This window comes from Vibrio splendidus, from assembly GCF_003345295.1.
In the GTDB taxonomy this organism is placed as follows: Bacteria; Pseudomonadota; Gammaproteobacteria; order Enterobacterales; family Vibrionaceae; genus Vibrio; species Vibrio splendidus_K.
Genome location: NZ_CP031056.1, coordinates 1,439,896 through 1,670,581, shown reverse-complemented (window position 1 = coordinate 1,670,581; position 230,686 = coordinate 1,439,896). Strand labels below are relative to the sequence as shown.

The following is a 230,686-nucleotide window of genomic DNA, read 5'->3' as shown; positions in this document are numbered from 1 at the left end:
TTCCTCACTGTTTCTTCACCACAACCCATTTTTGACCGAGCGCTTTTGTTGCAATGGCAACAAGATATCTACAAGCCCGCATCAGATTATGGTTGGACCGAAAGTAAAGTAAGTCAGATTCGTTTAAGCGCCATTACGTGGGTAAAAAGCCATGTGAGAGGGACAGATGATCGAGTTTGAATACCTTTGGGTCTTTACCTTATTGCCCTTGCCGATTCTTATCTACTCTTTTGTGCCGAGTCATCAAACTCCTCAAATTGCCTTGAAAGTGCCTTTTTTTGATGCGTTGGCATCAAGTTTAGGTCTGAGTGCTGAGAAAGGCTCAAACCAGATTAAGGCGGGTATTTGGCAACGTTCTTCTCTGATTCTAGGTTGGCTTTTAGTCGTACTGGCAGCTGCAAAACCTGTTTGGCTAGGGCCTGAAGAGACGAGAGAGCTAGCTGGGGGGGATGTAATGATTGTTTTGGATCTGTCGGGCTCTATGGCAACGGACGATTTCTCTAATCGTGCTGGTAACCAAGTGACTCGTTTGGCGGCCTCAAAAGAGGTGTTGGACACGTTCAGTCAAAAGCGAAGTGGCGACCGACTCGGCCTGATAGTATTCGGTGATTCTGCTTTTTTACAATCGCCCTTTACGGCTGATCACACTGCATGGTTAGCGCTGTTGAATGAAACCGAGCCTGCAATGGCAGGGCAAAGTACTCATTTAGGCGATGCAATTGGACTCGGTATTAAGACATTTCTTTCCGAGAATCAGAAAGACAAGCAGGAGCTGTCATCCGGCTTAGATAGCGCTCAACCTGATCAGCTTTCTTCTGAATACCTTATTCCTGAAAACCTAGATCATCAAAACCTTGCTCCTGAAAAACATGAGCATGGGCGCCTTACTCACGAACATCTTAGCCGAGATCACTTGATGATTGTACTTACCGATGGCAATGATACCGACAGCTTAGTGCCGCCGATTGATGCCGCGAAAGTGGCTGCTGCGCACAACATTAAAATTCATCTTGTGGCAATGGGGAGCCCGAACACTTCAGGTGAGCAAGCGATTAATATGGAAATCATTGATACCGTTGCCAAGTTGACGGGGGGACAGAGCTTTCTAGCGATGTCACCTACTGAGCTGGATAACGTATACGACACTATCAATGAACTCGAACCTAGTGTGTTTGAAAGTTACCGTTATCAGCCAAAACAAAGCCTTCATTATGTGCCTTTGCTTATCGCCTTCATCTATCACTTAGTGTTTATGGTGGTTCGATCTGTTTTGCGACTTCGTATCAAGCCTGAGACTCTAAATAGGAGGGCTTTATGATGGGAAACTTTCATTTTATTCGCCCTGAATGGCTGCTACTAATCGTGCCACTTATTGTGGTGTTGATCATGAACTGGCGCCGAAGCAAAAAGCAGAATTCGTGGGTAACCCATTTGCCCAAGCACTTGTCTGATGCTTTGCGTGTTGGTGAGTCGTCTCGTGTTAAGCACCTTCCGATCATTCTACTCAGTGTCATCTGTTTGGTCGCGATAGTGATTGCTTCCGGGCCCAGTTGGTATCGTCAGTCTTCGCCTTTTGCAGAAGACACTACGCCTTTGGTGATTGTACTCGATGTCTCTGAGTCAATGTTGCAAAAGGATGTTGCGCCAAGTCGTCTGTTTAGAGCGAAACAAAAAATAGCGGAGCTCATCGATCTGCAAGGTAAAGGAAAAACAGCGTTAGTCGTCTACTCGGGTACCGCTCATTTAGCGATGCCTTTAACGCAAGACGTTGCGGTGTTTAAGCCTTTATTAGAGGCTATTCAACCCGAAGTAATGCCAAGAGAGGGTAAATTTGCGGAATATACCCTACCTATCATCAACAAATTGGTACCTGAAACTGACAATGCAACGGTATTGCTGGTGACCGATGCCGTTAATCAACTGGCTTACCGTGAGTATCAAGGTTATTTCAAGGACAAAGGCTATCAACTGCTGATTTATGGTGTTGGTAATCAAGATGTTCCATCTCCGTTACCTATGGAAATTGAAACTCTGTCGAAATTAGCTAGCTCGGTGCATGGTGACTTCGTTGCTTTTACTCAAGATAACCAAGATATAGAAAATCTTAGTGGGGAAATAACGTCTTTTGCTGAGCTCTCAGCAGATCAAGCTGAACCTTGGTTTGATGCAAGTTACCCTTTGGTATGGGTGGTGCTGGTACCATATTTATTGTGGTTTAGAAAAGGTTGGCTAGTTCAGTGGTGCGTTGTGGTTTCTCTATTTTATAGCGTGACTTACAGCCCTAATTTATACGCAGCAGAGTTTTCGTTGGTCGATATTTGGCTGACTAAAGATCAGCAGGGCGCTCTGTATTATCAAGATCAAGAATACCAACAAGCCGCGCAAATCTTTGAAAATGAGTACTGGAAAGCAACGGCCTATTACCAAGCTGGCGAATACGAAGTGGCACAACAATTCTACATGCGCAGTGATACCTTACAGGGGCAATTAGGTGCGGCGGCTTCATTGGCGAATCAAAAAGAGTTTGTTGCGGCAAGGTCTTTGTATCGAGAGATCTTGGAGCAATACCCTGACAATCAAGAAGCTCTTCATAACTTAAAGATTGTTGAAGATGTTATTGCTTATATTGATAGTTTTACGAAGGAACAATCGAAAAGCAATGAACGTCAGGTGAGCCGAGAAAATGGTGATAAGCCAGAACGCTCGGATGGTGTAGAGCAGCAAGTAGAACAAGATCAAGTGATTCAAGAAGTCTTATCCGCTGAACAAATCTTGAGTGATCCAGGCGCCAACGAAAAATGGATGAAGCGAGTTCAGAGTGATCTATCGAGCTTTATTTCAACCAAGTTTGCATTGCAGTATCAGCAAGGGGTGGCTAACCAAACGGAGTGGAAAGATGAAGCTAAGTAGGTTATTTCAGCTTTTGTGTTTGGTCATTAGCTTAATGAGTCATTTTGCTTATAGCCAGCAGCTAGCTTCGCTCTACGATCAAGGCAATGTGAGGCTTAACGTGTGGTTGAGCCACGTCAGTTCGGGTATTGCAGTGCATGAGCAGGTTACTCTCAATATTGAAGTGATGACAGACACATGGTTCACCAAAGGCACCAAGGTGCACCGTATTGAGGTTGATAATGCGGTCGTGTTGCCTATGAGTTCTTTTGCTGTGAACTCCACAGAACGTATTGATGGGAAAGTGTACTCCAAACAACTCTGGGAAATTGTGCTTTACCCATTACAGAGTGGAGAGTATCAAATCCCTCCTGTCGCGCTTGAGATTGGCGTAAAGCAGGGCAGCAATAATGTTGATGGGGTAGTGATGACGAAGGCTTTGTCTTTCAATGCTCATAAGCCTTCTGCCAATATGACTTCTGATCAGAAATGGTTAACAGGTACTGAAGCTAACCTGAAAGAAAAGTGGACGCTTGTCTCTCAAAATGAAAGCTCACAGGGCTTGGAAGAACAGCTCAGTGTGGGCGACGCAATTACCCGTGAAATTACATTATCTGCACACGACACCATCAGCGCACTTTTGCCGAAAATCACGACACTTCCAGATACCTTAACGAGTCAATTTTTGGTATATCCTGAGTCAACTCAGTATAGAGATGATGAGCAAAGGGGTGTGCGTCAGGCTCAAAGGTTAGAAAGGATGACTTATATAGTGAACAACGCTGGCCGGGTTACGCTTCCTGCGGTTAGCGTTTTTTGGTGGGATTCAGAGTATCAACAGCAAAGAACTCTTGTCTTACCTGAGCGAAGTTGGCAAGTGTCGCACACCTTCGCTTCTTTTGTGGAGCAGTACAAGATGCTATTGGTCGGACTCGCTGTCATCGTTGTTCTTGTGACTTTGAGTACAGCACTGTTGTACCGCTATGTTAAAACAAGGCCTAAAAGCAAATGGCTTTGTTTAGCTCAAGCTATCTATAAGAAAGATATACCTTTGTTCGAGAATTCGATTTATCAGGTTCTACTTGAGCATTTTCAGTCTAGAGTGCTCACTCCAAGAATAGAAATGGTCGAAGGTATTGAGATGATATGGCAAAGATATAAGAAAAGCTCTGAGCATGAAAAACTACGAAAGAATGAATGTTCTCGATTAGTCTTATTTAAAGTACTGATAGCTTTTCTCTTGTTTGTTAAATCGGGTAGATTAAACCGTTAACGGGTAACGCGATTTTTTTTCATCACTCCAGACAAATAGACAATCCCCCAAGTACTTAAAATAAAAGGGGCGGTGAGTGGCTGTAGTGACAGTTCATGAAAGCCAAGTGTAACAAGGCAGCTCAAAAGAATGCCTAATAGTATTAGCGGCCAAGGGATTCGCGGATAGAGCACAAGCGCTAGAGTGGCAAGAATGGCGTTGTACCCATAAAGACCTTGGGCTACCAGTTCGTTAGAAGCACCAATCATCTTACTAAAAATGATGCTTATTATTACTGCTAGCACAACCCAAGTGGCATGCTTTAGGTTGTTAAGCGCGATGGCGAGCAAGATAACGAGCCCCGACAATGCATTTTCGATAAAGCTGACTTGGCTAATCCCTTTTAAGAGCGGGATCACTACTGGCGGCAGGTTAAACCACGAGTTTTCCTCAAAACTGATTATTGGTATCAATGCTGAGCTCGATGGAGAAAATACCGAAAGTCCTAAGCTTGATTGGATAAGATAAATCAGCCAAGAGGTGAGGATAAAGGCGCTAGTGTAACCGCGATATTTCTTAAAGCGGAATACAATATTGGCAATGGGAACTGTGAGCAACGCGCCTAACACAGTCACCAAAGCCAATAATGGTGTGACACCAAAAAAGTTACCGATAAATAAACCAATTAAAGCCCCATTTAGCGCGAACATCCCATTATCAAGGTCTTTGCTTTGTTTGATGGAATAACGAGCCAATGCATAACTGCAACTTGCGCCAAGCAGGGTAAGGAAAGCAAGTGAAAGTGATTCAATCGAAATGGCAAGCAACAGCAAAAGCGACGTCATGGCAGACGGTGTGAAATAGACTTGCCCAATGCCATTGAGCAAGCCTTGAAATGGTAGGATATCCTTATTCGTTTTCATCGTCTGATTACATCATGAGTCATGTTAATTTTTTGTAATTCAGATTGTATATAACTCCATCCTTTTGACTACCTAAGTGTGTTAATTTTGATACCAACGTTCACCATAAGCTTGTTGGTAATCTGGCGTTTCAATGATGCCTTCTTGCTCTGGAACGGTTTCTAATGGTCCTACAACGGTGCGATAAGGCAACACACCCGCCCAGACAGGAATATCCATGTCAGCCTTATCATCATTCACGCCGTGCTTTCCAATTTTGACGGATGCTTCCGTTAACGGTATTGCTAATAGCTCGGTTGCGGTGAGCTCTTTCTCATTACTGAGCCTGACTTCGTCGGTTCTTCCCGGCGCAATTTGCTCAATAAAGATATTCAACAAGCGATCCTTTTCTCGATTATCATCGATGACTGAAAATGACCCCAATACCACAGCAGAACGATAATGCGCACTGTGGTGAAATGCAGAGCGGGCTAACACCCAACCATCGAACAGAGTGAACGTTAAGCAGGTTGGGTCTCCCTTTTTTAGGCCTTTCAATAATCGGCTGTTTTTAGCGCCATGGATATAGACTATGTCACCCACTCGCCATGCGAGCATTGGGATAACCATCGGACCTTGTTCACCTTGTAATGCGATGTGTGCGATTAAGCTCTCGTCGATGATTTTATGCAGCTTCTCTTGTTCAAATACGGCCTTATGAGCCCCTTTTTTAATCGTGGTTCTTTTCGTGTTAGATAACATAATCGCTCCTTAATCATTGCCTTTTGATTAATGTAGCGATTAACTGGTCTATTAAATAGAGCCACTTTTAAACACTATTTGGATCCAGTTATGCAGCCTATTGATGTCGGTGACCTAAAGTTAGACGAGCAACATGACACGCGTCAAACCGCCTTATTTCACGCGATCAGAGAGAAGATCGTTCACGATTTATGGAGTAAGGGCTGCAAGTTACCTTCAACGCGTAAGCTAGCCGTTGAGTTATCGGTGAGTCGAAATACGGTGATTTACGCGTATGAACAACTGGTCACCGAAGGCTATATCGAGAGCAAGCAAGGTTCGGGCTTTTATGTCTCAGTTGAACAACCGGAGCACTTCCTAAGTTTGTCTCATCTGAGTAAACCGATGCCTTTGGATACACAAGTTACTCTAGACGCGCAGCCTAATACGAAAGTTAATAAAGATGCGAGTCAGTCAAGTGGCATCAGAACCGTACCTAATGACATCAATCGCAATTTTGCACCGGGTGTGCCTGACCTTGATGCATTCCCTTTTGCTAAATGGCAGAGGCTGCTGCAACGTCACTCGACGCGTCAGAACATTGCGGGCAATCAAGATGTTCAAGGGAGTTTGGCTTTGAGAGAGGCGTTAAGTGGTTACTTGGCAAGTAGTCGTTCGGTTCGCTGTCATGCCGATAGAATTATTATCACAGCAGGTGCACAGCAAGCAATCTCAATAGGTTTAATGGCGACCTTAAGGATGGGCGATAAAATTCTTATGGAAGAGCCTGGTTACCGACAAGTACATAAAATTGTCGACTTATTGAAGCTTGAATTAGACGGTGTAAGTGTCCGAGAGAAAGTTGGGCTCGATATTGAAAAAATTCTCGCCTGTGATGCTAAGGCTCTGTATGTCACTCCTAGTAATCAATACCCGATGGGCACAACGCTCAACACTGAGCAACGGCTTAAACTCATCGATTGGGCCAACAAACATCAATCCTGGATCATAGAGGATGACTACGACAGTGAGTTTCAGTTTGCTCATCGACCTTACACCAGCATGCAAGGCTTGGCAGGCAAGTTAGGGTTCGATGACCGAATTATCTATGTTGGCTCAATGAGCAAGGTGATGTTCAATGGCCTGCGACTAGGTTACTTAGTAGTGCCTGAAAATTTGGTGGCGAAGTGTCTTGAGATTAAAGACGCGCTCACCGGAGACACGGCGTCTCATACACAAGAAGCTTTGGCGGATTTTGTTCGTGAAGGCGATTTATTGCGTCATATTAGAAAGATGCGTCGTTCATACAAACTTAAATATGAAGCGATGATCGAGGCTATTGATAGTGAATTCAGTGGCGATCTTGAGGTGATCAGCCAAGCGGCAGGGCTACATGTGACCGTGAAGTGGTATCAAGGCATATCTGAACAGGAGTGGAGTCGTAGAGCGGAGCAAGAAAATATCGTGATTCGACCGTTTGCTTTTTATGAATATGGGTCGAGTACTGCTCGTGACTGGAATGCTGTGGTATTGGGTTTTGGTAACATCCGCTTAAATGATGTAAAGCCGAAGATCAAAGAGATCGCTCGGCTTTTTTACCAATAGTGTCGTGAGCTTTACCAATAATTGCTATGGGTTTAACGGTAGTTTTTGTGGTTTTACCGATATTTGTCGTCAGCTTTATCTTACAACTTGTCGATAGAAACCGTCGGCTTACCCAACCATTTACGCCAAGGGAGTGACAATGTCACAAAAACAATGACAGCATAAAGCATCGACCAACTTAAGCAGATAAACACCAGAGTACAGATAACCAATGAAACCATCGCTGTGTATCTAGAAACACCAGTGAGTAATCGGCAAGCCGCTAACATTGCAAGCAGATAAACTAAAACAAAAATACCGTTAGCGAGCTTGAGAAAGAACTCCAGATCCAAATCAGATAGTTCGCCAATTACGCACGAGATAAGCGCAATAAAGCCAATGGCTAAGGTTGGGTAAAGAGGTACGCCATGGCTGTTAAGCTTTGCCATTCGACTTTCAGGCCTGTGTTGACGAGCCTGAGCCCAAATCATACGAGACAAGCTTTGTGTGTAAAGGTTTAGGCTTGCAAAACATGCAAAGAATCCTAGAACACTGATCACCGTTTTAAATCCATTTCCAAACAGTTGCTCGGTCACCCATGGTATTGAAGTTGCGTCAAATTCAGGAGAACCATAAGCGCCCACTTTGATGATCACTACTGAGCAAGCCCAATAGACGATACCCGCAACAAAACACCCTGCAATGATCGCGATTGGAAAATCACGTTGTGGATTTTTAAATTCTTCACCCATGTGAGCAAAGGCTTCTATCCCTACAAAGCACCAAAACATCACCGCAAGCGCCGCACCAATTGACCATATTGAATCTGATGTGATGGCTGGAATCTGGATGTCGGCCGGTGTAATGTCTGCTTTCCAAACAAAGGCGCTAACCAAGGCAAAAATCGACAAGGCGATCACCGTTTGTAAGCGGCCAGAAGACTTACTGCCCATCAAATTGACAGCAATAAGCAGAGCGACGGTAAAGGACTGAGCGCCAAGTGGTGTGTCGAGTGGCGCTGGCAATAGTTGTTGTGCAAAACCTCCAGCCAATGCAATGGCAGCCGGAATACCGACAGGAATAACACTCACAAACAACCAAGCCACGCTGGTTTCTAATCGCTCACTGAACGCCTTGCGAACAAAATAGGCCGTGCCACCTGCATTGGGGTAGCGTTTTCCTAATGCGGCAAAGGTTAGTGCAATCGGGCAAATAGCGATAAACAGGATTAACCACGCGAGTAGTGACAACTGTCCTGCAATGCCTGCTGCGATCGCAGGGATCATAAATAATCCAGTGCCTAGCAAGGTAGTCGAGAGTTGTCCGATTCCTGAAATAAGCGTGATTTCTTGTTTGAGTTGTGTCATTCGCTCTCCTAGCTATTGGCTTATCATATCGGCCTTATTGTGCCTGTCTTCTGATGTATGGGTGATGCTATGAATGAGAGCATACATTGTCGACATCAATAATACAGCTAGCGAAACGTCTTAAGACACCGTCAATTTAACGGTTTTAACTTGATTAAGCGTGAAAGTGTCGGCTGTCATAATGGCTGTTATAAGTAGGAAAGTTGTGTCAAATTAGGCGTTATAAATAGAACAATAAATGGAAAGAATCAGAAGCATGGATAAATTTGATCGCCAAATTTTGGATATTCTCAAAACCAATGCACGATGCTCAGTGAGCGATATCGCCCGAGATGTCAGTCTTTCGCGTTCGGCGGTGAATGCCAGAATCAAGAAACTGGAAAGCGACAAAGTGATTACGGGTTATTGTGCTCAAGTGGCAGAGCCCAACCAAACTAAGAATGTGTGCGCTTACATCTTGTTGAAGTTCGACATGTCGAGCAGCGACCATAGTTGTGAGTCTTACGCGACTCGAATCCAGAGTATTGATGAGGTGCAATGGTGCCACTCTATTAGCGGTGAGACTGACATGATGCTTTATGTTGAAGTTGAAAGCATGGAACGTTTGAATCAAATCCGCGATCGGCTGCAAAGCTATCCAGAGCTTCGACACCTTATGACTCATACTGTCTTGACGGAGTTTTTTAACAAACAGAATGCGACGGTGCATTCATGTTAGGCAATATCAACTTAAATCTACTGCGCTCTCTGCATGTGCTTCTTGAAGAGTGTCATGTCAGTCGAACAGCTCAGCGTTTGCACATCACGCAATCGGCGGTGAGCCGTCAACTGGCTCAGCTTAGAGATCTATGTGGTGATCCTTTACTGGTTCGTGATGGCAACAAACTGGTTCCGACTAACCGTGCTTTGTTGCTCAAAGGCAAACTCGATGACTTGCTTGGAGAGTTCGACCACCTTTTAGACGATAAACCCTTTGAACCGCAAGACTGGCAGGGTGAACTGGTATTGTCTTCGAGTGACTATGTGGCTCAGTATATTCTTCCTGTTATTGTTGCAGAGGTGTCCGCCGAAGCCCCGAACATTAATTTGGCTTTCCGCTTGTGGCAGCCAAACTACCTTGAAGCTCTGAACGAGTCGGGTATTCATTTGGCTTCCAGTATGTTTCCCACAAAGCCAGAACATGTATCAAGCATTAAGCTCGGTGAAGATAAATCGGTGTGTTTAATGCGCAAGTCGCACCCATTGGCTCAACAAGCGGCTTTGAGTGCAGAAGATATCGTCAACTATTCTCACATCAAAGTGACGGGTGGCGGAGATAAAGACAGCTACGCGGACATAGCATTGAAGAAAAAAGGACTCAAACGAAGAGTGGCTCTGCAGGTTCCGTTCTTTTCATCCGCTGGAACTGTATTAATGCAAGACGACTATCTGATGATCGTGCCTGAACATATCGCCTATAACCTAGGTCGGCACCTCGATACTGCCTATTTTTCTTTGCCATTTGATACGGAAATGCACACCTATTGGTTAATGTGGCACCCCAAGTATGACAACGATTCTGCCCACAAATGGGCGAGAGAAAAGGCATTCCAAGCTATGCAGAAGTCGAGTTATAATATCAGTATGACTTGAAATCATAGGTGTAATGATAATCTTTGATTTCAAATAATACCTTCTGCGAATTATGGTAAGTGCTAAGTATTGAATATTAAGCAAAGAGGGTTCAGCTAGGACGCTTTGTTTTACTAGGAATGAAATGATGACAGTAACAATTTGGTTTTCTTTATTAGCGATTTGCTTGTTGGGTGCAATGTCTCCGGGCCCAAGCTTGGCTATGATTGCAAAACACAGTCTGGCTGGTGGCCGCATGAACGGGCTTATCGCAGCTTGGTCTCACGCCGTAGGCATCGGTATTTATGCGTTCGCAACCATTGTTGGTTTAGCCGTTGTACTTGAGCAATCCCCCATGTTGTTCAAAGCCATTAGTTTAGCGGGTGCAGCGTATCTGCTTTATCTCGGCGTGAATGCGTTGCGTTCGAAAGGTGGTGTTGCCGCGAAATTGGAAGCGGGTGAACAGATGAGTTACATACAGTCTGCTCGCGAGGCTTTCTTGATCTCTATCTTGAGCCCGAAAATCGCGCTGTTCTTCATCGCTCTGTTTAGCCAATTTGTTGCGTTAGGTAATGAACTGACCAATCAAGTGATTATCGTATCAACACCGCTACTTGTAGACGGTTTATGGTACACATTTATCACCTTGGTGTTGTCTAGCCCTTTGATTGTTGAACGTATTCGCTCTAAAGCTCAGTTGATTGATCGACTATCTGGTGTGGTGTTGATTCTGCTTGCTGTGCGTGTGGTGTGGATGATTTAGTCATCACTAGACCTTAAGATCTAAAACGGCTCACAAGATATTATCTTATGAGCCGTTTTTGTTTCTACTGATCTAAACGCTAACAGCTAAAAGAAGTTAGCCTGCTGAGTTTAGAACCGAATCTAATTCTTTCATTGAGTCTGTAAAGTAAGGGTTATAGGTCAAACGTGCATGGTTTTTTCCATCTTCACGATATCCCCATGCTGAGTACCAAACTTCACTTGTCGCGTTGCACTGTTCTTCAAAACCTTCCTCTTGACCATTGGAGCAGATCTTCTCGCTACCATTGATTCCGTAATACGGATTGCTTGGCGAGAACAGTAAACCCATGTGAGAACCATTCGAGATGCGTTGCTCCGGGAGCTTCATGCTGTACTGAACCGCTCGCGGATCATCGAGTGTCGTCTCTCCTTGCCAAATCAACACATTGTTTGGGTTGGGCATGGACTCAGTAAACGCTTGTTGAACGAAACTTGTGTCAATCACGCTGTCGCCTTCACTCATCATAATAAACACCGGTTTATCTAAGTGCTTATCTTGTAAGTCATCACGAACGACCTCTGATGTCTCGTAGTAAACCGAGGCACCGTTCATTGGCAATGAGTTGTAACGCAATACATTGTCTTCAGGATCTTGATCCGCCCAAGTGACGAAGTAGCTTGCTAGCCCAGCGTATTGAACGGCAGACGAGCTTGGTTGAAACGCAGGAGAAAACAGCAGCAACCCGGAGATCTTTGGATCGTTCATCGCCTGTGACGTGACGAGATTTGCACCTGTTGAGTAGCCACCAAGCCAAACAGAATCATACTCTTGCTCAAGCAACTTAGTATGGTGAGCTACCACACCTTGCCAATCTTCTAAGCTCGGTTGCATTAGGTCACCCACACGACTGCCGTGACCCGGAAGCAATACCGTTCTCACTAGGTAGCCTTGTTCTGCTAAGTGCGTTGCGATGTCTTTAAACGAGTAGGGTGAATCACCTAATCCATGGACCAATAACACTGCCTTGCCGTTAGGTTTGGTAGGTTTGTATTCAGTCGGGGAGTTCAGTTGAATCTCAAGCTGCTTGTCTTTTGTCATGAACACGCGGTTTTTCAGCAGCCAATCTTGGGTCTCATTGACGTAGGCATCAAAGCTATCTTGCTGATAGGCCGGCAAGCTTGGAGATGTTTCGTAAGCGGGTATAGATGTCTCGTTGGAACAACCAACGAGACTTAAAGTCGTTAAGGCGAGCAGCGTTAGAATGGTATTTCTATGCATTTTTTAATGTTGTCTCTGTTGTGCTTTCACTATGTTTGAAACTAAAGTTTAGATTACTTTCTGCTTGAAAGGTCTTCGTATTCACCTTCAATAACACCGGCATCATTGGTTGATGACTGACGAGTGTTCATATGAGCTGCGAAACCTTGTTTCTTCATTTGATTCTGAATGCGCTTGCCAGTAATTAAAGCTGCGATAGCTAAAGGAATAGCAAGGATCAAGCTAGTGAATAACGCCAAAAGGCCAGTAAACAATGCAACAATCGTAATTAATATATTTTTCATATTCATTCCTCTTTTTCTATGTTGTTACTTTATCGCTTCTATTCTGAACGAAACATGAACGCCGTTAATAAATCTCTGAGAGTCACTATGACACAGGTGTGTGTGGATTGAGAGTTTATATGTAGTCATAATCACGCACTAAAATAAGGGAATAAAGACAAGGCCAATAAAATCAATGAGTTAAAAGTTGGCACGGTTGATGCTCTATAGGGTTTGGAATAAGTCACTGTAAGCAAAGCACTTACAGCTAATAAAAAATTACTGGAGCCCCTTTATGTTCTGTATTCAATGTGAACAAACGATTCAAACCCCAACCGTAAAAGGCTGTTCTTTCGCACAAGGCATGTGTGGAAAAACCTCGGAAGTATCCGACCTTCAAGACGTGTTGGTGCATTCTCTTCAAGGTGTTTCTTTCTGGGCCAATTTAGGCCGCGCTTGCGATGTTATTGATACTGAAATTGACGAATGGGCACCAAAAGCGTTCTTCGCAACACTGACTAACGTTAACTTCGACCCTGCTCGTATTATCGAATTCGCACAACAGTCTCATGAATTCAAGCAGCGTTTAGAGCAAAAAGTTCGTGCAGCAGCAACATTGATTGGTTTTGAAATTCCAGAGCTTTCTGCAGCAGCACAGTTCGATCTTCCAACAGATTCTTCAGCGCTATTGGCACTTGCGCCTCAAGCTGCGGTAAACCGTGGTCACGACTCTCAACACGAAGATGTGATTGGTCTTCGTCTTCTTTGCCTATACGGCCTAAAAGGTGCGGCAGCCTACATGGAGCACGCTCGCGTTCTTGGTCAAACTGACAATGCTATTTTTGCTGAATACCATGAAATCATGGCGTTCTTAGGTACAGATCCATCAGATCTAAAACAGTTACTTGATACATCAATGCAAATTGGCTTGATGAACTACAAAGTAATGGAAATGCTGGATAAAGGTGAGACAGATACATTTGGTCACCCTCAACCAACAACCGTGAATGTTAAGACTAAGAAAGGCCACTGTATTCTTGTTTCTGGTCACGACTTACATGATCTAGAAAAGATCCTTCAACAAACTGAAGGCAAGGGCATTAACGTTTACACCAATGGTGAGATGCTACCTGCACACGGTTACCCTGAACTGAACAAGTACCCACACCTTGCGGGTAACTACGGCAGCGCTTGGCAGAACCAGCAAAAAGAATTCGCTAACTTCCCTGGTGCCATCGTAATGACATCTAACTGTCTGCTTAACCCTGATGTAGGTTCATACGCAGACCGTCTATTTACACGTAGCATTGTAGGCTGGCCGGGTGTTGATCACCTTGAAGGCGACGATTTCAGCGCAGTAATCGACTGTGCTCTTGCGCAAGAAGGTTTCAAACACGACGAGATCGAGCAGATGATCACTGTCGGTTTTGGTCGTAACGCACTGATGGAAGCGGCACCTGCGGTTATTGAGCAAGTGAAAGAAGGCAACATCAAGCACTTCTTCCTAGTCGGTGGTTGTGACGGTGACAAGTCTGAGCGTAGCTACTACACAGACTTCACAGCTCAAGCGCCAGAAGATTCAGTAATCCTGACACTTGCATGTGGTAAATTCCGTTTCAACAAGAACCAATTTGGTGACATTAACGGTATCCCACGTCTGTTAGATGTTGGCCAATGCAACGATGCTTACTCAGCGATTCAGCTTGCTATCGCACTGTCTCAAGAGTTTGATTGTGGTATCAACGAACTTCCGTTAACGCTGGTTCTATCTTGGTTCGAGCAAAAAGCGATCGTTATCCTGCTTACCCTGTTCGCTCTTGGTGTGAAAGGTATTTACACGGGCCCAACAGCGCCAGCTTTCCTAACAGAAAACCTATTAAAGATTATGCAAGACGAGTTCGATATGCGTTCTATTTCAACGCCAGAGCAAGATCTTAAAACAATCTTAGCGGCTTAATTTAAGCCAACTCTAAGCCCCGTTGTTGTGACGTTTTTCTAAAACAGACAACGGCGGGGCTTTTTCGATTTAAATCTTTAGTCATTTAATCATCTAGTCATTAGCAAGGTACACGAACTATGTATGCATGGTCGGATAGCGATTCAATCAATTTAGTGTGTTTAAAGAAATGGCATGAGACGCCAGATACGGTCAGCTTTGAGCTTGGCAGCGTTCCACAAGACTTACATTTCAATTTTAAGCCTGGCCAGTTCATCACGTTGGGTTTGGATATGCCGACGAAAACGGATTACCGTGCTTATTCTGTAGCGTCTTGTCCTGAAGATAACCGTCTGAAACTGACGGTAAAGCGTGTGGAAGGTGGCTTGGTTTCGAACTTTATTGTTGATGAACTTGATGAAGGTGATGAGGTTTCTGTATTGAAGCCGGCAGGTGCGTTTAACTGTATTGATTGCATGCCAACGGCAACAAAGAAAGTGACGCTAGTGAGCGCAGGTTGCGGTATTACACCTGTGATGGCGATGGCAAAGTATTGGTTGGCTCAAGGTAGTGATATTGAAATCGATTTTGTTCACATGGCACGTAATCGACGCGAGACCATCTACTTTGAAGAGCTTAACCAACTTGATGAGACACACGCCAACTTTAACCTTAAGTTACTGCTCAAGGACAGTGAAGGGACAACAGTACCTCAAGGTCGTCTAGATAAGAACTGGTTGGTCACACTCAGCCCAGATATCTTAGAAAGAACGGTTTATCTGTGTGGGCCTGTAGGCTTCATGCGAGACATAGAAAACTACCTGAAAGAACTTGAGTTCAACATGGATAACTTTTATCAAGAAAGTTTTACTCCAGCGACTCAAAGTAATAATTCACTAGCCAATAGCAATACTGCTTCAGAAGAATCACAAGCGGAAGCATCTGCAGATTCAAATGGTGCCGTTAAGGTGTTTGTTCCTGCCTTTGGCGCAGAAGTAGAAGCGGAAGCGGGTACACCACTTGCTGATTCATTAGAGAAAGCTGGTGTTCCAATTATTATTGCTTGTCGTAGCGGTATTTGCGGTTCGTGTAAGTGCAAAGTAACCAAAGGTTCGGTGGAATCAAGCAGCCAAGAAACATTAACGGCAGAACAAATTGAGCAAGGTTACGTACTTGCGTGTTCAAGCACGATTCAGTCAGATGTTGAGGTAGAGCTGTAACAGATGTGAAGTCTAGCTTTGTTAGAGTGATGAAGACAAGGTTGGCGGAATAGAGACCAAAATTAAAGTAACAGATGTAAAAAGGCCACTTAGATCAGATAGAGAGAGCAGATCTAAGTGGCAACCTTCCTGTTTATACGGGGGAGTAAAACAAGAAGGATTGCAAAGCCCATTACAGACTTCGCAGATATAATTATTATGTTGTGGAGCTGGTTACCTAAAACTGTTTATAGAATCTAAGGAAGTATTAGAATCTAAGCAATTTACAGGTTCTAAACAATCTATACTTCAGGGTAAGTCTTGTAGCGCACACCCATCATCTGTTCCATACAGTGAACAACCTGACAGCTGTAGCCAAACTCATTGTCGTACCAAATGTACAGAACAGCGCGGTTGTCTTGTGCGATAGTCGCAACACCGTCAACCACACCTGGGTGACGAGAGCCAACTAAGTCCGTCGATACAATCTCAGTCGAGTCTGTGTAATCAATTTGTGCAGATAAAGCAGAAGAGAGCGCCATTTCACGCAGATACTCGTTCAACTCTTCTTTGTTTGTGCCTTTCTCAAGGTTTAGGTTTGCTACTGCCATTGAAACATTTGGCGTAGGTACGCGAATCGCATTACCTGTTAGCTTACCTTCCATTTCTGGCATCGCTTTTGATACCGCTTTAGCAGCACCGGTCGATGTCAGTACCATGTTCAATGATGCAGCACGACCACGACGATCACCTGAGTGGAAGTTATCGATTAGGTTTTGGTCATTGGTAAATGAGTGAACCGTTTCAATGTGACCAGACAGTACGCCAAACTTGTCGTGAACCGCTTTTAATACTGGCGTAATCGCGTTTGTCGTACAGCTTGCAGCAGAGATGATCGTGTCTTCTGGTTGAATGACATTCTCGTTCACACCAAATACTACGTTCTTGATGTCGCCTTTGCCTGGCGCAGTCAGTAGAACTTTCTTCGCACCGTTACACGCAACGTGTTGGCTTAGGCCTTCCGCGTCACGCCATACGCCTGTGTTATCAACCACAAGTGCATTTTCAATACCGTAAGTCGTGTAATCCACTTCTTCTGGCTTGTTTGCGTAGATAACTTGAATGAAGTTTCCGTTTACGATGATTGCTTTACGTTCTTGGTCAACTACGATGCTGCCGTTGAACTGGCCATGAACAGAGTCACGACGAAGTAGGCTAGCTCGTTTTTCTAGGTCGCCGTCTTTGCCACCGCGCACAACGATTGCACGTAAACGAAGTGGGTAACCTGGGCCACTTTTCTCGATCAATAGACGAGTCAGCAGGCGGCCAATACGACCAAAACCGTACAATACAACGTCACGAGGTTCTGTCATTGCATCGCCTTGAAGCGATTCTACAAGTGCAGTTTGTAGGAAATCATCCAACCCGTGTGTGTCTTCGCGGTCTTGCCAGAATGCATGAGCAAGGCGGCCAACATCGATACGACATGGAGACAGGTCCATAGAGAGAAGGTGTTGAATGATTGGTTGAGTCTGTTCTGAGGTCAGTGGAGAACCTGTGTAACGTTTTGCGATGCGGTGAGCTTTGATGATGTCGATAGTTGTTGCGTTAACCAGTGTTTTACCGAAGAGGATAACTTCAACGCCTTTTTGGCGGTACAACTGACCTAAAGTAGGAGCGATGGATTCAGCAATAGTTTGACTAGTTTGCCAGTCTAGGAGGTGCTTTTCGGGACTCATCTTTACTCGGGACCTTTCACGTTAAGTTTCTGCATTCATGGCGGTTGTAGGGAAGCCAATCAGCATAGGGGATTTGAGGTATCAGGCTGTGGTCTTTATTGCCACTTAAATGTGCTTGATATGCCTTGTGTGCAACTTGTAATTTTTATGTGGCAGGATTGTAAGGTACGACGGGTTATTCTGCTAGGAAAAATAAATGCAGACAAATTATCTGTAAGTTGGCTTTATATTAGCCATAAATCAATTTTTAAGTGTCGATAAAGGCTATTGACTTTAACAATCTGTAGCACTTATTTTTCGCCAAAAAATACTCAAATCAAAATATTATATGTAATAAAAGTCATAGTGTTCATTAAAGGTGTGATCGTGATCTCAAATTACACGTAAACAGTAAGCGACAAATAAGGTGATCAATGCGTTTTCTTCTTCGATCTTTGAATACGCCGAATTCGAGTGCGAAAAGTGCATGACGCAAACGATTGGATCTCACAAATTTCACTTAACTTCGGTGTTTGTTGGTTTATAGAGTCATTACTCCCAACCTTGTGGAGCCGAGAAGCGTGGCCGTTTGCTTATTATGCGAGTGATAATAACTGGATAAAGCTTGCTTCGTTAAACTTCACTTGTTCATACCTCGTTTGTAAACAGCTCTCTCATCTATACTCCTCCTGTTTAAACATCTTGTGTTTAGAGCTCGCGTGTTTAAAGCACACTTGTTTACAGCACAACTGCTTAAAGCATATTTGTTTTGAGTCTATCTGTTTAGTTAAAGCCCCCCTTTAAAGCCTAAACATGGAGGTAAGTTGATCATAATTTGCCGTTCTGGGCTCAGAGTATCGTTTGTTCATATCCAATTTGATCAATAAGTCCTGTTAATGTCCTATTCTTAACTTGGGCTAGGTAAAATTACTTTCGGGAAGGGAGTCGTTATAAAAATGATAAACATGTCAATTAGATGGCGTCTTATATTTCTTTCCACGGTTTCTGTATTCATCATGTTTGGTTTTACAGTCAATGAAGTGCTCAAGAACGATAAGAAGATGAATCACCTTGAAACAACTCGTATTAAGGTTGAAGCGCTTCAATCTTTTAATACCGTTTCAAGCGATGCTTATCGATGGTTGGTTCTGTCTAATGACTCTCCAGAGAAAGAGCTGCTGCTGTTAAAGCTGCAAGCTGATTTAGCTAGACTGGCTCAGAACGAAAAACAGCTTCGACAGTTCGATAGCAATTGGACTGTTGAACCGCAGTTGGTTGAGCTTAAGAGTGTGTTAGCGAAACTCGCTCGCGTAACCTCCAGTATGAACAACGACGCATCACAAATTACGGACAACAACACGCAACTGACAGAACATGCCTTTGACTTGCTAAAAGGTGTGTTAATGGAGCTATCTGAATATCGCATTATCATCGTGGACGAAAAGATCAGTCAAGCTGACGCGATGTTTATCAATCTTACTCACTACGTGTTCTGGACTCAGCGAGAAGCGTGGTTGAGCTACCGCTTGTATCGTTCTCCAGAGCTGATAGATCAATATTTATTGAGTTATGTTGGTGCTTTAGAAAGGCAGCAGCAGTTATTAGATACGTTTTTCCGATCAGGGAGCCGTTCGCCTGAAATTAGAAAGCTATTAAGTACGTTTTCTAAAGATGAATTTCAAAACCGTTTTACAGCTCGAATCCTCAAAGGTGACTTCTCGTCGCCTGAAATATATGAACATGTGGAAGGTTTAGAACGAAAGAAGTTAGCGATTTCAAAGGCAGTGGGTGCTTACACGAAGCAATTACAGTTTGATCTGACCAAAAATATAGCGCTGCAAAAAAGGCAAACCTTGGTTATGACATTGCTTATTCTTGTCGTTTCAGGTGTGTTGTTGTGGCTTGGTGTAGCGACATCTTTTCGCTTAAATCGAAACCTATCGATTATTTTGAAAGGGGTGTCTGAATGCGCGGATAGCTACGGCAAGCCCAAGGTCATTCATATTCAAGGCAACGATGAACTTGCCGAGTTCACTGAAACTTTGAATCGAGTGATGGAGCGTAACTATCAACATAACAAAGAGTTAGTAGAAGCAAAAGAAGATGCAATTTCGGCTAATAAGGCGAAGAGCGCATTTTTAGCCAATATGTCCCATGAGATACGTACACCACTCAACGGGATTATTGGGATGGCTGAAATTTTATCTCAAAGCCAACTGAGCGCGAATCAACAAGAAGTGTTAGGAGATATCGAATCGTCTTCTCACTCATTACTGGTTCTGCTTAATGACATTCTTGACCTGTCCAAAATCGAGTCGGGCAACTTAATGCTATCGCCACACAATGCTGATCTGAGAGAGGCGGTTTACGACTCAGTAAGTGTGATTTTATCCAAAGCGATAAGTAAGGATATCGAACTCGACATCAATATCGATTCCCAAACGCCACCGCAGCTGTTTTTCGATGAGTACCGTGTAAGGCAGGTGCTGACCAATTTGCTGTCTAACGCCATCAAATTTACGTCAAAGGGCACGATTACGACGGATATCGCATACACACCTATGTCTTTGGGTAGAGGCAAGCTTGAATGCAGTGTGTCTGATACCGGGATTGGGATTGAGCCAGAGAAGTTAGAGTCCATATTTGAACCTTTCACTCAAGAAGATGGCAGCATTACTCGCCAATTCGGTGGGACAGGGTTAGGGCTTGCGATTTGTCGACAGCTTGTTGATTTGATGGGTGGTTACATTACCGCGCGTTCAGTGAAAGGAGAGGGCTCAACGTTCACTTTTTGTTTGTATGTCGACACTGTCGAAACTCATCTTCAAACCTTCGACAACCTAAACCGTGCGACTATTATCTCGAATTCTTTCAATTACCTCGATCAACTGGTCAAAGAGTGTGAACGCTTAAATGTTCGACCTAATGTCGTGTCATCCATTTCGGATCTTGATGAAAACCTGAAAGAAAGTGACTTCATACTTTATTGTCATACGCTGCATCACTCCATGGATAAAGATCTTGCGACGCTGAAGGCGTTATACCCTTTGGCTCGCGTTATCGTGTGTCAGCATCATCTCTTTAAAACCAATCTAATCACAGAAACGGTTCACTCAACTCATACATTGCCATTCTTGGGTCGACGATTCTTAAACAGCTTACAATCGCTCGATATCGGTGAAGAACAAGCGCCGACGGTGGAAGTAAAAGATGAAGAGGTTCGTTCTCTGAACCGACGTATTCTGATTGTTGAAGACAACCTAATGAATCAGAAGATAGCGAGCTTCTTCCTTGAGCAAGCGGGCTATGAATATTTGATTGCCAGTAATGGCCAAGAAGCGGTGGATGTCATCACTCAAGGCGCTCAGTTTGATGCCATCTTAATGGACTGCATGATGCCTGTTATGGATGGTATAACGGCGACCCGTGCGATTCGACAGTGGGAGAGTGACCAACGAGCCGCACCATTACCCATCATTGCTTTAACCGCTAGTGTGCTGGAAGAAGACATCAAAGATTGCTTTGAAGCGGGCATGAATGCCTACTTGCCGAAACCTTATAAATCCCACCAACTGTATGACCTTTTCAGTAGCCTTGATATTGTCTAACTGGCTCATTATCAAGGCTAGCACTGTACGATTTAGCGAACTTCTAACCCAAGGTTGTATTGCGCAAGGCAGCGACCGACATAACTAATCTTTAGTAATGCAGCCACTAAGATCGTGCTGATGTGTGCGACAATTTGAATTGGCAGTGAGAAGTGATCGGCCATCGGATAAGCAACAATAATACTGAGTAGCATAAGCAAGGCGGTGGTTGCTAGACTGAAGTTTGAAACAGAAAGTAGCGTTTGAAAGCGTTGAGTCATCGTCTTCATATTGAATTCCTAATTGCTATTAATAATTATGATACTCGTTATCAATAGCAATTAGCGTTCCAGTTTTATTTTAATCATTAAATCAATTGGTTAAAGTGCCCTGCTAATTATTTGAGTCATAATGACTTTGATAATAACCGAGTCTTTATGACTCTGTTGAGTGTTTACCACTGTCTAAATCCGCAAGTATCGATGTGGAATCGAACACCAGAATACAAACCCAGCCCAACGTTATTTTTTTGCCCAAATTCAGCATGAATCTTTTTAAGTTTCACGTGTAGATCTTCGCGAGTAATATCATTCGCAGGAACTAAGTCTAAGGCGCAGAACTCCAAGTGTTTACTTCGCAGTGCGCCGCCAGCTTGTTGATTGTAGATATTGGTTCGCTCCCCGGACACAGGGATAACAACGCCAATTTCAGGCTCAATATATTGTTGTATGTACTTAAGGGTATTGATCATGTTTGGCACATGTTTCTTATTGGGAAGGGTGAACAGGGTCGTATTACTCATTGCCCAATCCGTGCCTTGCAACAAGACTAAATGTAGAGGCATGCTCTGAGTGATGCCGTTGTCTTTGAGTTGTTGACCGATCGCTTTGACTTGATCTTGGGCGTGGTTAAGGAGCATCCAACCTCGAAATGCTGATCGGGTCGGAACCTTGTAGCCATGAACATCGACCACGAGATCGTCATAAGTGATTTCGGTCTCTTCGGTATAAAGTTTCTCAAATTTTTCAGGGTAAGGTTGTGTCGTTGATAACGCCAAGGTAATCAGAATACTTCCGTACATAAAGTCTCTCCATCGCTAGTGTACACTCGTTATTTAGTTTGATACTGCTGTTGAGTTTCATTCATTTTGCTTAGGTACGCTTAAGTCTAGACGGTTAGGTTTAGATGCTTAGGTCTAGATGCTTAAGTATAGACGCTGGAGTTTAGGTACAAAAAAACCCACTACTAAGAGTGGGTTACTAACATTGTTACAAGTAAATTAGCGAGGTTAGATTACTTCTTACCTTGAGTTTGCTTGTCTTCTTCTGTTAGTTCACGAATGCGGCGGCTGATGTCGCGACGAGCTTTAGAGATCTCTGCACTCTTGATGATGTGATCATCAACGCGGTCTTCGTAGTCAGCTTTCATGTTTTTGATAATGCCTAAGATCTCGTCGTGAGTCATCTCTGGCTTGATGTAATCAAGTAGGTTATCAAGAAGGTCGACACGCTTGCGGTTGTCGCGAACTTTCTTTTCGTTGTCTAAAAGTTCACGCTTAAGTTTGTTCTTACGTCGTGCTTGGTTAACAATTTCAAATACGCTGCTCATAGATTCCTTTTCCTAATCGTCAAATACGTTGTCTGGTTCTGATTAAAGCACATCAGTTAGTGTTGTAACAGTCTTTAGATCAAAGCAAAAGTAAGGTTGTATAATTATTCGGCACTCTCGCTAAAGTGCGATTGTTTTTATCTAACTGTTCAAGTTAGTATCCAGTATAGACACTGCATTGATACGAAATGTGAAATGAATCAACAACAACTGGAAACAGAAGATTTGGGCGACGATGTCACTGAACCTTCGGCAGAGCAAAATAAGCTTCGTGATGCGTATGTACAAGAACGTACTTATTTGGAAGTCGTGGAAATAGAGCTAAATCGTTCTAAGATCATAATGATTGATGAACAAGGCAGAAAGAAACGAGTACCGATTTTGTCTGAGCATTAGCCATTACTGGCTGCATTGTTAAATGTTGAGATGGAATTATCAAAATAATAAAAAGGAAAAACGATGAACACAGTACTTTCCCCAATTGAAGCGAGAATTATCGGTTGCTTGATCGAGAAAGAAGTCACTACCCCGGATCATTACCCGTTAACCTTAAACAGCTTAACGACTGCATGTAACCAAAAGAGTAACCGTGAGCCAGTTCTCTCTCTGTCTGAGTCGGACGTTTTAGATGCGGTTGATGGTTTGATAGCTCGCCGCATGGTGAGTGATGAGAGCAGCTTCAATAGCCGTGTTAATAAGTATCAGCATCGTTTCTGTAATACTGAATTTGGGGATTTGCAATTTACAGAGCAAGAGCGCGCAATCATCTGCTGTATGCTGCTTCGTGGGGCGCAAACGCCTGGCGAACTGCGCACTCGTACTGGTCGTCTTGCTAATTTTAGTGATGTGAAAGAGGTTGAAGCGACACTCGATAAATTAGCCGTAAGAGAAGCGGGCGCTTTAGTCGTGAAGTTACCACGTGAAGCGGGTAAACGCGAATCACGCTACCAGCACTTATTGAGTGGTGAAGTGGATGTTGAAGCGTTTGCGACGGCATCGGTAAGTGCGGCTGCACCTTCTGCGACAAGCGAAAAGTTTGAAGAACTTGAATCAGAAGTCGCAAGCCTACGTGAAGAAGTGGCAGAGCTTAAGGCTCTGGTTGAATCACTGCTTTAGATGTCTGAGTCTGATAAAAATGCGGATTGGGTCGTGTACTTAATCCGCAATCGTCACAATGCCCTTTATTGTGGCGTGACGAATAATTTAGAACGTCGATTTGAACAACATCAAACCGGTAAAGGCGCCAAAGCTTTAAAAGGTAAAGGCCCGCTTAAGCTAGTTTGGAGTTTTGGTGTTGGGTCAAAAAGTGAGGCGTTGAAAACCGAATACGCGATCAAGCAACTACCAAAATCTCGCAAAGAAAAACTGGTATCACTTAAACTGATTATTGAGTGGCAACAAGGCAGAATTCAATATATCGAAGTCTCATAATTCATAGCCAAAATGTTTGTTATTGATTAAATCTTAATAATGTAAATCTTACGCTGGATTATTCTAAGTTATTGATTATATTTATTAATTCATTTTCGTCTTGAGAGCCTTATTTCATCATCTAGCTTGTTGTTACTAATCTCCATTCCAAATTAATATATCGCTCATTTAGAATGTCGTTCTAATTATTATGAGGCGCTATCATTTATCACCGTTGTCCTACATAATATCTTTTAGCCATACAAAGAGATGGTGTCATGCTAGGTTAAAAAATGAGCCAAAGTAGCTCATATAGAACGAGAAAAATATGAAACGTTTATTGATGTTGTTTGGACTTGCCGTATTTTCTGCGTCCGCTCTCTCCCATGGTACTCATGTCCTCAATGGGTACTGGGAATACCAAGATTATCTTTCCAACTTTCCAGAACAAAAAGCACTGACCGATAAAATGGTCGAAGCTGTGCAAAATCATCCTGTGCCATTGAGACGAGTTCAAGACAGGCCTATTACGATTTCAGTCGTGTATCCGGGTCAACAGATCTCTGATTATTGGGTTCGTAATATCCAAGCTTTTGAGAAACGTCTCGATAAGCTGAGAATTCGATATCAAATTAACCAAGTGTTTACACGTGTAAATGCAGATGTCTCTCAACAGAGCATTTCTTTGCAAGAGGCGATTGAAAACAAGACGGACTATCTGATTTTTACGTTAGATACGACGCGTCATCGCAAGTTTATTGAGCACGTGTTGAATTCTACTGACACCAAACTGATTCTTCAAAATATTACGACCCCAGTCCGAGCGTGGGCCGATAGACAGCCATTCATGTATGTGGGTTTTGATCATGCGACCGGTAGTTTGAAACTTGCAAATTATTTTAAAGAAGTTAGCCAACCAGCCAGTAAGTATTCTGTTTTATACTATTCGCAAGGTTACATCAGTGATGCGCGTGGAGATACCTTTATCCATGAAGTGAATACCGGTACTCATTTTGATCTTAAGTCTTCGTTCTACACAAGATCTGATAAAGAAAGTGGTTATCAAGCGGCTAAAATCAGCATAGCGAACGATAAGGATCTAGACTTTATCTATGCGTGTTCAACCGATGTCGCTTTGGGCGCAGTAGAAGCCATTCGTGAATCTGGTCGAGATATCTTAGTTAATGGCTGGGGAGGCGGATCCGCTGAACTTGAAGCCATTGCAGGGGGCGACCTAGATGTCACTGTTATGCGCATGAATGACGATACCGGTATCGCTATGGCAGAGGCAATAAAGTGGGATCTAGCCGGATTGAAAGTTCCTACCGTTTACTCTGGCGAATTTGAAGTAGTGACCAAGGAAGATTCTCCAGAACGTATTTCAGAACTTAAGCAGCGAGCATTTAGGTACTCAGGCCAATAATGAAGAAAAGTTACGCCAGTACACCTAGAAACACTTTAGCTAGACTCATTACGCGTATCATTATTTTAGTGATAGGTGTGATGGCACTTGGCGTGCTTATTCATACTTATGAGACCAGTAGTACCATCGTAAAGCAAGAGACGAATCGAACGGTTAAACAAACCTCAAGCCTCATCCAAAATATGTTTGATTATCGTTTGTCGGTGCTACAAATTCATCAAGACAGTAGCTCACACAGTGAAACACTAAGAGCGTATTTTGCTACTGGCAATAAAGAGGCTTTGAGTTACTTCTTTTTTGGTGTTGACCAAAGTGAACCTGATCATGCACCGGATTTGCGTTTTGTGTCTACTCATGATGGTTTGGCTTGGGACGATGGTAATGGCCAGTTTTATGGATTGGACGAGTCCAACTTAAAACATATCTCTGATGAGGTTTCATTTAGTAGTAACTGGCATTTCATTAAAGTGATAACCGATATTGGTAAGCGTCATTTGTTGGCTCGCCGAACCCCTATTGTGGATAACAAAACAGGGGAGGTTCTTGGCCAGCTCTATATCGCGATCGTACTCGATAATAACTTCTCGCTCGCAGAATCGATCCAACAGGGAAGCAATTGCGAGAACATCGTTATTGAAGCGCACGGTACACCGGTTACGTCAACATTCAGTGGCGATGAAAGTTACACAATAACGGATATTCTCAACTACAAAATGTACGAGCAATTGCCTCGCCATTTCGTCACCATCGCAACTATTAAGATCAATGCTGTTGAAACGCCTCTCATCATTCGAGCTGTCCAAAAGAACACGAACTTCATTGCGTTAGAAGAGAACTATGAGCGTGCGATCATTGTTGTGATTGTGGTGATCATATTGATGTCTTTCTTTGCACGAACTTGGATTCAAAGAAAGGTGGCGGCTGAACTCGATAAGTTGATGGACTTTACTCGATCAGCAAGTGACGGCGAGGAGTACAACAAGTTCGATGGCTCCAAGATTTTCGAGTTTCACCATATTGGTTGCACCCTTGAGGACACTTTTGAACGTTTATCCGAACAGAACCAAAAGTTCCAAGATCTCTTTAACTTTGCTCATTCACCTATCTTGGTTTGGTCTGATAAAGGTGACTTAATTCAGATGAACCCCGCTGCTCGTATGGCGCTATTTGACGCCGATGATAACTACGGAGCGGTGGCTCAAGAGTTTGAGCATTGCATGCTACCGAATATCCATATGGTGGTTCAAGGTTCAAAGCTGACGGGCATTAACGTGCCAATTGGTGGGAAGGTATTTCGTTGGAACATGTCTGCAATTCGCGTTGAACACGGCATCACAGGTGTCGTGGTACAAGGCCAAGACATTACTAAGCTCATTGAAGCCGAGAGGCAGGCCGATCGAGCAAGAGAAGAAGCTGAGCACCTTGCGAATGTACGTGCAGATTTTCTAGCTAAGATGAGCCATGAAATTCGTACACCGCTTAATGGTATTCTTGGTGTTTCTCAGTTACTGAAGCGCTCTATACACAGTGAAGATAACCGTGAACAGGTGGATGTACTTTGTAATAGTGCGGAACATTTGCTGGCGGTACTTAACGATATCTTGGACTTCTCAAAGATAGAGCAGGGGCAGTTCAATATTCAAAAGAAAGACTTCCGTTTGGGGGAGCTGGTTAATACATTAGACAGTATCTACCGTCCGCTTTGTGGGGATAAATCGATCGCGTTTACTATTGTGAATCACTTGGCTGATGACATTGAAATAAACACCGACCAAGTGCGCCTGAATCAAATCATGTTTAATTTGGTGAGTAACGCTCTTAAGTTCACTCACCAAGGCGGTATTTCCGTTAGTTTTGAACTCGAAAGTATCTTTAACTCAGATCATGCGAGTTTGATCGTTCGAGTGAAAGATACCGGTATTGGTATTGATGAAAGCAAGATTGACGCTGTGTTTGAACCCTTTGTTCAAGCAGAAGAGACCACGACTCGTGAATATGGTGGGACAGGGCTGGGCTTAACGATTGTACAAAATCTGGTCGATATGCTGGAAGGGGACATTCAAGTCCGCAGTGAGATAAACCAAGGTTCGGAGTTCATTATAGAAATTCCAGTGGAAGTGCACTCTAAGCCGCTATTGGGCGTGAAGCAACAAGCTGATATCGAACCAGAGGCGTTGTTTAGTCGATCTTTGAGCGTATTGCTGGTGGAAGACAATCACACCAATGCCTTTATTGCGCAGGCTTTCTGCAAAAAATATGGCATGGTGGTGACATGGGCAAAAGACGGTTTAGAAGCGCTAGAAATGGCTAAGGCGACAACCTATGATCTAATTTTGATGGATAGCCAACTTCCCAATCTTGGTGGCGTTGAAACTACTCAGCAACTTAGGGATGATATTGGCGTTACAGCCCCGATTTACGCGTGTACCGCTGATGCTCAAGCGTCGACAAGAGATAGCTTTATGGCTGCAGGGGCTAATTACGTGATTGTAAAACCCATTAAAGAAGAGTCGCTACATCAAGCATTTGTTCATTTTAAAAACTCACATTGGGATGTAACGAACCACTGTTCTAAACCTTGAAAGTGCGATAGAACAAGTGCTGTGAATAAACTTTACTTGAACACGCATTTATACAAAGCCGGCAACAAATGCTTGCTCCAACAGCAGCGTTTTTAACTCGTCACTCATATCTAGGTGTTCAGGGAACTGAATGCCTAATAGCCAACCTTGGCCTTGTCTTTTTTTGCTCACTACGTTGTAGATCAGTTCGCTATCTAAGTACTCACTTAAGACAGAGTTTACTTGTATCTTCCAACCAATATCGATATCGGATTGCTGGGTAATAAAGACGCCGCAGCCTGAGACTGAAAAATCGACCAGGGTGGCATCTAATGACAAAGTATCAAAAGTAACTTCACAGCTGAGTCGTACCTTATATCTTTCGTGTTCACGGATAGGCTTGGTCGCAAAGCTTGAAGGCGGACGAAGGAAAATAAGATGTGCAGGCGAGGTGATATGAGCCAGTACGTTGGTTTTAAACGCGACAATGTGCCCAAGTTCGGTGTCGGTGATGGCACGAACAATAATATCCACGTTGATGAGTTTTCTTAGCGTCAGTGCTTCTGTCGCTTTTTGTGACAGCTCAAGGATAAGGTATTGTTCTTCTTTGTGTCCGATATAGAGTGTAGTGATCTGGATCGAGTCGTCTGGGCCAAATTCTAATACACCTGCTGTTTTTGTACCGGGTTTGAGGTATCTAAACAGTTCTAAGTTTTTATCTTTATGCATATTCGTTACTGAACAATGTTAATCGTCTGATAAAATAATATAACGTCCTGATAAAACTATGTCATTAGTTTCATTGAGGTAATTTGCATTGTTTGTTCAAAAAGTGAATCGCTGTCCCAAGTAAACAACGGCTTACTCTTGTCGTAAAACAAGATACACTGCTGACAGATATATACTTGATGGAGAAATAGTAAATGGAACTGGAAACCTTATTAAATACTCTGGCTGAAACCCCAGAAAGCGTGCAATTTGAAGATACAATGCAAGTGATCGAAGCTCACTATGTTTTTGCGGAGAGTGAATTTCGCAATGGTGAAGTGGTAAATACCGCAGGGCAGAATAATGGCTCGTGTAAGATTTTTGCTTTTGGTTTAGAGCAAGGTTTATCAGCGGAGCAAACACTTGCTTGTTTTGGTCAATTTTATCGTAACGACGTGCTAGGTTTTCCAGAGAACACCGACCATCAAAATATTCGTAACTTCATGGTTCATGGTTGGAACGGTATACAGTTTTCTCAACCTGCGCTGGTTGCAAAAACGAAGTAGACACTAACCAAATAAAGCTCAGTATGTTGAAGCGAGAAACAACCTCTCGCTTTTTTGTCTATGTTGAACCGGTACGTAACCTGCGGAATAGGTTCTAAACTACTTAACAGGTAACCTACTGAATAGGCAGTTCAGACAAGCATTTACGGCACAGACATACTCTAGCTTTTGGAATATCGCTAGTATCACGCTTTTCTAGTTCAAAACACCAACACGTCTTTTTGCCCGCACTGATATCGCATTGAGCTGGCCCATTACACTGCGGACATTGGTGAGTCGAACTAACACCAGTAAGATTATCCATAACCGACGTTTGCTCTTCTTCAGATAAGCCTTTCCAGCCTATAATTTCATCCATTGTTCGAAAGCAGCCACTGCACATACCGCCATTATTTTTACAAGCCGCTCGGCAAGGTGTTTTCATTTATCTAACCTGTGATTCATTTGGGCTGAAATGTAGCATATTTGTTTCTTCTTGAAGAGCCGTTAGGCTAAGAAATTACTCAGTTAAATTTAGAAATGACCTCGTAATTTTTAGGCTTTTCATGTAGCATCTCGCCCCTTTTGTTGAGTGGGGGATATTATGTTTATTGGATTTGATTATGGAACAGCGAACTGTTCTGTCGCGGCAATGGTTGATGGAAAACCAAGCCTGTTACCGTTAGAAGGTAACAACCACTATATTCCCTCAACCGTGTTTGCTCCAACTCGAGAAAGCGTTTCTGAGCATCTATTTCGCCATTTGAATATCAAACCGAGTGATGCGGTTGGTGAGCAAGTGTTACGACGTGCTATTGCTTTGAATCGAGAAGAGAGTATCGATTTGGTGCCAGAAGATATGGCGTTTGGTCAGGCGGCGTTGGATCTTTACTTAGAAGACCCTCGCGATGTTTATTACGTAAAATCCCCTAAGTCTTTTCTTGGCGCAAGCGGGTTACATGATGTTCAGGTGAGTTTCTTCGAAGATTTAGTGTGCGCCATGATGGCAAATATTAAACACCAAGCAGAACTCACGACTCAAGATCAGATTAAACAAGCTGTTATCGGTCGACCAATTAACTTCCACGGTCGAGGCGGTGAAGAAGCAAACCGACAAGCTGAAGACATACTCTCACGCGCAGCTAAGCGTGCAGGCTTCCTTGATATCGCTTTTCAATTTGAACCAGTAGCCGCAGGCCTTGATTACGAAAGTACCCTGACTGAAAACCAAACGGTATTGGTTGTGGATATTGGCGGTGGTACCACCGATTGCTCATTGCTAGAAATGGGGCCAACTTGGTCGGGTAAAGCGGACCGAACCCAGAGTTTGTTGGCTCACAGCGGGCAAAGGGTAGGGGGTAATGACCTTGATATCTACCTTGCCTTCAAACAACTGATGTCACCTTTCGGTATGGGCAGCAAAGGCATTTCGGGTATCGATATGCCACTGACTCAATTCTGGAATCCAATTGCGATCAATAATGTCGAAGCTCAAAAGAACTTCTATTCTCGCGAAAACCTAGCGGCCTTGAAGTTACTTCGTAAAGAAGCGTCAGACCCTCAAAAGCTAGAGCGTTTGATGAGGGTTTATCATGACACTCTAGGCTATAGCATTGTACGCAGAGCGGAAGAAGCCAAAATTGCACTAGCAGAATCTTCTCAATATCGAGCTGCGATTAATGTTGCTTCTGAATTAGTCGAAGTGGACATTTCCGTTGAGCAGATGGTTGAAGCTATTGAATCGCCAAAGTCTAAGATGATTGAGTTGGTTAAAGAAGCCATGCAACAAGGCCAGAAAAAGCCAGACGTAATTTACATGACAGGTGGTTCAGCTCGTTCACCTATACTTCGTGAAGCCGTACAACAAGCAGTGCCTAACGTACCTATCGTGAGTGGTAATTACTTCGGTTCAGTAACTTCAGGTTTAGCTCGTTGGGCTGAGGTTTGCTTCAAATAAGAGTCCAATGATGAGTTATTAGGGTAACCAGTCGCTGATTGGTTGCCCTTTTTTTGTGTTTGGCTTTAATGAATTTTCGCTAAGGTACTTTTATCTTCTCTAAAGTGGGAATTGTTTCACACGATTAAATATTTCAATCAGATTCTCAGTGTTACAAAATGTTTCAAGGTTAAGGTTTTGTCATGTAATGGTCTGACGAGTAAATTTTAATTTTGATTTTTAATGTTTATTTGATGACTAGAAAATCAAAAATATTGATAGATTTATCTCAATAAATACCAAGTTACGCTTGTGATTTTATTTGTATGATATTGTTTATAAGGTTTTTTTTGATTTTTATAGTGTGATTTTTTTTATTTTATATATTTTAATGCAACTTTTTTGTCATTCGTATATTAGTGTTTGCCTACTTGTTAAATGCAGGTAACAACTTCTCCGTAAGCACGAGGTTGTTAGTGAATAACTCACCCAGTTACATAATGGATATGACAATGAATAAGAAACTTTTAGCGCTAGCAATTTCTGGTGCAGTATTTGGTACACAGGCAGTTGCTGTAGAACTTTACAACGAAGACGGCACAACATTCTCTGTTGGTGGTCACGTATCAGTTGCAGTTGGCGACGTGAACAGCGCTGACCGTCAAAACAGCGATGATATCGGTGTAGAGTCTGTTTCTCCACGTATCAACTTCGGTGCAACTCACGAGCTTGGCAACGGCTTTACTGCTGACGCTAAAGGTGAATGGGCGCTAAACATGCTTGACGGTGGTGAAGAGTCATTCACAACTCGTCTTGGCTACGTTGGTCTTTCTCACGACGATTACGGTCGTGCAGCAGTAGGTACTCAATGGGCACCTTACTACAACGTTGCTGGCGTAGCAGATATGCCAATCGCATTCGCGAATGACTTCATCTACGAAGATCACGGTAACCTAGGTACTGGTCGTGGTGAAGAGATGGTGAGCTACGGCAACGCTATCGATTTCGGTAACGCAGGCTCTCTAAGCGCAGCTGTTGCTTGGCAAGGTCGTAAGGTTGATGGCGCAACTACATACGGTAACCGTGGTCAAGTTGCATTGAACTACGCAATTGCTGACTTCACTGCAAACTACGCATACAACACCGGTGATGTAGACTACGCTCTTCGTGGTTCACAAACTGCTGACTCTCACGTATTAAGTGCAACTTACGGTTCATACGGCGCGGAAGGTCTTTACCTTGCTGGTGTATACGCAATGAACAACTACATGAACTCTGCGAAAGTAGGTTCTGCTAGCATCGCACTAGAAGAGACAGTAGCTATTGAATTACTAGCTTCTTACGCACTTTCTAACAGCCTTAACCTAAGCGTTAACTACGAAGCGGTAGAAGACGACAAGAACAGCGAAACTGTATACAGCACTTCAGCTCTACAAGCTGAATACAACTTCACATCTCAGTTCGTAGGCTTTGCTGGTTACCAGTTCGACCTACAAGGTTCTGGCGTGTATAAAGAAAAAGCTGACGACCAATGGCTACTTGGTGCTCGTTACTACCTATAAGTCGCAGACTTATTTAGCATAGTGTTTACTCCTTAAGTTTACCTTTTAGGATACTGTCCTAGACACCATGCTAAGCCCTCTCAAGCCTTTTGGTTTGAGAGGGCTTCTTTCGTATGAATGCTCTTCAAATTTAAAGCCCTCCTTTAGTTCCATTTTCTCTAATTTATGTAAGCCGATGACTCTATTTCTGGTGGGTCGGTCGAGATATACACCTATATCAACCTAAAAGTATTCAAATCAATGAATTGAGCTCAAGATCAGAATTTAGAGATCGGTAATCATCTTGTCGAAGACTCTCATTTTATGATGCGCTAAACTCTGCTCTCTAAAAATAGTTCAGGGATAAACTATGAGCAGCGTTGTAGATCAGAAGCAATTGATGAATTCGAAACGAACAGCAACCCCAACAAAAGTACTGTGTGTTGGGCGTAACTATGTCGATCACATTGAAGAACTTAACAATGCGATCCCTGACTCTATGGTGGTTTTCAATAAGCCGAGCACCAGCGTTACTTCCTCTCTGTCTTCTTTTCATCAAGAAGCGCTGCACTACGAAGCAGAGATCTGTTTTATTGTTGAAAACGGTGAATATTCTGCAGTGGGATTCGGCTTAGACCTTACCAAGCGTGAGTTGCAAAGCAGTTTAAAAGCCAAAGGTTTACCTTGGGAGCGTGCCAAAGCCTTTGATGGTTCCGCTGTCTTTAGTCGCTTTGTTCCCGTTGATAATTTTGATCTCTCTGAGTTAAACCTAGAATTATTTATTAACTGTGTCCGCGTTCAAAAGGGTCACGTTGAGCAGATGCTGTATTCTCCACAGACTATCCTAGAAGAGTTGTCTTCTTACACGACTTTGCTTGATGGCGATGTTGTAATGACAGGTACCCCAAAAGGTGTTGGTGAGGTCCATCGAGGTGATATCTTCCTTGGCCGTCTAAAGTGTGGTGAAACGACATTGATTGAGATCGAGTGGGTAGCAAGTTAAGTAGTCTTTTCTATTTGGTTAATAAATTTGCTTTGTTGTTCGTTGATGGTATTTAATTCGAATATTTTACTATCCTACAACCAATTGCATCTGGAAGGGTGTTGGTAATTGATATAAAATCCGCCTCCGTTTTTATCAATACTGAAACCCATGATCGACTTAGCCATACTACCTGTTTACCTGACTGCCGTTGTTGCACTTCTCCTTTTGCCTGGCCCTGATATGTTACTCATCGCGAGCTCAAGTATGAGCTATGGCCGCAAGGTTGGTGTGTTTGCAAGTTTGGGTAACGCGACTTCCGGAATTATCCTGACAGTATTGGCAGCAATGGGTGTTTCAGCATTGATTGCGATGAGTCCAGTGGCGTTAAAAGCGCTGCATCTGTTAGGCGGTACCTACTTATTAAAAATGGGGTGGGATTGTCTTCGAACAGAGCAGGGCAATGCGCCTGAGTTAAGCGACAACTTTGCTGCAAAAGCCTACTATCAACGAGCATTGATTAGTAACCTGCTTAACCCTAAAGCGTTGGTTTTCTTTGTGATGTTCTTACCACAGTTTGTGTCGACGAATATTGAAGCGACTTCTGGTGAACAGATGCTCGTTCTGGGTTTATTGTTAAATGTTCTCGGCTTAACGTTCAACTTTTTGCTGGTGGCTTTAGTGGGTACGATTGGTAAGTCTCTCGTAGAGAATGCTAAGTTTCGTACCTATCAACAGAAAGTCATGGGCGGAGTCTTCATCGTGTTGGCTATCTGGATGTTGTCTTCTTTCTTTACTTCGTAGACGAATCAACCCAAACATCTTCTCGCGGTTAGCCGCTGAGACAAAAATGGACGCTTTGAGCGTCCATTTCTTATTCCTAGCAGTTACATATTGCACTTTATAGAACTGATGTTTTGAAAACGATGATTCACTAAGCGTTCAACTCTTGCTGGTGTTGTTCAATCAGTTTATTCATGTCTTCTTCACCGCGTAGGCGAGTGTCTTCGTATGTTTCTGTCCCTTCGAACTTTGTTACCGTCTCATAATAGACTTTCACTTTTGGTTCTGTGCCTGAAGGTCGGACGATAATGCGTGTGCCATCTTCTAGGTGATAGATGAGAACATCACTTGAAGGCAGGTTAATCGCTTCAGTATTGCCACCAATGACGAAGCGCAAAGAAGACTGCAGATCTTCAATCACAGCGATAGCAACACCGTTTATTGCTTTAGGTTGTGCCGCTCTGAGTTTAGAACCAATTGATGGTGAATCTGGGTCAAGAGCAATGCTTCGCTGCGCGTTGGTATGAACACCATGTTCAAATGAAATTTGAGCGAGAAGATCCCAAACGGTTCGGCCTTGAGATTTTAACTCCTCAACTAATTGAGCAAACACGACGATAGCCGATAGCCCATCTTTATCTCGTACCTGAGTGCCGATTGTGTAGCCAAGGGCTTCTTCATAGGCGAACAAGAACTCATTCTGTTCATCCTCCAACTGCATCCCAATATTCGCCAACCATTTAAAGCCCGTTAGCGTTTGGAAGTAAGTCGCACCGTGGGATTGAGCCACTTTTTCAAGCAGAGTTGAAGACACGATGCTGTTACCAACTAACTGGTTTTTGGTATGCGGCTTCGACAACAAGTAATGCGCGAATAGCACGCCGACTTGATCGCCCGTTAGCATTTTATAGGAAGCATCATCAGTTCTAGCTGTATCGTCAGTTCTGACCGCAACGGCGAATCGATCTGCATCTGGATCGTTGGCACAAGCTATGTCGGCATCGACACTTTTTGCGAGGTTAATAACGAGATCCATTGCCCCTTTTTCTTCGGGGTTCGGGAAGTTCACGGTTGGGAAGTTACCATCAGGCTCTCTTTGTTCAGCCACACTGAATACCTTGTGGAATCCAGCATCGTGAAGAAGATCTTCCGCCATTTTTGCCCCCACCCCATGCATTGCCGTGTAGGTGATGGTGGTATTCGCCGATTCAAGAGTGTTATTCACGTGCGGACTTTGATTAATAGCAGCACGGTACGTTTGATAATAACCTTCAGTTAACCACACCAGCTTACCTTGCGCTTCAGCATCACTTAGGCTCATTAATGGGATTGGCTTGGTTGAAGCGACATCGATTTCGCCGGCAATGCCTGCATCGTGAGGGGGAATGATTTGAGCGCCATTCTCCCAGTATACTTTGAAGCCATTGTATTCCGGCGGGTTGTGGCTCGCCGTAACAACAACAGCGCCAGCTGCGTTGAAATGCTCAATACCAAAAGCAACAATAGGGGTTGCTGCGACATCGGAGGTTAGGTACACCTTAATGCCCAATGCGGTGAGCACAGAAGCTGTATCAATGGCGAATTGTTTTGAATCTAAACGCCCGTCATAACCGACAACGACGCCACGAATCGAGGCATTGGCGACATGTTCAATCAAGTAATGGCCAAGGCCTGTTGCCGTTTCTTGTATCACCAAGCGGTTCATTCTATTTGGACCGCATCCGACTTTGCCTCGTAAGCCCGCCGTTCCGAATTCCAATCGTTGACTAAAGCGGTCTTCTAGTTCGTCGTGCATTCCCTCATCGATGAGGTGTTGAAGCTCTTCACGAGCTCTTGGGTCTGGGTCTCTCGCTAACCAGTTCATAGCATCTTGCATAATTACTAAACCTTTTCATATCGGGATGTCTTTCTGTTGATTTAATTTAAGTGATATTGATTATCATTTCCATGAAAGCAATCGTAAAACTCGATTTAAAATAAATTCCAACAGCAAGGGAAGGGCATATGGATAAAGCAACTTCAAATAATTGACTGTTTAGTAAGTAAACTTACCTTGAACAATTGGATATCACTAACTAGCCTTTTACATAAATATAACAAAATTTAACAAATTCGCCGTTTTTGAATCTTTCATGGAAACTTCCAACGCTTATGAGCCGTATTAGATCTTAGGTTGATATGAGGTCAGCAGCCCGTTTACAGGCTAGTTCCATGTGAGTTGTAGATTGAGATTCAGCCTTTCATGTGCAGCCGGGATAACAATGAATGTTGTTCAGCTCGCAACGACATTTAGGTCGCAAGTATCCAATTAGGAAGGATAAGGAGAGATCTTTTGAAAAGATTACTGGTTAGGCTAGGGTGGCTTTTGAAAAGTTTTGTTGTGGTTTTGGTATCGCCTTTGGTGCATGCCAGCACTGAATACAACATGACTCAAGGTGTCACTGAGATCAGCGGTAAGGTGTATGAACTTCATATGTTGATCTTCTACATCTGTTGCGCGATCGCTTTCGTTGTTTTTGGTGTGATGTTTTATTCGATTCTGAGACACCGTAAGTCGAAGGGCGCGGTTGCAGCTCATTTTCACGAAAGTACCAAAGTCGAAATTCTTTGGACCATCATTCCTATTATTATCCTCATCGCTATGGCGATACCCGCCACTAAAACCTTGATAGCGATGGAAGACACCTCCCAATCAGATCTGACCGTTAAAATCACAGGGTCACAATGGAAATGGCATTACAGCTATTTTGGTGAAGACGTTGAGTTTTTCAGCCTCCTAGCAACCAGTGACAAAGAGATTGAAGGCATCGAAGTGAAAGGCGCGCATTACCTGCTAGAGGTTGATAAGCCGCTTGTACTGCCTGTCAATCGTAAAGTCCGCTTTTTGATGACTTCCGATGATGTTATTCATTCATGGTGGGTTCCAGCATTTGCCGTTAAGAAAGATACCATTCCGGGCTTTATCAATGAAGCTTGGACAAAGATAGATGAGCCCGGTGTTTATCGAGGCCAGTGTGCTGAGTTATGTGGCCGTGCTCATGGTTTCATGCCGATAGTGGTACAGGCTATGGAAGAAAACGAGTTTGATGCATGGTTAGCGGAGCAGAAAGAATTGGTGATAGCCGCACAACAAGCTGCGCAAGATGCGCTAGATGCGTCACTTTCCTTAGAAGAATTGAATGCCATCGGTGAAGAAGTTTACAAAACCCGTTGCGCCGTTTGTCATCAAGTCAACGGAGAGGGTATTCCCGGCGCATTTCCTGCCATTAAAGGAAGCCCTATAGCACTTGGTGATGTGGGTGTTCATATCGATACCATTGTTTATGGTCGCGGAGGCACCGCAATGCAGGCATTTGATAATCAATTAACCGAGAAAGAGATTGCTGCGGTAGTGACTTATCAAAGAAATGCTTGGGGTAATGACACTGGCGATGTGGTTCAGGCTTCAGATGTGAACGCTTATAAGGCCAAGCAAGAAGGTGGGTCTGACAACGAACAAAGTGAAACGAACAGTGAACAAGGCTCAACGGATGAGGCACAAAACTATGCTAAGGAGCAGTTATGAGTTCGCCAATCAATAAGCCGGTGAAATCGGCTCCCGCAGAAGATCAAGCACTGAGTCATTCAGCTGAAGGTTCGTTGGACAGCCATGATTTACCTCATGATGATCACGACTCACATGCTGCACCTAAAGGCTGGGCTCGTTGGCTTTACTCAACTAATCACAAAGACATAGGTACACTTTACCTTTGGTTTAGCTTTGCCATGTTCTTAACAGGCGGCGCCATGGCGATGGTGATCCGTGCGGAGTTATTCCAACCGGGGTTACAGCTCGTTGAGCCAGACTTCTTTAATCAGATGACTACCGTTCACGGTTTAATAATGGTGTTTGGTGCCGTGATGCCTGCATTCACAGGTTTGGCTAACTGGATGATCCCAATGATGATTGGTGCTCCAGACATGGCGCTGCCGAGAATGAACAATCTCAGCTTCTGGATTCTGCCTTTTGCTTTTCTAATCTTGATCGGATCTTTGTTTACTGAGGGAGGCGGCCCAAGTTTTGGTTGGACCTTCTACGCGCCACTTTCGACAACTTATGGCCCAGACAGCACCGCGCTATTCGTATTCTCAGTTCATATTATGGGGATCAGCTCGATCATGGGGGCGATTAACGTGATCGTAACCATAGTGAACATGCGCGCGCCGGGTATGACTTGGTTCAAGCTGCCGATGTTCGTATGGACTTGGTTGATTACCGCTTTCTTATTGATAGCCGTCATGCCCGTGCTCGCGGGAGCCGTAACCATGGTACTGACGGATAAGTACTTTGGGACGAGCTTTTTTGATGCTGCGGGTGGCGGGGATCCGGTGATGTTCCAGCATATATTCTGGTTCTTTGGACACCCTGAAGTATACATCATGATTTTACCGTCTTTTGGTATTGTCTCTGCGATAATCCCGGCATTCAGTGGCAAGCGTTTATTTGGTTATCACTCGATGGTGTACGCAACATGCAGTATCGCACTGCTGTCATTCTTAGTGTGGGCGCACCACATGTTCACCACGGGTATGCCAGTATTTGCCGAGCTTTTCTTCATGTATTGCACCATGTTGATCGCCGTGCCTACGGGAGTGAAGGTGTTTAACTGGGTGGCGACGATGTGGCGGGGTGCTTTGACCTTTGAAACACCAATGCTGTTTGCTATTGCCTTTATCGTTCTATTCACGATTGGTGGGCTATCTGGATTGATGCTCGCTATCGTACCTGCCGATTTCCAATACCACGATACCTACTTTGTTGTGGCTCACTTCCACTATGTTCTGGTGACAGGTGCTGTGTTCTCAATTATGGCCGCCGCCTATTATTGGTTGCCGAAATGGACAGGGCATATGTACGACCACAAGCTCAGTCTGTGGCATTTCTGGACATCGGTAGTATCGGTCAATGTGTTGTTTTTCCCAATGCACTTTTTAGGGTTAGCCGGAATGCCGCGTCGTATACCGGATTATGCGATTCAGTTTGCTGATGTTAACCAAGTCGTGTCGATAGGTGGCTTTGCCTTTGGTTTGTCTCAGTTGATCTTCTTATGGTTAGTTATCAAGTGTGTTAGAGGCGGGGAGACTGCGCCAAGCAAGCCTTGGGACCGAGCTGAAGGTCTAGAGTGGACAGTTCCTAGCCCTGCCCCTCACCACACCTTTACTCATCCACCTAAAGTTGATTAGAGGGAAGAGTCATGAGTGATAAACAAAGCGACCTAAATCAAGAGAAGCAGCAGCCAAAGCACCCGTCTAAGAAGCGATCGACTAAGAAGTTGACAGGTTATTTAGTTTTGGGTGTGGTTGCGATGTTTGGCTTCGGTTTCGCTTTGGTTCCTCTGTATGACGTAATGTGTGAAGCCTTGGGGATCAACGGGAAAACCAACACGGTCTCTGCCGTTCAACCTCAGGGAATGCAGCCTGATTACTCTCGTACGGTCCGCGTTGAATTCATGTCGCACATTAAGCCAGATATGCCGTGGCAGTTTTCTCCTGAAGTTCGAGTGTTAGAGGTTCATCCTGGTGAGGTGGTTCAAACTAACTACATTGCCAAAAACCTTTCTGGAACCTCATTGGTTGGCCAAGCTGTGCCATCGGTTTCTCCAGGTATGGGGGCAACTTACTTCAATAAGATGGAATGTTTTTGTTTTAATCAGCAGCCATTGGACGGGCACAAGAGCGCAGAAATGGGGTTGATATTTTACATCGAGCCCGATATTCCAGAATCGATACATACGCTTACGCTCTCTTATACGCTGTTTAACATCACGAGTCAGGTGAGTGGAGAGGCAAGTAAGCCTGGAGTGAGCACATCAACATTGAGCACACTACAATCTGGCTCACCAAAAGCGAGCACACTCGCAAGTAACTAGGGATTTACAGAACCAGTATCAACATAAGGAGTTGAGCGATGAGTTCTAAAAAGGAAGTTTATTTCGTTCCACATCAAAGCCACTGGCCATTGGTGGGTGCCGTAGCGCTGTTTTTGGTCGCGGTTGGCGCTGGCTTGACGGTGCAAAATATGGGCACCGACGCTGCTGGCGGCGTCTTTGGAAAAGCAGTTCTGTTAGTCGGATTTTGTGTGTTGCTTTACATGCTCGCAGGTTGGTTTAGTAATGTGATCACGGAATCATTAAGTGGCGTTTATTCTGAGCAAATATCCCGCTCCTTTAGGCAAGGCATGAGTTGGTTCATCTTCTCTGAGATCATGTTCTTTGGTGCTTTCTTTGGTGCGCTTTTTTACGCTCGTATGATTTCTGTCCCTTGGATTGGTGGTGCGGGCAACAATGCAATGACCCATGAAGTGTTGTGGCCGATGTTTCAATCAATGTGGCCGTTAACGACGACACCTGATGGCGTGACGACAGAAGCGATGTCTTGGCAAGGTATCCCGCTTAAGAACACCATTATCCTGCTGCTTTCCTCTGTGACGCTGCACATGGCACATATCAGTCTTGAACAAAACAAGCGTATGGCTCTGATCGTGTGGCTAGAGATAACCATTGTTCTGGCTGGCTTCTTCCTGTTCTTCCAAGTTGAAGAGTACCTTCATGCTTATCAAGAGATGGGACTGACACTTCAATCCGGTATCTATGGCAATACCTTCTTCTTATTGACCGGATTCCATGGTTTGCATGTCTGTTTGGGAACGATTTTTTTGATTGTGTTACTGGCAAGAGTTGCGAAAGACCACTTCACTCCGAAAGACCACTTTGCGTTCCAAGCGGGCAGTTGGTATTGGCACTTTGTTGATGTGGTTTGGTTAGGGCTGTTTGTGTTTGTTTATGTGCTTTAACGGTTGAGCCTATAGGGGATTAATAGGGGCGAGGGTTGGGAGTTATCATTCCTGAACCTAACGCCAGTAATAACAGTAGCACGACAACGGCTGACCACATGACTCGACGACCCAAGAAGTGACTCAGTCTTTTGCCATTGTGTTTACCTGAGGCGATTTGGATTAGCCCTTTCATCAGGTTGAAAGCGATAAAAAACAGCAAAGCGACCAATACAATTTTAAACAACAACACAAAGGTAGATGACGCCATAGTGATAACTCCAAACCGATTGATTGATGATGAACACAAGTTCCGCAGTAAAGGTTTTTGGATAGCGGTTGTTTTAACTGTGGTTTCAGTCGGCATTTTAATCAAGTTGGGTTTGTGGCAGTTAGACAGAGGTAACGAGAAACTACGTTATGAACAGCAGCTATCAGAAAGAGCGCAGCAATCGTCTAGATCATTGGATGCGGTTATCTCTGAATTGCAGAGCTCGCGTACACAAGCGCAAGATTTATCTGAACAGCAATCTTTAAATGGTTTGAAGGTTGATGTGGAATTGGAAACACCAAGTGGTTTGGTGATCTTGTTAGACAACCAGATTAACCAAGGAACGGTGGGGTATGTGATTTATATGTTGGGGGAAGTTCAAGGCCAAGGAAAGCAGTTCTTGCACAAACATCAACTACTGATAGACCTTGGGTTTGTTGTGGCAAGCCGTGACAGAAGAGAGCTACCGCAACTAGGAAATATCACATTACCAACCAATATGTCAGGGCGTTTGTACACACGTTCGGTGAACCCTCTAAGTCATGAGTTGGCTTTAGAAAACACAACGCCTAAAAGAATTCAAAACATCAACATCACAGCGTTATCAGAGTACACAGGGCAAGAAGTGCTGCCCTTTGTTTTCCAACCTCAAAGCTTAGATTCATGGCCTTATGAGTTGTTGTGGCGACCAACGGCGATGAAATCTGAAAAGCACTTCGGTTACTCATTTCAATGGTTTGTAATGGCAGCGGTACTTTTGTTTTTGATGTTGTTAATTGGCTATCGGTACCTAAAAGCGACACCTATCACGGAGAACAACGATGGATAAATCTCAAGCACAAGTGAACAGGGAAAGTACCGAGGCAAACATGGCTGAGCTTAGAAGCCGTCGTACTAAGGGACGTTTGGTATTAATCGGACTCGTTCTAATTTTCGCTTTGCCAGCGCTTATCGCCAAAACTGTGTTGGACCAGAATTGGTATACGTCAGGTGTCACTAACTCAGGCGAATTGGTAGAACCAAGAGTCACGTTAGCGGATTTTGGCGTAACGGTACCCATGGCTGGAGAGGGTTGGTTAGTGGGTTATATCGCACCGATGGAGTGCGAAAGCTTGTGTGAACAACAGCTTCATTATTTGAATCAAAGCTACTTAGCGTTAGGGAAAAACAAAGAGCGCGTGACCGCCGTTGTTTTTGTTTCAGAAGGTAACTCGTTGTCGGGGGCGCTCAACAAGCCTGATTTGTCGTTTTTAGCTGGTGGTGATCAACTCAGTACTGTGTTTGCGCCTGCTTCAATTGTCATTATCGATCCTCTTGGGCAACTGGTGATGGAATATAAGAGCGTTTCGGACTCTTCGGAGTTAGTCAGCCAATCGAAAGGCATGATTCATGATTTACGAAAACTACTCAAGCTGTCGAGAGTGGGGTAATGGCGAGTAATCATTAGGTGTTGATGGTTCGTATAGGGAGATAAGCGATGCAAAAAGGAGCTCCAAAGTTACTCATGTTTATTATGAGAGTGACTATCTTGCTAACTCTGACTGTTATTGTGCTCGGTGCTTACACGCGTTTGTCTGATGCTGGTCTTGGTTGTCCAGATTGGCCGGGATGTTATGGCAAGATCACCGTGCCTTCCGATGCATTAGCGGTGAATGAAGCGAATCTACAATTTCCAGAACGAGTGCTTGAAGCTGAAAAAGCCTGGATCGAGATGGTACATCGCTACTTTGCAGGATCGTTAGGAATTCTTATCTTCGTGGTCGTTATTTGGTGTATCCAGAAAAACATTTCACCGATGGGCCTTCCCCTAGTTATCTCCGCAACTGTGATCTTTCAGGCTTTGCTTGGTATGTGGACAGTCACTCTCAAACTCATGCCTGTGGTCGTGATGGCGCACTTGATGGGTGGCTTTACGTTGTTGTCCCTTCTTTGCTTGCTCTATTGCCGTTTATCCAATATTCAGAGCCGTTTTAGTGGACATGTTTATCCGTCAAAACTTAAAGCTTGGGCGCTGCTTGGGTTGATAGTGGTGGTTGGGCAGATCTTATTAGGTGGGTGGACGTCATCCAACTATGCCGCTCTTGTGTGTACGCAATTACCCATTTGTGAAGGTAACTGGACAAGTTATCTCGATTTCAAAAATGCTTTCGATTTTGCTCAACACGGACATGATAATTATGAGTTTGGTGTGTTGGAGTATCCAGCAAGACTTACCATACATGTCATGCATCGTTTTGGCGCTATTGTTGCCACATTAACTGTGTTGATGATTGTGTATCAACTTTGGAAGTTGGGTAAAGCACCTCAACAGAAGCTGAGTATCGTTGTTGCGATGGTGTTGTTTGCTCAAGTCAGTTTGGGGATTAGCAATGTCTTGTTCCACCTGCCGATATCCGTTGCGGTTTTGCATAACCTAATGGCGGCAATGTTGCTTGTGAGTATGGTTGTGACTAACTTTGTGGTGTGGCAGTACAAACCAAGCGAGTGTTTGGCTAAGAACAATGTATTACAAGGAGGTAATCATGGTCAGTAGAACGTCGACACAAAATAGAGTGATGGTTCAAGGTGGAGCATCAAGCAATGAAAGTGCGACCAATCATGGAATTTCTTCAGGAAACGAAGTGGTTTCAACAAGTGATTTGGTCTCGAAAAATAAAGTAACTTGGAAGGTCTATTTAACGCTGACTAAACCCAAAGTGGTGGCTTTGATGTTGCTGACGGCATTGGTTGGGATGTGTTTGGCCGTGCCGAATGGATTGCCTTTGCAACAAACTCTGTTCGGAATGATTGGGATAGGGTTAATGGCAGGTTCAGCGGCTGCGTTTAACCATTTGATCGATAAAAAGATCGATGGGCAAATGACTCGAACAAATCGACGTCCTTTACCATCCGGTGAGCTCAGCAGTGTGCGCGTATTCAGCTTTGCAGCAGGTATCGGCTTACTTGGGTTCGCTACGTTAGTGGTGTGGGTCAATCAACTGACTGCTTGGTTAACCTTTGCAAGCTTATTCGGTTACGCGGTGATTTATACCATGTATTTGAAACGAGCGACCCCGCAGAACATCGTGATAGCCGGAATTGCTGGCGCTATGCCACCCTTATTAGGCTGGACGGCCGTAACCAATGAACTGCATTCAAATGCTTGGCTGTTGGTGATGATCATCTTTATTTGGACGCCTCCGCACTTCTGGGCGTTGGCAATTCATCGTCGTGATGAGTATGCCAAAGTGAATATCCCCATGCTGCCTGTGACCCATGGTATTGCTTACACCAAAACATCGATTTTGCTCTATACCTTGCTGCTAAGCATCGTATGTATATTGCCAGTGTTGGTCGGCATGAGCAGCTGGATATATCTGAGCGCTTCATTGGTGCTCAACGGTGGGTTTGTTTACCACGCTTGGGTACTTAAGTATCGTGATGAGCCTAATATGGCGATGAAGACCTTTAAGTTCTCCATCTATCATCTCATGATCTTGTTTGTTGCTCTGTTGGCAGACCACTATCTACTTTAACAACTGGCGTTTCTACTTTTACTGAACAAGAAAACGGATGCTTTGGGCATCCGTTTTTGTTTGGTTGATGACTAAAACTCACTTAATACAAAGTAAGTATCTAGCGAGTACTTAGTCCACTTTGTTCCAAGCACTTTGCCAGTGTGAACCGACACCTGGTTCGTACTGAGTTGCTGTTGGAGCCCATTGAACACAGTAACCAGAGTATGGGAACTCTTTACACTGATAAACGCCGCCGTCGCTGCTCAGAACCTTTGTTCCTGCTGTGTAAGACTCAATGCTTTCTGGGAACACGAAGTCGTAGTCGCCTGCTGGTGGCGGTGTTTGCTCGTCCATTAGGTGGAAATCAAGCGTGTTCTGATCCACTAAGTTACCTTGGTCATCTTTCGTCACAACCACAAGCATGTGGTGGCCAGCTTCCGACTTAGATAGAGTGAGTTGAACATCTTCAACTTGTCCGTCTGCTAATTCAGATTTCTGAGAGGCAAGTGCTTCACGGTGATGGTTGTACACGGTCAGTTCTGCTTGAATATCGCCAGTTGCTGCTAATGTAAGACCAAGCTGTGTAGGTTGGTTTTCATCAATAACATACTCAGATTCTAGGCCTGTGACTTCTAACTCATGATCTGGCTCTGGAGTATCAATCTTGTAACCGATCTCTACGCTCTTAAAGCCTGAACCTGATTTTAGATAAACAGGGTTCGTGCCATACACTGGCGCGAAATCGTTTTGATCGTTCAGCTGACCTGCTTTGATTTGCGTTTGCTCTTGATTGATCTTCGAAGCAAGCGCGTAAGACCAGTTGTTTGCTTTACCTTGTTCGTTGTTCTCAATCACTAACTCTGTACTGTATGAAGCGTTCTCACCAGATTGGTCGAAGACACGAGTGTAAACTGCGTCGCCAATGTTGAGGTCTTGAGTTGGATTGATTTGACCGCCTTGATCCCAATCCGGGATAACAGGGCCATCGCCGTCAAATTTTACATCGATAACGTTGTAGAAAGCCGCTGCAGTATCACCCACATCCCATACAGCAAGAATCACTTGATAACCTTCACGCTCTGGTACATTACACAAGTGGCTGACTTGCATCGGTGGTTGTTCCATATTGCCTTCAACAACGCAGAATGGCGTTAAATCAAAAGAACTGCGTGCCAAAGGTTGGTTTGGGTTCCAATCTGGTTGAGTAATGTAATATTTCCAATCACGGGTTTTGTGGTTCGCTGTGAACGTCCACTCAAAGTACTGAGATCCAGATTTGATAGGGCGCTTAACCCAGCGGTCTGCGGTTTGCTCGTCTAGCGCTGCCGCTAAAGAAGATTGTGCACTAGCGATTTTTCCATCGGCAGGGCCGCTTTCAGGAAAGCCCTCAGGGCCTTCTACACTTTGTGGTTCATATTGAATACCACCACAGCCTGTGTTTTTTTGTTGTGTATCACTCGCTGGGAATTTACACAACGCGACACGGCTTTCTGCTACGCCATTATCGTATGCCGAGACATAACCGTGACCGAAGCTTGCTCCACTGACGCTAAGTAGCGATAGCGCGATGAGCGATTTTTTTGGGAGTTGTTTCATTATTTGTCCTTACTGTATTTGGCCGACAAAAAAGAGAACACTCCGGCATGCATTTACACTTAAATTCTATTAAGTGGCGGCCCCGCTATCATAGACAGAATATATGTCGACAGACCGGTGGCTTTGCGTCCTATTCTTTCAAATAGTTTGCCAGAAGTGAGTTTGAGCAAACGAAATGTAGCCAACAGCTTTTATAAATGCGACACAATAGATTTAAATGTGGAATGCTAATCTCGAACTTATAATTCTTAATACAAATTAACTTGCCATATGTGTTCCTAGGTAACATATAAACAATTGATATAAATAAAGAAAGTAATTGCTCTAATTGTTTCTGTGAATGATTAATGGTTATTATTCTTTGTTCCTTACACCGATTGAGCGCATATCAAAACCAAACCTTTGGTTTCCACTAACCGAACGCTGACATGCTGTGTATGAAAAGCCGGACAATTGATTGGTACGAATTATATAAAGGAGTCGGTATGGAATTTACAGAGCAAGACAGAGATGCGTTGTATCAAACGTGGATGTCACAAAAGTCGCGAATGCGAATTACGCAGATGGAGTTTTCGAAGAAGCTAGGCATGAACCAGCTTGATTTCTCAAGAGTGCTAAGAGGGGAGACAGCATTGACTATGTCTTTCATTAGTCACTTCTGTCGCTTACTTCACTTAGAACCTAGGAATGTGTTTCCTTCGCTTAAAGAAGGTAACAAGTCAGGGCCTAAAGTCGTTTATTTGAAAAGTAGAATGAGTGTTGATGGTGAAATTCAAAATGCTTACATCGAAGGAAATCAAGTAATCGTAGAGTATGCACACACCGTTCAGCATGATTAATTTTAAAGCTAGCTCTGAGTTTTAACTCCCCTTTTCTACAAACTTTTCATATAAGGTATGACATACTTAATTAAATTCCTTAATTTTAACTAAGTGCGTCATGAAACCTCTAAAAGTCTTTTTGCTTGTTGCAACCAGCATCTTCTTGTTTGATTGTGCAGGCGGCCCAATTAAAACCGCAACTAAATTCACCAGCTATGAAGATTTTCAACCATGATTGACTCGCTTGATGATGCCAAAGATGCGATCAACTATTGGGTTGAACGTTTAGGTGATACTCTACAGAATATCGATGACGCTTAGAAAGAGCCTGTAATGCTAGAGAAAGAGAACCTGATTAAACTTGCTAGAATGCAAATGCCATTTGGTAAATACGCTGGTCGTACGTTGATTGACTTGCCTGAAGAATATTTGCTGTGGTTCGACAAAAAAGGGTTCCCCTCTGGTGAGCTAGGCGACTTATTAAAACTGTGCCTTGCTCTGAAAATTGAAGGGCTTGATAGCGTTGTCAAACCATTGAAAAGAATGTAGTTGAATAGAGAGCTTGCGTTAATCACGTGAGCTTTTTTTGTTTTCAAGTGCTACACAATGCTACATGTATGCTGAAGCTTGAAGAATAGCTGCTCTTGTCTTCCTTGAAATTACGCAATCGATAGTGTGTAAACAATACTATACATGGTGTTTCTAATATAAAACACAAAAAAAATTGCGTTTATTTTCAATTAGTGATTGAAACTAGAGTTTTTACTAGTTAAGTTACAAGGAACAAGAAGATTAGTGCTGAAAGAAAGTTACGTGAGACAACGTACATTCAGCTCAAGGATAGAAAAAAGGAAGAAGTAAGCGATGTTTCAGACTGATGATGTAAGAATTAACAAAGTAAAAGAGTTATTACCACCTGTTGCTGTTTTAGAAAAGTTTCCAGCGACAGAAATTGCTTCTTCTACAACCTTTGAAAGCCGTAAAGCGATTCATAATATTTTAGAAGATAGCGACGACCGCTTGCTTGTTATCGTTGGCCCATGTTCTATTCATGACACAGAAGCTGCACTTGAATATGGCAAACGCTTGAAAGTGTTACGTGATGAACTAGGCGATAACCTTGAAATCGTAATGCGTGTTTACTTTGAAAAGCCACGTACAACTGTTGGTTGGAAAGGTCTAATCAATGACCCGTACATGAACGATACGTTCAAGCTAAACGATGGTCTTCGTCTAGGACGTAAGCTACTGCTTGACCTAACTGATATGGGAATGCCGACGGCAAGTGAATTCCTAGATATGATCACGCCTCAATACGTTGCTGACTTAATCAGCTGGGGCGCAATTGGCGCACGTACGACTGAATCTCAGGTTCACCGTGAACTTGCTTCGGGTATTTCTTGCCCTGTAGGCTTTAAGAATGGTACTGATGGCAACATTAAGATTGCAACCGACGCGATTCGTTCAGCGAGTGCTTCTCACCACTTTTTGTCGGTAACTAAGTACGGTCACTCCGCTATCATAGAAACTGCAGGTAACCCTGATTGCCATATCATCCTACGTGGTGGTAAAGAGCCAAACTACAGTGCAGAGCATGTAAGCAAGATTAAGGAAGAACTAAAAGCTTCAGGTCTTCCAGAGAAGGTGATGATTGATTTCAGCCATGCGAATAGCTCTAAGCAGTTTAAACGCCAAATTAACGTATCTGATGACGTAAGTGCACAGATTTCAGGTGGTGATAAAGCTATTTTTGGTGTGATGATTGAATCTCACCTTGTTGAAGGTCGCCAAGACTTGGTTGACGGCAAAGCAGCGACATACGGTCAGTCTATTACCGATGCTTGTATTGGTTGGGAAGATACTGAAACAGTACTTCGCCAACTGGCAGATGCTGTTGAAGCTCGTCGCAACAAGTAAACTAATTACAGTCAGCGACTAAGCGACTGAAAATTCAAAGCCCTTATTAGCAATCGCTAGTAAGGGCTTTTTTGTGGCTCTTAGTTGAAAATTAGTTAAAAACTGGAAGTGCTTTGTATTCTTAAATGAAAAAAGACAGTAGCTCGTCGACTTTAAGTGACAGTAAAGTTCTATCTTGCTTGGTTTCCACGTTGAGGCGTATCAACGGCTCTGTATTGGACTTTCGTAAGTTGAAGCGCCATGTGCCCATATTCATGCTGAGCCCGTCTGTGTGATCGATCTCAACGGCATCAACTTGATAGTGCGACAACACATAAGCCATGACTTGTTCTGGGTCTGAAACCCTACGATTGATCTCTCCTGAAGAAGGGAATCTATCCATACTCGAATTGGTCAATTGGTGAAGAGATTGTTGAGTTTTCGACATCAGTTCTATCACTAAGAGCCAAGGAATCATTCCTGAATCGCAATAACCAAAATCACGGAAATAATGGTGCGCACTCATTTCACCACCGTACACAGCGTTTAATTCTCGCATCTTCTCTTTGATGAGCGCATGCCCAGCTTTGACTGCAACAGCCTTCCCATCAAGCTTATTGGCGACTTCAATCGTGTTCCATGTCATACGCATATCGTGCAACACTGTGGCGTTAGGCTCTTTTAACAAAAATGCTTCAGCGAGCAACCCGACAATATAGTACCCCTCAATGTAATTGCCATTTTCGTCAAAGAAAAAACAACGGTCAAAATCACCATCCCACGCAATGCCAAGGTCGGCAGAATGCTCTAAGACTGCATCTCGAGTCGCTATTTGGTTTTCTTTAATCAATGGATTGGGAATACCATTAGGGAAGTTTTCGTCAGGAGTATGGTGAACCTTGATGAAGGTGATAGGGGCACTGAGCTCTTTAAATTTCTTCTCTAAAGCATCAATGACATGTCCTGCAACACCGTTTCCTGCGTTAACCACAATCTTCATTGGTGAAAGTTTAGAAGGTGTTATGTAGGAGAGTAGGTGGTCTACATAAGGGGCGAGAATACTGGTCGATATGCCTGAGTTATTTGATTGAACATGAACGATCGGCAAATCGGTGTTCAGCTCTTGATTCAGTACTTTAATACGTCGTTTGATTTTATCTAAACCACTGTTTTTACTGATGGGGCTAGCATCAGCACCGACCAATTTCATTCCGTTGTAATTGATTGGGTTATGGCTGGCTGTGATTTGTATTCCGCCAATCGCTTTTAGGTGACGAGTCGCAAAGTAGACTTCTTCAGTGCCAGTCATCCCAAGATCAATGACGCTTATCCCGGACTTGATTAAGCCTGCAGTAATGGCTTCTTGCAGTGACAAAGACATTTCACGGTTATCTCGACCAATAACGACTGGAGGCCATGCACTTGGAGTCTTGGCATTTCCTGACAGGATATATTCACCAAACGCCTTTCCAAGCAGATAGGCAAACGGCTCATTGATTTGGCTACCAATGATGCCGCGAATGTCGTTGTTCTTAAAGCAGCTAAGATCTAATGTTGGTTTCATTTGATTGAAGTCGCTTCTATTTCTATTTTTTGTTCTGAGACGAAGAAGCTTGTTCGCTTCGAACGTCTCGCCCATAGCTGTCTTGATATCGAATGATATCGTCTTCACTTAAATGGCTGCCGGTTTGAACTTCAATCATTTCAAGAGGTGTCTCGCCAGGGTTCTCTAAGCTGTGGATGTGACCTAAAGGGATGTAAGTCGACTGATCTTCTTCGACGAGATAGATTTTCTCATCGTTGGTCACCTTCGCAGTGCCAGCTACTACTACCCAATGTTCCGCTCTATGATAATGCATCTGTAGTGAAAGCTGATGACCCGCTTTTACGGTGATACGCTTAACTTTGTCTCGCTTTCCTAAATCAATCACATCGTATTTACCCCAAGGCCTCAATACCTCACGATGATGAATATGCTCCGTTCGACCTGCTTGACTTAGTTGACTAACAATCGATTTTACACCCTGAACCTTGTCTTTATCTGCGACTAATATGGCGTCTTTGGTCTCGACAATAATCAGGTTATCGACACCTACAGTAGCAACTAGCTTGTTTTCAGCATGGATGTAGTTGTGTTGAGAGTCGACGGTTAACACGTCACCTTCAATGACGTTGTTATGCTCATCTTTGTCGCTTACATCCCAGATAGCAGACCATGAGCCAATATCATTCCAACCGACATCCATCGGGATCACAGCTGCGTGCGAGGTTTTCTCCATCACGGCATAATCGATGGAATCGCTTGGGCTACTTTTGAATGCTTCAGCGTCGATACGGATAAAGTCGAGGTCGGTATTTTGCTTTGCAAGAGCGAGTTTACAAGCCGCTAATATATCGGGGTGGTGTTCGGCGAGTTCTTCAAGATAGCGTGATGCCTTAAACATGAACATGCCACTGTTCCATAGGTACTGTTCTGAGCGGATGTATGCTTCTGCGGTTGCTTTATCGGGCTTTTCTACAAAGCACTCAATGTCGTAAGCATAATGGGTTGGTTGGTCTGTAATGTTGGTTTCTAGTTGTAGGCTAGAGATAAGAGGTTGCCCTTGTTTGATGTAGCCATAGCCAGTCTCTGGAGCATTTGGGGTTATACCGAATGTCACCAGTTTGCCTTGTTTTGCGTAATCAACACCACGGTTAATCGATTGTTGAAATTCAGAGGTTTTAGCGATGTGATGGTCGGCAGCAAGCACTAATAAGATTGGGTCAGCCGCTTCTCCTTTAGTGTCATGAGACTTGGTCAAAGCTTGCAAGGCTGCAAGTGCGATGGCTGGCGCAGTATTTCTACCGACAGGTTCTAACAGAATGCCGCTGTGCAGGACGTTAGCTGAGCGAATTTGTTCAGCAGCGATAAAACGATGCTCTTCATTACAGATGATGAATGGCGCATCGCAGCTGCTATCCGTTAGGTGTGCGTCGATACCTTGCAGGCGTTGAAGTGTTTGCTGAAGCATTGATTGTTCGCCAGCAATGTTGAGGAATTGCTTAGGGTAGAGCTCGCGAGACAATGGCCAGAGGCGGCTTCCAGAGCCGCCAGCTAGAATGACAGGTAAAATCATAAAGTGGTAATTAGGCGTAAAGGGCTACTAACACCATGTTACCACGCTTATGGCTTATCTATGAGCTTCAGGGCTCGAATTCATTACACCCTGAGAATCGTTGATGTCTTGCGCTTCAATCTTGAGTGTTTGTGTTGGGAAGGCGATATCAGCATTGTGTTTATGAATAATCGCTAACACCTGCAATAAAACATCTTGTTTCACTTTGTGGTACCTGATCCAGTTGACCGTTTTTGTGAAGGTGTAGATAAAGAAGTTCAGTGTTGATGGCCCAAATTTGTCAAAGTTAACGATCAACGTCTGTTTGGCATCAATATCTGGGTGGGTCTCGAGCATGGTTCTTACATCATCAACAATGAGCGCCAATTTGTCTGCATCTTGATAACGAAGACCAAAGGTTTCATTGATTCTACGATTCAACATTCTCGATGGGTTCTCTACCACAATACTACTGAACACCGAATTTGGAACGTACAAAGGACGCTTATCAAAAGTGCGGATAATCGTCATGCGCCAGCCAATGCGTTCGACAGTACCTTCGATTTGACGATCGGGAGAGCGTATCCAATCACCGACTTTAAAAGGGCGGTCGAAGTAAATCATCATGCCACCGAAGAAGTTCGACAGTAGATCTTTAGCGGCTAAACCGACGATTAAACCACCGACACCACCAAAGGTAAGCAAACCCGATAGGCTCAGCCCAAACGCCTGCATGATGGTTAAGCCGCCCATCACCATAAAGAACAGTCGAGCCACTTTCGCGATAGCTTGTACTGTGGTTTCGTCTCTGTTTTTTTGCTCTAAGACATATTCTTCAGAGTTACTGATCATTCGCAGCGTAAACCAAACAAACGTAGATATGATCAGTATGTGTTTAAGTGTTCTTAGCCAGTTGATTTCATTACCAAACTGGTCTTGAAGGATCAAGCCAACAGACACGGTAGCAGGCCAGCACCAAAGCAACGTACTGACAGGTGTTTTTAAGGCCTCTAGCAGTAGGTCATCCCAATGAAATTGGGTTTTTTTGACCAAGATTTCCAGGCGATTATGGACAATTCGCCAAGCGACCCAAGCGAAAAAACTCGCAATAGTGATGAATAGGACGCTATTTGCCCAATCGCTATGGCTCTGGTTGATGTAGGTTTGTACTTGGGTTATGAATTCATTCATTGTGTGTACTGCCGCAGAAATTATGGGTTAGAAATTAGCAGAAATCACTTTTGTTCTCTACCTTTATAAATCAATCGATTAGCTGAAAATTGTATCTCTATATGGATATATAGTCGTTTTTTTGTATGAAGACAATTTTGTTATTTGTTTTCGATGCTACGTAGCTTTGTAAGTGGAGTAATAAATGAGTGACAAACAATATGCAGTTATCGGCTTAGGGCGTTTTGGGTTATCTGTATGCAAAGAGCTACAAAGTTCAGGGGCGCAGGTGCTCGCTGTCGATATTGATGAAGAGCGAGTGAAAGAAGCGGCCAATTTTGTTTCACAAGCGATTGTTGCGAACTGCACGAGCGAAGAGACAGTTAAAGAACTAAGGCTGGACGATTACGATATGGTAATGGTGTCGATTGGCTCTGATGTTAACTCCAGTATTCTAACGACGCTAGTGGTAAAAGAATCAGGCGCAAAAGCCGTTTGGGTGAAGGCGAACGATAAGTTTCACGGTAAGATCCTTTCTAAGATTGGTGCCGATCATATCATCATGCCCGAGCGAGACATGGGTATTCGTGTTGCGCGTAAAATGTTGGATAGACGCGTTCTTGAGTTTATCGACCTTGGCAGCGGCTTAGCGATGACGGAAATTGTTATTGGTTCTAATTTTTTGGGTAAGAAACTTGGTGACCTTAAGCTGTGCAAAGAAAATGGTGTTGAGGTACTTGGTTTCAAGCGAGGCCCGAACCTAACTAAAGCACCTGAACTGGATGTGAGTTTAGAAATTGGGGATGTGGTGATCATCGCTGGGCCGAAAGAGACCTTATCTAGAAAGCTACGCAATTGGTAACTGGCAATCGGAAATAAGGTAACAGTATGAATTCGTTAAAACGAAAAGGTACTTTCTACACGCTTAAGAGTGATAAAAAGCCACGTAAAGGCTCTGAACCTAAGATTATCCTTACGAGCTTCTTAGGCGTACTTATCCCTTCTGCAATATTGTTGACGCTACCCGTGTTCTCAGTGACAGGTCTAAGCTTTACGGATGCACTGTTTACCGCCACGTCGGCGATCAGTGTGACAGGCTTAGGTGTTGTTGATACCGGTCAGCATTTCACCTTGGCAGGTAAAATCTTACTGATGTTCTTGATGCAAGTCGGCGGGTTAGGGCAGATGACCCTTTCTGCGGTGCTGCTCTATATGTTTGGTGTTCGGCTAAGTTTGAAACAGCAAGCATTAGCGAAAGAAGCATTGGGGCAAGATCGTAAGATTAACCTCCGAAAATTAGTCAAGAAGATCATCATTTTTGCATTGGTGGCGGAATTTATAGGTTTCGTATTGCTCTGTTTTCGTTGGGTCCCTGAAATGGGATGGGCAACAGGGAGCTTTTACGCGTTATTTCACGCGATTTCTGCATTCAATAACGCAGGATTTGCGTTGTTCTCAGACAGTATGGCGAGCTTTGTTGACGATCCACTGGTGATCTTTACCTTAGCAGGCTTGTTCATTTTCGGCGGATTAGGTTTTACGGTCGTGGGCGACCTGTCGACTAACTGGCGGAAAGGCTTCCAACATCTGCATTTACACACCAAGATTATGCTAACGGCGACACCGACGTTATTGGCGGTGGGCACGGTGATGTTTTGGTTATTGGAGAGAAATAACTCAGCGACGATGGAGGGCTTGTCGACACAAGGGCAATGGTTGGCGGCTTTTTTCCAGTCAGCGAGTGCTCGTACTGCTGGTTTTAATAGTGTGGATTTGTCTCAGTACACTCAGCCTGCATTGTTGGTGATGATAGTACTAATGTTGATTGGTGCTGGTTCAACTTCCACTGGTGGTGGTATTAAGGTTTCGACCTTTGCGGTCGCTTTTGTAGCAACGTGGACCTTCTTACGTCAGAAAAAGCATGTAGTGATGTTTAAACGTACTGTGACCTGGCAAGCGGTAACAAAGTCATTGGCCATTATTGTGGTAAGTGGAGCGTTGTTAACCACCGCGATGTTTTTGTTAATGCTTACTGAAAAGGCAGCGTTTGACCGAGTCATGTTTGAGGTGATTTCAGCCTTTGCAACGGTTGGCTTAACAGCTGGCTTAACCGCAAACCTGACTGAACCCGGTAAATACATCATGATTGTCGTTATGGTAATCGGGCGTATTGGTCCTTTGACTTTGGCGTACATGCTGGCTCGTCCAGAACCTTCCTTGTTGAAATACCCTGAAGATACAGTGTTGACGGGCTAATAATGTTAACGGGTCAAAAAAGTTAACAGGCTAAGGTTAACCCTTCTTGTTAGTGCGTTAGAAAAACAAAGCCAGCGAATATGCTGACTTTGTTTTTTAGAGGTTCAGAGGTTTATGGTAAGTTTCTGAATTCTTAGCCCTCGAACATCTCTACATATTCTTCGTAGCCTTCGTCTGCCAATTTATCCGCTGGAATAAAGCGCATTGCTGCGGAGTTCATGCAGTAGCGTAAACCTGTCGGTTTTGGACCATCTTTAAAGACATGTCCTAGGTGAGAATCGCCAAACTTACTGCGAACCTCTGTTCTTGGGTAAAGCAGCTTGTAGTCAGTAGTCGTCACAACATAAGCCTCGCTGATTGGCTGTGTAAAGCTCGGCCAACCTGTACCTGATTTGTATTTGTCTTTTGAAGAGAATAAAGGCTCACCCGTTACGATATCAACGTAAATACCTTCTTGCTTGTTATCCCAGTATTTGTTGTCAAACGGGCGCTCTGTCGCGTCGTCTTGTGTGACATCGTATTGCAGTGAAGTTAGAGAAGCTTTGATCTCTGCATCAGACGGCTTGCTGTATGTCTTAGTATTGGCTGTCGCATTCTTACCATCGATGATCTGACGGATCGTTTGCGGGTTTTCATTTCTATCATCGCCGAAGACTTTATCTAGGTACTGATCACGACCAGAAGCGTAGCGGTAGTAGTTATAACGAACTTTGCTCTTCTTGTAATAATCTTGGTGGTAATCTTCTGCTGGCCAGAATTTCTCAAACTCAATCAGTTCTGTTTTTAGTGGTTCACCAAAGATCTGAGCCTTGTCGATTTCCATCATGAAGTTCTGAGCGACGTCTTTTTGTGCTTGGTTATGATAGAAAACAGCAGGTCGATATTGTGGACCTCGATCAACGAATGAACCTTTGTCATCAGTTGGGTCGATGTGTCTGAAGAATTGGTCAAGCACCTGTTCGTAGCTAACCACATCAGGGTTATAAGTCACGTTGATCACTTCGATGTGACCAGACTTACCTGATGAAACTTGTTTATAGGTTGGGTTTTCTAGTTCACCACCAGAATACCCAGAGATAACGTCTGTCACGCCTGTCAGTTTTTCTAGATCGGATTCTGTACACCAAAAACAACCACCAGCCAGTGTCGCGATTTCAGTTTTACCTGAATTAGCCGTTTTATCCATTGTATTGGCAGTGCCAGTCTGGCTTACAAACAGCGAAATCAGTGGTAGTGCAACCACGAGTGATACCAATATTTTAGATAATTTATTCATAGATACCTCATCTTGACGTTTTTCTCATTCGATTTTGAATGTACGAATAGAGACAGGTTTTAGATGGAAAAAATTACACTATTCATGAAAAAATATCTCAAATAGAAAATCTTGCTCATAAAAGCTGCCAGTAGTAGGGTGTAGGCATTGATATAAAATAATACCAATCACAGTAAGTAAGTGATCATAAATAGCGCAGGAAAAAAACTCGAGAACAAGGCGGAATTTTCCGATAAGTAGTTATTCTACAATCAAAAATTCTAACGAAGTTATCGAGATTTTTAACAAGCTAGGATGACCAGTTATTTACTACGATTGGTATACCAAATAATGATGACGTTTTCGTACATCTAAGGAACAACATGCAAGCAGAAGTTAAATGGGTCGAAGGCTTTAAATTCCTAGGTCACTCTCAATCAGGCCATTCTATTGTTATGGATGGAAGCGGCGGTGCTACAGCGCCAAGCCCTATGGAGATGGTGTTAATGGCTGCAGGTGGTTGTAGTTCTGTTGATGTAGTGGACGGTTTGAAATCTGCGGGTCAAAGCATCACTGGTTGTAATGCAAAACTAGAAACAACGCGTCGTGAAACAGCGCCGAAAATCTTTACTGTGATTAATATTCACTTTGAAGTGTCTGGTGACAACCTTGATCCTGAGCAGGTTGCTAAGGTGTGTGCGGATTCATTAGAAAAGTACTGTTCTGTATGTCTAATGTTGGGTGCTGGCGTAGAGATGACTCATAGTTGGGAAATCGTCTAGTCTTCTGATTGTATAGCTTGGTGGTAGGCTGATTTTTACGGCTTACGGCTTACGGCTTATCGCTTACGGTTTATAGGCATAGCCAGATAAAGAAAAGGGCGGAACACTTTACAGTGTTCCGCCCTTAATTATTCTAGTTAGAGTAGAGTGCTATTATTCAGCCGTTTCTACAATAACTTCTTCCATTTGCGCTTCTTCTTGGTATTCGAAGCTTGGGATTGTTGCGTCGACACGACGGTTTTGCGCGCGACCTTCAGCTGTAGCGTTTGATGCAATTGGATTCTCTTCGCCTTCACCTGAAGCTGTAATACGGTCTGCTTCAATGCCTTGCTCTTCAATGTACGCGGCTACAGCAGCAGCACGCTTCTTAGAGATCATCATGTTGTACTCAGCCGCACCTGTTGAATCCGTGTGACCAACAACATTAACGGATGATTGAGGATGAGCTTGCAGCACTTCAACTAATGGCATTAGCGCAGTTTTACCGTCTGAAGATAATTTAGTGCTATTTGTCTCAAACATACCTTGAGAGAAGCTTTCAGTCTGAGCTTTAGTAACAACAACTGCTTCTTCTTCAACAACAACGGTTTCTGGCTCGGCAATAGGCTCCGCAGGAGCTTGTGTTACTGCTGCTGCAGAAGCTACTGTTGCGGCTGATGCCGTTGTGTTACCTGTACCGAAATTGTAGCTTAGGCCGACAGTAACAAGGTTAGAGTTAAGATCTTGAATAATCTTATCGTCAAAATCATCAAAGTATTGGTATTCAACTCTAAGCGCCCAGTCGTCTGATAGTTGTTTCTCTGCGCCGATACCTAAGGCTAATACAACGTCGTCTTCGTCATCGTGCATGATGTAAGCAGGACCAGCTTTGAAGAAGATATCAAACTCTTGTTTAATCGCTAGTCGATACATTGGGCTCAAAGAAATGGCTACGATAGAATCGCTGTATCTTTGAGTCGCTCCGTTGTTGTTAAAGCTCGTGTCATAATCACCTAAGTAATCCGCATTTAATTCAAGAGCAATGTTATCGGTAAAATTGTAACCACCGTAAACACCACCCGCAACTGAATCATCTTCACAGTCAACGTTGTCGACACAAGCGCTATCTAGCCACCCCATTCCGACTTTCGCACCCACATAAGTGGTTGCGGCAATTGAGGGAGCAGCAGCGAAGCCGGAAGCTGCGATCACAGCACACATGATTTTTGAAAGTTTTTTCATAATCTTATCCTTGGATTAATTTTTATTGTTATCTGAACTGGCCTTTAAAGCGAAAACTTACCGGGTGGGACACTGCAAAAGTAAGTAAATCAAGGCGTTGATTCAGGCAGAACCTTTTCAAGAACTGTTAATACATTGTTAGTCTGATTGCTTATGAGAGTCAATGTGATTGTTGGGATTTATATTTTTCAAGGTGCTATTTATAACTTTTTTGTCGAACAATTGCTGTCTCAAATGTTGGAAACGACGAAACCTCGTATCATTTTTACGTGATACGAGGTTTCATTTTTTATGTGCTCGGATTATTTGCTTATATAGCCTGAATTGCAGGCGTTAGAGGAGGTATAGCCGTTATGGGCGTTCACCGGCTAACAAACGTTTTTCAATATCTGCAATCACTCTAGGTAAGTCGGCGATGGTATCGATCAGGTAGTGCGGGTTTGATTTGTTTAGCTTAACGCTTGCTTTTTCACGTGCAGCTGCAAGTGTTGTCTCGTCTGCATCTAAATATTCTTGGTATGTTAAGCCTGCTTCGTTCCCCGATAATACAAGTCCAACTGTCCACATGCCTGCGTTGTGACCTTCATCGATACCAGGTGCTGCGTCATCCACTTTCACACACGCAGCGACGTTCGTCACACCTAGGTCAATGACGTTTTTAAGCGCCATGAATGGAGCTGGGCGACCGCCTTTCGGTAAATCATCAGTCGCTACTACGTTGTCAGGAAGATAACCGTAATCTGCTGCAGCTGGAATCAGTACGTCCATCACTTCTCGTGGGTAACCAGAGCAAGAACCTATTTTTACATTCTTCTCTTTTAGGTCATTTACCACTTCAATTGCGTTTAAAATAGGCGCTGCGTGGTCGGCTACTTTCGCTTTTTGAAGAGGCATGAATGCCGCGTAGATCGCATCAACGTCTTCGCTGGTCATCGAGCGTCCGAATTGAGCATTCCAACGAGCGTCAACCGCTGGGATTTGACCGACCGCTTGGATGTGATCCCATTTGCCGATACCCATGGGTTCGCGTGCTTCTGCTAGGTCGATGTTAAAGTCGAAACCTTGTCTGAATGCTTCAACGAAGATGCTTGTTGGAGCAAACGAGCCGAAATCAACGATAGTGCCAGCCCAGTCAAAGATAACCGCTTGGATAGGTGATGTTGTGTTCATAATAGTGTCCTATTGTGTGTCACTTCCCGCCTGTTTAAAACTTAAAGGTTCAGTCGGGAGGTTACTGATTGTTTTAGGTTATTGGTTGCTTGAAATTATTTCTTCAAGACGTACTTTAAAAGGTGATTTAAAGGTATTCGAAGTCTTTGCAGACTTTTGCTATCGCTTTTTCGAAGACAGACAGAGCGACTTCTAGTTCGCTACGGCTGATGATCAATGGTGGACTTAACTGAATCACGTTACCTTGTGACACCTTAAAGCTCAGGCCATCGTTCAGACATTGATAAAGTACCGCTTCTGCTTCATCGAAAGCCCGGGTTTTGGTGATATGGTCAGTGACCAACTCAACCCCCCAAAGCAGACCGATGCCGCGAACGTCACCAATGACTGGGTACTTCTCTTTCATTTGAAGCAGCTGCTCACACACGAATGCGCTGTCTGCTTGCACTTTTTCAAGTAGGTTTTCTTGCTCAATCACTTCCATGGTGGCGAGTGCTGCCGCGCAACCAATTGGGCTTTTTTCGTGGGTGTAGTGACCAAGAGATACTTGCGCTGCCGTGTTGTATTTGTCTTTAGTGATCATGGCTGCGATTGGTACTAAGCCGCCGCCAAAACCTTTACCGATACAAAGAATGTCAGGTTCGATATCAAAGGCTTGGTGAGTGAACCATTCGCCACTGCGACCCATTCCGTTTGGAATGTCGTCGATGATCAACATGACGTTATGCTTATCGCAGATCTCACGGATGCGCTTCCAGTAAGCTTTGCTTGGTACTTGAACGTCTGTGTTACGCACTGCTTCCGCAATGAAGGCACCAATGCCACCTTCTTTTTCAATGACGTACTCAAGGTAATCGGCATAGTGCACATCACATGCAGTCTCATTGTTATCGCCTGCGCTACTCCCACTTAACGGAAAACTATCGCGAGGCGAAAAAGAGTCTCTAAGCGGAAAAGCACCACGATAGGAAACTGCTGGTGGAATGCGTTCTACGCCAGCCATTAACGGCCCCATGCCTTCACGAAAACAAGCTTCACCGCCGACAGAGATCGCATCAAGTGACGCACCGTGGAATGAATCCCACAATGAAACGACTTTGAAGTTGTTGGTGACATGTCGCGCTAATTTGAGTGCCATGCCAATAACCGATGTACCACCGGGAGCAAACAACACGCGATTCAAATCACCACCGCAGATCTGCGTGAGTTTCTCAGCGCACTGAACGGCCGTCTCATTGGTAAAGCGACGCGGTGAAAACGGCAATGATGCCATTTGTTGAGTCACTTTATTAATGATGTGTGGGTGGCCATAACCTAGCTGGTGAACATTATTCCCGTGAAAGTCCATATACTTCTTGCCAGTCGCATCTTGAATGTAGATGCCTTCTGCAGCTTCAAGTGTGTCTAGGCAAGGCGTTGACATCGCTTGATGAAGAAATACGTCAGAGTCACGTTTCAACATCACTTGTGTCGCATCATCGTTTAGCGATTCGTTCCATTTCTCACGCGCTGGCGTGGTGTTCACATCGCCTTCGCTTCGAAAGTGCGTCGCCTTCAGAACTTGCTCTGGATTGGTCGTCGTCATTATTTGATGTCCCAGTACATAGCGTTTTTCACTGCGCCAATGAGGGCTTCAATGTCTGACGGGTAAACTTCACCGATGTTACCGATGCGGAAGCAGTCTGCGTTTGAAACCTTACCCGGGTAAATCACAAACCCTTGCTCTTTCAAACGGTCATAGAATTCCTTGAACTGGTAATCGCTATGAATTGGAGAGTAGAAAGAGGTGATGATAGGTGAGTGAAGGTCATCGTTAAGCAGTGGTTCTAAACCAAGAGAGCGCATGCCAGCAACCAATGTGGTTTGGTTGGTTCGGTAGCGATTGTGACGAGCTTCAATGCCGCCTTCTTGTTCCAATTCAAGCAGGGCTTGGTAGAACGCACGCACCGTGTGAGTCGGGGAGGTGAAGCGCCATTTACCATGGTTGCTTTCCATACAGTGCCATTGGTCAAACAAATCAAGGCTTAATGAGCGAGCTTGGCCTTTGCACTTCTCGAGATCTGATTGCTTAGCAATAACAAAGCCGAATCCAGGTACACCTTGAATGCACTTGTTTGCTGAGCTGATCATGTAGTCGATGCCTAAGTCAGCAATATCCATAGGGATACCGCCAAAGCTCGACATAGCATCAAGAATGACGGTTTTGTTGTGCTGTTTTGCCAATTTGGCAATCTCTTCAATTGGATTCAGCATACCTGTAGTGGTCTCACAGTGCACAATCGCAACGTGAGTAATGTCTGAATCCATGGCCAATGCAGTCTCCATTTCGTTCAAGTCAGGTTGTGATGTTTCACCTGGGGAAACGACATGGCATGGAATGTTTAAATATTCTGCGATTTGAGCAATCCGAGCACCATACGCACCGTTGTCAACAACAAGAAGCTTGCCGCTTTTAGAGATAACGCTACCGATTGTTGCTTCAACTGAAGCGGTGCCGCTGCCTTGCATTAATACACTTGTATAACCCGTTTGCTTAGTCGCTAAAGTCACTAGCTTGCTACGAATCACTTCAACAACGTCTTTGTTGTATTCATCATCCCAAGTACACCAGTCTTTTAGCATCGCTTGGCGAACGGTTTCAGAAGTAGATAGAGGGCCCGGTGTCAGTAGTAAGTATTCGTTTCTCATGTTCAGTTCTCGTGATGTTCATTTTGGACTATACCAATATTTGCGTTTACTTTAACAACCAATTTAAACGGTCGTAAATAGCCCAAACGTCATTTTCATAAAAGCTTCATATTTAAAACTGACCACTTGTCTGAGATATTCTCCGATCTTTAAACTGCCATTTTTTGTTCATTTAACCGTCACAAAAGTCGATTAGCTTAATATTCGAAATCTGGTACATACCAATGTAGAGGCGTGTGCTTACAACCTAAATGAATTTATAGATATAGAAGTCTCTAGATGGAGCTTCTAACTTCTAACCTTGGCATCGGGCCTGACTGGAGAAAATGATGAAAAACCGTTTTATGAAAGGATCACTTGCAGCATTAGTTACTCTATTAGCTGGTAATGCTTATGCAGCACAGGAAGTGACGGTTTACACCGCTTTTGAAACTGACATTTTAGCGAAATACAAAAACGCATTTGAAAGTGAAAACCCAGACATCAACATCAAATGGGTTCGTGATTCAACTGGGATCATGACGGCAAAATTATTGGCCGAGAAAAACAACCCTCGTGCAGAAGTAGTATGGGGTCTTGCGGGCTCTTCTATGGCTTTGCTTAAAGAAGAGGGCATTCTCAAGCCTTACACACCTCAAGGTGTAGAAGCATTACGCGCTAATCTTAACGACCCACAGTCTACTCAAGCTTGGTATGGCAATGACGCATTCTTTAATGCCGTTTGCTTTAACGAAATAGTTGCTAAGCAACTTAACTTACCGGCACCTAAATCTTGGGATGACCTAACGAAACCTATCTACAAGGGCCACATTGCTATGCCAAACCCAGCATCTTCTGGTACGGGCTACATGCAGGTTTCGGCTTGGTTACAAAACATGGGTGAAGACCAAGGTTGGAGCTACATGCAGAAGCTAGATCAAAACATTGCTCATTACACGCACTCAGGTTCGAAGCCATGTGTTCAAGCGGGTATGGGGGAAGTGGCTATCGGAATTTCTATGGCGAGCCGAGGTGCGAAGCTAAAAACTCAAGGTGCGCCACTTTCTGTCATTACGCCTGAAGGTATCGGTTGGGAATCTGAAGCGGTAGGTCTTGTTAAGCCTTCGGATGCAGCACAACGTGTTATCGATTGGTCAATATCTAAAGCAGCGAATGAACTTTACATCGAAATGTACCCAGTTGTTGGCCACCAAGATGTGACAGGTAAAGCAGAAAACTTCCCGAACGTAGAGAAGAACATGGCAAAAATGGACTTCGCTCGTATGGGCAGCGAACGTGCAGATGTATTGAAAACATGGTCTGAGAAGTTTGACGCTAAATCAGAGCCAAAATCTTAATCTACTGAGCTTATTAGACACGTAGTCCAATAGATATGCAGCTCATTAGAAGTTAGGAATCAGTAAAGGAAGGCTTCGGTCTTCCTTTTTTAGTTTTACGCCTTTAGGTTTTTAGTAAGGTACAACAAATGAAAAAGCACTACTCATATTGGTTCAAGCAAGCATTGGAGCAGGAATTTGGCAGCATCAAGGCAGGGCTAGAGTCCTCTAAACCGCTTCAAAAAGACGTTAACTGTGATATCGCCATTGTTGGCGGTGGCTATACGGGTTTATGGACGGCGATTTTAATCAAACAACAGCAACCCGAAAAGCATGTTGTCGTGATTGAAAAATGCCTATGTGGTAGCGGTGCTTCTGGTGCGAACGGCGGTTGCATGCTGACGTGGTCAACCAAATATCCGACGCTGAAAAAGCTCTACGGAAAAGAACAAGCGAAATGGTTGGTTAAGGAATCGGAAAAGGTCATTTACGAGATCGAAGCGTTCTGTAACGAGCATAAAATCGATGCGCACCTTTATAGAAGTGGCACTTACTATACGGCAACCAATGAATCTCAAAAGGGCGGAATGAAGCCTATCGTTAATGAGTTGGTCAAGCAGGGGATCAATAGCTGGAAGAAGTGTGATCAGTCCTTAGCTGATAAAGCGGGATCTGATCGCCACATTGAGGGTTACTACTCAGAAGCTGCGGGCAGTGTGCAGCCAGCGTTATTGGCTAGAGGTTTGCGCAGAGTTGCTCTCGAACTGGGTGTCGAAATTTACGAAAATACAGAGATGGTTTCTCTTGATTACGGCTCACCAGTTCGCGTCCAAACCAAAGGCGGTTCCGTATTTGCGGATAAAGTGATCTTAGCGCTCAATGCATGGATGCTCGATCACTTTAAAGAGTTCAAACGCAGCATAGTGGTTGTTTCTTCAGATATGGTGGTGACTAAGCCTATTCCTGAAAAGCTCAAGCAGTTTGGTCCAGAGAAAGGGTCAGCGGTGGTAGATTCGCGTATCTTTGTCCACTATTACCGAGATACCCAGGACGGACGACTCATGTTGGGCAAAGGCGGTAATAAGTTCTCGTTTGCCAATCAAGTTGAAAGCATGTTTAACCAAACGACCAACTACCTGCCGATTCTTAATCAATCCTTTCAAAAACTTTTCCCTAAACTAGAGCAGAGTGAATTCGATTACAACTGGTCAGGCGGCTCAGATCGTTCGGTCACCGGTTTGCCATTTTTCGGTAATCTAAAAGGCCAAAGTAATATCTATTATGGGCTTGGTTACTCTGGTAATGGCGTTGCTCAAACCCGAATGGGTGGGAAGATTTTGTCAGCAATGGCACTCGATATCGACAACGCTTGGACACGAAGCGGTTTAACTAAAGGCCCGTTAGGACACTTCCCGCCAGAGCCATTCCGTTGGGTAGGTGCCATGATGGTTCGTGATGCGGTACGAAGAAAAGAGAACGCGGAAGATTCCGGTAACACGCCATTGTGGCTTGATAGGCAATTGGCAAAGTTGGCGGGTGCAGCAGGTAAAGCCGACAAGGTTGAATCGTAAACTAATCTAGCGTTTACATTTAGGCCCTCAGTGATTTATGGGCAAGTCACTGAGGGTTTTCAACGTTGAACTAACTTTTAATGCTGAACAAGTAGCAATCTTTAATGCTTATTATATCTGCAATATAACTGTCATTTAGCTTCTATAAATTTGTCACTCAACTGCAATATTCTCAGTTTAAATTTGGTATATACCATATGGAGAGTGCTGTAGTATGAGCAACCAAACTTATTTGAATATTGAAAACGTTGTAAAGCAATTTGGCCAATTTACAGCGTTAAAAGACATTTCCTTATCAATAGATAAAGGCGAGTTCGTCTGCTTCCTTGGTCCATCTGGCTGTGGAAAAACCACCTTATTACGTGCGATTGCAGGTCTAGATTTACCGACCTCTGGTTCTATTGAGCAGAACGGTAATGATACGACCTTCTTGCCACCAGAAAAGCGTGACTTTGGTATCGTGTTTCAATCTTATGCTTTGTTTCCCAATCTCACAGTGGAAGAAAACATTGCGATTGGTCTGAAGAATCAAGGGATGTCGACCAAAGAAGCTCTGGAAACAGTAGAGTCTTGGTTAGAAACGATTGGTTTACCGACGTCTGGCCAAAAATATCCGAATCAACTGTCTGGTGGACAACAGCAGCGTGTTGCTCTGGCTCGCGCATTGGCGTTGTCTCCAGGTTTGTTATTACTTGATGAGCCGCTTTCTGCGTTGGATGCGAAGGTAAGAACACACCTGCGTGACGAGATCTGCCAGCTGCAACGCAAACTGGGTATTACGACCATCATGGTGACGCACGACCAAGATGAAGCCTTGACGATGGCAGACCGAATAGTGGTGATGAACCACGGTGTCATTGAGCAAGTCGGTGCCCCACAAGAGATCTACCAAAAACCAGTCAGTCGTTTTGTGGCTGAGTTTGTTGGCAGCATGAACTTCATTCAAGCTTCTGTCGCAGCGCAAGGCAAGATACGTATTGCTGAGTCGATGCTACCGTTGCCGGGTTTAGATAACCTCACTCCAAAACTTGGTGATGTTTTCGATATTGCCGTTCGTCCAGAGCAAATCCAGTTTGTTGATCGTTTTAGTGAGTCATTACCCGTGAGAATCGTATCGAGCGAGTTCCTAGGGGCTTTCTATCGAGTTGAGTGCGAATTACAACATGATTCAACGGCGAAAGAGATCATCGTTGATGTGTCAGTCAAAGAGTTCAATCGATTGAAGCTCCGCCGCAGTGATATTCGTTACGTAGCATTTGATCAAGAAGGCCTTAGAGCTTACTCATCGAAAAGCCTGCAAGTGATGAAAGATGAGGCGGCGTAAATAATCATGGAATCGACTCAAATGATGCAATCTAAGCTGCTAATTCAACGACGAGTACAGCCTTTTCTGGCTCGGTTAAGCAAAGACAATGTAATCCTATTTGGTCTGCTGGCCTTTTTGTCTGTGGTCATGACGTTGTTTATCCTGATGCCACTATGGGCGATGTTGAAAAAGAGTGTTCAGAATGCAGACGGAGAATTTGTAGGACTACAGAATTTCGCAACGTATTTTGCTTCTCAAAGCCTTTGGCAATCTGTAGGGAACACTTTTACTTTGGGTCTGCTAGTAACGGTTGTTGTGGGTGTATTAGCGTTTGGTTATGCCTATGCGTTGACTCGTTCATGTATGCCTTTCAAGGGACTTTTTCAGGTGTTGGGTTCAGCGCCGATTCTTGCTCCTTCATTGCTTCCCGCGATCAGTTTGATCTTCTTATTTGGTAATCAAGGTATCGCTAAAGAAGTCTTGGGTGGCAACTCGGTGTACGGATTGATTGGTATCTCACTGGGCCTGATATTCTGGACGTTTCCACACGCCTTAATGATTTTAACTACTTCATTGAGAACCTCTGACGCTCGTCTTTATGAAGCGGCACGAGCCTTAAACACTTCACCTTTGAAAACCTTCTTTATGGTGACGTTACCAGCAGCAAAGTATGGTTTGATCAGCACTTTGATCGTTGTGTTTACATTGGTAGTTTGTGACTTTGGCGTACCGAAGGTGATTGGTGGTAGTTACAACGTGTTATCTACCGATATCTTTAAGCAGGTGGTCGGGCAACAGAATTTCTCGATGGGTGCAGTGACCAGTATCATCTTGCTGTTGCCTGCATTATTGGCGTTTACCGTTGATCGCTGGGTTCAAAAGAAGCAGAAGAGCCTATTTGATACTCGCTCTGTCGCGTACCAACCAGAACCAAGCACTCTACGTGATGGGTTGTGCTTTCTTTATTGCGCCATCATATCGGCGGCTGTGATTATTGTGTTGGGTATGGCGATATACGGGTCAATGGTCACGTTCTGGCCTTGGAACAAGGCGTTAACACTAAATAACTATAATTTTTCTGAGATGAGTACTTACGGTTGGACGCCATTCTTCAACTCTTTAACGCTAGGCGCATGGACAGCAATTGTCGGCACGGTATTGATTTTCTTGGGTGCTTATTGCATTGAGAAAGGCAGAGCATTCGGCCCTATTCGTCAAGCAATGCAAATGCTCAGTGTGGTACCGATGGCGGTTCCAGGCATGGTACTTGGTTTAGGGTATATTTTTTATTTCAACGATTTAAGTAACCCTTTAAATTTCCTATACGGAACAATGGCGTTCTTGGTTATTAACACCGTAGTTCACTACTACACAGTCGGTCACATGACGGCGTTGACTGCATTAAAACAACTACCTGATGAAATTGAAGCGACCGCAGCCTCGGTGAACTTACCGCAATACAAGCTGTTCTTTAAGGTGACGGTGCCAGTTTGTCTGCCTGCGATTTTAGATATTGCGACATACCTGTTTATTAATGCACTTACCACGACATCTGCGGTAGTATTCTTGTATTCTACCGATACGATACCTGCGTCAGTTTCAGTACTGAATATGGACGACGCGGGGCAAACGGGTGCAGCAGCTGCCATGGCGGTGATGATCATGATATCGGCAGCGAGCGCGAAGTTGATTCATATGTTAATCAATAAGTTATTCGAGAAGCGCACCCAAGCTTGGCGTAAACGCTAGCAAACCATTTTATATTGCAGTTGGCCAAGGAGTGGCTGACGACAAGAACAAGAATAAAAGGAAATGAAGTGCAGTACGTAAAAATCAAAGATGTCATCGTAGAGCAGATAGAGTCGGGGATGTTAACACCACGACAGAAGCTGCCTGCGGAGCGCAAACTGGCTGAATCGTTTGATACAACACGAGTTACGTTACGTGAAGCCTTGTCTTCACTTGAAGCGGAAGGCCGAATTTATCGAGAAGACCGACGTGGTTGGTTTATCTCTCCTGCGCCACTGCGCTACGATCCAACACAAACACTGAACTTCACCAATATGGCTCTGTCGCAGAACCGTAAGCCGAAAACAGAGTTGGTGGCGGCGAAAGGCATGTTAGCAACCAAGGAAGCAACTAGGCTTCTTGAGCTGCAACCTTTTTCGGATGTTTATCGAGTAGACAGAGTTCGTTATCTTGAAGACAGACCCGTTGTGTATGTGACCAACTACATTCGACCTGAGCTGTTCCCTAATTTGCTTGATTATGACTTGTCTAAATCGTTGACGGACATCTACCGTGAGCACTTTGGCGTGGTGTATCAGAAGATCCGTTACCGAGTGAGCACAACGTCTTTGCTTGGCGAAACCGCGCAAGCCCTGCGTGCGACTTCTGGTTCTCCGGCTATGGTGGTTGAGCGTGTTAATTACAATCAAGACGGTGATTTGATTGATTGCGATATTGAATATTGGCGTCATGACGCGATCAGCATTGAGTCGATCGCACAGCTAGAGCGCTAGTCATACTTTAGAACGTTGGCATATCTGCAATTATGCAGGATTGCCCAATTGAAACGCTCAAAGGTCTCTTATTCGGAGGCCTTTTTTATCACCTGTTGTCAGCCGTTGTGCTAATTCATCAATAATTTAGGAATGAAATGGAATTCTCTGCGATTGTAATCGTGATCATTTCGGCTTTGCTTCACGCGGGTTGGAACGTTCTAGGTAAATCTAATCAAGGCTCGGGCTCGTCTTTCTTCTTAGCCTCTGGCTTTGCCGCTGCCGCGATATTGACGCCTTACTTGATCTGGTATGTTCACAGTGTTGGACTGTCAAATATCTTACTTCCATTTTGGCAACTGGTTTTCTTGAGCGGGATTTGCCAAATCATCTATTTGATCGGCTTGGGGGCAGCCTATAAACAGGCTGATATCGGCGTGATTTACCCAATGGCAAGAGCACTGCCCGTGTTGATGGTGGGTTTAGGCACGGTGTTGATAGGCTATGAGCTGTCACCTAATCAATGGTTTGGGTTCCCCTTGATTACCTTGGGTTGTTTGTTTGTTCCACTTAAGAAGTTTTCAGATTTTAGGTTAAAAGCGTATCTCAACCTTGGCGTGCTGTGGGCGTTAATCGCCGCTATTGGTACCACGGGCTATTCCATCATTGATAAAGAGGCGCTTCTATTATTAAATCCTCTAAGCACACCAACCATTACTAACAAACACACCGCGATTTTCTACCTAGGCATTCAGTTTTGGGCGATTGTGATTCCGCTGAGTGTTTGGTTATTCGTAACCAACCAAAGAATCGAGTTTGCGAATGCGTGGATACTACGCAAGAAAGCCACGCTTGCAGGCATTATGATGGCTTCGACTTATGGCTTGGTGCTGTTTGCGATGACTATGACAGAGAACGTCAGCTTGGTTGTTGCACTTAGGCAAGTAAGTATCATCTTCGGCGTAGTGATGGGGATCTACTTTTTAAAGGAAAAGTGGCACGTTACACGTGGTGTAGGCGTCATGTTTATCATTGCTGGCTTAGTTATCTCACTGACTTAAAAAGAAATTAAATCCTACCTCCAACCTATAACGTGACTTTTCAGTCGCATTTTTCTTATTGATAGCAAACGTTTTACTAATGTTAAAGATGTGATCCTTCTCATAGACAAGGTTGTAAAGTTACCGGTAACATTCATCTCAACGTTACCGGTAACATATAATAACAAGCCGGACTCTGTGAAACTCATAAGGATACCCAAATGAAAGCTCTGACTAAAACGCTGATTGCCGCTTCCCTCACTGGTCTATTTGCTACTTCAGCAATGGCTGCAGATTTTAAACTTAAGGTTCAATCTTCAGATCCATCTGGTGATTTGAACTTCAAGGTTCAGCAGAAGTGGGCTGAGCGAGTAGAGACGATGTCTAACGGACGTATTGATATCGATCTTCTGCCTGTTGGCGCTGTGGTTAAACACACAGAAACGCTAGGCGCGATCAAAATGGGCATCCTAGATGGTCACATCACAGCAACAGGTTACTTCTCTGGTAAAGATCCAGCATTCGGCCTAATCGGTAACATGGTTGGTGCGTGGTCTGACACAACACAACTGCTTCAGTACATGAACTACGGTGGCGGTAACGAACTAATGACTGAACTGTATAAGCCTTACGGTGTTCAGTTTGTTGGTGCTTCTACAACGGGTGTTGAATCTTTCATTTCTAAAAAGCCAATCGATGGTGTTGCGGATCTTAAAGGATTGAAATTACGTGCGCCTGAAGGCCTAGTTCAACAAGTATTTGCAGCCGCGGGTGCGACTCCAGTAAACCTGCCGGGTTCTGAAGTATTTACTGGCCTGAGCAAAGGCGTAATTGATGCCGCGGACTACACAGTATTTTCAACAAACCAAAAAGCGGGCATGAACGACATTGCTACCCACCCAGTTCAACCGGGCTTCCACTCATTGCCGCTTATCGATATCTCTATTTCTCAGAAGAAATGGGACAAGATGCCAGCTGATCTACAAACAATGCTGCAAACATCAGTGCGTGACTTCTCTTACGACATGACGACTCAGCTGAAAATGGCTGACCAAGCTGCGCTTAAAGAAGCTCAAGCGAACCCTGAAATTACTATCCACGACTGGTCACAAGAAGAACGTAAGAAGTTCCGTGAAATCGCGAAAGGCCAATGGAAAGTATTTGCAGAGCGTTCTGATAACGCAGGAAAAGTTTACACTTCAGTAACAGTGTTCCTAGAAGAAAACGGCTTACTGTAATTTAAACTTAGCTAACTGACGGGGGAGGGCATTGCTCTCCCGTATTCTCCCAGGAAATTTGGCTCATGACAGACAAAACTCCCCATGCCCCAGCTGAAAACGACGAGCAACCAAGAAATGCGCTCGATCGTTTTGTTATAAAGTTCAGTAATCTCGTGAGCTGGTTTTTTATCTTTACTGTATTGATTTCATTTTATGAAGTTGTGATGCGTTACGCATTCGATGCCCCGACCACATGGGTACATGAAACAGCTTCTTTCATCGGTGGTTCATTATTCATTATTGGTGGTATCTACGCGTTTGCTGCGAATAAACACGTGCGTGTGGTTCTTATCTACGATTCAGTGTCTAACCAAGCACGTAAATATCTTAATCTCGTTCACCATATTGTGGGTTTGGCCTTTGCTGGCATGTTGGCTTACGCCGCTTACTTCACCGCAGAAGAAGCATGGTTTGCACCATGGGGTGAGTTCCGCCTTGAAACATCAGGCTCAGTGTTAAACGCGCCTTATCCTGCATTGTTGAAAGGCCTGATCTTTGTCGTTTTGTGTGTTCTTGTTGTCCAGTTTGTATTGCACCTAATCCAAGAGTTGATGGGTCTAAGGAAGAATGACGATGTTTGATTTATCTTCTATTGGTATCGCATGGGGCAGCTTGCTCATGCTGGTTATGATGATTGGCTTGCTACTGACCGGTATGCAGCTAGCGTTCGTAACAGGCTTTGTCGCGATTTTCTTCACTCTATGCTGGTTTGGCCCTGATGCCTTACCTTTGATCGCAAGCCGTACCTACAGCTTTGCTTCTGGTTATGTTTTCCTTGCCGTTCCCATGTTCGTATTGATGGCGGCTCTCTTAGACCGTTCGGGTATCGCGCGTGACCTGTTTGATGCAATGAAATCGGTCGGACGTAAGGTTCGTGGTGGTGTTGCAGTTCAAACGCTATTAGTTGCGGTTCTATTGGCTTCTATGTCCGGTGTTATCGGTGGTGAAACGGTACTATTGGGTATTCTTGCTCTACCTCAAATGCTTCGTTTGGGCTACGACCGTAAGCTTGCTATCGGTACAACCTGTGCGGGTGGCGCACTTGGTACCATGCTTCCGCCAAGTATCGTATTGATCATCTACGGCATGACAGCCAGCGTATCGATTGGCGACCTGTTTAAAGCGTCTTTCTTACCAGCGTTTATCCTTGCGGGCTGTTACATCGGTTATGTATTGATTCGCTGTAAGCTGAACCCTTCTCTTGCGCCAATTCCAAGCGATGATGAGACAGAAGAAGACATCGCTAATCAGCCAAGCTACTTCAAAGCTCTGTTCTTCCCACTGCTTTCTGTTGCAACGGTTTTGGGCAGTATCTACACAGGCATCGCTTCAGTAACAGAAGCGTCTGCATTGGGTGTAGTTGGCATCATGATCAGCGCATTAATCCGTGGCGAATTGAACTACAGCATGTTGAAAGAAAGTGCGATGGCAACCATGCGTACCTGCGGCATGATCATGTGGATTGGTATCGGTGCAAGTGCTCTGGTTGGTATCTACAACCTGATGGGTGGTATCGATTTTGTCGAAGAAACCATCCTTGCACTCAGTGGCGGCAACGCGACAGTAACATTGCTAATTATGATGGCTATCTTGCTGGTACTAGGCATGTTCCTTGACTGGGTAGGTGTGGCACTTCTAACAATGCCAATTTTCGTTCCAATCATTACTGGCCTTGGGTTCGACCCAGTTTGGTTCGGCGTTGTGTTCTGTCTAAACATGCAGGTGTCGTTCTTGTCACCACCATTTGGTCCAGCGGCTTTCTACCTGAAATCGGTAGCACCAAAAGACATCAGCTTAGGTGAGATTTTCTCTTCACTACTGCCGTTCATTGCACTTCAAGTATTGGTGCTGGCACTGGTTATTATCTTTCCTCAGCTCGCGCTTTGGTGGCAATAACAGCAAAGGTTCCAGAGCGAGTTTAACGTTCAGGAACCTATCAACAGCAACACAAGTTTAACTATTAGATTCGATTGTCAGCCCCTGTTTTGGTTGGGGCTTAGGGAAGACTTGCCTTATGAAAAGCAAAAAAATACTCGTGATGGGCGTATCTGGATGCGGGAAAAGCCTAATTGGTAGCCGTATCGCACAGGCTTTAGAGCTTCAATTCTTTGATGGCGATGACTTCCATCCGCAAAGCAACGTAGAAAAAATGCGTCAAGGTATTCCGCTGACTGACGAAGATCGTCAAGGATGGCTAGAAACACTGAATAAGCAATATATCGAACAGCCAAGTGCTGTGATTGCTTGTTCTGCATTGAAACCTCAATATCGCGACATTCTACGAAAGAATAATGAAGGTTTAGTTATCGTGTACCTACAGGGTAGCTTCGACACCATTTGGAACCGCCATAAAGCGCGCGAGAACCATTACTTCAATGGTCAAGAAATGTTGAAAAGCCAGTTCGCAACCTTGGTTGAACCGAATGAAGCCGATGCGTTGTTTGTTGATATCTCACAAGATGTCGAACAGGTAGTAGAAAGTGCACTCAAACAAATTAAGCAGATAGGCTAAACCATGACTCAGTTAAAAAACGACATTGCGATGATTGGTTTAGGAGTGATGGGCAAAAGCCTTGCACTCAACTTACTGGATAACGGCTTTAACGTTGCTGGCTTTGATTTGAATACAGACAACATTGAGCGCGCTAGTTCAGAAGCAAAGCTGCTTAATGAATTGTTTACTGGTAAAGGTCAGTTCACACAAGGGACTAGCCTTGAGCATGTGTTGCAAGGGCTAGCTAAGCCGCGTGTAATCGCTTTGTCCGTTCCTGCTGGAAAACCTGTCGATATCGTCGTGAATAGCTTGCTTGATGCTGGCTTAGAAAATGACGACATTGTTATCGATACGGGTAACAGCCTTTGGACAGATACCGAGGCGCGTGAAGTGGGCTACAAAGGCAAACTGCGCTTCTTTAGCACCGCCGTTTCTGGTGGTGAAGAAGGCGCTCGTGTTGGCCCTGCGCTCATGGCGAGTGGTGACCAATCGGCTTGGCAATATGTGAAACCGATGTGGGAAGCTATTGCTGCAAAAGTGGATGCTAATGGACTACCGGTTGCTCAGTTTGAAGCGGGTGAAGCATGCGCGGCGTATGTTGGACCTTCGGGTACTGGGCATTACGTTAAGATGGTTCACAATGGTATTGAGTATGCCGACATGCAGCTTATCTGCGAAGTGTATCAGTTCATGCGTGATGTACTTGAAATGCCAGCTCAAGAGATTGGCCAAGTTTTCGAACAGTGGAACAACGGTGTACTTAATAGTTACCTAATGGAAATCAGCGCCGATATTCTTCAACAAGAAGATTTGGCGACGGGTAAGCCATTTGTTGATGTTGTGCTTGATAAGGCTGGCCAGAAAGGCACAGGCTTATGGACAGCAGTTAACAGTCTTCAGGAAGGCTGCCCAACTCCAACCATTGCACAGGCGGTTTATGCACGTGCGATGAGCGGTCAAAAATCACAACGTATTCAAGGGAGCAAACTGCTAAAAGGCAATGTTGCCGATGCGAGTCAGTTGGATAAAACAGAGGTTATTTCTGAGCTTCATGATGCTTTGTATTGCGCCAAGTTGTCTGTTTATGCGCAAGGTTTTGATTTGTTGAAAACAGCGTCAGACAAAGAGGAGTGGAATCTCGACTTTACTCAGATAGCTAAGATCTGGCGAGCAGGTTGTATTATTCGTGCAGCATTCTTACAAGGTATAACATCGGCTTATCAACAAAATGGTGAGCTGGCGAACCTGTTGTTTGACGAGGTTTTCATCAAACAAGTGGAAGAGCGTGAGCTTGCTTGGCGTATCGCCGTTGCTAACTCAGCTTTGTATGGTGTGCCGATGCCGGGGATCAGTTCAGCATTAAGCTACTTTGATTCTCTGCGCTGTGAAGTGTTACCAGCGAATCTATTGCAAGCGCAACGTGACTATTTTGGCTCACATACCTATTCACGAGTCGATAGAGATGAAGCTGAAAAGTTTCACGTGACTTGGAGTCAGTCTCCGAGAACTGAAGTAAAAGTAAACGCTTAAACAATCAATAACGCCCTCAACAAGAGGGCGTTTGTAATTTTGACGCTGTATCAACATTTTACTAAATTAGGCTTCAAATTCCACGTCAGTCGGATACACTGTTACCAGTAACATAACTCAAAAATAATAATTACTAATTATGTCGAATAAGAAAAAACGTCCAACATTACAAGATGTTGCCAACTTAGTTGGTGTCACCAAAATGACCGTCAGTCGCTGCCTGAGAGACTCTTCTCAAGTATCAGAAGCACTGCGAGATAAGATCAGCGCTGCAGTAGACGAGCTAGGTTATATCCCTAACCGCGCACCAGACATTCTTTCCAACGCAAAAAGCAATGCGATTGGTGTTTTGGTCCCCTCGTTAACTAACCAAGTTTTTGCTGAAGTTATTCGTGGTATTGAGCAAGTCACCGCGCCTGCGGGTTACCAAACCATGATTGCTCACTATGGCTATAGCGCAGAACTGGAAGAGCAGAGCATCGCTTCGCTGCTTTCTTACAACGTTGACGCGATTATCCTTTCAGAAAACGTGCACACTGATAGAGCGCGTAAAATGCTGCAGACTGTTTCTATCCCTGTGATTGAAATTATGGATTCGGTGTCTCCCCGTATTGAACAAGCGGTTGGCTTTGATAACTTCGAAGCGGCAAGAGCGATGACTAAAACCATGCTCGACCGAGGGCGTACCAATATCGCTTACTTAGCGGCACGTATGGATGAACGTACTCGCTTGAAAATGGCGGGCTACGAGCATGCGATGCAAGAAGCCGACAAAACGCCAGTAACGCTGCAAACGGAAGACGCTTCCTCGTTTACTCTTGGTGCAAAACTGATTGGCGAGTTACTTGAGAAGCACCCTGAAGTGAATGGCATTTTTTGTACTAACGATGATTTGGCCATTGGTGCTTTTTACGAATGTGTACGACGTGGTATTCAAGTACCAGAGCAGATGGCGATTGCAGGCTTCCACGGACACGACATTACAGTGGCGATGACGCCGCGTTTAGCGACTGTCGTAACACCTAGGGAGCAGATCGGTAAAGTCGCTGCAGAGCAAGTTGTAGCGCGTTTACAAGGCAACAATGAATGGGTGGCGAAGCTGGATCTTGGTTATGAGATTGAAGTAGGTGAGAGTATTTAATCTTACATTTCAGCTTTGCTCTTTATCGGATTCAAACTAAAACTAAAACGCCCTTAACGATAGTGATGTCGTTAAGGGCGTTTTCTATTTATCTAGCAAGAAGATATATGTAGTGACAGGTTTAACCTGCTAAAGCTTGAGCATCTTGTTGCTTCAACACTTTGTGGCCATCTTCAGTGACGCCACGTTTCCAGTAGCTGCTGATATAGATATTTTCTTTCGCGACTTCTTTATCGTTGCGGAAGTACTGTCTTAGTTCGCGCATGCTTTCAAATTCACACGCCGTCCAAATCGAAACCTGACCGTCTAACCATTCTGAATTGCGAACCGTCTGGGAAAGTGTTTCTTCAGTTTCATCTTCAATTAACCAAGTAACTTTGATGCCTTTGGGTGCTTCAAGTTGTTGCTTGTCTGCTGCTGAATTAATCTGAATGACAGCGTGGCCCGTTGCGTGCTCTGGAAGTGATTTTACTTTTGCAGAAAGAGCAGGGAGCGAGGTCATGTCTGCGACTAAGAAGAACCAATTAGACTCCAGATTCAGCCCTTGAATCAAACCAGGGCCTGCCACTGAAACTGTGTCACCCACTTTTGCGTTCATCGCCCATCTTGCAGCGAAGCCACATTGCAGATCTGTGGTTATGTGGCGTACAAAATCAACTTCAATCCACTTTTCTACTGGGTTGTATTGACGAATGGTGTAAGTGCGCATGGTTGGGCGCTCACCGTCATTCAGTTGGCTTAAATCAGTGGTGCCGAGTGGCGAGAACAAAAGCTTGATGTAGCCGCCGGCACATTCGATTGGGTACTTACTTAATCCTTCACCGCGAAGCGTTATACGCTGCATATTCGGTGTAATTGTTGAGGTTTGAGTAACGGTTAATGTGATAGGGCTAGGCTTGCTCATATAAGGCTCTCTTAGATTTTGATTTTCACATCATAATCCTGAACAGGAAAACACTCAATACTAATGGTTATCATTTACTTTTATTTACACAGCGCAACGTAACCTGAACCTCCATCTATTTACCTACCAATCCTGACATCTATTTATCTTGATATCCATATCGAAAAAAAGCCCTTTAGAAAACTAAAGGGCTTGATGAACGAGCTTGTTGAATAAGAGTGTTATTAGCTGTTTGCTTGCTCTAGTTCAATCGTTTCATCAGCGGCTTTCGCTGCGTCTAGCATCTTACGAATAATGAACGATGCTGCCATTGCGATACCAACCATTACTACCGCTAGGATAGTTAATAGTTGGAAGTAATCACCGTAAACCGTTTGAACGATCTCTTGTGTGATCTCTTGGCCTTTCTCAAGTGCAATAGACGTTGAGAATACAGCACCAACAATGCCTGATAGTGCGATTGCGACAGAGAATAAGCTTACTGAGAAGTTCTCGATGTGCTTAGGTGCAACAGACAGGATGAAGGCTACAACCATAGAACCAACAATAACCTCACCAAATGCTAGGAAGAAGTGGATTGCTAGGAACACTTCTGGGCGAATCAGAATATCTTCACCAACGGTCGTTACTGCCATCGTTAAGATACCGAAAGCGATCGTCGTCAGAATGAAAGAGAAACCTACTTTGGTTGCGGTAGAGAAATGAATGTTTTTCTTTTCTAGTTTAGAGAAGATGCCCGTAATGATAGGGCCTGCAACCATACACCAAAGTGGGTTCATTGCCATCGACGCTTCAGGTGCTACAGGGATGAAACCGAATAGATCGCCACGCATTGTGTTGATTGCAACCATTGTCATCGATGTCATCATTTGACCGTAGTACACGAAGAAACATGTCGTCAGGAATGTGATGATTAAGATCGTGCCCATTTTCAGCATGTCTGACTTCTTCGATTTCATCATCAAAGAGACAAAGTAGATGATCGCTGCACCACCAATTGCGTACACGATGTTCTGGCCGATATCCATGTTAGAAAACATGAAGAATACCAAACCAATCATTGCAGCTGAAAGGCCAAGGAATGCAGCCCAGTGTTTAGTGCTTACTGGCTTTTGGTCGATTTCAGCACTTGCTTCAACAAGGCCTTTGCGAACAAAGAGCATCATCAGAAGTGCGGCACCTGCTAGAGCAGCTGAAAGAAGGAAGCCACCGTGGAAACCAACAACAAGCACTAGCATCGGGAACAAGTACTGACCTAAAAGCGCACCAATATTGTTGACTGAGTAGTTGATAGGGTAGCAGTTTTCGAAATCTTCCTGAGTTTTGAACGTGCGTTTGTAAAGACTTGGGTAAGAAGGGGACATCAAACCACGCGCATAACTCGCTAAAGCAATACCACATAATGCCATTGGAACATTGGTCGCCGCGGCACCGAGTACCAGTAGAGCATAACCACTTGCGAACCCTAGAAAGGCAATGGTCAACGATCGGTATGCGCCTAAAAATTTGTCGGCGATGAAGCCACCTGCAATAGCAAATAGCGGTCCGATTGCAGAGAAAGCACCAACAACCATCATTGTGTCGGCTTCATTGTAGTTAAGATCTTCAAGGAAGAAACGAGTCAAGATCACCATGACGCCATAGAACGAAAGTCCAAACATCATTTGGCAGAACATCATTGATTTGTTTAATCTATTCCACATTATTTTATTCTCACATTAGTATTAAGATGTAGTGTAATAACCTAATTATAATACCATCACTAGCAATACATAAAATGAAACATGCATCCCAAACAGAACTTTACTCGATATACCTTTTCTTATGAGTACATTGATATTTCTCATGAATGAAATTTGCAATGTTAGATTTTGATAATGGATACATAACTGTGAGAAATTTAACTACCTTCATTTGTGGCTAAGTAATGAACGGATAAAGGAAAAGTTAACATTGGTCATCTTGTAAAATGTTCAAGTGAGTGTCACTTTTTATTGGCTGTTGGATTTTAGCCAATAAAAAAGCCAGCTTGGTGGCTGGCTTTTGTTTGGATATCGAAAACTAAGTTTACAATAACGGTTCTGAGTGAGGCGATTTCTTTTCGTGCGTGTCAACGATGTATTGCGTTTCAACTATTCTCTGTATCTCGACTATTCATCGCATCTAGCTATTCACATGGTGGCGCCATGTGGATCACCGCTAAACCACCTAAAGACGTTTCACGGTACTTCTTGTTCATGTCTTTACCTGTTTGGTACATGGTTGCGATAACCTTGTCTAACGAGATAAGACACTTGCTGGTGCGTTTTAGAGCCATACGTGATGCGTTGATGGCTTTCATTGCACCCATTGCGTTACGCTCGATACATGGCACCTGAACAAGCCCGCCGATCGGATCGCATGTCATGCCTAGAGAGTGCTCCATTGCGATTTCAGCTGCGATACAGATTTGCTCGTTGCTGCCACCGCGCAAAGCGGTTAAGCCAGCAGCAGCCATTGATGAAGATACGCCAACCTCACCCTGACAGCCTACTTCTGCTCCAGAAATTGAAGCATTGGTCTTGTATAGGATGCCGATAGCGCCAGAGACTGCCAAGAAGTCTTTCAACTGCTTGGTGTCTAGCTCTTTAATGAAACGATGGTAGTACATTAATACCGCAGGAATAACGCCAGCCGCACCATTGGTTGGAGATGTTACCACTTGGCCACCCGCTGCGTTTTCTTCACTTACAGCAAAGGCAAATAGGTTAATCCAATCCATGATCTCCATTGGATCATTTTCAATCGAAGCATTCGCCTCAAGCTTTTTCAAAAGAGCTGGCGCTCGACGGGTGACTTCTAGTCCGCCATCAAGAATACCTTCAGTATCAAAGCCACGCTGCATGCACAGAGACATCACCTTCCAAATTTGGTCAGCTTTTTGGTCAATCACATCCATGTCTTGGAAAGACACTTCATTGCGCAGGATTAAGCCACCAAGGCTAAGCCCTTGCTGCTCTGACAATTCAAGTAGTTGGTCGGCAGAAGAAAAAGGGAACTCAACTTGTGTTTCTGCTTCTTGCTTGCCGTTTTGTAGCTCATCAGCGGTTGCGATAAAGCCACCACCAATCGAGTAGTACGTTTCCATATCTAGAAGACTACCGCTTGCGTCAAAGGCAGAGATGGTCATGCCATTTTCATGAAGCGGAAGATTAGTTTTATGGAAGAGTAAGTCGCTTTCTACATCGAAGTGAATTTCATGGTTACCGCTAACCAGTAGAGATTTATCTTCAATCGCTTTACGCATTGCTTGGTTAGCACTGGTAATCTTAATAGTGTCGGGGCGGTTACCGAGCAAGCCTAACAAAGTTGCTCTGTCTGTGTGGTGACCAATACCCGTCAATGATAACGAGCCGTATAAGTCGATTTGAATACGCTTCACTTGCTTAAGCTGAGCATCAATTTTTTGGGTAAAGTTAAACCCAGCGATCATTGGTCCATTTGTGTGGGAGCTGGACGGGCCAACCCCAATTTTGTAGATATCAAAAATAGACAGCATAGTAACTTCCTGTGAAGACGGTTCGATGAACGAACTCTGGTTAAAGTATATCTTTTGTTAACCTCACTTCTTTGAGTGAGCGTATTCTTTCAATGAGATTAGTGTTAACAAGCGTGTAGTTCGATGAAATACAAGACCGTGCTATTTTTGCTTTATATAGCTGCACGTTGATTCTTGTGTACCTTAAGATGTTGCTATCAATAGTGAGCATTATTGCGAGCTACATTTAGGAATTTAAAAATACTTTTGTTAAGAACTATTGTATACATAATTCACTCCATCTAATCACTAAAACGAGACTTGAACATAAAATGAGCATTAATCACCTCCTTATTGTGCTAGGTAAGCGACTTAATGGGAATAAATTGACTGATGAAGGCATCAGTCGAGTTGATGCTTTGATGGAGTATCTGGCGAGGCCTTTGGCAGAAGAGTCTATTCAGAAAACGGGTGTTGCATTTTGTGGTGGGGTGACAAAAGGTCAAACCACCTCTGAAGCGGATGCAATGCACCAGTATTTTAGAATTATGGAAAGCCAGCGAGAATATCCGTTTTCCTTAGGGGCGATTTTGCTTGAGCAGAAATCGACAAATACGGTTGAGAACATTCAGAACTTAGCTTCAGAGATGATTGAAAGTGGACTGTTTACCCGTGGGCAGAGTGTGAAGGTGACGTTCGTTTCGAATGACTACCATTTACAACGTATTTTCGAGATCCAATCGCTCATGGACGAACAAGGCTTGCTTAAGGTTTTGGTCGAGAAGTGCTCTGCACTTGGGGTGGAACTACAAATCGATCCTCAACTAGAAGCTCATGTTGCGGTGCCATATCCTCATCAAAATACTCAAGGGCAATTGTTTCTATTGATGGATGTGCTGACAACCTATCGAGTTTATCTTGAAGGTGTTTCTGCGGGCACATTCAAGCGAGATTTGGAGTTAGTTAGGGGGGAGCCTAAAAGGCTGTCGTTGGAGGCACTGATAGCGGTAAAGGCGTTAGTAGAGGGGGCGCCTCATTTTGACATCGTCGACAGCTTACTCCCAGTATTGGAGCGCTGTATCCAGCAGACTTCAGTGGGTACCGACATAAAAAAAGTCAGGGAGTACCTAGCATTACTCGATACTAACCTGACTTTATTGAATCGTTATTTAGACCCGGAATCGGATCACACACATCGCTGGTGGCGATAGATGTTTATTTCTTTCTCGTGATGCCAATAACGGTCTTTAAGCTCGCAAACGCAATCAGACAGTAAGCTAGAAGCTCAGTACCTTCTTCAGCGATGGTCTTAACATTACTTATATAATGTTCTCCCATTACGCCATGCCAAAAACTACCCATGCCAAATAAGCGAGAGAAAACAAGTAAAAGCATAACACCAGTAACCAGCGTGTTCATGTGTGGAGATGCAAGAATAAGCGCAAGCTGATCAATGGTTCGTTTACCATTTTTAATTGCATAAAAGATTGCGCTACCAGCAACCAATAGGGCAGGGACAACCCAAGCGCCATGTACGATCATGTCAAACCAATAATCTAATTCTCGAATGAACATTACAGCGAAGAATGCGCTGATTAACATAGCGGCATGCTTTACCTCAGGACGCTTTTTAGCGAGGTAAGCAAATGCGCCAGAGGAGACGATCAAAAGAAATTGCTGTAGCATTTCAGTGACTGAATTTTCACCGATTTTTCCATTCAAGAAAACGAAATCAATGCGGATTGCAAGGTTGACCATTATACCAATCGCTAAAACAACGAGAGCTGTTTGGCATCGTTTGTAGATCACTTGAGATGTCGATTGGGAAAGGGTGAACTCTGGCAGTTCAAACGACATTGGAGTGTGTTCATTGGTTTTAGATTGGCTTTTCATAGTAATTCAATGTGTAAATATTTGTAACGGGCAGGCATTCTATCGGCCTCGGTTAGGCTAATGTCAGAGCTACGTCAGAAATAAAATGCCGTTCAATTGGTGTGGAAATACGGTAAACTGCCGCTTGGTAGCGGTCAGTCTACGTAATGTAATGGGATTTGATTAGGTGGGATTCGTGACAGAGTAACGCCGTTCACAGGTACGGCGTCATCAGTTCACGATGTCGCAGTTTAGCTTTCTTCTTTTTGCTCATGGTTGTTGCGGTAGTATTCCCATTGCTCGATACGTTCACCGTCATCAAACACACAATAAGTGGTGCGTTGATTGTTTTCAGTTACGGTTTCTAATTCACCATCTTGTTGAACACAATAAACCGCGGCTGGGTTAGCGACTGAAACACGTTGGCCTTCGCTATATTCTGCATAGTCGTTTGTACAACCGCCCAACACAACGGCAAATACAGCCATCAAACCAAGTTTCTTCATGTTTATCTCCTATGTGATAACTCTATAATCGAATGCGTTAAGTTCTACAGAACCAGATTAGAAGCTCTATGAAATTAGTATATTTTAGATTTCAGAAAAGGTTGTCCTAATTTGGTCAAGATATTGAAATAGGTTGATATTTCGCTATTTTTAAGTGCTTTTTGAGTGTTTGATCAAGCTGACATAGCTGATGTTATAACAGGAACGGCCTCCGTCAATAAGGTGCTACTTGATGGTTACTTTGACTCGATAGCCGTGGGAGAACTGCGATCAAAAGCAGAGGATATGTGTTCTTGTGGGGTACGGAGAACCTCGAATCTATTGATGATTATGATATGATGCCGCCAAATTCAGTAGAGCAGTCAGAATCATGAGACACCTAAAAACCACCATCCACCCTGATATCGATCATCTAGACAATAAAACGGTATACAAGCGTAATGCTGCCCGCGCCATTGTATTAGATGGTGAAGACATTCTGATGCTTTATACAGAGCGTTATCACGACTACACCATTCCTGGTGGTGGTTTGGATGAAGGTGAAGATGTGATTGCTGGTATGGTGCGTGAACTCGAAGAAGAGACCGGCGCGAAGAATATCCATAGCATTAAGCCGTTTGGCATTTTTGAAGAGTTCCGTCCTTGGTATAAAGACGATGCAGATATGATGCATATGATCTCTTACTGCTACTCATGCAAAATCGATCGTGAGCTTGGTGAAACGGCTTACGAAGATTATGAAGTGAAAAACGGGATGAAGCCGATGTGGATGAATATCCATGAAGCGATCGCTCACAACGAAAAGACCATGGCTGAGAGCTCTAAGAAGGGCATGAGCATTGAGCGCGAAACCTTTTTGTTACATCTCATCGCAAAAGAAATGCTGTAACCCTTTTAATAAATCGAGACTGTTTAAAAGTAGAATATTTTTAAACAGTTTTGCTAACCATGAACGAACAATAATACCTACCCCTTTACTTGACCAAACACATCGTAGTTTGAGTTTTAAGCAAAACGCCTCCAGCCCTTAAACAACTTATCCAGTTTCCAAACCGCATAGAACGTTGCTGTATCTAACAGACTTTCAAGTTGACTAATCTCTTTTCAAGTTGACTAATCTCTTATCAAGTTGACTAACCTTTCTTCAAATTGATTCTTATTTTGAAGAACAGACCGTTTTATCCTGATTGTAATTTGAAATTTGAAAAATAAGTCTTATTTTTCAATGTAATACGATTATTTTCAAATAGTTAGAAACTTGGCTTCTCTTTTGCTTCTTTGTATTAAGCAGCTCGCTTTATCGGCACGAAAACAATAAACAAAGATGTGGATTGTTTTGAGTTAAATGAGACGTTTCTTTAATTTGCCGTTCAGAGTTTACGTACTTTTCAAGGAAATCGCAGAAGCGAAGAAGAAGTCGAGGTTTACTATGAAATACAAGCAAATTATTTATCTTGTGACGGCAGCAATCAGTGTCCCTATCTACGCAACGACGGTGGATTTGGACTTTTCAAACCATGTAGAGGTGACGAACGGTAGCAGTTCGTGGGCTGGGCCCACCTACGATGGGGCATCAATGCATTTTCTGAACGTCGGAACACATGATGGAAAAACAATAGACGCCAAAGTGTCTAGTAGTGTGTTTGGTGATGCGACATTTTTGTTTCATGCTCCTAACTACAAAGTTGGCGCGACGCAGCCTTCAGGAGATATTGGTTTTCTTTACCAAACTAACTCAGCGGGCTCTGCAGGCTTAATCTATACCTTTGAATTTTATGATGGTACAGATGGCCTCTCAGGTACGTTCTCAGTGCCTTATACACTTCCCGAATTTGACATGATTGGTTATGACATTGATGGCGAATCCGTGCAGTCGGAGCAAGTCAGAGTGTTTAAAAGCGAAGGTTTCTACAGTTACCAGCTTGGTAGTGCTAGCGCGAGTTTGACGGCGGAAGAGAGTGCCGATGGAACGTCGGTGCTATTCACCGGACCAGGTACGAACTATTCCGAAACTGACACATCCGGTGCCGTAAAATTCACCTACAAGAACACCTCGATCGTTACTCTACAATTTGAAACGGTTACGAGTAGTAGCAGTAGTTTCCCTAACCCGATTTTCTCGGCATTTGACGGTAATTGGGATTTATCTGGATTTACTACGCCAATAGAAAGCTCAGACGAATCTGATTTGGGTGACGCGCCTGACAGCTATGGAACATTACAGGCGAGCAACGGTGCTGAGCATGCGATTTCTTCCACGCTGTACTTAGGCGCTAGTATTGATGCCGATACTGATGGCCAACCTGGCGCATCATCAAACGGCGATGATTTGGATGTTGACGGAAATGATGATGACGGTATTGCATTGCTGACGAACCTTGAAATCGGCCTAGACAGTCTAATTAATGTCAACGTAGTCGGTAGTGGTTACCTACAAGCTTGGGCCGACTGGGATATGGACGGGACTTTCGATGATGACGAGCAAATACTGAAAAATTACTCTGTTGTCGACGGAAGCCAAGTCGTTCCTATTCGTGTTGGTGATGACGCCGTCGTTGGTGTTGTACAAACTCGATTCCGTTTAGCGAGCAGCCCTAATATTCCGAGCGATGGATACGTGGGTGACGGGGAAGTAGAAGACTACGTGTTCAACGTTACGGATCCTGGCACAACGGTTCAACATTCTAATTACTATACAGCGGCCTTTGAAGATAATTGGCCAGAAGTTGGTGACTTTGACTTAAATGACGTCGTGGTTTACTACCGCACTACCATTTTAAGTAAAGATGAAGCAGTGCTTCGAATGGATATTACTGGAACCATAATGGCCTACGGTGCTTCTTATGGTAATGGACTAGGATGGAAGCTTGATGGCTTCGATGAGTCAGATGTTGATCTTCAAACGGCTCGAGTGCAAAAGAATGGCGCGACTCGAGTAAATATCTCGCCGTTTACAGGTGAGGACAAAAATGTTGCATCGCCAGGAGGAGACCTCGTTGTTGTCGCTTCGTTGAACCTAAAAAATGATCTTCCGATTCACGGTGAGTGCATGTTCCACCGCACTAATCCGTCTTGTAGCCCGACGTTAGAAGCTGACCAAATGACGTTCAGCATTTCTCTACCGTTTGCTTCTGGAAGCGAGCCGACAGTGAGTTCACTGATGCCATTAAGTGGCTTTGACCCATTCATCTTTGGAGCAGGAGAAGGTCAATACCATGGTGATAGCTTCGTTACATCTCCGGGTAAAGACTTAGAAATACACACGGCAGACCTACCACCAACGTCTCGTGGCACGTTAGTGAGTGATTTCTATGGCATCGCGCAAGACGATTCAGACCCATCTAGTGATAAATACTATCGAACTACGCAAAATATGCCTTGGGGTATCTTAATTTCATCGCCATGGAATCATCCATCAGAGTACATCGATATCAGCGAGGCATACCCAGACTTTGCTGAATGGGCGACCTCAGGAGGTTCTTCAAAACCAACCTGGTACTTGGACCCTAACGCCAACAAAACGTGGTCTACTGAAGATTAATCAAGGAGGATTTATGAATACAACTAAACTAATGCTGAGTAGTGTAACTTTGGTCTTTCTTACTGCTTGTGGCGGCGGAGGTGGTGGCGGTTCAACCACTTCAACGCCAAGTTCAGTCGCCCCACCAAGTAGCGCTCCTGCTGGGGTCAGTAACGCGGTTACCTCTAGCGTTGCACCTGTACAACAAGCGCTGAAATCGGTAGAGCTATCCGTACCGGAAGGTTTTGATTTCTCTACCGAGAGAGAGGTTGTTGTGAGCGTTGACGTAGCAAGTTCACAAAGCTCTCGAGGCTTTATGAGTATCTACACTGATTTTAATGGTGAGGTTGTCGATTACACCTCACAGGTGTTGAGAACGCCGATCAATGAGGATATTGATTTTTCAACGACACTGCTTCTTCCAAATCATGTTGATAAGGTTTGGGTAGAAGTATGGTATCCATCAGCAATGGGAAGTGAAGTAAAGCGTTTAGTGGACATCAACAATGGGCAGGTAGACGTCGTCCTTTAAAGTTCATCATTTAACAAACCTAAAATATTTGCTGCCATTTTGGCGGCAAATTTTCTTTTTGTAGCCTTGAAAAACAACGGAACGATTAAAATATAAATTTGGTTGATATTGTCAACTATGTCTTTTTGGTGTACCTTTAAACCTGAGAATGTACCAAGCTCCTGATGAATCCATGGTACAGCCGCGAACCCGTCCTCAAAGAAAGAATTCCATGAATAAAAGACAGTTTATTGCCCACTATTTGCGTATGAATCGCACTTCTTATTTGTTGGCGATAGTTTTCATTTTTCTCGTAAATTGGCTTCAAGTTGAAATACCACGCTATATCCAATTGGCGATAGATCTGATTGATGATGCTTCCTCAAGCGGTCATCAGCAGCTTCAAACCTATGTTTGGATTGTGGTTGGCATGTCAGTCGCCATGGTTGTGGTGCGTATATTGTCTCGTATCTATGCGCTTAACCCTGGGCGGATTACAGAGGCGGCGCTTAAGACGACACTTCTCCAAAAGTTAAACCGTTTACCTAACAGCTTTCACCAGATGTTTGCGTCAGGCAGACTGATCTCCATCATCAATAATGACCTCAGTGGCATTCGTTTGCTGTTTGGTGTGGGATTTCTGCAGTTCTTCAATGCGTTGTTAGCACTGTCATTAACACCGCTCTATATGTGGCGCATATCGCCAGAACTCACACTGTATTCGATTATTCCTATCTCAATTGCTTTTGTGATTTTCCGTGTGGGCTTCAAGCGTATGAAAGCACTGCATTTAGAGCACATGAAACGTCTACAAAACTTGTCTGCTCAGCTAATGAGTTACCTGTCTGGGATTGATTTGATTAAGAGCCAGCAGATGTCACCTTGGGTGAAATCCGAAACTGAAAAACTTAACCAATTATTGCTTGAATGCCGCCTTAAAATTACACGTATTCAAGTCTTCTTTATGCCGGTACTCGACTACGCCAATGACCTGATGAAAATCATCATTCTTGGGCTTGGTGGCTACATGTTAATGAGACAAGAGCTAACCCTCGGTGAGATTACTGCTTTCCTAACTTACTCGGTTTTACTGGCTATGCCATTGATGCAGCTTGGCAGAATTGCGACCATTTATCAGCGTGGCATGGTCGGTATTCAGAGTGCACAGACCATTCTTAATGCCAAAGTCCCAGAGCTTGATGAAGATAAGCTCACTGAGTTAGATGTTGAATCGCTGAAGGGAAAAACGTTTTCCGTTCGCAATCTCAGCTTCAGCTATTCGGGTGAAGAGCGTGTGATTCTTGATGACATCAGTTTTGATATTCCTGCTGGTAAGAAAGTGGGTGTGCTAGGTGGAATCGGAGCGGGTAAAACGACATTAGTGAACTGCTTGAACCATCACTTGGATGTACCAGAAAGTTCGGTTTTTCTTGGCGAAAGAGATGTCACTAGCTTCTCACGCAGTGACTTGCGCCGTTACGTGAAAACCGTGACTCAAGACCCTTTCCTGTTTTCAGCAACCGTCGAGGATAATATCCGCTTTGGCAGCTTAGATACTGACTTGGCAAAGAGTCAGGTTGATGAAGTGTTGGAGCTCAGTCAGTTGGCGAGTGACGTTACTCGTTTTGAGCATGGTGACCAAACCTTAGTCGGTGAGAAAGGGATCATGCTGTCAGGCGGCCAGAAGCAGCGCTTAAGTATTGCGCGTGCTTTATTGCAACCCACCGATCTGATCATCATGGATAACGTTCTATCGGCTGTCGACTATGAAACAGAACGTAAGATTTTGGAAGGCTTGTTTAAGCGCTTGGAAAATCAATCAGTACTTGTGGTTTCACACCGTGTTAATGCCCTTGAATATATGGATGAAATCATCGTGTTGAACGAAGGTAAAGTGATCGCGAAGGGCGACCACGCTACGTTATTGAAAACCTGTGATTACTATTACGATACATGGCAACTACAGCAGAATGAAACGGAGGCAGCAGCATGTTAAAAGGTGTTGATCTCAAGTACCTCAAGCACTTTTTTAAGTTTGCTAAGAAATACAAAGGTTCTGCGATTCTGGGCATCGCTATGCTTCCTCTTTCTGTCATCACGAGTTTGTTGTTTCCTTGGCTGATTATTCAAGTGATCGATGTTCACCTGAGCCAAGGGGATATGGATGGACTGCTCGAATACGTCTTCTATCTAGTCGCAGTTCTGGTGGCGAGTTATGTGGTGGATACTATCTATTCATACAACCTGCGTAAAACGGGTCAATATACGATAACCGACATGCGTTCAGTGTTGTTTGCTCGCGTGCTTAAACTGCCACGCAGCTATTTTGATAACACACCGATTGGCGTCACGCTTTCACGATTAACCAGTGACTTGGAAACCATCGGCGAGACATTTGTTCAGTCGGTTGTAGGTCTAGTTAAAGACAGCATCAATACCATTGCTCTGTTGGTGATGATGTTCTTCATTGACTGGCAGTTAACGATGATTGTGTTGATTATCATGCCGCCAGTGATGTACTTGACTGTGTATGTGAGAAACCGACTTCGCGCTTTGTATAAGGTGACTCGTTCTTCGCTCGCTCGTGGTATTGGCTTTTTACAAGAAGTCTTATTTGGTATGAAAACGGTTCAGATGTATCGAGCCGAAGAACAAGTCGAACAACGCTACCAAGGCTATACTGATGAGTTTCTGAGAGCACAGAAGAAAATAAATAAATACGATGCGATTTTGTTCTCGTTTATCTCGGGCATTACCTCAATCACGATCGCAATTATGATCTGGTATGGCTCTGAGCAAGTGATAGAAGGGGTACTCACCTTGGGTGTGCTAATTGCGTTCATCAACACCTTAGAAAAAGTGTTTATTCCGATCCGTGACTTTACGTCGCAGATTGCTTCTATTCAAAGTTCATTTGCAGCGTTTGACCATATTGAAGAGCTGTTTGTTGAGCCGACTGAAGAGGAAGGGCGCAACCTGCTGCCATCTAACAAGGTTGAAAAACAGCTCGAACAGTTTGTGAGCCTTGAATTTAAGAACGTGAGCTTCCGTTACAAAGACGACTCTCCCTACGTTCTAAAGAATGTTTCGTTTGTATTGGAGAAAGGGCATCAAATCGCGCTTGTGGGTTCTACGGGATCGGGCAAGTCGACAATTCTGCGTCTAATCTCTAAAACCTACCAAGACTATGAAGGCAGCATTCTACTGAATGGAATAGAGCTGTCGCAGCTCTCTAATGAAGACTCTGCTCATTTGTTCTCAATGATGATGCAAGACGTGCACTTATTTGAAGAGACAATCCAATTCAATATCGCGCTGGGTAAAACGCATTTATCTAGAACTGAGGTTGAGCAGGCAGCGCGCTATGTTTATGCCGATAAGTTTATTGAACAATTGCCACAAGGTTATGACTTCCACTTGGAAAAGAACGGATCCAATTTGTCTGTGGGGCAAACGCAGCTTATTTCGTTCGCACGAGCGGTTGCACAGGGTGGTCAATTGATGATGCTTGATGAGGCGACCAGTTCGGTAGATTCAATCACTGAAGACCTCATTCAAAAAGCGATGCAGCGCCTGTTCAAGGAAAAAACCGTGATTGCGATTGCGCACCGTTTGAGTACCGTTCGTCACTCGGATACGATTCTGGTATTGGAAAAGGGTGAAATTGTTGAGCAAGGTAATCATGAACAGCTGGTGGCATACAATGGAATTTACGCAGGGTTGTTGAATGAATCGATTGTCGAAACGGGCGATTCCCAGGTTACGGTAGCCTGATTGCCTCAAATTTAGGCTGTTGCTTTCGATGAGATAAATTGGCCTTGTCTATGCTTCACCAGTTTCTATTGTTTTCTAATACTCCCAAGAGGTTGGGAAATTAAACATATTTTTCGATTATTAATATGTTATGATCTCCCTACTACTAAAGGGGTGTCTTCGTACATCGGGATGTATGCGAGCAAAACGTAAGTGCTTGTGTCAGTCACTTTCTGGCGAATATGGAATCGAAAATGTTGTTGGAAGAAGTTGTAGAAATTATCGAATTAACCGACTCAGACCATTTATCTCAAGCAATGGAACTGTTTAACGAGCATGGTTTTGTTGATGCTGAGTCTTTACCTTTTATGGATGTTGTTTTTGAAACAGCACCGGATCACCTTGCGAAGAAGTTGTCGCAGGTTGGTTTTAAAGGTTTAGTGCAAGTCGAAAAGAATGAAGATGCATCGGGCTTCACCATTATTGATGCTGACCGCGTTCTGCTAAAAGACTCTGCTTAGCTGTAAGACTTTGCTTAGATACAAGACTCTGCTTAACTGTAAGATTCTTCTTAATTACAAGAATAAGATTCAGCGTAATGAAAAGGCTCTATCCAGTTCAGTAACACCCGTTATGATTATTTGAGGTTAACACAGTGACAACAGCAACCGCTTCATCAACAGAGCAACACATTTCCAATGAACATGCGCTTTTAGGGGCATCGTTATTAGCGTCTCAAAAAGTTGAGTTGGCTCTGTTCAGTGTTATCTCTAAATTAGCTAAAGCACTGCCAAAGGAACAACAGCAGCAGTCGTTAGGTTTGGATTTGGATACCTTTTTAAGGGAAAAGCCAAGTGAGCAAGCCTCTATGCTGAGCCTATACGAACAGACGTTTGGTGAGCAACTTCCTTTGAAGGCCAATGAACTTAACGATTTTATTTACCACCGAAACTTGGTAACTCGTTGCTTTTGGCGAGTGACTGGGGCTGATGTTAAAGGCGGTGAGAAGCTTGCGAACCCAGAGCTATATTTAAAAGAGTTCTTGGCCAAATGTGAATACTGGCAAGTGATGCTTGATACCCAAACCAAGTAATCAAATTGAAATAAGAAAGCCATAGCGAAACATGCTATGGCTTTTTTGTTTGTGTAAACCATGCTGAATTTTTTAAAGCAGATGATTACCTCGAATACTGAGAACATCACTTATATTACTTAAATATCCCTACAAAATTTAAATCATCATCTTCAATACATAGTTCCTAGAGACAAAGTGGTGTTTAAGTGCAGCACAAACATGAAGAACAACTAAACAGGCTAGGGCAATACAACTGGCACGATGTAAATAGAAAAAGAAGCCGTTGATTGCAGGATCGGTAATTGGGTTATTCACGATCACTAACCAGAATAACGAATAAGGTTCTTTCAGCATCAAATAACCGGTGCTGAAAACCATAAACATCACTAGATACATCAGGGAGTGAGCAAGTTTAGCAACGCATTTTTGCCCTTCAGGCACAGACAGTGGCATGGTTGGTGATGACCGGAAGTGGCTCCAGACATAACGAACCACGAATAATGGCGTCGCAATGGTCGCCAATGACATGTTGAGCACTGACAGAAAAGAAAATAGCTCTGGATGACTGGTGACATAGTGCATCACATACCCTGCGACTGTTGCATAGATGATGACAGATGCCATGACCCAGTGCAGCACCCGGCTCATTAAATCGTATCGTGGATTGTTCAAATTAACCTCGCTCTGATCGTTATTAATATAAGATTCATCTCGATGCAATAAATCAACTCTTGGTATATTCGCATCGCGAATTAATTATATAGAACAGTATTACGCGGTATTTTTATAATTTAGAAATTAATGATGTTGCTTCAGGTGTTTTATAATAATCAATGATGTTTTAGAGTGTTAATTCCAATAAGGAGAAGGCAGAATTGCCAACTTTCTAGCTTGTCTTGCGATTAAGAGATACAGTTAACAAAGATTAAATATATAAGGAATGTATAAATGCTTCGAACCCTATTGATTGCAGTGTTGTCACTGGTCACGACCATGAGCTTTGCAAGCGAGGAGGTTAAATACTCAGAGAAAGAGTATGTAGACCGACCATTGATGGAACGCTACATCTTAGATGAGTTGAAGCAGTTGCGAATGGAACAGCAAGATCTGGAAAGGCGCTTGACCATTCAGATGACCGATCGTGAGCTTACAGTCGCCGATAAGTCATTGAATTATGCCAATGTCACGGTCACGTATTTCTTCTACATTATTGCGGGTGTTGCTTCTCTTATTGCATTGGTTGGTTGGCAATCACTGAAAGACCTCAAACACACCACCAAAGAAATGGCTGACCAGCGACTTAATTCGATTGCTCAAGACTACGAGAAGAAATTCAATGTTCTTGAAAGGGATCTTAAGCGTAAGACCAGAATTATCTCAGAGAACAACCGAGAAATCGAAATCATCAATGAGATTCACAATTTATGGCTCAGAGCGCAAAACGCTCAAACCGCCGAGCAGAAGATTGAAATTTACGATGAGATATTGAAGGTTCGTCCGGGTGATTTAGAAGCGTTGACCTATAAAGCGGATGCTGCGATGGATATGCAGGAATACCACTGGGCAATGAGCCTATGTAACCGCGTGTTAGAAGTGGATGACCAAAATGCCCACGCCTTGTATCAACGTGCTTGTTCGTATGCAAGGTTAGGAGCAGAAGGTCAGGCTATCGATGACTTAGAGCGTTCTATTGAAGCGAGTGGTTCAATGAGAGAGTTGCTAGCTGAAGAGCCAGACTTTGAGATGCTGCGCGGCTTAGATCGTTTTGAAGCGCTTTGTGAAGAGTAATGTCACTTAAGGTGGTGGGCTTCACACGCCCACCATATTTTGGCAACTTTTGTGGAACGGTTTCTTACATTTCGTTTATTCTTTTGAATTAATTGTTATGTTATAACACTTGCCAAGTTCCTTGTTATAACCGCTAAGTATTTTATGAAGTTCCTCCCTATTGGCCTGATCGTGATCGCTATCAGTGCATTCTCGCTTTCCGTTTTGCTCCATTTTCAATCCGAAGCACCAGAAGAAATCTCAATTCAAGTCACCCCTTATAAAGATTTATTAACTCATCAAGAGGGGGCATCAAACTCATATACAGATTCAGAGGCAAGCTCAAGAACGTTGATAAAAGTTCATTATTTCGTGAAGGTTGGAGATACGCTCAGCAACATATTTTCGTCATGGAAACTGCCTTATGAGACAGTTCAAAAAGTGATGGAAGCGGATCTTGAGTCTTTGAAGCTCGATACAATAAAGCCTGGCGATCATCTAGAGTTGCTTTTGGATAGTGACTCTAAACAACTCGTAGAGCTGATTTTCCATGAAAGTCTCGTAGAGCAAGCTGTCTTCACTAAAAATGATGATGGAAGCTTTAATTACCAATTCCATGAAATGCCTGGCGAATGGAAAGAAAAGCTCTATAAGGGCACCGTTCATGGCAGTTTTTCAACGTCAGCATACAAAGCGGGATTAACAACCGCCCAGATAGCCAATATTACTCGAACGTTAAGAGACAAGATTAACTTCTCAAAGCAGTTAAGAGCGGGCGATGAGTTTAATGTGTTGGTTAAGGAGCAATACACAGGCGACCATCTAACAGGAAAAACAGAGGTCCAAGGCATATCGATTACGTTACGAGGTAAGGAAGTGGCCGCGTTTCTTGCTCCAGATGGACGCTTCTACGACAGAGAGGGTAACAGCCTTGAGCAAGCGTTCAATCGCTACCCAATAGACAAACAATTCCGAAGAATTACTTCGCCATTTAACCCGTACCGTAAGCACCCAGTGACCGGACGTATATCTCCACATAATGGTACTGACTTCGCAACACCTGTAGGTTCGCCAGTTTATTCAACCAGTGACGGTCGAGTTATTGCTATTCGTAACCACCCGTATGCGGGGAAATACATAGTGATTGAACATAACAGTGTTTACAAAACTCGCTATCTGCATTTGAGCCGATTCTTGGTTAAGAAGGGGCAACAGGTTAAGCGTGGGCAGAAAATTGCGTTGTCAGGCACGACTGGTCGCGTAACCGGGCCGCATTTGCATTTTGAAGTACTGGTGCGAGGAAGAGCTGTGGATTCGATGAAAGCGAACTTACCTTTAGCGAGTTCTATCTTACCTGAAAATAAAGGTGCCTTCTTGTCGAGAGTTGCCTCGTTTGATGACATGCTCTCAGGGCAAAAGGTTGCACCAGTAACATCAAGCTAAGTGTCAGCTTAAAACCGTTCTAACCCTCTGGCGGCTAATCATCAAAGGGTTGGAACGAGTTTTCATTAGGCTGCCTGATTGCTCAGTATCCTAATAGATTAAGTGCTCATGTGTTGAAATCTTAAGTGACTAAGTGACTAAGTGACTAAGTGACTAAGTGACTAAGTGATTGAGCGACTAGGCGATTAAGCGACGACAACCGCCGTGCCGCTCGCCGATACCATTAGCATGCCATTACCCGTTCCTAGTACCTCGTAATCGATATCTACGCCCACAACCGCGTTCGCGCCTGCTTCAATGGCTTTTTGTTCTAGCTCTTTGAAGGCGTAGTTACGTGCTTTCTCTAGCTCTTTTTCATAAGTGCCAGAACGCCCACCAACAAAGTCACGGATTCCTGAAAACATATCTTTGAAAACGTTAACGCCTAGAATGGCCTCTCCGGCGATAACTCCTTTGTAATCGACAATGCGTTTGCCTTCAACAGATTGAGTGGTGGTAATAATCATAATGGCCTCTTGTAAGCTTGATGAGCTGTTACTCTCTGTATGGATTGATAGTTTGGTCTTACTCTTGAATAACATCGCTCAGAGTTGTCTCTGAGCGTGTGAATTCATGCCTCAACCATGTTCTCAGTTTTAGCACACTTTCTTGTTTTAATTTGTTTTTTGGGCAAACAAAATAGAAATCTTGGTGTGGATTCGCGACGGGTTCGCCCAACTCCACTAGCATCCCATGGCTGATGTCATCTTTCACAAACAAGCGATGCGTAACTAATACACCAAGCGAACGAATGGCAGCTTGCACGGCTTGAATCGAGACATCGAACGTCAAGTTACTGTGGAACGTCGGCATTGGGATTTGGTAATTGTCGCACCAGACTTGCCAGTCGTGTTGTCGCCTGAGGTTAAAAACGCCAATGGTCGGGTTTTGTTTGACGAGTTGCTGGACGTTTAATCCGGTCTGGTTTTTCAATAGAGCAGGGCTGCACACCAAGACTAGGTCGTCGTCGCCGAGTTTTTCGCTGTAATATTGTTCCCACTCGTTTGGCTTGCCATGTACGAGGGCAATATCGACACCTTCTTGTTCGATATCGAAAGGGCCGGTTAATGTCGAAATACGGATATCAAGTGAGGGAGCAAATGCTTGGAATTCTGGGACTCGAGGGATCCACCAGTGCATCGCGAGTGAATTCACCATGTTGAGAGTGATACGGTGATCGTTAGGCGTTCTGGCAAGCTCTTCGGTGGCTTCTATCACTTGCTCAAGTGCGGGCGCGACCTTTCGATAATATCGCTTACCGGCGGCATTAAGAACAACACGACGACCTACTCGCTGAAATAGCGGTTTATTAACCAGTTGCTCTAGTGATTTGATGGCTTGGCTTACTGCAGAATGACTGACAAACAACACTCGAGCAGCGTCGGTCATGCTGCCGGTTTCAGCAACAGCAATGAAAGCATAAACGGATTTAAGCGGGACGAGTTTCTTCATTGGTAAGTTTTCCTTACAGTTATGGTTAATATTACTCGCTATTTTTCATCACGTCACGCTTCTAAAATAGGTGTCATAGGAGGTGATAATTATGTCTGATATTACCAAGGCGACGACTTTCATGTTGTTGTCGACGTTCAGTTTGTCTTTGAGTGGCTTGATGGCCAAGTATCTATCTGAAGTGATGCCAATCTCGTTACTCAGTTTTGTGCGTTTTTTGTTACCCAGTCTGTTCTTATTCTTATTCTTGATGTTTTACAAAATTACGAAACCTTCACTCGATATGTGGAAACCTTTAGTGATGCGAGCGATCTTTATGGTGGCGTGTCAGTGGTGTTTCCTTACTTCACTACAAACCTTAACGCTGGTTGAAGGTGTGGTGTTATTCAGTACGGGGCCGCTGTTTATTCCATTGTTAGAAAAATTAATATTCGGAACCAAGATTCATACAACGACTATCGCATGTTTAGCGATTACATTTTTCGGCGTAGTGATGATGGCAGGAGATTGGTCGCAGTTTGAGTTTGGTTCGGAGTTCTTTAGACCTGCGCTATTGCTTGGACTTCTAGCGGGTGTGTTTAATTCTGGCTCGCAAGTGAGTCTGTACCGAGCATCTAAAACCAGCCTGACACCAGCAGAGCTTAACGCATGGACCTTTTTAGTCGCAGCAATACTCGTTATACCTATGCTCGTGTTTACTTCTGTTTCTGCTGTACCAGATGTACTTAAGGGGGACAGTGTGTATGGAGCTTTAACTACTTTGCTGTCGTTTGATGACTTGCGTTGGATTGGACTTGGTGCATTTGGACTCGCACTGTTTACCATCAATACTCAAATTTTCCGCTCCAAGGCTTATAAGCTTGCAGATAGCGGTTCCCAGTTGGCACCACTGATTTTTACTAACATGCTGTTTAGCGCCTTATGGCAGGGTTTGTTCTTTGATGATGTGTTTTCTACTCAGCAGATGATTGGCATTAACCTGATTGTTGTGGCGAGCATTACCAACACGCTATTAGCGAAGAGACACAGCAAAGCAAAAGCCAAGCAAACACCGCGAGTCACAGTGGCTGTAGCGACTGTAGTGGACGTTGCGGTGCTGGATTCTGCGGCTAAAAGCTAATCATTGATCTTATAGCCTAAAGACTAAATGGTTAGCTCAAACTTAAAATAATGAGCGTATGTACTCTTTTACTCGGTCGATGTGTTCGTTTGGTTCAATCTCGCAACGTTGTTTAGTCTCTAGGAATCGCTCAGCGTATTTGTCGTAGATTTTGTTTTCTAAGAACAGCAAATACAGCTTGGGATCGATATGACCGCTGGTGGCCATGTCGGTCATGATATTGAGTGATTCGCTTAGGAGTTTGCCTTTCTTATACGGGCGATCACTAGAGGTGAGCGCTTCGAATACATCGGCAATGGCCATCGCTCTGGACTGCAGAGGTAATTGGTCTTCGCTTAAGCCTCTTGGGTAGCCCTTGCCGTCGATACGCTCGTGGTGTCCGCTGGCGATATCCGGAATATTCTGGAGGTAAGACGGATAAGGCAGCTTGTTAAGCATGGTGAAGGTTTGAATAATATGATCGTTGATCATGAAACGTTCTTCATCGTTTAACGTACCACGACGAACTTTCAAATTGTGCAGTTCACCTTGGTTGTATTTGACCTCTCCTGGCTTAAGCACAAACGCTTCCTGCCATACATCAGCAGGGCTAAAGCCATTATCCCACGGTATTTTATGCTCAGGCTTATCGGCAAGTAGCGGTTCCATCACCGGTAGTCTTTGGTTTTTTCTTGCTGGCTCAGCTTCACTCTTCTCTGTCGTGTCTTGTTGTTCGTTGAATCTCTCTTTTTCAGACCAAGATAACCCTAGCTGATCGTCGAGTGTTCGTTTCCATTGGCGCTTGGCTATTCGGTCTAAGCGTTCTAGCTGTTCGTCCGTCATCGACTCTCCACCAAGGTTGCACTCAGCAACAAAGGCAAATTCTTCATCCAATTTTGACAAGCTTTGTTCGAGGACCTTAAGCTGATCCTCTTGAAGCGCTCCGTTCGCTATGGCTTTCCAGTAGTCGGTTTCCGCTTGTTGCTTTAACAGCTCGAAGCGCATGCGAACTTCGTGGATTCGGTCATAAATCGTTTCCAGTTTTGTTGCTTTGTCCACCACATATTCAGGTGTGGTGACTTTACCGCAGTCATGAAGCCAAGCGGCGAGCATTAACTCTTCCCACTGTTTACTATCCAATGAGAATTGCGGGTAATAACGGTCATCATCAATGGTTGCTTGAGTCAGCCATTTGGTCAGTTCAGGCACTCGTTGGCAGTGCGCGCCCGTGTAAGGTGATTTGGTATCAATAGCTGATGCAATCAACTCGATAAAGGCATTAAGCATGTCTTTCTGTTGCTGCATTTGGTCAATGTTATCTTTGGCTATCTCCGCAAAGCTGAGCAGTTCTCGTAAGAAGGCGTGCTTGTCTGACTGCATCTTAGTAATCGGTCTTTCATAGCCAATTGCGACGATACCCACCAACAACTTCTCACGGTTTAATAGTGGAAACAGGTACAGATCTGAATTGAAGATCGAATCTTGGTAATAGTTGAGAACATTGTCTTCTCGGTTTAAGTGGATGGTTTCTCCAGATTTAAGTTGGCACAGCAACCAAGGTGTGTGCTTGATGAAGTCATTGATGTCGGCCTTAAAGGGAAGAATGGCGAGGTTCGCGGCCGTATCAAACACATCTTTCTCTTTTGATTGAGTGAAGAGGACAATGGTTTCTGCTTTGGTAATTAAATAGCTTTGATGAGCAATATTTTTGGCTAAGATCGAAAATTCCTGATTACCTGCCGTGTCTCGAAGTAGCGTAATAAGATCATGAAGTGTGTGTTCCATCAGCTCAATAGAGTGGGCGAGGTTAGCCACTTCTTGAATCATGCTTTTGGGATAATGAGTTCGCCTGAAGTCAAATCGTGCGATGTTGTCGGTGAGTTGCATCAGCGTATTGAGAGGCTGAGACAGTCTATTAGCAACAAACCATACGATAGCGAAGCAGATGAACAACATCCCAATCGCGACGGCGACTTGCTTGTCACGCATCGAGATAAGATCAGAGAGCAACTCATTGTGCGGCGTAGCCTCTGCCAAATATAAAGTGACATTCTGAGTGAGCTCAACAGGCGTTAGCGTTAATGCCCAAGTGTTTAAGTTGTATTCAACGTTTTTTAAGTTGAGGTTTAATTTCTCCTCGTCGGAGATAAGTGGTGCTATGACGGATGCTTTCAATGCTTCCATCTGTTCACGCTTTGGCACATTAAAAAAGCTTAGGTCTTGTTCACTGCCAGAGAGTTTCCCTGTCGTTTGGTTATTCGTTTTCTCAGTTTTACTTGTGTCGTTAGGCTGGGAGGTAAGCTTGGGAATCGATAGATCAAGTTGATGTTGGCCGAGAAGATTGAAATGTTGATCGAACAGAGCGAGTCGGGTTTGTGGAGAGTAGGCCAATTCACTGATCTGGGAAGAGAGAGATTTCAACGTGAAGTCGGCACCAACGACATGCTTGCCATCCAAAGAACGTCTAGAAAGAGTGATGCCATTGGTTTGCAGGAAATAGAACAGGTAGGGCTCAGAGAGTTGTATTGAGCCGTCAGGCTTTGCGTTACGAAACCAAGGTCGAGTCGTGGGGTTGAACTTACTCTCGGCTTGTCGGGTACTGATCACTTGGTGTGCGCCATCGAGAAAGGTAATAAAGTTTTCACCATCTAGATTGGTGCTGCTGACCATCATGGTCGCTTTAGCGGGAGCGTTGTTATCGGCTCTCTGTTTAATGGAACTCAGAGGGCGAAAGATTCTGAAATCACCATCTTCAGAGCCATAGAACAGAGCGACTAAGTTAGTATTTTGTTTGAAGATGATATCGACCGAAGCAAGCCAAGATTCTTTTTCGACGGAGGAGGTTTGATGAGCAACAAACGGGCTCACTGCCATCACGTTTAAGGTTGTGATGACTGGGGCAATAGCTTGTTTAAATACCGATTCCAACTTATCGCGATGTTCATTACTGACTTCGCGCACGGTGCCTAAAAGCAGTTCTTGAGAGTGCCGATAACTTATCGAAATCAGTACGGTACCGACAAGAGTGGTCAAAATTAAGAAAAGGCTAGTGATGTGTATACTCAGCGGATATCGTCTTCTTCTCATCTAACACTCCAGTTTGTAGACTGGTTTAAGTATTGACGAACTTGGGTAGGTTGCAAAAAATTGGCGTAATTACCGAGTATGTTCGATTTTACTCAGATAAGAAAAGCGTTAGTGTCTTCTGGTTAGCCACGTATTATCGTGCTGTGTAAATGAACTCGCAAGAAACCCTTATGTTTAGGTGCTAATTGTCACTTTCAGCTGATAAACTGGTCGAATTGTTGCCATTAAGCATTCCTTTTCCGAAGCACTCCTTTTCAGAAAAAGGTGCAGGCACTCCTTTCCAGAAAGAGACTCAGAGTTACTTTCTGAAAAACGTTTTTTGACCAAGCGAAGAGAGCATTGATTCATGGAACTCAAAGTAGATACCCACACCCACACATACGCAAGTGGCCATGCTTACAGCACGCTGATCGAAAACGCTAAATCGGCGAAGCAAAACGGTTTAGCCATGTTTTGTACTACTGACCATTCAGAATCCATGCCGGGCGCGCCACACTATTGGTTTTTCAGCAATCAGCGTGTGCTCCCTCGTTTTATTGAAGATGTCGCAATTATTCGAGGTGTCGAGTCAAACATCATGAACACACAGGGTGAAATCGACATTCATCCGAGTGTGGATAAGAACTTGGATTGGGTGATCGCGAGTTTTCATGAGCCAGTATTTCGTCCATCGGATGTCGCTACCCATACAGAAGCATTGTTGAATGTGATTAAAGGTGGTCGAATTGATGCACTTGGTCATTTAGGAAACCCAAATTTTGATTTCGATTTTGAAGCTGTGATTCAATGTGCGGCGGAACATAACGTTGCGATTGAAATCAACAACACCACACTCAAAGGCAATAGCAGAGTTGGCAGTGTTGACCGCTGTTATGAGATTGCAAGAATAGCGAAAGAGAAGGGTGCATTTATTACCACAGGTAGCGATGCGCATTTCTGCGTAGATGTCGGTGGTTTGGGCTTAGTCGCTGCGTTGTTAGATAAAGTAGGTGTGGATTCGAATAAAGTGGTCACTCATTCGCCACAGCAGTTTTTGGCATTTTTAGCATTGCGTGGTCGTCAATCAATTGCCGATTTTTCGGTATTTGAATGATGGTTTGCCTGGTACTTGTCAGTAATTAGCTAGCTAGTTTGCATTTCGACACAATCAATTTTTGTACCCGACGGATTTTTGTATACACTAGCCGAAAATAATAAAGTCGAAGTGCCACAATAACGATGGCGCTATCTTCAAAGACATCGCTTCACCTGGAGAAACAATGAAAACTCGCTCAATCCTTTTATCTGGCTTAATCGCTGCTTCGCTATTGTCTGGCAACGCTTTTGCTAATGTTGACCTTAAGAAAAACATGCAAGAAATGAAGCTTGCGTTCAAACAAGCGGCAGAAGCTCAAAACATTGAAGAGATGCAAAAGCCTATCGTACGTATCGACACGCTAGTTGCTGAGCTCAAAACGGGTGTTTACCCAATTGAGAAAGAAGAACACTTCATGGAAGGTTTCAAAAAGATCAGTGCATCGATTGATAGCATTGAGAAGAAGCTAGACCAAGGTGAATTTGAATCTGCACAGCAAGAGCTTCGTACTATCGATGGCCTTCGTGAAGAGTATCACGAGAAGCGTAATCCAAGCATTTGGAGCAAGATCTTCGGTTAATTTGCTAATCAATTGAGTTTGCTAGATACGTAACAAAGAGCAAAGCCTCAAGATTCGATTTCTAAAACGCTGTCTTACATTACCCTCTCTAGAGGAAGGTGTAAGGCGGCGTTTTTTATTGTCTTTTTTCTAAACAGTTTACTGCTATTTTCTAGACATGTTACTGCTAATAGGTGCGTAACATTCTTTTGGCTCTTTGGTTGTAACCAGTTTTTAACTAAAAAGAGTGTGCGTTAGCTTCAATTTTTTAACCTGATGTTAATCTTTACGTTTACCTATATAACAAGTGCCTCATAATAAGGAAAATTTATAAAGATTAGGAATAATGCGCCGAACTTCGTTCAACTTCTCCATGTTACTTGCTACAGCATTAAGCTGGGTGCTAGTGACATTAATGCCTGTTATCAATGCTCATGGTAATAGTGCGGGAGTATGGGCGTCGTTATGTACGGTCAACGGCTTTGAACTGGTTCAAATTGAGGAAGGCGAGCCCAATACTCACAAAGGAAAGCCGTGTCCATTTAGCCATTTTTCCACGTTTCACCAAGACGAACTTCCAACTACACTACTGACAACTCGACTGAGTTCTATTGTCTCAGACAGCTACGCTTTTTTGGCTCTAAGCGAACGCTACACGAGACAAACCCCGCGCGGCCCTCCCTTTGATATTGCTTAAACCTAACCTTCTAAAATAATTAAAAAAACAAAGTATTAAGTAAAGTTAAACATGCTCAGATTACTTTCTGATTCTTCAGAAGGTATGTTTGCGTGTGTCAAAGGAAATAATAATGTTGAGAAATGAATCTCAAAGCTCTGCGAAAGCACAAGCGACTTCGCAGTCTACAAGCAGTGCAACAACCGGTTCGAGAACCAATATAAAAAACAAAGACCGCAATAAAACTCTCTACTTCCTCACTTGGCGCTGGCACTTCTATGCAGGGCTATTCGTTATCCCATTCATGTTGATGTTGAGTATTACTGGTTTGGTGATGTTGTTTGATGATGAAATTGAACTCGCTTTCCATCAAGACGCGATTGAAATTGTTGCATCGGGCGAACCGATCAAGGTGTCGCAACAATTAGCTGCCGTACAGCATCAATACCCACAAGGTACGGTGACACAGTTTGTTCCGAGTAAAGTCCCTGATCTTGCGAACCGATTTTCTGTATCGCTTGAAGATGGCACTTCCGTTTTCGCCACGGTGAATCAATACACTGGTGAAGTGGTAGGAGAAATCCCGCGCAGCGATAGCCTGTACCAACTGGCGAATGACATTCACGGCACTTTGTTGATTGGTGATTGGGGTGATTACCTAATTGAAGTCGCAATAAGCTTGTCTATTCTGTTACTCATCAGTGGCATTTACTTATGGCTTCCTCGAGATAACGCTAGCCGCGCTGGTTTTCTTAAGCTTCGATTTGGTTCAGGAACGCGTATTTTCATGCGTGATCTGCATGCGAACATCGGTGGAACACTGTCATTCATTCTTCTGTTATTTATTCTTTCGGGATTGTCATGGACAGGTTTTTGGGGCGGTAAGCTAGTGCAAGCATGGAGTACTTTTCCTGCTCAAATGTGGGACGACATTCCTCTGTCTCACGAAACGCATGCTTCTTTAAATCACGGGTCTGAGGAGGAAATGCCTTGGAACCTAGAGCAAACGCCACTGCCTTTGTCTCAAGATAAGCCAGCAGAACACGTCCACCAAGTAGAAGAAGCGTCTGAAGCTCATGATCATTCTAAGATGGGTGAGGATCATTCTCAGCATGTATTATCTGCGAGTAATTTCTCGATTGATGATGTGATAGCAAAAGCTCAATCTCTTGGTTTTACGCAATATAAAGTCAATTTCCCGCGCTCAGAAACGGGCGTTTACACCGTGGCTGCGAATACCATGGGCGGTGACATTATCGATCCAACCCAAGATCGCACGACTCACCTCGACCAATATTCAGGGCGCATCCTAGGAGAGGTGACGTGGCAAGATTACAATTTATTCGCCAAAACCTTAGCCGTGGGTATTTCTCTGCACCAAGGTGATATCAGTATCATCAACAAGCTTCTAAACGCGTTGTTCTGTTTGGCATTCATTTTGGTGTCAGTGACTGGTGGAGTAATGTGGTGGATGCGCAGACCTTCAGGCCAGAGAAAGTTGGGAACGCCACCGAAGTTTGGCGATGCAGGCTTATGGAAAGCGGGTTTAGTGACTGTGGTTATTATTTCGATATTGTTTCCACTCGCGGGTGCAACGATTGTGACTGCAATGCTATTGGATTGGTTACTGTTTTCACGCGTTGAGAAATTCAAGACCGCGTTGAGTTAATTGACATGCAAACGGACTTTCTCGACTTGAGAAAGTCCGTTTTATTAATCAGATGATTGCTTCTTTTGTGAGGGAGGCTTTAGACTTGATTCAGCGCTAGATTTGATAAAGCTTTAGATCTGATACAGCTCTAGCGGCAGGCCGTCTGGGTCTGCGAAAAACGTAAATGATTTCCCCGTAAACTCATCAACTCGAATCGGTTCGACTTCAATGCCTTGTTCTTCCAAATAGCTTTTGGCATGTTGAACGTCATCAACACAAAAAGCCAAATGTCTCAGCCCTTGAGCTTCCGGAAAGCTTGGTCTTTCAGGTGCGTCAGGGAAACTGAATAATTCTATTTGAGCGCCATTAGGCAGTGCCAAGTCGAGCTTATACGACTGACGTGCTTCACGATAATTCTCCGCAATCACTTCAAGCTTTAAAACTTCCGTATAAAAGCGTTTAGAGACTTCGTAGTCTGAGCAAATAATGGCGGCGTGGTGTATTCCTTTCAGCATCAGTTTATTTCTCCTGCCAGCTTGTCACCCAAGTGTTCCATTGCGTAATCAATGAATACACGTAGGCGAGCAGGCATATACTTGGTTTGAGCAAACTGCATCGCGATAGCGCCATGGTAATTACTCTTGATGGTCCAATCTTCCAGTACTTGCACTACAGAACCTTCAGCCAATGCATCTTGAATCACGAAGTCATGGAAAATACCCACGCCAAGCCCTTCTTTAACACCTTTCAATCGCATCTGAGAGTGGTTCACAGCGTAACGTCCGCTGACGGGGACCGTGTAAAACTCATCATCTTTAAGGAAGTCCCAAATGTGGTCTTTATCTGTTTCTGCAAGGTATAAGCAGTCGTGCTCAGAAAGCTCGGTAGGGTGGTGAGGGATTCCTTTGGCATCTAAATAGTCCGGGCTCGCACATAACACGAGGTTTGTTTTTCCGAGTTCTTTCAATACCAAACTCTCGTCAGGTTTGTCGGTAAGGCGAAAGGCAATGTCGATGCCTTGGCGCAATATGTCGATGTCGCCATCAGCGGCTCTTAACTTGAGTTGAATTTCAGGGTACTGATTCAAGAATGGAACAACGAAAGGCTGTAGCACGGAGTTCAAGAAGGCTTCTGGCGCTGCTACCGTTATAGAGCCAGCAGGTTCAGTATGGTCAGAGGTAGAAAGCTCAACCGCTTGTTGCGCCGCATTAATCATGACCACGCTTTGATCGTATACCAACTGGCCTGCTTGCGTGATGATCAATGTACGAGTGGTTCGCTCGAACAGTTTTACTGAGAGTGCTTTTTCTAGACGTGTGATCAATTTACTCAACGCTGAAGGTGTAACGCCTAGCTGCTTTGCTGCGGCGGTAAAGCTACCCTCATTCACAACTAAGATAAACGAGGCGAGATCGGGAAGTAGGGCGATGAGTTTTGGGTTAATCATAAGTATCCAGTTAGACTAATTTCAACAGTGACCATAACCTTGATTGTGATTGATCTCTTCTGATTTGTGAATCAATTTCATTAATTGATTCGCGCAATAGTAGCCGTGATAGAAGCCGTTCTTTTGTTGTTCCTATTTCATATTACCCAGCTATTCAGAGCTCAAGTCAATATGGCGATTCCGTTGCTTCAAATTGGTTGTTAGATGCTTTTGTTATATGAATGTAAATACTTGTAGTTACTTGTTAAATTTCATTTAAACGGTGTTAGTATCCTCCCAACTTGTGCTGAATCGAATCAGCTATATTTCATCGTTCGAAGAGAGCTTTTAACTTCGAGTTCGGAAGAGCGAAAACATAGTCAGAGGTAAGTATTTTGCAACGTACTGATATCACCCCAACGCAATCTCCCGCGTTAGCCGCGTTAATTAATAACGATTATGAGCTTAATTTCCAAGAGTTTATGGACCAAATACAGCTGGCGAATAAACCTATGTCTCTGGCTTCCATTAGGTTCATATTGGATAACATCGAGCTGAGTAAAGAAGAGATCAAGTCGTTGGCGAGTTTTGATAAAGAAACATACTGCCGACAAAGACTTTTCAAGAATGACCACTGCGAAGTTTTAATTTTGAGTTGGCTAAATGGGCAAAGAAGTAAAATACACGATCATTTGAATACGTCTTGTGGCGTAAAGGTTCTACATGGGCAAGCAACGGAAACCTTGTTTGAAACGGCGGCTAATGGCCATATTTTTGCTTCTCAGTCGACTCATTTCCAAGAGGGCAGTGTGACCGTCAGTAAAGATAATGATATCCATCAGATATCGAATCTACAGGCTGGAGATGAACCGCTCATTACGTTACATGTGTATTCGCCCCCTTTAAGCCAATTCCACCTCTATCGGCTAGAGAGCGGTAAGCCGGAGCTGCTCGACATACAACAAGAGTGCTGGGCCTACGAGATTTAAAGTGCGTTAAACGGAGACAACTTTCTACTTAAATGGTCATGATAAGGCTAAAAGGAGGCGTAGAAAGTCTATCGTTTAATTTTGCTTTAACGCTATGCATTATAAAATTTTATACTATTTATGAACTTCGCATATCCACGGTAGTCATAGGGCTCACAAATATAAAATAATGAGCTGGATAAATTATGACTAAACGTGGGTTAGTGTCTGTGGCATGTGCCACGCTGCTAGGTGGAGGTGCGTATTTCTATTTTCAAACTTCAACGCCTCCTGAAGCCTTTCCAACCCTAACGGTTGCCACGGGGACGATCGAAAAGCAGGCGGTTGCGGTGGGGTATATCGTTCCCGCTCACTCTGTGTCTATCAAATCTCAAATCGACGGGATCGTTGGTGAAATCTATGCCGGTGTTGGTGAGTACGTAACGCAAGGTCAGCCGCTTATTAAGGTTCGCCCTAACCCTACCCCGAAAGCGTTGACCGATGCCTCGACCGAATTGATGCGAAGTGAGGCGAACATTGAGTCAGCAAAACAACAACTCGCTAATCTGCAGAGTTTGGTCGAACAAGAAATCATTCCTAAGAACTACGACGAATATGTGACTGCACGTTCCAATGTGAAATCAGCACAGGCTGACGTTATGCAAAAACGTCAGAACCTCGAATTGATTCAAAGCGGGGAGTCGACAATTGGTAACTCTCGCCTCACCTCAACCATTTACGCTCCGATAGACGGTACGGTGTTGAATCGAAAAGTCGAGGTAGGAGAACCGATTATTTCTACTGAATCGAGCCAAGCGGCAACAGAAATGATGTCATTGGCCGATATGAACAGCCTGATTTTTAAGGGCAGTGTTAGTGAGCATGATGCCGCGCAACTCACTCCGGGGATGCCAGTAACACTGACCGTTGCACCTTATCCAAGTATCGAAATAGAAGGGGTACTGACTAAGATTGCGATTCAGTCTGAAAGTCTTAACGCAACAGCTGATAGTAGTTCGGGCAAAAGTTTTGATAACGGTTTTGAAGTCGAAGTTGGCGAGCTCCAAATACCGAAAGACGTCCGGTTACGTTCAGGGTTCTCATCATCTGCTCAGATAATTCTAGTTAAATCAGAAAATGTACTCACTCTACCAGAGCGCGCACTGCAATTTGAAGGCGACAGCCCTAACGTATTAATTCCAGACAGCTCAGAACAAGGCTTCCACAAACAAGCGGTAAAACTGGGCCTATCCGATGGCATCAATGTCGAAGTCATCGAAGGTGTGGAGTTAGACGAAACCGTCATCGATAACAGTATGATGGGGGCATCACATGGTTAAGCCTGCGCTGTTTAGTTGTTCACAGCGATTAGACAAACCTCTGTCAGCTCGTAAATCGCCCCTGTTGAGTGTAGGCAGCTTGCTATTAGCAACTGTGCTTAGTTGCCCTTCATATGCCATTTCCATTGAACAAGCATGGCAGCGAGCCAAACAGACGGATCCTGATTACGAGAAAGCCCGAATTGGTGTTCAACTCGGTGAGAGTTCGGTGGATTTAAGTCGCAGCTCTTTATTACCCGCTTTAAGCGCGAGCGCTTCAGCAGACTGGAGCGAAGACCGCAGTAGTTCAAATCGTTATGGTGCAGAGCTGTCTCAGGTTGTTTGGGACAGTAGCCTTTGGTCTGAATTAGATAAAGCACAATCAGAGTATCTGAAATCCCAGCTGGAATTGGCTCAAGCACATAATGATTTGGCGGCTAAGTTACTTCTGGTTTATCTCGATATAGGCAGCGCTCAAGGTAACTTACAGCTCACCAACAGTAAGTTAGAGGAAGGCAGCAAGCTGCTAAAAATCTTCGAAAAACGCTATCTAGCAGGCAAAGTGAAATCGATTGATGTGGAAGAGATGCGTGCTAATCAGTTGTCTGACAAAGCCAATATTCTGCGAGCAAAGGCAGAGTTAGAAAGTAAAAAGTCAGAGCTGGAAGCGCTGATAAACCAAGCTCCTGATTCGGTCGATCAAATTCGTACCGAGAACTTGGTTGAGCCTCCTATGCTGGTGGCTTCTCAGCAGCAGTGGCTTGAGCTAGCGAGAAATAATAGCCCTGAATTACTGGTTGCCATAAAAGGCGTTGAAGCGCGCGAGCTAGACAAAAAGTCTGCCCAAGGAGGTTATTACCCGACAGTTAAAGGACAAGTGGGCTATAACGACAGTGATCGGTTGGACAACGGTGAGTTTAACGCGGGTTTAACTCTTAGTGTTCCTATTGATTTAAATGGTTCAACACGCGCCAAAGTGGATCAAACTTCGCTTAACTTGTTGACGGCTAAGCAGGATTTACGAAAGGTTGAAATAGACATCAAGAAGCGAATTGATCAGAACTTTACTCAAGTGAAACTCAACTGGGAACGAGTGTTAATGGCGCATGATGTTGTAGCGTCTCGCGCAGAGGTGTTGAGTAGCAAAGAAAAGTTATACGACGCGGGTTTCCTAGAAGCCTCGGATGTTATTAATGCACATAACAGCTTATTTGATTCAAGGTTCCTTCTACAGACCAACTTATATGATTATTGGCGTCAGAGAATAGGCCTGCTTCAGACAACCGGTAAATTAGATGATGAAGCGATGGCGCTGATCTCTCAGGCGCTGCACCATGGTTAATCTTTTCCTTCAGACTTGGCAAACGTTATTGGCGCATCGGATGAAAAGTGCCTTGGCTATTATCGCAATTTCATGGGGCGTGCTGTCTGTTGTTGTTTTAATGGCGTTAGGAGAAGGCTTCTATCGTTATCAAACGAAGTCTTTCTCATTTTTGGTCAATGACACTCAGGTTGTGTTTCCCTCTAGTACGAGTAAACCTTGGCAGGGCATGCCTTCAAGGCGAGAAATAAACCTTGAACAAGATAAAATTGAGCTGATCCAGCAGGCTGGTTTTGTTAAAGAGGCGTCTGCTGTTTACCTTAAAAGGGATACCAGCGTGACGAACACTCAAGGGCATAATATTGGCAGTATGGTGAGTGGTGTTGCTCCCTCTTATTTTCCTATCTCACAAAATAAGTTGCAGCCTGGTTCACGAAATATTTCGGTGACGGATATGAAAAACCACACTCGGGTGGTTGTATTGGGTGATCGAATTGCTCAAATGGGTGGAGTCGATATTGGCGATCATATTAAGATCAACGGTATTCCATTCTACGTAATAGGTGTGATGGTCGATAATGAAGGAGGGATCTCTTTCGGTGAGAGTCGACGAGTTTTTGTGCCCCAAACCACTTATCTTGATCTCTGGAAAGATAAGCCATGGCAACTGCTATTAAAGCCTGTAGAAGCCATGGATTCCGCATCGTTTAGACGTAACATTGTTAATTTTTTTGCTAAACAGATGCACTTTGACCCTACTGATAAAGATGCGGTCTATCTGCCCGACTTTAGTGAGGGTGGAGACGTGATTACCGGTATCTTTCGTGGTATTCAAATATTCCTGACGGCCAGTGGCGCTATGACTATGGCGGTTGGCGCTTTGGGTGTGGCTAATATCATGTTTCTCTCTGTTACGGAAAGAACTCGGGAAATTGGCGTTCGGCTGGCGATTGGTGCAACACAAGGTTCCATCATGTCTCAGTTTATTATTGAGGGGCTTATCTTAGTTACCTTAGGATCCATCGTGGGATTAATGGCGTCCTTTGGTACGGTTTATTTACTTGGCTCGATGGTGTTACCAGAATGGATTGGATCACCTGTTATCACGTTAAGCTCTATTGGAATGGCGTTAACGGTGACACTGATTCTGGCGTTCCTAGCCTCTTACTTTCCTGCAAAACGGGCGTCTCGTCTAACTCCTGTTGATGCACTCATTGCGAGGGCTTAATCATGCTATTACCGATGAGACAAATCTTTCAGGAAATGTCTGCAGAAAAGCTACGACTTGGGCTCACGATTCTGGCTGTTGCGTGGGCAACCTTGTGTATTTCAGCGATGCTATCGGTGGGAGAAGGCATTAGGCAAGGCGTGCTTAAAACGGCACAAAATGGCAATGGTAATTTGATTTATCTATCAGGGGGGATGGCTACGGTTGATTATGGATCTTTTCATCAGGGCAAGCCGCTGACTCTAACAGTAGAAGATACGAAAGTTGTAGAGGCTCTGCCTAACATCAAAGCTGCGGTGCCGACTGCTGTGTGGGATGAATCACTTACTGTTGGGGAGCGAGGGTCTTGGAAAAAAGCGTTAGCTGTAACGACTGAATTTCAGTCGGTGACGAATCTCAAGACACGTCCAGGAGGGCGTTGGTTTAATCCTCTAGACCAAAAGCAACAACGCAAAGTTATCGTGTTGGGTTACCTTTTAGCGGCCGATTTGTTTAACCCTAATGAAAGCTTTAGCTGGTTTGCTACTGTCAAATTAGAGGTCAATCCCGTGGGGAAAACAGTAAAAATTGGCAGCCAAGAGTTTACGGTGATTGGTGTACTAGAGAAAAACAGTGCCAAGGTTGAACAGGGAGATAGCATCAATTATTCGAGCTTTGTTCCTTTCTCTACATGGCAGCGTTTTAATATTAACGGTGACATTAGTGGTATCAACGTTCAACCTCATGATGGTGTCGACAGAGTCAAACTTGCAGATACGATTCGTCAGGTTATTGCGCGCAAACATGGTGCCAGTGTCAGTGATGAGCAGGTCGTTCAGGTTGAGGATATGTTTCTCAAACAAAAAACGATGCAACAATTCTTAGTTGGTCTTCAGGGGTTCCTTGGTGTGATTGGTTTTATCACTTTGGCAGTGGCGGGCATAGGTATTGCTAACGTGATGTATGCAACGGTGAAACGATCCACACGAGATATTGGCGTGAGAATGGCGGTCGGTGCTACTCCAGGGATGATTCGCATGCATTATCTGGTTCAGTCATTAATGACTATGATGATGGGCGGTTTATTGGGCTTAGTGATCACTTATACACTGATTGCTGTAATTCGCTCTTTAGAGCTTGAAGGCAACATGTTTTATGAGCGTCTTGGTAAACCTGTGCCTGAGCTTTCATGGTTGGTTGTCACCATTGTTGTTTTGACGTTGGTGGTTATTGGTGTCGCTGCGGCTTGGCTTCCGGCTAATCGTGCGGCGAAAGTGACTCCGATGGAGGCACTACAAAGTGAATGATGAGATCAAAGACAGCGGAGAAACCATGTCTAACAAATTCTTAGTGGAACTCTCAAATATCGGTAAACACTACTCAAACGGTGATACTGAGATACGTGCACTAGACGGTGTCGATCTCTTGATTGAGAAGGGAGAGTTTTTGTCTATTTTAGGCCCGTCAGGATCCGGTAAATCAACGCTGATGAATATGCTTGGTTGCCTTGATAAGCCGACGGAAGGGGAGTATCAGCTAGATGGAAAAAATGTTGCTGCGTTGAGTGCTAATGAGCTTGCAGGTATTCGGAATCAAAAAATTGGTTTTGTATTCCAGAGTTTTAATTTGCTTGAGTATGCATCTGCATTGGACAATGTTGCTCTGCCTCTCGTGTACTCAGGGATCAAAGCCAAAGAGCGTCGTAAGCGTGCGGCGGCACTACTTGAACAAGTAGGGTTGGGCGATCGACTTGACCATAAACCGAATCAACTGTCTGGTGGTCAGAAACAGCGTGTCGCTATTGCTAGAGCTTTGGTTAATGACCCTCAGATTATATTAGCTGATGAGCCAACAGGGGCTCTGGATTCCAAGTCTGGCGCTGAGATAGAGGCTTTGTTTAATCAGCTTCATGCTGAGGGCCGAACATTGATTATCGTGACGCATGATAACTCGCTTGCTGAACGAACTAAGCGAATAGTGACGATCAAAGACGGTAAAGTATTGTCTGATCGCCAAGGGCAACATTGCTCAACCTAGAACCTAGAACCTAGAACCTAGAACCTAGCAGCTTTCGCTTAGAGCCACTTCCTCACGAAGTGGCTTTTTTCTTAAGTGTTTAACACTGATCTTGTACGGACGATATTGAGTGAACTACACTGATAAAAAAGCTAGGTAAGTAACAGATGAATAAAGAAAATTTCCCTATAGAGTTAAAACGACTTCGTGAATCAATCTCTATTTCACAGGAAGAATTTGCAGAGTTGCTTTCCAATTCTCATAGAGCGTTTTTTGGTGTCAATCAGGTGATGGTCAGCCAATGGGAAAGGGCAAAGACGTTGCCTAGTTTTGTTCGTCGTCTTGGTATCGCGAGTTTCTTTCAGGTCGATTACGATTTTTCCGTTGAAGAAATGGTACAGGTGAAAGCCGCCACTAAGAATGTCGAGCGTCCATTCAGTATTGATATTGGTTATGACTATGAGGTGACGAGTGTTGAGTCATATAACATGGGAGCACTTCCAGCGAAAAGGCTTAAGTCGATTCAAGGAATGCATCTAAAAACCTATGGCAAAGATTTTATCGAGGTTTCTCAGCATCTGGGTGTGAAAAAAGAAGATATGCAGGTACTTTGTTTTCTTTTCGAGGGGGTCATTATTGGTCATGTGGTGTATGACGGCTTAAGTAAGATGCTCTGCAGTGTTGGCGCGGTTAGCATTGTGATTCGTCGTAAGATCTTCGATTACATGGCGGATAATTTGTCTGATACTGAGTTTCGCTTTCCGACCCTTGACCCAGCTATGTGTCAGTTCCTGTATGACCTGTATTTAGAACCTTATATGAGCAAGCTCGGCATGCCGTTTTTCAAGGCAGATATTAAGAAAGTGGTGAAAAATCCTTTTTCTCAGAACATCCAAAATAAACACGATATTTACTTTAAGTATATCCGTTACCACGACCTTAAGCAGAAGAAGAAAAGTGTCGAGTTTGTTTTAAGCTCTAGCCTGTAAAGGCGCTCTACATGACCAATCTTAGGTCGGTTAAAGGCAGAGGTTTTGAGTACAAGAAACCTTGATAGCGATCAAACCCTAGCTGGTGGATCATTTGACGTGTATCTGCGTCTTCAACGCCTTCCGCAACGGTTTCAATACCAGACTCTTTGCAGTATGCCAAAGTACGCTTAACTAAATCGGAGCTTGCGGGCTTAATACTATTCACAATCGATTTATCGAACTTTACTTCATCGACATTAAGGCTAATCACCTTATTCATGTCTGAATAACCGATACCAAAATCGTCGATAGAGATTCTGACGCCCAGAGACTTAAAGCGCTTTATCTGCTCACAAAGCTGCTCATCTAACTGATCATTTTCACTTAGCTCAAAGGTAAGCTGTTCTGCTTTGAAAGATGCATTCCAAAGTAATTCACGAACCTTTTCGACATTATCAGGGTTTGCTAGCACTTTCTTGCTGATGTTTACCGCCAAGCTTAGATGAACGGAAAGCGATTTGACCTCCGTTAGAGATTGCTCAAGCACACTAAAAAAGATTTCTTCTTCATAACCCAATGCAAACGCGCGATCAATAAACACGCCCGGAGAGAAAATCCCTTCTTCTGGAATATCTAAACGAAACAGCGCTTCAACTCCAGTCACTTTCTCGACACTAGGCTGCACCTTTGGCTGATAAAAGCAGGTGTACCAGTCGTTTTCGAAGGCTTCTTGAATGGTGTGATCGGATAGGGTCATGTGCTTATTTCTCATCTTGTCTCATTTGCATAGCGGCGTAACGGTCGCACATTCTGAGAGATGCGGATAATCATCACTATATCGTTCTGAGATGAAAAATTGATATTCGATATGAAAGCGAAATTTGACAGGAACGGAAGGGGATTTGACGTTAAAAAGAACAGGTAAGACGCGTTTATGTGCCCTGTGTCACTGGGATGAACTATTATTAGTGCCTGTGGTTCATTAATGTTTTTCCAACTAAAGGGATAATCGAGAAGGGGATGTTCAACTAGAATAGGGGTATAAGTTTTACAGTGTAAATGATCGAATTGAAATCGTTTACATCCCCTACATAATGCGGCGCGCGATGCTGCTGAATAATAATTAGGAAGGAATAGACAATGTCTTCTGCATTTTACCAACAGATTCAAACTCAAATCGAAGAAGTTAAAGAAGAAGGTCTTTACAAGTCTGAGCGCATTATCACTTCTGCTCAAAAAGCAGCGGTTTCTATCTCGACTGGTGAAGAAGTACTAAACTTCTGTGCAAACAACTACTTAGGCCTTGCGAACCACCCTGACCTTATCGAAGCTGCTAAAGACGGTATGGAGCAACACGGTTTTGGTATGGCTTCTGTTCGTTTCATCTGTGGTACTCAAGACTCTCACAAAGAACTAGAGCAAAAGCTATCTACGTTCCTTGGTAAAGAAGACACTATCCTTTACACATCTTGTTTTGATGCAAACGCTGGCCTATTCGAAACAATCCTAGGCAAAGAAGACGCAATCATTTCTGATGCTCTAAACCACGCATCTATCATTGATGGTGTTCGTCTATGTAAAGCAATGCGCTTCCGTTACTCGAACAACAACATGGAAGAGCTAGAGCAACAACTTATCGCAGCTAAAGAAGCGGGTGCTCGTCACACGCTTATCGTAACTGACGGTGTGTTCTCAATGGACGGCGTAGTCGCTAACCTTCCTGCTATCTGTGACCTTGCTGACAAGTATGGCGCACTAGTGATGGTTGATGACTCTCACGCAGTTGGCTTCATGGGTGAAAACGGTGCGGGTACTCACGAGTTCCACAACGTTGTAGACCGTATCGACATCATCACAGGTACGCTTGGTAAAGCAATGGGTGGCGCTTCAGGCGGTTACACTTCTGGTAAGAAAGAAGTGATCGACTGGTTACGTCAGCGTTCTCGTCCATACCTATTTTCTAACTCTGTTGCACCAGCAATCGTATCTGCGTCTATTCGCGTTCTAGATCTTCTAGCGGAATCTGGCGACCTACGTACTCAACTATGGGAAAACTCTGCCCACTTCCGTACTCGCATGGAAGCAGCTGGTTTCACTATGGGCGGAGCTGATCACGCAATCATCCCAATCATGCTGGGTGATGCAAAAGTAGCAGCTGAATTCGCAGAGCGCGCACTAGAGAAAGGCATCTACGTGGTAGGTTTCTCATTCCCTGTAGTACCAAAAGGCCAAGCTCGCATCCGTACACAAATGTCTGCTGCACACTCTCGTGAGCAACTAGACCGCGCAATTGATGCGTTCATCCAAGTTGGTAAAGACATGGCTATCATCTAATTTTAAAGGGGTGCCTTGTGCATCCTTTGATTAGATAGAACAACACCCAATAGAACATATAGATTTTTGATTCTCGCCTTATAGTTAGGCGAGATGAACTGGATAATATTATGAAAATTAAAGCACTTTCTAAGCTTAAGCCTGAAGAAGGCATCTGGATGACCGAGGTTGAAAAACCTGAAATGGGTCATAATGATCTTCTTATTCGTATTAAGAAAACCGCAATTTGTGGTACTGACGTACATATCTACAACTGGGATGAATGGTCACAAAACACAATCCCAGTACCTATGGTAGTAGGTCACGAATACGTGGGTGAAGTTGTTGGCATCGGCCAAGAAGTTCGTGGTTTTGAAATCGGCGACCGTGTATCTGGCGAAGGTCACATCACATGTGGTCACTGTCGTAACTGTCGTGGCGGCCGTACTCACCTTTGTCGTAACACAACAGGTGTTGGTGTTAACCGCACTGGTGCGTTCTCTGAGTTCCTTGTGATCCCTGCGTTCAACGCATTTAAGATCCCTGCAGAAATCTCTGACGATCTAGCATCAATCTTTGACCCGTTTGGTAACGCAGTACACACAGCGCTTTCTTTCGACCTAGTAGGCGAAGACGTGCTAATCACTGGTGCTGGTCCAATCGGTATCATGGCTGCTGCTGTTGCTAAACACGTTGGTGCTCGTCACGTTGTAATCACTGACGTAAACGAATACCGCCTAGACCTTGCTCGTCAAATGGGTGTGACTCGCGCAGTAAACGTAATGGAAGAGAAGCTTGAAGATGTAATGGCTGATCTTGGCATGACTGAGGGCTTCGATGTAGGTCTAGAAATGTCTGGTAACCCATCTGCGTTCAACAGCATGCTGACTAACATGAACCACGGCGGTAAGATCTCTCTACTAGGTATTCCACCATCAGACATGGCAGTAGATTGGAACCAAGTAATCTTCAAAGGCTTGGTTATCAAGGGTATCTACGGTCGTGAGATGTTCGAAACTTGGTACAAGATGGCTTCACTAATCCAATCTGGCCTAGATCTAACACCAATCATTACTCACCACTACAAAGTGGACGACTTCCAGAAAGGCTTCGACATGATGCGTTCAGGTATGTCAGGTAAAGTAATCCTAGATTGGGAATAAGCTTTAACTGAGTAACAAGATATTAGAAAGGCGACAGTTTTTACTGTCGCCTTTTTTGTTTTTAAATGAGTAGATAAAACGTTATTTAAGGCCAAAAAAAAAGAGCTGAATGCTTAAGGCAGAGTGCGAAGTGGTGAACGAGGGTAAACATGTGCTAGATGATTAACTAATTATTGTGGCACTCCGACACAAAGGATTATTTATAACGCGTTCTGTCATTAATAATGTTATTTATTGGGATGGTGAATGCAATTCCACTTTTTTAGTGAAATTGCAGACCCAAATAGTGAAATAGATAGGTGTGCTTTCTGTATGATTCCTAACTTATTTTAATTAAATCATGTTTTTAACTATGAATTTACGTTCGATTATTTCCGCCTGCGCGCTGCTGAGTTGTAGCCATACCTTTGCTAGTGAGCCTGAAACGGTGACTTGCGAATCAAATAAACCAGGAACCGTCATGGTTCAAGAAGATGAATTGTTTGTGGTCGTCAATGACGCACTCATTCGCAATTCAGACTACTGGCAAAACTTTCTGGATGGCAACATCCTACTCTGCACCACTCACGTAACAGACATGAGTGACCTGTTTGCTAAAAACAAATACTTCAATCAAGACATCAGCCGTTGGGACACCTCTCGTGTAACCAACATGGACCGTATGTTCTCTGGCGCTAAGCGATTTGACCAAGACTTAACCTACTGGGACGTCAAGCGCGTCTCTCGTCATGCCGACTTCGTCAAAGGCAGTGGCCTGTCTGAAGATAGCCTTCCAACTTTTACGCAATAACGTCTATTCAACCCTAGGACAATATAATGAAAAGAACCATAACCTCACTTCTTGTGGGCGCCGCCGCGCTTGCTAGCCAAACTGCTTTTGCTGCTGATATCTCAGTAAAGTGCCCTGACCAAGCCGTTAACTCAGTGATGTTTGAGAATGGCAAAGTTTATGTCGTGGTGGATAATACTCTAATTAAAAATAAGACTTTGTTAGATAATTTAGAGCAAGGTCATATCCGCTTGTGCACCACACAGGTGACGGATATGAGTAGAGTGTTTTATGACCGAGTTTCTTTTAATACAGATATTAGTGATTGGGATACATCAAATGTGACGAACATGGCTTGGATGTTTTACAAAGCACGAGTTTTTAATCAAGACATAGGACATTGGGATACATCTAATGTTACAGATATGAGTTCTATGTTCTCTTGGGCACATTCATTTAACCAAGATATAGGCTATTGGAATACATCAAGTGTTCAAAGAATGGATTTTATGTTCAGTTCTGCATGGGTATTTAACCAAGATATAGGTTATTGGGATACATCAAGTGTTCTGGATATGAGGTCGGTGTTCTGGAGCGCATACGCGTTTAATCAAAATATTGGTCATTGGGATACGTCTAATGTAACTAATATGAGGGATATGTTTAGAAAGGCAGAATCCTTTAATCAAGATATCGGTAATTGGGATACATCAAGAGTTCAGGATATGACTACGATGTTCTGGCAAGCATACGCGTTCAATCAAAATATTGGTAATTGGGATACGTCTAATGTGGAGCTTATGCAAAGTATGTTCAGGGAAGCACACGCATTCGACCAAAAAATTGGGAATTGGGATACATCGAATGTGACGAACATGGCTTCGATGTTTTACAAAGCACGAGTTTTTAATCAAGACATAGGACATTGGGATACATCAAGAGTATGGATTATGAGTAAGATGTTTTCTGGCGCAGAAAAATTTAACCAAGACATTGGCAATTGGTATACTTCACAAGTAGCTTCAATGGATAATATGTTTTCTGGGGCAAAAGTATTTAACCAAGATATTGGTAATTGGAATACATTGAGTGTGAGAAATATGAAAGAGATGTTTTCTAATGCTTCTGCATTTAACCAAGATCTAACCAATTGGAACGTGAGCAGGGTACTGGGGCATACTGACTTTGCCAAAGACAGTGCTTTGACTGAAGAACAACTGCCGTATTTTGTAGACTAACCCTCTCATCGGTTTAACTAAACAAAGGCCAGTGTTGATGGATTCAATGCTGGCTTTTTTGTTGGTTGAGTCACTCTCAAAAAGTGGCTGCAAAAATGGCGGCTTTCATTATAAAACAGCGTTATTTATGGGTATAAATTGTCTTTGTAACTGTTTTTATATACATAGGTTTCTTGGTCAAATTGTTGTTTTTATAGTAATTTATTTTCGTTCCTTAAAGTTCTACGGCATATTTTCTTACAGTGCTTACTTGTTTGTAGGCGTTAAATAGGAAGAAAGGTGGGAAAGACACCTCCTATTGAAGTGGGGGAGTTATAACAATGACTGAAACTGTCGCCACTTTGTCGCCATATACTTTATGGAATAAGATTAACTTGTTGTTTTATAATGTTTAATTTTTGTTTTGTACATAATGGCTTCACTAATCCAGTCTGGCCTAGATCTAACACCAATCATTACCCACCACTACAAAGTGGACGACTTCCAGAAAGGCTTCGACATGATACGCTCTGGTATGTCTGGTAAAGTAATTCTTGATTGGGAATAAGCTTAAGGAGTAAACACTCTCTCGCTTCCTGATTATTTGAAAATGCCCCAAAGAGATTTGGGGCATTTTTGTATCTAAGCTCTCTTCTTCTCAACTAAATTACCTCTGTCACTTAATGGCCATTTTACTGCTCAGTAATCTCTAAAATACTCAATAAGCAGTTACACCTTATTGTTTTATTATTGAAGAGAGGGCTCATGGCTTGTCAACCACTTGCACTGATAATAACTGGAATATTATTAACGCCGAATTTTGCGAACGCTAATACCACTATCTCGAAAGGTAATAGCAATCAAGCAGCAGAACAGGCAGCAAAGGAACTTGCAAACCCAAACACAGCTTACGCTAGCCTTAATTTAAAGCTCCAGTATTCAGGTGGTTACGATGGTGGAGGGGATGCTTTCGCGACTGTATTACAGCCGACATTGCCGTTTCCAATGGATAATGGCGACAAAGTGATCTTCCGCCCGGCTATCTCTTATGTTCAGAATGATTTCAATGTGAATGCGCCGACAAGTTCCCAACATATGGAGCAGTCAGGCGTTACAGACATCTCATTTGATTTAGCTTATGCGCCTAAAATGGAGGGCGGTACTATTGTCGCTTTCGGTCTGTTTGCTTCTTTGCCTACAGGTAGTAATGACTTAACGGCTGATCAATTTGCTGTCGGGCCAGAGTTTATGGTCGGGAAGGCAAGTAGTGAGCGAGTTGTAGGTATGTTCCCAAACCACTTGTATGGTGTTTCTGGAGACGGAGCCGACCATTCTGATACTCGAATAAACAAGACATCGACACAAGTTTTTTGGGTAGAGATCTTAGGTGGAGGTTGGACGGTTGGTTCTGCGCCGACATTCTCATATGACTGGAATAAGGATCAGGCGGAAATTCCGTTAAATATCAGTATTAGTAAAACAACGGTTTTGAATGGACGTCCTTGGAAGTTCGGTATTGAAGCGAATTATTATATTGAGAAAGATGAAAAGACACGTCCGGACTTTATGTTGAGCTTTAATATCAGTCCTGTGGTGGAAAATAAGCTGGCGTCTTTGTTTGATTAATCTAATTGTGAAAGAGTAGAAATGAAAAAGGCTGAACGATCATCGTTCAGCCTTTTGTGTTACTGCATTGAAGCGCTTCTATTAACCCGTAGCAGCCTGCATGATGAGACCACAGATGTAGGCACCGTATGTACCTAGAGCGTAGCCCAATACAGCCATAAGGATACCGACTGGCGCTAATGCTGGGTGGAACGCTGCAGCTACGATAGGAGCTGATGCTGCGCCGCCAACGTTAGCCTGGCTACCGACAGCCATGAAGAACAGTGGTGCGCGGATAAGCTTCGCCATCACAATCATTAGAATGGCATGGATAGTTAGCCATGTGATACCAATGAAGAAGTAGCCTGGATTGTCTAAGATAGCCGTCACATCCATTTGCATACCGATAGTTGCAACTAGGATGTAGATGAACGCTGAACCTACCTTTGATGCGCCACTGTGCTCAAGACTGCGTGTTGATTTGAAGCATGAAGCGATGAGCGCGAACGTTGTCACCATTACGATTAACCAGAAGAAGCCTGATGTAAGGCTGTATTTCGCGAGTTCTGGAGCGTTGGTCGAGATCCAAGGTGCGATTAGGTCACTGAATAAGTGAGCTAGGCCGGTAAGACCGAACGCAATACCCGTGATCTTCATGAGATCTGTTGTGGTTGTTGGGCGAGCGTTCTCTTCTTGGTATTTAGAAACCGTCTCTTTTAGCTCTTCAATAGATGAAGTATCTGCTTTCAACCATGCATCAATCTTCTTCTGACGACCTGCCATGATAAGTAACACGGCCATCCAAATGTTCGCACAGATAACATCAACCGTAATCATTGCAGAGAATAATTGGTCATCAACCTCGAACACTTCTTTCATTGCTGCTTGGTTTGCACCGCCGCCAATCCAAGAACCTGCCACAGTTGTAAGGCCACGCCATACATCGCCAGATACAAGATCAGGATTAACTTGGTCGATAATTAGAATCGCTAAAGGCCCGCCAATGATAATGCCGACAGTACCAGTTAGGAACATGATGACGGCTTTAGAACCAAGGCCAAATATTTTACGAAGGTCTGCTGAGATGATCAGAAGAACGAGTGCACTCGGTAAGAGGTAGCGACTTGCAACGAAGTATAGCTTTGAGTTTGACGCATCGATGATGCCGAAGCTGTTCAGCAATGAGGGAACAAAGTAACAGAGCAATAGACCCGGAACGAACGAGTAGAATTTTTTCAGTGCGCTATTTTGGCTACTTTCCGTGATAAAAACACCGCCAAGAATAACAGCTAACATGCCCATTATTACAGCATCATTAGTAATCATTATTATTATCTCCTTTAAGGTGAGCGCAACCGCCTCACTTTTTGAAGTGCAGGACTATACCGACAACTGGCATACGTTACAAATTGTAACGATAGACATACTTTGAAACGTTTGTGTTAATTTTCACGGTTTGAATTTGTGAATGTGGAGTATTAATTATTGGTTTTGTGAATGTTTTAATGGCAGCTTGTGAGGCGAGTTTAGATATATGCAATGTAATTCAAGCCTTAGAGAGTGGTCGCTATAAATCGACTCGATGTTCGAATGGTTAGATGGAGTGCATATATAGCCATGTTTATAGTGTGGTTTATGCAAGAGTGGAATGTTTCAATAATGTAAAAAATGAATTCATTTTTGCTATGTGAGTAGAAATTAAAAATTATAGGTAGATCACATAAATGTTGTGGATTACCGATTCCAGCATCCGTTCTTCGTACTGATAGGGCACTTCGTGTGGGTTAGGTGAAGAAAAAGCGGCTTATAAGCCGCTTTTTGAATAGTGTTTGACCTTGTATTTAGAGCCCTGCTTAGGATTGTTCTTCCTCAAAGCCGTCGGCATAACCTTTTGGCGGTGGTGTCCAACCTCGTTCGGAGCGTGAATGCTTGTCTGAACGGTCCTTCTTCATGTCTTCTTTCATTGCTTCTTCAAGGTGAATGAAGATTTGTCGGTAGTTGTTGTCGTAACGTGGGTTCTCTTCAGCATCAGACCAAGCTTGGTAAAGCTTTTCAGACTTACGACTTTCAACACGTTGATACGTTGATTTTTGCTGTTCGACGAAGAATGGGTGGTGCCCTAAAGAACGTAAAGCTTCTGCGCCCATTTCGAGTGCCGAGTGGTACGTTTCTGAGACTACAGTATCTGCACCGGCTTCTCGTAGGCGGTAACTGTGACCACGGTCGAACGCACGCGCTAAGATTTTCACATTAGGGTAGGTGTGTTTAACATACTTCACCAATTCAACGCTTGAGTCTTGGTTATCGATAGCGACGACAAGCATTGCCGCTTCTTCGATTCCTGCGGTATGCAATAAGTCATGACGAGTTGCATCACCAAAGTAAGATTTGATATTGATGGAGCGTAACAAATCGACTTGGTTAGCTTGGTGATCCAGAACCACAGTATTGACATCATTCGACACCAATAAGCGGTTAACGATTTGACCGAATCGGCCAATACCAGCAATGATCACCGTGCCTTTCTCTTCGATAGTATCGGCCTCTCGATCGTTAGACTTTTGCTCGTAACGAGGAAGTATCACTTTATCAAATAGAATGAATAAGCCTGGTGTTAGGAACATTGAAAGAGCAACAACCAGCGACAGAGTTTGGACTATATCAGCAGGCAATACGTGGTTTTGAGCCGAGAAGCTAAGTAGTACAAAACCAAATTCACCGGCTTGCGCCAAGCTCAACGTAAACAACCATCGGTCGCTATTTTTGATTTTAAAGATCAGCGCCAATGTAAATAACACCAAGGCTTTAAGTAGCATAACGCCAAGAGTGAGGCCAATGATTAAACCAAAGTCGTTGAATAGAACATCAAAGTTGATGCCCGCACCTACCGTAATGAAGAACAAGCCAAGTAGCAGCCCTTTGAATGGGTCGATATTAGACTCAAGCTCATGGCGGAATTCACTGTTCGCCAATACCACACCGGCAAGGAAGGTACCAAGCGCAGGAGATAAGCCAACAAGGCTCATTAGTGCAGCAATACCAATAACTAACATCAGTGCGGTTGCGGTAAAGATTTCACGCAGGCCTGAGCTCGCCACAAAGCGGAACAGTGGGCGACTCAAGAAGTGCCCGCCGACCACAACAATCGCAATAGATGCTGTGATCACAAGGCCATAAGCCCAGCCGGGTAGGCCAGCAACAAGACTCAACTCTTCATGGTGATCAGAAGCCGAAGCGACCGCGCTTTGTGCAGCTTCGATTAATTCTGGCAATGCTAATAGAGGGATAAATGCCAACATCGGAATGACGGCGATATCTTGGAACAGTAAGACCGAGAAAGCATTCTTGCCGCCTTCTGTCTTGGAGAGTCCTTTCTCATTAAAGGTTTGGAGAACAATCGCCGTAGATGACAGTGCGAAGATCAAACCGATAGTCAGCGCGATCGTCCAAGGTTGCCCAAAGAACAATGCAATGCCCATCACTATGGTCGTTGTGCCACCGACTTGTAGGCCGCCGAGCCCCATAAGGCGGTTTCTCATTGCCCAAAGCATCTTCGGCTCAAGCTCAAGTCCGACCAAGAACAGCATCATCACCACACCGAATTCGGCAAAGTGTTGAATGGTCGTGGTCTCTTCGCCCACTAAGCCGATAATTGGGCCAATCACCACACCGGCAATCAGGTAACCAAGCACAGAACCGAGGCCAAGTCTCTTAGCGATAGGGACGGCGATGACTGCCGCGAGCAAATAGATAAATGCTTGTAGAAAATATCCTGTCATGATCTAACCTCTGCTCATCATTTCATCGACGTAATGGTTTAGCTTTTCAGCCTTGCTTGCCTTGTTGAGGTCGACTTCGCCCGCAACAAAAGCCTCTAAAAGCGATTTGTAGCTATTTACGTGATCTTGAATTCGGCCTTCTTCTAACGCAGTCCGTGAACCAAACAAAGCCAATGGAGCCAAGTAGTTCATGCCGCACAAAGACGCCGTTTGTTCAATTGGGTGAAGCAGTTCACGGATGGTGAAGTGGTTATAACCGTCAGTTTGATAAGCCTCTTTTTTGCCGCCAGCGGTGATACTGCATAACAAGCTTTTGCCTTGCAGTTCATTGCCATCGGTGCCGTAAGCAAATCCGTATTCTAGGACGAGGTCTTGCCATTCTTTAAGAATTGCGGGTGTTGAGTACCAATATAGTGGGAACTGAAAAATGATGATGTCATGGTCCAACAGGCGTTTCTGTTCGCGATCGATATTGATCTTGAAGGTTGGGTATTCAGCATAAAGGTCGACACAGGTGACGCCTTCAATACGTTTGGCTTGCTCAAATAAGGGTTTGTTAGCTTCAGAGCGATGCTGAGAAGGGTGGGCGAATAGCACCAAGACTCGATTTTTCGACATATAGCCCTCTTTGTCCATTAACGAATAATATTTATTGGAATTATAGATATACAATAATAGAAGAATGGTTGAACAACAACGAATTAGCCCATACTTATCTAGTTAGATGCGCGTGTTTTTAGGGACTTAATTATATAAAACACCCATCAATTTGAGTATTTCCGGCACACGCAGCCGATGACTGAGTAAAACTAATTATTCGCTAATAATAAAAGCGAATAGGTGTACTTTATGTCACCGTTGAAGGCTAACGTAAATAATTCAATCACCCTACATAGAACGACAACGAATAAAGGAAAAGGTATGAGCACGGACTTGCGTCAACAATGTAATTTGCTGCTTTCTGGTCACTTCGATCCAACACCAGCCCAAACCTTCGCACAAATGGCTGAATGGTGCGAAACACATGATGTGGTGCACGACACCTACGGTGATGGCGAGTTTATCGAGAGCTTTGAAAATAAGGTCGCAGAGCTGCTTGGTTATGAAGCCGCCGTGTTTGTGATTACCGGCACCATGAACCAACCCACAGCATTAGAAATTGCCTGCCAAGAGAAAAGAAACCCAGTAGTAGCGATGCATGAGTCGAGTCATATTATGCGCCATGAACGCCAAGGGTATCAGCTCCAGAACCGTTTCAATGTACTTCCGGTTGGTAATGTATTTCGCACTTGGAATGTCGATGACTTAAAGGCGTGGCCTGATGAGATTGCCGCGGCATTGTATGAACTACCGATGCGAGAGATTGGTGGTCAGCTGCCTGAGTGGGAAGAGCTTGAAGCGATAAAGCAGTACTGCAAAGAACAATCGATTCATCTGCATATGGATGGTGCTCGTTTGTGGGAGTGCGGCGCGTATTATCAAAAGCCATATAGCGAGATTGCTAAGGGGTTCGATACGGCTTATGTTTCGCTTTACAAAGGGTTAAACGGTCTTGGTGGGTCACTCCTATTAGGTGATAAGGCTTTCGTAGCAAAAGCTTCAGCGTGGATGAAGCGTCAGGGCGGAAATGTTTATCATCGCACGCCTTACGTGGTTTCGGCAGCAATGCAGTTTGATCAACGGATCGAGTTGATGCCAGCATTGTATGAGCGTACTAAGCAAATCTATCAAATCTTACAAGATTACCCGCAGTTCAAAGTGAACCCGCAGGAACCCCAAGTAAACATGCTTCACCTCTATTTACCGGTGGGTTTTGAGGATGGCATTATCCTGCGCGACAATATAGCTAAGAAGCACAAGATTTGGATAGGAAACCCAGCGATCAGCGAACTGCCAAACCAATGTAAGATTGAATGGTATGTAGGTGATAACTTACTAAACTTGCCAGATCATGAGCTGATCGACATTCTAGACTTTATTAACGAAGAGCTGATTTAATTAACGAAGAGTTGATTTGATCGCAGAAGAGTTGAATTGATTACAGCAGAAGTGAGTTAACTGAAATGAATACAGGAATTGTTTTCTGTATTCATTTTTACGCCGATAAGATGACGGGGATTTGTTACATGTATTGGTTGATGTACACGTCGACTAAAAACATGAATACAGGCACTGTGCTGAGAAGTCCGAAGAAGACGATTGGCACCCAGTTTTTCATTTTCTTTTTAGGTTGCTCAGTGTTGTTCATAAGTTCGGCCTTAAATTAGTTGTTGTAGCTGTTTAGCTTTGTGATACTAAAAATCTACGAACATGGTATCAAATAAAATCGATGATCCCTATGCGGATTTAGCGTTTCGTGGTGTGTATCAATCACATAAAATGTAGGCGATTCATAAGCGGTTCATAAAGACTCAATAATAATGAACCTATTAGAACAAGTATTGCCTTATTCGGCATATGAAATAAACAGCATTCAAAGATTTGGAGAAGACAACATGAGAACAATAGGAAACATCATTTGGTTTCTGTTTGGTGGCGTATTTATGGGACTGGCATGGTGGTTCTTCGGACTGCTCGCATTCCTCACCATCGTTGGTATTCCATGGGGTAGAGCGTGTTTTGTAATGGGTAACTTCTCATTCTTCCCATTTGGTCAAGAAGCGATTTCACGTGATGAATTGACTAATGAAACTGACATCGGTACCAGCCCACTAGGTCTGATTGGTAACATCATTTGGTTCTTATTTGCAGGAATCTGGTTGGCGATTGGTCACATCATGTCAGCAGTAGCGTGTTTCATTACTATCATCGGTATTCCGTTTGCGATTCAGCACCTTAAGCTTGCGGTTATCTCATTGGCGCCAATCGGTAAAACGGTCGTCGACAAGCGTGAAGCAGAAGCGGCACGAGTAAGAAACTACAAGGGTTAAGACTACAACTTAAGCCTTATATAGAACTGAAAAAGCACATCACATGATGTGCTTTTTTGTGCCTCGGTTCCTATCTAACGATGCCCAAATCTCACAAACACTCACTAGATACTGTTCCACTAGACATTGTTGAACAAGACTTCAAGCCTAAGGGTGATGTTGGCTTCTTCGGTGTGTTTTTCATAAGGCTCTCGTTCCCATTGATAACGCGGAATCAATTCGTAGAACAGCCACTCTTTCCAAACGTTTTCTCGGTAGGTTATCGACACTTGTGAATATTCGTAGTGGTTATACGGCTCGCTGGTTGCTGTAATCGTCGCGCTGTATTGCAGAGCTTGGTCTTGAGAAAGATAGTGATACAAAGTCAGTCCCGTTCCGTACTCCCAGCCTTTAAGGTCGTCGTTATAACCTGCAAAGTTCGACCATCGTGCTAAGAAGTCATCACTCAAAGAAAGATCAAAATCGATATCGGTGATCTCGCCAGTTTCTTGCTTCTCTTGATACACACGTTGGGTCAGCCTGAATACGGCATCGGTAGTGAGAGGGTAGGTAAAGCGATAACGAGCTTCAATCCGCGGACGCAATGTCGCTTTAATATTGAAGCTACTATAACCCTTGGCATAAGCATCGTAACGTAGGCCGAGTGCGCTCTCTAATTCCTCTGAATCTTGTGGAAAGAAATCCAAGAACTCTTCATCGCCAACCGATTCATAGATTAACTTCAGTCGTTTACTAACAAAAGGCAGGTGCAAGCGTGCGTTGAGCTTGGTTGAGTAATCAACATCGCCACCTTCTGAATAGATAAAATCGTTGTACCAACGGATAGAAGTGCCCGCTCGAGCATCTTCGGTAATGCGGTCATCGACAAAGAAACTGTCAAACCATAATGCGGGTTGGCAAAATTTACTGTTTAGGTAGTGGTAGGCCTTTTCGACAGGGGCGTCTTCTAGCGGTTGACTGTGACACTCATTTTGTTCCTCTGCTTGAGCGGAGTGGGCAACGAGTGAAGCTAATAATGAGGTGCTAACTATCCAACGACTCAATGGAACCTGTTTGTCATTCTATATATCAATAGTTTGACTATAACCAAGCGATCGCAACAATGCGACTTTTTAGTAGTGAGCAGCTAGTGATTCGTCGCTCTTGGTTGGCTATGAAGGCAAAGAATTGAAAGAGACAGGAAGATAAAAGAAAACGGGCTCAGAAGGTGAGCCCGTTTGTGTTAGCTATAAGAAATGACTTGTATCTAGATTACATTGCCGCTTCGAAGATCGCTGAGATTTCTTCATGAGTTGCTTGTTTAGGGTTAGTGAAACCACAAGCGTCTTTTAGTGCGTTGTCAGACAGAGTCGGGATGTCTTCTAGCTTAGCACCAAGTTGAGCAATACCTGTTGGGATGTTCACGTCATTTGCTAGTTGAACAATCGCGTTGATAGCTGCTTCTGCGCCTTGCTCTGCTGTCATACCTTCAACATTCACACCCATCGCTTTTGCAACATCACGTAGACGCTCTGGACAAACTTGCGCGTTATAGCGTTGAACGTGTGGTAGCAAGATAGCGTTACATACACCGTGTGGAAGGTCGTAGAAACCACCCAGTTGGTGTGCCATTGCATGAACATAGCCAAGAGAAGCGTTGTTGAATGCCATGCCAGCCATGAATTGTGCGTAAGCCATTTGCTCACGAGCTTCAATGTCTTCACCGTGCGCTACGGCTGTTCTTAGGTGTGCTTGCACAAGTTCAATCGCTTTAATCGCTACTGCGTCTGTGATTGGCGTTGCAGCGATAGAAACGTAAGCTTCGATTGCGTGTGTTAACGCGTCCATGCCTGTTGCTGCCGTTAGTGATGCAGGTTTAGCAAGCATCAACTCAGGATCGTTTACTGAGATAAGTGGTGTTGTGTGCTTATCAACGATAGCCATCTTAATGTGACGAGCTTCGTCAGTAATGATGCAGAAACGCGTCATTTCAGAAGCTGTACCTGCTGTTGTGTTGATAGCAATTAGAGGCATCATTGGCTTTTCAGACTGGTCAACGCCTTCGTAATCAGCAATCTTGCCGCCGTTAGAAGCAACTAACGCGATACCTTTTGCACAGTCGTGTGGAGAACCGCCACCTAGTGAAACAACGAAATCACAATCGTTGTCAGTCAGTAACTCAAGACCATCGTTCACGTTAGTGATGGTTGGGTTTGGTTGAGTACCATCGAATACAACTGCGTCTACGCCACGTTGGCTAAGTAGGTCTTGTACCTGTTTAACTACGCCAATTTGGTTAAGGATCTTATCCGTTACGATCAGACCTTTTTTGAAGCCTTGAGACTGAATGCTATCAGCAGCATCTTTCAAACAGCCAGTACCCATGAAGTTGATTGTAGGGATGTAAAATGCAGTAGACATTGGAAAACTCCGTTAATTATGATTTTTTAATTTCCTACATGTTGTCGGCAATCAACTGGTCGACCATTGATCTGGAACAACTTTGATTCCGAACTACCACTTTGTGGTTATGCGTTGTGATAGGGCTCATATAGCAATCGTTTTTATGGTTTTCTTATGTGTTTATTGTCAGTAATGGAAAGCGAACTATTGATTAATTTAAGAACAGAATGGCGTTCCATAGTCATGAAAGGTAAAGGCTATTCACTCAACATCGGTTCAAGTTCAGTTTGTGTCGATGGTTTGCGTGAGTCATCGTTAGCTTCAATTTGAGGTTGTTGATACTCATCGGTATCTAAGACGTCAGAGGTGTCTTCTGGTTCTTCATCATAATACTTAACAAGGAATGGGGTGAGCATGACGGATGACGGTAAGAAGTGCTTCATGGTACCTCCCGGTACTTAAGTGTATTTCTTGTATGGTATTGGTTTAATATGTGGCAAAATTTGCGATACATCATGACTTGTTGCTTGTTTTCTATAAATTCTTAGAACTATATTCAGGCTCACAAAAATGATAGTAGAATGCACATCTGGCCTTTGAGGCAATGAGAAAATAAATACAAGCACTGCTCAACCGCGCGAATAATAGGAAATAAAATGAAGTACGATTGGATATTCTTTGATGCAGATGAAACATTGTTCCACTTTGATGCTTTTCAAGGAATGAAGCTGATGTTCTCCCGTTTTGGCGTGGACTTTAGCGAACAGGATTATTCAGTTTATCAAGAGGTTAATTTGCCGTTATGGGTCGATTACCAAGATGGCCGTATTACAGCGGCACAACTGAAGCACGCGCGTTTTGAAAGCTGGGCAACAAAGTTAGAGACAACAACGGCAGCACTAAACAGTGCCTTTTTAGCCGCAATGGCAGACATCTGTTCTCTGCTTCCTGGTGCAAAAGAGTTGATGGAGTCGTTAAAAGGCAAAGTGAACATGGGTATCATCACCAATGGTTTCACAGAGCTGCAGTCAATCCGTTTGGAACGAACAGGAATGACAGACTACTTTGACCATGTGATCATTTCTGAGGAAGTCGGTGTCGCTAAACCAGACGCGGAAATTTTTGAGCATGCACACAAGCTGATTGGATTGCCATCAAAGCAAAGAGTATTGATGGTCGGGGACAACCCACACTCTGATATTTTAGGTGGCTTGGATTTTGGTATTGAGACCTGTTGGTTGAACAGCCAAGAGAAAGCGACGCCAGCAGGAATTAACCCTCATTATCAGGTTAAGTCTCTGGCTGACTTACAAGCTTTGCTGTTGGCTTAGTTAATTGATAGATGCTTTGTAAACAAAGTGTTGATGGCCGAGTACGAAAATGTACTCGGCCAATTATTATGAACTTGGTTTAACCATAGAGTGACCATCAAAAATAGATAAAGGAAAAGGCGTGCTGAAATCTCATCGTTATAGCTGCTACGGCATTATCGCCATTTTACTATGGAGCTGTTTGATTGCTCTGTCTCGTAGTGTCTCAGAACAGCTAGGTCCAATTGGTGGTGCAGCCAGTCTTTATACGGTGAGTTCGCTGTTGTTGGTCTGTGTTATGGGGTTACCAAAGCTGTCACGTTTTTCTAAGTCTTACCTGCTGATTGGCGGCGCCTTGTTCGTTTGTTATGAGATTTTCCTGGCTCTGGCTTTGGGAATGGCGAACAGCCGACATCAAGCGATAGAGATGGCCGTAATTAACTATCTGTGGCCGGCACTGACGGTGTTGTTTGCGGTGCTGTTGAGTGACAAAAAAATTAACTGGTTGGTTTATCCAAGTATCGTCTTAGCGTTCTTTGGCGTGGCTTGGAGTATCAGTGGCGATCAGGGGCTTTCTGTCGAGCAAATCGCGGCTAATATTGCGACTAATCCTAAAACCTATTCGATGGCATTCTTCGGCGCGATTATTTGGGCGGTATATTGCAATTACACCCAACGCGTTGCTAAAGGGCAGAATGCGATTGTGCTTTTCTTTATCGCTACTGCGGTCACTCTGTGGATCAAATACGCATTGAGTGATGAAACCGGCATGGTGATGACTTCAAGTGCTGCGATTGACTTAGTGCTTGCTGGGGCTTGTATGGGGGCTGGTTACGCGCTTTGGAACACGGCGATTCTGGGGGGGAATATGGTGTTTCTTGCAACCATGTCTTACTTTACGCCAATCTTCGCGACCTTACTGTCTTCTATGATTCTAGGTTTGTCATTGAGCATGAGTTTTTGGCAGGGCGTTTGTATGGTGACGATCGGTTCATTGGCTTGCTGGTGGGTAACCAGAGACAAAAAGCCGACGGTTAAGGCGTCGGCTTCTGAAGAGGTTCAGTCTTGAGTGTTGAACTTAAGAGAGAATGCTCTTAGCTCGCGATATTGAGGTTCAATTGAAGCTCATAAGGCATCTTAGATAGGCGTCGCTTAAGTTGGCGGCGCGTGCGTTCAATATCATCGACCGCAATCGCTTGTTGGTCGTTGGTATGAATATCAACATTGATTCTTAATTCAGGACCAACTTTAGTCACACCCATTAGCTCCAAATCTTGGTCCGCATCTTTGTCCACAGCGACAACATTCTTATCTACCGCGTCACAAATATCTTTGGTTGCCGACATCATTAGCAGCTCACGCATTGCTTCACGTAGCATGTCGAACGGCACTTTGATGAAGTAGAAAGACATCAGCAACATCATCATAGGGTCGGCATATACCGCGTATTCAGCAAACGGAGAGTAAGCCACCAACCAAGCAACAACGAAACCTGCCGTAACTGCCACACTCAAAAGCGTATCCATTTGCCACTGTTTTGACTCAGCTTGAATCAAACCTGAAGAAATGCGTTTGCTCTTGTTGGCGATGTACCACCAAGCGTAACCACAACCCAATACGTTGAAAATACCAAACAGAGTTGCGATAGAAGCATCGACTTCACGACCACCTGTCATCAGAGCACCAATCGCAGAGTAAAGCGAATAACCGACCACAAGCAGAATCACAATCGCTTTAATCGCGATTACGATGGGCTCAATGATGGCTCGACCGAACGGGAACTCCCTGTCTGATGGGCGATTAATGTATTTCGAAGCAGCTAGTGACAATAAAGTTAACAGTAAGCTGATAAGAGAATAGACACCGTCAAATACTATGACTAGAGAGCCAACGAGAAGACCCAACACCAATCCGCCAATTGCGAAGCCTGATGCTAAAAGGGCTGAGAACAATAGTACTCGGTTTTCGTTTTGGCTTTTCCTGTCACACATAATATTTTCCAGATGTTTTTGATAACTTCATTGTTCTAATATTGAGCTAGCTTTACAAACTTTATCTGATGACGTTTATATGTCGGTAACTCGTTTTATATTCAAGTTCTTACTATTCAACGGCTTATGGGTAAATTCTGGTGTCAGTAAAGTTGACGATGACTGTTTTTCAGAAAATGTGAAACTGGCGTTAAATGGTTTATGATTAATAAAACACATAGGTTGTGAAGGTCTCATAGCTAGCTGTGTAAAGGATCAGGCTGTTAGGGTTACAGAAATCGCGCTGAAATCTTATAGCTTAAACTTGGGTTTGAACCTTGGGCGTAGAGCTGAGTTGAACTTGAAAAGGAATGGATGAAGATGAAATTTGATGATCTCAACGATAGCGAGTTGTGGGCGATTGCTAACCCGATCATGGACAACTTGATGGATGGTTCAACCAAGGTTGACCATGCTCAGCACTGCCGAGATTTTACGCAGCGCATGAAGGATATTGTGACGCCTGAGTATCTAGCGAAGGTGTGTCATCATTATCAGCACAGCAACGGATTTTTTGCTGAACGTGAGCCTGTGGCGTTATTCAGACGCTCCGATTCCATCGCCTTTGTTTGGAAACAAGCGTATACCATTGCGAAAGGCGAGTTTGTGGCAGAAATGGTGTTGGTTGAAGAAGACGGACGTTATTTAGTGGATCACGTGATGGTCTTCTAAAGAGAGAGCTTTCTATTTGTTAGATGATTTTAAGTGTTGAGATAGAGCATTATCTGACACTTTAGAAATCAAACAAGTAATCGCTGATCTGATCCGCTAACCAATTCATACCTGGGTGTTCCGCCATACCTGCCGCAGTAAACATACAGTAGTCTTCTTGAGTTAGACCATAAGTGTGCTTGATCACCGCCAATTCTTGTTCGCGCAATAAATGGCGTATCAATGGCTCAGGCATTACGCCCCAAGCATCTTCTCGTAGAATCGTATCCAACATAAAATCGAAGCTAGAGAAGCCGATGTATCGGCGAGAGAAGGGCTCAAGCTCAGGGTTATCTTTTTCATTGAGATAAACCATGGTCGCTTGCATCGAATTTCTAAGTACTTCATCCGACACTCTTCGCATCGCACTCAAATCATGCCCTTTCTTACATACCGACATCATTCGGATCTTGCCGAGTGGGTTGTAGATAATTCTTGGGTCGTCGACACGCTCGTAATCGACACCAAACGCAAAATCAACTTGCTGAGTTTCGACAAGATTAGCCAAGTCGCCACTAGAAGCGAGAACGAAGTTGAAAGAAGTGGAAGGGTATTTGTTGTTTAGGGCGTGCGATAAACTTTGCCACATTTCATCGGGTAGGGAATCGTCGCGAGCGATCCAAATCTCGGCGTTGAATTCACCTGAAACATGTAAGCAGGTTTGCTTAATGCGTGCTGCCGTTACCAACATACCTTCGCAATCTTTGTAGATAGCTTTGCCTGCTTCAGAAAGCTCTACGTGGTTGCCACTGCGAACAAACAGTTCGACATCTAACTCTTTTTCCAAGGCTTTGATCGACATGCTCAGTTTGGTTCGGTTGCATTCAAGCTGTCGCGCAGCTTCAGAGACGGATCCTAAATCAGCAACAGAACAAAAGGCTTGGACTTGAGAAAGGTTCATTTCATTTCCATATTGAGCGGGTGGCGGTGCATATTATCTGAATATTGTGCTGACTATCTTAGAAATAGTCCATCTTTGCATGATAACTCTATGACGAATTGACTAATTTGGTTTATTCTGGGGGCGTTCCGAACCTACAAGAAGTAAAGATGGAGGCCATGATGGCGAAACAATGGGACGAGTACGCACCTGATTGGGATAACGATCCCGCTACTGCTGTATTCGCACAGTCCGCATTTGACCAGTTAACACAGCTCGTTGATTTGAACGGAACCCGTGTCCTTGATTTTGGTTGTGGTACAGGATTACTCAGCCAGAAAATATCTCCTTTTGCAAAAGAGATCATCGCTCTCGATATCTCAGAAGGGATGATTGAAGAGTTAGATAAAAAAGAGCTGTCTAATGTAGAGCCTGTCGTTGATATCTTATCGCGAGGACTTGCAGCCCAACACCCAGCATTCAGAAATCAGTTTGACTTAGTGGTAGCCTCTTCGGTATGCGGCTTTATTCCGAACCTACAAGATACGGTCAGCCTTATTTATACTCTGTTAGAAAACGATGGGGTTTTTGTACACTGGGATTGGTACTTAGAAAACGACAGCGAAGATTTTGGGGTCAGCGAACAGCGCTCCCAGAATGTATTGAGCGCAGCAGGTTTTTCGATTGTTGAAGTCTCAACACCGTTTTCAATCGACACCCCACAAGGTACTTTGAAGGTTCTGATGGGTGTAGGCCGTAAACAAGTGGTTCCTCATCTATAGTTCACTTGTCTGTAGTTGACGTATCTGCAGTTGACGTATAGATAGCTGATCAGATAACCGCACTCACGCTTAATTGACTAAACCCACATCAACGATCTTTGGATCCGTTATGTGGGTTTTCTATTTATACGCACTTGCGTTTTAAACTAAACGGTTCAATCAAAGGGCCTAATCTCTTCTGCTCACTCTTTCCCTTCCCACCATAAATTTTGCTCTACCGTTAATTTATAGTTTTCCCAACGACAATCATCGATAAACAACCATCGTTAATTTTCAAATGGCCAATTTACAAACTGTCTATTCACAAAATTTACAAACTATCTATTCACAAATTACTAAGTTACAAATGGTGTTTTCCATTTTGGAAATGTAGCCTTGCATACATTTCATTAGTGGAAATGTAAGTGTGAGATATAAAATAAGCCCATAAGAATATTAAGGGTTTAATCATGAGCCACCAATCTGCGTCATCTACTTCTTCATCACTTTCAGATCAACAACAACGCTTTAGCAATATCATTTCAGATGCCAACCTGTCCCCAAAACAGAAGTCGAGCTATCTTGCCTTAGAAGCCGAAGCCAGCCTGCCGTATATGCCGGTAAGCAATGAAGTAGAGCAAGCCTTACAACAAGGTGTGCTGTGTGACATGTTTGAAGGTCACGCCCCATTTAAGCCGCGCTATGTGCTTCCTGATTATTCTAAATACTTACATCAAGGCTCCAAGTATTTAGAGCTTAGCGCGGCAACTAATTTCGACGAAGCATTGAACATGCTCACTATCCTTTATCATCACGTTCCGTCAGTGACTTCAATTCCGGTTTATTTAGGCCAGTTGGACGATGTTTTGATGCCTTTTGTTGGCGGTTTGACGGATGAGCAGGTATACCAAAAGCTGAAGCTGTTCTGGATCATGCTGGATCGCACACTGCCAGATGCCTTTATGCATGTGAATATCGGCCCGACCGACAACATTGTGTGTCGTACGATTTTGCGCGTAGATGCTGAACTGAAGCAGATCGCACCAAACCTAACCTTTATGTACGACCCTGCTGTGACACCTGATGATCTACTTCGTCATGCGGCAAGCAATATCTGTGAGTGCAGTAAACCACATATCGCAAACTATCCAGCGCATGCCGAGGCTTACGGCGACAAGCGTTTTGGTATTGTGAGCTGCTATAACTCTTTGCCTTTAGCGGGCGGTTCAAACACCTTGGTGCGTATGAACCTCAAGCAAGTGGCGTTGAAGTCTGAGGACAGTGCTGATTTCTTACAACAAGTATTGCCGAATTACAGTGGCATCATGGTTGAATTGATGAACGCTCGTAGCCGCTTCTTGCATGAAGAGTCTAACTTTTTTGACGGTTTCCTGACCAAAGAAGGCCTTATCGAAGAAGACCGCTTTGCGCCAATGTTTGGTATTTATGGCATGGCGGAAGCCGTCAACATCTTGCTGGAGAAAGAGGGCCAAGCAGGGCGCTATGGTCACGATGAACAGGCGAATCAGCTTGGTCATTGCATTTCTGAAAAGCTGGCTGAGATCGTTGAAAGCTCTGAAGTGAAGTATGGGCTTGAGGGTAAAGCTCTGCTGCATGCTCAAGGCGGTATTAGTTTAGATGAAGATGTGACTCCGGGTGTCCGTATTCCTTATGGCACCGAACCGGATCCAGTCTCTTACGTTCGTGCTACCGCGGGTCACCATAAGTTCTACACCTCTGGCATCAGTGACATTTTGACCATCGATGAAACAGTGAAATCAAATCCTGAAGCGATGTTTAACCTGTGTAAAGGCGCGATTCAGGCGGGTTACCGTGAGTTCACTGCCAACGTTGCATCAAATGATTTGGTTCGTGTAACGGGTTACATGATCAAACTGTCTGATATTGCTAAATATGACGAGCAAGGTTCACGCACCAATACTACTTTCCTTGGTGCTGAAGCCGCTAAAAATACGGGCATTCTAGAGCGTAAGCCACGCGTGGCGAGCTTAGAGATGTCGCCGACATACGAATAGCTTTAACGTGCGTGTGTTATGTATGTGAGGCGTTTCGAATACGAACAATGTGAATTATGAAAGTTTCTGATCTAACAACTCAAATGGCTAGGGTTAAAAATAATAAGACAGAAAAACAAGCGAAGGTCAGCCGTGTGCTGACCTTTTCTTGTGTTGACGGCCCGGGAAACCGCTTGGTGCTGTTTCTTCAGGGCTGCAATTTCGATTGCATCACTTGTCATAACCCACACACTATTAACCACTGCAACCATTGTGGAGATTGCGTTAGTGGCTGCCCGAGCAGTGCTCTGAGTCTTATTGAAGGCAAAGTGAAGTGGGATCCGGTAGCTTGTACCAACTGCGATCAGTGCATCGATACCTGTGATCATAAGTCGAGCCCAAAAATCACCACGATGACGGTCTCAGAGGTGCTTGAACTGGTGAGGCATAATCAATTTTTCCTGAGTGGTATTACCGTTTCGGGTGGCGAAGCGACGATGCAATTGCCGTTTATCATCGAACTATTTCAAGCGATCAAAAGCGATCCGCAATTGGGTCATCTCACGTGCTTTATTGATAGTAATGGCTCACTGTCGCAACAAGGGTGGAATAAGGTGTTGCCTTACCTTGATGGTGCAATGATCGACCTAAAATCATGGCAATCTGAAACGCATCAATGGCTAGTGGGTAGAGGGAACCATCGAGTGTTTGAAACCATCAACTACTTAGCAGATAAAGGAAAGTTACATGAAGTCCGGTTGCTGCATATCCCTAATAAAAGTGACCTCGATATCGAGGTAGAGCAGGTCGGTTACTACTTGAAGGGCTTGCCAAGTGATGTTCGAATTCGGCTGAATGCGTTTCAACATCATGGAGTAATTGGTGAAGCTTTGGAGTGGCCTAAATGTACAGAACAACAGATGCAGAGTTTTCACGACAAGCTCTACTTAATTGTTCAAAGGCCAATGCAAACACCTGAGGTTTATACTTAATATTCGCGGTCATCAATGACGAATGAGCTAGGCTTCTAAGAACAAATCACACAACCATTTGATCGCTTGGTCATTCATGTTTGGCTTGTTCCACACTAAGCTATACGCCACTTTACCGTAATCAAAAGGGAGCGGCTTACTTACCAAGCCTTGTGCTTGCTTGGCATGCTTAGCCCACTGTTTAGAGCTGGTGAATAGGAAAGGCGTGTGGTGACACAGTACAGCCGCTGCTCCGAAGTCCGCTACCGATATTGCCATATCTCTTGGCTTATGACATTGAACTAAGTTTTGCTCAAAGTAAGGCTGAGACAGTTCGTTATCTAAAATCCCAATGTGTTTGTAATCTAAATAGCCTTCAACCGTTAGCTCTTGCTGAGCGAGAGGGTGGTAAGCGCCCATCAAACAAACCATTTCATCAGGAAGAATCGTTTCCCACACCAACTCTTTATTATCTGTTGGTGGTTGGGATATATCATGGGGCAACAAGATCAAATTGACCTTACCACTGAGCAAAGCATCGAATCCAAGCTCCTGTTTCGAATAGATATTAAGTTTGGCTTTTGGTGCAAGTTCAGTGGTGATTTTGCTGATCTTCGAGGCAAACACTTCGAAGGTACTTTCACGCATCGAAAGTGAAAAGCTGCCTTGATATTCTTGAGGAGTAAAACTTTTTTGGTGAAGTAGCCCGTTCATGCTGGAAAGAATCGCGTGAACGGTGGGAGCTATTTTCAGGGCAAAGGGAGTCGGGATCAGCTTGGTACCGTCTCGATAGAAAAGCTCGTCGTTGAGAATGTCACGTAGCTGAGATAATGTCTTACTCACACTCGAAGGGCTGACAAAGAGTTGCTCTGAGGTTTGAGTGACGCTGTGGGTGTTCAGCATAATATGCAGCGCAGTGAGGTGTTTAAGGCTCACTCGCGATAAATGTAAGTAATCCATACACAACTCACTCAATGCGTGACAACAGTCGGTTTAAGGCTTTATAACAGAAACTAGCGTGCTAACTTGTGATGAGCTCGCGAAAAGTGACCCGCACAGAATGCGCCTACAATGGATAACTCACCCGCCAAACATAGTGCAGCACAGACTTCAGCGAGGGCTTGTGATTTGCCGTTGCCATGCAGCCCTAGTAGATCGAGACAGGCTTTTTGACTTGGTAGGCTTGTACCGCCACCGACTGTCCCTAACATCAAGTTAGGCAGCGTCACGCTCGCGTATAAACCACCTTCTTTGTTGAGCTCCATACGAGTCATACCAATCGCTGACTCAGCAACACACGCTGCGTCTTGGCCGCAAGCGATATAGAGTGCAGCCAGTGCATTCGCATAATGGGCATTGATACCAATCGTACCGCTAAGAGCGCCACCGACTGTAGTCATTTGTCCGAACTGTACCATCTTCTCTGGTGTGGTATGGAGGTACTTAGCGACAAGTTCAGCTGAGATATTAACCTCGGCTGTGACCTTTTTGCCACGAAACGCTGCGCAAGGTTTGAGTATTGGCTTTTTTGTCGCCCGATAAGTTGCCATCAAGGAAGGCGTGATCGGGTTTAACTGGTGTATGTTCAATTATGTACTCAAATACCGCGTTGGTTGCGATAGTCACCATATTCTGGCCAGAGGCATCTCCGGTTAGAAATTCAAACACCAAGTAAACATGGTTGCCTTCGATGTTGATGTTGATGTCGGTAAGCTTGCCGTGTGATGTTGTTGATTCCGCCAAGATCTTGAACTGGTCATATTGAGTCACAGCCCAAGCCACAAACTGTCCGGCTTCAACTAACCCTTGGAATGCGAAACCAGGCGTACGTGTTACACCTTCATTAAGCAACATAGCACTTGCGCCACCACAAGCCGTAATCAGCTTTGAACCACGGTTATAAGACGCGACAAGCGCCGCTTCTGTCGTTGCGAGTGGTACGAGGTAATCGCCCGTAGCAAATAGGCCATTGACTCTTAAAGGGCCAGATATTCCCACAGGGACTTTAACTGTGCCAATAAAGTGCTCAATGTTTTTCTCATAAGCTTGGACCTGACTTTGTGTATGAGGGTCGAGGAGCTCTTGTTGAGAATCTAAATTGTCGAGAGCTGTCCAGCGACGTGCTAGATTTTTTTCTGTCAGATAGGGGCTAGGTGTCAGCTTATTTACTGGCTTTTCAAAATGAGGCTGAAGCTTTTTTTCTAATGCGTCTGCGGAGATGTCGCCTCCTAAAATAGAAACATAGTCACGGCGATGCAGATTTAGTTTTGGCATAAATAGTATGAAGTAAAGTTTGTGCAGCAAATTGGTTTGCGCTGATTCTACCGAGTAATAAGCCAGAAACAAGCGCCTGATATAATGAGTTACAGTTTGTATGGGTTTAGCAGCAATTTGTTCGCCTAAGCAAGACAACTTCGTTAAAAAATGCTCACTATGAGATTGAACTAGATATGGATATCGAGAAGGCTGCCGATGGCTTCGTTTTGACGATCAATCACACTCGCACCAACGCGGTTATAACTTGCGCTTTGAGTCAGTTTTATGAGTGCATCCGTTGAGGATGAAGATGGTTCCGGTTCTTTCTCTTTAAACGAAATGGATTGTTCAGGTTCTATTTGGTTAAAGCTGAAATCGCTAGTTTGGAAAGCGTCATCGGATTCTAGAGAGTGTTTGGAGGATTGGTTGAGCTCGATTGCCGCTTCTTCAGCCATGTTGGTTGACTGCTGAATAATGGCGTAACCAGATTGAATACCAGATATCGACATAGCAGAACCTTTTATTGACGTATTGAATGAGTCTAGGCGGACGATATTTTGAGCGCAATGGTGAACAGGTGAAATTTACGGTGAAACGGTGAACTTAAGCTAAAATAGTGACGTCTGTCTATTAATTAAACAGATCATTTAGTGCGTTTAACTCTTCATCAGTAAGCAGAGAAGGCTGGTCCGTTTCAAGGTTGCCGTCGATTTCACCTTGAAGTGCTTTCAATTGCTGTGGGCTAAGAAGCTGTATTTGCTGCTTAAATACTTCAAATTGCTGTGTATTCATAATGTGACCTTTGTTCAAATCCATATGCTCTATAGAGCATAGCCTACTGATTCAGGAAATCAAACAAGATTAAGTGAATATTAAATGAAGTTTGAAGTTTCCTAAAACTAAGACAACTATAAATTTCTGTGGTCGTTTTTTGTCCGAGAAATGTTAGGCAAAGTTATGGTTGGGTCAATCAAAGTCAGAGAATTCCTACAATGTAAAAATCCCCGCATCCCTTGTAATGAAAGGGTAGGTAAGCAATTGCTCTACCCAGTTTGGGGTATGGATAGAGCAATATATAAATACACTCAATGATCAAAAGGTGAACGATTGGCGGTATCTTTTTGTTTTTACAGTATTTTGTTTGTTGTTCAAGAAGCTTCTGTTTCAAACGGCTTATCTATCTTTACCTTAACCGCAAACTTGGTCGCTAAGGTATGCAATTCTGGAAGCATTCGATAGATCAAATGCAGCTGTTGCAGAACCATTCTGACAGAACTCTCGTCTTCTTCTCGCCACTCACTCAGACGTTTATCCAGTTCAGGGTCGTAAGCGTTTTTCACTTCACACTGTTCTTGGTGGGAGTAGAGTTGATCATTTAGAGCGTCGAGATGTTCGTGTATTACTCTGTGTGCATCTAATACTAGTTTATGTGTTGCTTCATCATCGATACGCGTTCTGTGAGCACCTAGAGCAGAGATATAACTGAGTAGAGCATGATTAAGGGTTAGGAATCGGAAACTCTCATCTTCAGAGGTGCGGTACTTGCCCGGTTCAACCAGCATGCTACTGATGGCTGCAGTCAGGTTGGCATCGTTATTGTGTGCACTGCGGCGCGCAATACGGTAATTAAGGGTGTCTTTTTTACCTACACGATACTGGCCAATGATCTGAGCGAGATAGTTCTTATTGGAATCGAGCGCATCTGCCATGACTTTGTGCAATCGCTTTGATTGCCAATCAGGCAACACGTAAATGACAGCAAGTACGGCGAGGGCACAACCGATAAAGGTATCCGCTAGTCTTGGCAGCACCACCGCGTAGCCTTCCCCTAATTGGTTAAAGCAGAAGAGTACAAGCAGTGTTATAAAGCCGGTCGCAAATCCGTAGTTATTGATTCTGAATGCAAAGAACATCACGCCACTGATCACAATGAAAACTAACTGGCTCTCTTGAGACGGGAAGAAGGTCAGTAGTGGTACTCCAATCAACAAGCCTGCAACGGTGCCAATGACACGAGCCGTCAGCTTTTGTCGTGTTGCACTATAGTTTGGCTGGCATACAAACAGTGTCGTTAACAAGATCCAATAGCCACGCTCTATGTCAAAACCTTGAATGATCCCGTAGCCGAGCGTCAATGTAATTGCCATACGAATCGCATGACGAAACAGCATCGAGTCGGTATTCAGGTTGGCTTTGATCTTGTGCCACATTGCCGTCAAAGTATGAGGGTTGGTATCGTCCAATACATCTTCTTCCAACTTTTCCGCATCCGGGTTACTGATATTCGAGAGCTGCTTTTCGACGGTAGCTAGGTTATTGAATAAGTAATCTAATTGGTTGAGCAGTGATTTCCACTCGGGCTTGTTCTGTTGGTTAAGATGGTTAAGCGAAGACATTAACTCATCAAGAGCTAATACAGACTTATCGCCATGTTGGTATTCAGCTCCGACTTTCAATGAGCTCGCCACTTCTTTACAGGCTGTGGCTTGGGCTTCGAGTAGATACTTGAATCGAAACAACACATCAGAGCGTTCAAAGTGCTTTGCCAGCTCTTGATAGCGGTAGTGGGTAGAGCTCACGCGCTCATGAATGTCTTGTGCGATAAAATAGGTATTTAGGAATCGGTCACTCGGACCATCAATGTGCCCGCGCTTAGATCGGTTAAGTAGTGTTGCTTTACACATGTTGAGTGCATTAACGGTACTGGCGTTTAGCTTAGCTTCAATAATACGATGTGGCTGAGGAATAAGGTCAGATACAGGGTAGAAGAGTTCCGCTTTTGATCCGATGTAATTGCCGATTTGGTCGAACACCGTGGCTAGGTTTTGCTGTACGGGCTGCATCGGCCAGACAATCTGCCAAATCATCGACATGAAGTAGTACCAAGCGGCGCCGGTTAAAAGTAGAAGCGGTTGAAACCAAAGGTTGGTGCTCTCATGGGCGCCGAGCATGGTATAGATAGCAACAAGCAGCGAACCAAACGCGATACTGGCGTATTTAGGGCCAATTGCACCGAGTATAATAAAAGAGAAGGTTGAAACGAAAAGCCCTATCGCAAACAGCCACGGTGTATCGAACAGGATCTCAATAGAGAAAGCGGCCACAGCGAAACAGATAAAGGTTAGCGTGAGTGCTTTCAAACGCCCGGTAAAGCTGTCATCACTTTCAGCAAGAGCCGCAGCAATAACACCTAAGATCAAAGGTGTGATGAGTGTGTTTTGTCCATAATACCAAGCAGGAACCACAACACCGAGTAGAGTGATGAGAATTAATACGCTGTAATTTATGGTTTTATTCGCCCAATAGAGGCGCAATTTGGCTGAGAAGTCCACAGTCGCTCACTTGACACACTAAAACCATAATCCTAACAGAAATCAAGCACAAGAATTTGATACTTATCCATAATTGCCCCTAGATGGTCATGAAAGCATCGATAAGATGTGAGACATTATTAATTCTCACAGCATCATGATATAAATTCAATATTCCCAATTAGAGAGCACACTCCAATGCAGCTAAGCGCTAACAAGACTGCACAGTTTTTTATTCAAAATGAATATCATCAAGTCGAACTTGATGGTCCACGCCTGCTGTTATCTTCAGTAGGCAGTGAAGAACGAATCCCGTTTACTATTTGGAGTGGCAAGATCGCGATAAAACGCGGATTGTTTTGGGGATCGTTACAGTTCTTTGCTAATCAGCAAGATGGCAAACAGCGCAGCTGGTTAGTACAAGGCCTACCTTGGGAACAATGCCGTCAATTTGCACGCGCATCGGTTGCTGCTTATCAGAAGTGGCATGATACACAATGTGAACAATTGGCTGAACACGTTCCTCAATGGGAAGCTGAATTGACGCGTCTTGAGCAACTTCCTGCTTTCCTAGCGCATTCTAAAGTTAAGACTTGGGTCGACATGGTTAACTCAAGTTTAGAAAATATGACGATGACTTTAGAAGAAGCGGCGCAGCGTATGCCAAACCGCATTGCTCGAATGCAGCCATGGTTGTCTGAGACGGAAATTAGGCAAGCCGAAAGAAATCAGCAGTGGTTAGAAACAGAAAGACAAAACTGGGAAGTATTGTTTGCTCAATGTGAATCGTCACCACTCAATTTATCTCAGCAATATGCGGTCTTGATGAATGATGATCACAACCTTATATTAGCGGGCGCTGGCTCGGGTAAAACCAGTGTTCTTACAGCTCGCGTCGCGTATTTACTGCAAAGTCATCAAGCTCAAGCTGAAGAGTTGTTATTGCTCGCATTTGGTCGCGAAGCAGCGGAAGAGATGAAACAGCGCCTTAACAGCAAAATTGGTTTATCAGCAGAGAAGGTGCAAGTGAGTACTTTCCACCAGTTGGGTTTAAAGATACTCAATCAAGTTGAACCTGAACGTGTGGTTATCTCTCCGTTAGCGCTCGATGACAATCAACGCCAAGCATGGTGCATTGATTGGTTGAAAAAGCACTGGATGACGCCGACTAACTTCAAACGCTGGCAAAAGCACCTGTCTAAATGGCCAATCGCTTATTTAACAGGTGATGACGAACTTGGTAGCCATGTTTCAAACCTCAAGTTGATAGGTTGGCTTGAAAAGCAGCTTGAACAGTTGAATGCATCGGGTTTATCGAAGAAGGAAGTGCAACAGCAGTTGATTGATCACAGAGACTACACGCGTCTCAACAGCGAGCTTTCACTGTGTTGGCCATGCGTGACAGCATGGCAAAAAGAACTGAAAGAACAGAATCACATCGACTTCTCAATCATGATCAGCCGAGCGACTCAGTATGTCGAAAAAGGCAAGTTTATCTCGCCTTGGAAGTTCATCATGATCGATGAGTATCAAGACATTTCGCCAGATCGCCTTGCCTTGGTTGAGGCACTGTGTAATCAGTCGAAAGCGCAACACCAAGCTTCTATTTTTGCGGTAGGTGATGATTGGCAGTCGATTTACCAGTTTGCGGGCGCAGATGTTGATTTAACGACGGGCTTTAAGGATCGTTTTGAGAGCTCGACGATTCATCACCTAGATACGACTTACCGATTTAACAATCAGTTAGGTGCAGTTGCCAATCGTTTTGTGCAGGAAAACCCGATTCAGCTTCCGAAAGAACTGAACAGCTTCAAACAACAGAAGCAGAAGGCGGTGTACAGTGCGCCAAGCAAAGAAGTTGAGAAGATCCTGGATCAGATTAATAGGCAAGTAAAAGGTAAAGCCAGCAAGTCAGTATTGCTACTTGGACGTAACCATTACCACAAACCAGAATTGCTGGAAGATTGGAAAAAAATCTTCACATCCATCAACATTAATTTTATGACTTGCCACGCCAGTAAAGGCAAAGAAGCAGATTTTGTGATTATTCTTTGTGTTGATGAAGGGCAGTTCCCGACGAAGAAGAAACAGCTGCATATTGATGGCGCATTGACTGAATCATCAGATGCCTTCCCTTATGCAGAAGAGCGTCGTTTATTTTACGTGGCAATGACGCGAGCAAAAGAGAAAGTATGGATCACACACAGTGGCGACGGTTCTGGTTTTGTACAAGAACTGCATGGATCTGATTACCCCGTCGTTCGTAAAAAGTGATGTCACTTGGCGTAATTGTCTAAGATTAGATCTTCAAGCTCGCTACCTATTCTTATTAGGGCATAAGCAATTATCATCAGCGTGCTAGCTATTCTAGTTAGGGCGTAAGATATTATCATTAGGAAAAGGCATAAAGTAGAAGGAATCCGCTATGGAACACGGCTCTATTAACTACATTGAATTTGCTGCGAAAGACATCGCTGCAACTAAGGCGTTTTTCAGCCAAGTGTTTGGTTGGACCTTTGAAGACTATGGCCCTGAGTATTCTGCTTTTGAAGGGAAAGGCTTAATGGGTGGGTTCTATTTAGCGGATCTGGCGTCGAATGCTGAAAGTGGCGCAGCGCTAATGGTTTTCTATAGCGAAGATCTTGAGCAAACCGAGCGTGATGTGATTGATGCTGGTGGTCAGATAAACCGCGAGATATTTAGTTTTCCTGGTGGTAGACGTTTCCATTTTAGAGAGCCAAGTGGCAACGAAATGGCGGTATGGAGTGACAAGTAGCGAGTTAAGACTCTGGTGAACAAAAAGCCTGCGATGAAGCAGGCTTTTTAATCTTTGACGTTATCTTGGTTCTTAACGAAGCGTTTTGCTTAGTTCTTAACGAAGCGATCTGCTTAGTTAATTAAGAGCGCTGAACCATTAAGTTCGCTCAGCTAGGTACGCTTCGTAGTCTGGGATCTCAATGATCACTTCTTCTTCAAGCAGTGAAGAGTTAAATAGGAAGTTAGCGGTAGCGCGGTTGGTTGCCACTGGGATGTTCCAAACACTTGCGATACGAAGCAGTGCTTTTACATCTGGGTCATGTGGTACGGCATTCAGTGGATCCCAGAAGAAAATCATCATATCGATCTTGCCTTCAGAGATAAGCGCACCAAGTTGTTGGTCACCGCCCATTGGGCCGCTGATCATGCTCTTAATTGCTAGGCCTGTTTCTTTACTGAGTAGAGAACCCGTTGTGCCCGTTGCATAAAGGAAGTGCTTTTGTAGTTTTTCTTTGTTCTCTTTGACCCATCTAAGTAGCTCAGGTTTGAAATGGTCATGAGCGACCAAAGCGATATTCTTATGCGTTGGCATAGTACGCGTCGTTTTTTGCATGAATGTTCCCTAAATGATTGTTTCGTTTTTATTGTTTTGAGTTCTTCAGCCAATATAGCACTAAGGATTCACACTGAATACCGGACGAAACTCAGAAGGTGACAATGAGTCGGCGATAATTTGATCTTTGAGTGTTGCAGGTGTCAGTGCTTCAATCATGGGTGCACTGTGTTTCTCATAAGGTTGACCGCGTAAGTAACTGGTGGCTTGTTTTACCGATAAGCGACCTTGCTCAACCATTTTATCTGTTGGTGCAAAAAGCACCTTGTTACGAAGCAAGCCGCGGTAGGTTCCGTGACTTAGGTAACTTGAAATTAATCCAATTTCTTTGGTTTTACCGGCTGCTCTCAGCTCACTTATCGCAGCTTCAATCGCGACTGCGCTTCCGACAATATATTGAATATCCGGCTGCTCGATGACTTGTTGTACCAAGTTTCTTTGCAGTTCTTTATCGTTGTCTGCCCAATAGCTTATCGCAATTTTGATATCGCTCGATTTGATTGCATCATAAAACCCCAGTGCTACAGGCTTAGTACCGCCACTTGCTTGAGGGCCAAGTAACAAGGCGATAGGTGTTTCGCCTGATCCTTTCGGATGTCGTTTCGACAAAACCTCTCCGACTTGAAATCCCATTTGATACCAGTCGACACCGACCGTGCCTTTCAATACCTTTTGTTGTTCTTCATTGACGGTCAACTCATTCACAGTAGCAAACACAGGCGTCGAGCCAACCCAATCCGTAAGATTGTCATGGTAAGCATCGGGTGAAACTGTGCCTAAAATAATGGCGTCGGCTCCCCATTGTGTGCAAAGCACCAGCTGTGACGCTTGCTTACCAATGTTTGGGTATCCGCCGGCTTCTAATACTCTTAGCTCAACTTGCTGCTTTTCTGCTTCAGAGACCATGCCGTAGTTAACAGACAACCAGTAAGAATCCTTAAGGTGCGGATAAATCGCACAAATTTTCTCTTTATGTGATGTGGCTTCGGCAGGTTTTATTGGGCTCAAAGGCTCGCTAGCACTCGCGACAGAGGTTACTGTGGCCAGTAGTGAGAGAATGATTTTTGAAGCTAAAGGTCTAGATAGCATGAATTGCCGTTTTATTGGTTTTAGATAAGAAACACTGCAAAATATAGCGTATTCTGCATGGGTAAAGAAGAACGTTTTAAGGTTTAAAGTTTATGTTGTTAGCCTCAGCGAGTATTGGACGCAAGCTACTGGCCTCATTCTTAGTGATGGCACTGTTGGTTCTATTGTCTGCATTGATCGGTGTTTCTGGTTTTAGCTTTGTAGCAAAAACGGAAAGAAACGTCGTCGATTCAGCGCTTCCTGCCATGATCGAAGCTCGTCAAGTTTCTGAGTTGAGTAACCGTATTATTTCGTCGGTACAAACGCTTTCTAATGCGAGAAACGAGGCCGAACGAAAAGAGGCTGGCACTGTGTTGTTTGGCCAGCTTGAAGCACTTCTTCAACATATCAAAGAGCTTGGTGTCGACAGTTTTGATTCGCAACTTCTCAATAAACTCGAAAACAATGTTCAAAGCGTTATTAACACACTGGCTGAACTGGGTGTCTCGGTTGAACGTAAGCTTTGGTTAAGCAAGGAATTGACGTCTCGTGTTGAAGAGATGCGCTTACTTGCCGAAGAGCTAGAGCAGCTCACGCGAACCCAAGTTTTGAACACGGCTACCATTGCGGTTGCTAACGTAACGCATATCTATGACCTGCTAGAAACCAAAGAAACCGATAGAGCCTACCAAGCCTTAGACGCACTTGTTGAAGTTGATCTTGATTTGTCTGAGCGTCTGCACGAATTGCATTTGTTGGCGTTTAAGATGCTCAATCAAATTGAAGAAACTCAGACCGTCACCAATGTTGAACGTATTCATCAAATCCAGTCTGAGTTCGAATCCAACCTAAGAATCATGGCGCGCCGCGTTAAAGCGGTGGAAGATCCGACTCGTTCTGCGCAGATGTCTCAGTTGCTTGAAGAGTTGAGAAAACGCCAGGTCGTGTTCGATATCTCGCTAGAACAATATGAGAACACCAAGAAGTCAGAGTTTCTGATGCAAAATACGTTGGAGCTGTTCTCTCAGCTGAATACAACCGTTAACCAACTGGTTGATGATTCAAACCGAAGCACCAAAAAAGCGGTTGATGAGCTGACGAGCACGCTGAATCTGGCTCAATGGTCGCTGTCTGTGATTTCGGTTATTGGTTTGGTTATCGTCGCATTTATCGTTTGGCGAGTGGTGTATATCTCGGTTGTTAAACGCCTTACTGAATACTCATCGGCCTTGATGTCTATCGCACAAGGTCGCCTGAATATAGATATCTCGGTTAAGGGTAATGATGAGTTGGCTCATATGGGCGAGGCAATCATCACCGCCAGAAACACCGCGCAAGCACTACAAGTGGTCGCGGTTGGCGAAGCTAAGGCAAAACGTGAGCTCGAAGAGCACAAAGAGCACTTAGAAGAGTTGGTCACAGACCGAACCTATCAACTGCAAAAGACCAATGAGAAGTTGAATGTCGAGGTGGGTAACCACGCTAAAGCTCGCAATGCGGCAGAACAAGCAAGCCGTGCCAAGTCTGCTTTCCTTGCGACGATGAGCCATGAAATACGAACGCCAATGAATGGCGTATTAGGCACGGCTCGATTGCTTAAAGATACCGGCTTAGACCCGCTGCAATCAGGCTATGCGGACATCATTAACCGCAGTGGTAAGAATCTACTCGCGATTTTGAATGACGTACTGGATTATTCAAAGATCGAAGCGGGACATCTAGAAATACGCGCGGCTTCTTTTGACCTTTACCAGATGGTTCAAGATACCTATCAGTTAATGGAAGGGCGCGCCGCTGAGAAGAAGCTTAATTTTGATTTTCATATCGAAAGTGACGTGCAACGCTATTGGCGTGGTGACGTCACTCGAATCAGTCAAATATTGAATAACTTGGTCGGTAACGCTATTAAGTTTACTGAAAGTGGCTCGGTCGATATCTTCATTAGTTTAGATATCGAAGATGAAAATCGAGTGATGTTTGAAGTGTCAGATACCGGTGTCGGTATTGACGCTAGCGAACAAGCTTGTCTGTTTGATGCCTTTACCCAAACCGATAGCGGTCGCAACAAAACCGGTGGCACAGGGCTTGGATTAGCGATCAGTAAAAGCATCATGTTGGCAATGAATGGTGACATTGGTGTTCATTCCGAAGAAGGCGAGGGCAGTCAGTTTTGGTTCTCATTGCCACTTGAAGTAGGTGAGAAAATTGAAACGAAAGCAACGGTTATTGAAGCTTGTATCCGAGCGAAGGTACTTCTGATTGAAGACAACCCTGTGAACTGTATTGTTGCTGAAGGCTTTTTGAATAACCTGGGTCACGATGTTGTGATAGCGACAACCGGACAAGAAGCGAGAGCCATATTCAGTGAGCAAGAGTTTGATATTGCGCTGGTGGACATTAACTTACCGGACTGCGATGGCGTCGAGTTAATTCAACAACTTAAAGACGATGCGCTTCAGCATGAGCATGAAGAAAACGTAACACGCAAAGTACCACCAATGATCGCAGTATCGGCTCACGTGTTTAACGAAGAAGTGGAAAGCTACTTGTCGTCTGGCTTTGATGGCTTCTTGCCTAAGCCGCTAGAGAAGGAAGCACTTTCTCAGCTCATTGTTGCTCAACTCGATGGTAAAACACTATTGTTGCCACAGCCTGATCCAAACGATGCTGTTTGTAAGCAAAATGGTAACCGTATGATTAAGGGTAACAGTGATGAATGCTCGACACAGATGGTAGATGTTTTAGCCAAGTACACGACGACAACTGATTCCCAAGATGAAGGAGACACTCCAGTGAAACTGATTGATTCCAAAGTGATAGAGGGTGACTTGTCGATCCTTGGATTGGATAAAATGAAACAGATCGTTGTGCTGTTCGAGGAGAGCAGTAACCTTACCTTGAATGAATTAGTCGAGGCAAGCGAAGCCGATAACGGACGAGAAGTGAAGTCTTTGGCGCACAAGCTCAAAGGATCGGCGGGCAGTTTGGGCTTATTAGCGCTGTACAATTTGTGTCAGAGTATTGAAGCTAGCGAACAACCATTATTGCAGTACCGAGATAACGACCACGCTTTATCTGAATTGGTTAAACACTCGTTAGAGGCGTTACTAACTTATGTTTCTGCCTAATGACGAGAGCTTGCTTTAAACTTGATCTAATTAACAAGTCAAAAAAATCCTCTGAACGAATATTCGTCAGAGGATTTTTTATACCGTGCAAGTCAGCGCTCTTTATGAAAGGCTAACCATTCCAGCTAACCAAGGCTCAAGAGCTCGAACTAAGGCTTATCGCTTACTATCTATTCTCAAAGCGGTTGTAATCCAGCAAGCCAAACTCGATCGGTTGGTCTTGTTGATACCAACGATGAACTCGGTCACTGAACGGCCAGAACTCGCTAGAACTGCGTCGTACCGCAAACTTATCCAGCAGCGCCACGTAATCTTCTTCTGTGTTTAAATTTTGCAGAGTTTTCACCAGAGTCGGTATCTCGCTTTCGGTTAAAGACAGGTAGGCGGCAGGGTAGCTACCGACAACGCCTCGTACGAGCGTTAAGTCATCATTGGCGTAATCTCTGTTACCTTCTTCATTAAACAAGCTTGAAATGTTGCTGTGAGCGTTATTGTGAATCATGGTGAACAGCTGCTCTTCGCCATTTTCGCCTTCAATCATGATCATCACTAACTGAGGAACATGACGCAGGCCGACTCCCTTTATCAAATTCACTTGGTTAAGCAGTGCTTCGTTCTTTCGACCAAAACCTGTTTCGACAATATCAAAACGACTATCGAGGACAGGCGCGAGCTTATCTTTGATCATATTGAGCAGTTCACGCTTAGGATCGGCCGTTTTGTAAACCACACTTGTTGGTTGGTCGAAAGGGGCGATATTGCGTTGCAAGTAATCGCTCAGTTGTGCACTTTGGTTTTTGTACCAGCTTGAGTGTTCAATATGGCGAACATCTTTAGGAAGAAGGGTTAAGAAGTTACTTTCACCCTCAAGGCGCAAGAAGTCCATAAACATACGCGTAATCAGCTGGTGGCCGAAGTTTCCGTACACATCGAAGCCTGCTACAAGAAGGTAATGAATGCGCTCTAGTAAGGCGTAATCAAGGATCCATGCTGTCTTAGGCTGTGAACCAACTAAACCCTGAACAACAGAAGCGCTATCGAAGTGTCTAAAGATAGTGAGAGCGGCATTTTGGTTGATGCCATCGCCATCCCAAATTATACCGGTGTCTAGGTTCACGCCACTATCGAACCATTGGTTAGTGAAGTCTGATTTCGCATTTAGGTATCGAGCCTGTTGCTTAGAGTAACGTACCCAGTTAGTCGCTGGTACGGTGTTACTTTTTAGCTCGCTAGGTAGTTTTAAGTTTTTCTTCTGGCTAGCGTAGAAAGCGTTTATTTCTGGTAAATCGGCTTTCTCTGGATCAATGAAGAAAACCCAAAAACGGTCGTTAATCACATTCAAGGCAAGTTGACCACGACACACTGGCCCTTTGATAAAAGCCATGATGGTGTTTTGCGCATTGTCCAACATGAAATGGAAGCGCGAGTTCACTGGCAGCGCTTCAAACGAAGTCATAGGGTTAGCTGCGACATCAATGTTGTAGCTAGGGAGTTGTTTCACAGAGTAATTAGCATCGACAAACCAAGTGTTCCACTTTTGTAGTCGCTCTTTATTGAGTGCGAAAGGCATGTGCGTTTTGTCGACGATGGAGCCTTGTTCTGGAATCAGGCGGTAGTAAACACGTTTTACTTTTGGATCGTCGTAAGGGCGACGAGTCGTGATGCGCTGCACCGCTTCACCTGGAGGCGTTGCAGAACGGACAAGTGTGAAGAAACGCGTTGGCTGCGCTAAATCAGAGAAGTAGACATGCGATAGAAACAGGTGCTCATAGATGTAACGTGCTGAAAGTTGGCTTTTATTGTCACTCTTATTGAGAAAGCTTTCGTAGACATTAACGAGCTCTTGCTCCGCATCATTCAGCGGAATGTGGTCGTTCATTAACGCGCCATTTTCCAACCAACTCATTAAAGTCGCGTATTCTGTTTTATCTAAGTTCGGCATCCCATAAGGCATCCCCCAAGTCGGGTAATCTCTCTCGTATTGGGCATACTCTTCAATAGTTGGGCATTGTTGGTCGCGGTCGGTTGAAAAGTCGAAACCTTCAAGCTGGGTTTGATCTGGAAGTGGGTGGTTCTCTTTTTGGATCAACATTCGAGAAACAAGACCAGCATCCAGGTTAGCCGTTGAGTTCTGCATACGTTCGTTGAGAACTGGATGAAAATCCGCATCGCGCCACTCTTGTGTGGTTAAAGCATCTTCAAACAGGCGAGTAGGGGCTGAGGCGGTTAAACGGGTGCCTTGATAAACGAGTGCCTTGCTCGCACCTCGGTCTATACCTTCTACCGAAGACATTTTGAGCTGGCAAGGTGCGTCATAGCAAGCGTGACAAACCACACATCGGTTATCAATGATGGGCTTTACTTCATCAATGAAGTGCTGTGCTTGAGCCGACAGAATAGGCGCTTGGCGATCGCGAACTTGTTGTTTACCAAATAGTTCGTCGAAGTTTAAACCCGCGTAGACGGCACAACCTGAGAAGACGCTAACAAAAGCTAAAATGAAGAGTTTTTTCAAATTCATACGTATTTATATATTAAGCATTTTCTCTAATTATATCGAAAATGATTGAAAATGCTCATGTTCTAACAATCTTATAGATAAGATCTTGATGGGGCTGAGCAACTTATCGAGGTGAGTCACTCACCCTAGGTTGGAATTTGGAGTGTCGACTTAAGGCTCACTGGTTGATGTAACAAACAGAGAAAGGGACAGATAATCGCTCAAACTCTTTGATCCAGCGCCATTGGTTGTCTTGCAGTTTGTCTCCGGGGCCTTTGACTTCAACCCAATGAAACTCTTTGTCCTTGAATGTAATCAAATCGGGCATCCCAGTTCTAAATAGCTTTAAATCACTCAATATCACTTTGAAAAGATCAACAATCAATGCGTTGGGAATAGCCACCATGCTGTGCTCGACGAGTGATCTGGGGAAGTAGTTCCAATGGACAAATGGGTTGGCAATACCGTGTTTTTGGTCGTAAATATAGAGTAAGTGGTTCAGCCCATGCTTGAATATAGTCTGAAACACCGCTTCGACCTGTTCGGCTCGCTTGTCTACAAAATCGGAATGGTACAGATCCAGTGGTCGATGTTGGTATCGATTGATAAAGGCGCCTTCAACATCTGCAAAAATGACCTCCCAAAAGGCTAAACCAAATAAGCCACATAGAAAACTGTTTTCAGAGAAGTAAACATCCCAACCTTGGCTTTCAAAATGTTGCTTTACTGCAAGCTCAACTCGCATTTTGCTTAGGTCTAACTCCAGCTTTATCTCTTTGCAGATCGGTTTTATGGTTCGTGAAACTTTGTGCCCCTGTTTCCGTAGTAGCCTGTCTTCAAGCTTAATAGCGACTTCCAACTCTGACACATCCGATGGAGCAGCTTTCATTTGCGTGACAATGTCACACATTAAGTCTAACTCGTCTTGCTTGTCATAGATGCGTGCAAGTCGCTCTCTGCTCGGAGGAAGTACAGATTGTTTAAACCAAAAGACAGCTTGGTCGTTTTGGCTGAGCCTTTCTAGATCGCGCGCGATATCGTTGATCAAACGCGATCGTTTTCTGGCTATGCTTCTGTGTTCTGATTCCGCAGGTATCGACTGTAAAAGCTGCTCAAGAAATTCACTGTCTTTGCGGTCACCTTCTGAATACAAGCGTTGAACATCGCGCATCTGGAGCAATTGATTGAGTTGATCTCTAGAAGTGAAGAAGCGGCGCTGCTTGCTTAATGGGTAGTTCTCAAAGGTATTGAGCCCAAGGTCGCTTAACACGAATTGGCTTAAGTCTTGATAGGTGTTGGCAAAGAAGAGTAACAGCAAAACATCGATAACTTGAGCTTCGACGATGTAAATACAGTCGAAGTTTAGGTTTTGAAATTGATCAAAAGGTTGCTGATCAAGCAGTAACAACAGCTCATCTTTCTTCGCGGTTTTGTTGCTCTTAAAGGCAGGGAATACATTTAACAGCTCTGGTTTGGTGAGCAAGTGCAATCCGAGTTCGACATTGCTAATGACAAGGTCATGTTGTTCGGCGGGATGACTTAACGCAATAAAGCCTGAGGTGCTTAGCTCTTGTAGTGCGCTATTTAAATCAGGGATCTCAACATAGTTGAGTTTATCGCTGCGAAACCAACGGCCTTTACGAGAAAGCAAACGAACCATTAAACATTGGCTTGAAACGGAAAGACGTTTGTATGCGGACAACCAACGACATTCATCGTCACTTAGAAGATCGGTATAGAGCGTTTGAGCGTGTTCAACCAACCGATTGAAGTTATCGAGATAATAAGTAGGGGAGAGTTGAAGAGTGGTTTCTATCGTCAATGGGTTCGTCGCTTGATACAAAAAGAGCCTAACCCTAAGGTTAAGCTCTTCAGTAACAAATTCAATCTTTTCTGGTGATTAAGCTTGAGATGCTTTTAGTTCAGAAACTTTAGCTTCAGAGATTGGCTTAGTGACGATTGCAAGAACAATACACACTGCCATCATAGCTGCAGAGATTGTGTAAGCTAGGCCGTAACCTTCGCCGTTTGTCATTGAGTAACCAACAACTGCTGCACCGATAGCGCCGCCGATACCCCATGCCGTGTAAAGCACGCCGTAGTTAGTACCGTAGTTTTTCAGGCCGTAGAACTCAGCAGTCAATGTTGGGAATACTGCTAGAAGCGTACCGTAACCAACAGCTGCGATAGCCGTACCAATGATTAGCGTGAATTCAGAGTTGAACGTAGCGAATAGAGCCATGTTCGCGCCTTGAAGGATGAACGCTAGAAGTAGAGTACGTACGCCACCGATTTTATCTGCAAGCATACCCGCAGCAACACGGCCGCCTGAGTTGAACACAGCAAGGATAGACGCTAGGTAAACTGCGTTTGGTAGGTTCGCTTGAACGCTAGCAATCGTAGTGATGTTACCGATGATCATAAGACCAACAGAAGCAGCAAATGCGTACATGATCCATAGAGAGTAGAACTGAGGAGTCTTCAGCATTACTTTCCACGTTAGGTCTTCAGTCTTCTTAACTGCTTTAGGTGCTTGGCCTGCTTTTACTTTAGGCTCAGCTGGCGTGTAATCCGCTGGTGGGTTGTTGATTGTTGCTGCTAGAGGTACTGCAATCGCAAGTACGCCGGCACCAAGAATCATAAAGCTTGTTTGGATACCCATGCTGTCGATTAGCGCAGAAGTGAGTGGTGCTAGGTAAATAGCAGCAAGACCAAAACCTGCAGCGATTAGACCGTTAACCATACCTTTCTTAGAAGAATGGAACCATTTCATTGCTGATGGAGAAAGACATGCGTAGCCAAAGCCGATACCAGCACCTGTCATCACACCAAACGTTAGATTTAGCATCATAGGAGTCGTAGCGAAACCAGAAGCAATCATACCGAGGCCAGTAAGCGCTGTACCTAAGATAAGGATCTTACGTGGACCCATACGGTCTTGTAGGATGCCTGCAACAAGAAGACAAACAGAGAATGTGATAGTTGCAATAGCGTAAGGTGCAGATGCTTCAGCAGCACTCCAACCAGCTTCGGTGACTAGCGCCTTGTTAAATACACTCCAAGCATACAGGATGCCAAGACAAAGGTTGATACAGAAGCCTGCTAGCAGGATACGTGATGCTTTATCAATCTTGCTCATTTTTATTCTCAGTTTTGTCGTTGGTTAGTGGTGAGCCACTTAACTAAAGACGGGTTATTGTGATTGTTTCTTCAAAATTAGTTTGCGTTTATCAACAGACTGCGCAAAAGAGCGCGGATTATAACCAATAAAAATGTGATTGGAATCTCTTTTTCCATTTTTGGTAAATAAACTCAAACTTGTTAATAAGTTGTTTTTTATTGGTTTTACAATTGTATTTAATACCTTTCTGTTTTGTTCTTTTTAACGTGGCGAGCCTATTTTTTAAGGTGTTCTTCGATAAGTATTTCTGAATTGCCACGTATTCCGTGCGGATATCACAGAGTTACGAATTATTTTAATTATTTTCTAAGGTTAATTTTGTGTAACAAAATAAATCGAAGTGGAGCTTTGTCCATATGAGACAAGGAGTAACGGAGTTTTATTAAAAACAAAATGTTAACCAGTTGTTACGGGTGGTTTTTAGTTGTACCTTTGCTTACATTTTGTTCGATTGGAGGGGTTGTGTTGTTGAAAAAAAGTGGGAAAATAGTACGCAAACTGAGATTCCAAATTTGAAAGGATGCGTTTCCAACTTATGGCGAGGCGAGTATTATGAAACTGTTTTTAATTCTATTGATGTCAATTTCTGGTGGTGTAGCGGCAGCTGACCATATCCACTCTTTCTTGTTTGGCTTCTATATTGCTGCATTGGCAGTGGGTAGTTGCTATTGGTTAGCTTTCCGTAGCACGCGTTTCCCACAGTTAGCTCTAATGTTATTGATGTGTGGCTTTTTCGCGAAAATTGCAGTGACAGTTGTCGGTGTTTCTTGGGGTATCTCGAACGATATCATTCAATCGCCGTTCATTTTCTCATTGTCATACCTGTTCTTCTTAGTGGTTGTGTCTTACGTTTGGTTTGCATACCGCGATAAGTTGACGCTAAAAAAGCGCGCTAAGCAGGTAGAAGACTCTCGCAAGCAAGCGGCTGCATAATTGCAGAACTAATACAGAATTCTAAAAAGAGCTTTCTTCGGAAGGCTCTTTTTGATCTGGCCTTAACTTGAGTGAACTCTAGCTATAAGGCAGATAAAAGAAACCCCAGTATGGTGACATACTGGGGTTTCTTGTTATTTATCTAGTATCTAGCCGCTATCATCTAGCAAATACAGGTCTTAACGCGTGTTACTTCTTCATCAACTTTGCTAGATCGGCAAAGGGATTGTGCGTTGCTGATTGATGGTCGTCTAAACGGGCTTTTGCATCAACACCGTAACGGTCATGATCCGTGTATTTTGAGTGCTCATGATCGTGACAGTACAAGCACAGTAGTTCCCAGTTGCTGCCATCTTCAGGGTTGTTTGTATGGTCGTGATCCACGTGGTGAACGGTAAGCTCTCTCAAGTTTGAGTAAACAAATTCACGTGCACATTTACCACAAACCCAAGGGTACAGTTTCAGTGCTTTTTCGCGGTAGCCTTTCTCTTGGCGAGCGTACGCTGCACTCGAGCCTGTGTAATCTGAAGACATTGCCAAATCCTTATCAATTGTAATCTCCCGATTTTATCACAGCTTTCTGGAAGCTGTAGGAATGTCGTGACTAAATCACGTGTCGTACTAACCGATATGGGGCTTAGGTTTGATTGAGCACTTATCTTTTACGTGTGCTATCTCATAAAGCAGGTTATGTCTTTCTGGAATAAGCCATGCTTAACAGTTTGAAAAGAAATTGTATTTAGGGGTTTTAACCAAGGGAGCGTGACCTAATATCAGTTAAAGCTACCCTATATTAATAAGGAAATATCATGTCAGAACAATACACTCCGCCAAAAGTTTGGGTTAACGATGCTGATGGTGGTAACAAGTGGGCAAATATCAATAGTCCTGAATCTGGCGCTCGCTTTGATAAAGAGCTTCCTGTTGGTGATCATGCTTTTCAATTGTATTCCCTTGGCACACCTAACGGTCAAAAAGTCACTATCTTGCTAGAAGAGTTGTTAGCGGCGGGTGTTAAAGAAGCTGAATATGATGCGTACTTGATCAACATCGGTGAGGCTGATCAGTTCTCTTCTGGCTTTGTTGGTGTAAACCCGAATTCGAAAATACCAGCACTTGTTGATAAGTCTGGTGACGAAGATGTGAATGTCTTTGAATCGGCATCCATCTTGATGCACTTGGCCGAAAAGTTTGGTCACTTTTTACCGAAAGAGGGCGCTGCTCGCACTCAAACATTAAATTGGTTGTTCTGGGCACAAGGCTCTGCACCATTCCTAGGTGGTGGCTTTGGTCATTTCTACGCTTACGCCGATGAAAAGCAAGAATACCCAATTAACCGTTTTGCGATGGAAGTGAAACGTCAACTAGATGTATTAGACAAACAGTTAGCGAATAACACGTATGTGGCAGGCGAAGAGCTTAGTGTTGCAGATATCGCGATTTGGCCTTGGTATGGCAACCTTGTACTAGGTAAAACATATGATGCCGCTGAATTCCTTCAAGTTGAGTCTTACGCCAACGTAGTTCGCTGGGCGAAGCAACTAGAAGCGCGCGAAGGTTTCCAACGCGGTCGAGTGGTTAACCGTTCATTTGGCGAAGAGTGGGAGCAAGTACCAGAGCGCCATTCCGCGGAAGACATTGACCGAGTTTTAAAGCTACGCCCTTAGTGATTTTAAAACGATAGTCGACACCAGTATCTCTAGAGTCTGTTTTAGCGGCCAACGTTAACTCAAACTCTAGTTTTTTGTTCCATCGAATCATTCCTTCCTTATATCAGTCTTTCGATAAATACCGTTACTATTCGCTTTCACTTGTCAATTGCTGTTTTTGTTTATGTGGTTGAATATTAATGGCTTTTACCCTATTTAATGCCCTGTTATTAGAGTTGTTTCATACTTTGTTACATTTCAACGATTAACTATTTATTGTAATGTTATAACATAACAATAAATTAATTGGTGATGTATCTTAGAAAGGAAAAAGTTGTGAATAAAAAATTGGTTTCTCTAGCGGTTGGTAGCATTCTCGTTTCCCCTGTTTTTGCCGACACGTTGTCGAACCCTCAAATTGGTGTCGTTCTTGATGGGTATTATCAAGACGGTCAACGTAATAACTCAGAGCGCGGCGAAGGCTTTGGTCTTGGTCATACAGAACTGAACATGTCTGCGAATATCGATGATAAGTTTTATGGCTCTTTGACTACGGTTATTGAAACTCACGATGATGAGACTGAATTACTGCTCGAAGAAGCTTTCATTGAAACACTGACGATGCCTTACGGTTTAAGCATTCGAGGTGGTCGTTTCTTGTCTGATTTCGGCTACCTAAATAACCAACATATGCATACCGATAGCTTTGTTGAGCGTCCTGCCGCTTACCGTACATTTTTAGGCTCTCATTATTACGATGATGGTGTTCGTGCAAACATCGTTCTTCCTACAGATCTGTATGTGAAGTTCGGTGTTGAAGCGCTAAGTGGTAGTAAGATGTCGTCTGTTGATGATGGCTCTGACGTTGGTGTTTACACTACAACTCTTAAGCTAGGTGACGACTTTTCAGAGTCATCAAGCTGGCAGTTTGGTTTGAGCTACTTACGAAATGAAAACGGTAAAGTTCGTGAGTTTGGAGACCATGATCACGGGCATGACCATGACCACGATCATAGCCACGGAGCGGCGGTAACGGGCTCAAACTTATACGGTGCTGACTTTGTATGGAAGTGGGCTCCAAACGGTAACTACAAATACCAAAACTTCACGCTTGCTGCTGAATACATGTTGTTAGATGGCATCGTCGATGACAAATTCAAAAATGACGCAGAATCACCAGATACACTAGCAGGCTACTATGTCTCGGGTGTCTACCGATTTAGCCCAAGCTGGTCTGCTGGCCTGCGTTACGGTGAAGCAGAAAGCTATGATGGACACGCACATGGTGACCACATGCACTTTACTGCAATGAACGACAAAGAAGCAGATGCAATGATCGCTTGGGATTCATCTCATTTTGGTACAGTTAGAGCGCAATACTCTCGCGTTGAAAACCAAAGTAAAGAGACAGATAACGTATTTACCCTTCAGTATGTGATGACCTTTGGGGCGCACGGTGCTCATGCATTCTAGGAAACTCCTACTTACAATGGCAACAGGTGTTGCCATTGTATCCTCATCTATAATGGCATCTTCGTCTGCAATGGCGTTGAATATTTTCGTTTGTGAGCCTGAATGGCAAGCTCTTGTTCATAGTCACGCTCCTGATGCCAACATCTATTCGGCGACTACGGCTAAGCAAGACCCGCACTATGTTCAAGCAAGACCATCACTTATTGCCAAAATGCGTCAAGCAGATATGGCAATGTGTTCAGGGTCTGAATTAGAAGTAGGCTGGTTACCAATGCTGCAAGTACGCAGTGGTAATCCTGCGGTTCAAGATAGCGCGCCCACCATGTTATACGCGAGCGATATGGTAGGTATGCTTGATACCCATGACCATGTCGATCGAAGCATGGGAGACATCCATGCTCACGGAAACCCACATGTTCAGTTTGCTGCTGAATATATGATTCCTATATCGAGAGAGGTCACCAAGCGTTTACAACTGCTTGATCCTGACAATGCACATATCTACATGCGAAATGGAATGAAGTTTCGTGCCAACTGGCGTAATAAATTGGCAGAGTGGGAAACGAAAGCAGAGCCGTTACAAGGTAAAAAAGTGGTCGGTTATCATGCTACATATCGTTACCTCTTTGACTGGTTAGATATGGCGCAAATTGCTGATTTAGAACCTAAGCCTGGGATATCACCGACTACGTCACATTTACAGTCATTGACCAAGTTGGATCCTGCTTCGTTTGATGCGATTGTGTATTCATCACATCAAGACCAACGTCCTGCTAATTGGCTTAACCAGCAAATCAACAAGCCTACGATACAGCTACCATTGACGGTTGCAGAAGGTCAGAGCCTTGACCAAATGTACGATCAAGTCATTGATGAATTGCTTAGAACGCTCGTTAACCCAGACACATCAACGAGATCATAATGTTGAATGAATATGGTTGGTTGGCATCTGCGGTATTGTGTGGATTAATTGCATTAGTCGGCAACATTGTGCTTGGGGAGCAAGTCCTCAAGCGCCAGATCATCTTTATTGATCTCGCTGTCGCGCAAGTGGCTGCCCTTGGCGCCGCTTTGAGTCACTATTGGTTGAGCCGATATGCACAGTTTAGCGGCTCTTGGTTTGCAGAGATGATTGGCCCGTGGGTCATGTCATTGTTGCTATGCGGATTAATTGCGTTAATGGAAAAGCGTTACAAACAACACTTAGAACCAATGATAGGAAGTTTGTTTGTGGTATCGGCTTCATTAGCGATTCTATTGGTCAGCAAAGATCCTCATGGCGCCGATTTTATTCAAGGCATTCTCAACGGGCAGCTGTTGTGGTCTACCTGGGATGATGTCTGGCCATTGGCAATAATCACGACCGCGATGTTGGTGTTGATTAGCGTAAAGCCTGAATTTATGCAGGGAAGTGGCTTTTATCTTATCTTCGCTATTTTGATGCCGATCACCGTAAAGCTGACTGGGATATATTTGGAGTTTGCGTTACTGGTGATTCCTGCGTTATGTGCAGCTGCCTATAAAGGCGTTCGCTTCTTTATCGCGAGTATTGGGATTGGCACTGTCGGTATTTTATCGGGCTTAGCGGTGTCGGCTTATTACGATTTGCCAAGTGGCGCCAGCATTGTCATCACGCTGTTTTTGGTGGGGGTGATGTTTAATATTGTGATGAAGTTGATTAGAAGCACTTGTACTGATAGTTCGACACGAGCTTGTGGTTAGGAAAAGGCCTCTAAGGTTTAACTTGGAGGCAACGAACCTGACGTTAACAAGACCATGGCGCTTTCTCTGTTTAGAACCGATAGCGCTGGCATATTATATTTAGATTTAGCTATTAAAGGCGGTTTAGGTATAAAATCGCGACATCATAATTCTAAAGGATGGTGCCATGTACCACGGTCATATCTATTTCCCTCTGCGCTTTGCAGAGCAGGCAGAAACACTGCGTCAGAAAATTCTATCAGAACGTAAAGATGTGTTAGAGACTTTCCCATTAATACAGCGTTTGGTTGGGCCACATAAGATGCCGATGTTTGAGATTCACTTTTCGAACAAAGAGTCGGGCATTGTTGAGTGGTTGGAGCAAGAGCGCGGCGATATGTCGGTGTTGATTCACCCAGTAACGAGCGGTGAAGAAACGCTAGACCACACGGTTCGAGCTATTTGGCTTGGTCGTGAGCTGGGTGTGTTTGAAGATACGCTGACTAGCTAATTTAATTCTGCGCCCGACAGTGTGTATCTAATAATTGAACTTAGTAACTTAGTAACTTAGTAACTTAGTAACTTAGGTGCTGTCGGGTGTGTCAGCGCACTGCTCGTTTTGCTCATCGTCTTCTTGCCGAAATTCTAGCTTCTCCAGCTATTCCCAAGTAACAGCGATACCGCTACCGAAACGCCTAATGCGATTAATATATTAGGTAAGTACAGACCCCAAATCGCGACACAAACCGCCACGGTTACCACAGCCCACAACAGTGTTTCCAAAATCCAAGTGCCCATAAAATAACTCCTAACTAGATTGTGCGACTAGCATAACCAAGCAAGGGTAAACTTTTGGTCACCATCAAATAACCATTTGGGCAAATGGCTACAGTATGACTTTAACGATGAACTCATTGTTGTGGGTTTCATGAGTAAAACGCCAACCTTGGTTCTGGCAAACGCGATCAATGAGCTCTAGGCCGATACCAAAAGAGGTTTGCTGTTCTGAGTCGTTTGTTAGGTTTTCATCTTCCAAACGGTTGGTCACCTCAAACTGATGTTCTGTCAGTGTGATACATATATCTCCGTTGCCACCATGTTGGAATGCATTTCGGACTAAGTTGGTGATCACAACCTCAGTTAACTCGCGGGGAAGGGAGTGTTTGCCTTGATCGACCTTGGTGTGGATCTCTACTTCTTTGTTTTTGAGAAGATAACGTTGGCTTTCGATAATATTATTGAGTAGAGGAGTAAGCTTGATTTGCTCATAGTTGGTTTCTCTCTCGTTATTGCGACTCATCCACAGCAGCGTTGTTACCAAGGCTTTCATGTTGGTGGCTGAGCGTTGGATTCGCGCTACCGCTCGTTGACCACTGTTAGGGATAGTTTCAGACAACCGAACCAGCATATCCCCACTGGCTGAAATAGTGGCAATCGGTGTTCTTAACTCGTGGCTAGCTGCTCTTAAGAAAAAGCTCTCACGCTCATTGGCCTGACGCTCACCTTGTACGCTCTTAACAAGCTGCGAAGCCAACTGGTCGATTTCTTTGTATCGAAACTGAGTCAGCCCTTCAGTGTTGCCAACATCCAGAGATTCAGACCATTTTGATAGCGTAATGATCGGTTTAGTAACTCGATGTATCAGAAGACGAATGATCAAGAACACCAAGAGTAATAGGACGCCGATGGCAATGAAGGCATTGTTAATTTGGTTGACGGAATCAGGTGGGTTCAGCTCGAATAGATTCAAGTAGATGGCTTCGTCGTATTCAGAAATGATGTATAACGCTTCGTCGCTACCTGATATCGGATGCTTGGCTGCATAGAGGTATTGGCCTGAATCATTGTTAGCTGATTGCTCGTAGTGTTCATAAATTGCATCGTTATCAAACGCTTTCCAATCAAAGGTTTGTTGAAACTTAACGGGCAGACCTGAATAACTTAGAAAGGCTTGGAATGTTGGGTTTTGGTAGTCTGGCAGTTGCCCTGTTTCGATGTATTGCTGCTCTGCCACTTCCAACTCATACAGAAATCCATATTTTGCCGATTCATTGAGACCAATATGATAGCTCTGAGACACCATCAAGCTGTAGATGGCAGTGAGTAATACGACGATGCCAAATAAGTAGAGGTAGATATCACGCTTGATACTGACTCGATTCATGTCCGGGTGTTTCATGATGGCTCCTCATGCAAGACCACACCAATACCATGAACCGTGTGAATTAGTTTTGAGTCAAAGGGCGCATCAACCACTTGGCGAAGCTTAAACAGGTGTGCTTTCACGCTGTCAGAGCTTGGCATTTCGTCTTCCCATGCTTCTTCAAGCTTGGCTTTGCTCACCACGTTAGGGCTGTTTCGCACTAGCATCACAAGCATTCGCCAACATACTGGTGAGAGCTTCAATAGCTTGCCGTCTCTAAGGGCTTGGTGCTTGTCTAAGTCCAGTTTGAGATCTGCGACAGACAGCGACGTCACCGAACCTTGAGAACGACGCACTAGCGCCATGAGCCGTACTTTTAGCTCTTCCATTGCAAAAGGCTTCACTAAATAGTCGTCCGATCCAACCTCGAAGCCAGCGATCTTGTCTTGCAACGTATCTCTCGCCGTTAACATCAGAATGGGTGTAGTAACGCCTTGCTGTCGAAGTGACTGACACACATCGAGTCCATCCATTTTAGGCATGTTGATGTCGGTGAGGATAATGTCATATTGCCCCTCTAAGGCGAGGTTAAGCCCTGCTGCGCCGTTATAGGCAAAGTCGAATTCAAACCCATCGAGTTCCATATAATCTGCAATGGCTTCTGCTAAGTCACTGTCGTCTTCAATCAACAGGGCGTTAATGCTCATAAGTATCCTTACTTTATTTCTCGTTCTCTTTTCCAAGCCCAAATAGGCGGCTGAATAAGAAGTTGTAATCGGTAGTTCCAATTTGGCGCATGCCATAATTGTTGGCACAGTTTAACGTAGCCGTGGAAATATACCTTAAATGGGTTCACAGAGTTGATTCGAGGAATGACGCCATAGGTGACTTCTTGCTCTTCTTTGGCAAAAGTACCGAACATGCGATCCCAAATGATCAGTATTCCCGCATAGTTTTTATCAAGATACTGTTTGTTGGTCGCATGATGGACTCTGTGGTGTGAAGGCGTATTAAACACCGCTTCGACAGGGCGAGGAAGTCGTCTAACGGTTTCAGTGTGCAATAGCGTTTGGAACAGCTGAACAAATGTTTCACACATCAGGACAACAAATGGGTTAAAGCCAAGCAAAATGAGTGGCAGATAAAAGAAGAATGGGAATAACCAATCTAATGGCCCAAAGCGATAGGCGACCGAGATGTTAAAGTAAGGGGAGCTATGGTGAACAGAGTGCGTTCCCCATGCTAAACCATTACTGTGCAAAAATCTGTGTTCCCAGTAGTACGCGAGATCGGCCAAGATCAAACAACCTAGAATCGTCCAACCAGATATTGGTAGCTGAGTTAGGCTGAAATTTTCGTAGGCGTAAACAAAAGCACCGACATAGGCTAACCCGACAAAGAAAAGGGTAACCAATAAGAAGAATAAGGTGACTAAGTTGGTCGCGCTATCTCCCAACATGTTCCAGCTGAGCTTTTTCTTAAAGGCATAGCGGATAAGCTCAAAGATAAACAGAGCCAGAGCAAGCAGTAGAAAATTATCATCTACCCAAGTCTCGGTAAGGATGATGCTTGTTTCTGTGAATGTTTGAGAGAGAAAGCTCCCAATGCTATCCAAAGTGAAATCCATAACTAAATCCTTTACTGGTTGTTCTTATAATAGACGTATAACTCACTAGAATCTGGCAACCCATGCTGATTCAGTTGGTGGTACTCAATGACCATATCCACTTCTTTTAAAATCGCGATACCTTCCCAAGCTTGTGCTAATTCCTGTTCGGTATGTTCGCCGTTACCTAGCAGAAGGGTGCCTTTGGCTTTGATTGGAATCTTAATTAAGGGTTTGTTTTTATTTAATCTTGATTGCTGAGTCGGGAAGCCAATCGTGATTGTTGCTTCGCTGAAATCTAAGCTGATGTCTTGATAGATTACGATGACTTGTTGTTGATTCTGTCGCTGGTGTTTAGTTACCTCTTCGTCATTTACTTTGATGTTCTGATAGAAGTCCACCCACAACTCTGGAACGTCTTCTAAAGGAATGTTTTTGCTTAAGCCTTGTAGATAGATCGTTTGTGTAGCTTGAGAAGCAATAGGTTGCGTGTTTTTAGTGACCAGTGGCTTTGCCTTGATTGGTTTAGCTATTGAAGGCTTGACCGTTGATACCTCTTTGATTGGCTGTTCCGTCGATGCGTCTGCAATTGCAGGTTGAATATGGAGTGCCCCCCAGACAGCGCCAGTAATGCCGACTGTTGTGAGTAGTGAAGCGAGTAATTTCATGCTCATTCCTTGTGTGTCATTTTTCTTATCAGCGACAGTAAAGGAGTTGAGGTAAACAAAAGGTAACCGTGGGGATTGTTTTGGTCAGAGAGTATTGGTGATTCATTAAAAAAGGCTCCTCAAATGAGGAGCCTTTGTTTTATTTGTTGCATTGAAATTATCAGTGCATCAGAAACGCTCTAAATTAAAGAGCTTGGGGGATTAAGCTTGGGCTTCCACTTTATCGCTGCTCATTTTTTTAAGAGCTGCGTAACCAAAGCCTGTTACTGCCGTACCTGCTGCAATCGCCACTAGGTACATAAGAACCGGAGAGATAGCACCAGGAATCAGTAGTACGAACAAGCCGCCGTGTGGAGCCATTAGTTGTGCACCAAACATCATTGATAGAGCACCAGTTAGTGCGCCACCTGCCATACAAGCTGGGATAACACGCATTGGATCTTTCGCTGCGAATGGGATTGCACCTTCAGAGATGAAACATAGGCCAAGAACGAATGATGCTTTACCTGCTTCACGTTCGCCCGCTTCAAACTTGTCTTTCACTAGGAAAGTCGCAAGGCCCATACCTAGAGCTGGAACCATACCTGCTGCCATGATAGCGGCCATTGGTGCGTAAGTTTGCGAAGCCAGTAGACCAACACCAAACGTGTAAGCGGCTTTGTTTACTGGGCCACCAAGGTCGAAACACATCATAGCGCCTAGAATCACACCCAGAAGAATCGCGTTAGACGTTCCCATGTTGTTTAGGAAAGTGGTCATTGCGCTCATCACGCCAGAAACAGGGCCACCCACGATGTAAACCATCACAAGACCAGTGAACAAACTCGCGATAAACGGAATGATCAGGATTGGCTTGAGGGCTTCCATAGATTGTGGAAGTTGAACTTTGTCGGCAATGAATTTTGCTGCGTAACCGGCAATGAAACCTGCTGCGATACCACCAAGGAAACCTGCGCCTGTTGAGCTCGCCAACATACCGCCGATTAGACCTGGAGCCAGACCCGGACGGTCAGCAATCGAGAATGCAATGAAACCCGCAAGAACAGGAATCATCAGTGCGAACGCAGAACCACCACCGATAGTCATCAGTGCTGCCGCTAGTGTGCCTTCTTCTTTAAACGCTTCGATACCGAACACGAAAGAGAGTGCGATGATCAAACCACCTGCAACAACTACTGGAAGCATGTGAGAAACACCAGTCATTAGGTGCTTGTACACGCCTTTCTTCTCGTCAGCAGGTGCTGAATTTGAAGAAGCAGTGTGTTGGTATGGTTTAGCTTCTGCGAACGCTTTTTCCATCTCTTGCTTTGTTTTCTTCAAAGCAGGGCTTGTCGTTGTTTTGTACAGCGCTTTACCGTTAAAACGATCAAGAGGAACGTCGATATCTGCCGCGATGATAACAAGATCAGCGTCTGCGATTTCTTGGTCTGTCAGTTGGTTCTTCGCACCTACAGAGCCGCGAGTTTCCACTTTGATTTGGTGACCTAGGCGTTTGCCTTCTGCTTCAAGCGCTTCAGCTGCCATAAAGGTGTGTGCAACACCAGTCGGGCAAGCCGTAATCGCTACGATCTTTTTGCTGCCTGTGCTTGCTGTTGTAGAAGAGTTTACTGAGGTACCAGTCACTTCCACTGTAGTCTCAACTTGAGAAGCGTCTAATACTGTTGCTTCTGCTACCGCTTTCTCTAGAAATGCTTTTGCATCTGCAGTGCATTCAGAGATAGCCGATTGGTACACTTTCTTGCCGACAAAGCGCGCTTTATCAACGTTTGTGTTGGCTGCGATAACCACAACGTCGCTGCTGTCGATAGTGTCTTGCGATACGGTTGAGTCTGGTAGCACGCTTGATTGACATTCAATAGCGGCGTTCCAACCCAGTGCTTTTGTCGCTTGTTCTAACAAGCCTGCGGCGATGATGCTGTTTGCTACGCCACTAGGGCAAGCTGTGATAATGGTAATATTCATAATAAACCTTTTGTCCTATTTGCTTGTGTCTAACTGGCTAGTTGGAGCACTAAGCGACTGTAATTGGATATTTTGTAGTACTGAATCCAGCTCTTGTTGGCTGGTGATGCCCACGCCTACCTGTGAAACTGCTAGAGCAGATAGGGCGGTTGCGAATTTAATAAGTTCTGGTTTTGGCATCTGTTGCATGTGACCCCAACACAGGCCTGCGACTAATGTGTCACCTGCACCTACTGTGCTTACCACTTGCATACGCGGTGGCTGAGCATGTAACCATTCACCTTGGTTTAGCCACATCACGCCTTCTGCGCCAAGTGATACCACGATGTTATCGATGCCTTTTTCACTTAGGGCTTGGCCTGCGTGTTGGCATTGGTCACGTGTTGTCAGCTCTGCATTGAACAGCTGAGACAGCTCTTCATCGTTTGGCTTAATTAACCAAGGTTGTGCATTGATACCGGCTTTAAGTGCGTCACGGCTGCTGTCGAACAGCACCTTTTTACCTAGGTCACGCAAGCGTTGTACCCAAGAAGCGCAAAGCTCTGGCGATACGCCTTGTGGCAAGCTGCCTGCAATCACGAAGTATTCGTGTGTTTCGGCCAGCTCTAACAAGGTTTCTTCAAACGCTTTAATCGCGTCAGCATTAACAGGAACACCTGGGAAGTTGATGTCGCTAACTTGACCTGAGTTCTCTACCAATTTCACGTTGATACGAGTTGCGCCATCTACACGGATGAAGCGGTCAGTTGCGCCCATTTGTTCAAACAGTTGGCAGAATGCTTCTTCGTTATTGCGACCAAGGAAACCTGTTACGGTCACTTTCGCGCCAAGCTCTGAAAGTACTTTTGCTACATTAACGCCTTTGCCCGCAGCATGAAGAGAACCTTTGTTTACCAAGCTCACTGAACCCACGTTCAGTGCGTCGATAGCGCCAGTTAGGTCAAGAGCAGGGTTTAGCGTAACGGTAACGGCTTTGATTTGTTTATCAGACATATCGATTCCTTAACCTTCGCCAAGGCCTGAAGCGATAGCTTTACCAATCGATTCAAGTGCTTGTGCTGCATCTTCACCTTCAGCAACAAACTGAAGCTGGTGGCCGTGTTTAACGCCAAGTGCGATTACTTTCATCAAGCTCTTCGCGTTCACTTCTTTTCCGTCGCCATCTAGGTTTGAAACACGGATCGTTGATTCGAATTTCTTCGCTTCAGCCACCAACATTGCGCCCGGACGAGCGTGCAGGCCGTGTGCGTTTTTGATTTTGAATACTGCGCAGTTGTCATCGTCTTGAGAAGCTGTAGAAACCGCTTCACCTTTCAGAAGACCAATCACTTGTGCGGCATCAGCAGTTAACAGTTGTTGCTGTTTACCTTCGAAAACCATCTTGCTTAGGTTTGCCAGAATAGATTGGTGCGCGCTGTTACAAGCGGCGAATGCCACCAATGCTTTAACTGGTGTGCCTTCGAATTCACAATGGTTGGCTGTTGAAACGAACGATACGCCAGTGCGTGTTACGCCTTTGTCGCTGCCCAACAACCACAGGCCTTGGCCTAGGTGAGTCGGTGTTTTCGTCACTAGGTCGGCAACGAATGCGTTGTCAGTGCAACCTGTGTTCTTAAGTAGGCCGCCCGCCACTGCAGACATTTGAATCATGTCGCTTGCAGGGAACAACAGCTGAACTAAAGAAGCGTCTAGGTCGGCTTCTAGTTGAACTTCGCCGTTAAGTAGGGCGATGATTTCGTCTTCTGATTTCGCTTGCTTTAATTTCTCTTCAACGCCGTCAGCCGCTAGCACTTTCGTTAGTTGCTTAAGAATGCCTAAGTGCTCGTCAGATTTAGCTGCAATACCAATTGCTACGTAAACACGGTTGCCGTCTGCCCAATCAATACCTTCAGGGAAGTGGTGTACCGCAACGCCTGTCTCTTTTACTAGGCCACGCGTATCCGTGGTGCCGTGAGGAATCGCGATGCCGTTACCTAGGAACGTTGAGTTCTGGTTTTCGCGGTTCAGCATTCCTTCAACGTAGCCAGAGTCAACTAAGCCTTTCGCGGTTAGGTCGCCAGCAATGTTCTGGATAGCTTTGAATTTGTCATCGGCCGTTTGACCAAGAGTGATGTCAGATTTTGATAATTTAAGCATGGTGCCTCTTTAGCGTATCGCTTGAGAATTTGTGTATCGCTACGATTCAGTCTAGAGCAAGAATTAGTGAACTTTACTCGTTGCTTTGCTCTTTGTTTTACTTTAGCTGAATCGGTTCAGCATTCAGTGTAAAAAAATTCAGCAAAGCCGATTTTGGTTTTCAAAATAGTTTTGCTGCGTGTCGTAATTTCAGTTTCGTTAATAACGAGAAGTTGAATCACAACAAATGACGCTCAATCCATTCAAAAGGATGATTGAAGTCACTTTTCAGATTTTGCTGAATCCTTTCAGCTTTTATACTGAATCGATTCAGCATATAATTCAACTAATCCGAGGATCAGATCATTGGTTATATGATCCTACGCACAAAATACAGGTCACCCATATGACACTTGATGAAATTGCTAAATTGGCTGGAGTATCGAAAACCACGGCCAGTTATGTCATCAACGGCAAGGCGCAGAAATACAGAATCAGTGAAAAGACTCAGCAGAAAGTCATGGCGGTTGTGGAAGAGTATAACTACCGACCAGACCATGCTGCTTCGTCGCTGCGTGCTGGTAATAGCCGTTCATTTGGTTTGATTATTCCTGATCTGGAAAACAGCAGTTATGCGCGTTTAGCAAAACTGATAGAGCAGAACTCACGTAAAGTGGGCTATCAGATTTTGATTGGCTGTTCAGATGATGACGCTGAAACCGAGCGAAAGGTCGCTGAAGCTTTGGTCAGTCGTCGTATTGATGCTTTGCTGGTGGCGAGCTCAATGCCAGACGCCAATGAGTTCTACTTGAAGCTGCAAAACTCAGGCACACCCGTAATCGCGATTGACCGTCCTTTAGATGATGAGCACTTTGCCTGCGTGATCAGTGAAGATTTCGAAGCTGCATTTGAACTAACGCATTCGATTCTCGATGACAGCATTCATAGTGTTGGCTTGATAGGTGCACTACCTGATTTAAATATCTCACGTGAACGTCAGCTGGGTTTTGAAGCGGCGAATAAAGCACATACTCAACAAACAGGGCTAGCAGAAATCAAGCCGATGGTTGTGGGTTATGGAGAACACTTTGATAGAGAATCAGGGCGCGAGGTTTTTGAAGACTGGATAGCTAAAGGCACAGTTCCTGATGCGATTGTGACTATGTCTTACACCTTATTAGAGGGTGTGCTGGATGTGATGGTTGAAAAGCCAGAGCTGATCAATCAAGTAAAACTGGCAACCTTTGGTGATAACCGACTGCTCGACTTCTTGCCTTTTAAAGTCCACTCACTGCCGCAGCAATTCGAAGTGATTGCCGATAGTGCTTTTGCACTTGCTTTGAACGCGTCAGCCAAGCGTTACCAAGCTGGCATTGAACTCGTGCCAAGAAGCTTAGTGAAACGAGGTTAGCTCGAGTGTTACGGTTAGCTAGAAGCCTCGCGTTTAGCTCGAGCTTGGAATTAACTCGAACCTGTAATTAACTCGAACTTGGTTTTAACTAGCACTGAGTAATAAGCCCATTTCTACAATGGCAACAATGCCGAGCAACAAAGCCAACACTTTCCAAAACTGGATCGGGTTTCGGTTTATCAAAGGTTGCTTGGCTTTGCTTTTGACCAAGCTTTGGTTTGGTGTGTAAAGGTCTGCCACAAAATCCCCCAACACTTGATGACGTTCGCTTGGTGATTCGGCACAGGCTTTTTGTAAAACCAAATCAACCCAAGCTGGTATGTCAGTACGCTTTTGTGTCAGCGATTGGTATTCCCATTGATGATGACGAGATTGCTTGAGCGATTGTGCAGACATCTCAGAGTAGGGCAGTTCGCCTGTGAGCATTTCATACCCGATGACTGCAATAGAGAATAGATCCGAACTTGTGGTCGCGGTATTGTGCTTTATGGTTTCCGGTGCAATGTAATTAACAGCGCCCAATGGTACCGAGTCTTGCTCTGATTTACTTCCTTCTTCAATACCTCTTACCAACACAGCCCCAAGATCAATTATTTTAATCTCGCCATCACGTTGAATCATGATGTTTTCAGGTTTTAAGTCTCTGTGCACCATATCTGCACGTTGTAGCACTCGGATACCTTGTGTGATCTTATCGAGTATATCGCGCACTTGTTTGAGTGAAGGTTTTGGATTGTCGTACATCCACTGTCTCAGCGTGATGCCTTCTACCCATTCGCAGATTTGATATAGGAATTGCGAGTGTTCTGGCGTCGGGTAGACCTTCATTACTTTCTTGTTGTTCAGCAGGATCCCTGCCCATTGTTCGTTAAAAAACGCGCTCAGTTGTGCGGGGCTATCGTGATATTGAACCGACGGTACTTTCAAGACGAATTCGGTTTGTGTCTCTTTCTGCATTACACGGTATACATGGCTTCTTGAACCTGCATACAACACCTCGAGTACCATATAGTTGTCGATGCTTTGCCCAAGCTTTAAAGCGGGTGGGATAGCACGTTTAGCCAGCTTTTCATGGAACTCAATGAGCGAAGGTTTAGGTAGGTGACTGACTTGCACAATCAAGCAGCTCACGTTGTCTGAACTGTTGTGGCTTAAAGCTGTGTTACAGATCGTTTGTGCAGCGTATTCAAAATCCGCTCCTGGTTTGTCGATGTGATCCTTGAATGTGTTGGGCGAGACAAACTCGTGTACGCCATCAGATGTCAGGATGAAGCAGTCGTCTTTCTTAATAGGAAGCGTTTGATAGTCAACGTTGAGCTGATTATCCATACCCAAAGCTCGAGTTAGGTAATGTTTCTGCCCCATGTTCTTACGAGTGTGGTCGCGAGTAAGCTGTCGTAATTCGCCATCTCTCAATAGATAAATGCGACTATCGCCTACATGGAATATATGTGCGGTGTTGGATTTTAATATCACGCTGCTAAAAGTGGAAACGAGCGCATTGTGGTTCACTTGTTGTGCGGGATGAATATTAGAAACAGAAGTGTTGAAGAGCCAAGAATTGAGCGAGGTTAAGACCTTTTGCGCCGAGCGCTGAATGCTCCAGCTTTTTGGAGTGGCGTAGTAGTCATCAATAAACTGCATCACGCTGGTGTGGCTGGCTTTTTGGCCATGTTCACTGCAACTCGCACCATCGGCTATGCAGGCAACACTGCCTTTTAACTCTTGCTCAGCGCGAGTTTTTGGGTGTTTTACAATGATGGCATCTTGGTTTTCATCACGAATGCCTTTATTTGAGTAACCACCAAACTTCAGCGTCATTTGGTTGTTTGACTCTGGCGTGGTGACTTGTCCTTGGCTGAATGAAATTGTCATAACTGGTCTTCTTCTTAACTGCCGTCTTCTTAACTGGCCGTTTTCTCATCTGCTTGAGAGCACATCTGAGAAAGAACAAAAGCTCTAGTGAACGTAGAGCCTTTGAACGAAGCACCTAGCGTTGATGTATCTGCTAAGGTGCTTCTCCCGATTCAATAATATCAATGCTTCATAGTACTGAGACTAGTTTGAAACATTAATCAGCGTGACACTGCCATCGTCGTTAACCTCGGCAATTTGACCGTTAGGCTCTTCCATGAACAGTAGAGTCACAAAGCCAAGTATGGCGGTCGCAGCAATCACTAAGAAGAAGGTTTGGTAGCTCACGAAAGACAGCACTGTTAAGTAAACTACTGCACCCACATTACCGTAAGCACCCGTCATACCTGCAATCTGACCTGTCATACGTCGTTTGATTAGAGGAACTGTCGCAAATACCGCACCTTCACCCGCTTGAACGAAGAAAGAACACGCCATCGCCGCGACAACCGCTAACCATACAGGCCATGTGCTGTCTACTTGACCCATTGCGAAGTAACCTACAGCAAGACCAATCGTTAGAATAAGCAGTGTTGGTTTACGACCGAATTTATCTGAAATCCAACCACCACCTGGGCGAGACATTAGGTTCATAAAGGCATAAGCCGATGCAACCATACCCGCAAGAACCGGCGTTAATTCAAAGGTTTCAGAGAAGAACAACGGCAGCATAGATACAACAGCCAATTCAGAACCAAATGTCGCGAAGTACAATACGTTAAGTACCGCAACTTGCTTGAATTTGTACTGGTGAATCTCTGGCACTTCTTCTTTGAATACGTTCTTATTTACCTTCCAAACTTGCGACACTTCGTATATGTAAAGTGCGGCTAAACCTGCGTAAACCGAGTAAACCGCCATGTCAGACAGCATGTTGATGTTGGTTGGCGATAGTTTCCATGTCAGTAGTGCTAAAGCGGCATACATCGGGATCTTCATAATAAGTAAGAAGAAAAAGTCACCCTTTGATGTTACTTCCATCGCTGTTACTTGAGCAGGCTTGAAGTAAGTCGAACCTTTTGGTGTATCCGTTACGTTTTTGTAGAACACAAACGAGAACGCTAAGCTCATTACGCCAGTAATACCAACCGCATAACGCCAACCGTCTTCGCCACCAAATGCTAGAGCGAGAGTTGGAAGCGTGAATGCTGCCGCTGCTGAACCGAAGTTACCCCAACCGCCGTAAATACCTTCTGCTGTACCCAGTTCATTGTGTGGGAACCACTCAGACACAAGGCGTATACCAACAACGAAGCCTGCGCCAATGAAACCTAATAGGAAACGTGCAATAGCCGCTTGAATGAAAGAGTCTGCCATCGCAAACATAAAACAAGGGATTGAACAGACAGCAAGTAATGAAGAGTAGACCAACCTTGGGCCATATCTATCGGTTAACATACCCACTGCGACACGAGCAGGAATGGTTAACGCAACGTTGAGAATAAGCAGTGTTTTGATCTCTTCAGTAGAAAGACCAAGCGTAGTTTTCACCATTTGCAGTAGCGGGGCAAAGTTGAACCACACAACAAAGGTGATAAAAAAGGCCATCCAGCTTAGGTGTAAGGTTTTCATCTTACCCTTAAATGAAAGCAGCGAAAATTTTGTGTTATCCATGGTTTAAATCCTTTAAATCTGGAAAATTACCCGGTTTTAGCTCGTGCGTTACTTCCGAAATTCGAACGCATTCATGTGGCTAAACCCTATGCCGAAATTGCTCACGCCTATAAAGCGTTTGCAGGATGATGTCGGCTGTTTATTAACTGGCGATAGCAAGCGGTGCGAGAACTTGTACGTGTTCACCTTGCTTGCGAACTTCAAATTTAACGAGCTTGAGTTCGGGTTGTTCAAGGCATGCGCCAGTTTCTAAGTGGTAATGCTGCTTGTATAAGGGCGAAGCTACGTAAGGCTCACCGCTTAATGAACCAATGATACCACGTGACATCACATTCGCTTTGCCGACAGGGTCGTAATTAGAGAGCCCATAAAGCGTGTCGCTGCGCTTACAGTAAAAAATAGCCACTTGGTTATCGTCTACTTTGGCGCAAATGCCACCATTTGGGGTTAAATCTCTAGTGCTGCATACGGTTGTCCAATTTTTCATGACTTTCTCCTAGTCAAAAGATGAGCTTTATAATCATTATTCGGTTAAGTGGCGTAGTTGCGATGACAGACGAAAGGCATCTATGACACTTCGGTAACTTCAATTTGTTCAGAATTGGTGAGGGCTTCATTTCGAACTTTCTCAGATGAATCGCTCAAGCTCGGCTTAGGGAAACGCTGCTCTCGTTCTTTGATGAATGAAAGGCTAGTGTCCATCTCTTCGCTGTTGATGTAGTGCTGGAAGCGTTTCATCTTTTCAGGGTTTTCGATGGTGGTTTTCCACTCACACTGGTATTTTTCGATATTGAGGGCGATATCTGCTTCAAGTTCTTCAACAACATTGAGCTTGTCTTCAATCACGACTTGTTTGAGGTATTCAATGCCGCCTTCAAGGTTTTCCATCCATACTGATGTACGTTGTAGGCGATCTGCGGTACGTGTGTAGAACATCAGAATGCGGTCTATGTATTGCAGAAGGGTGCTTTCATCAAGGTCGGTAGCAAAAAGGTCACCATGGCGAGGGCGCATACCACCGTTACCACAGATGTAGAGGTTCCAACCTTTGTCGGTCGCGATAATGCCGAAGTCTTTCGACTGCGCTTCTGCACATTCACGAGTACAGCCAGAAACTGCAAACTTGGTTTTATGTGGCGAGCGTAGCCCTTTGTAGCGGTTCTCTAATCGAATCGCTAAGCCTACGCTGTCGTCGATACCGTATCGGCACCAAGTGCTACCCACACACGACTTAACAGTACGAACCGACTTACCGTAGGCGTGGCCTGTTTCGAAACCTGCATCAATCAGCTTTTTCCAAATGATAGGCAGTTCGTTAAGCTGCGCACCAAACAAATCGACACGCTGACCACCGGTGATTTTGGTGTAAAGGTCGAACTCTTTCGCGACTTCGCCAAGCACGATCAATTTGTCAGGTGTGATTTCACCGCCTGCAATACGTGGCACAACTGAATAAGTGCCGTCTTTTTGCATGTTGCCTAGGTAGATATCGTTGGTGTCTTGCAGTTCAATATGCTGATCTTCTAGGATGTAATCATTCCAGTAAGAAGCCAAAATTGAACCGACTGCAGGCTTACAGACTGTACAGCCCAATCCATTGCCATGAGAATCCAATAGCTCATCGAATGTCTTAATTTTGTTGACGCGGATAATGTCGGTAAGTTCTTGTCGAGAATAGGCAAAGTGCTCACAAATATCGTTTGAGACTTCCACACCAAGGTTGCTTAGTTCACTGTCTAAAACTTGTTTAGTAAGCGCAGAACAACCACCACAACCTGTTGAAGCATTGGTTGTTTCTTTTAATGCTGCCATGGTGGTGCATCCAGCAGATACGGCGTCTTTGATATCGCCTTTGGTCACATCAAAACACGAACAAATCACTGCGCTGTCAGGCAGGGCTTCAACACCCATTGCTGAACCAGAATCGTCCGCGAGGTTTGGCAGAATAAGCACGGATGGGTTTTCAGGAAGAGGCATATCATTTTGTTTGATTTGCAGTAGTGACCCGTAAGCTTCGGCGTCACCCACCAATACTGCACCAACAATCTTTTTACCATCAGCTGAGATGATAAGGCGTTTGTAAACTTGCTCGATTTCGTCGTTATAAGTATACGATTGAGCACCTTCTGTTTGGCCGTGTACTTCACCTATACTTGCGACATCAACACCAAGCAGTTTGAGCTTAGTGCTCATGTCGGCACCAGTAAACGAAGCGTCGCTCGCGCCATCAGAGATGATATGCGCTGCTGCGACTTTCGCCATTGAATAGCCAGGAGCCACTAAGCCGAAGATCTTGTTGTCCCAAAGTGCACATTCACCAATCGCATACACATTGTCAATGTTGGTTTGGCAATGATCGTTAATCACGATGCCGCCACGTTCACCAATGGCAATATCAGAGCTACGAGCTAGGGCATCTTGAGGACGAATACCCGCAGAAAACACAATCATATCGGTTTCAAGATGGGTGCCGTCTGCGAAGTTCATACGGTAGCGAGAAGTCTCACCCGCGACTATCTCAGAGGTTGCCTTCTCAGTGTGAACCTGAACACCAAGGTCTTCAATTTTACGGCGTAAAAGCGCACCGCCACCGTCATCCAACTGTACGGCCATCAGGCGAGGAGCGAACTCCACCACATGGGTTTCCAAACCAAGGTTTTTAACTGCATTTGCGGCTTCTAAGCCAAGCAGGCCACCACCAATAACCACGCCCGATTTACTGCTTTTGCTTGATAATTCAATAGCGTCTAAGTCTTCGATGGTGCGATAAACGTGGCAATGTTCTTGGTCGTTACCGGGAATAGGAGGAACAAAAGGAAATGAACCTGTCGCTAGAATTAATGTGTCATAACTCTCGGTATGTCCCGACTCTGTCACAACGCACTTATTGTCAGTGTCTAGTTGAGCGACTTTTGCGTTTAATAGGTAGTTGACGCCATTGCTTTGGTAATACTCTTCGCTGGTCAATGCCAAATCTTCGGCATTTCCACGTTTGAAGTAAGCTGTAAGCTGGACTCGGTCATAGGCTAACCTAGGTTCTTCGCTGAAAGTAATTACATCAAAATCATCACTTTCTGATTGTAATATGTTGTCGATAAATTTGTGTCCAACCATACCGTTACCAACGACGACGATCTTCTTCTTGCTCATAATCCATTCCTTATTCTCGGCTTCATTGTTTATAGCGTTAACGTTTATAGCGTTTAACTTCTAATGGTTAACAAATGAATACCGGGTTGAGATTCCACTCAATTCATCATTATCAAGAAAACAAAAATTGTTTTTCTAACTCTTGGTTTCTAGTGGAGCAAGGAGGATGCCAAATTATAATTTAGCAAAATAAATAAAATTTAATTCATATTTTTCAATTGATTAAGATTTTCGGGTGGCACGCAATTACCCCTAAAGTGGTATGTAATTTTTTTGTTAAATTTATGGAAATGAGCGTTTGTGGTGCAACTTTCCGCAAGATGGTGCAAAAAATAAGTTTTTCGTATCAAGCATTTATTGGGAACTGAGTTTTAATTATTTTTGTTTTATTAAGTTGTTGTTTTTATTTGGTTTTTGTTGTATTTGCGATTCTTTGGTTTAATGGCGTGTTATTTGCTTGATCTAAATAAATACAATTATGGATAATTGAGCGAGAAACGGATGAGTGATTCAAACAGTGGCTGGATAAAATCGACATGTGCCTATTGTGGTGTTGGCTGCGGAATAGAAGCGAGGCCCACTGCATTAGGTAAGCTTGAAGTGCGCGGTGACAAAGAACACCCGTCGAATTATGGAAAGTTATGTACTAAAGGCATTGCTCTAGGTGAAACCGTAACACCTCTAGGTCGTCTTACTCAGCCTACTCATATTCAAAATCAACAAAAACATGAACTCGCATGGGATGACGCCACTCAATTGGTCGCTGATAGGTTTAACCAAACCATTGAAGAGTTCGGCCCTGATTCGGTTGCGTTCTATGTCTCTGGTCAACTGTTAACAGAAGACTATTACGTTGCCAATAAGCTGATGAAAGGCTTTATTGGCAGCGGAAACATCGACAGCAACTCAAGGCTTTGCATGGCATCGAGCGTTGTTGGACACAAGCGTGCATTTGGTAGCGACACGGTGCCTATTTGCTATGAAGATTTAGAGCAAACTGACTTGGTCGTGATTACTGGCTCAAACTTAGCATGGTGTCATCCGGTTCTTTTTCAAAGGTTAAGAGCGGCTAAGCAAGCGAATCCCAAACTGCAAGTGATCGTCATAGATCCTCGTTATACCGACACATGTGAAATAGCAGATCAACATTTAGCGATTGAATCGGGCTCTGATGTGGCTTTGTTTAACGGATTGCTTTCATACCTAGCGGATAATGATGCACTTGATGAAGCCTATATAAGCAAGAACACAGAAGGCTTCCAACAAGCGATCGAGTCAGCAAAGAAGTATGTTTACCACTCTGATTCAAACATCAATTCTGAGCAAGGCGTCAGCCAGTTGACCGGGCTAACGGAACAAGAGGTTGAGCGCTTCTATCGTGCGTTCGCATCAAACAAAAAAGTCGTCACCATTTATTCTCAGGGCGTGAATCAGTCGAGCCAAGGTTGTGACAAAGTGAACGCTATTCTCAACTGTCATTTAGCCACCGGAAAAATCGGACAAGCAGGTATGGGGCCTTTCTCTGTGACCGGGCAACCCAACGCAATGGGCGGTCGCGAAGTTGGTGGTTTAGCGAATACGCTGGCGGCGCACTTTGAGTTTGGGGATGAAAAATCACACCAAACGGTGAGTGATTTTTGGCAAACCGATAACTTAGCAACCAAACCCGGCTTGAAAGCAGTCGAGTTGTTTGACGACATGCTTGAAGGCAAGATCAAAGCGGTGTGGATTATGGCGACCAACCCTGTGGTGAGCCTTCCAGACAGTGCGAGAGTGAAAGCCGCGCTAGAAAACTGTCCATTTGTGGTGGTGTCAGATTGCATTGCCGATACTGAAACCACACGCTTGGCCGATGTTGTGTTGCCTGCGCAAGGTTGGAGTGAAAAATCGGGTACCGTGACCAACTCTGAGCGCCGTATATCAAGGCAGCGCCGCATATTGCCAAGCCCGGGTGAAGCTAAACCTGATTGGTGGATGATTAAAGAAGTGGCGCAGAAAATGGGTCATCAACATGCCTTTGATTATCGTCATGAAGGGCAGATATTTGAAGAGTATTGTCAGATGACTAGCCTTGATAATGCGAATGGCAAGCAACGAGACTTGTGCTTAATAGGTTTAACAAACTTAGACGATAAAGGTTACAGCGAGCTAAAACCCCAGCAATGGCCCGTACTAGAATTACAGCAAGATATCGTAAATAAACGAATGTTCACCGATGGTGAGTTTTTCACTAAGTCAGGAAAAGCGCAGTTCGTTGCGGTTGAACATGCTTTGCCATTAACGACATCGTCACCAGATTATCCGCTTATTATGAACAGCGGACGAGTGCGCGATCAATGGCACACCATGAGTAGAACAGGGCTTGCCTCATCACTTGGAGACCACACTCCCGAGCCGTTCATTGCTGTTCACCCTGAAACCGCCAAGAAATTTGGATTGGAAACGGGCACAAACCAAACCAACCAGGTTGTTAAAGTGAAAAGCGCTCAAGGTGAGTCTCAAGCGCGCTTGGTATTAACCCAAGAGATGCGTAAAGAGCAGGTGTTTATGCCGATCCATTGGAATGGCACCACGGCCAAAGACAGCAAGCCGTGTGACCTGATTTTACCTAACACCGATACCAATTCAGGACAGCCAGAATTTAAACACACACCTGTGATGTTAGAGGCATGCGCTTATCGCAGCGAAGCGGCACTGGTCAGCGACAAGGTGATGGACTGCAGCAGCTTTGATTACTGGGTTAGGCAGAAAGTGGAGGGCGGTTTTCTGTATCGTATCTCGTCATCTAAGAATCCGATGGAGCTAGTTATTCAGCTTGCCAACACACTGGATGAATTACCTGAACCCAACGCAGAAGCGGTTAAATCACTCCATTATCACGGCAATAAATCGTTCAAGAACTATGGTTCAGCCAAGCTTGGTGAGTTTGGCGTGAAACAAGCGTTCGTGGTGAATAGTAACCTAGATCATGAAAGCATCAACTGGCTGGTGGAATGCCTAACCCGAGAAGCCGATGAAGAATTCGAAGCCGAGTTTTTGAGTACCATGGCGAAGTAGTTACTACCTCACATTCATCCATACCAATAGCGTAGACGCCGACAATCATGTCGGCGTTTTTGTTTGAGTGTACAGGCCTCAATCCGTGACAATTCATAGCCTGAACTGCGGTTCGCTCATCATCCAACCCAAAGACTTAGGTCAAAACTGCCTAGGGTTTGGTCAGTAAATCACCGAATAAGGCAACGATTAACTCACACATTGAGGTGTTTTCTGAATTTTACTGTAACTATATAGAAAATTTCTGCTTTTCGTCATGTTTGATAAAGCAGTAATCAGGTAAGGTTCTGTTATTAAATGAGTTATTAGACAGAGCCTGAACGGTTTAGATTACTAGATAGAATTGTTTCAGGGACAAAATGCAGAATTATTCTGTCTAATATAACTGCTAGTTTCTATGAGCATAGTTGTAAAATAAAATGGTTAATAATGATATTTGTTGAGTATAAAAAGTGCCCGGTATGTGTCGATAGTGAAGTTCACCTGAATACTTGGGATTTAATGGAATGTCCGCAGTGTAACCTAATGCTGTCGATGGCTGTGCCTGCAACTGCGACAGTGTTAAAAGAACGAGGCAAAGGTGAATTTAGGTTTGAAGATGTAACTTTCAACTCGAGGTGTAGTGATTTAGTTATTGCTCCTTCAAGCGAGCATAATCCTGTATTGCCTGATGATAAGCATTGGTTCAGTTCGATTTGTGGGATTGAAGAATACCTAGAACCTAAAGGTAATACTGAAAAAGATAAAAACTATACATTGTGGAGTTCATTCAAAGATGAACTAGTTAATAAATTGAGTACTTTTTCATGTGATGAATTGTCAGACGCTTGGTCTTCTAAAGGTAACCGTACATCCTTTTACAAGGAGTCACTTCTCCCTTTAGTATCTAAAGAACTGGGCTTATTCCATGGCAATGAAGAGTTTACAGTTGACTATGTAATGTCTAAGTCATTCTATGGCGATGTTTATGTCCCTCAAATACAAATTGAATCAGAGAATGATATTCGAACTGCAAACCAAGAAATGAATAAGCTATGTAGGCTAAATTCACCTCTAAGAGTATTGGTGACTGTCTTTGATAGTTGGGATGGCTCAAAGAACCAAAAAATTTTTGATTATCTAAGAACATGGCAAAAAACAATAGAAGCTCATGGTTCTATGAACATGGGAGAATTCTCAGGTGTCATTGGTATATTAATTGGCTCATATCATAATAAAGAGCTTACATATTACTCTGCTGCCTTTTGGAGTAATGGAACATTAAGGCAGCCTTTAAAGGTATTACAGAGCTTTTGTTTAGAACGAAACTAACAAAGCATTTAAGAGTGATTCCCAACGCTTGGCATTTTTCATTCTATCGTTGGGTTTAGTGTTTACGGTGGTAAGGTTGAGTTTCGTGGTAGCGTTGCTCACACCTTAATGCGGCGTTAGGCTTTTTGGAGGAAAAATGAAAGTATCATTAAATGCGATTAAATTAATTTATCCCCCTATTTCAAATAGGTTTGCGGATTATTTATGGGAAAGCAATCCGGAAGTAAGAAAGCAACTTACCAATAGTCATCTATATATGCTAGCTCAGAGGCAGCAACTATATTTTCAAAATTTCACTTTTGATATTGATTCTGCATCATTTAATTTCGAACTTGTATGTGGTGATTTGAAGTATGAAAACTTATCTGTAGATCTATCTGAGTTTTTAATTGAAGATGACATGAAGTTCGAAGCAGGTGAACAGTTCATACGTATTTATCCAGCGTCTATCGATGTATCAGTAGAAGAACCGACATACTGGGCCACAACGGACAAGTTACTGTGGGACCATAGCAAAGAGAATATCAATATCCAGGGGGATTTTGATGCAAAGGAAGTATCAAGCTTTTACCTCTATTATGTGGGCATATCAAAAAGCAATGATAGCTTTACACGCCTATTTAAGAATGGGCATAAAAATAGAACAAAAATTTTATCTAATGAGAAACAATTTGAGAATGATGCACGTTTATCTGATGAATTGATGATTTTTTTCTTTGATTGTGAAGAAACATTAGTAAAACAGTATGACTTAGATGAAACCGACTTTGATAGTCCTGACCTAAACGATAAAATTAACATTATATCGGACGCGGAAAAGGCTTTTATTAAAGTTTTAGATTGTAAGTATAATACAGAGAAGTATAAGAATTATCCTAAGTGTTTAGATGGATTATATGACAAAGGATTGAAATCTTACTCTTATCATATTGACGACGATTTAAACTTTATTGCTCCTAAAGCTACAATAACAGGAAGTTCAAATATCTTTATGGAACAAGACTATGATTTTATACTGATATCTGGAGAAAATGTTACTTTGTTTAAAGGTCAAGAGATTGCTGAAGAACAAGCCTAACAAATTGCTTAAGAGTGATTCGCAATGCGTGGCATTTTTACCATGCGTTGGCTATTGCGTTTAAGGTGGTCTGCAGAGGCTTAGGCATTGCGTTGCTCACACCTTAGCAAGGCGTTAAATTTATTGGAGTTCAACATTAGATGTATAATTTGTTTGTGACAGCTGAAGATGGAGCCTGGGAGCGGAATAATTATCAATACGATCGAAGTCGATTTCTTGAATACACAAACCAGAATCTATCTGAAGCACTTAAAAATCTTAATGAATCAAATATTGATTTACTAAAAAGCTATCCATGCCTCTTTGCCTACGAAGGGACGAGAAGCGACGTTTACATTGGATACTTAACGTCGATCAAAGAGCGAAATAGAACAGTATTAATTGAATTTCAAATTTCTCAAGATATTGATCCTATCCCATTCGCCCAAATTGAGCCAATTGCAGATCTTCTAGATATACGCGGTTGGGAAATGAATCGAACTCATTGGGCGGTAAAACATGAGGATCTTTTCGTAAGATTAAAAAATCAAGGTATCCCTTTAAACAATGTTCAAGACATTTCTAAATCGGGTAAACCTACAGCGGAAAAGTCACAGTCTCCAACAATTACAAAGCTACAGGGTTTTATAAAGAAAGTGTTGTCTTATCAATATGGTAAAGATCGTGAGATTTTCTATCGCGGTCATTCGAGTAAAGACCAATACAAACTTGAGCCGTCACTGTTCAGGAAAGACAAAGAGGGTAACTATCTTTATCTAGATGTAGAACACATTATTTGCCGAGAGCTTTTGGTATCAAACTCAGCTGATTTTTCGTCAGATATCTACACCTTAGATCGACTAGTGAGAATGCAGCATTATTCGTTACCGACAAGGTTGTTAGATATAACATCTAACCCTCTGATTGCACTATATTTCGCATGTAAAGGATCCTCAGAAGAGTCTGGTGAAGTTATAATATTCGCGGTTAAAAGGGAGAACGTAAAGTATTTTGACTCTGATGTTGCTAGTTGTATATCTAATCTTTCAAGGCTACCTAAGTCTGAGAAGGACAAGATTGATTTCAATTTGGATATTGAAGACTTTAATGAGCAGAAATCGGTTAGAAGGCTCTTGCACTTTATAAAAGAAGAAAAGCCATTTTTTGAGCCAATTATAGATCCAAAAGATATGAGAAAAGTCATTTGTGTAAAGGGGAAAAAGAGCAATGACAGAATAACCTCTCAATCAGGAGCTTTTTTATTGTTCGGTCACGAAGTGATATTTGATGAAAAAGGTACAGAAGAAATTGAAGTATTAAGGATTACAATAACTAACAAAACTGTACTATTGAAGGAGCTTGATCTACTAAATATTAATGAAAGTACTGTATTTCCATACATTGAAAACTCAGCCCGCTACGTCGCTGATAAATATAAATTTAACAAGGCGTTTAAGAGTAATTCGTAACGCGTGGTATTTTTGCTTTGCATTAATTCCTGTGTTTAAGGTGCAATGCAGAGGCTTGGGTATTGCGTTACTCACACCTTAACGCGGCTGCGGTGCCTTATTCGTTCGTTAGATGACATCTAGTGTGTCCGCCGCATTAACAGGCTCTCCGCAAGTGGTCTTAACCTATCTCCATCATTAGCGGCTGCAATGACCCGGTGGGTTTAACTCTTTATGCTCTGTTTGGTTACGTACTTAACGGCCATAATACGGGCGTCGTGACCCAATTTATTGAGTGTTCTTACCCAATAATGTACACCACCACATGCTTCAACGCCTATACACATGAGCGGTAAATTTGCTATTGTAGTCAGTAGTTTAGAGCGGGTTACTGACTTATGAAGTATGACCTTACCATTTTGGTCTACGGCATGAAGACTAAAGTGGTTTTTAGCTAGGTCGATACCGCAGAAATAAGAATAATCAGACATGATGCCTCCGATGCATTTAAGTACCACATAAGTGTGGCAGATCCTCGGAAAGGGGAATCCATGTCATTCGTTATAAGGCAAGTCGATATTGAAGTCTGAATTCCGGCAATGGATTATCCAAAATAAAGTAGGTTTACTGTCTAGAGAGCAATTAGTACAGATAGCCGATACCTACATCATTGATAATGACGTATTTCCCGATTGGGTTACTAAAATATCTCTTGGTGAAAGCCTCGAAAGAGAGCCCTTACTTGATTTAATGCTTGAGCCTATTAATGAAGGTGACTGTAAAGTTATTGCAAGTGAAATACTCGCACAGTACCAAAAAGGTGAACTTGATACTCAAAAGCTAGGTGATATCTCACATAAATTATACTTATCACTTGAATGGGGCTGTGAAGCCTTTGATAAGTTTATCTGGATAAGTGATGAAATAGACTTAATAAAACAGGGCTACAAATCTAATAGTGACTTGGATGCAAATATAGAAAAAGTGTTGGGTGAAGTCATAGCCTTATAACAAGCGCTTTAAGTCGGAACAAAAACAGTTGGTTAGGTTCCGCTTCGCTCCACATTATAACCAACAATTTTTGTCCGCTTAAGCGGGCGTTATAAGAAGGAAGATATGCGAAGAACTAGCTTTCATCGTCCAAAACAGAAAGTACGAAATCCAGAAAGGCATATACGTGCCCTAAAAGCGTGGGCTGAAGAGTTTCGAGGTTATTATCCAGAACGGGATGATGAGCAATATACTAACTTTAAAATTTGGACACTTGATCGCTTTGTCCAAGGTTCTAGTTCCAAGTTTGAGTGGCAGAAAGAGGCTTTAGAGCAATTGTTTGTAGCTGCCAATCATATGGTTAATGCAAAGCCAGACAACGAACAAGGTAAGTCTTGGGTAGCTGTACTTCTTTGTTATCCCAACCTCTTTGCGAGTGAAGTAACAGTGTTCTTCGATGAAACCTACTATAAGCGGTTTAGGCCTGACGATGGCTTACTGCTAGGTAGAAGTATTTTGGCAAAGTATGAAATTTCCGCAAGTTTCGATTACATCGAGTTGGGTTACAAAGAAGACTGGGGTGATGAAGAAGAAAGTATAGAAGTTGAAATGTGGACAATAGGTGAACCCTCCTTATAACAAACTGTTCAAGAGGGATTCGCAACGCGTGGTATTTTTACTATGCGTTGGTTTTAGTGGTTAAGGTGGTATGCGGAAACATCGTATTTCGTTGCTCACCACTTTAGCTGGAGTTATGTGGTTGGAGAAAAATTATGAATCCATCAGCGGTTCTTATTCATGTCCCAGATGTAGCTAAAGGGCTTGAATGGTACAAGAAAGCTTTTCCTGAATCGGTTTCTGTTTACCACCCTGACTTTGATTTCACGGTACTCGACCTAAATGGTTTTTCGCTAGAAATAGTCCAAGCTGACGAAAAAGTTGGTACTGGTAAAAGTGGCACTGTTGTTTACTGGTCAGTAGATAATTTATCTGCTGCTTTAGGTCATTTTGAAGCTCTAGGTGCGTATCTTTATCGTGGGCCAATGGAAATTGAAGATGGGCTGTCGATGTGCCAAGTTGAAGACCCGTTTGGAAACTTAATAGGACTACGTGGGATAACCACATAACAAATTGTTCAAGAGTGATTTGGCACGCGTGGCATTTTTACTATGCGTTGGTTTCAGTGGTTAATGTGTTATGCGGTGGCTTAGGTATTGCGGGCCTCACACCTTCCAGTTGGTTTATCAAAACCAAAAAATTGAAATCGGATTATCTCAAAATACGAGGATACAATCGGCTTTAGACGGTTCTTGGTATCAGCTTGAAATCTATTATTCAGCGTCAGTTGAAAAAGAGTATCAAGGCATCGTGTTGCCAGTAATCCCAGTTCAACAATTAATCGAGTACAAGCGAATATTGGGTAGGGAGTCGATCTAATTGATATACAAGAACTAACGTTAAGTTCAGCGCCATAGCAAAAGGCTATAGCGTCAATAGCTAATTTTTGACGCTATTTTTATCCCACATTACACCGTCTCTTAGCATTGAATTAAGTATTACACCTATCTTGCTCATGCAGGCAATTATCGCTACTTTGTAGATTTTCCTGTCGTAAGTAATGGTTCATAAGTAGCCTTAAAAATTGGGTTACATTGGATATCAGACACTATGCCAAGTATTCCTTACCCAATAATGTGCACCATCACACGCTTCAACGGCTATACGCATGAGTGGTATATTTGCTATTGTAGTCAGTAGCTTAGCTCTATTGCTGACTTATGAAGAATGACCTTAACATTTTGGCCTACAACATGAAGATTGAGATGGTATTTAACTAGCTCGATTGTGTAGAAATAAGAATGATCAGATATGGTACCTGCGGTGAAATTAGGAACTACATACGTATGGTAGATCCTCGAAAGCTGGAATCCATGTCATTTGCTAAATTACTTTCAAGCATCATAGTAAGGATTATATTTTGGAAGAAGTACAACAAAAATGGATTTGTGGTTTTTGGACGAGAATCGGAGCCTTGTTTATTGACACAATATTTTTAGGTGTATTGGGGTATGTTGTCGGCTTATTTCTAGAAGATGTTTTCGTCCAGCTTGGTGAGTGGGGAAGGTTGATTGGCTTTGTTGTGTCAATTACATATTTTGGTGTAATGAATAGCTCTTTATTAAATGGTCAGACAATAGGAAAAAAGCTTCTAAATATAAGAGTTGTTGACTCATGCAATTCAACTATCAGCCTACCGAAGTCCTTTTTGAGGTATAGCTTCCTTGCCGTTCCATTTTCTCTGAATGGAGCACAAATTACTAACGAAGCAGTAATTCCATATTTAATGTACCTGTTATCGTTTATCGTATTTGGTGGCTTATGTTCAATTACTTACTTATATATTTTTAATCGCGTAACTCGACAGTCATTGCATGATCTTGCCGTAGGCACTTATGTCGTAAATGCAGAGGCTAGTTCTGAAAAGTTGCCATCAGTCTGGAGACCTCACTTAGTGGTGGTTACCGGCTTATTTGTTACAGCGGTCCTTGTCCCCGTTCTTACTTCTGACTTAACTGAATCAGAATCGTTCAAGGGACTGTTAGTAACACAGAAAGCAATCAATAATAATGAGTCAGTAAAATATGCAGGGGTCACAGAAGGTTCAACAACTTTTACTTCATCAAACTCTGGCAGTAAAACAACGACATATGTGAAAGCTCAAGCTTTTCTTTATAAAGATAGTGTTCGAGATTCAGAGATCGCAAAGCAACTAGTCCAAACTATAATTTATACTTACCCAGAGTCGCTAAATAAAAACTTGATTAAAGTAACTCTTACCTACGGTTATGATATTGGTATTGCTTCAAAGTGGAATAGTTACAACTACAAGTTTAATCCGCAAGAGCTCAAAAGTTCGGAGTAATCGTCATCTAACAAGACTTTAAATTTTGTTCAAATGATAGCTTCGGTGCAATTAGCTACCACACAAGTGTGGCAGATCCTTGGAAAGGGGATCCCTGTCATTCGTTATAGCTCATCGATAGTCTAAGGATTTAGATGCACAAAATGCAAATAGGTTTAGTCATGGCCTGCATGACCGCCCTTGGTTATATGATGGGTAGTGACTTTAGCTCAATGGAACAACACACAACGTTTCAAGGTGAGGGACTCTCTTTATTTGCAGTTGAAGTAGCTAAACCTTTCCCAGTCGAACCTTTGAAAAACTTCAATATTACCACTGATAGTCCAATTACTAATTTTCGAGTGCCTCTAGATCTAGATACTGACTCAAAGCTTAGTTTTATATCAGATTACGAAGTTACAATAGATAATGGCTCTGGATTGGTGGGGCGAGTTAAAATCGAGCGAGGTTTTATCAGTAAGAGCGAATGTATTTCAGCTTTAGGCTATTTGGTTGACAAGTTTCAGGAGTATTATCCAGAATTCCAATTTGAAGTTGGTAAATCAAGCTACTCGAAAACCGTTGGAGATTTGCGAGTTGGTGCTTCATGTTCAGTTTATGAAAGCTCCCCATACGTTTCGTTAGAGTACTACTTAGAAAGTAACTCTGTAGCAGATAACATTCTTAAAGCTTTCACCCGCAGATAAAGGGCTATTACAAACGTTTAAGAATCAAGATAACCAAAGAGGGCGCCGATTACAGGCGCCCTTTGTGTTAGTTGGCAACGCTGTAAGTGTCGTAGTCACGCAGTAAGAAGAGTGCGCCACAGGCTGCGAGCATTGGCCAAGAGGCAAAGAACAGTAGGTTGTTGAACGGGTCCATATATTTACCAAAAGAGGCGAAGGTGGAACCTGCGTGCAGGATTAAAATTGCGCCATAGGTATACTTTTTCCACATGCCGACAACGAACGCGCCTAAGAACCCTAATTGCGCGACTCCCATAGCCATTATCGCATTATCCGAGATGTCGATTCCGTAAAAGCCAGCCAGTACTTTGGTTGCGTGCTCAGGTACAAGGATCTTATCCAAGCCCCAGAATAAGAAGACGATAAAAATGCCGATTCTCAGCAGCAGTAGGCTAGTCGCCAGTTTGGTTTGAAGTTTCTTTTCCATGATATCCCTTGTGATGCACTCAACGATGCGATGAAATTAAATATTCTTCAAAGAAGACCCATTGTATTCGCGTTTTCTTTCGTTATTTTTGAGTGCCTTATGTAACAAGGGGTGTCTGCTTAGTGGGTTTGATGGTGGGTAGCGTTAATGGAGACTTAAGTAGAGTTTGTATGCTACGAGAAGTCAGGCTTAAATTCTTGATTTTAGCGTACTTGGCCGTGTATATAAGTTATTGGCGCAGCATAAGCCATTATCATTCGTTGAGCTTGATGCTCATTGACTAAGATGCGGTTGATGAGCTTTTGAAGTTGCTCTATTTCTGGCAACTGCTGATGCTTTATTTGTTTTTCTAGAGCGATCACTTGTTGTGCCAACATGTTTAGCCCGAGGTTCAAAGCCATCCCTTTTACTGAGTGTAAAGTCTTCCTTATAGATTTAAGGTCCTGCTGAATATAGGCCTCGATGAGTTGATCGATGGACTCTTCAAGCTCTTTCGACGTTGATTTCAAAAGCACGATCAAGTCGTGGTGGTTTTCTTTAAACGATTGAATAACCTCTGATTGACTGATCTCTTCTTCTGTTAGGCTGAGCTTATCAATGGGCTCTCTGTGAAGTTCGATAACATTGCTTGTTATATCAGTCGTGGATTCGTCGTTAGCGTGCTTAGGAAGGCGTGAAGAAAACTGCTGTAGGGCATCGAAGAAACTCTCTTGCTGCAACGGCTTTGTTAAAACGTGGTCTGCACCCGCTTCAATAAAGCTGTCATGAGCCTCGCGAAACACATCGGCGGTATAAGCAAATATCAGAGTGTTTAAGCCAAGCTGTTGTCTAATAAATTGCGTTGCCTCAATTCCGTTCATTTCAGGCATGTGATTGTCCATTAAGATGAGGTCATATTCTGCTGTCTTCAGATATTCCGTCGCGATTCTTCCATTTTCTGCCTGTTCAACATGGTATCCGAGGTTTTCACAAAAACCTTTAGCAACAATGGCGTTAATGCGGTTGTCTTCTACTAACAACACATTCAACGGATTATGGAATGGCTCGTCAATGCTAATGAGAACTGGGTTGGTCTCTGTCGATTTGTGTTCTTGCCAGGTGATAGGTAATGAAACTTGGAACTTGGTCCCGAGACCAACGGCACTGTTTAGAGTTATCTCACCTCTCATCAGCTCCACGAGCTTTTTAACGATAGCTAACCCAAGCCCTGTACCACCAAATTTTCTTGTTGTGGATGCATCCGCTTGTTCGAACGGGTTGAATATATGCAGGTGCTTATCTTTCGGGATCCCGACGCCAGTATCCGTTATTGATAAAAGGAGCTTATTGTCTTGATGATTAAGGGCCAATTGAATCAGCACGTGGCCTTCATTGGTAAACTTTATCGCGTTGCCCCCTAAATTAAACAAGATTTGGCGTAACCTCGCGCAGTCACCAATAAGGTCTATGTTATTAGGAACCTCGTTATCGACGATTAAACGGATACTCTTTTCATCTGCCATCGGTTTAATTGCACTGCAGACAGGTCGAATAACTTGTTCAAAGTTAAAGGGAGCAATATCCAGTTCGAGTTTGTTTTCCTCCACTTTAGAGAAATCTAGGATGTCATTGAGTATTGTCATCAGGTGTTGACCCGAATCGAGGATGACTTCGATGTTCTCTTTGGTGGCCGGTTCTTTAGTCTGGGAAGCTATGATCTGCGAAATGCCAAGCACGCCATTCATAGGGGTGCGTATTTCATGACTCATCGTTGAAAGAAATTCACTTTTCGCTTTAACGGCGGCTTCGGCTTTTTTACGTTCAGCAATGAGATCACGGTTTGAGGCGTGCATTTGGTTGTTACTTTTAACCAGAGTCGTCGCCATTTTCTGGAAACTGTGGGTGAGTTGAGCAACCTCATCGTTACCGCTCATTGAGGGGCTTCGGTCAAGCATGGAAGCGACTTGCTTTAAATGACCAGCCGCCACTTGATTGGCCGCGTTAAGGAGTAGGTGAATACGTTTCTTAATACGGTTTGATGACCATGCTGCTACTAGCAGAGAAATAAACGTTGAAAAAAGTGTTCCTAGAAACAGCACATAACTGGTTTGGTTGGCGGAGTGATCGGATTCTTTTACTCGAATTTGAATGAGCTTTTGTTCGATTGAAATAAACTCGGCTATCTCGTTACGAATTTTATCGATAAGTTGTTTGCCCGTTTGTTTCTGGGTTAAAGCAATCACATTTTGCATCGTAGTTGTGCCATTGCCGACCAAGCTACGCTGGGCGATTTCTTTTTCACCTGCTTCCTTAAGCCATTGCTTATGAAGTGCATCGATGTTTCGGAGGCGTTCTACTTGGCTGGGGCTATCGCTTACTTGTTCACAAAGGGTATGAACTTTTTGGTTCCATACATCAAGTGCTAGGTGATAAGGCTCTAGGAATACAGGGTCACCCGTGATGAGGTAGCCCCTTTGGCCCGTTTCCATATCAATGGCTAGGTTTAGAAGCTCCTGAGCGCGAGCAATCGCCTTATGAGTGTGCACAACCCAGTGATTGTCTTCGACTATTGATTGGGTGTTTTGATGGACAGAGAATGAGACAAGAACCATTAATGCAATAGGGATGGAAAAGCTAACTAATAGTTTTCTCTGTAGAGAAATATCATCAAACCAACTCGCAAACATAAAAACGCGTATTCCACACAATAGAAACCTATTGTTATTGTAGGTTAGATCGTTAGGTGTACAAATGCATAGTGTGTGGTTGGGTAGGTTTTGACCCTGAAAAGATGGCTAAAGCTCTAAAAGTAGAGCTCTAGCAACCTTTGCGTTACGAATGGTGACGTAACACGGTGTGACAAAAACGTATTAGTTTGATTTAGGAATGATCTAATTCTGGTGAAGAGGGTTCAGATTCCTGATATTCATGACTAGATTCGATATGTTGCTGCTTGAGCAAACTTATCGTCAGGCTTATTGGCATCGGTTTATAAAAATAGAAGCCTTGGATATAGTCGACGCCCAGTTTAGACAAGATGTTCACTTGGGATTCGTACTCAACCCCTTCGACGATTACCTGCATGCCTAGGGTACGTGACAACTGAAGCATGGACTCCAGCAAAGGGATACCAAGGCTTGATTCGTCGGATATGTTTTTCACAAACACGCGATCGATTTTGAGAATGCTGAACGGGAATTGTCTCACAAAGTCTAAGCCCGCATAGCCCGTACCAAAATCATCAATCGCGACTCTTACGCCCATATTCGATAGTTTAGTCAGGTTGTCTTTAATCTTAACCATATCGGCATCAGAACATTCACCATCCTCTGTGACTTCAAATACCACCTGCTTGAGAATGTCTGGGTTCTTCTTGTATATATGACTCACCTTGCTCGCGAAGTTGCTATTTGATAGCACATTCCGGCTTATGTTGACGCTGACATACCTTGATTGAAACAGGTGTTGGTTGCTATTGAGCATGGTTAATACTTCACGTAACACGAAGTACGTGAGGTCTTCTATTAACCCTAAGCTTTCTGCAAGAGGGATGAATATTGCGGGAGAGACGTTACCTTCGATTGGGTCATGCCACCTCAACAGAGACTCACAGCCGACTATTTCATGAGTATTATGGTTAACGATAGGCTGCAAGTGGACATGCAAGTGATCGTTTCTTAATGCATCAGATAATGAATACTCTAAGCTTCTGTGGTTTTGTTTATTGTGCCTGATAGACACGGCGATAATTGTTGCGATTCCTGCAAATAGGAAGCCGAACCAAGAGTAACGTAAGAGGTAATTAAAGTAATATTGATACCCAATATATGAGGTCACGGTTAGTGGGTATTTATCAGAAACAATGACTACTTTCTGTAAATGTGCCCCTTCGTTTGGCTGGGATATGTTTTTATCAATTACTTTTACTTTTGATTCGATACCAAAATTGGATAGATTTCGATTTACTATGTCGTACAGGAAATGAGGAGGGATCATTAAGCTAATTCCCGCATTATCTTCGTTAGAAGAAATGAGCATGATGGAATTGACTTTAGTGATCGCAGCATTGGTATAAGACAACGTGGTCATGTTTGGATCGGAATTCAAGCGCTCTCTGATGGATTTAAAGAGACGGAATGAGACGTCACCTTCTGTTGTTGAACAATAAAATTGGTCATTTTTATTAAACAACGCCGCTTCTTTAATCCAGTCGGTATCAAAAACCGTTTGTCTCAGCCGAGTAACCACGGACTCGCATGATTGCCCGTGCTCAACCTCAGTCAAAAAGTAATCGAATTGAGATTGAATGTGCCTCAGTTTTTGCTCGAGTTGTTTGGATGAGTCTTCAGTCAACGTTTGGTAATGAAAAGGCGTAGCCGGAATGAGCATTGCCATCGATATACAAAAAGAAACAACGAAGCATAAAGATGTTTTAGCAATATTCGGGTAATTGATATCCATAGTTGGAGTAAGACTACCGATCTAAGTGAGCATTCGATTTAATTTATAAATTTAACGATTAGGTAGCAAGGAAAATAATAAATATTGTGAATGAGCGCATGAATTATTGATAAATATGATTTTTTTTCGATTTTACCAGTAACATATTGATGTTTAGCCGATTTTTCTTTGTAGATTTTACTTAGTTTTGCAGTACTAATACGAATAAAAGATATTTATAACCCTATAAAGATTAGAGTTATATACGATTGGGATATTGAAGGAAATTGACTCAATAACCTGTGTTTCAGTTAATCGAAACATGTCGAGAATTTATTGATGACAGAATCAAGGATTTTTATGAAAAGAGTGATAGCACTGTTCGGTTTGGCTTACTTCTCGTGCTCTGTGCTCGCAGTTGAAAAGACAGTCGATTGCGAAAATGCGATGACAACAATAGAGATTAATCATTGTGCGTCTATTAAGTTGGAATCGGCACAAATGGAACTCGATAAATACCTTACCGCGAGTTTTGAGCACAATGCTTATGATGCGGAGTTGGTCAGTTCAATCAAGGTGGCTCAGGAGAGTTGGCAAACTTACCAATCAGCGCATTGTGATTCTGTATATACGCAATGGCGTGATGGTTCGATTCGAGGCCTCATGGCGCTTTCTTGCAAAACTAAACTGACTAAACAAAGAACGCATGAGGTGTGGGAAAACTTCTTAACCTATATGGACAGCACTCCTCCTGTCTTGCCAGAGCCAGTGTTAGAAGTAGAACCTAAATAGTGGAATAACCGAGCGAAAATGCTTTTTTGAGTGTGCACTCGCTTCAACCTTTGGCGTGTTAATAAGAAAGCGATAGGGGATTGTCTTACTCTGTCGTTTTCAGTCTCTAGTTTGAAGTAATACAGTTCGAAGTGTTACCTAGCAAGGATTCAATTGTGAATAATGTCAGCATCACCCTCGTTCAGCTTGAAGTTGAATACAAAAATAAACAAAAGAACATCTCGCGAGTCTCTGAGCTTTTAGAAGCAGAGGCGTCAGTGGGTGATATCACGTTACTGCCTGAACTGTTCTCTACTGGGTATATCTTTAACGAGGCTGCAGAAATTCATGAACTGTGCGAAAACTTCAATAACAGCCCTACCATTGATTCGTTAACTCTGCTTGCCGCGAAACATCAGACATTAATCGTTGCCGGTATCGCAGAGAAAGATGATGGCCAGTATTACAACAGTGTCGTTGTTGTGGGTGCTTGTGGCTTACGCAACAAATATCGAAAAGTCAGCCAAACGAAGTTCGACAAAGAATACTTTTCTAGAGGGAGCGAGCTCCTTACTTTTGAACATAAAGGCTTAAAGTTTGGCGTCGCGATTTGCTTTGATATCTGGTTTCCAGAGATCATCAGAGGGTATCAGTCGGTCGACGTTATTCTTCATCCTGCGAATTTTGGTGGTCATCATAGCTTTGCCATTGCCCAAGCAAGAGCCTTAGAAGAAGGGTGCCATATCGTCACTTGTAATCGTGTTGGGCAAGATGTAGTCGATGCCTTTACCGCAACGTATTGTGGTAGTAGCAGAGTTTATTCCCCTAAAGGTGAAGTAATGCTTCAACTCTCGGAAAATCAGGCCGTTGAGACGGTAGAGGTTGAAGATTTGTCTATTGCGCCTCAGTACAATGGTATTGATGTGTTAGACGAAATACAGCAGATATCGTCTGTGTTGAGTCGTTACCAAGCCAAGTAAAATGCAATAGGATCGAAAAGGGCAAGGTTAGATAACCTTGCCCTTTGTTATTTTGGTTTGTTGCTCGCTTTGCTGCTTTGTTTGGCTGCTTAGGCTTGTTGCTTAGGCTTGTTGCTTAGGCTTGTTGCTTAGGCTTGTTGCTTAGGTTTGTTGGAAATGGGTTTGCTAGAAAGCGCTCTAAATCGCTTTAACACTGCTTCGTTCTACTAATGTCGGCTCAAGTTCGACAACTTGCGGGTCAGAGTCAGGTGCTTGTAGTCTGTTTAAAAGTGTATCTACAGCGGCTTGGCCTAAGCGATGTTTTGGCTGGTGGACCGTACTTAACGCTGGTGTCATGTATTTCGACAAGTGGATGTCATCGTAGCCAATGATAGAAAGGTCGTTAGGGATCGATGTACCATCTTGCGCCGCTGCGTGAATCACACCCATTGCCATCATGTCATTACTTACAAACAGCGCTGAAGGCATTTCGCCACGGGTTTTTAATGTTTGATAAGAGTCAAAGCCGCCATCACATTCGAAGTTTGATTCAACAATCCATTTAGGATTGATCTCGAAGTTCGCTTCTTCCATCGCCTGTTTGAAACCTTGATAACGAGATGAAGCTTGGTTGCGGTGTAATGGGCCGGTGATACAACCGATTTGAGAGTGTCCATTATCAATCAAGTGCTTAGTCGCCATGTAGCCACCTTGATGAGAGTTATCTTGAATCTTATCACTCGCAAATAACATCGGGCCCCAGTCCATTACTACGACAGGTAACTCAGGGTATCGATCAAAGACATCGATATGTTGACCTTCAAGCGTTGAACACATCAGCATCAAGCCATCGACACGCTTTTGCAGCAAGGTATCGATAGAGGATTTCATGCGTTCGCTATCGCCTTCGGTGTTGCACAGGATGAGGTTGTAGCCTTTTTCATAGCAACGACGTTCAACACCTTTTACTACTTCCCCAAAGAATGGGTTAGTGGACGTGGTAACCAACATGCCCAAGGTTTTGGTTTGCTTCATTTTCAAGCTACGTGCCAATGCAGACGGTGCGTAGTTGAGTTCTTTAGCCGCACTGTTAACACGCTCAGCGATCTCTTCACTGACAAAACGCGATTTGTTGATCACATGACTCACGGTAGAAGTCGAAACCTTTGCGATCCGAGCGACATCTTTCATTGTTGCCATAAAAAATCCTTGTGGGAAACTTGTCCACGTTGCGCGATATTTTGCCTGAAAACAGAGGCTTATGCTTGGGTATTTGTGCGGTCTAATTAAAGACCAGACAATACATTAAGCCGAAAGCTGTTCTGATAGAAAAGCATCCGTTTCAGCTCGGCTTGGAATTGACGTTTGAGCGCCAAAGCGAGTCACTGAAATTGCAGCTGCAGCATGAGCAAACTTAATTGCGCGTTCTAATGGCATATCTTCAAGCAGGCCAGTAACTAATGCGCCATTGAATGTGTCGCCTGCTGCGGTTGTATCCGTTGCTTCAACGCGAAAACCTGCGATTAGCTCGCCTTTGCTAGCTTCATTACTTTGACCGCGATGACTAACCCAAACGCCTTTGGCGCCTAGTGTGATCATCACCGTTTCAATGCCCTTCGCATGTAAAGCCAATGCTGCAGTATGAGCCGATTCGTTGTCAGTTACTGTAATACCCGTTAGCACTTCCGCTTCGGTTTCGTTGGGTGTAATCACATCAACACAAGCCAATAACGTATCTGAGAGTGGACGAGCCGGGGCTGGATTTAAGATAACTTTAGTGCCATTTTCTTTTGCAATTTTTGCTGCGTATTCAATGCCTTCGATTGGCGTTTCAAGCTGAGTTAACAGATACTTAGCGTCGCGAATTTTAGCCAAATGCGGTTCTATTTGATCGCAAGTCAATTTGTTGTTTGCTTCAGCCGATAGACAAATACTGTTTTCACCCGTTGCCGATACTTGAATCATAGCGATGCCGGTAGGGGTGTTGTCTGCAACAATAACGCCATCGATGTTGATGCCATCTTTAGCAAAGTCTTGACGAATGTTGATGCCAAATGGGTCGTCACCAACACACGCGATAAAGCCAATATCTGCGTTTAATCGCGCTGCAGCTACCGCTTGGTTTGCGCCTTTTCCGCCAGGGATGACCTGATAGTTACCGCCAATCAAGGTTTCACCCGGACGAGGGAACGAAGGAACTTGCAGTACGTGGTCAGCGTTAACGCTACCTAAAACAATCAGTTGAGTCATGATACGAGCCTTATGATATATCGTATTTGAAAATGCATGGGTCTTTCTCATTACGTTAATTACACGTCTTTTTAGACGACTTATGAGAAACAGCGATACACTATCTGGGTTGGGCAAATAAGGCAGGGATAGGGGAATCCCTGCCTATGTGTAGCTCTATTTTTTGCTTTATTTAATCGATGTTGGATTCAATTACTTAGCAACAATTTTTAGAGGTACTGGTACGTACTCGTCTACTGTCTCGCCTTTCAGTGCTTTGTCTGCCATTTCAACACCTAAAGAACCGATTAGGTCAGGTTGTTGTGCAACCGTTGCGCCAAGTAGGCCGCGGTTAACAGCAGCAATACCATCGTCAGTGCCATCAAAGCCAACGATCATTACGTCTTTACCTGAAGCTTGAACTGCGCGAAGTGCACCTAGTGCCATTTCATCGTTTTGAGCGAATACTGCTTGTACGTCTGGGTTAGCTGCAAGCAAGTTTTCCATTACGTTCAGACCTTTAGTGCGATCAAAATCAGCAGGTTGGCTTGCAAGAAGCTCAAGGTCGCTGCCGTTTACAGCGTTCATGAAGCCTTCACCACGTTCGCGAGCAGCAGATGTTCCAGCAATACCTTCAAGTTGGATTACTTTCGCTTTTTCGCCGACTTTTTCCATGATGAAGTGCCCCGCCATTTCACCACCGATAACGTTATCAGAGGCGATATGGCTAACTACGTCACCACGGCTTGCGCCACGGTCTAGCGTTAGTACTGGGATGTTTGAACGGTTAGCAATGCGAATCGCGTTAGATACTGCATCTGAATCTGTAGGGTTAATCAGAATTGCTTTAACACCACGAATGGTTAGATCTTCAATGTTCGAAAGCTCTTTGCTTGGGTCGTTTTGAGAATCAAGAACGATAAGCTTGTAGCCTAGCTCTTCAGCTTTCGCTTCTGCGCCATCTTTCATGGTTACGAAGAATGGGTTGTTCAATGTAGACAGAACGATTGCCATTGTATCTTGCGCCTGTGCAGACACAGATACCGTTGTAGAAAGAAGAGCAGCAGAAATAAGAGTCGCTAATTTTTTCATGGTGTAAGTCCTTTATGTAGGGTGAGCTAGGTTGGATAATCCTAGCTCGTTGTTACGTTATTTATTGGTTTAATTGTTACGTTACGTCTTGTTTTTAATAGGTGTTGCGTTTACTGAATAAATTAATTTGTGTTACTTGTTTTTGTTGTCGACCAATACCGCCAGAAGAATAACCACTGCTTTTGCAATCATCTGGTAGTAAGAAGATACGTCTAGTAGGTTTAGGGCGTTATTTAGGAAGCCGATAATCAGAGCACCAATCAATGTACCCATGATGCGACCACGACCACCAGCTAAGCTTGTGCCGCCAAGTACTACCGCGGCGATGGCGTCTAGCTCGTAGCCCATACCTGCGGTAGGTTGAGCTGATGACAAACGAGATGCCACGATGATGCCTGCCACTGCTGCTAACAGACCACAGATTGCGTAAACGCCGATTTTTACTTTGTCTACATCGATACCGGATAGGCGAGTTGCTGATTCGTTGCCACCCAGAGCGTAAACATAACGACCGAAACGTGTGTGGTTCAGTAGGTACCATACCGCTGCGAATACCACGACCATGATCCATACTGGAACAGGGATGCCCATTGCGTAGCCTGTACCGAACCAAGCGAATGCGTCTGCTGTTTCAGTGAAGCCTGTTGAGATAGGACGACCGTCGGTGTAAACCATGGTTACGCCGCGCAATAGAGTCATGGTTACTAGCGTTGCGATGAAAGCTTGGACTTTACCCTTAGCGATAATCACACCACTGATAGCACCCAGTGCTGCACCTGCTATTAGAGCGGTTGGAACGGCGATCATGACCGGGATTTCCATGCCAATCATGCTGGCAGCGAAAGCACCACAAAGTGCAAGTACAGAGCCGACACTCAAGTCGATACCTGCAGTTAAGATAACCAGTGTCATACCCACTGCGATAATTGCATTCACAGAGGTTTGGCGCAGAATGTTCAGGATGTTATCGACGGTAAAAAAGTTTGGATTTAAGAAAGAAACGACAACAATCAGGAAGATCAAAGCAATCAATGATTTTTGATCAATCAGCCATTCTTTGCTGATTAACGGCTTCTTCTTTGGCGCTTCAGTTTCAGTTGTTTTGCTCATGGTTTTAGTACTCATGCTGCGTCCTCGTTAATCTTTTTACCGACCGCACATGCCAGTAATAATTCTTGGTTTGCTTCTTTAGCATCAAATTCACCGCTGATGCGGCCTTCATGCATCACCATGATGCGGTCACTCATTCCTAACACTTCTGGCATTTCAGATGAGACCAAAATAATGCTCATGCCGTCGGCTTTGAATTTATTAATGAGTTGGTAAATCTCTTTTTTCGCACCAACATCGACACCACGAGTAGGTTCGTCGAGAATCAGTACTTTTGGTTTGGTCATCAAGCCTTTAGCGATGGCCACTTTTTGTTGGTTACCACCAGAAAGGTTGCCAATGATTTGCTCGCGAGTCGGGGTCTTGATGTTGAAAAGCTTAATGAAGTCATCAACTGCAATCACTTCATCTTTATGTTGGATTTGACCTTTCTTAGTCAGCAGATCCAGCGCACATAACGACATGTTTTCTTTCACTGAAAGCCCTAGCACAAGGCCATCACCTTTACGGTCTTCAGAGATATAAGCAATGCCATTAGCAAGTCCGTCTTTTGGACTGACTGGGTTAATGGTTTTGTTTTCTAAGTTGATGACGCCGCGCTCACTCGGAAGTGCACCGTAAATCACTTTCATCAGTTCAGTTCGGCCAGCACCCATTAGGCCAGATACGCCAAGGATTTCACCGCGTTTTAGCGTAAAGCTCACGTCATGAACACCAGAACCGGTCAGGCCAATCACTTCAAGGCAGGTTTCACCGTGACTCTGGCCGATACGTGGATATTGCTCGTCCAGCTTACGGCCAACCATCATTTCGATTAGGCCATCTTCGTCGGTGTCTTTTACTTCACACTGACCAATGAACTTACCGTCACGAAGCACTGTGATGTCATCGCAAATCTCAAAAATCTCTTTCAAGCGGTGAGAGATGTAAACAATGCCGCAGCCTTCAGAACGCAGCTCATTAATTACCTTGAACAGAGACTCAGTTTCGGTATCTGTTAGCGCATCTGTTGGTTCATCCATGATGATGACCTTAGATTCAAACGATAGGGCTTTTGCGATCTCTACCATTTGTTGCTCACCAAGGCTCAGCTGGCCTAAAGGTGTTTTCGAGCTGTGTTTCACGTTAAGGCGTTTAAGTAGCTTGTCGGCTTCTTGGTACATTTCGTTCCACAAGATGCGACCCATAGTCCCTGTGATTTCACGACCTAAGAAGATGTTCTCGGCGATGGTTAACTCTGGAATTAGGTTCAATTCTTGGTGAATGATACTAATGCCAGCTTGTTGTGAATCACGCGGTCCTTTAAATGCAGCCGGTTTTCCTTGATAAGCGATAGTGCCGCTGTCCAAGTGGTAGATACCCGTAAGCACTTTCATAAGCGTTGATTTACCTGCACCGTTTTCACCCATTAACGCCATTACGCGTCCTGGGTAAACGTTGAGGCTTGCCTTATCCAGTGCTTTAACACCAGGGAAGGCTTTCTCAATTGAACTAAGTTCTAAAATGGCTTGAGTCATGTCGGTTCCTTTACTCGGGGCCAGTTGTATTTGATTGTTCTGTATATGCATTGTTTTTGGTTCAGTGATGACACTGAGCTGTCGTTGCGTTTCGCTTGAGCTAAAACGTTACGCCAGTTTGGAAAATAACATTTGCGTATGGTGTGCATTCACCAGTGCGAATAACCGCGCGGCTTTCATGCGTTCGCTCTTTGAATTCTTCATGAGTGATGTAAGTAATCGAAAGCGGTTTGCCGCAACGCGCTTCTTCTGTCTTGATCAAATCAATCAGCGCAGCGTGGTGCTCTGGGCTTACTTTCGCAAACTCTTCTGCGATTACAACGCCTTCAATTTGAGATTCATCCAGCATGGTTTTTACTGTCTGCTGAAAACTTGGAACACCGTGAGTCAAAGCAAGGTCTATGCGAGTCACATGATCCGGAATCGGCAACCCTGCATCACAAATCGTGATTTCATCTGTATGGCCAAGAGTCGCCACTAGGTAAGAGAGCTCAGAGTTTATTAGGGTACTTTTTTTCATATCACGACCTATCGAAAAATAACGCTTAATGGGTTGAGAACAACTCAAGAAAAAGCCATCGAAACGTTTCGATAGTGATAATAGTGTGTGATTTATCATTTGCACGTTTGATTGTTTTAGAGTGTGACAACGATCATCGAAACGTTTCGATGGGGCGTTTTTTGGTGATCGCAATCACTTTCATCGGCAATTAAGAAGGTAAGGCAACGTAACGTTAACTTAAGGAAAAGGGAGCTAAGGTTTACTCACCGGAACATTTAGAACAGATTCTGTAGGGGATGTTTTAAGAGGGTTTTCTGATGCTACATAACCGGCTTCATTGGTATTGGGTATGACGAACAAGGTATAGCCATATCGAGGAATCGTAACAATTTTGATGTTAGATGCTCTCAAGCGAACAAAAACATTCCTTAAGCAATAAATGACATTGGTTAGTGCTTGTGTCGGCACCGTTTCGTTTCCCCAACATGCATTCACGATGTCTTTTCTAGGGATGGGTTGTCCGGCGCTTTTCGACAGTAGACAAAGCACGGAAAACAAGTGGTGACGTAAATAGATCTTGTTCCCCTGTTTGTTAGTGATGTTTCGAGTATCTACATTAAGAGTTAGGTCGCCAAAGTGGATTTCGTTATTCATTGTTTTTCGATCTTTCTCATTCTTCATTGTGGAGGAGTGGGTTGGGATAGCAGATAAAGCGCGCGGATTATGCAAAATAACGTCACTGTTGAAAGTAAGCCTTCGTAAGTCCTTACCAATAAAATATAAAAATCGGATAGTTTGAAAAATAAGGGGAGGTCTGGTCTAGAAATGGATTGATTTTTATTTGCTTATTATTCAGATGTTTATTTTGTTTTAACTGATTGTGTTGTTTGAAATTACAAAGTGATTATATTTTTATTTATTTTTTTGTTTTCTGTGAGATTAACCTGCTTGCCAATTCGACGGGGTGTCGGATAACTCTAACAAGATTGTGCAGCAGTGGAAGGCGTAACAATCTTGATTTGCAATAAGTAAGGTCAATCAGTAATGAACAACAAACTAATTTTCAGCATCGCGATGATGTCAGCATTTGCAGCAAACAATGTAATAGCAGCAGACAGTGGTTTCTACCTAGGCGGCGCAATCGGTAGCTCTGGTATTGATGATGGTGGTTTAGTTTCATCAACTACAGCTCCAGTGACCTTTGAAGCCGAAGATAATTCTTACCGCCTGATTGCAGGATACAAGTTTAATCGAATCGTATCACTTGAGCTTCAATACACAGATTATGGCGACGTTGTTGCAAAGAACCGTGCTGACAAAAGTGATGGCTTTACGTGGACACCTCAAATCGCTTCAGTAGCAGCGAACGTTGGTTACACATTTGATAACGGTTTACGTCCATTTGGTATTATTGGTTTATCTTCTGTAGATTTAGATATGAAATTCGCAGACGGCTCAAGCCAGACGAGTTCTAACTTCGACGATACAGGTACAGGTGTACGTTATGGTGTTGGCATTGAATTTACACCACCAAAGTTATCAAAGCTAAGCCTAAGACTTGGTTACGAAGCTGATGCCTTTACTATAGAAACTTACGAGGGTGCGTTTGCTCAAAAAAGAAAAGTTGAAAGAGACATTGTATTGGACTCATTTTATGTTGGCGCAACTTACAACTTCTAAGTTTCACACTTTGCTAAATGGTAAATCGGTTTCTAAATGGGGCGTCGGTTGGCTCAACTCGTTTAGCTAAAGTGGACAGCCGCAGTTTTGAGCTGCGGCTTTTTTCTATCTGTTTTGTTAGGCCTTACGTAGAGTAGAGTTGCTTTAGTGAGAGCGGGTGAGACTTCTGTTTAAAGCGAATATCAATTGGGCAGCTAGGCTTCACGGATATGAGCGGTGACAGCAACGATGGCATGGTCAGTACTGAATTGGTCGTGTTCAAAGCTGGGATTGATGAGGTGATGGTCGAGCACTGTGTAGCGAGAGATCTCCATCAAGCTTGATGAGTTCTGACAATCGAACTCATTGGACATCAAAATGTAGTCCAGTACAGAACCAGAGGCACCATAATAGTGTGTTGGTTTGCGTTGCTCTAGTAAGTCTTCTTCGTGCAGTTGATGATAGAGATCCCAGCTGTCTTTCAAGCGAAAGTGGGAAAGCCAATGCTTGCTGTTTTCGTCTCGGTTTATTGAATAACTTAGTAGCCCTTTGAACTCATCGTGAAACAGTGGTTTGTTAAAGTCACCCATTAACACCACAGGCTGATCGGTTTGGTAACGCTGATTGGTGATGTATTGATGGAGCATCTGGCTTTCTAGGCCGCGCTGAACACTTGATAACCAAGAACCGAGTTGCTCTTGGTGAAGTCTAGTCAACGTGTCACTTTTCGGCTTGTGTTTGCCCGAGGCTTTAGAGCTATCAGCGTTATCTGGAGTTTGCCCTTTTGGTTCGGTAGGTCGCTGAGATTTGAAGTGCACCACATAACAATCAGTCGAGCCCAAATGGGGTAAGGTAATTGTGGCGTGTACTGGCGTTCGGTTGAATGAAAAACTGTCACTAAGATTGAAGGCTGAAAGCAACTCTAAGTCGGGTTTAACCGGCTGCACTTTTTCAATCGGGTAGCGAGAGGCGATACCCACGACAGGCGAGGTATATAGGTAATCATCTTCAACATGTGCGCTATCGACGACAGCAAAGTACGGGTAACCAAGCTCCTTCATCAATTGCTCTAAAGACTGCGGGCTAAATATCTCCTGGAAGCCAATCACATCGCAATCTATTGAACCAATCGCTTCCGCCATCCAATGTTGCTTCTTCTGCCATTCTTCGAAGCTGTAGATATTCTCGAAATCATAATAAGCATTCGGTGGTTCGAGGTAGTTCAAAAGGTTGAACGTTGCGAATGTTATGTGGTTTGGTTTGTTCAAAGTGTCATTCCATTTAGACCTAGGCAGCGAGGATACTCCAGTAAAGTATAGTTTGTTGATTATTTGGGGGTTAAGTTTGATTAATTAGGCCAATCAAAGTCAGCGACGCTTCTGTCATTTACGTTAGTGAGACTATTGTGATGCAGTTTTAGTCTGCGTCATCAAATAAATTCGAGTAGTGACGAGTTAATTGTAAATAAACGGTAAGAGTTAGGGTGCTGATGGTTTTATTAGTTATTACATGATGTTAGATTTGAACCTATACTTGTTTTAACGGTGTGCATTCAAAGCCGGTTAATCAAGTTGAATATCGAATTCATAACATTTGAAGGGAGAGTCAAATGGGAACAGATTTCCGAAGCAAAGCCTCGCAGCGCACTCAGTTTTTCAGGTCTAATTTGAAGTCATGTGCAGTTATGCTGCCGCTTATTGCTTTACAACCCTCCATTACTTACGCCTCTGATACCGAATCAACTCCTACTGTCACCGTTATTGAAACCACGCAACTGGTTGGTTTTGGTGAAGCAAAATATCCTGTCGACTTCACTCACTTCGATTACGTTAATCCTGATGCGCCAAAGCAGGGCAAAGTGACTTATGGCAGCATTGGTACCTACGATAGCTTTAATCGATTCGGTTCCCGCGGCGTTGCTGCCAGCTATACGGGGGAGATTTACGATACCTTGATGTTTTCTCCGAGCGACGAGATTGATGCGTATTATCCATTGATCGCTTCAAGGATTCGCTACGCCAGTGATTTCACTTGGATGGAAATCGACATCAACCCAAATGCTAAATTCCAAGATGGTAAACCAATCACTGCTCACGATGTTGCTTTCACCTTTGACAAGTTTTCGAAAGAAGGTGTGCCTCAATATCGTGTGTATTACAAAGAAATCGAGTCAGTAACGGCTGTCTCTGATTTGGTTGTTCGTATTGAGATGAACAAGCCAAATCGCGAGAAGCTGTTTAGTTTTGCGCAAAGCACTCGTGTGTTGCCAAAGCATTTCTGGAAAGACAGAAAGCTGTCTGAACCTCTAAGTGAGCCACCAGTAGGCAGTGGTCCCTATAAGATCATTGGCTACAAATCTGGTCAAAGCGTTACATACGGTTTAGATGAAAATTACTGGGCTGCCGACCTACCGGTTAACGTTGGTCGCAATAACTTCAAGCAAGTGCAGTACGATTACTATCGCGATGACACCGTAATGCTGGAAGCCTTCAAAGCAGGGGAGTTCGATCTTCGAACCGAGAACTCGGCTAAGTTCTGGGCCAATTCATACACGGGCGCGAACTTTGATAAAGGCTACATCATCAAAGAAGAGATCAACCATGAGAAGCCTGAAACGACTCAAGGTTTTGTCTTCAATATTCAATCTCCTGTGTTCTCTGATCCTAAAGTGCGTGAAGCGTTAACTTATGCGATGGACTTTGAGTGGATGAACAAGAATATGTTCTATGGTCAGTACAAACGGACTCGTAGTTACTTCCAAAACACCGACTATGAAGCGAAAGGCTTACCAAGCGAAGCTGAAGTTGAATTGCTGTCTCAGTACAAAGATCAAATTCCACCGAGAGTTTTCACTGAAGAATTCCAGCCATCAGTAACCGATGGCAGCGGCCGTATTCGTAGCCAAATGCGTACTGCGTTCAAACTGCTGAAAGAAGCGGGCTGGGTATTGAAAGACAAAGTAATGACCAACGAAAAGACTGGCAAGCCGATGTCATTTGAGTTGCTGATTTACAGCCCAACCACAGAACGTATCGCAACACCTGTTCAAAAGAACTTGAAGCGCATGGGTATCGAGATGAAGATCCGTACCATCGATACCACTCAGTATATCAAGCGCTTACGTGACCGCGATTTCGATATGGTGTCTTCATCGTTTTCTGCAAACCCTTATCCTAGCCCGAACTTAATGATTGTTTGGAACTCTAATTACATTGATTCTACTTACAATACTGCAGGTGTAATGGATCCGGTGGTTGACGCGTTAACAGAAGAAATTGCGCGTAACCAACAGCATCCTGAAAAGCTTCTTACACTAGGTCGTTCGCTAGACCGTGTATTGCAGTGGAATTTCTATAACATCCCTCAATGGCACGTTGGTGAATATCGCGTCGCGATGTGGGACAAGTTTGAGCGTCCAGATGTATTGCCTAAATACGATTTAGGTATCGATACATGGTGGATTTCAGAAGAGAAGGCGGCATTGCTTCCTGAAAAACGTCGCTAGGAGTTAGTTAGCATGGCCGCGTATATATTTCGGCGTTTACTGTTGGTGATTCCCACGCTGTGGGCGATCATCACCATCAACTTTTTCATTATCCAGATTGCCCCAGGAGGTCCGGTAGAACAAGCCGTTGCTCAGTTAGAAGGGCATAACTCTGGAATCATGGAGCGCTTTTCTGGTGGTGGACAAGAAGTTGATTTAAGCGAAAGTGACCAAGCATCTGCCAGTGGCTATAAAGGCTCTCGTGGGCTTGATCCTGAAGTGGTTGAAGAGATCAAAAAGCAGTTCGGTTTTGATAAGCCGATTCACGTTCGCTACTTCGACATGTTGAAAAACTACGCAACCTTTAACTTTGGCGAAAGCCTGTTCAAGGGCGGTAACGTTATTGATTTAATCATCGAGCGACTGCCTGTCTCCATCTCCTTAGGGTTATGGAGTACCTTAATCATCTACGTGATTTCGATACCTTTAGGCATCATGAAGGCGATACATCACGGTTCTCGTTTCGATATTTGGTCGAGCGCGGTCGTGATTGTCGGCTACGCCGTTCCGGGCTTTTTGTTTGCGATTATCCTGATTATTTTGTTCGCGAGTGGTAACTACTTCAGTTGGTTCCCATTGCGAGGTTTGGTGTCGAGTAACTTTGATCAGCTTAATTGGTATCAGCAAATTGGCGACTACTTCTGGCACTTAGCTTTGCCTATTTTTGCTATGGTCATCGGTGGCTTTGCAACACTGAGCATGCTGACCAAAAACTCCTTCCTTGATGAAATCAATAAGCAATATGTGGTGACGGCGCGAGCGAAAGGCTTGGACGAGAGCAGTATTCTCTACAAGCACGTTTTCCGTAACGCCATGCTGATCATTATTGCGGGTTTCCCAAGCGCATTTATTAGTATTTTCTTCACGGGTTCTATGTTGATTGAAGTGATGTTTTCACTCGAAGGCATCGGTCTGCTTGGTTTTGAGTCGACCATTCAACGAGATTACCCAGTGGTGTTCAGCTCTCTCTATATCATGACCTTGCTTGGCTTGGTGTTGAGCATTATCTCTGACCTGACTTACACCTGGGTTGATCCTCGAATTGATTTTGAAGCGCGTTAATGGCGAATGAATAACAAGGTATTGATAATAAATGTTTAACAACCCTTTAGCTGAAGCTCGTTGGTTACGTTTTAAAGCAAACAAGCGTGGTTTTATTTCCCTTTGGATATTTACCATCTTGTTTGGATTGAGCCTGTTCGCTGAGATTATCGCCAACGACAAGCCACTCTTGGTTTCTTATGATAATCAGTGGTTTGTGCCTGTTATCAATGAGTATGCCGAGACCGAATTTGGTGGCGAGTTTGAAACCGAAGCCGACTATAAAGACCCATATGTTATCGAACTCATTGAAGACAGCGGTTACATCGTGTGGCCAATCATTCCGTTTAGCTACGACACGATAAACTTCGATATTTCTGGCGCTGTGCCTTCGGAACCTGATTCCGTTAACTGGTTAGGAACCGATGATAAAGGGCGAGATGTGTTAGCTCGCATTATTTATGGGTTCCGTATTTCCGTGTTATTTGGTTTTATTCTGACGATTGTATCGAGTGTTGTCGGTGTAGTGGTTGGCGCGACACAAGGCTATTACGGTGGTTGGATCGATTTGCTCGGGCAGCGTTTTATCGAAGTCTGGTCTGGCATGCCGACTTTGTTCTTGCTGATTATCCTCTCTAGCTTTATCGAGCCTAATTTCTGGTGGTTGTTGGGTATTATGGTTCTCTTCAGTTGGATGAGTCTTGTGGGGATTGTTCGGGCCGAGTTCTTGCGCTGCCGTAATTTCGATTATGTGCGCGCCGCGCAAGCGATGGGTGTTGATGATAAGCGTATTATGCTTCGCCATATGTTACCCAACGCGATGGTCGCATCACTCACCATGATGCCATTTATCCTTTCTGGGTCGGTCACCACGTTAACCTCATTAGATTTCTTGGGCTTTGGTCTTCCTGCGGGTTCACCTTCACTAGGTGAGCTCTTGGCACAAGGTAAAGCTAACTTACAAGCGCCTTGGCTTGGTATTTCTGCCTTTGTCGTACTTTCGTTGATGCTTACGTTACTTGTCTTCGTTGGTGAAGCAGTACGTGATGCCTTCGATCCACATCAACAGAAGTAAGGATAAGTTATGACTTCAAATACAGTTCCTACTTCAGGGGCAACGGTAGAGGCTGCTAATGCATCTCCAGTTCTGACCATAGATAAATTATCAGTCGGTTTTGGGCGAAAAGATTCGATAGAGCAAGTGACGCAAGATGTCTCTTTAGAAATATACAAAGGTGAGACATTGGCGCTGGTGGGCGAGAGTGGTTCAGGTAAATCTGTTACAGCCAACTCGATTTTAAAACTGCTGCCTAAAGGCTCATCGCACTACTTAAACGGTAAGATTAACTTCTCTGGTACCGATATCCTGAGTTGCTCTGAAAGACAGCTGCGCGGGATTCGTGGTGGCCGCATTGGTATGATCTTCCAAGAGCCTATGGTTTCATTGAATCCGCTTCATCGAGTCGGTAAGCAACTGGTTGAAACTCTATCTATTCACCGAGGGATGCGAACCAACAAAGCGCAAGCCTTGGCTATAGAATGGCTATCAAAGGTTGGGATTCGTTACCCGGAACAAAAAATATCGGCTTACCCTCATGAATTATCGGGTGGTGAACGTCAACGTGTAATGATCGCGATGGCATTAATCAACGAACCAGAGCTACTTATCGCAGATGAACCTACAACTGCGTTGGACGTGTCGGTGCAAGCGCAAATCCTTGATCTTCTAAAGGATCTTCAACAAGAACTGGGTATGGCGATGCTTTTTATCACCCATGATTTGAGTATTGTTCGTAAAATTGCTGACAGAGTAGCGGTAATGAAAGATGGCCGCTTAGTTGAAAGTAATGACTGTAAAACACTCTTCAACACGCCTGCGCACCCTTATACTCAAAAACTTATTAACTCTGATCCTAAAGGGTTACCAGTACCTGTTTCTCCTGACAGTAAGCCTTTGCTTGATGTGGACCAACTTCGTGTTTGGTTCCCGATTACGGGCGGTTTATTCAAGCGAACCATTTCTCATGTCAAAGCCGTAACTGACATGGAGTTCACTTTGAAGAAAGGGCACTCAATCGGTTTAGTTGGAGAAAGTGGTTCTGGTAAATCGACAACCGGTATGGCAATCCTCAAATTGGTTGAAAGTGAAGGCTCGATTACCTACGCTGACGAACAAATTCAAGGCTTAAACCGCCAGCAGATGCTACCGTTTCGAAGCCGTATGCAAGTGGTATTTCAAGACCCATTCTCGGCGTTAAACCCAAGAATGTCAGTGGCTCAGGTGATTGGTGAGGGTTTGTTAGTGCATCAACAATTGGATGAGCATGAACTCGATCAACGCATCCGTGACGTAATGAAAGAGGTCGACCTCGATCCTGAAACTCGTCACCGTTACCCCAACGAATTTTCTGGCGGGCAGAGGCAACGTATCGCGATTGCACGTGCTTTGATTCTTAAACCAGAGTTTATATTGTTGGATGAGCCAACATCGTCACTCGACAGAACGGTACAAGCGCAAGTCCTAGACTTACTGAAGTCATTACAAGAAAAGTATGGCCTGACTTACCTATTTATTAGCCATGACCTCAACGTGGTGAAGTCTCTATGTCACTACACCATTGTGATGAAAGCTGGAGAGGTGATAGAGAAGGGCGACACGGAAACTTTGTTTGGCAATCCACAGCATGAGTACACCAAGCAACTTGTGAGTCTTTCGAATGTTGGTGGTGCGGTGTAAAGTGGGTGCGTAACGAGAACAAACGAGTGCTCGGTGAATTCAACATGGTCATTTAGTTGTTTTAAGATTACACTGCGCCCAATATTCCAGAAGTACATATTTAGGTAGAGGTCACCATGGACCAAGAACATTACGAAGACGCTGACTACGAAGGCCAAGAGCTTGGAGAAGAAGGCGAAGAGATTGAGATTGAAGCAATTGGTATTGATGTTTCTAGTCAGCCAATCGAACTCTACAAAGTGTTTAAAATTGCTAACCTCGTGAGTGGTGGCGGTGAAGCTAAGCACATCATTTCTGAAGGTTATGTTGCGGTAAATGGTGAATTAGAAACTCGTAAACGTCGTAAAATGTACGATGGCGACTTCTTTGAATTCAACCAAGAATACTATGTAGTGGTGTGTGATCAGCCAGTACAAGAAGAATCAGAAAAAACGAAAAAGAAAGATGCGCCTAAAAAAGACAACAAGGCGAAGAAAGGTCAGTCTAAAAAATCGCAAGCTAAAAAAGACCAGCCAAGTAAGGACTCAAAAAAGAAAGAGTCTAAGAAAAGCATGGCAGAAATGCTGAGTGCGAAGGCTGAGCCGAAGAAAGAGAAAAAAGAGAAGAAGAAAGATAACAAAGCGAAAAAGAAAGCGGATACGCCTAAGCCACAACGTGATGACAAAAGCGGCCGTAACTCGATTGAATTCTTCTAAACTACAGATCTAAACGGCTGCTCTAAAGCTATTTTTTCAACCATTTGTTTAAAAAACAAGCAACGTTAAACGTCGGTTTTGCGTTAAGCAGATATCAAAAGGCTCACTATCTAGTGAGCCTTTTTTGTGCCATTAAGCCTGGCTTATTCACTGACTTTTTATCTCATTTTTTCTTTGTTGTTATCTCTGTGCGACAACAAACACCACAAATCGATCTCGGAGTGGATTTTCACTCTTCCCATTCCATATCAACCCGACAGGCCAAGTGGCGTATTCACCTTCTAAAGTAATGAATTCCACATCGGTATTGCTAATGAACTGCGCACTGCTGGGTACAATGGTGAAACCGATATTGGCAGAAACCAAGGCAAGTAGGGTGAGAATATCATCGGCTTCTTGTGCCTTGGATAGGTCGATTTTATTGGCGAGGCAATATTGTTGGATCTGCTTGTCTAGTCCGGGGCCACGATGTTGGCCGAGCTTTAGATAAGGCCATTTCGCTAACTCAGAGGTAATCTGATCTTTGCTCGGCGCTTGCTTGAGAAGATCTTTGTGTACTGCTATTACAAGGGAATCATTGAATAGGGTTAGGCTCTTTAAATCCGTGGAGTCGGGTATTCGATTGAAGCTGATATCGAGTTCATGGCTCAATAACTCATCCGTCTGTTGCTTAGATGGTGTGTCATTTAAGGTGACGTGAACCTCTGGATATTGCTGTTTATAAGCGGCAATAAGCTTGGGCGCTTCATGATAAGTGGACACACCAAAGCCAATGTTCAAATGTCCCTGAGTTCCGTTCACCACAGAGCCTGAAAGCTGCTCAAACGTTTGCATTGAATGAACCAAACGTTGGGCTTCTGCCAGTAACGTTTTGCCTGCATGCGTTAGCTCTGCGCCATTCCTACCACGAGAAAACAGAGACGCCCCAATATTGGATTCAAGTCGTTGAATCTTTTTAGTGAGTGTAGATTGAGTGATGTAGAGCTGTTCTGACGCCAAACGGTAATTGCCCGATTTGGCCAACTGGCAGAATGCCTTCAGTAAATCAAATTCCATTCCAAATGCTCATTGAACTAAGAATATCTTTCATTATATGGAATTGAATCGATTTTTTATACTGAGCTCATACCAATTCGATAAAGACAAGTTTGAGGGCGAATAATGAAGAGAGACATCAAAGTAGCGTCGGTTCAATTCAACCACCATGCAGGTGATAAGGCGTATAACTTATCGGTTATAGAGCAATACGTTCAAAAGGCTGCGGACAGTGGCGTAGAGATCATCAGCTTCCCAGAGATGTGCATCACCGGTTATTGGCATGTGTCTGCTTTGTCGCGGGGGGATATTGAAGCTTTAGCAGAACCTGTACCGAGCGGTGAATCGACTCAAAAACTCGTTTCGCTAGCAACGCAATTTGGCATGAGTGTTGGCGCGGGTTTGATAGAGCAGGGCACCGATGGCGAACTATACAACACCTACGTATTTGCTATGCCCAATGGCGAGGTGCAGAAACATCGTAAACTGCACACCTTCGTTAGCCCACATATGAGTAGCGGAGACCAATACACGGTGTTCGATACGCCGCATGGCTGCAAAGTCGGCATCTTGATTTGTTGGGATAACAACTTGGTCGAGAACGTACGAATTACCGTTTTGAAAGGGGCTGACATATTGATTGCGCCACATCAGACGGGCGGTTGCCAATCACGCAGCCCGAAAGCGATGAAACGAATTGACCCAGAGTTATGGTTTAAGCGAGATGAAAACCCGGAAGCGATTCGTGCTGAGATGGAGGGCAAGAATGGTCGCGAGTGGCTAATGCGTTGGCTGCCTGCAAGAGCGCACGATAACGGTATGTTTGTGGTATTTAGTAATGGTGTCGGCGTTGATATGGATGAAGTAAGAACAGGCAATGCGATGATCCTCAGCCCTTATGGTGAAATCATTGCTGAGACTGATAGTGTTGATAACGATATGGTGATTGCAGAGCTAAAAGCAGAAGAGTTAGATATGTGTACGGGTAGACGCTGGATTCGTGGTCGCAAGCCAGAGTTATATCATTCACTCACACAACCTCTTGGTCATGAACTTGATCCGCACCAAGCGCGTTTTGCTGAGAAGTAATGTGAAGATGCTGGTGGATAAGGCGAGTAAATAAGGAGTCGGCAGGGAAGGGATTGATTCAATAACATCGGATGTAGTCTACCCACTTAAACAGTTTTTAAGTGGGTAGACTATTTACACATCAAGCATCAAACGTCTAAGTTCTATTCTCAGTGGCGAGTGCGAGAAGACGTCAGTTCTGATGCACGAAGTTGAGCAACGGCTTTCGCCAGTTCAAGCTGAGCTTGTGCAAAATTGATGTCGACATTGCCCTTGTTGATATTCTCAAGAGCCGCATATTTCGCTTCTTCTGCGCGAGCACGGTCAATGTCTTTGCCGTGCAAGGCGGTATCGGCTAAAACCGTTACCACATCCGGCTGAACTTCGAGCATGCCACCAGAGACATACAGCACTTGCCCCTCTGATTTAGGGTCTGTGACAAACACTGCTACGCCCGGCTTGATCTTACTGAGAAGCGGGGAGTGACCGGGGCGGATCCCCAGCTCACCATCAGCGCCAGAAACGGCTAGGGCATACGCTGGACCTGAAAACAGCGTACCTTCCGCACTTACAATATTAAGTTGAAATGTATTATCTGTAATTCCGATAGCCATGGTGCACCTGCCTCTTAGAGTGATTTTGCTTTGTTAAGCACTTCGTCGATAGAACCACAATACAAGAATGCTTGCTCTGGGATATCGTCATATTCGCCGCCTAATAGGCCTTTAAAGCCTCTTAGTGTTTCGCTTAGCGGTACAAATACACCTTTCTGACCGGTAAACACTTCGGCTACATGGTAAGGCTGAGTTAAGAAACGTTCAATCTTACGAGCGCGAGATACGGTCTGTTTGTCTTCAGTAGACAGCTCATCCATACCAAGAATCGCGATGATGTCCTTTAGCTCTTTGTAGCGTTGCAGCGTTGTTTGGACTTTTTGTGCAATGTCGTAGTGCTCTTGGCCAACCACAAGCGGGTCCAATTGGCGAGAGGTCGAATCCAAAGGGTCGATTGCAGGGTAGAGGCCCAATGCCGCGATGTTACGCGACAGTACAACGGTTGCATCTAAGTGAGCAAAGGTTGTTGCTGGCGATGGATCGGTCAAGTCATCCGCAGGTACGTATACCGCTTGAATAGACGTGATCGAACCTTGTCTGGTTGATGTGATACGTTCTTGTAGAACACCCATCTCTTCAGCCAGCGTTGGTTGGTAACCTACTGCTGAAGGCATACGACCTAGCAGTGCCGATACTTCTGTTCCCGCAAGCGTGTAACGGTAGATGTTATCAATGAACAACAGTACGTCACGACCTTCATCACGGAAGCGCTCAGCCATAGTCAGGCCTGTCAGTGCAACACGCAGACGGTTTCCCGGTGGCTCGTTCATTTGGCCGTAAACCATGGCTACTTTGTCTAGTACACCCGCTTCTTTCATCTCGTAGTAGAAGTCGTTACCTTCACGAGTACGCTCACCAACACCGGTAAATACAGAGAGACCTGAGTGGGCTTTTGCGATGTTGTTGATAAGCTCCATCATGTTGACGGTTTTACCTACGCCAGCACCACCAAACAGACCGATTTTACCGCCCTTTGCGAACGGACAAATAAGGTCGATAACTTTAACGCCTGTTTCTAGAAGTTCAGTACTGTTTGCTTGCTCTTCATAAGAGGGTGCTTCACGGTGAATTTCGTAGCTTTCTTTCTGGCCGATTTCACCACATTCATCAATAGGCTGACCAAGAACGTTCATGATACGGCCTAAGGTTTCTTCGCCCACAGGAACGGTGATCGGAGAACCTGTGTTTTCAACAGTTAGGCCGCGGCGCAAGCCATCTGACGTACCCATTGCAATACAACGAACGATACTGCCACCCAGTTGTTGCTGAACTTCCAATACGAGAGAGCTTGCTTCCTCGCTAGTCACTTTCAATGCATCATAAACGCGTGGGCTGTTGCCGCCGCTGAACTCGACGTCTACCACCGCGCCGATAACTTTAACTATTTTTCCAACACTCATCTCTAAATCCTCAAATTCTATTCTGACCCACTCTTTCTGCCCTTAGACAGCTTGAGCACCTGAGACTATTTCACTCAGTTCTTGGGTAATGGCAGCCTGTCGCGCTTTGTTGTATACCAACTGCAAATCATCGATGAGTTGGCCTGCGTTATCGGTCGCCGCTTTCATGGCCACCATTCGGGCTGCTTGCTCACAGGCAATGCTCTCTACGATGCCTTGATACACTTGTGATTCAATGTATCGATGTAACAGCTCAGAGAGGATGTCTCTTGGTGCTTGTTCGTAGATGTAGTCCCAACGACGTGCTTTTTTCGCGCCTCCATCGGCCTCAGAATCTGAGGGGTGGGGCAGCAACTGCAAGGTCGTTGGTTCTTGAACCATGGTGTTGATGAACTGGTTATAAACGAGATACAAGCTGTCGATTTTTTCGTCGTCGTAATGCCCTAGCATCGCGTTAACCGTACCTAAAATGTCTTCTAATTTAGGCGCGTCACCAAGGCCTGACGTTTGCGCGATAACATTACCGCTGCGTTGGAAGAACGAGATAGCCTTAGATCCCACTAAGGTTGTTTCTACCTCGACTCCCTTGGTGCGCCATTGCTCCATTTCTTCTAACACTTTCTTGAACAAGTTCGAGTTCAAGCCACCACATAAGCCTCGATCGGACGAAATAATGATGTAAGCAACGCGTTTTGGTTCACGCTGTTGAAGGTAGGGGTGCTGGTATTCCAGCGACCCTGATGCGACATGAGAGATAACTTTGCGCATGTTCTCGGCATATGGACGTGTTAGCGTCATATTGTCTTGAACTTTACGCATCTTACTTGCCGCAACCATCTCCATTGCACTGGTGATTTTCTGAGTGTTACTAACACTGCCTATCTTGGTGCGAATTTCTTTAGTATTTGCCACTATCTGCTCCTAATTTGTTTTGATTTCCAGCCAACAAACCGGAGCGTTTACCAAGCTTTCAATGCTACAAAGTCACCGAGAAGTTTTGCAAGAGCGCCATCAATTTCATCGTTGTAGTCACCATTCGCGTTGATGGTGTCGAACAATTCTGGGTTTTGACCTTTCGCGTAAGCAATTAACTCTTCTTCAAAACGTGCAACTTTGTGCAACTCTACGTCGGCCAAATAGCCTTTTTCTGCTGCGTAGATAACCGTTGCTTGTTCAGCGACAGACATCGGCGAGTATTGCTTTTGCTTCATTAGTTCGGTTACACGCTCACCATGATCAAGCTGCTTGCGCGTCATGTCGTCTAAGTCAGAAGAGAACTGAGCAAATGCGGCTAACTCACGGTATTGAGCTAACGATGTACGAATACCACCAGACAGTTTCTTGATGATCTTGCACTGAGCTGCACCACCCACACGAGATACCGAGATACCTGGGTCAACAGCAGGACGTAGGCCTGAGTTAAACAGTTGGGTTTGTAGGAAAACCTGACCATCAGTAATTGAGATTACGTTGGTTGGTACAAACGCCGATACGTCACCCGCTTGAGTTTCAATGATAGGAAGCGCTGTCAGTGAGCCTGTTTGGCCTTTCACTTCACCGTTCGTAAACTTCTCTACATATTCCGCATTCACTCGTGCCGCACGTTCTAGTAGGCGTGAGTGGAGGTAGAATACGTCGCCAGGGAAGGCTTCACGACCCGGTGGGCGTTTAAGTAGCAATGAGATTTGACGGTAAGCGACGGCTTGTTTTGATAGGTCATCATAGATGATCAATGCATCTTCACCGCGGTCACGGAAGTATTCGCCCATTGTGCAACCTGCATAGGGTGCTAGATATTGAAGGGCTGCTGATTCTGATGCTGATGCTACAACAACGATGGTATTTTTAAGCGCATCGTGGTCTTCGAGTTTACGAACAACGTTTGCGATAGTAGATGCTTTCTGGCCAATAGCCACGTACACACATTTGATGCCAGAATCTTTCTGATTGATGATCGCATCGATAGCTAACGCTGTTTTACCAGTCTGACGGTCACCGATGATCAGTTCACGTTGACCACGACCGATAGGCACCATGGTATCAACGGCTTTATAACCGGTTTGAATGGGCTGATCGACGGACTTACGCTCGATTACGCCGGGTGCAATTACTTCTACAGGGTCAAGACGGTCACAACTTACTGGGCCTTTGCCATCAATAGGTTCGCCTAGTGTGTTCACGACACGGCCAAGCAGACCGTTACCGACAGGTACTTCCAAGATACGGCCAGTACCTTTCACTTTCATACCTTCAGATAGGTCAGTGTAGGGGCCCATAACCACGGCACCGACTGAGTGGGTATCAAGGTTAAGTGCAAGAGCGTACTTGCCACCTGGAAGCTCGATCATCTCACCCTGCATGACATCCGCAAGGCCGTTAATGGTAATGATGCCGTCACGAACCGAGACTATGGTGCCTTCGTTGCGAGCTTCGGTGCTCACATTAAATTTCGAGATGCGATCTTTAATCAGATCGCTGATTTCATTTGAATTTAATTGCATAATTGTTACCTATCTCGCGTGAAGTTGATGAGCCAATCGGTTAATTGATGTGTTCAAAGAACCATCGATGACGGTTTCACCCGCCTTGATTACGATCCCGCCAACCAGCGAGTCATCAATAACCTGTTCCATTTCAACCTGACGCTCTAATTTCTTCTCAAGTGCAGCAGTGAGTGATGTAACTTGATCTTGTGTAAGCAATTCTGAACTGGTGACAGTGACAGGGATTACACGTTCATGTTCGTCCTTTAGGTCGCTGAACAAGTTAAACAAGTCTCTGATCACGGCAAGACGGCCATTCTCAGCCAAGACTTTAATGAGATTAATGACGTGGTCATCAACAAGTCCTTGGCAAACGTGAATGATGAGATTGACCAGTTCTTCAGATTGCTGTGTGTGAACACCTTCTGCTGATGAAATCTGCTTAGCGATCGTTTCTTCTTCCGCTACCGTCACAAGAATGGACAGCATTGAGTGCCACTCTTGTAACTTGTTTTCACCTAAAGCAAAGTCGAACGATGCTTTAGCGTAGGGATGAGCAATATTGGTGTAATCTGACATATTGCCTCCGTTTAGAGTTCGCTTATCATTTGATCAACTAACGCTCGGTTCGTTTCAGAATCTAGGTTTTTGCTGATCAATTTCTGTGCACTTTGAATAACAGCATCTGCCATATCCGCCTGAAGTTCACGGCGTAACTTTTGACGTTCGCCTTCTAGCTCAGCTCTACCTTGTTCTAAGATGCGTGCCTTTTCTTGCTCGCCTTCTTGGTGAGCTAAGGTGATGATTTCGTTGCGGCGCTTCTTGCCTTGCTCAATCAGTTCGGTCACATTGTTTTTCGCATCTGCGACGATTTGTGCGCCATTTGATTTTGCTAGTTCTAGCTCTTTCGCTGCATTCTCTGAATGGCGTAAACCATCAGCAATTTCTTTTTGGCGCTCGTCTAACATCGCGGTGAGAGGGGGCCATACATATTTCATGCATAGCCAAACAAAAATCACGAATGAGATTGCTTGACCAAACATGCTGGCATTTAAATTCATACCTTCCTCACTAAATCTTGATTATTTACAAATCGATCTTTTCAAAGCTTTTAATTAAGCCACGGCAAAGATGATGTATAGACCGATACCAACACCAATCATCGGTACAGCATCAACAAGGCCCATCATGATGAAGAATTGAGTACGAAGCATTGGAGTAAGGTCTGGTTGACGAGCAACACCTTCAAGGTATTTACCTGCTAAGTTACCAATACCAGATGCCGCACCTGCTGCACCTAAACCGATCAGTAATGCACCTGCTACATATAAAACTGCGCTTACGATATCCATTTGTATCTCCGATAAATAATGTGTTAGTTAATTTTTTAGTTATTAATTAATGGTGTTCTTCTGTTGCCATTGCTAGATAAACAACGGTCAGTACCATAAATATAAATGCTTGTAAGAATACGATTAATATGTGGAATAAGGCCCATGGAACACTTAGTGCCCATTGCATCCACCAAGGCATTAGTGCGATAAGGATGAATATCATCTCGCCTGCATACATATTTCCGAATAATCGTAAGCCTAGCGATATTGGCTTTGAAATTAATGTTATTAATTCAAGAACAAAGTTAACAGGATATAAAATAGGGTTATCAAATGGCTGAGTAGTTAGCTCTTTGATAAAGCCTTTCAAACCTTTATTTTTAAACGTATAAGTTAACAATAAAATAAACACACCGAGTGCCATCGACATTGGGATATTTACATCCGCTGTCGGTAGGTCTCTAAAGTGCTCTAAACCTATTACACGAGTTAACCCTGGTATTAAATCTATAGGCAATAGGTCGACTGCATTCATTAACAACACCCAAACAAAAGTGGTTAATGCCAGTGGCCCTATTAATTTATCCTCCGCTTGAAAAATCTCTTTGACTAGGTTGTTAACGAAATCAAAGATAAGCTCGATAAAACATTGAAAACGACCTGGAACACCGCTAGTGCCCTTGGTCACTACATATCGAAAAGCTCCAATAAACAGTAAACCCGTGATCCAAGATACCAACATTGAGTCAATGTTGAACGCCCAGAAACCATCACCTGTAGTTAAGAAGGTTAAGTGATGCTCTATGTATTCGTGAGCGGTAGTGACTTGATCCATACTACACGTACTCCGATCTTGTAGAGGCAGTAATAAATGGTGTTAAGAAGTACCCAATCATTGTGAAAATGTACGCGTATAATATTACTGGGTTATCCAATTTAAAAAACTGGAATGCCAGGATAAACATTAAGAACGTATAGGTTATTTTCACGACACGACTCATTTGCATTAAGTCACGTAAACTATAATTAGGATTCTTGTGCACCTTAAGGCTTGCATATATAAAACCAAACAGCGGTGGTAACATCGCGATTACGACACCCAAAGCTGAAGACTCCATATCTACTTTATTACCAAAAAACACTTCATATAAAACTACACCGACGGCTAATACTATTTGGCAGAGAACAACTCTTTTAGCAGCAACAAGGATGTCGCTACTTATCCCATTAAGCCTCATAATAAAACCTTATATTTAACAGTGTAAGTCAATATAAAACACAGTTTGAATATGTTTTGTTACTAGCACTTACTTGTTAATAGCAATTTGACTTGTTAATAAACCTTTACTTGTTAACAAAGAAATAATCTTTCTGGCTTTATATCTCCTGACGAAATTAAACGTTAAAAACTAACTCGCTATCGTTTCGACAAAATATAAACTACGCCTAAAATTATGTGATCAAAACGACAAATATCGGCATCAATAATTCCATTTTTGAAATGAGTGTTTTTCATTTATGAAAGTAATAGTTCTATTATTAAATCCATGAATATTTAAAATGCTTTGTTTATAGCGAGAAAAGGGAGGTTTTACCCAGAAAATTAGAGAGGAAAAATATCAAGATATAATGTTATCAAGTAAGTATATTCAATGACTTAGAGTCTTTTCTAAATGTGATGACGGGTTGGTATTCGAAGCGGCGTATAACCAAGATTTTGTTGATATTGGAAGGTTTCGTTTGTGTAGTGAAATAGCAGTATGGTGCTCCTTATCATTAAGCTAATATTTTTTAATATCGTTATCATATTTTCATTATTGATGTATTGGAACGCGAATCAACACGCCCAACACCGGGTTCAAGATGAAAATTTGATGAAAAATTCAGCATCCAACCACTGATGCAACAAGATCTAGGGTCAATGATAAGGGCGAGGAAACATACGTGCAGATGGAAAGTACGGGTTAATTGACTCAAAAATAGAGGTATCGCTGAGGTTGGGTCGAATTATTATCGGACGAATTCGCAGAGCATCGACCCAGAAATCACAGTTTCAATACAGAAATAATCGGAATCTAAAGATGTTTGTCGTTTCAATAGGTCTATAGGAAGCGCCTTCATTCATGTTTTTCTATTACTCTTCATTGCTTAGGTATTGAATACATAAGTCATGAAAGGCTTGTGCTTGTGGCGAGATCGTACGGTCAGCCAATCTGAAAATACCGATCTGACGCTGTAAGGGCGGGTCAATCAATGGGATCCACACCAAACGGGTTTCATTGGTTGGGAAAGCCAGTTTAGGCAGCGTAGTTACGCCTATCCCGAGCTCTAACACCGAAAACAGCGAAGTAATGTTCTCTACTGAATACAAAGCTTGTTCACTGAGCATTCGGGCGGGTGTTGGGTCAAGTAGGGTACAAGTCCCGTTGCGAATGAAGGGTTGTTTTAACAAAGTTTGCCATTCGATTCCCTCTTTTTGAGAGGCGATAGGGTTGTCTTTGAGGCAGACCACACCGATAGGATCGGAAAGTAAAGGTGTGAAGTCGATGCTCTCTTCTTCTAAATGGGAGCTATTTCCGAGTGCAACATCCACTTCTCCAGACAATAATCTCGCTTCCACACCTGCCGCATTATCATCAATCAAGCTGACTTCTACATTAGGGTACTGCTCACAGAAAGCCCCTAACACACTAGGGATTAATTTTGCGGCGACCGATGGCACGCTTGCTATTCGAACTCTTCCTTGTTGTCCTGCCGCAGCTGCGCGCAGATCATTGTCTAATGCCTTGTAAACATTCAGGAATTGAATGATTTTTGGCAGGCATATTTCCCCGAAAGGTGTCAGGGTTGATTTGTTGCCTGTTTCAAACAGTGGCTGGCCAAGTATTTTTTCCAGCTCTTTTATCGATGTAGAAAGTGCCGCTTGCGATCGATTTGCACGGTGAGATGCCGCTCGAAATCCGCCTTCTTCGACCACTAAAACAAAATGTTTTAACTGTTGTAGCTTAATACTCATGGCACTGATCCTTCTCTAGCCCTTGCTATACCTTACTTTTTGAAAGGTGATAGATTTTATTTATCAAATGCACAAAATTTACCGTTAGATTTATCAGTCGTCAAGGTGCAGTATTTAACCATCTTGAAACATAGTTGTTACAAAGTTGGATGGAATCGTGAACGCACAAACTAAAAAACACCCAGTAAAAACCGAGCTTTTTGCTTCAAAAGCACCACTAGAGTGGGCAATCGTTAATAACGGCACTCTATACACCGCGCAGATTCCAATCGATGAGACTGGCGCAGTAGTAGAAGGCGGTATTGAAGCGCAAACGCGTCAGACTTTTAACAACCTTGTTCATACGTTGGAGTGTGCAGGCGAATCTATGGATTCAGTGCTGCAAGTTCTGATTTACGTGACAGACCGTGAATACCTAAAAACGGTCAACAGCGTATACGGAGAATACTTCAATGCACCTTATCCAAACCGTGCTGCGGTCGTCGTTGCAGGGTTAGCAAGAGAAGAAATGCTGGTTGAGTTCGTGGTTTATGCATCGGCGTCTCAACCTGAATAATTTGACTGTGAACTACAGCTATTTGCGGATCAAAACTCTTTTGAATTGAAGCAGTTTATTGCTACAAGCGACGTGGTTTACTTTAGATACAAAATTTACGACTTATTTTAGCAATTAATTACCTGAATATTAACAGTTTATTAATTAACCAGATGGTTGCCAGACTCAACCGCAACCTAACCGTTACAAGGACAGAATGATGACTCTATTACAGAATGTTCAAGCAGAAAACGCACTTTACATTGGCGGCGAATGGCAAGCGGGTGTAAGCACCGTTGCGAACATTAACCCATCAGATATTTCTGAAAACATCGGTAACTTCGCACAAGCAAGTGCTGACCAAGTTCAACAGGCGATTTCAGCGGCAAAGCACGCTCAACCAGAGTGGGAAAAAACGCCGATTGAACGTAAGCAAGCAGTACTTCAAGCGATTGGTGATGAACTGATTGCACGTTGTGATGAGCTGGGTACTTTGCTTTCTCGTGAAGAAGGCAAGCCTTTTGCTGAAGGTCGTGGTGAAATTTACCGTGCAGGCCAGTTCTTCCAATACTTTGCAGCTGAAGTGCTTCGTCAAATTGGCGACAACGCAGAATCAGTACGCCCAGGCGTTTCTGTAGAAGTGACTCGTGAAGCAGTGGGTGTTATCGGCATCATCTCTCCTTGGAACTTCCCAACAGCTACAGCAGCTTGGAAAATCGCTCCAGCATTGGCTTTCGGTAACAGCGTTATCTGGAAACCTGCAAACCTAACACCAGCAAGTGCGGTTGCATTAACCGAGATTATCCACCGCCAAGGCATGCCTGCAGGCACGTTCAACCTTGTACTGGGTAGTGGTTCAAAGGTTGGTGATGCACTGATCAACTCTAAAGACGTGAATGGTGTGAGCTTTACTGGTTCTGTTGATACGGGTCGTAAAGTCGCAGCTGCAACAGCGCCAAACTTCGTTCGTTGTCAACTAGAAATGGGCAGTAAGAACGCATTAGTGATTGCTGACGATGCAGATATCCAAACTGCAGTAGATGCAACTATCGCGGGTTCATTCTCGGGTGCCGGTCAAAAATGTACCGCATCTTCTCGTCTAGTGGTAATGGATGGCATTCACGACCAATACGTCGAAGCACTTATCAAACGCATGAGTGAGCTTAAAGTCGGTCATGCACTAGAAGAGGGCGTGTTCATGGGCCCTGTAGTCGATGGAAACCAACTTGAAGCAAACCTTGGTTGGGTTGAGAAAGCACGTCAAAGCGGCGGTGAGCTAGCATTTGGTGGCGAACGCTTGAGCATGAAACACGAAGGTTTCTACATGTCTCCAACCTTGTTCTTGAATACTAAGAACGATTGGGAAGTGAACCAAGAAGAAGTGTTTGCTCCTATGGCAAGTGTGATTCGAGTTGCTGACTTAGAAGAAGCTATCGCGACAACAAACGACACACGTTTCGGCCTAACAGGCGGCATCATTACTCAAAGCCTACGCAGCAGTGCGATGTTCAAACAACAAGCTCAAACAGGTTGTGTGATGGTGAACCTACCAACTGCAGGTACGGATTACCATGTACCGTTTGGTGGTCGTAAAGAGTCTAGCTTCGGTCCTCGTGAGCAAGGTCAATACGCGAAAGAGTTCTACACAGTCGTGAAGACAGCTTACCAGCGTCCTTACTAAGCAGCTTTCTGTTAATTAGCTTTCTATTAACTAAAACGGGATAGTTGGAGTCATTAGTTAAACAGACCCTAACTATCCAGCTATCGAATTGGCCTGATTCATCGAGTCAGGCCAACATCAAAACTCAATCAAGCTCAATCAAAGATAGATTTCAAAGACTGAGCACCCAGTAAGTGATTTAACCCATTTTTGAAAACATGTTATTTGAGCGTGTTTTCAAAACCGAGCTAGAACACTGAGCTTTCAATAGGAGTGGTTATGTACCAGCAACGGATTGTTATAGATGGATTGCAATACTGCAATTGGAACAGAGAATATTTCCAAACACTAAAAGCGAGCGGCATTACAGCAGTTCACGCTACCGCGGTTTATCACGAGACAGCTCGTGAAACTTTATCTCGTTTTGCTGAGTGGAACTTAAGATTCGAGCAGAATGCAGACATTATTATGCCGATACATTCAATGGCTGATGTTGAAACTGCAAAAGCGACAGGCAAAGTCGGCATTTTTCTAGGTGCTCAAAACTGTTCGCCAATCGATGATGAGATTGGTCTTATCGAAGTGATGCGTCAGCAGGGTCTTTTGATCATGCAGCTGACTTACAACAACCAGAGCTTATTGGCGACGGGTTGTTATGAGCAGAACGACACAGGTATCACGCGCTTCGGTAAGCAAGCTATCGAAGAGATGAACCGAGTAGGTATGATCATCGATATGTCTCACAGTGCTGAACGTTCAACACTTGAGGCGATAGACCTATCTTCTCGCCCTATTTGTATCAGCCACGCGAATCCGACGTTTGCACATGATGCACTGCGTAATAAATCAAATGATGTGATTAAGGCTCTAACCGCACGCGGTGGCTTAATCGGATTCAGCTTATACCCATTCCACCTACCAAACGGCAGCCAATGTACCTTGGAAGATTTCTGCCAAATGGTTGCAACTACGGCTGACATGGTCGGCGTAGAACACCTAGGTATTGGCAGTGACCTATGCTTAAACCAACCTCAAGCCGTTCTTGAGTGGATGCGAAATGGTCGCTGGTCGAAGGCTATGGACTACGGTGAAGGCTCTGCGAATAACTCAGGTTGGCCAGATTCACTGCCTTGGTTCTGTGGGAGTTCTGGTATGGAAAATATCTATAACGGATTGATGCGCCATGGCTTCAGTGAGTCTGAAGCTGGGCAAGTATTAGGCGATAACTGGTTTAACTTTTTGAAAGATGGCTTAGAACCTCAAAGCAAAAAGTAACCGCTTTTTTGAACAGCATTGAAAAGAATATCAATTATACAAAAGGAACAATGGTCTATTTCGCAACGCGGTAACCCAAACATGGATTAGCCTGCCCAACACAAAAACAATAGGGCAGGTGTTAAATACACCTCTTGTGGTCATCATTTTAATGACGGCTGCAAAGAAACCTCTGGAGTCAGAGTATGTCTGATTTAACCAATAGCGTGAAATCTTCAAATGTAAATGCGGGTCAAGCAAACACAGCAAGTAATAAAACAAGTAAAAATACACAGTCTGAGTCTGCCTCAGACAAATTAGGACTAACTAACCCAGCACTTTGGTACAGCGGCGGCTTTATTGCTCTGTTTGTAGCCCTTGCTTTGTTTGATGGCGAGCTGCTGTCTACCCTAGTAAATACCGGCTTTGCATGGTCTGTAAAAGTGTTCGGCCCATATTGGCAAATGCTTCTTCTTCTGACTTTTCTTATTGGTCTTGGCCTAGCGGCAGGGCGAACAGGCAAGGTTATCCTAGGTGGCATCGATAAGCCTGAGATGGATGGCTTCCGCTGGATGGCGATCATCTTTTGTACGTTACTGGCGGGTGGCGGTGTGTTTTGGGCGGCAGCAGAGCCTATCGCACACTATGTGAGCCCTCCACCGTTGTATGGCGCACAAGAAAACGCACAACAAGGCGCAGTAAACGCATTATCACAATCGTTTATGCACTGGGGTTTTCTCGCATGGGCAATCGTTGGTAGCTTAACGTCTATCGTTGTTATGCACCTTCACTACGACAAAGGCTTGCCTCTTAAGCCTCGTATTTTGCTATACCCAGTTTTAGGCGAAAGAGCACTGAAAGGTCATACCGGCGCACTGATTGATGCATGTTGTATTGTTGCAGTAGCAGCGGGCACTATCGGTCCGATTGGCTTCTTGGGCTTGCAAGTGAGCTACGCACTGAACGAACTGTTTGGTATTCCAGATGGCTTCACGACACAGCTGATCATCATCTTGTTCGCTATCGTTCTTTACACATTGTCTGCATTAAGTGGTCTTAACCGCGGGATGCAAA

At 43.9% G+C, this 230,686-nt stretch carries 201 protein-coding genes, 6 pseudogenes and 1 riboswitch (2 of these 208 running past the window's edge); of the genes and pseudogenes, 116 read left to right on the top strand and 91 right to left on the bottom strand.

All coding sequences use genetic code 11. The features are described 5' to 3' along the window. The 4 genes in view from DUN60_RS22980 to DUN60_RS22965 are tightly spaced (at most 34 nt apart) and all read left to right on the top strand, a layout consistent with a single transcriptional unit that may run on beyond the window. On the top strand, window positions 1–180 hold the end of the coding sequence (locus DUN60_RS22980; protein ID WP_114635570.1) for a DUF4381 domain-containing protein. 333 nt of this gene lie to the left of the window's left edge; the window shows 180 of its 513 coding nt (coding positions 334–513); the start codon falls outside the window, past its left edge; its stop codon occupies window positions 178–180. Next, a complete protein-coding gene (locus DUN60_RS22975; protein WP_114635569.1) occupies window positions 167–1,318 on the top strand; it encodes a VWA domain-containing protein in 1,152 nt (383 codons plus the stop codon). The genes DUN60_RS22980 and DUN60_RS22975 overlap by 14 nt, the downstream gene beginning before the upstream one ends. Then, window positions 1,315–2,910, top strand: a complete 1,596-nt coding sequence (locus DUN60_RS22970) for a vWA domain-containing protein (protein WP_244212231.1) — start codon at window positions 1,315–1,317, stop codon at window positions 2,908–2,910. Before DUN60_RS22975 ends, DUN60_RS22970 begins: the two co-directional genes overlap by 4 nt. A 34-nt stretch (window positions 2,911–2,944) precedes the next feature. Continuing rightward, entirely contained in the window at window positions 2,945–4,162 is a 1,218-nt protein-coding gene (locus DUN60_RS22965) for a BatD family protein (protein ID WP_244212230.1), read from the top strand. Here DUN60_RS22965 and DUN60_RS22960 read toward each other — a convergent pair. Together DUN60_RS22960 and DUN60_RS22955 are read right to left on the bottom strand one after the other, a co-directional pair. Next, window positions 4,159–5,064 (bottom strand): urea transporter, encoded by a 906-nt coding sequence (locus DUN60_RS22960; RefSeq protein ID WP_114635567.1) that lies wholly within the window; start codon window positions 5,062–5,064, stop codon window positions 4,159–4,161. The two genes, DUN60_RS22965 and DUN60_RS22960, sit on opposite strands and share 4 nt — an antisense overlap. Window positions 5,065–5,145: 81 nt before the next feature. Then, window positions 5,146–5,805: a pyridoxamine 5'-phosphate oxidase family protein gene (locus DUN60_RS22955; protein WP_114635566.1), complete on the bottom strand. Its 660-nt coding sequence runs from the start codon at window positions 5,803–5,805 to the stop codon at window positions 5,146–5,148. 90 nt (window positions 5,806–5,895) lie between these two features. Here DUN60_RS22955 and pdxR point away from each other — a divergent pair, with 90 nt between their 5' ends. Then, window positions 5,896–7,389, top strand: a complete 1,494-nt coding sequence (gene pdxR, locus DUN60_RS22950) for a MocR-like pyridoxine biosynthesis transcription factor PdxR (RefSeq protein ID WP_114635565.1) — start codon at window positions 5,896–5,898, stop codon at window positions 7,387–7,389. Between the two features lie 80 nt (window positions 7,390–7,469). On the opposite strand, the gene yjeH is transcribed toward pdxR, so the two are convergent. Continuing rightward, window positions 7,470–8,735, bottom strand: coding sequence for an L-methionine/branched-chain amino acid transporter (gene yjeH, locus DUN60_RS22945; RefSeq protein ID WP_114635564.1), 1,266 nt, complete (start codon window positions 8,733–8,735; stop codon window positions 7,470–7,472). 256 nt (window positions 8,736–8,991) lie between these two features. Here yjeH and DUN60_RS22940 point away from each other — a divergent pair, with 256 nt between their 5' ends. The 3 genes from DUN60_RS22940 (at window position 8,992) to DUN60_RS22930 (ending at window position 11,109) form a co-directional block, all read left to right on the top strand. Continuing rightward, on the top strand, window positions 8,992–9,453 hold the full coding sequence (locus DUN60_RS22940) for an Lrp/AsnC family transcriptional regulator (RefSeq protein WP_102491101.1): 462 nt from the start codon (window positions 8,992–8,994) through the stop codon (window positions 9,451–9,453). Beyond that, entirely contained in the window at window positions 9,447–10,367 is a 921-nt protein-coding gene (locus DUN60_RS22935) for a LysR family transcriptional regulator (protein ID WP_065205870.1), read from the top strand. The genes DUN60_RS22940 and DUN60_RS22935 overlap by 7 nt, the downstream gene beginning before the upstream one ends. 127 nt (window positions 10,368–10,494) lie before the next feature. Then, window positions 10,495–11,109, top strand: a complete 615-nt coding sequence (locus DUN60_RS22930) for a LysE family translocator (RefSeq protein WP_108195759.1) — start codon at window positions 10,495–10,497, stop codon at window positions 11,107–11,109. Between the two features lie 96 nt (window positions 11,110–11,205). Here DUN60_RS22930 and DUN60_RS22925 read toward each other — a convergent pair whose 3' ends face one another. After that, window positions 11,206–12,369, bottom strand: a complete 1,164-nt coding sequence (locus DUN60_RS22925; protein ID WP_114635563.1) for an alpha/beta hydrolase — start codon at window positions 12,367–12,369, stop codon at window positions 11,206–11,208. 53 nt (window positions 12,370–12,422) lie between these two features. Then, on the bottom strand, window positions 12,423–12,653 hold the full coding sequence (locus tag DUN60_RS22920; protein WP_114635562.1) for a hypothetical protein: 231 nt from the start codon (window positions 12,651–12,653) through the stop codon (window positions 12,423–12,425). 274 nt (window positions 12,654–12,927) lie between these two features. On the opposite strand from DUN60_RS22920, the gene hcp reads away from it, so the two are divergent. Both hcp and DUN60_RS22910 read left to right on the top strand, forming a co-directional pair. Beyond that, window positions 12,928–14,589, top strand: a complete 1,662-nt coding sequence (gene hcp, locus DUN60_RS22915; protein ID WP_114635561.1) for a hydroxylamine reductase — start codon at window positions 12,928–12,930, stop codon at window positions 14,587–14,589. A 119-nt stretch (window positions 14,590–14,708) separates the two neighbouring features. After that, the gene (locus DUN60_RS22910; RefSeq protein WP_114635560.1) at window positions 14,709–15,788 is read left to right on the top strand and encodes an FAD-binding oxidoreductase; all 1,080 of its coding nucleotides are present in this window, start codon (window positions 14,709–14,711) and stop codon (window positions 15,786–15,788) included. A 281-nt stretch (window positions 15,789–16,069) separates the two neighbouring features. Here DUN60_RS22910 and DUN60_RS22905 read toward each other — a convergent pair whose 3' ends face one another. Continuing rightward, the gene (locus tag DUN60_RS22905; protein ID WP_114635559.1) at window positions 16,070–17,506 is read right to left on the bottom strand and encodes a glyceraldehyde-3-phosphate dehydrogenase; all 1,437 of its coding nucleotides are present in this window, start codon (window positions 17,504–17,506) and stop codon (window positions 16,070–16,072) included. 995 nt (window positions 17,507–18,501) lie between these two features. On the opposite strand from DUN60_RS22905, the gene DUN60_RS22900 reads away from it, so the two are divergent. Beyond that, entirely contained in the window at window positions 18,502–21,093 is a 2,592-nt protein-coding gene (locus DUN60_RS22900) for an ATP-binding protein (RefSeq protein ID WP_054547121.1), read from the top strand. Between the two features lie 32 nt (window positions 21,094–21,125). Here the strand turns inward: DUN60_RS22900 and DUN60_RS22895 are convergent, their stop codons facing one another. From DUN60_RS22895 to DUN60_RS22885, 3 genes are all read right to left on the bottom strand, one after another. Continuing rightward, window positions 21,126–21,362 (bottom strand): hypothetical protein, encoded by a 237-nt coding sequence (locus tag DUN60_RS22895; protein WP_004730045.1) that lies wholly within the window; start codon window positions 21,360–21,362, stop codon window positions 21,126–21,128. Between the two features lie 164 nt (window positions 21,363–21,526). Continuing rightward, window positions 21,527–22,153 carry a D-Ala-D-Ala carboxypeptidase family metallohydrolase gene (locus tag DUN60_RS22890; protein ID WP_004730047.1) on the bottom strand — a complete coding sequence of 209 codons (627 nt, stop codon included), beginning with the start codon at window positions 22,151–22,153 and terminating at the stop codon, window positions 21,527–21,529. Window positions 22,154–22,365: 212 nt separating this feature from the next. Then, complete coding sequence (locus tag DUN60_RS22885; RefSeq protein ID WP_004730049.1) at window positions 22,366–22,680, bottom strand: DUF496 family protein; 315 nt, start codon at window positions 22,678–22,680, stop codon at window positions 22,366–22,368. Between the two features lie 195 nt (window positions 22,681–22,875). Between DUN60_RS22885 and DUN60_RS22880 the strand changes: the two genes are divergently transcribed. The 5 genes from DUN60_RS22880 (at window position 22,876) to luxQ (ending at window position 28,095) form a co-directional block, all read left to right on the top strand. Continuing rightward, a complete protein-coding gene (locus tag DUN60_RS22880) occupies window positions 22,876–23,076 on the top strand; it encodes a hypothetical protein (RefSeq protein WP_004730052.1) in 201 nt (66 codons plus the stop codon). Between the two features lie 63 nt (window positions 23,077–23,139). Beyond that, window positions 23,140–23,796, top strand: a complete 657-nt coding sequence (locus DUN60_RS22875) for a YceH family protein (protein ID WP_054547119.1) — start codon at window positions 23,140–23,142, stop codon at window positions 23,794–23,796. Further along, window positions 23,797–24,111 carry a GIY-YIG nuclease family protein gene (locus tag DUN60_RS22870; RefSeq protein WP_065205876.1) on the top strand — a complete coding sequence of 105 codons (315 nt, stop codon included), beginning with the start codon at window positions 23,797–23,799 and terminating at the stop codon, window positions 24,109–24,111. Between the two features lie 307 nt (window positions 24,112–24,418). Next, window positions 24,419–25,513, top strand: coding sequence for an autoinducer 2-binding periplasmic protein LuxP (locus DUN60_RS22865; RefSeq protein ID WP_114635558.1), 1,095 nt, complete (start codon window positions 24,419–24,421; stop codon window positions 25,511–25,513). Further along, window positions 25,513–28,095, top strand: coding sequence for a quorum-sensing autoinducer 2 sensor kinase/phosphatase LuxQ (gene luxQ, locus DUN60_RS22860; RefSeq protein WP_114635557.1), 2,583 nt, complete (start codon window positions 25,513–25,515; stop codon window positions 28,093–28,095). Before DUN60_RS22865 ends, luxQ begins: the two co-directional genes overlap by 1 nt. Before the next feature lie 48 nt (window positions 28,096–28,143). On the opposite strand, the gene DUN60_RS22855 is transcribed toward luxQ, so the two are convergent. Beyond that, a complete protein-coding gene (locus DUN60_RS22855; protein ID WP_114635556.1) occupies window positions 28,144–28,803 on the bottom strand; it encodes a PilZ domain-containing protein in 660 nt (219 codons plus the stop codon). 194 nt (window positions 28,804–28,997) lie between these two features. Here DUN60_RS22855 and DUN60_RS22850 point away from each other — a divergent pair, with 194 nt between their 5' ends. Beyond that, window positions 28,998–29,348, top strand: a complete 351-nt coding sequence (locus DUN60_RS22850) for a HopJ type III effector protein (protein WP_017082477.1) — start codon at window positions 28,998–29,000, stop codon at window positions 29,346–29,348. A gap of 115 nt (window positions 29,349–29,463) precedes the next feature. On the opposite strand, the gene DUN60_RS22845 is transcribed toward DUN60_RS22850, so the two are convergent. Next, on the bottom strand, window positions 29,464–29,772 hold the full coding sequence (locus DUN60_RS22845) for a cysteine-rich CWC family protein (RefSeq protein ID WP_114635555.1): 309 nt from the start codon (window positions 29,770–29,772) through the stop codon (window positions 29,464–29,466). A gap of 159 nt (window positions 29,773–29,931) precedes the next feature. On the opposite strand from DUN60_RS22845, the gene yegD reads away from it, so the two are divergent. From yegD to DUN60_RS22825, 4 genes are all read left to right on the top strand, one after another. After that, window positions 29,932–31,284 carry a molecular chaperone gene (yegD, locus tag DUN60_RS22840; protein ID WP_054547113.1) on the top strand — a complete coding sequence of 451 codons (1,353 nt, stop codon included), beginning with the start codon at window positions 29,932–29,934 and terminating at the stop codon, window positions 31,282–31,284. A gap of 491 nt (window positions 31,285–31,775) precedes the next feature. Further along, window positions 31,776–32,825: a porin gene (locus DUN60_RS22835; RefSeq protein WP_114635554.1), complete on the top strand. Its 1,050-nt coding sequence runs from the start codon at window positions 31,776–31,778 to the stop codon at window positions 32,823–32,825. A gap of 349 nt (window positions 32,826–33,174) precedes the next feature. Further along, window positions 33,175–33,807 (top strand): fumarylacetoacetate hydrolase family protein, encoded by a 633-nt coding sequence (locus DUN60_RS22830; RefSeq protein ID WP_065205880.1) that lies wholly within the window; start codon window positions 33,175–33,177, stop codon window positions 33,805–33,807. A 150-nt stretch (window positions 33,808–33,957) separates the two neighbouring features. Next, complete coding sequence (locus DUN60_RS22825; protein ID WP_004730073.1) at window positions 33,958–34,590, top strand: LysE family translocator; 633 nt, start codon at window positions 33,958–33,960, stop codon at window positions 34,588–34,590. Window positions 34,591–34,720: 130 nt separating this feature from the next. On the opposite strand, the gene DUN60_RS22820 is transcribed toward DUN60_RS22825, so the two are convergent. After that, window positions 34,721–36,445 (bottom strand): phospho-sugar mutase, encoded by a 1,725-nt coding sequence (locus tag DUN60_RS22820; protein WP_114635553.1) that lies wholly within the window; start codon window positions 36,443–36,445, stop codon window positions 34,721–34,723. A gap of 456 nt (window positions 36,446–36,901) precedes the next feature. Between DUN60_RS22820 and coxB the strand changes: the two genes are divergently transcribed. Genes coxB through DUN60_RS22800 form a run of 4 tightly spaced genes read left to right on the top strand, consistent with a single transcriptional unit; the run spans window position 36,902 to window position 41,401 of the window. Next, window positions 36,902–38,134: a cytochrome c oxidase subunit II gene (gene coxB, locus DUN60_RS22815; RefSeq protein ID WP_114635552.1), complete on the top strand. Its 1,233-nt coding sequence runs from the start codon at window positions 36,902–36,904 to the stop codon at window positions 38,132–38,134. Then, entirely contained in the window at window positions 38,131–39,792 is a 1,662-nt protein-coding gene (gene ctaD, locus DUN60_RS22810) for a cytochrome c oxidase subunit I (protein WP_017075835.1), read from the top strand. The genes coxB and ctaD overlap by 4 nt, the downstream gene beginning before the upstream one ends. An 11-nt stretch (window positions 39,793–39,803) precedes the next feature. Continuing rightward, complete coding sequence (locus DUN60_RS22805; RefSeq protein WP_114635551.1) at window positions 39,804–40,478, top strand: cytochrome c oxidase assembly protein; 675 nt, start codon at window positions 39,804–39,806, stop codon at window positions 40,476–40,478. Window positions 40,479–40,516: 38 nt separating this feature from the next. Continuing rightward, entirely contained in the window at window positions 40,517–41,401 is an 885-nt protein-coding gene (locus DUN60_RS22800) for a cytochrome c oxidase subunit 3 (protein WP_017094672.1), read from the top strand. Window positions 41,402–41,420: 19 nt separating this feature from the next. On the opposite strand, the gene DUN60_RS22795 is transcribed toward DUN60_RS22800, so the two are convergent. Further along, on the bottom strand, window positions 41,421–41,651 hold the full coding sequence (locus DUN60_RS22795) for a DUF2909 family protein (RefSeq protein WP_029225153.1): 231 nt from the start codon (window positions 41,649–41,651) through the stop codon (window positions 41,421–41,423). On the opposite strand from DUN60_RS22795, the gene DUN60_RS22790 reads away from it, so the two are divergent. Genes DUN60_RS22790 through cyoE form a run of 4 tightly spaced genes read left to right on the top strand, consistent with a single transcriptional unit; the run spans window position 41,539 to window position 45,166 of the window. Continuing rightward, window positions 41,539–42,480, top strand: a complete 942-nt coding sequence (locus DUN60_RS22790) for an SURF1 family protein (protein ID WP_114635550.1) — start codon at window positions 41,539–41,541, stop codon at window positions 42,478–42,480. The two genes, DUN60_RS22795 and DUN60_RS22790, sit on opposite strands and share 113 nt — an antisense overlap. Next, window positions 42,473–43,081 (top strand): hypothetical protein, encoded by a 609-nt coding sequence (locus tag DUN60_RS22785; RefSeq protein ID WP_114635549.1) that lies wholly within the window; start codon window positions 42,473–42,475, stop codon window positions 43,079–43,081. Before DUN60_RS22790 ends, DUN60_RS22785 begins: the two co-directional genes overlap by 8 nt. Window positions 43,082–43,128: 47 nt before the next feature. Then, complete coding sequence (locus tag DUN60_RS22780; protein ID WP_114635548.1) at window positions 43,129–44,184, top strand: COX15/CtaA family protein; 1,056 nt, start codon at window positions 43,129–43,131, stop codon at window positions 44,182–44,184. Then, window positions 44,174–45,166 carry a heme o synthase gene (gene cyoE, locus DUN60_RS22775; RefSeq protein ID WP_114635547.1) on the top strand — a complete coding sequence of 331 codons (993 nt, stop codon included), beginning with the start codon at window positions 44,174–44,176 and terminating at the stop codon, window positions 45,164–45,166. Before DUN60_RS22780 ends, cyoE begins: the two co-directional genes overlap by 11 nt. 111 nt (window positions 45,167–45,277) lie before the next feature. On the opposite strand, the gene gbpA is transcribed toward cyoE, so the two are convergent. Next, window positions 45,278–46,744, bottom strand: coding sequence for an N-acetylglucosamine-binding protein GbpA (gene gbpA, locus DUN60_RS22770; protein ID WP_114635546.1), 1,467 nt, complete (start codon window positions 46,742–46,744; stop codon window positions 45,278–45,280). A gap of 72 nt (window positions 46,745–46,816) precedes the next feature. Beyond that, window positions 46,817–46,906, bottom strand: a riboswitch (cyclic di-GMP riboswitch). Window positions 46,907–47,229: 323 nt separating this feature from the next. On the opposite strand from gbpA, the gene DUN60_RS22765 reads away from it, so the two are divergent. The 3 genes from DUN60_RS22765 (at window position 47,230) to aroG (ending at window position 49,482) form a co-directional block, all read left to right on the top strand. Further along, entirely contained in the window at window positions 47,230–47,583 is a 354-nt protein-coding gene (locus DUN60_RS22765) for a hypothetical protein (RefSeq protein WP_017075827.1), read from the top strand. A 315-nt stretch (window positions 47,584–47,898) separates the two neighbouring features. After that, the gene (locus DUN60_RS22760) at window positions 47,899–48,114 is read left to right on the top strand and encodes a DUF3820 family protein (protein ID WP_004730103.1); all 216 of its coding nucleotides are present in this window, start codon (window positions 47,899–47,901) and stop codon (window positions 48,112–48,114) included. A 315-nt stretch (window positions 48,115–48,429) separates the two neighbouring features. Beyond that, complete coding sequence (gene aroG / locus DUN60_RS22755) at window positions 48,430–49,482, top strand: 3-deoxy-7-phosphoheptulonate synthase AroG (protein WP_114635545.1); 1,053 nt, start codon at window positions 48,430–48,432, stop codon at window positions 49,480–49,482. Window positions 49,483–49,603: 121 nt separating this feature from the next. Here aroG and DUN60_RS22750 read toward each other — a convergent pair whose 3' ends face one another. The 3 genes from DUN60_RS22750 to DUN60_RS22740 are packed head-to-tail and all read right to left on the bottom strand — an operon-like array spanning window position 49,604 to window position 53,747. Beyond that, a complete protein-coding gene (locus DUN60_RS22750) occupies window positions 49,604–51,025 on the bottom strand; it encodes a phosphohexomutase domain-containing protein (RefSeq protein ID WP_114635544.1) in 1,422 nt (473 codons plus the stop codon). 22 nt (window positions 51,026–51,047) lie between these two features. After that, window positions 51,048–52,577: a mannose-1-phosphate guanylyltransferase/mannose-6-phosphate isomerase gene (locus DUN60_RS22745; RefSeq protein ID WP_114635543.1), complete on the bottom strand. Its 1,530-nt coding sequence runs from the start codon at window positions 52,575–52,577 to the stop codon at window positions 51,048–51,050. Between the two features lie 54 nt (window positions 52,578–52,631). Continuing rightward, the gene (locus DUN60_RS22740; protein ID WP_114635542.1) at window positions 52,632–53,747 is read right to left on the bottom strand and encodes a mechanosensitive ion channel family protein; all 1,116 of its coding nucleotides are present in this window, start codon (window positions 53,745–53,747) and stop codon (window positions 52,632–52,634) included. 184 nt (window positions 53,748–53,931) lie between these two features. Between DUN60_RS22740 and DUN60_RS22735 the strand changes: the two genes are divergently transcribed. Beyond that, window positions 53,932–54,588 (top strand): potassium channel family protein, encoded by a 657-nt coding sequence (locus DUN60_RS22735; RefSeq protein ID WP_017079662.1) that lies wholly within the window; start codon window positions 53,932–53,934, stop codon window positions 54,586–54,588. 26 nt (window positions 54,589–54,614) lie between these two features. After that, window positions 54,615–55,982 (top strand): TrkH family potassium uptake protein, encoded by a 1,368-nt coding sequence (locus tag DUN60_RS22730; protein ID WP_054547094.1) that lies wholly within the window; start codon window positions 54,615–54,617, stop codon window positions 55,980–55,982. Between the two features lie 133 nt (window positions 55,983–56,115). On the opposite strand, the gene msrB is transcribed toward DUN60_RS22730, so the two are convergent. Beyond that, window positions 56,116–57,258, bottom strand: coding sequence for a peptide-methionine (R)-S-oxide reductase MsrB (gene msrB / locus DUN60_RS22725; RefSeq protein WP_114635541.1), 1,143 nt, complete (start codon window positions 57,256–57,258; stop codon window positions 56,116–56,118). 362 nt (window positions 57,259–57,620) lie between these two features. Between msrB and DUN60_RS22720 the strand changes: the two genes are divergently transcribed. Continuing rightward, window positions 57,621–58,019, top strand: a complete 399-nt coding sequence (locus tag DUN60_RS22720; RefSeq protein WP_114635540.1) for an OsmC family protein — start codon at window positions 57,621–57,623, stop codon at window positions 58,017–58,019. 153 nt (window positions 58,020–58,172) lie between these two features. Here the strand turns inward: DUN60_RS22720 and DUN60_RS22715 are convergent, their stop codons facing one another. The 4 genes from DUN60_RS22715 to phnW all read right to left on the bottom strand — a co-directional run bounded on the left by DUN60_RS22715 (window position 58,173) and on the right by phnW (window position 63,098). Continuing rightward, entirely contained in the window at window positions 58,173–59,240 is a 1,068-nt protein-coding gene (locus DUN60_RS22715; protein ID WP_054547091.1) for an OmpA family protein, read from the bottom strand. A gap of 351 nt (window positions 59,241–59,591) precedes the next feature. Then, window positions 59,592–60,410 (bottom strand): phosphonoacetaldehyde hydrolase, encoded by an 819-nt coding sequence (gene phnX / locus DUN60_RS22710; protein WP_114635539.1) that lies wholly within the window; start codon window positions 60,408–60,410, stop codon window positions 59,592–59,594. Window positions 60,411–60,537: 127 nt separating this feature from the next. Beyond that, window positions 60,538–61,995 (bottom strand): aspartate aminotransferase family protein, encoded by a 1,458-nt coding sequence (locus tag DUN60_RS22705; protein WP_114635538.1) that lies wholly within the window; start codon window positions 61,993–61,995, stop codon window positions 60,538–60,540. Further along, window positions 61,995–63,098 carry a 2-aminoethylphosphonate--pyruvate transaminase gene (phnW, locus tag DUN60_RS22700; protein ID WP_114635537.1) on the bottom strand — a complete coding sequence of 368 codons (1,104 nt, stop codon included), beginning with the start codon at window positions 63,096–63,098 and terminating at the stop codon, window positions 61,995–61,997. Before phnW ends, DUN60_RS22705 begins: the two co-directional genes overlap by 1 nt. Before the next feature lie 326 nt (window positions 63,099–63,424). Between phnW and DUN60_RS22695 the strand changes: the two genes are divergently transcribed. From DUN60_RS22695 to gntR, 12 genes are all read left to right on the top strand, one after another. Continuing rightward, complete coding sequence (locus DUN60_RS22695; RefSeq protein WP_114635536.1) at window positions 63,425–64,435, top strand: putative 2-aminoethylphosphonate ABC transporter substrate-binding protein; 1,011 nt, start codon at window positions 63,425–63,427, stop codon at window positions 64,433–64,435. Between the two features lie 128 nt (window positions 64,436–64,563). After that, a complete protein-coding gene (locus DUN60_RS22690) occupies window positions 64,564–65,985 on the top strand; it encodes an FAD-dependent oxidoreductase (protein WP_114635535.1) in 1,422 nt (473 codons plus the stop codon). Between the two features lie 214 nt (window positions 65,986–66,199). Next, window positions 66,200–67,309 carry a putative 2-aminoethylphosphonate ABC transporter ATP-binding protein gene (locus DUN60_RS22685; protein ID WP_114635534.1) on the top strand — a complete coding sequence of 370 codons (1,110 nt, stop codon included), beginning with the start codon at window positions 66,200–66,202 and terminating at the stop codon, window positions 67,307–67,309. A gap of 21 nt (window positions 67,310–67,330) precedes the next feature. Beyond that, complete coding sequence (locus DUN60_RS22680) at window positions 67,331–69,040, top strand: putative 2-aminoethylphosphonate ABC transporter permease subunit (RefSeq protein WP_422641393.1); 1,710 nt, start codon at window positions 67,331–67,333, stop codon at window positions 69,038–69,040. 68 nt (window positions 69,041–69,108) lie between these two features. After that, complete coding sequence (gene phnR, locus DUN60_RS22675; RefSeq protein ID WP_010428770.1) at window positions 69,109–69,813, top strand: phosphonate utilization transcriptional regulator PhnR; 705 nt, start codon at window positions 69,109–69,111, stop codon at window positions 69,811–69,813. Between the two features lie 137 nt (window positions 69,814–69,950). Further along, window positions 69,951–70,853 carry an EamA family transporter gene (locus DUN60_RS22670; protein ID WP_114635532.1) on the top strand — a complete coding sequence of 301 codons (903 nt, stop codon included), beginning with the start codon at window positions 69,951–69,953 and terminating at the stop codon, window positions 70,851–70,853. 200 nt (window positions 70,854–71,053) lie between these two features. Next, the gene (locus tag DUN60_RS22665) at window positions 71,054–72,070 is read left to right on the top strand and encodes a TRAP transporter substrate-binding protein (protein ID WP_114635531.1); all 1,017 of its coding nucleotides are present in this window, start codon (window positions 71,054–71,056) and stop codon (window positions 72,068–72,070) included. Between the two features lie 65 nt (window positions 72,071–72,135). Beyond that, on the top strand, window positions 72,136–72,693 hold the full coding sequence (locus DUN60_RS22660; RefSeq protein WP_017079674.1) for a TRAP transporter small permease subunit: 558 nt from the start codon (window positions 72,136–72,138) through the stop codon (window positions 72,691–72,693). Next, entirely contained in the window at window positions 72,686–74,008 is a 1,323-nt protein-coding gene (locus tag DUN60_RS22655) for a TRAP transporter large permease (RefSeq protein WP_114635530.1), read from the top strand. Before DUN60_RS22660 ends, DUN60_RS22655 begins: the two co-directional genes overlap by 8 nt. Window positions 74,009–74,126: 118 nt before the next feature. Further along, window positions 74,127–74,624, top strand: a complete 498-nt coding sequence (locus DUN60_RS22650) for a gluconokinase (protein WP_017059513.1) — start codon at window positions 74,127–74,129, stop codon at window positions 74,622–74,624. A 3-nt stretch (window positions 74,625–74,627) separates the two neighbouring features. After that, on the top strand, window positions 74,628–76,136 hold the full coding sequence (gene gndA / locus DUN60_RS22645; RefSeq protein ID WP_114635529.1) for an NADP-dependent phosphogluconate dehydrogenase: 1,509 nt from the start codon (window positions 74,628–74,630) through the stop codon (window positions 76,134–76,136). 139 nt (window positions 76,137–76,275) lie between these two features. Continuing rightward, the gene (gene gntR / locus DUN60_RS22640; RefSeq protein ID WP_017079677.1) at window positions 76,276–77,277 is read left to right on the top strand and encodes a gluconate operon transcriptional repressor GntR; all 1,002 of its coding nucleotides are present in this window, start codon (window positions 76,276–76,278) and stop codon (window positions 77,275–77,277) included. 121 nt (window positions 77,278–77,398) lie between these two features. Here gntR and DUN60_RS22635 read toward each other — a convergent pair whose 3' ends face one another. The 3 genes from DUN60_RS22635 to DUN60_RS22625 form a co-directional block, all read right to left on the bottom strand. Further along, the gene (locus tag DUN60_RS22635; RefSeq protein ID WP_114635528.1) at window positions 77,399–78,181 is read right to left on the bottom strand and encodes a siderophore-interacting protein; all 783 of its coding nucleotides are present in this window, start codon (window positions 78,179–78,181) and stop codon (window positions 77,399–77,401) included. A gap of 224 nt (window positions 78,182–78,405) precedes the next feature. Further along, complete coding sequence (locus DUN60_RS22630; RefSeq protein WP_114635527.1) at window positions 78,406–79,884, bottom strand: POT-type proton-dependent oligopeptide transporter; 1,479 nt, start codon at window positions 79,882–79,884, stop codon at window positions 78,406–78,408. A 464-nt stretch (window positions 79,885–80,348) separates the two neighbouring features. Beyond that, window positions 80,349–81,719, bottom strand: a complete 1,371-nt coding sequence (locus tag DUN60_RS22625; protein ID WP_004730160.1) for an L-serine ammonia-lyase — start codon at window positions 81,717–81,719, stop codon at window positions 80,349–80,351. Window positions 81,720–82,030: 311 nt separating this feature from the next. Here DUN60_RS22625 and DUN60_RS22620 point away from each other — a divergent pair, with 311 nt between their 5' ends. Continuing rightward, complete coding sequence (locus tag DUN60_RS22620; RefSeq protein WP_114635526.1) at window positions 82,031–82,909, top strand: YdcF family protein; 879 nt, start codon at window positions 82,031–82,033, stop codon at window positions 82,907–82,909. Between the two features lie 4 nt (window positions 82,910–82,913). Here DUN60_RS22620 and DUN60_RS22615 read toward each other — a convergent pair whose 3' ends face one another. Then, the gene (locus DUN60_RS22615) at window positions 82,914–83,591 is read right to left on the bottom strand and encodes a hypothetical protein (RefSeq protein WP_114635525.1); all 678 of its coding nucleotides are present in this window, start codon (window positions 83,589–83,591) and stop codon (window positions 82,914–82,916) included. Window positions 83,592–83,821: 230 nt separating this feature from the next. Beyond that, window positions 83,822–84,076, bottom strand: a complete 255-nt coding sequence (locus tag DUN60_RS22610) for a putative hemolysin (RefSeq protein WP_054547073.1) — start codon at window positions 84,074–84,076, stop codon at window positions 83,822–83,824. 370 nt (window positions 84,077–84,446) lie between these two features. Here DUN60_RS22610 and DUN60_RS22605 point away from each other — a divergent pair, with 370 nt between their 5' ends. The 7 genes from DUN60_RS22605 to DUN60_RS22570 all read left to right on the top strand — a co-directional run bounded on the left by DUN60_RS22605 (window position 84,447) and on the right by DUN60_RS22570 (window position 92,953). Beyond that, window positions 84,447–84,965, top strand: coding sequence for an NUDIX hydrolase (locus DUN60_RS22605; RefSeq protein ID WP_017082444.1), 519 nt, complete (start codon window positions 84,447–84,449; stop codon window positions 84,963–84,965). A 540-nt stretch (window positions 84,966–85,505) separates the two neighbouring features. After that, entirely contained in the window at window positions 85,506–87,617 is a 2,112-nt protein-coding gene (locus DUN60_RS22595; protein ID WP_114635524.1) for an LruC domain-containing protein, read from the top strand. Window positions 87,618–87,630: 13 nt separating this feature from the next. Continuing rightward, a complete protein-coding gene (locus tag DUN60_RS22590) occupies window positions 87,631–88,128 on the top strand; it encodes a hypothetical protein (protein WP_114635523.1) in 498 nt (165 codons plus the stop codon). Between the two features lie 211 nt (window positions 88,129–88,339). Further along, on the top strand, window positions 88,340–90,103 hold the full coding sequence (locus tag DUN60_RS22585) for an ABC transporter ATP-binding protein (protein WP_114635522.1): 1,764 nt from the start codon (window positions 88,340–88,342) through the stop codon (window positions 90,101–90,103). After that, window positions 90,097–91,881 (top strand): ABC transporter ATP-binding protein, encoded by a 1,785-nt coding sequence (locus DUN60_RS22580; RefSeq protein ID WP_114635521.1) that lies wholly within the window; start codon window positions 90,097–90,099, stop codon window positions 91,879–91,881. Before DUN60_RS22585 ends, DUN60_RS22580 begins: the two co-directional genes overlap by 7 nt. 233 nt (window positions 91,882–92,114) lie before the next feature. Further along, complete coding sequence (locus DUN60_RS22575; protein WP_054547069.1) at window positions 92,115–92,381, top strand: hypothetical protein; 267 nt, start codon at window positions 92,115–92,117, stop codon at window positions 92,379–92,381. A gap of 134 nt (window positions 92,382–92,515) precedes the next feature. Further along, entirely contained in the window at window positions 92,516–92,953 is a 438-nt protein-coding gene (locus DUN60_RS22570) for a hypothetical protein (RefSeq protein WP_114635520.1), read from the top strand. A gap of 138 nt (window positions 92,954–93,091) precedes the next feature. On the opposite strand, the gene DUN60_RS22565 is transcribed toward DUN60_RS22570, so the two are convergent. After that, entirely contained in the window at window positions 93,092–93,583 is a 492-nt protein-coding gene (locus DUN60_RS22565; protein WP_081279975.1) for a cytochrome b, read from the bottom strand. A gap of 300 nt (window positions 93,584–93,883) precedes the next feature. Between DUN60_RS22565 and DUN60_RS22560 the strand changes: the two genes are divergently transcribed. Together DUN60_RS22560 and DUN60_RS22555 are read left to right on the top strand one after the other, a co-directional pair. Further along, window positions 93,884–94,723, top strand: coding sequence for a tetratricopeptide repeat protein (locus tag DUN60_RS22560; RefSeq protein WP_065205922.1), 840 nt, complete (start codon window positions 93,884–93,886; stop codon window positions 94,721–94,723). 144 nt (window positions 94,724–94,867) lie between these two features. Further along, window positions 94,868–96,145: a peptidoglycan DD-metalloendopeptidase family protein gene (locus tag DUN60_RS22555; RefSeq protein WP_114635519.1), complete on the top strand. Its 1,278-nt coding sequence runs from the start codon at window positions 94,868–94,870 to the stop codon at window positions 96,143–96,145. 185 nt (window positions 96,146–96,330) lie between these two features. Here the strand turns inward: DUN60_RS22555 and DUN60_RS22550 are convergent, their stop codons facing one another. Beyond that, window positions 96,331–96,651 carry a heavy metal-binding domain-containing protein gene (locus tag DUN60_RS22550; protein ID WP_004730185.1) on the bottom strand — a complete coding sequence of 107 codons (321 nt, stop codon included), beginning with the start codon at window positions 96,649–96,651 and terminating at the stop codon, window positions 96,331–96,333. 58 nt (window positions 96,652–96,709) lie between these two features. Then, on the bottom strand, window positions 96,710–97,636 hold the full coding sequence (locus tag DUN60_RS22545; RefSeq protein ID WP_114635518.1) for a LysR substrate-binding domain-containing protein: 927 nt from the start codon (window positions 97,634–97,636) through the stop codon (window positions 96,710–96,712). Window positions 97,637–97,727: 91 nt separating this feature from the next. Between DUN60_RS22545 and DUN60_RS22540 the strand changes: the two genes are divergently transcribed. Then, entirely contained in the window at window positions 97,728–98,756 is a 1,029-nt protein-coding gene (locus tag DUN60_RS22540) for a DMT family transporter (protein WP_114635517.1), read from the top strand. A gap of 42 nt (window positions 98,757–98,798) precedes the next feature. Here DUN60_RS22540 and DUN60_RS22535 read toward each other — a convergent pair whose 3' ends face one another. Next, complete coding sequence (locus DUN60_RS22535) at window positions 98,799–101,822, bottom strand: HD domain-containing phosphohydrolase (RefSeq protein WP_114635516.1); 3,024 nt, start codon at window positions 101,820–101,822, stop codon at window positions 98,799–98,801. 346 nt (window positions 101,823–102,168) lie between these two features. On the opposite strand from DUN60_RS22535, the gene DUN60_RS22530 reads away from it, so the two are divergent. The 4 genes from DUN60_RS22530 (at window position 102,169) to DUN60_RS22515 (ending at window position 105,801) form a co-directional block, all read left to right on the top strand. Then, window positions 102,169–102,915 carry a phosphatase gene (locus DUN60_RS22530; RefSeq protein WP_114635515.1) on the top strand — a complete coding sequence of 249 codons (747 nt, stop codon included), beginning with the start codon at window positions 102,169–102,171 and terminating at the stop codon, window positions 102,913–102,915. Window positions 102,916–103,081: 166 nt separating this feature from the next. After that, entirely contained in the window at window positions 103,082–103,477 is a 396-nt protein-coding gene (locus DUN60_RS22525; protein ID WP_004730193.1) for a cytochrome b562, read from the top strand. Window positions 103,478–103,802: 325 nt separating this feature from the next. After that, window positions 103,803–104,153, top strand: coding sequence for a hypothetical protein (locus DUN60_RS22520; RefSeq protein WP_114635514.1), 351 nt, complete (start codon window positions 103,803–103,805; stop codon window positions 104,151–104,153). A gap of 112 nt (window positions 104,154–104,265) precedes the next feature. Beyond that, window positions 104,266–105,801 carry a PepSY-associated TM helix domain-containing protein gene (locus tag DUN60_RS22515; protein WP_114635513.1) on the top strand — a complete coding sequence of 512 codons (1,536 nt, stop codon included), beginning with the start codon at window positions 104,266–104,268 and terminating at the stop codon, window positions 105,799–105,801. Window positions 105,802–105,914: 113 nt separating this feature from the next. On the opposite strand, the gene gloA2 is transcribed toward DUN60_RS22515, so the two are convergent. Both gloA2 and DUN60_RS22505 read right to left on the bottom strand, forming a co-directional pair. Beyond that, entirely contained in the window at window positions 105,915–106,298 is a 384-nt protein-coding gene (gene gloA2, locus DUN60_RS22510) for an SMU1112c/YaeR family gloxylase I-like metalloprotein (protein WP_012600386.1), read from the bottom strand. Further along, on the bottom strand, window positions 106,298–107,230 hold the full coding sequence (locus tag DUN60_RS22505) for a LysR family transcriptional regulator (RefSeq protein WP_004730200.1): 933 nt from the start codon (window positions 107,228–107,230) through the stop codon (window positions 106,298–106,300). Before DUN60_RS22505 ends, gloA2 begins: the two co-directional genes overlap by 1 nt. A 374-nt stretch (window positions 107,231–107,604) precedes the next feature. On the opposite strand from DUN60_RS22505, the gene DUN60_RS22500 reads away from it, so the two are divergent. The 7 genes from DUN60_RS22500 to DUN60_RS22470 all read left to right on the top strand — a co-directional run bounded on the left by DUN60_RS22500 (window position 107,605) and on the right by DUN60_RS22470 (window position 115,029). Continuing rightward, window positions 107,605–108,198, top strand: coding sequence for a cysteine dioxygenase (locus DUN60_RS22500; protein ID WP_114635512.1), 594 nt, complete (start codon window positions 107,605–107,607; stop codon window positions 108,196–108,198). Between the two features lie 185 nt (window positions 108,199–108,383). Continuing rightward, entirely contained in the window at window positions 108,384–109,517 is a 1,134-nt protein-coding gene (locus tag DUN60_RS22495) for an efflux RND transporter periplasmic adaptor subunit (RefSeq protein ID WP_114635511.1), read from the top strand. Next, window positions 109,510–110,838: a TolC family protein gene (locus DUN60_RS22490; protein ID WP_114635510.1), complete on the top strand. Its 1,329-nt coding sequence runs from the start codon at window positions 109,510–109,512 to the stop codon at window positions 110,836–110,838. Before DUN60_RS22495 ends, DUN60_RS22490 begins: the two co-directional genes overlap by 8 nt. Then, window positions 110,831–112,045, top strand: coding sequence for an ABC transporter permease (locus DUN60_RS22485; RefSeq protein WP_114635509.1), 1,215 nt, complete (start codon window positions 110,831–110,833; stop codon window positions 112,043–112,045). The genes DUN60_RS22490 and DUN60_RS22485 overlap by 8 nt, the downstream gene beginning before the upstream one ends. Window positions 112,046–112,047: 2 nt before the next feature. After that, window positions 112,048–113,331: an ABC transporter permease gene (locus DUN60_RS22480; protein WP_102299031.1), complete on the top strand. Its 1,284-nt coding sequence runs from the start codon at window positions 112,048–112,050 to the stop codon at window positions 113,329–113,331. Between the two features lie 25 nt (window positions 113,332–113,356). Further along, the gene (locus DUN60_RS22475; RefSeq protein WP_114635775.1) at window positions 113,357–114,061 is read left to right on the top strand and encodes an ABC transporter ATP-binding protein; all 705 of its coding nucleotides are present in this window, start codon (window positions 113,357–113,359) and stop codon (window positions 114,059–114,061) included. Between the two features lie 146 nt (window positions 114,062–114,207). Further along, window positions 114,208–115,029 carry a helix-turn-helix domain-containing protein gene (locus DUN60_RS22470; protein WP_017111833.1) on the top strand — a complete coding sequence of 274 codons (822 nt, stop codon included), beginning with the start codon at window positions 114,208–114,210 and terminating at the stop codon, window positions 115,027–115,029. Between the two features lie 7 nt (window positions 115,030–115,036). On the opposite strand, the gene DUN60_RS22465 is transcribed toward DUN60_RS22470, so the two are convergent. Next, entirely contained in the window at window positions 115,037–115,768 is a 732-nt protein-coding gene (locus DUN60_RS22465; protein ID WP_114635774.1) for an EAL domain-containing protein, read from the bottom strand. A 383-nt stretch (window positions 115,769–116,151) separates the two neighbouring features. Here DUN60_RS22465 and DUN60_RS22460 point away from each other — a divergent pair, with 383 nt between their 5' ends. The 6 genes and pseudogenes from DUN60_RS22460 (at window position 116,152) to DUN60_RS22435 (ending at window position 122,099) form a co-directional block, all read left to right on the top strand. Beyond that, entirely contained in the window at window positions 116,152–117,345 is a 1,194-nt protein-coding gene (locus tag DUN60_RS22460) for a glycine C-acetyltransferase (RefSeq protein WP_114635508.1), read from the top strand. Window positions 117,346–117,455: 110 nt separating this feature from the next. After that, the gene (gene tdh, locus DUN60_RS22455; protein ID WP_004730216.1) at window positions 117,456–118,487 is read left to right on the top strand and encodes an L-threonine 3-dehydrogenase; all 1,032 of its coding nucleotides are present in this window, start codon (window positions 117,456–117,458) and stop codon (window positions 118,485–118,487) included. Between the two features lie 352 nt (window positions 118,488–118,839). After that, window positions 118,840–119,277, top strand: coding sequence for a BspA family leucine-rich repeat surface protein (locus DUN60_RS22450; protein ID WP_114635773.1), 438 nt, complete (start codon window positions 118,840–118,842; stop codon window positions 119,275–119,277). Between the two features lie 26 nt (window positions 119,278–119,303). Then, window positions 119,304–120,494, top strand: coding sequence for a BspA family leucine-rich repeat surface protein (locus DUN60_RS22445; RefSeq protein ID WP_102326886.1), 1,191 nt, complete (start codon window positions 119,304–119,306; stop codon window positions 120,492–120,494). Between the two features lie 406 nt (window positions 120,495–120,900). Further along, a pseudogene (locus DUN60_RS22440) lies at window positions 120,901–121,041 on the top strand (L-threonine 3-dehydrogenase); the annotation flags it as partial. A gap of 197 nt (window positions 121,042–121,238) precedes the next feature. Further along, a complete protein-coding gene (locus DUN60_RS22435; RefSeq protein WP_114635507.1) occupies window positions 121,239–122,099 on the top strand; it encodes a transporter in 861 nt (286 codons plus the stop codon). Between the two features lie 81 nt (window positions 122,100–122,180). Here DUN60_RS22435 and DUN60_RS22430 read toward each other — a convergent pair whose 3' ends face one another. The 3 genes from DUN60_RS22430 to DUN60_RS22420 form a co-directional block, all read right to left on the bottom strand. Further along, window positions 122,181–123,404, bottom strand: a complete 1,224-nt coding sequence (locus DUN60_RS22430) for a DUF819 family protein (protein ID WP_102326889.1) — start codon at window positions 123,402–123,404, stop codon at window positions 122,181–122,183. Window positions 123,405–123,931: 527 nt separating this feature from the next. Continuing rightward, window positions 123,932–125,857: a monovalent cation:proton antiporter-2 (CPA2) family protein gene (locus tag DUN60_RS22425; protein WP_114635506.1), complete on the bottom strand. Its 1,926-nt coding sequence runs from the start codon at window positions 125,855–125,857 to the stop codon at window positions 123,932–123,934. Between the two features lie 3 nt (window positions 125,858–125,860). Then, complete coding sequence (locus tag DUN60_RS22420; protein WP_114635505.1) at window positions 125,861–126,475, bottom strand: NAD(P)H-dependent oxidoreductase; 615 nt, start codon at window positions 126,473–126,475, stop codon at window positions 125,861–125,863. Window positions 126,476–126,778: 303 nt separating this feature from the next. Between DUN60_RS22420 and DUN60_RS22415 the strand changes: the two genes are divergently transcribed. After that, complete coding sequence (locus tag DUN60_RS22415) at window positions 126,779–127,855, top strand: threonine aldolase family protein (protein ID WP_114635504.1); 1,077 nt, start codon at window positions 126,779–126,781, stop codon at window positions 127,853–127,855. Between the two features lie 124 nt (window positions 127,856–127,979). Here the strand turns inward: DUN60_RS22415 and DUN60_RS24920 are convergent, their stop codons facing one another. Then, window positions 127,980–128,105, bottom strand: coding sequence for a hypothetical protein (locus DUN60_RS24920; protein ID WP_017060906.1), 126 nt, complete (start codon window positions 128,103–128,105; stop codon window positions 127,980–127,982). A 247-nt stretch (window positions 128,106–128,352) separates the two neighbouring features. On the opposite strand from DUN60_RS24920, the gene DUN60_RS22410 reads away from it, so the two are divergent. Continuing rightward, entirely contained in the window at window positions 128,353–128,787 is a 435-nt protein-coding gene (locus DUN60_RS22410) for a YccF domain-containing protein (protein ID WP_017111843.1), read from the top strand. Between the two features lie 119 nt (window positions 128,788–128,906). Here the strand turns inward: DUN60_RS22410 and DUN60_RS22405 are convergent, their stop codons facing one another. From DUN60_RS22405 to DUN60_RS22395, 3 genes are all read right to left on the bottom strand, one after another. Next, the gene (locus DUN60_RS22405; RefSeq protein ID WP_102291846.1) at window positions 128,907–129,830 is read right to left on the bottom strand and encodes a hypothetical protein; all 924 of its coding nucleotides are present in this window, start codon (window positions 129,828–129,830) and stop codon (window positions 128,907–128,909) included. A 208-nt stretch (window positions 129,831–130,038) separates the two neighbouring features. Beyond that, window positions 130,039–131,187, bottom strand: a complete 1,149-nt coding sequence (yiaY, locus tag DUN60_RS22400) for an L-threonine dehydrogenase (protein ID WP_009845589.1) — start codon at window positions 131,185–131,187, stop codon at window positions 130,039–130,041. Between the two features lie 239 nt (window positions 131,188–131,426). Further along, window positions 131,427–131,612 carry a hypothetical protein gene (locus DUN60_RS22395; RefSeq protein ID WP_114635503.1) on the bottom strand — a complete coding sequence of 62 codons (186 nt, stop codon included), beginning with the start codon at window positions 131,610–131,612 and terminating at the stop codon, window positions 131,427–131,429. 213 nt (window positions 131,613–131,825) lie between these two features. On the opposite strand from DUN60_RS22395, the gene yjjG reads away from it, so the two are divergent. Beyond that, complete coding sequence (gene yjjG, locus DUN60_RS22390) at window positions 131,826–132,500, top strand: pyrimidine 5'-nucleotidase (RefSeq protein WP_017098476.1); 675 nt, start codon at window positions 131,826–131,828, stop codon at window positions 132,498–132,500. 121 nt (window positions 132,501–132,621) lie between these two features. After that, entirely contained in the window at window positions 132,622–133,548 is a 927-nt protein-coding gene (yddG, locus tag DUN60_RS22385; protein ID WP_114635502.1) for an aromatic amino acid DMT transporter YddG, read from the top strand. Window positions 133,549–133,573: 25 nt separating this feature from the next. Here the strand turns inward: yddG and DUN60_RS22380 are convergent, their stop codons facing one another. Next, complete coding sequence (locus DUN60_RS22380; protein ID WP_065105429.1) at window positions 133,574–134,470, bottom strand: cation diffusion facilitator family transporter; 897 nt, start codon at window positions 134,468–134,470, stop codon at window positions 133,574–133,576. Window positions 134,471–134,830: 360 nt separating this feature from the next. On the opposite strand from DUN60_RS22380, the gene DUN60_RS22375 reads away from it, so the two are divergent. Beyond that, window positions 134,831–135,181 carry a hypothetical protein gene (locus tag DUN60_RS22375; protein ID WP_114635501.1) on the top strand — a complete coding sequence of 117 codons (351 nt, stop codon included), beginning with the start codon at window positions 134,831–134,833 and terminating at the stop codon, window positions 135,179–135,181. A 61-nt stretch (window positions 135,182–135,242) separates the two neighbouring features. On the opposite strand, the gene DUN60_RS22370 is transcribed toward DUN60_RS22375, so the two are convergent. Next, entirely contained in the window at window positions 135,243–136,121 is an 879-nt protein-coding gene (locus DUN60_RS22370; protein ID WP_009845583.1) for a LysR family transcriptional regulator, read from the bottom strand. 161 nt (window positions 136,122–136,282) lie between these two features. Between DUN60_RS22370 and DUN60_RS22365 the strand changes: the two genes are divergently transcribed. From DUN60_RS22365 to DUN60_RS22355, 3 genes are all read left to right on the top strand, one after another. After that, on the top strand, window positions 136,283–136,882 hold the full coding sequence (locus DUN60_RS22365) for a class I SAM-dependent DNA methyltransferase (protein WP_009845582.1): 600 nt from the start codon (window positions 136,283–136,285) through the stop codon (window positions 136,880–136,882). Window positions 136,883–137,331: 449 nt separating this feature from the next. Beyond that, the gene (locus DUN60_RS22360) at window positions 137,332–138,897 is read left to right on the top strand and encodes a YjjI family glycine radical enzyme (protein ID WP_114635500.1); all 1,566 of its coding nucleotides are present in this window, start codon (window positions 137,332–137,334) and stop codon (window positions 138,895–138,897) included. A 56-nt stretch (window positions 138,898–138,953) separates the two neighbouring features. Further along, on the top strand, window positions 138,954–139,868 hold the full coding sequence (locus DUN60_RS22355; protein ID WP_114635499.1) for a YjjW family glycine radical enzyme activase: 915 nt from the start codon (window positions 138,954–138,956) through the stop codon (window positions 139,866–139,868). Between the two features lie 27 nt (window positions 139,869–139,895). On the opposite strand, the gene DUN60_RS22350 is transcribed toward DUN60_RS22355, so the two are convergent. From DUN60_RS22350 to yccS, 5 genes and pseudogenes are all read right to left on the bottom strand, one after another. Next, window positions 139,896–140,807, bottom strand: a complete 912-nt coding sequence (locus DUN60_RS22350; protein WP_114635498.1) for a LysR family transcriptional regulator — start codon at window positions 140,805–140,807, stop codon at window positions 139,896–139,898. Window positions 140,808–140,860: 53 nt separating this feature from the next. Continuing rightward, window positions 140,861–142,121 (bottom strand): annotated as a pseudogene (locus DUN60_RS22345) (hydroxymethylglutaryl-CoA reductase). Between the two features lie 170 nt (window positions 142,122–142,291). Next, window positions 142,292–142,612: a hypothetical protein gene (locus DUN60_RS22340; RefSeq protein ID WP_114635497.1), complete on the bottom strand. Its 321-nt coding sequence runs from the start codon at window positions 142,610–142,612 to the stop codon at window positions 142,292–142,294. Between the two features lie 121 nt (window positions 142,613–142,733). Then, window positions 142,734–142,919 carry a hypothetical protein gene (locus tag DUN60_RS22335; RefSeq protein ID WP_004730253.1) on the bottom strand — a complete coding sequence of 62 codons (186 nt, stop codon included), beginning with the start codon at window positions 142,917–142,919 and terminating at the stop codon, window positions 142,734–142,736. 332 nt (window positions 142,920–143,251) lie between these two features. Beyond that, entirely contained in the window at window positions 143,252–145,435 is a 2,184-nt protein-coding gene (gene yccS, locus DUN60_RS22330) for a YccS family putative transporter (RefSeq protein ID WP_004730255.1), read from the bottom strand. Between the two features lie 177 nt (window positions 145,436–145,612). Here yccS and helD point away from each other — a divergent pair, with 177 nt between their 5' ends. Both helD and DUN60_RS22320 read left to right on the top strand, forming a co-directional pair. After that, window positions 145,613–147,688, top strand: a complete 2,076-nt coding sequence (gene helD / locus DUN60_RS22325) for a DNA helicase IV (protein ID WP_114635496.1) — start codon at window positions 145,613–145,615, stop codon at window positions 147,686–147,688. Window positions 147,689–147,839: 151 nt separating this feature from the next. Next, on the top strand, window positions 147,840–148,190 hold the full coding sequence (locus tag DUN60_RS22320; RefSeq protein WP_114635495.1) for a VOC family protein: 351 nt from the start codon (window positions 147,840–147,842) through the stop codon (window positions 148,188–148,190). Between the two features lie 138 nt (window positions 148,191–148,328). Here DUN60_RS22320 and DUN60_RS22315 read toward each other — a convergent pair whose 3' ends face one another. Together DUN60_RS22315 and torT are read right to left on the bottom strand one after the other, a co-directional pair. Beyond that, window positions 148,329–148,784 carry a methylglyoxal synthase gene (locus tag DUN60_RS22315; RefSeq protein WP_009844869.1) on the bottom strand — a complete coding sequence of 152 codons (456 nt, stop codon included), beginning with the start codon at window positions 148,782–148,784 and terminating at the stop codon, window positions 148,329–148,331. Window positions 148,785–148,844: 60 nt separating this feature from the next. Beyond that, window positions 148,845–149,873 (bottom strand): TMAO reductase system periplasmic protein TorT, encoded by a 1,029-nt coding sequence (torT, locus tag DUN60_RS22310; RefSeq protein ID WP_114635494.1) that lies wholly within the window; start codon window positions 149,871–149,873, stop codon window positions 148,845–148,847. A gap of 92 nt (window positions 149,874–149,965) precedes the next feature. On the opposite strand from torT, the gene torS reads away from it, so the two are divergent. Further along, the gene (gene torS, locus DUN60_RS22305; RefSeq protein WP_114635493.1) at window positions 149,966–152,980 is read left to right on the top strand and encodes a TMAO reductase system sensor histidine kinase/response regulator TorS; all 3,015 of its coding nucleotides are present in this window, start codon (window positions 149,966–149,968) and stop codon (window positions 152,978–152,980) included. A 166-nt stretch (window positions 152,981–153,146) separates the two neighbouring features. Here the strand turns inward: torS and DUN60_RS22300 are convergent, their stop codons facing one another. The 3 genes from DUN60_RS22300 to DUN60_RS22290 all read right to left on the bottom strand — a co-directional run bounded on the left by DUN60_RS22300 (window position 153,147) and on the right by DUN60_RS22290 (window position 158,619). Continuing rightward, the gene (locus tag DUN60_RS22300) at window positions 153,147–155,501 is read right to left on the bottom strand and encodes a fatty acid cis/trans isomerase (protein ID WP_114635492.1); all 2,355 of its coding nucleotides are present in this window, start codon (window positions 155,499–155,501) and stop codon (window positions 153,147–153,149) included. Between the two features lie 157 nt (window positions 155,502–155,658). Beyond that, window positions 155,659–157,323: a VRR-NUC domain-containing protein gene (locus DUN60_RS22295; protein WP_114635491.1), complete on the bottom strand. Its 1,665-nt coding sequence runs from the start codon at window positions 157,321–157,323 to the stop codon at window positions 155,659–155,661. Between the two features lie 57 nt (window positions 157,324–157,380). After that, the gene (locus DUN60_RS22290) at window positions 157,381–158,619 is read right to left on the bottom strand and encodes an L-lactate MFS transporter (RefSeq protein ID WP_017079765.1); all 1,239 of its coding nucleotides are present in this window, start codon (window positions 158,617–158,619) and stop codon (window positions 157,381–157,383) included. A 594-nt stretch (window positions 158,620–159,213) separates the two neighbouring features. On the opposite strand from DUN60_RS22290, the gene DUN60_RS22285 reads away from it, so the two are divergent. Further along, complete coding sequence (locus DUN60_RS22285) at window positions 159,214–159,594, top strand: hypothetical protein (protein WP_004730275.1); 381 nt, start codon at window positions 159,214–159,216, stop codon at window positions 159,592–159,594. Between the two features lie 189 nt (window positions 159,595–159,783). On the opposite strand, the gene DUN60_RS22280 is transcribed toward DUN60_RS22285, so the two are convergent. Continuing rightward, entirely contained in the window at window positions 159,784–160,128 is a 345-nt protein-coding gene (locus DUN60_RS22280) for a YajD family HNH nuclease (protein WP_004730279.1), read from the bottom strand. Between the two features lie 275 nt (window positions 160,129–160,403). On the opposite strand from DUN60_RS22280, the gene yghU reads away from it, so the two are divergent. The 5 genes from yghU (at window position 160,404) to DUN60_RS22255 (ending at window position 164,928) form a co-directional block, all read left to right on the top strand. Next, window positions 160,404–161,261 (top strand): glutathione-dependent disulfide-bond oxidoreductase, encoded by an 858-nt coding sequence (gene yghU / locus DUN60_RS22275; protein WP_017085489.1) that lies wholly within the window; start codon window positions 160,404–160,406, stop codon window positions 161,259–161,261. Window positions 161,262–161,579: 318 nt separating this feature from the next. Further along, on the top strand, window positions 161,580–162,716 hold the full coding sequence (locus tag DUN60_RS22270) for a hypothetical protein (RefSeq protein ID WP_017082521.1): 1,137 nt from the start codon (window positions 161,580–161,582) through the stop codon (window positions 162,714–162,716). A 16-nt stretch (window positions 162,717–162,732) separates the two neighbouring features. After that, window positions 162,733–163,638, top strand: a complete 906-nt coding sequence (locus tag DUN60_RS22265) for a metal ABC transporter solute-binding protein, Zn/Mn family (RefSeq protein WP_108189298.1) — start codon at window positions 162,733–162,735, stop codon at window positions 163,636–163,638. 2 nt (window positions 163,639–163,640) lie between these two features. After that, on the top strand, window positions 163,641–164,438 hold the full coding sequence (locus DUN60_RS22260) for a metal ABC transporter permease (RefSeq protein ID WP_167409382.1): 798 nt from the start codon (window positions 163,641–163,643) through the stop codon (window positions 164,436–164,438). 166 nt (window positions 164,439–164,604) lie between these two features. Continuing rightward, window positions 164,605–164,928: a DOPA 4,5-dioxygenase family protein gene (locus DUN60_RS22255; RefSeq protein WP_114635489.1), complete on the top strand. Its 324-nt coding sequence runs from the start codon at window positions 164,605–164,607 to the stop codon at window positions 164,926–164,928. 134 nt (window positions 164,929–165,062) lie between these two features. Here the strand turns inward: DUN60_RS22255 and DUN60_RS24620 are convergent, their stop codons facing one another. The 8 genes from DUN60_RS24620 to fruB all read right to left on the bottom strand — a co-directional run bounded on the left by DUN60_RS24620 (window position 165,063) and on the right by fruB (window position 172,932). Next, a complete protein-coding gene (locus DUN60_RS24620) occupies window positions 165,063–165,215 on the bottom strand; it encodes a hypothetical protein (protein WP_009844874.1) in 153 nt (50 codons plus the stop codon). An 88-nt stretch (window positions 165,216–165,303) separates the two neighbouring features. Beyond that, window positions 165,304–166,596, bottom strand: coding sequence for a sensor histidine kinase (locus tag DUN60_RS22250; RefSeq protein ID WP_114635488.1), 1,293 nt, complete (start codon window positions 166,594–166,596; stop codon window positions 165,304–165,306). Continuing rightward, complete coding sequence (locus DUN60_RS22245) at window positions 166,593–167,267, bottom strand: response regulator transcription factor (RefSeq protein ID WP_114635487.1); 675 nt, start codon at window positions 167,265–167,267, stop codon at window positions 166,593–166,595. Before DUN60_RS22245 ends, DUN60_RS22250 begins: the two co-directional genes overlap by 4 nt. A gap of 8 nt (window positions 167,268–167,275) precedes the next feature. Further along, a complete protein-coding gene (locus DUN60_RS22240) occupies window positions 167,276–168,187 on the bottom strand; it encodes a sterol desaturase family protein (RefSeq protein WP_114635486.1) in 912 nt (303 codons plus the stop codon). Between the two features lie 11 nt (window positions 168,188–168,198). Beyond that, on the bottom strand, window positions 168,199–168,834 hold the full coding sequence (locus DUN60_RS22235) for a hypothetical protein (protein ID WP_114635485.1): 636 nt from the start codon (window positions 168,832–168,834) through the stop codon (window positions 168,199–168,201). Window positions 168,835–169,035: 201 nt separating this feature from the next. Continuing rightward, window positions 169,036–170,796: a PTS fructose transporter subunit IIBC gene (gene fruA / locus DUN60_RS22230; protein WP_114635484.1), complete on the bottom strand. Its 1,761-nt coding sequence runs from the start codon at window positions 170,794–170,796 to the stop codon at window positions 169,036–169,038. 15 nt (window positions 170,797–170,811) lie between these two features. Continuing rightward, window positions 170,812–171,789, bottom strand: a complete 978-nt coding sequence (gene pfkB, locus DUN60_RS22225; RefSeq protein WP_114635483.1) for a 1-phosphofructokinase — start codon at window positions 171,787–171,789, stop codon at window positions 170,812–170,814. Between the two features lie 9 nt (window positions 171,790–171,798). Next, on the bottom strand, window positions 171,799–172,932 hold the full coding sequence (gene fruB, locus DUN60_RS22220; RefSeq protein WP_114635482.1) for a fused PTS fructose transporter subunit IIA/HPr protein: 1,134 nt from the start codon (window positions 172,930–172,932) through the stop codon (window positions 171,799–171,801). Between the two features lie 385 nt (window positions 172,933–173,317). Here fruB and cra point away from each other — a divergent pair, with 385 nt between their 5' ends. Beyond that, window positions 173,318–174,322: a catabolite repressor/activator gene (gene cra / locus DUN60_RS22215; RefSeq protein WP_114635481.1), complete on the top strand. Its 1,005-nt coding sequence runs from the start codon at window positions 173,318–173,320 to the stop codon at window positions 174,320–174,322. Between the two features lie 84 nt (window positions 174,323–174,406). On the opposite strand, the gene DUN60_RS22210 is transcribed toward cra, so the two are convergent. From DUN60_RS22210 to nirB, 4 genes are all read right to left on the bottom strand, one after another. Further along, a complete protein-coding gene (locus tag DUN60_RS22210; RefSeq protein WP_114635480.1) occupies window positions 174,407–176,197 on the bottom strand; it encodes a bifunctional protein-serine/threonine kinase/phosphatase in 1,791 nt (596 codons plus the stop codon). A gap of 183 nt (window positions 176,198–176,380) precedes the next feature. Beyond that, window positions 176,381–177,850 (bottom strand): NarK family nitrate/nitrite MFS transporter, encoded by a 1,470-nt coding sequence (locus DUN60_RS22205; protein WP_114635479.1) that lies wholly within the window; start codon window positions 177,848–177,850, stop codon window positions 176,381–176,383. A gap of 142 nt (window positions 177,851–177,992) precedes the next feature. After that, entirely contained in the window at window positions 177,993–178,337 is a 345-nt protein-coding gene (nirD, locus tag DUN60_RS22200; protein WP_114635478.1) for a nitrite reductase small subunit NirD, read from the bottom strand. 80 nt (window positions 178,338–178,417) lie between these two features. Next, window positions 178,418–181,000: a nitrite reductase large subunit NirB gene (gene nirB / locus DUN60_RS22195; RefSeq protein WP_114635477.1), complete on the bottom strand. Its 2,583-nt coding sequence runs from the start codon at window positions 180,998–181,000 to the stop codon at window positions 178,418–178,420. A gap of 501 nt (window positions 181,001–181,501) precedes the next feature. Here nirB and DUN60_RS22190 point away from each other — a divergent pair. The 4 genes from DUN60_RS22190 (at window position 181,502) to DUN60_RS24840 (ending at window position 187,894) form a co-directional block, all read left to right on the top strand. After that, window positions 181,502–184,057: a molybdopterin oxidoreductase family protein gene (locus DUN60_RS22190; RefSeq protein WP_114635476.1), complete on the top strand. Its 2,556-nt coding sequence runs from the start codon at window positions 181,502–181,504 to the stop codon at window positions 184,055–184,057. Window positions 184,058–184,486: 429 nt separating this feature from the next. Beyond that, window positions 184,487–185,368 (top strand): hypothetical protein, encoded by an 882-nt coding sequence (locus DUN60_RS22185; RefSeq protein ID WP_162808244.1) that lies wholly within the window; start codon window positions 184,487–184,489, stop codon window positions 185,366–185,368. A 136-nt stretch (window positions 185,369–185,504) separates the two neighbouring features. Continuing rightward, on the top strand, window positions 185,505–186,446 hold the full coding sequence (locus DUN60_RS22180) for a hypothetical protein (protein ID WP_114635474.1): 942 nt from the start codon (window positions 185,505–185,507) through the stop codon (window positions 186,444–186,446). Between the two features lie 140 nt (window positions 186,447–186,586). Then, complete coding sequence (locus tag DUN60_RS24840; protein WP_114635472.1) at window positions 186,587–187,894, top strand: FRG domain-containing protein; 1,308 nt, start codon at window positions 186,587–186,589, stop codon at window positions 187,892–187,894. Window positions 187,895–188,121: 227 nt separating this feature from the next. Here DUN60_RS24840 and DUN60_RS22160 read toward each other — a convergent pair. Then, a pseudogene (locus tag DUN60_RS22160) lies at window positions 188,122–188,364 on the bottom strand (IS110 family transposase); the annotation flags it as partial. A gap of 88 nt (window positions 188,365–188,452) precedes the next feature. Here DUN60_RS22160 and DUN60_RS22155 point away from each other — a divergent pair. The 4 genes and pseudogenes from DUN60_RS22155 to DUN60_RS24825 form a co-directional block, all read left to right on the top strand. Next, the gene (locus tag DUN60_RS22155; RefSeq protein ID WP_054547019.1) at window positions 188,453–188,884 is read left to right on the top strand and encodes a hypothetical protein; all 432 of its coding nucleotides are present in this window, start codon (window positions 188,453–188,455) and stop codon (window positions 188,882–188,884) included. Between the two features lie 105 nt (window positions 188,885–188,989). Beyond that, window positions 188,990–189,502, top strand: coding sequence for a DUF3916 domain-containing protein (locus DUN60_RS22150; RefSeq protein ID WP_054547018.1), 513 nt, complete (start codon window positions 188,990–188,992; stop codon window positions 189,500–189,502). Window positions 189,503–189,636: 134 nt separating this feature from the next. Next, window positions 189,637–189,990 (top strand): VOC family protein, encoded by a 354-nt coding sequence (locus DUN60_RS22140; RefSeq protein ID WP_054547017.1) that lies wholly within the window; start codon window positions 189,637–189,639, stop codon window positions 189,988–189,990. Window positions 189,991–190,093: 103 nt separating this feature from the next. After that, window positions 190,094–190,338 (top strand): annotated as a pseudogene (locus DUN60_RS24825) (MazG-related protein); the annotation flags it as partial. A gap of 22 nt (window positions 190,339–190,360) precedes the next feature. Here the strand turns inward: DUN60_RS24825 and DUN60_RS24820 are convergent. Next, window positions 190,361–190,539 (bottom strand): annotated as a pseudogene (locus tag DUN60_RS24820) (IS110 family transposase); the annotation flags it as partial. A gap of 4 nt (window positions 190,540–190,543) precedes the next feature. Further along, window positions 190,544–190,734, bottom strand: a pseudogene (locus DUN60_RS22120) (IS110 family transposase); the annotation flags it as partial. A gap of 107 nt (window positions 190,735–190,841) precedes the next feature. Between DUN60_RS22120 and DUN60_RS22115 the strand changes: the two are divergent. Beyond that, window positions 190,842–191,786 (top strand): RDD family protein, encoded by a 945-nt coding sequence (locus DUN60_RS22115; protein WP_054547016.1) that lies wholly within the window; start codon window positions 190,842–190,844, stop codon window positions 191,784–191,786. A gap of 134 nt (window positions 191,787–191,920) precedes the next feature. Continuing rightward, window positions 191,921–192,472: a hypothetical protein gene (locus DUN60_RS22110; protein ID WP_114635469.1), complete on the top strand. Its 552-nt coding sequence runs from the start codon at window positions 191,921–191,923 to the stop codon at window positions 192,470–192,472. A gap of 67 nt (window positions 192,473–192,539) precedes the next feature. On the opposite strand, the gene DUN60_RS22105 is transcribed toward DUN60_RS22110, so the two are convergent. The 3 genes from DUN60_RS22105 to DUN60_RS22095 all read right to left on the bottom strand — a co-directional run bounded on the left by DUN60_RS22105 (window position 192,540) and on the right by DUN60_RS22095 (window position 197,378). Continuing rightward, window positions 192,540–192,938, bottom strand: a complete 399-nt coding sequence (locus DUN60_RS22105; protein ID WP_114635468.1) for a hypothetical protein — start codon at window positions 192,936–192,938, stop codon at window positions 192,540–192,542. 203 nt (window positions 192,939–193,141) lie between these two features. Next, on the bottom strand, window positions 193,142–195,604 hold the full coding sequence (locus DUN60_RS22100; protein ID WP_114635467.1) for a CHASE3 domain-containing protein: 2,463 nt from the start codon (window positions 195,602–195,604) through the stop codon (window positions 193,142–193,144). Window positions 195,605–195,797: 193 nt separating this feature from the next. Then, entirely contained in the window at window positions 195,798–197,378 is a 1,581-nt protein-coding gene (locus tag DUN60_RS22095) for an EAL domain-containing protein (protein WP_114635466.1), read from the bottom strand. A 339-nt stretch (window positions 197,379–197,717) separates the two neighbouring features. Between DUN60_RS22095 and DUN60_RS22090 the strand changes: the two genes are divergently transcribed. Together DUN60_RS22090 and DUN60_RS22085 are read left to right on the top strand one after the other, a co-directional pair. Next, window positions 197,718–198,149, top strand: a complete 432-nt coding sequence (locus DUN60_RS22090) for a lysozyme inhibitor LprI family protein (RefSeq protein ID WP_114635465.1) — start codon at window positions 197,718–197,720, stop codon at window positions 198,147–198,149. Between the two features lie 155 nt (window positions 198,150–198,304). Next, window positions 198,305–199,108 carry a carbon-nitrogen hydrolase family protein gene (locus tag DUN60_RS22085; RefSeq protein ID WP_114635464.1) on the top strand — a complete coding sequence of 268 codons (804 nt, stop codon included), beginning with the start codon at window positions 198,305–198,307 and terminating at the stop codon, window positions 199,106–199,108. 177 nt (window positions 199,109–199,285) lie between these two features. Here the strand turns inward: DUN60_RS22085 and DUN60_RS22080 are convergent, their stop codons facing one another. The 7 genes from DUN60_RS22080 to DUN60_RS22050 all read right to left on the bottom strand — a co-directional run bounded on the left by DUN60_RS22080 (window position 199,286) and on the right by DUN60_RS22050 (window position 206,191). Next, a complete protein-coding gene (locus tag DUN60_RS22080) occupies window positions 199,286–200,287 on the bottom strand; it encodes a substrate-binding domain-containing protein (RefSeq protein WP_017074037.1) in 1,002 nt (333 codons plus the stop codon). Between the two features lie 105 nt (window positions 200,288–200,392). Next, window positions 200,393–201,337 carry a ribokinase gene (gene rbsK / locus DUN60_RS22075; protein ID WP_114635463.1) on the bottom strand — a complete coding sequence of 315 codons (945 nt, stop codon included), beginning with the start codon at window positions 201,335–201,337 and terminating at the stop codon, window positions 200,393–200,395. A 192-nt stretch (window positions 201,338–201,529) separates the two neighbouring features. Further along, window positions 201,530–202,408 carry a ribose ABC transporter substrate-binding protein RbsB gene (gene rbsB / locus DUN60_RS22070; RefSeq protein WP_114635462.1) on the bottom strand — a complete coding sequence of 293 codons (879 nt, stop codon included), beginning with the start codon at window positions 202,406–202,408 and terminating at the stop codon, window positions 201,530–201,532. A gap of 132 nt (window positions 202,409–202,540) precedes the next feature. Next, the gene (gene rbsC / locus DUN60_RS22065) at window positions 202,541–203,533 is read right to left on the bottom strand and encodes a ribose ABC transporter permease (protein WP_114635461.1); all 993 of its coding nucleotides are present in this window, start codon (window positions 203,531–203,533) and stop codon (window positions 202,541–202,543) included. Then, the gene (gene rbsA, locus DUN60_RS22060) at window positions 203,530–205,035 is read right to left on the bottom strand and encodes a ribose ABC transporter ATP-binding protein RbsA (RefSeq protein ID WP_076673518.1); all 1,506 of its coding nucleotides are present in this window, start codon (window positions 205,033–205,035) and stop codon (window positions 203,530–203,532) included. Before rbsA ends, rbsC begins: the two co-directional genes overlap by 4 nt. A gap of 100 nt (window positions 205,036–205,135) precedes the next feature. Continuing rightward, entirely contained in the window at window positions 205,136–205,555 is a 420-nt protein-coding gene (gene rbsD, locus DUN60_RS22055) for a D-ribose pyranase (protein ID WP_065206271.1), read from the bottom strand. A gap of 234 nt (window positions 205,556–205,789) precedes the next feature. Next, window positions 205,790–206,191 (bottom strand): winged helix-turn-helix domain-containing protein, encoded by a 402-nt coding sequence (locus DUN60_RS22050; RefSeq protein ID WP_114635460.1) that lies wholly within the window; start codon window positions 206,189–206,191, stop codon window positions 205,790–205,792. Window positions 206,192–206,581: 390 nt separating this feature from the next. Between DUN60_RS22050 and DUN60_RS22045 the strand changes: the two genes are divergently transcribed. Beyond that, window positions 206,582–207,217, top strand: coding sequence for a porin family protein (locus DUN60_RS22045; protein WP_114635459.1), 636 nt, complete (start codon window positions 206,582–206,584; stop codon window positions 207,215–207,217). A 194-nt stretch (window positions 207,218–207,411) separates the two neighbouring features. On the opposite strand, the gene DUN60_RS22040 is transcribed toward DUN60_RS22045, so the two are convergent. Then, complete coding sequence (locus DUN60_RS22040; protein ID WP_114635458.1) at window positions 207,412–208,464, bottom strand: endonuclease/exonuclease/phosphatase family protein; 1,053 nt, start codon at window positions 208,462–208,464, stop codon at window positions 207,412–207,414. Window positions 208,465–208,805: 341 nt separating this feature from the next. Here DUN60_RS22040 and DUN60_RS22035 point away from each other — a divergent pair, with 341 nt between their 5' ends. From DUN60_RS22035 to DUN60_RS22015, 5 genes are all read left to right on the top strand, one after another. After that, a complete protein-coding gene (locus DUN60_RS22035; RefSeq protein ID WP_102361045.1) occupies window positions 208,806–210,701 on the top strand; it encodes an extracellular solute-binding protein in 1,896 nt (631 codons plus the stop codon). Window positions 210,702–210,713: 12 nt separating this feature from the next. Next, on the top strand, window positions 210,714–211,802 hold the full coding sequence (locus tag DUN60_RS22030) for a microcin C ABC transporter permease YejB (protein ID WP_004730359.1): 1,089 nt from the start codon (window positions 210,714–210,716) through the stop codon (window positions 211,800–211,802). A gap of 31 nt (window positions 211,803–211,833) precedes the next feature. After that, the gene (locus DUN60_RS22025; RefSeq protein ID WP_054547001.1) at window positions 211,834–212,856 is read left to right on the top strand and encodes an ABC transporter permease; all 1,023 of its coding nucleotides are present in this window, start codon (window positions 211,834–211,836) and stop codon (window positions 212,854–212,856) included. A 9-nt stretch (window positions 212,857–212,865) separates the two neighbouring features. Then, window positions 212,866–214,518: a microcin C ABC transporter ATP-binding protein YejF gene (yejF, locus tag DUN60_RS22020; RefSeq protein ID WP_114635457.1), complete on the top strand. Its 1,653-nt coding sequence runs from the start codon at window positions 212,866–212,868 to the stop codon at window positions 214,516–214,518. Window positions 214,519–214,634: 116 nt separating this feature from the next. Then, a complete protein-coding gene (locus DUN60_RS22015; RefSeq protein ID WP_114635456.1) occupies window positions 214,635–215,213 on the top strand; it encodes an RNA-binding S4 domain-containing protein in 579 nt (192 codons plus the stop codon). 180 nt (window positions 215,214–215,393) lie between these two features. On the opposite strand, the gene DUN60_RS22010 is transcribed toward DUN60_RS22015, so the two are convergent. Then, entirely contained in the window at window positions 215,394–216,269 is an 876-nt protein-coding gene (locus tag DUN60_RS22010; RefSeq protein ID WP_114635455.1) for a LysR family transcriptional regulator, read from the bottom strand. 105 nt (window positions 216,270–216,374) lie between these two features. Between DUN60_RS22010 and DUN60_RS22005 the strand changes: the two genes are divergently transcribed. Next, window positions 216,375–217,337, top strand: a complete 963-nt coding sequence (locus tag DUN60_RS22005) for a nitrilase family protein (protein ID WP_114635454.1) — start codon at window positions 216,375–216,377, stop codon at window positions 217,335–217,337. Between the two features lie 149 nt (window positions 217,338–217,486). On the opposite strand, the gene DUN60_RS22000 is transcribed toward DUN60_RS22005, so the two are convergent. From DUN60_RS22000 to DUN60_RS21955, 10 genes are all read right to left on the bottom strand, one after another. Next, window positions 217,487–217,930, bottom strand: coding sequence for a F0F1 ATP synthase subunit epsilon (locus DUN60_RS22000; protein WP_114635453.1), 444 nt, complete (start codon window positions 217,928–217,930; stop codon window positions 217,487–217,489). A 14-nt stretch (window positions 217,931–217,944) separates the two neighbouring features. Then, window positions 217,945–219,330, bottom strand: a complete 1,386-nt coding sequence (gene atpD, locus DUN60_RS21995) for a F0F1 ATP synthase subunit beta (RefSeq protein WP_004730394.1) — start codon at window positions 219,328–219,330, stop codon at window positions 217,945–217,947. A 42-nt stretch (window positions 219,331–219,372) separates the two neighbouring features. Continuing rightward, a complete protein-coding gene (gene atpG, locus DUN60_RS21990) occupies window positions 219,373–220,242 on the bottom strand; it encodes a F0F1 ATP synthase subunit gamma (protein WP_009844931.1) in 870 nt (289 codons plus the stop codon). A gap of 47 nt (window positions 220,243–220,289) precedes the next feature. Beyond that, window positions 220,290–221,831 (bottom strand): F0F1 ATP synthase subunit alpha, encoded by a 1,542-nt coding sequence (atpA, locus tag DUN60_RS21985; protein WP_012600780.1) that lies wholly within the window; start codon window positions 221,829–221,831, stop codon window positions 220,290–220,292. A 9-nt stretch (window positions 221,832–221,840) separates the two neighbouring features. After that, window positions 221,841–222,392 carry a F0F1 ATP synthase subunit delta gene (locus DUN60_RS21980; protein WP_009844933.1) on the bottom strand — a complete coding sequence of 184 codons (552 nt, stop codon included), beginning with the start codon at window positions 222,390–222,392 and terminating at the stop codon, window positions 221,841–221,843. Window positions 222,393–222,403: 11 nt separating this feature from the next. Then, a complete protein-coding gene (locus DUN60_RS21975; protein ID WP_114635452.1) occupies window positions 222,404–222,874 on the bottom strand; it encodes a F0F1 ATP synthase subunit B in 471 nt (156 codons plus the stop codon). 54 nt (window positions 222,875–222,928) lie between these two features. Next, a complete protein-coding gene (atpE, locus tag DUN60_RS21970; protein ID WP_004730405.1) occupies window positions 222,929–223,165 on the bottom strand; it encodes a F0F1 ATP synthase subunit C in 237 nt (78 codons plus the stop codon). A gap of 46 nt (window positions 223,166–223,211) precedes the next feature. Then, complete coding sequence (gene atpB / locus DUN60_RS21965; RefSeq protein WP_114635451.1) at window positions 223,212–223,982, bottom strand: F0F1 ATP synthase subunit A; 771 nt, start codon at window positions 223,980–223,982, stop codon at window positions 223,212–223,214. Between the two features lies 1 nt (window position 223,983). Continuing rightward, window positions 223,984–224,385 carry a hypothetical protein gene (locus DUN60_RS21960; RefSeq protein WP_004730409.1) on the bottom strand — a complete coding sequence of 134 codons (402 nt, stop codon included), beginning with the start codon at window positions 224,383–224,385 and terminating at the stop codon, window positions 223,984–223,986. An 896-nt stretch (window positions 224,386–225,281) separates the two neighbouring features. Beyond that, complete coding sequence (locus DUN60_RS21955) at window positions 225,282–226,163, bottom strand: LysR family transcriptional regulator (protein ID WP_114635450.1); 882 nt, start codon at window positions 226,161–226,163, stop codon at window positions 225,282–225,284. A 157-nt stretch (window positions 226,164–226,320) separates the two neighbouring features. Here DUN60_RS21955 and DUN60_RS21950 point away from each other — a divergent pair, with 157 nt between their 5' ends. From DUN60_RS21950 to DUN60_RS21935, 4 genes are all read left to right on the top strand, one after another. Beyond that, complete coding sequence (locus DUN60_RS21950) at window positions 226,321–226,719, top strand: RidA family protein (RefSeq protein ID WP_004730412.1); 399 nt, start codon at window positions 226,321–226,323, stop codon at window positions 226,717–226,719. 199 nt (window positions 226,720–226,918) lie between these two features. Next, on the top strand, window positions 226,919–228,379 hold the full coding sequence (locus DUN60_RS21945) for an aldehyde dehydrogenase family protein (protein WP_114635449.1): 1,461 nt from the start codon (window positions 226,919–226,921) through the stop codon (window positions 228,377–228,379). A gap of 258 nt (window positions 228,380–228,637) precedes the next feature. Continuing rightward, window positions 228,638–229,633: a membrane dipeptidase gene (locus tag DUN60_RS21940; protein WP_029224917.1), complete on the top strand. Its 996-nt coding sequence runs from the start codon at window positions 228,638–228,640 to the stop codon at window positions 229,631–229,633. A 185-nt stretch (window positions 229,634–229,818) separates the two neighbouring features. After that, window positions 229,819–230,686, top strand: the 5' portion of a protein-coding gene (locus tag DUN60_RS21935) for a BCCT family transporter (RefSeq protein ID WP_017074003.1). It continues 740 nt past the right edge of the window; only the first 868 of its 1,608 coding nucleotides appear in the window; the start codon lies at window positions 229,819–229,821; its stop codon lies beyond the right edge, outside the window.

Bases quoted from the DNA above. Each gene is read 5' to 3' on its own strand.
- DUN60_RS22585 (WP_114635522.1), top strand. From the start codon at position 88,340: ATGAATAAAAGACAGTTTATTGCCCACTATTTGCGTATGAATCGCACT.
- DUN60_RS22235 (WP_114635485.1), bottom strand. From the start codon at position 168,834: ATGAAATTACTCGCTTCACTACTCACAACAGTCGGCATTACTGGCGCT.
- DUN60_RS22965 (WP_244212230.1), top strand. From the start codon at position 2,945: ATGAGTCATTTTGCTTATAGCCAGCAGCTAGCTTCGCTCTACGATCAA.
- DUN60_RS22590 (WP_114635523.1), top strand. From the start codon at position 87,631: ATGAATACAACTAAACTAATGCTGAGTAGTGTAACTTTGGTCTTTCTT.
- DUN60_RS22605 (WP_017082444.1), top strand. From the start codon at position 84,447: ATGAGACACCTAAAAACCACCATCCACCCTGATATCGATCATCTAGAC.
- DUN60_RS22520 (WP_114635514.1), top strand. From the start codon at position 103,803: ATGCGCCGAACTTCGTTCAACTTCTCCATGTTACTTGCTACAGCATTA.
- cyoE (WP_114635547.1), top strand. From the start codon at position 44,174: ATGGTCAGTAGAACGTCGACACAAAATAGAGTGATGGTTCAAGGTGGA.
- DUN60_RS22695 (WP_114635536.1), top strand. From the start codon at position 63,425: ATGATGAAAAACCGTTTTATGAAAGGATCACTTGCAGCATTAGTTACT.
- DUN60_RS22870 (WP_065205876.1), top strand. From the start codon at position 23,797: ATGTCTGAGTCTGATAAAAATGCGGATTGGGTCGTGTACTTAATCCGC.
- DUN60_RS22730 (WP_054547094.1), top strand. From the start codon at position 54,615: ATGAATTCGTTAAAACGAAAAGGTACTTTCTACACGCTTAAGAGTGAT.
- DUN60_RS22685 (WP_114635534.1), top strand. From the start codon at position 66,200: ATGAGCAACCAAACTTATTTGAATATTGAAAACGTTGTAAAGCAATTT.
- cra (WP_114635481.1), top strand. From the start codon at position 173,318: ATGACACTTGATGAAATTGCTAAATTGGCTGGAGTATCGAAAACCACG.
- DUN60_RS22665 (WP_114635531.1), top strand. From the start codon at position 71,054: ATGAAAGCTCTGACTAAAACGCTGATTGCCGCTTCCCTCACTGGTCTA.
- DUN60_RS21975 (WP_114635452.1), bottom strand. From the start codon at position 222,874: ATGAATTTAAATGCCAGCATGTTTGGTCAAGCAATCTCATTCGTGATT.
- DUN60_RS22045 (WP_114635459.1), top strand. From the start codon at position 206,582: ATGAACAACAAACTAATTTTCAGCATCGCGATGATGTCAGCATTTGCA.
- DUN60_RS22575 (WP_054547069.1), top strand. From the start codon at position 92,115: ATGTTGTTGGAAGAAGTTGTAGAAATTATCGAATTAACCGACTCAGAC.
- DUN60_RS22240 (WP_114635486.1), bottom strand. From the start codon at position 168,187: ATGGATTTCACTTTGGATAGCATTGGGAGCTTTCTCTCTCAAACATTC.
- DUN60_RS22765 (WP_017075827.1), top strand. From the start codon at position 47,230: ATGGAATTTACAGAGCAAGACAGAGATGCGTTGTATCAAACGTGGATG.
- DUN60_RS21960 (WP_004730409.1), bottom strand. From the start codon at position 224,385: ATGAGGCTTAATGGGATAAGTAGCGACATCCTTGTTGCTGCTAAAAGA.
- torS (WP_114635493.1), top strand. From the start codon at position 149,966: ATGTTGTTAGCCTCAGCGAGTATTGGACGCAAGCTACTGGCCTCATTC.
- DUN60_RS21945 (WP_114635449.1), top strand. From the start codon at position 226,919: ATGACTCTATTACAGAATGTTCAAGCAGAAAACGCACTTTACATTGGC.
- pfkB (WP_114635483.1), bottom strand. From the start codon at position 171,789: ATGTCTGATAAACAAATCAAAGCCGTTACCGTTACGCTAAACCCTGCT.
- DUN60_RS22490 (WP_114635510.1), top strand. From the start codon at position 109,510: ATGGTTAAGCCTGCGCTGTTTAGTTGTTCACAGCGATTAGACAAACCT.
- DUN60_RS22150 (WP_054547018.1), top strand. From the start codon at position 188,990: ATGCGAAGAACTAGCTTTCATCGTCCAAAACAGAAAGTACGAAATCCA.
- gntR (WP_017079677.1), top strand. From the start codon at position 76,276: ATGTCGAATAAGAAAAAACGTCCAACATTACAAGATGTTGCCAACTTA.
- yghU (WP_017085489.1), top strand. From the start codon at position 160,404: ATGTCAGAACAATACACTCCGCCAAAAGTTTGGGTTAACGATGCTGAT.
- DUN60_RS22360 (WP_114635500.1), top strand. From the start codon at position 137,332: ATGAGCCACCAATCTGCGTCATCTACTTCTTCATCACTTTCAGATCAA.
- DUN60_RS22050 (WP_114635460.1), bottom strand. From the start codon at position 206,191: ATGAATAACGAAATCCACTTTGGCGACCTAACTCTTAATGTAGATACT.
- DUN60_RS22475 (WP_114635775.1), top strand. From the start codon at position 113,357: ATGTCTAACAAATTCTTAGTGGAACTCTCAAATATCGGTAAACACTAC.
- DUN60_RS22425 (WP_114635506.1), bottom strand. From the start codon at position 125,857: ATGACAGGATATTTTCTACAAGCATTTATCTATTTGCTCGCGGCAGTC.
- DUN60_RS22745 (WP_114635543.1), bottom strand. From the start codon at position 52,577: ATGATTTTACCTGTCATTCTAGCTGGCGGCTCTGGAAGCCGCCTCTGG.
- DUN60_RS22655 (WP_114635530.1), top strand. From the start codon at position 72,686: ATGTTTGATTTATCTTCTATTGGTATCGCATGGGGCAGCTTGCTCATG.
- DUN60_RS22750 (WP_114635544.1), bottom strand. From the start codon at position 51,025: ATGAAACCAACATTAGATCTTAGCTGCTTTAAGAACAACGACATTCGC.
- DUN60_RS22000 (WP_114635453.1), bottom strand. From the start codon at position 217,930: ATGGCTATCGGAATTACAGATAATACATTTCAACTTAATATTGTAAGT.
- DUN60_RS24840 (WP_114635472.1), top strand. From the start codon at position 186,587: ATGTATAATTTGTTTGTGACAGCTGAAGATGGAGCCTGGGAGCGGAAT.
- DUN60_RS22250 (WP_114635488.1), bottom strand. From the start codon at position 166,596: ATGAAACACCCGGACATGAATCGAGTCAGTATCAAGCGTGATATCTAC.
- DUN60_RS22930 (WP_108195759.1), top strand. From the start codon at position 10,495: ATGACAGTAACAATTTGGTTTTCTTTATTAGCGATTTGCTTGTTGGGT.
- DUN60_RS22975 (WP_114635569.1), top strand. From the start codon at position 167: ATGATCGAGTTTGAATACCTTTGGGTCTTTACCTTATTGCCCTTGCCG.
- DUN60_RS22460 (WP_114635508.1), top strand. From the start codon at position 116,152: ATGTCTTCTGCATTTTACCAACAGATTCAAACTCAAATCGAAGAAGTT.
- aroG (WP_114635545.1), top strand. From the start codon at position 48,430: ATGTTTCAGACTGATGATGTAAGAATTAACAAAGTAAAAGAGTTATTA.
- DUN60_RS22480 (WP_102299031.1), top strand. From the start codon at position 112,048: ATGCTATTACCGATGAGACAAATCTTTCAGGAAATGTCTGCAGAAAAG.
- yjjG (WP_017098476.1), top strand. From the start codon at position 131,826: ATGAAGTACGATTGGATATTCTTTGATGCAGATGAAACATTGTTCCAC.
- rbsA (WP_076673518.1), bottom strand. From the start codon at position 205,035: ATGACTCAAGCCATTTTAGAACTTAGTTCAATTGAGAAAGCCTTCCCT.
- DUN60_RS22920 (WP_114635562.1), bottom strand. From the start codon at position 12,653: ATGAAAAATATATTAATTACGATTGTTGCATTGTTTACTGGCCTTTTG.
- DUN60_RS21980 (WP_009844933.1), bottom strand. From the start codon at position 222,392: ATGTCAGATTACACCAATATTGCTCATCCCTACGCTAAAGCATCGTTC.
- DUN60_RS22880 (WP_004730052.1), top strand. From the start codon at position 22,876: ATGAATCAACAACAACTGGAAACAGAAGATTTGGGCGACGATGTCACT.
- DUN60_RS22630 (WP_114635527.1), bottom strand. From the start codon at position 79,884: ATGTGGAATAGATTAAACAAATCAATGATGTTCTGCCAAATGATGTTT.
- gloA2 (WP_012600386.1), bottom strand. From the start codon at position 106,298: ATGCTGAAAGGAATACACCACGCCGCCATTATTTGCTCAGACTACGAA.
- DUN60_RS22580 (WP_114635521.1), top strand. From the start codon at position 90,097: ATGTTAAAAGGTGTTGATCTCAAGTACCTCAAGCACTTTTTTAAGTTT.
- DUN60_RS22025 (WP_054547001.1), top strand. From the start codon at position 211,834: ATGTTTAACAACCCTTTAGCTGAAGCTCGTTGGTTACGTTTTAAAGCA.
- DUN60_RS22555 (WP_114635519.1), top strand. From the start codon at position 94,868: ATGAAGTTCCTCCCTATTGGCCTGATCGTGATCGCTATCAGTGCATTC.
- DUN60_RS22735 (WP_017079662.1), top strand. From the start codon at position 53,932: ATGAGTGACAAACAATATGCAGTTATCGGCTTAGGGCGTTTTGGGTTA.
- atpE (WP_004730405.1), bottom strand. From the start codon at position 223,165: ATGGATATCGTAAGCGCAGTTTTATATGTAGCAGGTGCATTACTGATC.
- DUN60_RS22140 (WP_054547017.1), top strand. From the start codon at position 189,637: ATGAATCCATCAGCGGTTCTTATTCATGTCCCAGATGTAGCTAAAGGG.
- DUN60_RS22180 (WP_114635474.1), top strand. From the start codon at position 185,505: ATGAAAGTATCATTAAATGCGATTAAATTAATTTATCCCCCTATTTCA.
- DUN60_RS22300 (WP_114635492.1), bottom strand. From the start codon at position 155,501: ATGAATTTGAAAAAACTCTTCATTTTAGCTTTTGTTAGCGTCTTCTCA.
- DUN60_RS22850 (WP_017082477.1), top strand. From the start codon at position 28,998: ATGGAACTGGAAACCTTATTAAATACTCTGGCTGAAACCCCAGAAAGC.
- DUN60_RS22530 (WP_114635515.1), top strand. From the start codon at position 102,169: ATGGAACTCAAAGTAGATACCCACACCCACACATACGCAAGTGGCCAT.
- yiaY (WP_009845589.1), bottom strand. From the start codon at position 131,187: ATGTCTACTGCATTTTACATCCCTACAATCAACTTCATGGGTACTGGC.
- DUN60_RS22620 (WP_114635526.1), top strand. From the start codon at position 82,031: ATGAGCATTAATCACCTCCTTATTGTGCTAGGTAAGCGACTTAATGGG.
- atpB (WP_114635451.1), bottom strand. From the start codon at position 223,982: ATGGATCAAGTCACTACCGCTCACGAATACATAGAGCATCACTTAACC.
- DUN60_RS22835 (WP_114635554.1), top strand. From the start codon at position 31,776: ATGAATAAGAAACTTTTAGCGCTAGCAATTTCTGGTGCAGTATTTGGT.
- nirB (WP_114635477.1), bottom strand. From the start codon at position 181,000: ATGAGCAAGAAGAAGATCGTCGTCGTTGGTAACGGTATGGTTGGACAC.
- DUN60_RS22720 (WP_114635540.1), top strand. From the start codon at position 57,621: ATGCAAGCAGAAGTTAAATGGGTCGAAGGCTTTAAATTCCTAGGTCAC.
- DUN60_RS22960 (WP_114635567.1), bottom strand. From the start codon at position 5,064: ATGAAAACGAATAAGGATATCCTACCATTTCAAGGCTTGCTCAATGGC.
- DUN60_RS22435 (WP_114635507.1), top strand. From the start codon at position 121,239: ATGGCTTGTCAACCACTTGCACTGATAATAACTGGAATATTATTAACG.
- gbpA (WP_114635546.1), bottom strand. From the start codon at position 46,744: ATGAAACAACTCCCAAAAAAATCGCTCATCGCGCTATCGCTACTTAGC.
- DUN60_RS22785 (WP_114635549.1), top strand. From the start codon at position 42,473: ATGGATAAATCTCAAGCACAAGTGAACAGGGAAAGTACCGAGGCAAAC.
- DUN60_RS22380 (WP_065105429.1), bottom strand. From the start codon at position 134,470: ATGTGTGACAGGAAAAGCCAAAACGAAAACCGAGTACTATTGTTCTCA.
- tdh (WP_004730216.1), top strand. From the start codon at position 117,456: ATGAAAATTAAAGCACTTTCTAAGCTTAAGCCTGAAGAAGGCATCTGG.
- nirD (WP_114635478.1), bottom strand. From the start codon at position 178,337: ATGAAAAATTGGACAACCGTATGCAGCACTAGAGATTTAACCCCAAAT.
- DUN60_RS22395 (WP_114635503.1), bottom strand. From the start codon at position 131,612: ATGAAGCACTTCTTACCGTCATCCGTCATGCTCACCCCATTCCTTGTT.
- DUN60_RS21955 (WP_114635450.1), bottom strand. From the start codon at position 226,163: ATGAGTATTAAGCTACAACAGTTAAAACATTTTGTTTTAGTGGTCGAA.
- DUN60_RS22030 (WP_004730359.1), top strand. From the start codon at position 210,714: ATGGCCGCGTATATATTTCGGCGTTTACTGTTGGTGATTCCCACGCTG.
- DUN60_RS22800 (WP_017094672.1), top strand. From the start codon at position 40,517: ATGAGTTCTAAAAAGGAAGTTTATTTCGTTCCACATCAAAGCCACTGG.
- DUN60_RS22430 (WP_102326889.1), bottom strand. From the start codon at position 123,404: ATGATTACTAATGATGCTGTAATAATGGGCATGTTAGCTGTTATTCTT.
- DUN60_RS22105 (WP_114635468.1), bottom strand. From the start codon at position 192,938: ATGGAAAAGAAACTTCAAACCAAACTGGCGACTAGCCTACTGCTGCTG.
- pdxR (WP_114635565.1), top strand. From the start codon at position 5,896: ATGCAGCCTATTGATGTCGGTGACCTAAAGTTAGACGAGCAACATGAC.
- DUN60_RS22185 (WP_162808244.1), top strand. From the start codon at position 184,487: ATGATATTTGTTGAGTATAAAAAGTGCCCGGTATGTGTCGATAGTGAA.
- DUN60_RS22340 (WP_114635497.1), bottom strand. From the start codon at position 142,612: ATGTCGATATCTGGTATTCAATCTGGTTACGCCATTATTCAGCAGTCA.
- DUN60_RS22280 (WP_004730279.1), bottom strand. From the start codon at position 160,128: ATGTCTTCAGATTACACAGGCTCGAGTGCAGCGTACGCTCGCCAAGAG.
- yjeH (WP_114635564.1), bottom strand. From the start codon at position 8,735: ATGACACAACTCAAACAAGAAATCACGCTTATTTCAGGAATCGGACAA.
- phnW (WP_114635537.1), bottom strand. From the start codon at position 63,098: ATGAGAAACGAATACTTACTACTGACACCGGGCCCTCTATCTACTTCT.
- DUN60_RS22885 (WP_004730049.1), bottom strand. From the start codon at position 22,680: ATGAGCAGCGTATTTGAAATTGTTAACCAAGCACGACGTAAGAACAAA.
- DUN60_RS22740 (WP_114635542.1), bottom strand. From the start codon at position 53,747: ATGAATGAATTCATAACCCAAGTACAAACCTACATCAACCAGAGCCAT.
- DUN60_RS22375 (WP_114635501.1), top strand. From the start codon at position 134,831: ATGAAATTTGATGATCTCAACGATAGCGAGTTGTGGGCGATTGCTAAC.
- ctaD (WP_017075835.1), top strand. From the start codon at position 38,131: ATGAGTTCGCCAATCAATAAGCCGGTGAAATCGGCTCCCGCAGAAGAT.
- DUN60_RS22470 (WP_017111833.1), top strand. From the start codon at position 114,208: ATGAATAAAGAAAATTTCCCTATAGAGTTAAAACGACTTCGTGAATCA.
- DUN60_RS22955 (WP_114635566.1), bottom strand. From the start codon at position 5,805: ATGTTATCTAACACGAAAAGAACCACGATTAAAAAAGGGGCTCATAAG.
- DUN60_RS22370 (WP_009845583.1), bottom strand. From the start codon at position 136,121: ATGAACCTTTCTCAAGTCCAAGCCTTTTGTTCTGTTGCTGATTTAGGA.
- rbsK (WP_114635463.1), bottom strand. From the start codon at position 201,337: ATGACTCAACTGATTGTTTTAGGTAGCGTTAACGCTGACCACGTACTG.
- DUN60_RS22830 (WP_065205880.1), top strand. From the start codon at position 33,175: ATGAGCAGCGTTGTAGATCAGAAGCAATTGATGAATTCGAAACGAACA.
- DUN60_RS22560 (WP_065205922.1), top strand. From the start codon at position 93,884: ATGCTTCGAACCCTATTGATTGCAGTGTTGTCACTGGTCACGACCATG.
- DUN60_RS22935 (WP_065205870.1), top strand. From the start codon at position 9,447: ATGTTAGGCAATATCAACTTAAATCTACTGCGCTCTCTGCATGTGCTT.
- DUN60_RS22315 (WP_009844869.1), bottom strand. From the start codon at position 148,784: ATGCAAAAAACGACGCGTACTATGCCAACGCATAAGAATATCGCTTTG.
- msrB (WP_114635541.1), bottom strand. From the start codon at position 57,258: ATGAATAAATTATCTAAAATATTGGTATCACTCGTGGTTGCACTACCA.
- DUN60_RS22825 (WP_004730073.1), top strand. From the start codon at position 33,958: ATGATCGACTTAGCCATACTACCTGTTTACCTGACTGCCGTTGTTGCA.
- DUN60_RS22905 (WP_114635559.1), bottom strand. From the start codon at position 17,506: ATGAGTCCCGAAAAGCACCTCCTAGACTGGCAAACTAGTCAAACTATT.
- fruB (WP_114635482.1), bottom strand. From the start codon at position 172,932: ATGCTTAAATTATCAAAATCTGACATCACTCTTGGTCAAACGGCCGAT.
- DUN60_RS22290 (WP_017079765.1), bottom strand. From the start codon at position 158,619: ATGAGCAAGATTGATAAAGCATCACGTATCCTGCTAGCAGGCTTCTGT.
- fruA (WP_114635484.1), bottom strand. From the start codon at position 170,796: ATGAATATTACCATTATCACAGCTTGCCCTAGTGGCGTAGCAAACAGC.
- DUN60_RS22760 (WP_004730103.1), top strand. From the start codon at position 47,899: ATGCTAGAGAAAGAGAACCTGATTAAACTTGCTAGAATGCAAATGCCA.
- DUN60_RS22190 (WP_114635476.1), top strand. From the start codon at position 181,502: ATGAGTGATTCAAACAGTGGCTGGATAAAATCGACATGTGCCTATTGT.
- DUN60_RS22320 (WP_114635495.1), top strand. From the start codon at position 147,840: ATGGAACACGGCTCTATTAACTACATTGAATTTGCTGCGAAAGACATC.
- DUN60_RS22690 (WP_114635535.1), top strand. From the start codon at position 64,564: ATGAAAAAGCACTACTCATATTGGTTCAAGCAAGCATTGGAGCAGGAA.
- DUN60_RS22090 (WP_114635465.1), top strand. From the start codon at position 197,718: ATGAAAAGAGTGATAGCACTGTTCGGTTTGGCTTACTTCTCGTGCTCT.
- DUN60_RS22005 (WP_114635454.1), top strand. From the start codon at position 216,375: ATGAAGAGAGACATCAAAGTAGCGTCGGTTCAATTCAACCACCATGCA.
- DUN60_RS22350 (WP_114635498.1), bottom strand. From the start codon at position 140,807: ATGGATTACTTACATTTATCGCGAGTGAGCCTTAAACACCTCACTGCG.
- DUN60_RS22110 (WP_114635469.1), top strand. From the start codon at position 191,921: ATGCACAAAATGCAAATAGGTTTAGTCATGGCCTGCATGACCGCCCTT.
- DUN60_RS22875 (WP_054547119.1), top strand. From the start codon at position 23,140: ATGAACACAGTACTTTCCCCAATTGAAGCGAGAATTATCGGTTGCTTG.
- DUN60_RS22610 (WP_054547073.1), bottom strand. From the start codon at position 84,076: ATGAAGAAACTTGGTTTGATGGCTGTATTTGCCGTTGTGTTGGGCGGT.
- DUN60_RS24920 (WP_017060906.1), bottom strand. From the start codon at position 128,105: ATGAACAACACTGAGCAACCTAAAAAGAAAATGAAAAACTGGGTGCCA.
- DUN60_RS22535 (WP_114635516.1), bottom strand. From the start codon at position 101,822: ATGAGAAGAAGACGATATCCGCTGAGTATACACATCACTAGCCTTTTC.
- DUN60_RS22625 (WP_004730160.1), bottom strand. From the start codon at position 81,719: ATGCTGTCTATTTTTGATATCTACAAAATTGGGGTTGGCCCGTCCAGC.
- DUN60_RS22445 (WP_102326886.1), top strand. From the start codon at position 119,304: ATGAAAAGAACCATAACCTCACTTCTTGTGGGCGCCGCCGCGCTTGCT.
- DUN60_RS22265 (WP_108189298.1), top strand. From the start codon at position 162,733: ATGGCAACAGGTGTTGCCATTGTATCCTCATCTATAATGGCATCTTCG.
- DUN60_RS22205 (WP_114635479.1), bottom strand. From the start codon at position 177,850: ATGGATAACACAAAATTTTCGCTGCTTTCATTTAAGGGTAAGATGAAA.
- gndA (WP_114635529.1), top strand. From the start codon at position 74,628: ATGACTCAGTTAAAAAACGACATTGCGATGATTGGTTTAGGAGTGATG.
- DUN60_RS22705 (WP_114635538.1), bottom strand. From the start codon at position 61,995: ATGACGACGACCAATCCAGAGCAAGTTCTGAAGGCGACGCACTTTCGA.
- DUN60_RS22100 (WP_114635467.1), bottom strand. From the start codon at position 195,604: ATGTTTGCGAGTTGGTTTGATGATATTTCTCTACAGAGAAAACTATTA.
- rbsD (WP_065206271.1), bottom strand. From the start codon at position 205,555: ATGAAAAAAAGTACCCTAATAAACTCTGAGCTCTCTTACCTAGTGGCG.
- DUN60_RS22970 (WP_244212231.1), top strand. From the start codon at position 1,315: ATGATGGGAAACTTTCATTTTATTCGCCCTGAATGGCTGCTACTAATC.
- DUN60_RS22925 (WP_114635563.1), bottom strand. From the start codon at position 12,369: ATGCATAGAAATACCATTCTAACGCTGCTCGCCTTAACGACTTTAAGT.
- DUN60_RS22660 (WP_017079674.1), top strand. From the start codon at position 72,136: ATGACAGACAAAACTCCCCATGCCCCAGCTGAAAACGACGAGCAACCA.
- torT (WP_114635494.1), bottom strand. From the start codon at position 149,873: ATGCTATCTAGACCTTTAGCTTCAAAAATCATTCTCTCACTACTGGCC.
- DUN60_RS22505 (WP_004730200.1), bottom strand. From the start codon at position 107,230: ATGATTAACCCAAAACTCATCGCCCTACTTCCCGATCTCGCCTCGTTT.
- atpD (WP_004730394.1), bottom strand. From the start codon at position 219,330: ATGAGTGTTGGAAAAATAGTTAAAGTTATCGGCGCGGTGGTAGACGTC.
- DUN60_RS21940 (WP_029224917.1), top strand. From the start codon at position 228,638: ATGTACCAGCAACGGATTGTTATAGATGGATTGCAATACTGCAATTGG.
- DUN60_RS22355 (WP_114635499.1), top strand. From the start codon at position 138,954: ATGAAAGTTTCTGATCTAACAACTCAAATGGCTAGGGTTAAAAATAAT.
- DUN60_RS22615 (WP_114635525.1), bottom strand. From the start codon at position 83,591: ATGAAAAGCCAATCTAAAACCAATGAACACACTCCAATGTCGTTTGAA.
- phnX (WP_114635539.1), bottom strand. From the start codon at position 60,410: ATGAACACAACATCACCTATCCAAGCGGTTATCTTTGACTGGGCTGGC.
- DUN60_RS22865 (WP_114635558.1), top strand. From the start codon at position 24,419: ATGAAACGTTTATTGATGTTGTTTGGACTTGCCGTATTTTCTGCGTCC.
- DUN60_RS22895 (WP_004730045.1), bottom strand. From the start codon at position 21,362: ATGAAGACGATGACTCAACGCTTTCAAACGCTACTTTCTGTTTCAAAC.
- DUN60_RS22365 (WP_009845582.1), top strand. From the start codon at position 136,283: ATGGCGAAACAATGGGACGAGTACGCACCTGATTGGGATAACGATCCC.
- DUN60_RS22095 (WP_114635466.1), bottom strand. From the start codon at position 197,378: ATGGATATCAATTACCCGAATATTGCTAAAACATCTTTATGCTTCGTT.
- DUN60_RS22255 (WP_114635489.1), top strand. From the start codon at position 164,605: ATGTACCACGGTCATATCTATTTCCCTCTGCGCTTTGCAGAGCAGGCA.
- DUN60_RS22855 (WP_114635556.1), bottom strand. From the start codon at position 28,803: ATGCATAAAGATAAAAACTTAGAACTGTTTAGATACCTCAAACCCGGT.
- DUN60_RS22940 (WP_102491101.1), top strand. From the start codon at position 8,992: ATGGATAAATTTGATCGCCAAATTTTGGATATTCTCAAAACCAATGCA.
- hcp (WP_114635561.1), top strand. From the start codon at position 12,928: ATGTTCTGTATTCAATGTGAACAAACGATTCAAACCCCAACCGTAAAA.
- DUN60_RS22010 (WP_114635455.1), bottom strand. From the start codon at position 216,269: ATGGAATTTGATTTACTGAAGGCATTCTGCCAGTTGGCCAAATCGGGC.
- rbsB (WP_114635462.1), bottom strand. From the start codon at position 202,408: ATGAAAAAATTAGCGACTCTTATTTCTGCTGCTCTTCTTTCTACAACG.
- DUN60_RS22035 (WP_102361045.1), top strand. From the start codon at position 208,806: ATGGGAACAGATTTCCGAAGCAAAGCCTCGCAGCGCACTCAGTTTTTC.
- DUN60_RS22900 (WP_054547121.1), top strand. From the start codon at position 18,502: ATGTTTGGTTTTACAGTCAATGAAGTGCTCAAGAACGATAAGAAGATG.
- DUN60_RS22015 (WP_114635456.1), top strand. From the start codon at position 214,635: ATGGACCAAGAACATTACGAAGACGCTGACTACGAAGGCCAAGAGCTT.
- DUN60_RS22515 (WP_114635513.1), top strand. From the start codon at position 104,266: ATGTTGAGAAATGAATCTCAAAGCTCTGCGAAAGCACAAGCGACTTCG.
- DUN60_RS22245 (WP_114635487.1), bottom strand. From the start codon at position 167,267: ATGAGCATTAACGCCCTGTTGATTGAAGACGACAGTGACTTAGCAGAA.
- DUN60_RS22910 (WP_114635560.1), top strand. From the start codon at position 14,709: ATGTATGCATGGTCGGATAGCGATTCAATCAATTTAGTGTGTTTAAAG.
- DUN60_RS22890 (WP_004730047.1), bottom strand. From the start codon at position 22,153: ATGTACGGAAGTATTCTGATTACCTTGGCGTTATCAACGACACAACCT.
- DUN60_RS22545 (WP_114635518.1), bottom strand. From the start codon at position 97,636: ATGAAGAAACTCGTCCCGCTTAAATCCGTTTATGCTTTCATTGCTGTT.
- DUN60_RS22495 (WP_114635511.1), top strand. From the start codon at position 108,384: ATGACTAAACGTGGGTTAGTGTCTGTGGCATGTGCCACGCTGCTAGGT.
- DUN60_RS22285 (WP_004730275.1), top strand. From the start codon at position 159,214: ATGAAACTGTTTTTAATTCTATTGATGTCAATTTCTGGTGGTGTAGCG.
- DUN60_RS22795 (WP_029225153.1), bottom strand. From the start codon at position 41,651: ATGGCGTCATCTACCTTTGTGTTGTTGTTTAAAATTGTATTGGTCGCT.
- DUN60_RS22780 (WP_114635548.1), top strand. From the start codon at position 43,129: ATGCAAAAAGGAGCTCCAAAGTTACTCATGTTTATTATGAGAGTGACT.
- atpA (WP_012600780.1), bottom strand. From the start codon at position 221,831: ATGCAATTAAATTCAAATGAAATCAGCGATCTGATTAAAGATCGCATC.
- DUN60_RS22540 (WP_114635517.1), top strand. From the start codon at position 97,728: ATGTCTGATATTACCAAGGCGACGACTTTCATGTTGTTGTCGACGTTC.
- DUN60_RS22335 (WP_004730253.1), bottom strand. From the start codon at position 142,919: ATGGATTTGAACAAAGGTCACATTATGAATACACAGCAATTTGAAGTA.
- DUN60_RS24620 (WP_009844874.1), bottom strand. From the start codon at position 165,215: ATGGGCACTTGGATTTTGGAAACACTGTTGTGGGCTGTGGTAACCGTG.
- DUN60_RS22845 (WP_114635555.1), bottom strand. From the start codon at position 29,772: ATGAAAACACCTTGCCGAGCGGCTTGTAAAAATAATGGCGGTATGTGC.
- DUN60_RS22550 (WP_004730185.1), bottom strand. From the start codon at position 96,651: ATGATTATTACCACCACTCAATCTGTTGAAGGCAAACGCATTGTCGAT.
- DUN60_RS22595 (WP_114635524.1), top strand. From the start codon at position 85,506: ATGAAATACAAGCAAATTATTTATCTTGTGACGGCAGCAATCAGTGTC.
- DUN60_RS22450 (WP_114635773.1), top strand. From the start codon at position 118,840: ATGAATTTACGTTCGATTATTTCCGCCTGCGCGCTGCTGAGTTGTAGC.
- DUN60_RS22680 (WP_422641393.1), top strand. From the start codon at position 67,331: ATGATGCAATCTAAGCTGCTAATTCAACGACGAGTACAGCCTTTTCTG.
- helD (WP_114635496.1), top strand. From the start codon at position 145,613: ATGCAGCTAAGCGCTAACAAGACTGCACAGTTTTTTATTCAAAATGAA.
- DUN60_RS22715 (WP_054547091.1), bottom strand. From the start codon at position 59,240: ATGAAAAAACTTTCAAAAATCATGTGTGCTGTGATCGCAGCTTCCGGC.
- DUN60_RS22650 (WP_017059513.1), top strand. From the start codon at position 74,127: ATGAAAAGCAAAAAAATACTCGTGATGGGCGTATCTGGATGCGGGAAA.
- DUN60_RS22635 (WP_114635528.1), bottom strand. From the start codon at position 78,181: ATGAGCAAGCCTAGCCCTATCACATTAACCGTTACTCAAACCTCAACA.
- DUN60_RS22465 (WP_114635774.1), bottom strand. From the start codon at position 115,768: ATGACCCTATCCGATCACACCATTCAAGAAGCCTTCGAAAACGACTGG.
- DUN60_RS22420 (WP_114635505.1), bottom strand. From the start codon at position 126,475: ATGTCGAAAAATCGAGTCTTGGTGCTATTCGCCCACCCTTCTCAGCAT.
- DUN60_RS22820 (WP_114635553.1), bottom strand. From the start codon at position 36,445: ATGCAAGATGCTATGAACTGGTTAGCGAGAGACCCAGACCCAAGAGCT.
- yegD (WP_054547113.1), top strand. From the start codon at position 29,932: ATGTTTATTGGATTTGATTATGGAACAGCGAACTGTTCTGTCGCGGCA.
- DUN60_RS22565 (WP_081279975.1), bottom strand. From the start codon at position 93,583: ATGAGCCGGGTGCTGCACTGGGTCATGGCATCTGTCATCATCTATGCA.
- DUN60_RS22805 (WP_114635551.1), top strand. From the start codon at position 39,804: ATGAGTGATAAACAAAGCGACCTAAATCAAGAGAAGCAGCAGCCAAAG.
- DUN60_RS22410 (WP_017111843.1), top strand. From the start codon at position 128,353: ATGAGAACAATAGGAAACATCATTTGGTTTCTGTTTGGTGGCGTATTT.
- rbsC (WP_114635461.1), bottom strand. From the start codon at position 203,533: ATGAGTACTAAAACCATGAGCAAAACAACTGAAACTGAAGCGCCAAAG.
- DUN60_RS22415 (WP_114635504.1), top strand. From the start codon at position 126,779: ATGAGCACGGACTTGCGTCAACAATGTAATTTGCTGCTTTCTGGTCAC.
- DUN60_RS22485 (WP_114635509.1), top strand. From the start codon at position 110,831: ATGGTTAATCTTTTCCTTCAGACTTGGCAAACGTTATTGGCGCATCGG.
- DUN60_RS22525 (WP_004730193.1), top strand. From the start codon at position 103,082: ATGAAAACTCGCTCAATCCTTTTATCTGGCTTAATCGCTGCTTCGCTA.
- yejF (WP_114635457.1), top strand. From the start codon at position 212,866: ATGACTTCAAATACAGTTCCTACTTCAGGGGCAACGGTAGAGGCTGCT.
- luxQ (WP_114635557.1), top strand. From the start codon at position 25,513: ATGAAGAAAAGTTACGCCAGTACACCTAGAAACACTTTAGCTAGACTC.
- DUN60_RS22670 (WP_114635532.1), top strand. From the start codon at position 69,951: ATGGAATTCTCTGCGATTGTAATCGTGATCATTTCGGCTTTGCTTCAC.
- DUN60_RS22080 (WP_017074037.1), bottom strand. From the start codon at position 200,287: ATGGCAACAATGAAAGATGTCGCTCGGATCGCAAAGGTTTCGACTTCT.
- DUN60_RS22210 (WP_114635480.1), bottom strand. From the start codon at position 176,197: ATGACAATTTCATTCAGCCAAGGACAAGTCACCACGCCAGAGTCAAAC.